198 protein-coding genes and 2 tRNA genes (1 of these 200 running past the window's edge) are annotated in these 196214 nt (G+C 62.4%); 69 read left to right on the forward strand and 131 right to left on the reverse strand.

Annotated features, from left to right (window positions below; genetic code table 11):
- The 5 genes from IYX23_RS15235 to IYX23_RS15255 all read right to left on the reverse strand — a co-directional run.
- Positions 1–230, reverse strand: the 5' portion of a protein-coding gene (locus IYX23_RS15235; RefSeq protein ID WP_196393639.1) for a hypothetical protein. The gene continues 373 nt to the left of window position 1, outside the view; the window shows 230 of its 603 coding nt (coding positions 1–230); its start codon is at positions 228–230; the stop codon falls past the left edge of the window.
- A 14-nt stretch (positions 231–244) separates the two neighbouring features.
- Positions 245–739 carry a hypothetical protein gene (locus IYX23_RS15240; RefSeq protein ID WP_196393638.1) on the reverse strand — a complete coding sequence of 165 codons (495 nt, stop codon included), beginning with the start codon at positions 737–739 and terminating at the stop codon, positions 245–247.
- 215 nt (positions 740–954) lie between these two features.
- Positions 955–2583, reverse strand: coding sequence for a CTP synthase (locus IYX23_RS15245; RefSeq protein WP_196393637.1), 1629 nt, complete (start codon positions 2581–2583; stop codon positions 955–957).
- A 105-nt stretch (positions 2584–2688) separates the two neighbouring features.
- Positions 2689–3687: a preprotein translocase subunit SecG gene (gene secG, locus IYX23_RS15250; RefSeq protein ID WP_196393636.1), complete on the reverse strand. Its 999-nt coding sequence runs from the start codon at positions 3685–3687 to the stop codon at positions 2689–2691.
- Positions 3688–3853: 166 nt separating this feature from the next.
- Positions 3854–4333, reverse strand: coding sequence for a hypothetical protein (locus IYX23_RS15255; protein WP_196393635.1), 480 nt, complete (start codon positions 4331–4333; stop codon positions 3854–3856).
- Positions 4334–4578: 245 nt separating this feature from the next.
- Between IYX23_RS15255 and leuB the strand changes: the two genes are divergently transcribed.
- Positions 4579–5688, forward strand: a complete 1110-nt coding sequence (leuB, locus tag IYX23_RS15260; protein ID WP_196393634.1) for a 3-isopropylmalate dehydrogenase — start codon at positions 4579–4581, stop codon at positions 5686–5688.
- Between the two features lie 17 nt (positions 5689–5705).
- Here the strand turns inward: leuB and folE are convergent, their stop codons facing one another.
- Positions 5706–6278, reverse strand: coding sequence for a GTP cyclohydrolase I FolE (gene folE, locus IYX23_RS15265; protein ID WP_196393633.1), 573 nt, complete (start codon positions 6276–6278; stop codon positions 5706–5708).
- A gap of 155 nt (positions 6279–6433) precedes the next feature.
- Positions 6434–7543, reverse strand: coding sequence for a hypothetical protein (locus IYX23_RS15270; RefSeq protein WP_246716842.1), 1110 nt, complete (start codon positions 7541–7543; stop codon positions 6434–6436).
- A 315-nt stretch (positions 7544–7858) separates the two neighbouring features.
- Here IYX23_RS15270 and IYX23_RS15275 point away from each other — a divergent pair, with 315 nt between their 5' ends.
- Entirely contained in the window at positions 7859–9115 is a 1257-nt protein-coding gene (locus tag IYX23_RS15275; protein WP_196393632.1) for a cytochrome c peroxidase, read from the forward strand.
- 126 nt (positions 9116–9241) lie between these two features.
- A complete protein-coding gene (gene smbP, locus IYX23_RS15280) occupies positions 9242–9580 on the forward strand; it encodes a small metal-binding protein SmbP (RefSeq protein ID WP_196393631.1) in 339 nt (112 codons plus the stop codon).
- Here smbP and murI read toward each other — a convergent pair.
- Positions 9577–10398: a glutamate racemase gene (gene murI / locus IYX23_RS15285; protein WP_196393630.1), complete on the reverse strand. Its 822-nt coding sequence runs from the start codon at positions 10396–10398 to the stop codon at positions 9577–9579. The genes smbP and murI overlap by 4 nt on opposite strands.
- Between murI and IYX23_RS15290 the strand changes: the two genes are divergently transcribed.
- Together IYX23_RS15290 and IYX23_RS15295 are read left to right on the forward strand one after the other, a co-directional pair.
- Positions 10399–10740, forward strand: a complete 342-nt coding sequence (locus tag IYX23_RS15290) for a type II toxin-antitoxin system prevent-host-death family antitoxin (protein ID WP_210330658.1) — start codon at positions 10399–10401, stop codon at positions 10738–10740.
- The gene (locus tag IYX23_RS15295) at positions 10737–11141 is read left to right on the forward strand and encodes a type II toxin-antitoxin system VapC family toxin (protein ID WP_196393629.1); all 405 of its coding nucleotides are present in this window, start codon (positions 10737–10739) and stop codon (positions 11139–11141) included. Before IYX23_RS15290 ends, IYX23_RS15295 begins: the two co-directional genes overlap by 4 nt.
- 2 nt (positions 11142–11143) lie before the next feature.
- Here the strand turns inward: IYX23_RS15295 and truB are convergent, their stop codons facing one another.
- The 6 genes from truB to rimP form a co-directional block, all read right to left on the reverse strand.
- Positions 11144–12046, reverse strand: a complete 903-nt coding sequence (truB, locus tag IYX23_RS15300) for a tRNA pseudouridine(55) synthase TruB (RefSeq protein ID WP_196393628.1) — start codon at positions 12044–12046, stop codon at positions 11144–11146.
- Entirely contained in the window at positions 12043–12471 is a 429-nt protein-coding gene (gene rbfA / locus IYX23_RS15305) for a 30S ribosome-binding factor RbfA (protein ID WP_196393627.1), read from the reverse strand. The genes truB and rbfA overlap by 4 nt, the downstream gene beginning before the upstream one ends.
- Before the next feature lie 154 nt (positions 12472–12625).
- Entirely contained in the window at positions 12626–15244 is a 2619-nt protein-coding gene (gene infB, locus IYX23_RS15310; RefSeq protein ID WP_196393626.1) for a translation initiation factor IF-2, read from the reverse strand.
- A gap of 31 nt (positions 15245–15275) precedes the next feature.
- On the reverse strand, positions 15276–15935 hold the full coding sequence (locus IYX23_RS15315; RefSeq protein WP_246716843.1) for an RNA-binding protein: 660 nt from the start codon (positions 15933–15935) through the stop codon (positions 15276–15278).
- A gap of 17 nt (positions 15936–15952) precedes the next feature.
- Positions 15953–17554 carry a transcription termination factor NusA gene (nusA, locus tag IYX23_RS15320; RefSeq protein ID WP_196393624.1) on the reverse strand — a complete coding sequence of 534 codons (1602 nt, stop codon included), beginning with the start codon at positions 17552–17554 and terminating at the stop codon, positions 15953–15955.
- Between the two features lie 2 nt (positions 17555–17556).
- Complete coding sequence (gene rimP / locus IYX23_RS15325; RefSeq protein ID WP_246716844.1) at positions 17557–18312, reverse strand: ribosome maturation factor RimP; 756 nt, start codon at positions 18310–18312, stop codon at positions 17557–17559.
- Between the two features lie 584 nt (positions 18313–18896).
- Here rimP and IYX23_RS15330 point away from each other — a divergent pair.
- From IYX23_RS15330 to IYX23_RS15340, 3 genes are all read left to right on the forward strand, one after another.
- Complete coding sequence (locus IYX23_RS15330) at positions 18897–20138, forward strand: hypothetical protein (protein WP_196398859.1); 1242 nt, start codon at positions 18897–18899, stop codon at positions 20136–20138.
- Entirely contained in the window at positions 20135–20950 is an 816-nt protein-coding gene (locus tag IYX23_RS15335) for a glycosyltransferase family 2 protein (protein WP_196398860.1), read from the forward strand. Before IYX23_RS15330 ends, IYX23_RS15335 begins: the two co-directional genes overlap by 4 nt.
- Positions 20951–21122: 172 nt before the next feature.
- Positions 21123–22427, forward strand: a complete 1305-nt coding sequence (locus tag IYX23_RS15340) for a hypothetical protein (protein ID WP_196393621.1) — start codon at positions 21123–21125, stop codon at positions 22425–22427.
- Here IYX23_RS15340 and IYX23_RS15345 read toward each other — a convergent pair.
- From IYX23_RS15345 to IYX23_RS15355, 3 genes are all read right to left on the reverse strand, one after another.
- Positions 22415–23494: a hypothetical protein gene (locus IYX23_RS15345; RefSeq protein WP_196393620.1), complete on the reverse strand. Its 1080-nt coding sequence runs from the start codon at positions 23492–23494 to the stop codon at positions 22415–22417. The two genes, IYX23_RS15340 and IYX23_RS15345, sit on opposite strands and share 13 nt — an antisense overlap.
- A 65-nt stretch (positions 23495–23559) precedes the next feature.
- On the reverse strand, positions 23560–24861 hold the full coding sequence (locus tag IYX23_RS15350) for a hypothetical protein (RefSeq protein WP_196393619.1): 1302 nt from the start codon (positions 24859–24861) through the stop codon (positions 23560–23562).
- The gene (locus IYX23_RS15355) at positions 24854–25507 is read right to left on the reverse strand and encodes an ABC transporter ATP-binding protein (RefSeq protein ID WP_196393618.1); all 654 of its coding nucleotides are present in this window, start codon (positions 25505–25507) and stop codon (positions 24854–24856) included. The genes IYX23_RS15350 and IYX23_RS15355 overlap by 8 nt, the downstream gene beginning before the upstream one ends.
- Before the next feature lie 196 nt (positions 25508–25703).
- On the opposite strand from IYX23_RS15355, the gene IYX23_RS15360 reads away from it, so the two are divergent.
- Positions 25704–28211 carry a rhamnan synthesis F family protein gene (locus tag IYX23_RS15360; RefSeq protein ID WP_196393617.1) on the forward strand — a complete coding sequence of 836 codons (2508 nt, stop codon included), beginning with the start codon at positions 25704–25706 and terminating at the stop codon, positions 28209–28211.
- Here IYX23_RS15360 and rfbA read toward each other — a convergent pair.
- The 4 genes from rfbA to rfbB are packed head-to-tail and all read right to left on the reverse strand — an operon-like array spanning position 28154 to position 31592.
- Positions 28154–29041 carry a glucose-1-phosphate thymidylyltransferase RfbA gene (gene rfbA, locus IYX23_RS15365; protein ID WP_196393616.1) on the reverse strand — a complete coding sequence of 296 codons (888 nt, stop codon included), beginning with the start codon at positions 29039–29041 and terminating at the stop codon, positions 28154–28156. The genes IYX23_RS15360 and rfbA overlap by 58 nt on opposite strands.
- A gap of 11 nt (positions 29042–29052) precedes the next feature.
- Positions 29053–29934 (reverse strand): dTDP-4-dehydrorhamnose reductase, encoded by an 882-nt coding sequence (rfbD, locus tag IYX23_RS15370; RefSeq protein ID WP_196393615.1) that lies wholly within the window; start codon positions 29932–29934, stop codon positions 29053–29055.
- A 10-nt stretch (positions 29935–29944) separates the two neighbouring features.
- Positions 29945–30535: a dTDP-4-dehydrorhamnose 3,5-epimerase gene (rfbC, locus tag IYX23_RS15375; protein WP_196393614.1), complete on the reverse strand. Its 591-nt coding sequence runs from the start codon at positions 30533–30535 to the stop codon at positions 29945–29947.
- Positions 30516–31592: a dTDP-glucose 4,6-dehydratase gene (gene rfbB / locus IYX23_RS15380; RefSeq protein ID WP_196393613.1), complete on the reverse strand. Its 1077-nt coding sequence runs from the start codon at positions 31590–31592 to the stop codon at positions 30516–30518. The genes rfbC and rfbB overlap by 20 nt, the downstream gene beginning before the upstream one ends.
- A 241-nt stretch (positions 31593–31833) precedes the next feature.
- Between rfbB and IYX23_RS15385 the strand changes: the two genes are divergently transcribed.
- The 4 genes from IYX23_RS15385 (at position 31834) to IYX23_RS15395 (ending at position 36982) form a co-directional block, all read left to right on the forward strand.
- Positions 31834–33867, forward strand: a complete 2034-nt coding sequence (locus IYX23_RS15385; protein WP_196393612.1) for a hypothetical protein — start codon at positions 31834–31836, stop codon at positions 33865–33867.
- A 297-nt stretch (positions 33868–34164) separates the two neighbouring features.
- On the forward strand, positions 34165–34287 hold the full coding sequence (locus tag IYX23_RS20530) for a hypothetical protein (protein WP_281431793.1): 123 nt from the start codon (positions 34165–34167) through the stop codon (positions 34285–34287).
- A 133-nt stretch (positions 34288–34420) separates the two neighbouring features.
- On the forward strand, positions 34421–35971 hold the full coding sequence (locus IYX23_RS15390; RefSeq protein WP_196393611.1) for a CHAD domain-containing protein: 1551 nt from the start codon (positions 34421–34423) through the stop codon (positions 35969–35971).
- Positions 35972–36133: 162 nt separating this feature from the next.
- The gene (locus IYX23_RS15395) at positions 36134–36982 is read left to right on the forward strand and encodes a hypothetical protein (protein ID WP_246716846.1); all 849 of its coding nucleotides are present in this window, start codon (positions 36134–36136) and stop codon (positions 36980–36982) included.
- Between the two features lie 55 nt (positions 36983–37037).
- Here IYX23_RS15395 and IYX23_RS20535 read toward each other — a convergent pair whose 3' ends face one another.
- The 12 genes from IYX23_RS20535 to IYX23_RS15450 form a co-directional block, all read right to left on the reverse strand.
- The gene (locus tag IYX23_RS20535; RefSeq protein WP_018406190.1) at positions 37038–37166 is read right to left on the reverse strand and encodes a hypothetical protein; all 129 of its coding nucleotides are present in this window, start codon (positions 37164–37166) and stop codon (positions 37038–37040) included.
- Positions 37167–37287: 121 nt separating this feature from the next.
- Positions 37288–38994 carry a protein kinase gene (locus IYX23_RS20655; RefSeq protein ID WP_196393609.1) on the reverse strand — a complete coding sequence of 569 codons (1707 nt, stop codon included), beginning with the start codon at positions 38992–38994 and terminating at the stop codon, positions 37288–37290.
- A gap of 14 nt (positions 38995–39008) precedes the next feature.
- On the reverse strand, positions 39009–40271 hold the full coding sequence (locus IYX23_RS15405; protein WP_196393608.1) for an MFS transporter: 1263 nt from the start codon (positions 40269–40271) through the stop codon (positions 39009–39011).
- On the reverse strand, positions 40252–43032 hold the full coding sequence (locus IYX23_RS15410; protein WP_196393607.1) for a nitrate reductase: 2781 nt from the start codon (positions 43030–43032) through the stop codon (positions 40252–40254). Before IYX23_RS15410 ends, IYX23_RS15405 begins: the two co-directional genes overlap by 20 nt.
- An 8-nt stretch (positions 43033–43040) precedes the next feature.
- Positions 43041–44630 (reverse strand): sulfite reductase subunit alpha, encoded by a 1590-nt coding sequence (locus IYX23_RS15415; protein WP_196393606.1) that lies wholly within the window; start codon positions 44628–44630, stop codon positions 43041–43043.
- Positions 44627–46381 carry a NirA family protein gene (locus IYX23_RS15420; RefSeq protein WP_196393605.1) on the reverse strand — a complete coding sequence of 585 codons (1755 nt, stop codon included), beginning with the start codon at positions 46379–46381 and terminating at the stop codon, positions 44627–44629. Before IYX23_RS15420 ends, IYX23_RS15415 begins: the two co-directional genes overlap by 4 nt.
- A gap of 1 nt (position 46382) precedes the next feature.
- Complete coding sequence (locus IYX23_RS15425; RefSeq protein ID WP_196393604.1) at positions 46383–47612, reverse strand: FAD-dependent oxidoreductase; 1230 nt, start codon at positions 47610–47612, stop codon at positions 46383–46385.
- A 315-nt stretch (positions 47613–47927) separates the two neighbouring features.
- The gene (locus IYX23_RS15430; protein ID WP_196393603.1) at positions 47928–49088 is read right to left on the reverse strand and encodes a CmpA/NrtA family ABC transporter substrate-binding protein; all 1161 of its coding nucleotides are present in this window, start codon (positions 49086–49088) and stop codon (positions 47928–47930) included.
- Complete coding sequence (locus IYX23_RS15435) at positions 49085–49657, reverse strand: ANTAR domain-containing protein (protein WP_173370421.1); 573 nt, start codon at positions 49655–49657, stop codon at positions 49085–49087. Before IYX23_RS15435 ends, IYX23_RS15430 begins: the two co-directional genes overlap by 4 nt.
- 97 nt (positions 49658–49754) lie before the next feature.
- Positions 49755–50762, reverse strand: coding sequence for an alpha-amylase (locus IYX23_RS15440; RefSeq protein ID WP_246716849.1), 1008 nt, complete (start codon positions 50760–50762; stop codon positions 49755–49757).
- Positions 50763–51969: 1207 nt separating this feature from the next.
- On the reverse strand, positions 51970–52416 hold the full coding sequence (locus tag IYX23_RS15445) for a Rieske 2Fe-2S domain-containing protein (RefSeq protein ID WP_196393601.1): 447 nt from the start codon (positions 52414–52416) through the stop codon (positions 51970–51972).
- Positions 52413–54020 (reverse strand): FAD-dependent oxidoreductase, encoded by a 1608-nt coding sequence (locus IYX23_RS15450; protein ID WP_196393600.1) that lies wholly within the window; start codon positions 54018–54020, stop codon positions 52413–52415. Before IYX23_RS15450 ends, IYX23_RS15445 begins: the two co-directional genes overlap by 4 nt.
- A gap of 145 nt (positions 54021–54165) precedes the next feature.
- Here IYX23_RS15450 and IYX23_RS15455 point away from each other — a divergent pair, with 145 nt between their 5' ends.
- Genes IYX23_RS15455 through IYX23_RS15470 form a run of 4 tightly spaced genes read left to right on the forward strand, consistent with a single transcriptional unit; the run spans position 54166 to position 56113 of the window.
- A complete protein-coding gene (locus tag IYX23_RS15455) occupies positions 54166–54621 on the forward strand; it encodes a hypothetical protein (protein ID WP_196393599.1) in 456 nt (151 codons plus the stop codon).
- A 50-nt stretch (positions 54622–54671) separates the two neighbouring features.
- On the forward strand, positions 54672–55526 hold the full coding sequence (locus IYX23_RS15460; protein ID WP_196393598.1) for a sulfurtransferase: 855 nt from the start codon (positions 54672–54674) through the stop codon (positions 55524–55526).
- 15 nt (positions 55527–55541) lie between these two features.
- Positions 55542–55796, forward strand: a complete 255-nt coding sequence (locus tag IYX23_RS15465) for a hypothetical protein (RefSeq protein WP_246716850.1) — start codon at positions 55542–55544, stop codon at positions 55794–55796.
- A gap of 2 nt (positions 55797–55798) precedes the next feature.
- Positions 55799–56113 carry a hypothetical protein gene (locus IYX23_RS15470; RefSeq protein ID WP_173370397.1) on the forward strand — a complete coding sequence of 105 codons (315 nt, stop codon included), beginning with the start codon at positions 55799–55801 and terminating at the stop codon, positions 56111–56113.
- Positions 56114–56169: 56 nt separating this feature from the next.
- Here the strand turns inward: IYX23_RS15470 and fdxB are convergent, their stop codons facing one another.
- From fdxB to IYX23_RS15520, 10 genes are all read right to left on the reverse strand, one after another.
- Complete coding sequence (gene fdxB, locus IYX23_RS15475) at positions 56170–56469, reverse strand: ferredoxin III, nif-specific (RefSeq protein ID WP_026222705.1); 300 nt, start codon at positions 56467–56469, stop codon at positions 56170–56172.
- A gap of 24 nt (positions 56470–56493) precedes the next feature.
- Positions 56494–56694 carry a CCE_0567 family metalloprotein gene (locus IYX23_RS15480; RefSeq protein ID WP_029652201.1) on the reverse strand — a complete coding sequence of 67 codons (201 nt, stop codon included), beginning with the start codon at positions 56692–56694 and terminating at the stop codon, positions 56494–56496.
- A gap of 8 nt (positions 56695–56702) precedes the next feature.
- Positions 56703–57173 carry a NifX-associated nitrogen fixation protein gene (locus IYX23_RS15485; protein WP_196393596.1) on the reverse strand — a complete coding sequence of 157 codons (471 nt, stop codon included), beginning with the start codon at positions 57171–57173 and terminating at the stop codon, positions 56703–56705.
- Positions 57174–57182: 9 nt separating this feature from the next.
- Positions 57183–57578 (reverse strand): nitrogen fixation protein NifX, encoded by a 396-nt coding sequence (nifX, locus tag IYX23_RS15490; protein ID WP_018406761.1) that lies wholly within the window; start codon positions 57576–57578, stop codon positions 57183–57185.
- Positions 57579–57597: 19 nt separating this feature from the next.
- A complete protein-coding gene (gene nifN, locus IYX23_RS15495; protein WP_196393595.1) occupies positions 57598–58974 on the reverse strand; it encodes a nitrogenase iron-molybdenum cofactor biosynthesis protein NifN in 1377 nt (458 codons plus the stop codon).
- 4 nt (positions 58975–58978) lie between these two features.
- The gene (nifE, locus tag IYX23_RS15500; protein ID WP_196393594.1) at positions 58979–60649 is read right to left on the reverse strand and encodes a nitrogenase iron-molybdenum cofactor biosynthesis protein NifE; all 1671 of its coding nucleotides are present in this window, start codon (positions 60647–60649) and stop codon (positions 58979–58981) included.
- A gap of 79 nt (positions 60650–60728) precedes the next feature.
- Positions 60729–62288, reverse strand: a complete 1560-nt coding sequence (gene nifK / locus IYX23_RS15505) for a nitrogenase molybdenum-iron protein subunit beta (RefSeq protein WP_026222703.1) — start codon at positions 62286–62288, stop codon at positions 60729–60731.
- Positions 62289–62354: 66 nt separating this feature from the next.
- Entirely contained in the window at positions 62355–63857 is a 1503-nt protein-coding gene (gene nifD / locus IYX23_RS15510; protein ID WP_196393593.1) for a nitrogenase molybdenum-iron protein alpha chain, read from the reverse strand.
- Between the two features lie 78 nt (positions 63858–63935).
- Positions 63936–64823: a nitrogenase iron protein gene (nifH, locus tag IYX23_RS15515; protein WP_018406756.1), complete on the reverse strand. Its 888-nt coding sequence runs from the start codon at positions 64821–64823 to the stop codon at positions 63936–63938.
- 231 nt (positions 64824–65054) lie between these two features.
- A complete protein-coding gene (locus IYX23_RS15520) occupies positions 65055–65240 on the reverse strand; it encodes a hypothetical protein (RefSeq protein WP_196393591.1) in 186 nt (61 codons plus the stop codon).
- A 92-nt stretch (positions 65241–65332) separates the two neighbouring features.
- Here IYX23_RS15520 and IYX23_RS15525 point away from each other — a divergent pair, with 92 nt between their 5' ends.
- Positions 65333–66169, forward strand: a complete 837-nt coding sequence (locus IYX23_RS15525; protein WP_196393590.1) for a folate-binding protein YgfZ — start codon at positions 65333–65335, stop codon at positions 66167–66169.
- Positions 66170–66335: 166 nt separating this feature from the next.
- On the opposite strand, the gene IYX23_RS15530 is transcribed toward IYX23_RS15525, so the two are convergent.
- The 12 genes from IYX23_RS15530 to IYX23_RS15585 all read right to left on the reverse strand — a co-directional run bounded on the left by IYX23_RS15530 (position 66336) and on the right by IYX23_RS15585 (position 77602).
- Positions 66336–67091 carry a 4Fe4S-binding leucine-rich repeat protein gene (locus IYX23_RS15530; protein ID WP_196393589.1) on the reverse strand — a complete coding sequence of 252 codons (756 nt, stop codon included), beginning with the start codon at positions 67089–67091 and terminating at the stop codon, positions 66336–66338.
- Entirely contained in the window at positions 67081–67614 is a 534-nt protein-coding gene (locus IYX23_RS15535; RefSeq protein WP_196393588.1) for a tetratricopeptide repeat protein, read from the reverse strand. Before IYX23_RS15535 ends, IYX23_RS15530 begins: the two co-directional genes overlap by 11 nt.
- Before the next feature lie 11 nt (positions 67615–67625).
- Entirely contained in the window at positions 67626–67964 is a 339-nt protein-coding gene (locus tag IYX23_RS15540; protein WP_196393587.1) for an iron-sulfur cluster assembly accessory protein, read from the reverse strand.
- Between the two features lie 10 nt (positions 67965–67974).
- On the reverse strand, positions 67975–68199 hold the full coding sequence (locus IYX23_RS20660) for a 4Fe-4S binding protein (protein ID WP_014892097.1): 225 nt from the start codon (positions 68197–68199) through the stop codon (positions 67975–67977).
- Positions 68200–68234: 35 nt separating this feature from the next.
- Positions 68235–69746, reverse strand: a complete 1512-nt coding sequence (nifB, locus tag IYX23_RS15550; RefSeq protein ID WP_123177378.1) for a nitrogenase cofactor biosynthesis protein NifB — start codon at positions 69744–69746, stop codon at positions 68235–68237.
- Between the two features lie 468 nt (positions 69747–70214).
- On the reverse strand, positions 70215–71540 hold the full coding sequence (gene sufD / locus IYX23_RS15555) for a Fe-S cluster assembly protein SufD (protein ID WP_196393586.1): 1326 nt from the start codon (positions 71538–71540) through the stop codon (positions 70215–70217).
- Between the two features lie 3 nt (positions 71541–71543).
- Positions 71544–72302, reverse strand: coding sequence for a Fe-S cluster assembly ATPase SufC (sufC, locus tag IYX23_RS15560; protein WP_018406747.1), 759 nt, complete (start codon positions 72300–72302; stop codon positions 71544–71546).
- A 26-nt stretch (positions 72303–72328) separates the two neighbouring features.
- Entirely contained in the window at positions 72329–73816 is a 1488-nt protein-coding gene (gene sufB / locus IYX23_RS15565) for a Fe-S cluster assembly protein SufB (protein WP_196393585.1), read from the reverse strand.
- Between the two features lie 12 nt (positions 73817–73828).
- Positions 73829–74584 (reverse strand): 4Fe4S-binding leucine-rich repeat protein, encoded by a 756-nt coding sequence (locus IYX23_RS15570; RefSeq protein ID WP_196393584.1) that lies wholly within the window; start codon positions 74582–74584, stop codon positions 73829–73831.
- Between the two features lie 26 nt (positions 74585–74610).
- Positions 74611–74805 carry a 4Fe-4S binding protein gene (locus IYX23_RS15575; RefSeq protein ID WP_018406744.1) on the reverse strand — a complete coding sequence of 65 codons (195 nt, stop codon included), beginning with the start codon at positions 74803–74805 and terminating at the stop codon, positions 74611–74613.
- A 282-nt stretch (positions 74806–75087) separates the two neighbouring features.
- The gene (gene nifA / locus IYX23_RS15580) at positions 75088–76872 is read right to left on the reverse strand and encodes a nif-specific transcriptional activator NifA (RefSeq protein ID WP_246716856.1); all 1785 of its coding nucleotides are present in this window, start codon (positions 76870–76872) and stop codon (positions 75088–75090) included.
- Between the two features lie 250 nt (positions 76873–77122).
- On the reverse strand, positions 77123–77602 hold the full coding sequence (locus IYX23_RS15585) for a hypothetical protein (protein WP_196393583.1): 480 nt from the start codon (positions 77600–77602) through the stop codon (positions 77123–77125).
- Positions 77603–77907: 305 nt separating this feature from the next.
- Between IYX23_RS15585 and IYX23_RS15590 the strand changes: the two genes are divergently transcribed.
- Together IYX23_RS15590 and IYX23_RS15595 are read left to right on the forward strand one after the other, a co-directional pair.
- Positions 77908–78210 (forward strand): hypothetical protein, encoded by a 303-nt coding sequence (locus IYX23_RS15590; protein ID WP_029649235.1) that lies wholly within the window; start codon positions 77908–77910, stop codon positions 78208–78210.
- A gap of 207 nt (positions 78211–78417) precedes the next feature.
- Positions 78418–80445 (forward strand): thioredoxin domain-containing protein, encoded by a 2028-nt coding sequence (locus tag IYX23_RS15595; protein ID WP_196393582.1) that lies wholly within the window; start codon positions 78418–78420, stop codon positions 80443–80445.
- 25 nt (positions 80446–80470) lie between these two features.
- On the opposite strand, the gene IYX23_RS15600 is transcribed toward IYX23_RS15595, so the two are convergent.
- Complete coding sequence (locus IYX23_RS15600) at positions 80471–81097, reverse strand: class I SAM-dependent methyltransferase (RefSeq protein WP_196393581.1); 627 nt, start codon at positions 81095–81097, stop codon at positions 80471–80473.
- Between the two features lie 223 nt (positions 81098–81320).
- Between IYX23_RS15600 and mtnC the strand changes: the two genes are divergently transcribed.
- The 3 genes from mtnC to IYX23_RS15615 all read left to right on the forward strand — a co-directional run bounded on the left by mtnC (position 81321) and on the right by IYX23_RS15615 (position 82765).
- Complete coding sequence (mtnC, locus tag IYX23_RS15605) at positions 81321–82007, forward strand: acireductone synthase (RefSeq protein ID WP_196393580.1); 687 nt, start codon at positions 81321–81323, stop codon at positions 82005–82007.
- 63 nt (positions 82008–82070) lie between these two features.
- The gene (locus tag IYX23_RS15610) at positions 82071–82400 is read left to right on the forward strand and encodes a 2Fe-2S iron-sulfur cluster-binding protein (protein WP_196393579.1); all 330 of its coding nucleotides are present in this window, start codon (positions 82071–82073) and stop codon (positions 82398–82400) included.
- A 110-nt stretch (positions 82401–82510) separates the two neighbouring features.
- Positions 82511–82765: a hypothetical protein gene (locus tag IYX23_RS15615; RefSeq protein ID WP_014892083.1), complete on the forward strand. Its 255-nt coding sequence runs from the start codon at positions 82511–82513 to the stop codon at positions 82763–82765.
- Positions 82766–82796: 31 nt separating this feature from the next.
- Here IYX23_RS15615 and IYX23_RS15620 read toward each other — a convergent pair whose 3' ends face one another.
- The 3 genes from IYX23_RS15620 to IYX23_RS15630 all read right to left on the reverse strand — a co-directional run bounded on the left by IYX23_RS15620 (position 82797) and on the right by IYX23_RS15630 (position 85226).
- Entirely contained in the window at positions 82797–83447 is a 651-nt protein-coding gene (locus IYX23_RS15620; RefSeq protein WP_196393578.1) for a hypothetical protein, read from the reverse strand.
- A gap of 147 nt (positions 83448–83594) precedes the next feature.
- Entirely contained in the window at positions 83595–84698 is a 1104-nt protein-coding gene (locus IYX23_RS15625) for an aminotransferase class III-fold pyridoxal phosphate-dependent enzyme (protein WP_196393577.1), read from the reverse strand.
- 57 nt (positions 84699–84755) lie between these two features.
- The gene (locus tag IYX23_RS15630; RefSeq protein WP_196393576.1) at positions 84756–85226 is read right to left on the reverse strand and encodes an SRPBCC domain-containing protein; all 471 of its coding nucleotides are present in this window, start codon (positions 85224–85226) and stop codon (positions 84756–84758) included.
- Between the two features lie 231 nt (positions 85227–85457).
- Here IYX23_RS15630 and IYX23_RS15635 point away from each other — a divergent pair, with 231 nt between their 5' ends.
- A complete protein-coding gene (locus tag IYX23_RS15635) occupies positions 85458–85928 on the forward strand; it encodes a J domain-containing protein (protein WP_196393575.1) in 471 nt (156 codons plus the stop codon).
- A 365-nt stretch (positions 85929–86293) separates the two neighbouring features.
- Positions 86294–86491: a CsbD family protein gene (locus IYX23_RS15640; protein ID WP_014892078.1), complete on the forward strand. Its 198-nt coding sequence runs from the start codon at positions 86294–86296 to the stop codon at positions 86489–86491.
- A gap of 979 nt (positions 86492–87470) precedes the next feature.
- On the opposite strand, the gene IYX23_RS15650 is transcribed toward IYX23_RS15640, so the two are convergent.
- From IYX23_RS15650 to IYX23_RS15675, 6 genes are read right to left on the reverse strand one after another with little or no spacing between them, the layout of a single operon-like run.
- On the reverse strand, positions 87471–88262 hold the full coding sequence (locus IYX23_RS15650; RefSeq protein ID WP_196393573.1) for a TonB family protein: 792 nt from the start codon (positions 88260–88262) through the stop codon (positions 87471–87473).
- Entirely contained in the window at positions 88259–88684 is a 426-nt protein-coding gene (exbD, locus tag IYX23_RS15655) for a TonB system transport protein ExbD (protein ID WP_196393572.1), read from the reverse strand. Before exbD ends, IYX23_RS15650 begins: the two co-directional genes overlap by 4 nt.
- Before the next feature lie 3 nt (positions 88685–88687).
- Positions 88688–89497, reverse strand: a complete 810-nt coding sequence (gene exbB, locus IYX23_RS15660; RefSeq protein WP_154451812.1) for a tonB-system energizer ExbB — start codon at positions 89495–89497, stop codon at positions 88688–88690.
- Entirely contained in the window at positions 89494–90177 is a 684-nt protein-coding gene (locus IYX23_RS15665; protein ID WP_196393571.1) for a Fe2+-dependent dioxygenase, read from the reverse strand. Before IYX23_RS15665 ends, exbB begins: the two co-directional genes overlap by 4 nt.
- Positions 90178–90182: 5 nt before the next feature.
- Positions 90183–90866, reverse strand: coding sequence for a Fe2+-dependent dioxygenase (locus IYX23_RS15670; protein WP_196393570.1), 684 nt, complete (start codon positions 90864–90866; stop codon positions 90183–90185).
- Positions 90867–90879: 13 nt separating this feature from the next.
- The gene (locus IYX23_RS15675; RefSeq protein WP_246716858.1) at positions 90880–93318 is read right to left on the reverse strand and encodes a TonB-dependent receptor; all 2439 of its coding nucleotides are present in this window, start codon (positions 93316–93318) and stop codon (positions 90880–90882) included.
- Between the two features lie 552 nt (positions 93319–93870).
- Between IYX23_RS15675 and IYX23_RS15680 the strand changes: the two genes are divergently transcribed.
- Both IYX23_RS15680 and IYX23_RS15685 read left to right on the forward strand, forming a co-directional pair.
- The gene (locus IYX23_RS15680; RefSeq protein ID WP_196393569.1) at positions 93871–94308 is read left to right on the forward strand and encodes a response regulator; all 438 of its coding nucleotides are present in this window, start codon (positions 93871–93873) and stop codon (positions 94306–94308) included.
- 43 nt (positions 94309–94351) lie between these two features.
- Positions 94352–94777, forward strand: a complete 426-nt coding sequence (locus tag IYX23_RS15685) for a group III truncated hemoglobin (protein WP_196393568.1) — start codon at positions 94352–94354, stop codon at positions 94775–94777.
- Positions 94778–94800: 23 nt separating this feature from the next.
- On the opposite strand, the gene IYX23_RS15690 is transcribed toward IYX23_RS15685, so the two are convergent.
- Positions 94801–95007 carry a TOBE domain-containing protein gene (locus IYX23_RS15690; protein WP_029649276.1) on the reverse strand — a complete coding sequence of 69 codons (207 nt, stop codon included), beginning with the start codon at positions 95005–95007 and terminating at the stop codon, positions 94801–94803.
- Positions 95008–95859: 852 nt separating this feature from the next.
- Here IYX23_RS15690 and nifA (IYX23_RS15695) point away from each other — a divergent pair.
- Positions 95860–97602 carry a nif-specific transcriptional activator NifA gene (gene nifA, locus IYX23_RS15695; RefSeq protein WP_196393567.1) on the forward strand — a complete coding sequence of 581 codons (1743 nt, stop codon included), beginning with the start codon at positions 95860–95862 and terminating at the stop codon, positions 97600–97602.
- A gap of 220 nt (positions 97603–97822) precedes the next feature.
- Here nifA (IYX23_RS15695) and IYX23_RS15700 read toward each other — a convergent pair whose 3' ends face one another.
- The 4 genes from IYX23_RS15700 to IYX23_RS15715 form a co-directional block, all read right to left on the reverse strand.
- Positions 97823–98278, reverse strand: coding sequence for a hypothetical protein (locus IYX23_RS15700; RefSeq protein ID WP_348643673.1), 456 nt, complete (start codon positions 98276–98278; stop codon positions 97823–97825).
- A gap of 76 nt (positions 98279–98354) precedes the next feature.
- Positions 98355–98624: an usg protein gene (locus tag IYX23_RS15705; protein WP_196393566.1), complete on the reverse strand. Its 270-nt coding sequence runs from the start codon at positions 98622–98624 to the stop codon at positions 98355–98357.
- Between the two features lie 262 nt (positions 98625–98886).
- Positions 98887–98964, reverse strand: a complete 78-nt coding sequence (pqqA, locus tag IYX23_RS15710; RefSeq protein ID WP_083481327.1) for a pyrroloquinoline quinone precursor peptide PqqA — start codon at positions 98962–98964, stop codon at positions 98887–98889.
- Between the two features lie 156 nt (positions 98965–99120).
- A complete protein-coding gene (locus tag IYX23_RS15715; protein WP_196393565.1) occupies positions 99121–100509 on the reverse strand; it encodes an ATP-binding protein in 1389 nt (462 codons plus the stop codon).
- A 109-nt stretch (positions 100510–100618) separates the two neighbouring features.
- Here IYX23_RS15715 and IYX23_RS15720 point away from each other — a divergent pair, with 109 nt between their 5' ends.
- Positions 100619–101251 carry a response regulator transcription factor gene (locus tag IYX23_RS15720; RefSeq protein WP_018406713.1) on the forward strand — a complete coding sequence of 211 codons (633 nt, stop codon included), beginning with the start codon at positions 100619–100621 and terminating at the stop codon, positions 101249–101251.
- A 101-nt stretch (positions 101252–101352) separates the two neighbouring features.
- Here IYX23_RS15720 and IYX23_RS15725 read toward each other — a convergent pair whose 3' ends face one another.
- From IYX23_RS15725 to IYX23_RS15780, 12 genes are all read right to left on the reverse strand, one after another.
- Positions 101353–101859 carry a hypothetical protein gene (locus tag IYX23_RS15725; protein WP_196393564.1) on the reverse strand — a complete coding sequence of 169 codons (507 nt, stop codon included), beginning with the start codon at positions 101857–101859 and terminating at the stop codon, positions 101353–101355.
- Between the two features lie 7 nt (positions 101860–101866).
- A complete protein-coding gene (locus IYX23_RS15730; RefSeq protein WP_196393563.1) occupies positions 101867–102391 on the reverse strand; it encodes an SRPBCC family protein in 525 nt (174 codons plus the stop codon).
- On the reverse strand, positions 102388–103392 hold the full coding sequence (locus tag IYX23_RS15735) for a VWA domain-containing protein (protein ID WP_196393562.1): 1005 nt from the start codon (positions 103390–103392) through the stop codon (positions 102388–102390). The genes IYX23_RS15730 and IYX23_RS15735 overlap by 4 nt, the downstream gene beginning before the upstream one ends.
- Positions 103392–104000, reverse strand: coding sequence for an MxaK protein (locus IYX23_RS15740; RefSeq protein ID WP_196393561.1), 609 nt, complete (start codon positions 103998–104000; stop codon positions 103392–103394). The genes IYX23_RS15735 and IYX23_RS15740 overlap by 1 nt, the downstream gene beginning before the upstream one ends.
- Entirely contained in the window at positions 103997–104998 is a 1002-nt protein-coding gene (locus tag IYX23_RS15745; protein WP_196393560.1) for a vWA domain-containing protein, read from the reverse strand. Before IYX23_RS15745 ends, IYX23_RS15740 begins: the two co-directional genes overlap by 4 nt.
- Positions 104995–105888, reverse strand: a complete 894-nt coding sequence (locus IYX23_RS15750) for a nonribosomal peptide synthetase MxaA (protein ID WP_196393559.1) — start codon at positions 105886–105888, stop codon at positions 104995–104997. Before IYX23_RS15750 ends, IYX23_RS15745 begins: the two co-directional genes overlap by 4 nt.
- Positions 105889–105896: 8 nt before the next feature.
- The gene (locus IYX23_RS15755; RefSeq protein ID WP_196393558.1) at positions 105897–106742 is read right to left on the reverse strand and encodes a DUF58 domain-containing protein; all 846 of its coding nucleotides are present in this window, start codon (positions 106740–106742) and stop codon (positions 105897–105899) included.
- Positions 106739–107770 (reverse strand): MoxR family ATPase, encoded by a 1032-nt coding sequence (locus IYX23_RS15760; RefSeq protein WP_196393557.1) that lies wholly within the window; start codon positions 107768–107770, stop codon positions 106739–106741. Before IYX23_RS15760 ends, IYX23_RS15755 begins: the two co-directional genes overlap by 4 nt.
- Before the next feature lie 129 nt (positions 107771–107899).
- Positions 107900–108190 carry a methanol dehydrogenase [cytochrome c] subunit gene (locus IYX23_RS15765; RefSeq protein WP_018406704.1) on the reverse strand — a complete coding sequence of 97 codons (291 nt, stop codon included), beginning with the start codon at positions 108188–108190 and terminating at the stop codon, positions 107900–107902.
- Between the two features lie 68 nt (positions 108191–108258).
- Positions 108259–108840, reverse strand: coding sequence for a cytochrome c(L), periplasmic (gene moxG / locus IYX23_RS15770; RefSeq protein WP_109024521.1), 582 nt, complete (start codon positions 108838–108840; stop codon positions 108259–108261).
- Positions 108841–108874: 34 nt separating this feature from the next.
- Positions 108875–109780 (reverse strand): methanol oxidation system protein MoxJ, encoded by a 906-nt coding sequence (moxJ, locus tag IYX23_RS15775; protein WP_196393556.1) that lies wholly within the window; start codon positions 109778–109780, stop codon positions 108875–108877.
- Between the two features lie 110 nt (positions 109781–109890).
- A complete protein-coding gene (locus tag IYX23_RS15780) occupies positions 109891–111765 on the reverse strand; it encodes a methanol/ethanol family PQQ-dependent dehydrogenase (protein ID WP_029649305.1) in 1875 nt (624 codons plus the stop codon).
- A 325-nt stretch (positions 111766–112090) separates the two neighbouring features.
- Here IYX23_RS15780 and IYX23_RS15785 point away from each other — a divergent pair, with 325 nt between their 5' ends.
- Complete coding sequence (locus IYX23_RS15785; protein ID WP_246716859.1) at positions 112091–112960, forward strand: serine protease; 870 nt, start codon at positions 112091–112093, stop codon at positions 112958–112960.
- A gap of 1 nt (position 112961) precedes the next feature.
- On the opposite strand, the gene IYX23_RS15790 is transcribed toward IYX23_RS15785, so the two are convergent.
- Together IYX23_RS15790 and IYX23_RS15795 are read right to left on the reverse strand one after the other, a co-directional pair.
- Positions 112962–113834, reverse strand: coding sequence for a c-type cytochrome (locus tag IYX23_RS15790; RefSeq protein WP_196393555.1), 873 nt, complete (start codon positions 113832–113834; stop codon positions 112962–112964).
- Between the two features lie 112 nt (positions 113835–113946).
- The gene (locus IYX23_RS15795; protein WP_246716861.1) at positions 113947–114546 is read right to left on the reverse strand and encodes a pentapeptide repeat-containing protein; all 600 of its coding nucleotides are present in this window, start codon (positions 114544–114546) and stop codon (positions 113947–113949) included.
- Positions 114547–114763: 217 nt separating this feature from the next.
- Here IYX23_RS15795 and IYX23_RS15800 point away from each other — a divergent pair, with 217 nt between their 5' ends.
- Positions 114764–115183: a DUF3617 family protein gene (locus tag IYX23_RS15800; protein WP_196393553.1), complete on the forward strand. Its 420-nt coding sequence runs from the start codon at positions 114764–114766 to the stop codon at positions 115181–115183.
- Here the strand turns inward: IYX23_RS15800 and IYX23_RS20550 are convergent.
- Positions 115180–115302: a hypothetical protein gene (locus IYX23_RS20550; protein ID WP_281431794.1), complete on the reverse strand. Its 123-nt coding sequence runs from the start codon at positions 115300–115302 to the stop codon at positions 115180–115182. The genes IYX23_RS15800 and IYX23_RS20550 overlap by 4 nt on opposite strands.
- On the opposite strand from IYX23_RS20550, the gene IYX23_RS15805 reads away from it, so the two are divergent.
- Positions 115302–115925, forward strand: coding sequence for a DUF302 domain-containing protein (locus tag IYX23_RS15805; RefSeq protein ID WP_246716863.1), 624 nt, complete (start codon positions 115302–115304; stop codon positions 115923–115925). The genes IYX23_RS20550 and IYX23_RS15805 overlap by 1 nt on opposite strands.
- 70 nt (positions 115926–115995) lie before the next feature.
- Here IYX23_RS15805 and IYX23_RS15810 read toward each other — a convergent pair whose 3' ends face one another.
- Positions 115996–116631, reverse strand: coding sequence for a hypothetical protein (locus tag IYX23_RS15810; protein WP_196393552.1), 636 nt, complete (start codon positions 116629–116631; stop codon positions 115996–115998).
- 332 nt (positions 116632–116963) lie between these two features.
- On the opposite strand from IYX23_RS15810, the gene IYX23_RS15815 reads away from it, so the two are divergent.
- Positions 116964–118040: an alkene reductase gene (locus tag IYX23_RS15815; RefSeq protein WP_196393551.1), complete on the forward strand. Its 1077-nt coding sequence runs from the start codon at positions 116964–116966 to the stop codon at positions 118038–118040.
- 223 nt (positions 118041–118263) lie between these two features.
- Here the strand turns inward: IYX23_RS15815 and IYX23_RS15820 are convergent, their stop codons facing one another.
- Positions 118264–119013, reverse strand: a complete 750-nt coding sequence (locus tag IYX23_RS15820) for a L,D-transpeptidase (RefSeq protein ID WP_196393550.1) — start codon at positions 119011–119013, stop codon at positions 118264–118266.
- 460 nt (positions 119014–119473) lie between these two features.
- Between IYX23_RS15820 and IYX23_RS15825 the strand changes: the two genes are divergently transcribed.
- Positions 119474–119686, forward strand: a complete 213-nt coding sequence (locus IYX23_RS15825; protein ID WP_196393549.1) for a hypothetical protein — start codon at positions 119474–119476, stop codon at positions 119684–119686.
- On the opposite strand, the gene IYX23_RS15830 is transcribed toward IYX23_RS15825, so the two are convergent.
- Positions 119673–119864, reverse strand: a complete 192-nt coding sequence (locus IYX23_RS15830; protein ID WP_196393548.1) for a hypothetical protein — start codon at positions 119862–119864, stop codon at positions 119673–119675. The two genes, IYX23_RS15825 and IYX23_RS15830, sit on opposite strands and share 14 nt — an antisense overlap.
- 454 nt (positions 119865–120318) lie before the next feature.
- Here IYX23_RS15830 and IYX23_RS15835 point away from each other — a divergent pair, with 454 nt between their 5' ends.
- Positions 120319–120669, forward strand: a complete 351-nt coding sequence (locus IYX23_RS15835; protein ID WP_196393547.1) for a hypothetical protein — start codon at positions 120319–120321, stop codon at positions 120667–120669.
- A gap of 435 nt (positions 120670–121104) precedes the next feature.
- Here the strand turns inward: IYX23_RS15835 and IYX23_RS15840 are convergent, their stop codons facing one another.
- Positions 121105–121584 carry a hypothetical protein gene (locus IYX23_RS15840; RefSeq protein WP_196393546.1) on the reverse strand — a complete coding sequence of 160 codons (480 nt, stop codon included), beginning with the start codon at positions 121582–121584 and terminating at the stop codon, positions 121105–121107.
- A gap of 262 nt (positions 121585–121846) precedes the next feature.
- Positions 121847–121922, reverse strand: a tRNA-Phe gene (locus IYX23_RS15845).
- 351 nt (positions 121923–122273) lie between these two features.
- Between IYX23_RS15845 and IYX23_RS15850 the strand changes: the two genes are divergently transcribed.
- Together IYX23_RS15850 and IYX23_RS15855 are read left to right on the forward strand one after the other, a co-directional pair.
- On the forward strand, positions 122274–122603 hold the full coding sequence (locus tag IYX23_RS15850) for a hypothetical protein (RefSeq protein WP_196393545.1): 330 nt from the start codon (positions 122274–122276) through the stop codon (positions 122601–122603).
- A 123-nt stretch (positions 122604–122726) separates the two neighbouring features.
- The gene (locus IYX23_RS15855; protein WP_196393544.1) at positions 122727–123080 is read left to right on the forward strand and encodes a RidA family protein; all 354 of its coding nucleotides are present in this window, start codon (positions 122727–122729) and stop codon (positions 123078–123080) included.
- Between the two features lie 36 nt (positions 123081–123116).
- On the opposite strand, the gene moeB is transcribed toward IYX23_RS15855, so the two are convergent.
- From moeB to IYX23_RS15870, 3 genes are all read right to left on the reverse strand, one after another.
- Entirely contained in the window at positions 123117–123899 is a 783-nt protein-coding gene (moeB, locus tag IYX23_RS15860; RefSeq protein WP_196393543.1) for a molybdopterin-synthase adenylyltransferase MoeB, read from the reverse strand.
- Between the two features lie 104 nt (positions 123900–124003).
- A complete protein-coding gene (locus IYX23_RS15865) occupies positions 124004–125104 on the reverse strand; it encodes a glycosyltransferase family 1 protein (protein WP_281431795.1) in 1101 nt (366 codons plus the stop codon).
- Positions 125104–125934 carry a UDP-2,3-diacylglucosamine diphosphatase gene (locus IYX23_RS15870; protein ID WP_196393736.1) on the reverse strand — a complete coding sequence of 277 codons (831 nt, stop codon included), beginning with the start codon at positions 125932–125934 and terminating at the stop codon, positions 125104–125106. Before IYX23_RS15870 ends, IYX23_RS15865 begins: the two co-directional genes overlap by 1 nt.
- A 243-nt stretch (positions 125935–126177) precedes the next feature.
- Between IYX23_RS15870 and IYX23_RS15875 the strand changes: the two genes are divergently transcribed.
- Entirely contained in the window at positions 126178–126795 is a 618-nt protein-coding gene (locus tag IYX23_RS15875; RefSeq protein ID WP_196393735.1) for an XRE family transcriptional regulator, read from the forward strand.
- Positions 126796–126848: 53 nt separating this feature from the next.
- On the opposite strand, the gene bfr is transcribed toward IYX23_RS15875, so the two are convergent.
- From bfr to IYX23_RS15890, 3 genes are all read right to left on the reverse strand, one after another.
- Positions 126849–127331: a bacterioferritin gene (bfr, locus tag IYX23_RS15880; RefSeq protein WP_196393541.1), complete on the reverse strand. Its 483-nt coding sequence runs from the start codon at positions 127329–127331 to the stop codon at positions 126849–126851.
- A gap of 27 nt (positions 127332–127358) precedes the next feature.
- On the reverse strand, positions 127359–127595 hold the full coding sequence (locus IYX23_RS15885; RefSeq protein ID WP_014891379.1) for a (2Fe-2S)-binding protein: 237 nt from the start codon (positions 127593–127595) through the stop codon (positions 127359–127361).
- Between the two features lie 299 nt (positions 127596–127894).
- Positions 127895–128272, reverse strand: a complete 378-nt coding sequence (locus IYX23_RS15890; RefSeq protein WP_196393540.1) for a hypothetical protein — start codon at positions 128270–128272, stop codon at positions 127895–127897.
- Between the two features lie 95 nt (positions 128273–128367).
- Between IYX23_RS15890 and glpK the strand changes: the two genes are divergently transcribed.
- Positions 128368–129864, forward strand: coding sequence for a glycerol kinase GlpK (gene glpK / locus IYX23_RS15895; RefSeq protein WP_196393539.1), 1497 nt, complete (start codon positions 128368–128370; stop codon positions 129862–129864).
- Between the two features lie 19 nt (positions 129865–129883).
- On the opposite strand, the gene IYX23_RS15900 is transcribed toward glpK, so the two are convergent.
- Positions 129884–130150: an Imm74 family immunity protein gene (locus IYX23_RS15900; protein ID WP_018406673.1), complete on the reverse strand. Its 267-nt coding sequence runs from the start codon at positions 130148–130150 to the stop codon at positions 129884–129886.
- Positions 130151–130172: 22 nt separating this feature from the next.
- Positions 130173–131234, reverse strand: coding sequence for an A/G-specific adenine glycosylase (locus IYX23_RS15905; RefSeq protein WP_196393538.1), 1062 nt, complete (start codon positions 131232–131234; stop codon positions 130173–130175).
- A 75-nt stretch (positions 131235–131309) separates the two neighbouring features.
- Between IYX23_RS15905 and IYX23_RS15910 the strand changes: the two genes are divergently transcribed.
- Together IYX23_RS15910 and IYX23_RS15915 are read left to right on the forward strand one after the other, a co-directional pair.
- Positions 131310–131861, forward strand: a complete 552-nt coding sequence (locus IYX23_RS15910) for a DciA family protein (protein WP_196393537.1) — start codon at positions 131310–131312, stop codon at positions 131859–131861.
- Positions 131862–131921: 60 nt separating this feature from the next.
- Positions 131922–131998 (forward strand) — tRNA-His (locus IYX23_RS15915).
- A 245-nt stretch (positions 131999–132243) separates the two neighbouring features.
- On the opposite strand, the gene IYX23_RS15920 is transcribed toward IYX23_RS15915, so the two are convergent.
- The gene (locus IYX23_RS15920; protein WP_196393536.1) at positions 132244–132822 is read right to left on the reverse strand and encodes a DUF308 domain-containing protein; all 579 of its coding nucleotides are present in this window, start codon (positions 132820–132822) and stop codon (positions 132244–132246) included.
- 184 nt (positions 132823–133006) lie between these two features.
- On the reverse strand, positions 133007–133999 hold the full coding sequence (locus tag IYX23_RS15925; RefSeq protein ID WP_196393535.1) for an aldo/keto reductase: 993 nt from the start codon (positions 133997–133999) through the stop codon (positions 133007–133009).
- 132 nt (positions 134000–134131) lie between these two features.
- On the opposite strand from IYX23_RS15925, the gene IYX23_RS19965 reads away from it, so the two are divergent.
- The 3 genes from IYX23_RS19965 to IYX23_RS15935 are packed head-to-tail and all read left to right on the forward strand — an operon-like array spanning position 134132 to position 136067.
- A complete protein-coding gene (locus tag IYX23_RS19965; protein ID WP_210330655.1) occupies positions 134132–134359 on the forward strand; it encodes an MBL fold metallo-hydrolase in 228 nt (75 codons plus the stop codon).
- Positions 134356–135168 (forward strand): MBL fold metallo-hydrolase, encoded by an 813-nt coding sequence (locus IYX23_RS15930; protein ID WP_210330654.1) that lies wholly within the window; start codon positions 134356–134358, stop codon positions 135166–135168. Before IYX23_RS19965 ends, IYX23_RS15930 begins: the two co-directional genes overlap by 4 nt.
- Positions 135165–136067 (forward strand): hypothetical protein, encoded by a 903-nt coding sequence (locus tag IYX23_RS15935; RefSeq protein ID WP_196393534.1) that lies wholly within the window; start codon positions 135165–135167, stop codon positions 136065–136067. The genes IYX23_RS15930 and IYX23_RS15935 overlap by 4 nt, the downstream gene beginning before the upstream one ends.
- 72 nt (positions 136068–136139) lie before the next feature.
- Here the strand turns inward: IYX23_RS15935 and IYX23_RS15940 are convergent, their stop codons facing one another.
- From IYX23_RS15940 to IYX23_RS15950, 3 genes are read right to left on the reverse strand one after another with little or no spacing between them, the layout of a single operon-like run.
- Entirely contained in the window at positions 136140–138353 is a 2214-nt protein-coding gene (locus IYX23_RS15940; protein ID WP_196393533.1) for a TonB-dependent receptor, read from the reverse strand.
- Between the two features lie 17 nt (positions 138354–138370).
- Positions 138371–139669 (reverse strand): di-heme oxidoredictase family protein, encoded by a 1299-nt coding sequence (locus tag IYX23_RS15945; RefSeq protein ID WP_196393532.1) that lies wholly within the window; start codon positions 139667–139669, stop codon positions 138371–138373.
- Positions 139666–140967, reverse strand: coding sequence for an extracellular solute-binding protein (locus tag IYX23_RS15950; protein WP_196393531.1), 1302 nt, complete (start codon positions 140965–140967; stop codon positions 139666–139668). Before IYX23_RS15950 ends, IYX23_RS15945 begins: the two co-directional genes overlap by 4 nt.
- A gap of 359 nt (positions 140968–141326) precedes the next feature.
- On the opposite strand from IYX23_RS15950, the gene IYX23_RS15955 reads away from it, so the two are divergent.
- From IYX23_RS15955 to IYX23_RS15970, 4 genes are all read left to right on the forward strand, one after another.
- Complete coding sequence (locus IYX23_RS15955; RefSeq protein ID WP_196393530.1) at positions 141327–142196, forward strand: xanthine dehydrogenase; 870 nt, start codon at positions 141327–141329, stop codon at positions 142194–142196.
- Positions 142197–142271: 75 nt separating this feature from the next.
- Positions 142272–143063: a TOBE domain-containing protein gene (locus tag IYX23_RS15960; protein ID WP_196393529.1), complete on the forward strand. Its 792-nt coding sequence runs from the start codon at positions 142272–142274 to the stop codon at positions 143061–143063.
- A gap of 109 nt (positions 143064–143172) precedes the next feature.
- Positions 143173–143505 (forward strand): acid-activated periplasmic chaperone HdeA, encoded by a 333-nt coding sequence (hdeA, locus tag IYX23_RS15965; protein WP_196393528.1) that lies wholly within the window; start codon positions 143173–143175, stop codon positions 143503–143505.
- Between the two features lie 32 nt (positions 143506–143537).
- Positions 143538–143687: a lmo0937 family membrane protein gene (locus tag IYX23_RS15970; protein ID WP_109024397.1), complete on the forward strand. Its 150-nt coding sequence runs from the start codon at positions 143538–143540 to the stop codon at positions 143685–143687.
- Here the strand turns inward: IYX23_RS15970 and IYX23_RS15975 are convergent.
- Complete coding sequence (locus IYX23_RS15975) at positions 143684–145348, reverse strand: adenosine deaminase (RefSeq protein WP_210330653.1); 1665 nt, start codon at positions 145346–145348, stop codon at positions 143684–143686. The two genes, IYX23_RS15970 and IYX23_RS15975, sit on opposite strands and share 4 nt — an antisense overlap.
- Before the next feature lie 167 nt (positions 145349–145515).
- On the opposite strand from IYX23_RS15975, the gene IYX23_RS15980 reads away from it, so the two are divergent.
- The 6 genes from IYX23_RS15980 (at position 145516) to IYX23_RS16005 (ending at position 150979) form a co-directional block, all read left to right on the forward strand.
- Positions 145516–146673, forward strand: coding sequence for an SGNH/GDSL hydrolase family protein (locus IYX23_RS15980; RefSeq protein ID WP_246716865.1), 1158 nt, complete (start codon positions 145516–145518; stop codon positions 146671–146673).
- Positions 146674–146888: 215 nt separating this feature from the next.
- On the forward strand, positions 146889–147305 hold the full coding sequence (locus tag IYX23_RS15985; protein ID WP_196393525.1) for an SxtJ family membrane protein: 417 nt from the start codon (positions 146889–146891) through the stop codon (positions 147303–147305).
- A gap of 13 nt (positions 147306–147318) precedes the next feature.
- Positions 147319–147465: a DUF5989 family protein gene (locus IYX23_RS15990; RefSeq protein ID WP_196393524.1), complete on the forward strand. Its 147-nt coding sequence runs from the start codon at positions 147319–147321 to the stop codon at positions 147463–147465.
- Positions 147466–147471: 6 nt separating this feature from the next.
- Positions 147472–149307: a carbamoyltransferase gene (locus IYX23_RS15995; RefSeq protein ID WP_196393523.1), complete on the forward strand. Its 1836-nt coding sequence runs from the start codon at positions 147472–147474 to the stop codon at positions 149305–149307.
- Between the two features lie 18 nt (positions 149308–149325).
- Positions 149326–150477, forward strand: a complete 1152-nt coding sequence (locus IYX23_RS16000) for an SGNH/GDSL hydrolase family protein (RefSeq protein WP_196393522.1) — start codon at positions 149326–149328, stop codon at positions 150475–150477.
- Positions 150478–150655: 178 nt separating this feature from the next.
- Positions 150656–150979, forward strand: coding sequence for a hypothetical protein (locus IYX23_RS16005; protein ID WP_196393521.1), 324 nt, complete (start codon positions 150656–150658; stop codon positions 150977–150979).
- Positions 150980–150990: 11 nt separating this feature from the next.
- Here IYX23_RS16005 and IYX23_RS16010 read toward each other — a convergent pair whose 3' ends face one another.
- Positions 150991–151893 carry an isoaspartyl peptidase/L-asparaginase family protein gene (locus tag IYX23_RS16010; protein ID WP_196393520.1) on the reverse strand — a complete coding sequence of 301 codons (903 nt, stop codon included), beginning with the start codon at positions 151891–151893 and terminating at the stop codon, positions 150991–150993.
- Positions 151894–151969: 76 nt separating this feature from the next.
- On the opposite strand from IYX23_RS16010, the gene IYX23_RS16015 reads away from it, so the two are divergent.
- Positions 151970–152443 carry a cupin domain-containing protein gene (locus IYX23_RS16015; protein ID WP_210330652.1) on the forward strand — a complete coding sequence of 158 codons (474 nt, stop codon included), beginning with the start codon at positions 151970–151972 and terminating at the stop codon, positions 152441–152443.
- Positions 152444–152766: 323 nt separating this feature from the next.
- A complete protein-coding gene (locus IYX23_RS16020) occupies positions 152767–153540 on the forward strand; it encodes a response regulator transcription factor (RefSeq protein WP_196393518.1) in 774 nt (257 codons plus the stop codon).
- Here the strand turns inward: IYX23_RS16020 and IYX23_RS16025 are convergent.
- The 5 genes from IYX23_RS16025 to IYX23_RS16045 form a co-directional block, all read right to left on the reverse strand.
- Complete coding sequence (locus tag IYX23_RS16025; protein WP_246716867.1) at positions 153533–155341, reverse strand: S8 family serine peptidase; 1809 nt, start codon at positions 155339–155341, stop codon at positions 153533–153535. The genes IYX23_RS16020 and IYX23_RS16025 overlap by 8 nt on opposite strands.
- Before the next feature lie 61 nt (positions 155342–155402).
- Entirely contained in the window at positions 155403–155648 is a 246-nt protein-coding gene (locus tag IYX23_RS16030; RefSeq protein ID WP_026222687.1) for a hypothetical protein, read from the reverse strand.
- A 104-nt stretch (positions 155649–155752) separates the two neighbouring features.
- Entirely contained in the window at positions 155753–156796 is a 1044-nt protein-coding gene (locus IYX23_RS16035) for a hypothetical protein (RefSeq protein ID WP_196393516.1), read from the reverse strand.
- A gap of 266 nt (positions 156797–157062) precedes the next feature.
- Positions 157063–158883 carry an ABC transporter ATP-binding protein/permease gene (locus IYX23_RS16040; RefSeq protein ID WP_348643674.1) on the reverse strand — a complete coding sequence of 607 codons (1821 nt, stop codon included), beginning with the start codon at positions 158881–158883 and terminating at the stop codon, positions 157063–157065.
- 173 nt (positions 158884–159056) lie between these two features.
- Positions 159057–159845 carry a response regulator gene (locus IYX23_RS16045; RefSeq protein WP_196393514.1) on the reverse strand — a complete coding sequence of 263 codons (789 nt, stop codon included), beginning with the start codon at positions 159843–159845 and terminating at the stop codon, positions 159057–159059.
- 177 nt (positions 159846–160022) lie between these two features.
- On the opposite strand from IYX23_RS16045, the gene IYX23_RS16050 reads away from it, so the two are divergent.
- The 3 genes from IYX23_RS16050 to IYX23_RS16060 all read left to right on the forward strand — a co-directional run bounded on the left by IYX23_RS16050 (position 160023) and on the right by IYX23_RS16060 (position 162378).
- On the forward strand, positions 160023–160301 hold the full coding sequence (locus IYX23_RS16050; protein ID WP_246716871.1) for a NepR family anti-sigma factor: 279 nt from the start codon (positions 160023–160025) through the stop codon (positions 160299–160301).
- The gene (locus IYX23_RS16055; protein WP_196393513.1) at positions 160298–160852 is read left to right on the forward strand and encodes a sigma-70 family RNA polymerase sigma factor; all 555 of its coding nucleotides are present in this window, start codon (positions 160298–160300) and stop codon (positions 160850–160852) included. Before IYX23_RS16050 ends, IYX23_RS16055 begins: the two co-directional genes overlap by 4 nt.
- Before the next feature lie 89 nt (positions 160853–160941).
- Entirely contained in the window at positions 160942–162378 is a 1437-nt protein-coding gene (locus tag IYX23_RS16060) for an HWE histidine kinase domain-containing protein (protein WP_196393512.1), read from the forward strand.
- Positions 162379–162399: 21 nt separating this feature from the next.
- On the opposite strand, the gene IYX23_RS16065 is transcribed toward IYX23_RS16060, so the two are convergent.
- The 10 genes from IYX23_RS16065 to IYX23_RS16110 all read right to left on the reverse strand — a co-directional run bounded on the left by IYX23_RS16065 (position 162400) and on the right by IYX23_RS16110 (position 173088).
- Positions 162400–163695 carry an HlyC/CorC family transporter gene (locus IYX23_RS16065; RefSeq protein ID WP_196393511.1) on the reverse strand — a complete coding sequence of 432 codons (1296 nt, stop codon included), beginning with the start codon at positions 163693–163695 and terminating at the stop codon, positions 162400–162402.
- 4 nt (positions 163696–163699) lie between these two features.
- Positions 163700–165508 (reverse strand): 3-dehydroquinate synthase, encoded by a 1809-nt coding sequence (gene aroB / locus IYX23_RS16070; protein WP_196393510.1) that lies wholly within the window; start codon positions 165506–165508, stop codon positions 163700–163702.
- A gap of 10 nt (positions 165509–165518) precedes the next feature.
- On the reverse strand, positions 165519–166265 hold the full coding sequence (locus IYX23_RS16075; protein WP_196393509.1) for an NUDIX hydrolase: 747 nt from the start codon (positions 166263–166265) through the stop codon (positions 165519–165521).
- A 100-nt stretch (positions 166266–166365) separates the two neighbouring features.
- Positions 166366–167163 carry a nuclear transport factor 2 family protein gene (locus tag IYX23_RS16080; RefSeq protein ID WP_246716874.1) on the reverse strand — a complete coding sequence of 266 codons (798 nt, stop codon included), beginning with the start codon at positions 167161–167163 and terminating at the stop codon, positions 166366–166368.
- 187 nt (positions 167164–167350) lie between these two features.
- On the reverse strand, positions 167351–168370 hold the full coding sequence (ilvC, locus tag IYX23_RS16085; RefSeq protein ID WP_196393507.1) for a ketol-acid reductoisomerase: 1020 nt from the start codon (positions 168368–168370) through the stop codon (positions 167351–167353).
- Positions 168371–168489: 119 nt separating this feature from the next.
- Positions 168490–169041, reverse strand: coding sequence for an acetolactate synthase small subunit (ilvN, locus tag IYX23_RS16090; RefSeq protein WP_196393506.1), 552 nt, complete (start codon positions 169039–169041; stop codon positions 168490–168492).
- An 81-nt stretch (positions 169042–169122) separates the two neighbouring features.
- A complete protein-coding gene (locus IYX23_RS16095; RefSeq protein WP_196393505.1) occupies positions 169123–170895 on the reverse strand; it encodes an acetolactate synthase 3 large subunit in 1773 nt (590 codons plus the stop codon).
- Positions 170896–171131: 236 nt separating this feature from the next.
- On the reverse strand, positions 171132–171896 hold the full coding sequence (locus tag IYX23_RS16100) for a glucose 1-dehydrogenase (RefSeq protein ID WP_196393504.1): 765 nt from the start codon (positions 171894–171896) through the stop codon (positions 171132–171134).
- A gap of 80 nt (positions 171897–171976) precedes the next feature.
- Positions 171977–172594 carry a glutathione binding-like protein gene (locus IYX23_RS16105; RefSeq protein ID WP_196393503.1) on the reverse strand — a complete coding sequence of 206 codons (618 nt, stop codon included), beginning with the start codon at positions 172592–172594 and terminating at the stop codon, positions 171977–171979.
- A gap of 62 nt (positions 172595–172656) precedes the next feature.
- Positions 172657–173088, reverse strand: coding sequence for a hypothetical protein (locus IYX23_RS16110; RefSeq protein ID WP_196393502.1), 432 nt, complete (start codon positions 173086–173088; stop codon positions 172657–172659).
- A 475-nt stretch (positions 173089–173563) separates the two neighbouring features.
- On the opposite strand from IYX23_RS16110, the gene IYX23_RS16115 reads away from it, so the two are divergent.
- Entirely contained in the window at positions 173564–173989 is a 426-nt protein-coding gene (locus IYX23_RS16115; RefSeq protein ID WP_196393501.1) for an MAPEG family protein, read from the forward strand.
- A 154-nt stretch (positions 173990–174143) separates the two neighbouring features.
- On the opposite strand, the gene IYX23_RS16120 is transcribed toward IYX23_RS16115, so the two are convergent.
- From IYX23_RS16120 to IYX23_RS16145, 6 genes are all read right to left on the reverse strand, one after another.
- A complete protein-coding gene (locus tag IYX23_RS16120; protein WP_109024415.1) occupies positions 174144–174395 on the reverse strand; it encodes a DUF2442 domain-containing protein in 252 nt (83 codons plus the stop codon).
- Positions 174379–174618: a DUF4160 domain-containing protein gene (locus tag IYX23_RS16125; RefSeq protein WP_196393500.1), complete on the reverse strand. Its 240-nt coding sequence runs from the start codon at positions 174616–174618 to the stop codon at positions 174379–174381. The genes IYX23_RS16120 and IYX23_RS16125 overlap by 17 nt, the downstream gene beginning before the upstream one ends.
- A gap of 31 nt (positions 174619–174649) precedes the next feature.
- Positions 174650–176323, reverse strand: coding sequence for an acyl-CoA dehydrogenase family protein (locus tag IYX23_RS16130; RefSeq protein ID WP_196393499.1), 1674 nt, complete (start codon positions 176321–176323; stop codon positions 174650–174652).
- A gap of 101 nt (positions 176324–176424) precedes the next feature.
- Positions 176425–177894 (reverse strand): DUF3526 domain-containing protein, encoded by a 1470-nt coding sequence (locus IYX23_RS16135; RefSeq protein ID WP_246716875.1) that lies wholly within the window; start codon positions 177892–177894, stop codon positions 176425–176427.
- 8 nt (positions 177895–177902) lie between these two features.
- A complete protein-coding gene (locus IYX23_RS16140; protein ID WP_196393497.1) occupies positions 177903–179381 on the reverse strand; it encodes a DUF3526 domain-containing protein in 1479 nt (492 codons plus the stop codon).
- Positions 179378–180091 carry an ABC transporter ATP-binding protein gene (locus IYX23_RS16145; protein WP_196393496.1) on the reverse strand — a complete coding sequence of 238 codons (714 nt, stop codon included), beginning with the start codon at positions 180089–180091 and terminating at the stop codon, positions 179378–179380. Before IYX23_RS16145 ends, IYX23_RS16140 begins: the two co-directional genes overlap by 4 nt.
- Positions 180092–180488: 397 nt before the next feature.
- Between IYX23_RS16145 and IYX23_RS16150 the strand changes: the two genes are divergently transcribed.
- Positions 180489–180797: a hypothetical protein gene (locus tag IYX23_RS16150; RefSeq protein WP_196393495.1), complete on the forward strand. Its 309-nt coding sequence runs from the start codon at positions 180489–180491 to the stop codon at positions 180795–180797.
- 56 nt (positions 180798–180853) lie between these two features.
- Here the strand turns inward: IYX23_RS16150 and ccrA are convergent, their stop codons facing one another.
- A complete protein-coding gene (gene ccrA, locus IYX23_RS16155) occupies positions 180854–182107 on the reverse strand; it encodes a crotonyl-CoA carboxylase/reductase (RefSeq protein WP_196393494.1) in 1254 nt (417 codons plus the stop codon).
- A 181-nt stretch (positions 182108–182288) separates the two neighbouring features.
- Here ccrA and IYX23_RS20665 point away from each other — a divergent pair, with 181 nt between their 5' ends.
- From IYX23_RS20665 to IYX23_RS16190, 7 genes are all read left to right on the forward strand, one after another.
- Complete coding sequence (locus IYX23_RS20665; protein WP_196393493.1) at positions 182289–182867, forward strand: HPF/RaiA family ribosome-associated protein; 579 nt, start codon at positions 182289–182291, stop codon at positions 182865–182867.
- A 25-nt stretch (positions 182868–182892) separates the two neighbouring features.
- Positions 182893–183108, forward strand: a complete 216-nt coding sequence (locus IYX23_RS16165) for a DUF2945 domain-containing protein (RefSeq protein ID WP_196393492.1) — start codon at positions 182893–182895, stop codon at positions 183106–183108.
- Positions 183109–183283: 175 nt separating this feature from the next.
- Complete coding sequence (locus tag IYX23_RS16170) at positions 183284–185257, forward strand: protein meaA (RefSeq protein ID WP_196393491.1); 1974 nt, start codon at positions 183284–183286, stop codon at positions 185255–185257.
- A gap of 102 nt (positions 185258–185359) precedes the next feature.
- Positions 185360–185629, forward strand: coding sequence for a hypothetical protein (locus IYX23_RS16175; RefSeq protein WP_196393490.1), 270 nt, complete (start codon positions 185360–185362; stop codon positions 185627–185629).
- Between the two features lie 225 nt (positions 185630–185854).
- Positions 185855–187360, forward strand: a complete 1506-nt coding sequence (locus tag IYX23_RS16180; protein WP_246716877.1) for a peptidase S10 — start codon at positions 185855–185857, stop codon at positions 187358–187360.
- 216 nt (positions 187361–187576) lie between these two features.
- Positions 187577–189298 (forward strand): OFA family MFS transporter, encoded by a 1722-nt coding sequence (locus tag IYX23_RS16185; protein WP_196393489.1) that lies wholly within the window; start codon positions 187577–187579, stop codon positions 189296–189298.
- A gap of 305 nt (positions 189299–189603) precedes the next feature.
- Positions 189604–190476, forward strand: coding sequence for an undecaprenyl-diphosphate phosphatase (locus tag IYX23_RS16190; RefSeq protein ID WP_196393488.1), 873 nt, complete (start codon positions 189604–189606; stop codon positions 190474–190476).
- Between the two features lie 93 nt (positions 190477–190569).
- Here the strand turns inward: IYX23_RS16190 and IYX23_RS16195 are convergent, their stop codons facing one another.
- The 4 genes from IYX23_RS16195 to IYX23_RS16210 form a co-directional block, all read right to left on the reverse strand.
- A complete protein-coding gene (locus tag IYX23_RS16195) occupies positions 190570–191742 on the reverse strand; it encodes a site-specific DNA-methyltransferase (protein ID WP_281431797.1) in 1173 nt (390 codons plus the stop codon).
- Between the two features lie 145 nt (positions 191743–191887).
- Positions 191888–192628: a ribonuclease HII gene (locus IYX23_RS16200; protein WP_196393487.1), complete on the reverse strand. Its 741-nt coding sequence runs from the start codon at positions 192626–192628 to the stop codon at positions 191888–191890.
- A 57-nt stretch (positions 192629–192685) separates the two neighbouring features.
- Positions 192686–193816: a PA0069 family radical SAM protein gene (locus tag IYX23_RS16205; protein WP_196393486.1), complete on the reverse strand. Its 1131-nt coding sequence runs from the start codon at positions 193814–193816 to the stop codon at positions 192686–192688.
- Positions 193817–193984: 168 nt separating this feature from the next.
- On the reverse strand, positions 193985–195418 hold the full coding sequence (locus IYX23_RS16210; RefSeq protein WP_196393485.1) for a homospermidine synthase: 1434 nt from the start codon (positions 195416–195418) through the stop codon (positions 193985–193987).
- Positions 195419–195885: 467 nt separating this feature from the next.
- On the opposite strand from IYX23_RS16210, the gene IYX23_RS16215 reads away from it, so the two are divergent.
- Positions 195886–196214, forward strand: a 329-nt coding sequence (locus IYX23_RS16215) for a transposase (RefSeq protein ID WP_196393484.1), incomplete at its 3' end; no start/stop codon positions are given.

The raw sequence follows: 196214 nt of genomic DNA on the forward strand, positions 1-196214 counted from the left end.
GAAGCCCCACTTTTAAAATCATCATCAATCGATTTGACGGTCTCCAAAAGTCTTTTGTAGGTCCAAAAATTTGACTCACATTCACGTGCGAGCAGCGTCCGTAGCGCCCTTCCCTTGCGACGATCCGATTGAAAGCGCCTGAAGAACTCCATGCTTTCTTTCACGCCAAACAAAATAATTGCGGCAGTTACGGCAATCGGTAGCCCTGGCCAAGTCACTTCGAGATTCATCCGTGCACCACAAATCAGAGAAGTCTGTTCCGGCGTGCTAGCCTCTTTGCGATTGAAAAGTTTGCTCTCGCATGCGTAAGTTCCTCGCAGAGACCCACGAGAGTTCCGTTCCGCTGCAAGAAGAACTTTTTGAGATGCGACACAGGTGCCTGTTGATCACAGTGAAAAAGCCACGCGGCGCCAGCAAAATAGATTTTGTGCATTTGCCTTCCAGCCCACCGAAAAGACTCGGGATTAAAAATTGTGTCCGAAATATCCTGTCCGCGATCATGCGCAAAGATAACGACACAGCCGAAATCCTCGGGTTGTCCAGGATCGCCTGCACGCAACATAGCGCGGAGTTTCTCTTCCCGTGGCCCCAAAGAAACAAGCTTGAAAAACTCCTGTCTTGAAACCGCGGCACGCCAGAGCACAGAAATTTCGAACAACTTGAAACACTCATAATCAATGTTCTCAATGATTATTTTGTCTTGCTCCTGACGAAAGCGGTGTCCAAGCGTCCCGTTCATTACTTCGGAAGCGTATTTTTCATATCGACTTAGCTGTCGTTCACACGAAATGCAGAGAAGTCGCTCCCTAAGCCCTTTCTGCTGAAACCTGTTTCCCTCCTCGGTAACGACTGTGAAACGATGTTTTTCATCATACAGCGGTCGATAAACGAACTCGGGCAGAATATGAGATTGGAGTAACTCTCCCTGGACTTTGCAGAGCTGGCAGGTCTGTCTCACACCAACCGGCTCTGCGCCTTTGCAGCGTCAATAAAACTCGCGAACAGCGGATGCGGCTCAAACGGCCGCGACTTCAATTCGGGGTGATATTGCACGCCGATGAACCAGGGGTGGCCGGGGATTTCGACCGTCTCGGGCAGAAGCCCGTCGGGCGACGAGCCCGCGAACAACAGCCCGCAATCCTCTAAGCGTTCGCGATAGGCGAAATTCACCTCATAGCGATGGCGGTGGCGCTCGGAGATCTCCGTCGCGCCGTAAATGCCGGCGATGCGCGAATCCGGCTTCAACAGCGCCGGAAAAGCGCCAAGACGCATGGTGCCGCCGAGCCCCTCGCCGACGCCGCGCTTTTCGAGTTCATTGCCCTTGAGCCATTCGGTCATCAGGCCGACGACCGGCTCGGCGCAGGGGCCGAACTCCGTCGAATTCGCCTTGTCGATTCCGGCAAGCGCGCGGGCGGCTTCGATCACCGCCATCTGCATGCCGAAGCAAATGCCGAAATAGGGCACGCCGCGCTCGCGCGCGAAACGCGCCGCGAGAATCTTGCCCTCGGCGCCGCGCTGGCCAAAGCCGCCCGGCACGAGAATGCCGTGCACATGTTCAAGATGCGCGGCCGGGTCGGCGCTCTCGAAAATCTCCGATTCGATCCAATCGAGATTGACCTTCACGCGATTGGCGAGCCCGCCATGCGCCAGCGCCTCGATGAGGCTCTTATAGGCGTCCTTCATCTCGGTATATTTGCCGACGACCGCGATGGTGACTTCGCCCTCGGGATTGTTGATGCGCTGCGTCACCGCGTTCCAGCGGCTCATGTCGGGCTTTGGCGCGGGCTCGATGCCGAAGGCGGCGAGCACCTGCGCATCCAACCCCGCCGAGTGATAGGCGCGCGGCACGTCATAGATGTTGGCGGCGTCGCGCGCCTCGATCACCGCCTGTTCGCGCACATTGCAGAAGAGTCCGAGCTTGCGGCGTTCCTCGCGCGGAATCTCGCGGTCGGTGCGGCAGAGCAGAATGTCGGGCTGAATGCCGATCGAGCGCAGCTCCTTCACCGAATGCTGCGTGGGCTTCGTCTTCAACTCGCCGGCGCTCGGGATGTAAGGCAGCAGCGTCAAATGGATATAGATGCAGTGATGCGGCGGCAGATCGTTCTTGAGCTGGCGGATCGCTTCGAAGAACGGCAGGCCTTCGATGTCGCCGACCGTGCCGCCGATCTCGATCAGCGCGAAATCGACGTTCTCATTGCCATCAACGACGAACTCCTTGATGGCGTTGGTCACATGCGGAATGACCTGGATCGTCGCGCCGAGATAATCGCCGCGCCGCTCCTTGCTGATGATGTCCTGGTAGATGCGGCCGGTGGTGACGTTATCCTGCTTCGAGGCCGGGCGGCCGGTGAAGCGCTCATAATGTCCAAGGTCGAGATCGGTCTCGGCGCCGTCGTCTGTGACGAAGACCTCGCCGTGCTGATAGGGCGACATCGTGCCCGGATCGACATTGAGATAGGGATCGAGCTTGCGCAGCCGGACCGTATAGCCGCGCGCCTGCAACAACGCGCCGAGCACCGCCGACGCCAAACCCTTGCCAAGTGAGGAGACCACGCCGCCGGTGATGAAGATGTACCGCGCCATGGGACCTAACGCCTAACGCCTTTCCAGCGATTCTGATAGCGGATTCTATCGGGCCGGGGGCGGTCGCCCCCAGCCAAGATCATCGGATGGCGGATTGGACGCCGGTTACTGGGTTGGAGCTTTCCAGATCGTCGAAGGCGCGGGCTTGGTTTCCGGCGCGGCGGGCTTCGGAGCTTCCGCAGCCGGAGCCTGCGGAGCCGGCGCGGCTGGAGCCTCCGTCTTCGGCGCTTCCCACTTCAAGCCGTCACTCTTCGAGGCGTCGGGCTTCGGCGCTTCGGCGGCGGGCGGCATTGCAGGCGCAACCGCTTCAGGCTTAGTCGCTTCCGCCTTGGGAGCTTCCGCCTTGGGGGCTTCGGCAGGCGGCGCGACGGGCTTGGGGGCTTCCGCGGCCGGGGCCTGCGGAGCCGTCGTCGCCGGGGCCTCCGTCTTCGGCGCTTCCCACTTCAACCCGTCGCTCTTCGAGGCGTCGGGCTTCGAGGCTTCAGGCTTGGGCGCTTCGGCGGCGGGGGGCGTTGCGGGAGCAACCGTTTCAGGCTTGGGCGCTTCGGCAGGCGGCGCGACAGGCTTGGGCGCTTCAGCGGCCGGAGCCTGCGGCGCGGGCTCCTGCGACGGGCGCAGCGCCGGCGCCTCGGCGGCGGGCGGAGTCGTCGCTGGCGGCGTCACGGCCGGCGGCGGCGCGGCGGCCGGCGGCGCCTCTACGGGCGCGCTCTGCTGGCGCTTCTGCTGGGCGCGCTGGAGCTGCTCGAAAATGCTGTCCTTGCCGGGTTCGGGCGCGGTTTCAGGCGCGGCCTGCCCGCCCTTGCCTTCGGTCTTGGGAATCTCCTTGATCTGGATCGATCCTGGATCAAGCGCCTTGGTCCAGTCGTCGCCGCCCTCGCTGCGCCGTTCCCAGGCCGGCAGCACGGTCAGCGCGATGCTGGTGATGAAGAAGATCGTCGCGAGGATGCCCGTGGCGCGGGTGAGCGCATTGGCCTGGCCGCGGCCGGTGAAAACGCCGCTGCCGCCGCCCATGCCGAGCGCGCCGCCCTCCGACTTTTGATAAAGCACCAGAATGACGAGCGCCGTCACCACCATCAGGTGGATCGCGATAATGACCTGCTGCATGTGCACCCTTCCAGCCGCGCCTGAGCCGAGCTCGACGCGTAATCCGTTCGGCGGCCTTTTACACCAAGCGCCGCGCGCGAGGAAGGGGAGAAGACCGTGCGATCAGCCGCCTAAACGAAGAATCGCGAGCCTGGCGGCTCGCGATCGCCCGCGTCCTGGACGCCGCTCAATAAAAATTGCCGTCCTGGCCCTTCCACTTCGAGCCTTCTTCGTCGAATCGCGTCTCGTCATTGAAGTCGATGACCTTGCCCGGCTCGATATATTGCTTGTCCTTGATCATCTGGTTCTGGATCGTCGTCGAATAATAGCTCGTATTGTCCGAACAGCCGGGCTTCGCCGCGCCGCCCTCGGGCTTGCATTCGAGATTGGCGCCGTTCGGGAAGCGCACTTTCGCGGTGTAGTAGAACTCATAGCCGGCGTGACCGGCCCCTTCGACGTCGAGCGGCCAGAAGCGCGTGACTTTGAAGTCCTCGATCACGACGTCCTTGTCGAATTTCTTCTTGATGAGATTTTCGAAGACCTGCTTCGCGTGCTCGGGCTTGGGCTCGCAATTGACGAGGCAGAAGGCCTTAGCGGGCGCCGCGCCGACGAGGGCGCCGAACAGGCTAAGCGCCATGAAATGCACGATGGTTTTGTAGCTCTTCATCTCAAGCGTCTCCCAACTGCGCAGAGCCTGCGCATCGCTTCCCGCGGACGTCGCTCATTGATGACGCGTCTCGCGCGAAGCCCCCTTGCGTTTGACATTTTTCAAGCTGCACGGCTTAACGCCCTGCGGCAAGGGCGGCGCGGCAGGCGAATTGTCGCACGACAAAATGAAATTTCGTGCGGTTGCGTCGCCTTGTCGCGCGCTCTATTGACGGCGCGAGTTTCAAAGCCGACGACGAGGCATTCATGGCCATATACAAGCTCCTGCTCCTCCCGGGCGACGGCATCGGACCGGAAATTTCCGCCGAGGCCGAGAAAGTTCTCGCCCTTCTGAACGAAGCGGGCGTCGCGCGCTTCGAAGTCGAGCGGGGACTCGTCGGCGGCGCGGCCTATGACGCGCATAAGCAAGCGATCAGCGAAGAAGACATGACGCGCGCGCTCGAAGCCGACGCCGTGCTGCTCGCCGCCGTCGGCGGACCGAAATGGGACGGCGTGCCTTATGACCTGCGTCCCGAATCCGGCCTCCTGCGCCTGCGCAAGGATTTGGGTCTTTTCGCCAATCTGCGCCCGGCGATCTGCTACGCCGCGCTGGCCGACGCTTCGTCGTTGAAGCGCGACATCGTCGACGGCCTCGACATCATGATCGTGCGCGAATTGACGGGCGGCGTCTATTTCGGCGAGCCCAAGGAGATCACCGATCTCGGCAATGGCCAGAAGCGCGCCGTCGATACGCAGGTCTACGAGACCTATGAGATCGAGCGCATCGGCCGGGTCGCCTTCGAGCTGGCGCGCAAGCGCGGAAATAAGGTGACCTCCTCCGAGAAGTCGAATGTGATGAAGTCGGGCTATCTGTGGCGCGAAGTCATCGCCGCGCTGCATAAGCGCGAATATGCCGACGTGACGCTCGAACATATGCTCGCCGACGCGCTGGCGATGCAGCTCGTGCGCTGGCCCAAGCAGTTCGACGTGGTCGTCACCGACAATCTCTTCGGCGACATGCTGTCGGACGAAGCCGCGATGCTCACCGGTTCGCTCGGCATGCTGCCGTCGGCCTCGCTGGGCGCAGCGGATGAAAAGGGCAAGCGCCACGCGATGTATGAGCCCTGCCATGGCTCGGCGCCCGACATCGCCGGCAAGGGCATCGCCAATCCGATCGCCATGATTGGTTCGCTCGGCATGGCCCTGCGCTACAGCTTCGATCTGCCGAAGGCGGCCGACGCCATCGACGCGGCGATCGCCAATGTGCTGGCGAAGGGATTGCGCACGGCCGATATCAAGGGCGACGCGCCCTCGACTGTCTCAACGAAAGAGATGGGCGACGCGATCGTGGCGGAGCTGAAGACGGCGCTGTCCTAGAGCAGGCTCCGCGCGATTTACTTCCCGTGCACCATGCCGAGGAATTCCTCGCGGGTGCGCGGGTCGTCGCGGATGACGCCGAGCAGGCGGCTCGTCGTCAGCAGCGAGCCTGTCGTGTTGACCCCGCGCAGCGTCATGCAGCTGTGCTCCGCCTCGATGACGACGCCGACGCCCTGCGGCTCCAGAATGTCCTGGATCGCCTCGGCGATCTCGGCGGTGAGCTTTTCCTGGATTTGCAGCCGGCGCGCGAAGCCATGCACGACGCGGGCGAGCTTTGAGATGCCGACCACGCGGTTGCTTGGCAGATAGCCGACATGCGCGCGCCCGGTCACTGGCAACATGTGGTGCTCGCAGAAGCTGACGACGCGAATGTCCTTCAATACCACGAGTTCGTCATAGCCGCCGACCTCATCGAAGGTGCGCTTGAGATAGTCGCGCGGATCGACCTCATAGCCAGCGAAAAGCTCGCGGTAGGAGCGCGCCACGCGCTCCGGCGTATCGATCAGCCCCTCGCGATGAGGATCGTCACCCGCCCATTCGATGAGAACCCGCACGGCCGCCTCTGCGTCAGCTTGAGTGGGTTTGGCCATGCCTTCAGCTCTCCAGGATCGTCGAGGCGAACGCGCCCGCCCAGCCCTGGATAAAGTCACAGGCTATGGCGTTTGGCAAAGGCCACTGCTGATCCATTCGCCAAAAGAAAAACGCCGGCGCGCTCGCGCCGGCGTCTTTGGATAGGTTCGCTCAGTTAACGCCCGAGGCCGATCGCCGATCCGACGCTGTTCACCGTGCGCTTGACGAAGCCGAACGGACCATCGCTCGCCGGCGGCGGGGGAGGAGGCGGCGCCATCGCCGCCGGCTCAGGCGCCGCGACCGCGACCGGCTCGGCGGCTGGCCTGGGTCGGCTGGCGACCGGCTTAGCCGGCTTCTTCTGCTTCACGACCTTTGCGCGCGGCGCGGGCTTTGGCGTCCCGATCGTTTCATCAGCGGCTGCCGGCGGCGCTGAAACTGGCGCGGCGGGCGCAGCCGCTTGCGGCGGCGTCAGCGCCGCGGCTTTGGGCGGAACGGCCGCCGGCGGCGATGTCGGCGCAGGGGCCGCCGGCGCCGTCGCGGTCATGGGCGTTGGCGCCGTCATGGGCGTTGGCGCCGTCGCCGTCGTGGGCAGCGGCGCCGTTGGCAGCGGCGCGAGCTGCGGCGCAGCGGCGGCGCCGGTGGGAACAGGAATGGTCGCGCCCAGCGGCGCAGCCGCCGGATTCACCGGCGTCATCGCGGCGCCTGCCGACGGCGCTGGCTCCGACTGGAGGTCCGCGCCCGACGCGGGTTCGGCGGCGGCCTCAGCTGCCGGCGCAGGCTCGGCCGGCGCTTTGGCGCTTTCCTCAAGCGCGGGCGCTTTGGCGGTCTCTTCATCCGTCGGCGCGGCGTCCTGCGGTTGCGGCGCGGCGCTGCCGAGAACGGGTTCAGCGGCTTCCGGAGCGGCCAAAGGCGGCGCCGTGGCCAGCGCCGGATCCTCGCTCGGCCCGACCGCGCTCCACGGCCCGAGGACCCAGGTCAGGGCCGCCAGTCCGGCGATGACGACGGCCGCGGCCGCGAAGAACAAGGCCCGACGGCCGCCTTCGCGTTCCTCCTCCGGCTCGTCGTAGAATTCTTCCTCCGTCGCATGGACCGCGCCCCAAGCTTCCTCTGCGCGGGGCGCTTGAGGAGAGGGACCCGGATCGATCGCTGCGTTCGTTGGCGGGCGCTCGAAGCCCTGAGCCGGCGCCGCAGTTGGCGCGGGGCCATGGCCGAGGTCGCGGCGCAGCAACTCTTTAAACTCGGCAAATTCAGCCATCAGCTCCTTATCGTCGCCGATATCCATCATGCCTGAACCCTTTCATTGGCCGCGCGCCAAGGACTCGGCGATGAGTCGCGCGCGGTCGCACCATCCGCGCCCAGACAAACGTTAAAATGTGGCTGTACTGCGCCGCGTTGCTTTGAGCAGGTTAAAACTGTTTACTTTCAGTGTCTTGGATGTAGTTGACGCGCAGCTTGCCGCCGCGCGGGCGCGGCATGCGACGTAAATTCGCGGCCTTGCTGGAAGCTATCCAAATTAACGAAATTGACCTTTGCGCCGCGCGATTCCTAAAGTTTCTGAAGGCGCGAAAAAACGCGCTTTCTTCTCCAACGGGCTGCTCAAGTGACCCTTTCCTGTCTACGCAAGGCGCGCCGGGCCGCGCTTTGCGCCGTCTTCGCAGTGCTCGGCTCCCCGCTCGACGCGCAGTCCGCAGCGTCTGGCGTCGGCGCGGCCGACGAAGGGGGCCTGACGGCGCTCGAACTCCTCGGCAAGCGCGTGTTCGAAGACGCGAGCCTGTCGCGTCCGGCGGGCGTCTCCTGCGCCTCCTGCCATGACGCCGCGACGGCCTTTCAAGGCAATAATGGTTCGAGCGTCCCCGCCGTGGCGCGGGGTTCGCTGCCGACGTCTCTGGGCAAGCGCAATACGCCGTCGATCATGTATGCGTCCTTCGCGCCGCCTTTCGAATTCATCGACGACAAGGACGAAGAGACCGGCAAGATCGAAAAAATTCCGGCTGGCGGACAGTTTTTCGATGGCCGCGCACACGATCTCCTCGCTCAGGTCGAAGGTCCGATGCTCGATCCGCTTGAGATGAACGCGCCATCGAAGCGCTTCGTCGTCGAGACGGTGCGCGATGGCGCCTACGCCGACCTTGCCCGCCAAGTCTATGGCGACAAAGTTTTCGCCGATCCGGACGCCGCTTTCGTGAAGCTCGCGCAAGCGGTCGTCGCTTTCGAGACGAGCGCGCGCTTTCATCCCTTCGCCTCCAAATTCGACGATTATCTGCGCGGGCAAGCGCAGTTGACGGCGCTGGAGAAGAAAGGCTTCGAACTCTTCAAGGACCCGAAGAAAGGCAATTGCCTCGCCTGCCACGCCGGCAAGGAAGATTCGCGCAGTCCGCAGGACTGGCTCTTCACCGACTTCACCTATGACGCGCTCGGCGGCCCAAGAAATAAAGCGATTCCGAGCGCGGCGAAGCCTGACTCGGCGCCCGATCTCGGCCTGTGCGCGCGGCCGAAACTCGCGGACGTCGCGCCTGCGGGTTTTAAGGTCGAGAGCGTCTGCGGCGCTTTCAAAGTGCCGACATTGCGCAACATCGCCGACACCGGCCCCTATCTGCACAATGGCGTCTTCGACAAGCTGCGCGACGTCGTCGCCTTTTATGCGACGCGCGACACCGATCCCGGCCGCTGGTATCCCAAAGACCGGCGCGGCAAACCGGAAAAATACGACGACCTGCCGGCCTCCGCGCATGACAACGTCAACGTCGACGAGGTTCCCTACGATCGCAAGCCCGGGCAAAAGCCGCGGCTGTCCGAAAGGGACATCGACGCCATCGTCGCGTTTCTCGAAACATTGACCGATCGCCAAAAGCCTTGAAGCGCGACAGCGAGACGCAGAGGCGTCGCGGCTCTTGCGCGGAACCGGGTGCGCATTAAGCTACAAAAGCGGAGCTGACGGTAACGGTCGGCCCGGCGTTTAAGCAAGGATGTTGGGAGGGGGACTATGATACGCAGAACGCTCATCGCCTTTATCTCGCTATCGGTCGCAGCATTGTTCTCGCCAATTGCGCTCGCGCAGGAAAATCATGTCGCCGAAGCGATCACCCATACACGCCAAGCGGTCGACGCCGGTCTTGATGGCAAGGCTGACGGGGTCGTCGAACACGCCAAGGAAGCTTTGAATCACGCTCAGGCCGCCCAGAAGGAAAAGTCGAACCGCTTCGTGCGCGCCGGCATCGTCCATCTGAAACAGGCGATCAAGTTTGGCGAAAAAGGCAACGCCAAGGGCGGCGTTAAGCACGCGAAAGAGGCGCTGGCGAAACTCGACCACGCCCCCCACTAGGCGGTAGGGGCAAAAGCCGTCCACGCGAGGCCGTAGCGCGCGAGCGTTGCGGCGAGCGGCGCCGGGGGACGGGCGCCGCTCGTGAAGATGATGCCACGGGAGACCGGCTGGCGTCCCGGCGCATCCGCACCGAAGCGCTCGTCAAGCAATTGATCCGCGCGCCGCGCGATCGCCGGCGCGGGGTCGATCCACTCGACCGGCCAGGGCGCAAGCCGTTTGAACTCGTCGACCAGCAGCGGATAATGTGTGCAGGCGAGAACGATGGCGTCCGTGCGTCTGTCGTCTTCTTGCCTGAAGCAGGGCCCGATCTCGGCGCCGATGTCGGCGTCTCTCACGCCTTCCCCATGCATGTAGCTTTCGGCGAGACTCGCCAGGCGCTTCGAGCCGACGAGCGTCACCGAGCAATGCGCGGCGAATTGCGCGATGAGCTTTTGCGTATAGTCGCGCGCCACGGTGCCGGGCGTCCCCAGCACCGAGATCATCTTTGACCTTGTGCGCTCGGCCGCCGGCTTGATCGCCGGCACCGTGCCGACGAAAGGCAAGGCCGGCCAATGCAGGCGCAGATCGGGCAGGACAATCGTCGACGCGGTGTTGCAGGCGATGATGATCATGTCCGGCGCGTGATCGGCGATCAGCCCTTCCATGAGCTTCATCACGCGCTCGACGAGCGCCGGCTCCTCCCAGGACCCATAGGGGAAGCCGGCGTCATCCGCGCAATAGAGATAGTCCGCCGATGGCCGCAGCTTGACGATCTCGGCAAAGACCGTGAGGCCGCCGAGACCGGAATCGAAGACGAGGAGTTTGGGCGGACGGGTCATGTGCGGCGAATCTCGACGCGAATAGGACAAGATACCCGTGACAAGATCAACGCCGCCATATTGACTAGTTGGGTTGACCAGTTTAATATTTTCCTCATGAGGGAAGTGCAAGCCTCGGACGCAAAGGCCCGCCTTGCGGAACTTTTGACGGCCGTTGAACGCGGCGAGACGATTGTCATCACTCGTCACGGACGTCGCATCGCGCGCCTAGCGCCGGAAACGGATCTTAAACAGGCTGAAATCGACCGGGCGGTAGATGATCTGGTGCGCTTTCGCGAACGCACTAAAAAAGCTCCGCTGGCTGAGGTGCTCGGCGCGCGCCATCACGGCCACAAATATTGATCGGCTTCGTCGTCGATGCGTCGATCCTTGCAAGCTTCGCGCTTGCAGACGAACGACAGCCGCGTGCGCTCGCGGTTGTCGAGCGCCTGCGGAGCGAGACTGCGCTTGCGCCGTGCTTGCTGTTTTTTCAAATTCGCAATGTTCTGCTCGTCAGCGAGCGGCGCCATCGACTGGCGTTGGAGGACACGGAAGAGCTTCTTCAGATCATCGCGCGCTTGCCGATAGCGATCGACTTCGATTGCGATGAGAGGCGCCTCATGCCGCTTGCACGCAAGCACAGGCTGACAGCTTACGACGCCGCCTATCTCGAACTCGCTCTTAGGGAAGGCGCTGCGCTCGCGACGCTCGACGCCGAATTGGAGCGCGCCGCGCGCGCGGAAGGCGTCGCGATTGTCGAATAGGCTCAGAACGGCAGATTGAAAACCCGCGCCGGCGCGAGCGCGCCTTGGACGATTTCGCCGAAGGCGACCGGCACGCCGCCGCAAGCGGCGTAGACGATGCCCTCATGCGGCGCGTCGCGGCCGCGCAAAATCACCGAGCCGCCGCGCCGCAGTCGCGCCGCCATGTCGCGATCGACGACGACGCAGGGCAGTTCGGCCAATCCGGCTTCGACCGACAGCAGCGCCTCTGCGGCCATGTTCTGATTTTCGATCTCGTCGAGCGTGTAGGCGTCGTCCTCGACGAAGGGACCGACGCGGGTGCGTCTCAGCGCCGTGACATGGCCGAAACAGCCCAGAACCCGACCGAGATCACGGGCAATCGCGCGCACATAGGCGCCCTTGCCGCATTCCATGACGAAGGTCGCCTCGTCGCCAGACGCGTCGATCAGCGTCAGCGAGCGGATCTTGACGACGCGCGGCTTCAAATCGACCTGCTCGCCCTCGCGGGCGATGTCATAGGCGCGCTCGCCGGCGATTTTGATCGCCGAGAACTGCGGCGGAGTCTGCAAAATCTCGCCGACGAACTGCGGCAGCAGAACTTCGATCGCGGCGCGCTCCGGCCGTATGGCGCTCTCTCGCACGCCGCGGCCGTCGGCGTCGTCAGTGTCGGTCTCGACGCCCCAACGCACGGTGAAGCGATAGGCCTTCTCGCCGTCCTGAACGAAAGGCACGGTTTTGGTCGCTTCCCCGAAGGCGACGGGAAGAATGCCGGATGCGAGCGGATCGAGCGTGCCCGCATGCCCGGCTTTTTGGGCGTTATAGATGCGCTTGAGGCGCGACACCGCCTGTGTGGACGTCAGGCCGACAGGCTTATCCAGCGCCAACCAGCCGTCGACGACGACTCGGTCCGATTTTTTTTTGCTCATTCCTCAACGCCATCCTCTTTGGCGTCGTCGCCATCGGCGAGATCGCGCTTCACACGGTCGGAACTGAGCAGCGCCTCGATGCGCGACACATTGTCGAATGTGTCGTCGATGCGAAAGCGGATTTCGGGCGCGAACTTCAAATTCACCTCTTGCACAATCTCCCCGCGCAAAAATCGCTTGTGGCGATCCAGCGCGGCGAGCACCTCCGGCTCATCCTTGCCGCCAAGCGGAACGACGTAAATCGTCGCAAGCTTGAGATCGGGACTCATCTTCACCCGCGAAACGGTCACGACGTGCTGTTCGAGCACCGGATCGGTGATTTCGCCCCGTGTGAGCAGCCGGGCGGCGGCGTGGCGGACGAGTTCGCCGACGCGCAACATGCGCTGCGACGGCGCGCCGGCCTGTGAGTGATGAGCTCTGGACATTTTGGACCCGGTAATTGCAGTCGTCTTACGCCCGCGCCTGTGGCGGACATCCCGCGGATGAAGCGTAATGAATGGAAGGTAGCGCGGCTCAGCGCGACGAGGATGGCCGGGACATGCCCGGCCATGATGTTTCGCCGCGGCGCAGCGCCGCCGCTTACAGCGTTCGCTTGATTTCCTCGACGCGATAGCACTCGATGACGTCGCCGGCGCGCATGTCCTGGTAGTTCTCGAAGGCCATGCCGCATTCCTGTCCCGCGGCGACTTCCTTGACCTCGTCCTTGAAGCGCTTGAGCGTCGAGAGCTTGCCCTCGTGCACGACGACATTGTCGCGGATGAGCCGCACATTGGCGCCGCGCTCGACATTGCCATCCGTCACGCGGCAGCCGGCGACCTTGCCGATCTTCGAAATGTCGAAGACCTCGAGGATCGTCGCATTGCCGAGCAGAGTTTCGCGCAGCGTCGGCGCCAACAGCCCGGACATCGCCGCTTTCACGTCATCCACGAGATTGTAGATGATGTTGTAATAGCGGATCTCGATGCCGGAGCGTTCGGCCGCGTCCCGCGCCTCTTTGTGCGCGCGCACATTGAAGCCGATAACCGCGGCGTTGGAGGCCTCGGCGAGCGAAATATCCGATTCCGAGATGCCGCCGACGCCGGCATGCACGATGCGCGCCCCGACCTCTTCGGTGCCGAGCTTTTCGAGCGCCGCGGCGATGGCTTCGACCGAGCCCTGGACGTCGCCCTTGATGACCAGGGGGAATTCCTTGCGTCCGGCCGTCTTGAGCTGGCTCATCATATCGGAAAGCGAACCGCGCGCCGACCCGCCGCGCGCGGCGATCTTGTCGCGCTTCATCCGCTCGCGATATTCGGCGATCTCCCGGGCGCGGGCTTCCGACTCGACGACCGCCACGCGGTCGCCGGCTTCCGGCGTGCCGCTGAAGCCCAGAATCTCCACCGGGAAGCTCGGACCGGCTTCGGGACGCGCGACCCCCTTGTCATCGAGCAACGCGCGCACGCGGCCCCACTGGGTTCCGGCGACGACAATGTCGCCGACGTGAAGCGTGCCGCGCTGAACCAGCATGGTCGCCACAGGCCCTCGGCCCCGGTCGAGCCGCGCCTCGATGACCGTGCCTTCGGCGGCGCGATCGGCGTTGGCCTTGAGGTCGAGCACCTCCGACTGCAGCGCGATCAGCTCGAGCAGCTTGTCGAGATTGGTCTTCTGCTTCGCCGAGACTTCGACCTCGAGCGTTTCGCCGCCCATGGATTCGACCTGCACTTCATACTGCAGCAGCTCGGTGCGCACCCGCTCAGGCTTGGCGTCCGGCTTGTCGATCTTGTTGATGGCGACGATCAGCGGCACATGCGCGGCGCGGGCGTGATTGATCGCCTCGATCGTCTGCGGCATGACGCCGTCATCGGCCGCGACGACCAGCACCACGATGTCCGTCACCTTGGCGCCGCGGGCGCGCATGGCCGTAAAGGCGGCGTGGCCGGGCGTGTCGATGAAGGTGATGGCGTGACCGTTCGGGGCCGTCACCTGATAGGCGCCGATATGCTGGGTGATGCCGCCCGCTTCACCGGAGACGACATTGGCCTGGCGAATGGCGTCGAGCAACGACGTTTTGCCGTGATCGACGTGGCCCATGATCGTGACGACCGGCGGACGCGCCGTGAGATCGACGTCGACGTCGGGCGTGTCGAACAGGCCTTCCTCGACGTCGGATTCGGCGACGCGCTTGACCGTGTGGCCCATCTCTTCCGCGACGAGCTGCGCCGTATCAGCGTCGACGACGTCGTTTATCTTGTGCATCTCGCCCTGCTTCATCAGCAGGCGGATGACGTCGACCGCTCGCTCCGACATGCGGTTCGCGAGTTCCTGAATGGTGATCGTCTCGGGGAGGATCACCTCGCGCAGAACTTTTTCCTTCTGCTCCACCTGGCCGCGGAACAGCCGCTGCTGACGGCGCTTGAAGGAAGCGACGGAGCGCGTGCGTTCTTCGTCGGTTCCGGCCGTGGCGGTGGAGACCGTCAGCCGTCCGCGATCTTTCATCGCGCCGCCGCGAGAAGGGGTCGGGCGCGGCGGCGGAGGCGGCGTGAAGCCGCCGATCGTGCGCACGGGCGGACGTCGCACCGCGGTTTCGCCTTCGGTGCGAACGGGGGCGCGCGCCCCCGTCGAACCAGGCGCGGCAGCCGCAACCGGAGCGCGCGGCGCCGCAACGCCGGCGGCGTCGCCGGGCAGCCGGCGACGGGCCTCTTCTTCGGACTTGCGTTTCGATTCCGCTTCGCGCGCGAGACGCTCTTCTTCCTCGCGCTTGCGCGCGTCGGCGGCGGCGCGCTCAGCGTGCTCGCGCGCCTCGCGTTCGCTGCGGGCCTTGGCGTCGATTTCGGCGCGGCGGCGATCTTCCTCTTCGCGCGATTTCGCGTCGACCAGCGCGCGGGCGCGCGCCTCGCGCTCCTCATCGGTCAACGCGCGCAGCACGACGCCGGACCCGGAGCGCGGCGCTGGCGCCGAACGCTGGGTCTCGGATCTCGGCGCGGCCTTCGGCGGCGGCGCCGGCGGCTCCGCAATCGGGGCCGTCGCGCCGGCCGGCTTCGCCGGTTCGGCATGTCCGGGCGCGCGGCGTTTCACCTTCTCGACCACGACCACTTTTGAGCGGCCATGGGAGAAGCTCTGACGGACCATGCCGTGCTCGACCGGTCGCTGCTTCAAGTGCAGCGTCTTCGACGGCGCGACGGTCAGAGTTTTGTCGCCGCTGTTCTCGCCTTCGCTCATCCAGTTCCCAATCCTGGGTCGCTACGACCCGTTAATTTCTGTCTGCGCAGCCGTTCGGCTTCGCCTCGTTTTCGTCATCCGCCGCCGTCGCGCCGTCGATGCATACGCCCCGATAGGCTGCGAGTCGACGGCATCGCGCGATGAAAGCCGTCGTCGGACCGCTCCCGGCGAGGGCAGCATGTATCACATTTGTGCGGCCCAACGCCAAATCCAATTGCAGCGATGAAAATAAGCCGATGACGGGGGTCGTCGATCCCGCGCGCCGGGCGGCTTGGGCAAGCTTGCGCTTGCCGTCCTCGCCGCCGTCGCGCGCTTCGATCAGCGCGCGGACAGATCCTTGCGCGAGGGCGTCGGCGACCTTGCCGAAGCCGGCCGCAACGGCGCCCGCCTTATTGGCCAGCGACAGCATCTGCAGACAATCGGTTTCGAGCAATCGGTCGACGTCCTCGGCCAATTGCGGCGCAGCGTCGACCTGCGTCTTCAGCGCGCGCGCGAACAGACGCTTTTGCACCGCCTGCGCAACGACGTCGGCGCGCGCCGTCACCCAGACGCCGCGGCCCGGAAGCCGCGCCTTGATGTCGGGCGCGAGCGCGCCGTCCGGTCCGCGCACAAAGCGGATCATCGCCTCGGGCGCGCCGCTCTGGCGCGTCACGATGCAGGTCCTCTCCGAAACATGCGGCTCGCGCGCCATGCCCTGGATCAAATCCGTTATTCGCTTTCCGCCTGAGCCTCGGCCTCAGCCTCGACCTCGGCTATCGCCACAGGCTCCTCGATCCAGCCGGCGCGCACCCGCGCAAACATGATCATCGCTTCAGCCTCTTCCCGCGACAGGTCAATGCCCTCGAAATAGCCCTCGTGCTTGACCGTCTCGCCGTCCTTCTTCTCGCTCCAGCCGACGAGGTCGTCCGGCACGCAGCCGGCGAAATCCTCCATCGTCTTCACGTCGTTTTCGCCGAGTTTGACCAGCATCGCGCTCGTCAGGCCCTCGATCTCGCGCAGTTCGTCGGCGACGCCAAGCGCCTTGCGGCGCTCTTCGTTCTCCGCCTCGACGCGCTCCAGATAGTTCTTGGCGCGGTTCTGAATTTCAGCGGCGGTGTCCTCGTCGAAGCCCTCGATCGTCGCGAGTTCAGGAAGTTCGACAAAAGCGAGCTCCTCGACCGAGCGGAAGCCCTCGGACGCCAGCAGCCGACCAACGACTTCGTCGACGTCGATCGCGTTCATGAACGACTTCGTGCGCTCGACGAATTCCCTCTGCCGGCGCTCCGACTCTTCGGCCTCGGTAAGAATGTCGATGTCCCAGCCGGTCAGCTGCGAGGCGAGACGCACATTCTGGCCGCGTCGGCCGATCGCGAGCGACAGCTGATCGTCCGGCACCACGACCTCGATGCGCGAACTGTCTTCGTCGAGGACGACCTTGACCACTTCCGCCGGCTGCAGCGCATTGACGATGAAGGTCGCGGCGTCCGCGGACCAGGGAATGATGTCGATGCGCTCGCCCTGCAGCTCGCCGACGACCGCCTGAACGCGAGAGCCGCGCATGCCGACGCAGGCGCCGACCGGATCGATCGAGGAATCGCGCGACACCACAGCGATCTTGGCGCGCGAACCCGGATCGCGCGCCACCGACTTCACCTCGATGACGCCGTCATAGATCTCGGGCACTTCCTGCTTGAACAGCTTCGCCATGAATTGCGGATGGGTGCGCGAGAGGAAGATCTGCGGGCCCCGTTGCTCGCGGCGCACATCATAGACATAGGCGCGGGCTCGATCGCCCGGGCGGAACATTTCGCGCGGGATCATCTCGTCGCGGCGGATAATGGCTTCGCCGCGGCCAAGGTCGATGACGACATTGCCATATTCGACGCGCTTGACCACGCCGTTGACGATTTCGCCGATACGATCCTTGTATTCATCATACTGGCGGTCGCGCTCGGCCTCGCGCACTTTCTGCACGATGATCTGCTTTGCAGACTGCGCGGCGATGCGGCCGAAGTCGAAAGGCGGCAGCGTCTCCGAGATCCAGTCGCCGGACTGCGCCGCCGGATTGCGCTTGCGCGCTTCGGCGAGCGAAATCTGCGTCGAGTCGTTTTCGACCTCGTCGACGACGAGCAGCAGCCGCGAGAAGCGAACTTCGCCTGTCTTGGCGTTGATCTCGGCGCGCACCTCGGTTTCCTGGCCGTAGCGCGAGCGCGCCGCCTTCTGCAGCGCGTCCTCCATCGACGCGATGACGATCGAACGGTCGATCGACTTTTCGCGCGCGACGGCTTCGGCGATCTGCAAAATCTCAAGTCGGTTGGCGCTGACGGCCATTGTTAGTCTCCCCTCGAACGGCCGGGGGGCTTTGGTTTGCCGCCGGCCTTCTTGAACTGGGTTTGAACGCCGGCCGGAACCAGCGGCTTCTGCTTCTGTTGCGCGGGGCCGCGAAAGCGTCCCGGTCCGCGGCGCGGACGCTCCTCCGGGTCCGCCTCCTCCGGCTTCTCTTCAGTCTGCTGGAGCTTTCCGGCCCGCAGCGACTCGCGAATGAGCGCCTCGGTCAGCACCAGCCGGCCTTCGTCGAGATCGGCGAGCGGCAGCGACACGGCTTTTTCTTCATCCGAGCGCGCGTCGGTGCGCTCCAGCGCGAGCGTCGCGCCTTGTCCCTCGCCTTCAACGCCGCGAATGACGCCGCGAAAGCGCTTGCGTCCGCTCGCCACGGGATGGATCAGTTCGATCTTGACCTCATGACCGATGGCGCGGTGAAAATCCGACAGACGCACCAGCGGCCGATCGACGCCCGGAGAAGAAATCTCCAAACGATATTCACTGGCGATGAGATCGGCGACGTCGAGTTCGGGCGACAGCGCCTGACTCGCCGCCTCGCAATCATTAACGGTCATCGTTCCGTCCGGACGCTCCGCCATGATCTGCAGAATCGGTCCGTTCTGCTGCAAAAGCCGCACGCGCACGAGTCGGTAGCCCAACTGCGCCAGCACCGGCTCTACAAGATGCGCGACGCGCGCGGCGACGCCGGTCTCGCTGATGAGACGCGGTTCGTCAACGGTCGTGCTGGCGGCGGCGTTTTGCGTCAAGCGTTGTCCTTGAAGCTCTCTAACGATCAAAGCAAAAAGAGCGGGTCCCCGGAGGGCCCCACTCTCAATCGGCGATCATCCGAGAATGATCGTTATGAGATGAAGTTCGGAACCTATATGGCAGGAGAAGCGCGGAAAATCAAGAAACCTTGAAACCAATCGCTCAGCCGATCGTCGCAAACCGATGAAGGTTAAGAGTCCGATCCGCCACCGCAATTCTTCCGTTTTGGCTTAAGAATTACGTTCTTTACTGCTAATGTTGCTAACAACCCCGTGCTGACGCAATAACGCCAGATCCTGGCGCAGGGAACGCGCAGCGGCGTCAAGAACCCGCGCCTTGCAGCCTACGAATTCACATCGAAATTTGCGAGAATCGCACGAAAGCGCGCGTGTTGACCTTGCGGCGATGCGCCCATAGGTTCCCGCCGGGTCTGACGAAATTCTTTGATGGCGGTCGTTTGGGCGCGGCCGCCAATTCGACATTGTGGAGATTATTATCGCAAAGCGTTTGTCCGCCGGCGCTCATTTCGCCGTCGACCCCACTCGCCATCGCTCGCGCGCCTGCGCCAGACTGAGGCGCTGAATTGCCGCCGTCAGACGCCGCCAGCGACGCCCTGACCCTGGAGCCCGCGCGCGACGTTCGGCGCGAGCAAGACGGTTTCCTTGCGCTGTCGCAGGAGCCTTGGCTGCGCTTTTGCGCCTTGAAGGGATTTCCGCCCGGCGAATTCGTCGAACTTCGCTATGCGGCGAGCCTCTATGACGCGCCGATCCGGCCGATCCTGCGTTTCTGGACCGGCGAGGAATTTAGAGAGCACATTCTGCCTTCGTCCTGCGAAGGCGCCGGGATTTGGATCGGGCGCGTTCCGCGCGAGACGAGCGAAGTCTGGATCAGCCCGACGAATCGGACCGGACCTTTCAACTTTCGCATCCTGGACGGGCGGCGGGTGAACCGCTTCGAGGCGCTACGCAAAGCGGCGGCGGCGCCAAAGCGTCTGTTCTTCGCCCTGTCTGCCGATATGGTCGGACTGACGGAGGAAGCGGAGCTCAACTGGCGCTGGGCGCTCGGCGCCGCGCCGATGTCGACTTACCCGGCCTGGCGCGCCCCGCGAACCCGCGGGAGCGACCCTCGCTTCGACCAGCCTCGGAGCGAATGGGCAAAAGCGCCGAGATTGATCGCGCTGGTCGACGGTCGCGGCGCGGCGCCGCGCGACATCGAAACGACGCGCGCGAGCGTCGCGGCGCAGACCTATCCGCATTGCGCCTTCGTCACAACGACAGACGGGGCGCAGTTCGACGCCGGCGATCTCGTGCTGCCGCTCATCGCCGGCGATCGTCTGGCGCCCGACGCCTGCGGCTGCTTTGTCGAACATTTCGCCCGCCATCCGCAGCACGCCATCGCCTATGCGGATGAAACCGTCGGCGAAGGCGACGCCTTGCGCCCAGTCTACAAACCCGGCTGGAGCGCGACGCTTCACCGTTTCGAAAATTACGTCGGCCGCGCCGCCTGCGTGCGCGCAAGCCTTCTCGCCGCGGAATCGGATTGGGTCGAAGCCAGCGCCGACGAACTGATCGACCGGCTGCTGTCACGCGCGGGATACGACGACGTCGGCGCGCTGCGCCGGCCTTTGTTTCGGCTTGGAAGCGCTACGCGCGGGATACGACGACGTCGGCGCGCTGCGCCGGCCTTTGTTTCGGCTTGGAAGCGCTACGCGCGGGATACGACGACGTCGGCGCGCTGCGCCGGCCTTTGTTTCGGCTTGGAAGCGCTACGCGCGGGCGGCGAACGACGATCGACGCTGTATTCCGCGGCGCGCCGCCCGCTGTGAGCGTCATCATTCCGACGCGCGACCGCATCGATCTGCTCGCGCCCTGCCTCGACAGCCTGCTGCGCAAGAGTCTCTATCCTCGCTTCGACGTCATTGTCGTCGACAATGACAGCGTCGAGCCGCGCACGCAGGCGCTTCTGCATGGGCTGCAAGCGCAGGACCCCCGGCTCAAGGTCCTGCGCAAGTCAGGCGCCTTCAATTTCTCCGCCCTGTGCAACGCCGGCGCGGCCGCGGGGCGCGGCGACTACCTGGTTTTCCTCAACAACGACACCGAAGTGGTGACGCCGGACTGGATCGAGCGACTGCTCTTTTTTGCGTCGGCGCCGGATGTCGGCGCCGTCGGCGCGAAACTCCTTTATCCGGGCGGCCGCGTTCAGCACGTCGGCGTCTTGCTCGGCATGGGCGGCGTCGCAGGCCATTTCGGCGCCGGCCTGAACGAAGACGATCACGGCTGGATGGGCCGAAATGTCTTGCCGCACGACGTCGCGGCGGTGACCGGCGCCTGCATGATGATCGAACGAAGCAAATTCGACGCTGTCGGCGGCTTCGACGAGATTGATCTTCCCGTCGAGTTGAACGACGTCGACTTATGCCTGCGACTGGCGGCGCGAGGCTGGCGCACGATCTGCAATCCGCAGACGATTCTCATCCATCGACAGTCGGCGAGCCGCGGCGGCGGCGCGCTTCGTCTGCAGCGCGTCTATGAGACCGAGCGCCGCGCGTTTTACGAACGCTGGCGCGCCGTCATTCGCGACGATCCGCATTTCCATCCGGGGCTGTCTCTTTACGCCCCTCGCGAAGCTTTGCCGTGACGCTGGTCCGCTTGCGCCAGGACCCCGACCCGCCTAATTTGCGGCGCGGGAAAACTGTCTGCTCCGCCCGAATGATAGGGCCGCCAGGGACCGACCGCGCGTCAGCGCGCTTAGGCGATTCAGCCTCAGTTAACATGCGTAGCGCATGAACAGGTCAGCGACTTGAGGGTAGATGAGCACGCATAGGGCTCCAAGACCGCCTAAACTGTCCGAAGTCATCGCCACCGCGCAGAACGTGGCGCGCTTCTCGTCGACGAAGGCGGTGGAGATTCTCGCGCCTCTGACGACGAGGGACGGCGCGAGCCGTCTGCCGACGCTGATTCGCGAAAGCTTCGAGGGCATGGCGGAGAAACTGGCGACCGCGAGGGCGGACGCTGGCGGCGGGCTTCTCGGACGCAGCTTTGTCTTCGCCGTTGTGCTGCCGACTTTCCTGTTCTGGCTTTACGCCTGCTTTTGGCAGTCGGAGCGCTACGTCGCCGAGACGCGGCTGACCGTGCGCGCGCAACAGGAGAAAAAATCAGGGACCGACGCGGCGTCGATGATCACCAAGCTGACTGGCGGGGGCGCCAGTTCAGCCTCGCAGGACGCCTTCATGGTGCTCAATTACGTGAAAAGTCGCGCCATCGTCGCCGACCTCGGCGGTCGCGACTATATGGAGAAGAAGTTTGCGCGCTCCGGCGTCGACTATTTTTCACGGCTCGGCAGAAACGCCAACGTCGAAGAAATCTGGAAATATTGGCTGAGCCATATTTCGGCCAGCGTCGACACGCTTTCCGGCATTTTGACCGTGCGCGCCGACGCATTCCAGCCCAAGGACGCGCTCGACGTGGCGCGCGACATCGTCAGGCTCAGCGAGGAGCTCGTCAACAAGATCACGCTGCGCAATCGCAGCGACGCATTGAGCCGCGCCGAACTCGAAGTGACGCTGTCGCGCCAGATGCTCGCCGACGCGCGCGAGAAGACGCTTCAGTTCCGCAACCAGAACGTCATCATCGACCCGGGTTCGCGCGCGGCAAGCATTGGCGAACTGTTGGGCAAGCTCACGATGGAGCGCATGGACATCGTCAACGCGCTTTCGACATTTTCGTCGTCGCTCTCCAATGATGCGCCCAGCCAACGCTTGCAACGCACGCGTCTTGCGGCGATCGACCAGCAGATAGCGGATCTCAAGAAGAAGCTTACGGACCCCCAGGGCGCCGACGCGGTTTCGTCGCAGATCGCGTCCTATGAGCGCCTGAAGCTCGACGAGCAATTCGCTGAACGGCTCTATTCGATCGCGCAAACCTCCTACCATCACGCGCGGCAGGAACTTGCAAAACAGCAGCTCTACCTGCTCACGATCGTGGAGCCGACGTTGCCGGAATCCGCGACCTACCCAAAGGCCACGGCGAACACCATCCTGCTGTTTTGCGCGCTGCTCGTCGCCTGGGCGGCGATTTCGCTGATCGTCGCAAGCATCGACGATCACATGGTTTGAGTGTCCCGCGCGACGACGTCGGCGTCATCGGAAAGCGCAGAAACAATCGATTCCTCGGCGAAGGAATAGAGCGCCAAGTCGGCTTCGAGAAGGTCCGCCACGAGGCTGATGCGCGACAGCCGATCGGCCAGCGCGCTGATCGAAGGGTGCACCACCGGTTCATAATCGCCGGCGAGATCGTGGCCGAGGATGCCGGCAAGCAGCGCGCTGAAATCACGAAAGCGGCTGCGCACGCCAACGAGCTCCATCGACGCCAGATTTTCGAGCGCGCCGCTGACGTGACGGCGCTCCGGCGTCTCGCCTGGGATGCAGCCGAACATTCGCGTCATCGGGCTCATGAGCGCGTCGCGCTCCTCGTCGGTGAGATTCCGGAATTTGGCAAGGATGCCTTTCGGATCTTCGAGCGGCAGGTCGCGAACGAAATTGGTCAACGCCGTCAGCCCGGTGAAGAGCAGCGGCAGCATATGCGTCGAATCCGACTTCTGGATCAGGCTGAGGATCACCAGCCGCTGCGCCAGCTCCTCGAAGGGATCGCTCAACAGCGCCGCGGTCGTGAATTTCGCATTGGAGAGAAAATGCGAATAGCGCGGGAAGCTGGAGCGCCCCGACATGAAGATTGATTTGTTGAAACTATTGTTGATGAGCACGAGCATGGTCTCGAAGGCGTAGCGCTCGGTCGACGCGTAGGTGAGCGTGAACAGATTTCTCGACCGTCCTCCCAATTTCTCGATGGGGCGAATCGACCCGTCGAACAGGAAAAATTTGCGCTCGATGTGCCGTCCCTTCTTGAATCGCCGATAGATCAGAATTCCGGTGTCGGCTTCGAGCAGTTCGATGTCCTCGACGCCCGCCAGCCCCTGGACCAGCTTGTCGTCGACCAAAAAGCCAACGAGACCGGTGGCGTGAACGCCGAGGTCGCGCACGTCCGGACGCTGAATTGTCGCCGAAATCTCAATGTCTTCTTCTCCCGGTCTGCGAACCAGGATCTTCGGAACGGCGGAAGGATTATCCGGCGCGAGCCAGCCGCGAATGGCGGCGCCGTCATCGGCGTCAATATTGAAAAACACGTTCGCTCCATCTCAACGGATAAGCGCCGCCGATCCGCGTTCGGCCCCGCTGCTTCGCCTGCCTGCTACTTGGCCATATGATCGCGGACCAGGAAGGCCACGGCGACGAGCGCGAGCCAGCCGATCGTCGCGGGCGCGACAATAATCGCCCACTCGATCCAGCGCCGGGGGTAGAGAGATTTCTCCGCAAGCGTCGGGCGAAGGAAGGAGACGAGATAGGCGCGCTGGGTTTCGAGATCGACGCGCGCGTTTTCAAACATCGATGCGGCGAGCGCATATCTTTGCTGGGCGAGATCAAGCTCGATCTGATGCACGGAAAGCACGCCCGCGCGCTGCGCCAGAGAGCCCTGCCCCTTCTCGCCCCCGCCTGCGATTTGGGTCGAATATTCGTCGATCTGGCTCTTGAGGCTCTGAACCCGTGCGGTGAGCAGCCGCGCTTGAGGCGAGTCCGACGTCGCCGAGTCGCTGTGCAGCGCGAGATCTTCCTGCGTCTGCGCGAGCTCTAGCCGAAGCGAGGTGATGAGCTTGTTGACCGCCTCCGCCGCCGCTGGCGCGTCGAGCACGCCCTCGGCATTGCGCGCGTCGCGCATGGAGGCAGTCGCATTCTTCAACTGTTCTTCGGCGCGCGTCAATTCGGTGCGCGCCTGCGCCAGCGCATCGCGCCTGGAGCGCGTTGACAGTTCGTTAACCAGCCGTTCCGAAAGTTCAGTGACGTTCTGTGCGATGGCGAGCGAATCGCGCGGCGTGAAGGCGCGCACATTGACGGAAATGATGCCAGACATCATGTCGATGCTCGCGTCGATCCGCCGTTTCCAGTATTTTTCCAGCTCCTCGACCGAATCTTCCGGATCGAAACTCGAAAAATAATCGACTCCGGAACGCGAGAACATGGCGCGCAAGCCGACCTTCCGGTCGAGCGCTTCGACCATCGAGCGGCTCCGGATGAAATTGACGAGAACCTGCGCGTCCTGCATCTGCTGAGAGGCCTGCGAACCCATGGCGCCTCCGCTCAAGAGATCGAGACTCGACGCTTCGCCGGCGCGCAGCGCGAATTTGGTTTCGGTCACATATTGCTTGCTGGCGATCAGCCCCCAATAGATCGAGGCGACGAGCAACGGGGCAACGACGAAGGCGGCGAAGCTGGCGAGAACGCCGAGGCGGAACGCGCGGTCGCCGCGTCGCGCCTGGAAGCCGCCGCCCCCGGCGATGACGCTCGTCGGCGCGCGCGATTTATTCGCGGCCCTGCGCAGCGCGCGCGAGATCGACTTCGCCTTGAAGCTCGCGTCCTGCGGGCTCAGCGGCCCTCGTTCGGGTTCGGCGAGCGCGACCGTGATCTCCGGCTGCTGGGCGTGAACGGCTTTAGGCATTGAGCTTCTTATACAGTTCGATCGCGTCGTCGACATTGCTGAAGACGTGCATTCGCCCGCCCGCCAGCACCATGCCGCGATCGCAATATTGCTGAATCGTCGTCATGGCGTGCGACACCATGATGATATCCGCCGTTCGCCGGCGCTTGGAGAACTCCTCTTGGCACCGCGCCGCGAAGCGCGCGTCGCCGACGGCGGTGACCTCGTCAATGAGATAGCAGTCGAATTCGATCGAAAGCGACAGGCCGAAGGCGAGACGCGCCATCATGCCGGACGAATAGGTGCGAATCGGCGCGTCGATATAGGCGCCGATCTCGGCGAAGTCCTCGACGAAGTCGACGACCTTGCGCGCGTCCTGTCCGTACACGCGCGCGACGAACTTCACGTTTTCGCGTCCGCTGAGCATCGGGTGCAGCCCGCCGGAAAACCCCAACGGCCAGGAGATGCGCGATGAGCGCACGACCCGCCCGCCATTGGGCAGCTCGGTGCCTGCGAGCAGGCGCATCAGAGTCGATTTTCCAGCCCCATTGACGCCGAGAATGCCGTAGCTGCGGCCAGCAGCGAAATCGAGGCTGACATGATCGAGCACGACCTTTCTGTGGCCGTGCGAGCGATAATACTTAAAGACATTGTCAAGCTTAATCATGATTCCCGAGCGGCGGACGGTCGTGTTCCGTCACATTCCCCCGGCGCAGCCCATAGCGCGCCGCAGGCCTTCGTTAGGCCGAATTTCTGGCTAAGTCATGGCGAGACAAACGCTTTTCCTTTAAACAGGAGAGGTTTGAATTTTCGTAAACTTCCACCGTCCCTGAATTGCCAAAACTCGACTGGAAGGCGCCCGCATGACGGAAAAGAAGTCCGAAACCAGGCTGCAATCGGTGCGCCGCCATCTGCGCAATGGCTACATTATCCTGACCACACGAGGCGTCGTGGCGCTTTACGGCGCGGCGATGCGTGAACTCGCGAAGCTGATCGATTCGCCGGTCGGCGTGTTTCTCGCGCCGCGCGATCTTTTGCGGGACGGTCCACGCTTCCTGCGCGAACAGGGGTTGCGCGCCGCCTGCGGCGCCGTGTTGCGCCAGATCGCCGCCCAATATGATCCGCCGCTGGGCCGGCGACGCAATCCGATCAACGACCCGCTGCGTCAGGCGGCCATCAGCTATTACTACACCTATGAATTGACCAAGCCGGATGGGGTCGTTCCCTCCCGGCGTCCCGTCAATGAAATGGATTTCGCGCTCGAGACGCCTTTCGCCTATGACGCGGGGCCGAAGCGCGCGTCTTCGATCGTCGCCATCGTCCACGCCTTCTATCCGGACGTGCTGCCGCTTGTTCTCGAAAAGCTGCAGAACGTTCCCGGCGCGCTGGATCTTTGCGTCTCGACCGACACAGAGGAAAAGAGACGGGCGGTCGACGCGGTCTGCGCCGACTGGCGCAAGGGCAAGGTGTTAACGCGCGTCTGCCCGAATCGCGGCCGCGACATCGCCGCCAAATTTTTCGGATTTCGCGACGTCTACGACGACTACGAGCTGTTCATTCACCTTCACACCAAGCGCTCGCCCCACGGCGGCGAGGCGCTGGCGCGCTGGCGCGACTATCTCATCGACAATCTTCTCGGGTCAGAGCGCGTGGCGCGCTCGATTCTCTCGCTGTTCGACGATCCGCGGCTCGGCGTCGTGTTCCCGCAGCATCTTTTCGAACTGCGCGGCATTTTGAATTGGGGCTACGACTACGATCTTGCGCGCAATCTGTTGAAGCGGATGAACATCGACATCGACAAGAACCTCACGCTCGAATTTCCTTCCGGCTCCATGTTCTGGGGCAGGACCGCCGCGATCCGTCCGCTGCTCGACCTCGACATCGACTTTGCTGACTTTCCGCCAGAGAGCGCGCAGGTTGACGGCACGCTCGCGCACGCCATCGAGCGTTCCCTGCTGATGATCGCCGAATCTCGCGGTTTCGAATGGCTCAAAGTCGCGCAGCGCGATCTCTATCCGATGGGCCATACGCTGCTGCCCGTGCACAGCGCCGACGACGTCGCGAAGCATCGGCTCAAGGTCTTCCAACCCGCGCTCGCATGCGTCGACTCCAATTTCTATCCTTTTGCGACTTTGATCGCCGAAACCCGGCCTCTGCTCTCCTATCCGTCGCGCAATGATCGGCCGCGCCTGACGCTGCTGACCCCGACCGTCAATCCGCAGCAGACCTTCGGCGGGATAGCGACCGCGATGAGACTCTTCTCGGCGTTGCTCGCCGAGCTCGGCGACGATTTCGATGCGCGCATCGTGGTGACCGACGCGGATATCGAACCCGAAGCCTATGCGGCGCTCCCCGGCTATGCGCCGGTTCCTTATGCGGCCAGCCTCGACGCCGAAAGGGCTGCGCTCGTCGACGCCAACGAGCGGGAAGGTGGCAGGCTGAACCTGCGCGCCAATGACTTTTTTTTCGCGACGGCCTGGTGGACCGCGGAATTCGCGCTGGCGATGGAGCGCGACCGCGCGCGCTATTTCGGCGGCGAGCGTCCGTTCATTTACCTCATTCAGGACGACGAGCCGCACTTCTATGGCCGCGGCGCAAAGTCCTGTTTTGCCGAAGCGACCTATCATCACGGCGATCAGACAATCGCGATCGTCAACTCTGAAGAGCTATTCTCGGTCATGACCGAGAAATATCAGTTCCGTGACGCCTGTTATATTCCCTACGAGTTGAACGAACGCATTGGCGAGCGGCTGACGAACGTCGCGCGAGAGGCGACGATGCTGGTGTATGGGCGGCCAGCCGTGGCGCGCAACGCCTTCGAGTTGATTTGCGCGGCGCTCGTCATTTGGCAGCAGCGCGATCCGATTCGGGCGAGCCGCTGGAACATCATTTTTCTCGGCGAGGATTTTCCAGACTCGCTTCTCTATCCGGTGCAGAACGCCACTATCGGCGGCAAAGCCCGTCTCGAAGATTATGCCGACTACCTCAGTCGCGCGCTCGTCGGGGTTTCGCTGATGATCTCTCCCCACCCGAGCTACCCGCCGCTCGAAATGGCGGAAGCCGGGCTCGCGACAATCACCAATGCTTTCGCCGGGAAGGATTTGCGTCGCCGGTTCGACAATATCGTTTCGCCCGCGCGGCTTGATGCCGCATCGCTTGCGGATCTGATCGAGAACACTGTCGCGAGAATGGAGCCTTTCGTCGGCGGCATCGTTCCGCGCCAACGCCACTCGGCGCCGTCGGCGGATCTGATGCGTCTCTTCGATCGCGCAACCGTCGCCGCTGAGCTGCGCCGCGCCGCGGCTTCGCCGCTCTATGCGACCGGCGAGACCTCCCGCTCCATCTCGGCGAGCACCTGCGAGATATATTGACCATAGCCGCTTTTGGAGAGTCTTGACGACGCGGCGCGCGCCTGCGCGGTGTCAATCCACCCGGCGCGGAAGGCGATCTCTTCGAGACAAGCGACGCGCTGTCCCTGGCGCTGCTCGATGGCGCGCACATATTCGCTCGCCTCAATTAGCGCCTCGGGCGTGCCGGTGTCGAGCCAGGCGAATCCGCGGCCAAGGCGGGCGACCTGCAGTTCTCCGAGTTCCAGATAGACGCGGTTGAGATCGGTGATCTCCAATTCGCCGCGCGGCGAGGGCTTCAATTGCGCCGCGAATTCCGGCGCGCGTTCGTCGTAAAAATAAAGACCGGTCACCGCCCAATTCGATCGCGGCCGCGGCGGCTTTTCTTCGATCGTGATCGCGCGCCCGGCCGAATCGAATTCGACCACGCCGTAACGCTCCGGATCGCGCACATGATAGGCGAATACCGCGGCCGAGCTGCGGGACGATTCGCTCAACACTTCCGGCAAGCCATGGCCGTAGAAGATGTTGTCGCCAAGGATGAGCACCGAGGGTTCGCCGTCGACGAATTCGGCGCCGATGAGATAGGCTTGGGCCAGTCCCTCCGGCCGCGGCTGCACCGCATATGACAGCGACAGGCCCCATTGCGCGCCGCTCCCGAGCAGCCGCTTGAAGGAAAGCAGATCCTCCGGCGTGGTGATGATCAGGATCTCGCGCACGCCGGCGAGCATCAGCGTGCTGAGCGGATAATAGATCATCGGCTTGTCGTAGACGGGGAGCAATTGCTTCGACGTGACGAGCGTCATCGGATGCAGCCTGGTGCCGCTTCCTCCGGCGAGAATAATGCCGCGCATGAGAATCCTATTCAGTTTGGAATTAATCGGGCGACGCAGGCGTTCACGGAATCGCGCCATTTTGGCAGCGCGACGCCATAGCGGGCTTCGAGCTTGGCGTTGTCGAGCCTTGAATTCGCCGGGCGGCGCGCCGGCGTCGGATAGTCCGCCGTCGCGATGCGCTTGACGCGCACGGGCCTCCGGCCTTTCGTCTCCGCCGCCGAAAAGATCGCATCCGCCATGTCCGCCCAGCTGGCTTCGCCCTGCCCGGTCATGTGGAAAACGCCGCGCAGGCGCGGATCGGAATCCTCGACCAGTCTTTCGGCGATGGCGAGCAGCGCGTCGGCGATATCGAGCGCGCTTGTCGGATTGCCGATCTGATCGGCGACAACGCCGATTTCATCGCGGTTCTCGCCAAGACGCAGCATCGTCTTGACGAAATTCGCTCCAAACGGGCTGTAAACCCAGGCGGTACGCAAAATGACCGAATTTTCGCAACGCGCCGCAATCTGCTTTTCGCCTTCGAGCTTCGAACGTCCATAGGCGCCGGTCGGACCGGGCGCATCGTCTTCGCGATAGGGGCGATCGAGCGTGCCATCGAAGACATAGTCGGTTGAAAGATGCAGCAGCGGCACGTTCAGTTCGGCCGCGGTCTCCGCGACAAAGCCCGCGCCCGCGCCATTGACGCGCATGGCGACGTCCGGCTCGCTTTCGGCCTTGTCCACCTGCGTGTAGGCGGCGGCGTTGATGATGGCGTCGCAGCGCACGCTGCGTAGCGATGCGAGTATCATGTCGCGAGAAGAGAGATCGAAGCTGGGGCGGCCGAGCGCGAGCATTTCGACGCCTCTCGGCGCGCGCTCGATGAGCGAGCTGACGACTTGGCCGGTGAGCCCCGTGACGGCGATGCGCTTCATCTTGCCCACGTTAAGCGAAAACCTCCGGCAGATCGCGCAGCCGCGGCCATTTGCGGTCCTTGTCCGACAGCACGGCGCTTTCGGCGGCGGCCGGCCACGCGATCCCGATGTCGGGGTCGTCCCAGGCGACGCCGCAATCATGCTGCGGCGAATAGAAATTCGTCACCTTGTAGATGACTTCCGTATCGGGCTCGAGCGTGACGAAACCATGCGCGAAACCGATGGGAATGAACAGCTGACGCCAGTTCTCTTTCGAAAGCTCGACGACGACGTGACGCCCGAACGTCGGCGAAGACCGCCGTAGATCGACGGCGACGTCGAGAATGCGGCCGCTGATCACGCGGACGAGCTTGTCCTGCGCGAAGGGCGCGGTCTGGAAATGCAGACCGCGCACCGTCCCGACGTCGCGGGACAATGAGTGATTGTCCTGGACGAAGTCGAAATTCAATCCGGCGTTCGCCCAGGTCTTTTCATTATGCGTTTCGCAAAAGAAGCCGCGCTCGTCGCCAAATTTTTTAGGCGTGACGAGCTTCAGCCCCGAAAGCTCGAGATCTTCAAACAAACAGCCCCCCTGTCGCGCGTCAGGCGACGGCTTCTTCATCTTGCTCGGTAAGCACGCCGAGGCGCTCGCCGCGATATGTGCCCGAGCGGATCGCTTGCCACCAATCCGAATTGTCGAGATACCAGCGCACGGTTTTGCGAAGTCCGGTTTCAAACCGCTCGGCCGGCCGCCATCCGAGTTCCCGCTCGATCTTGGAGGCGTCAATGGCGTAGCGCAGATCATGTCCCGGCCGGTCGGCGACAAAGGCGATGAGATCGCGATGCGATCCGGCGCGCCGCGGACGAAATTCGTCCATCAGTTCGCAGATGGCTTCGACCACGTCGATATTGCGCCATTCATTGCGGCCGCCGACATTATAGGACTCGCCAACGTCGCCTTCGCGCGCCACGCGCATCAGCGCCGAGGCGTGATCCTCGACATAAAGCCAGTCGCGCACATTCTCGCCGCGGCCATAGACGGGAAGCGGCTTCTCCTCGATCGCATTGATGATGGTGAGCGGAATGAGCTTCTCCGGGAAATGATAGGGTCCGTAATTATTGGAGCAATTGGTGACGATCGTCGGAAGACCGTAAGTGTGACGCCAGGCGCGCACGAGATGGTCGGAGCCCGCCTTCGAGGCCGAATAGGGCGACGTCGGGGCATAGGGCGTGTCTTCGTGAAACAGCCCTTCCGCGCCAAGCGCGCCGAACACCTCATCGGTGGAGATATGCATGAAGCGGAAGTCGCGCGCGCGGGCGCGATCGAGTTGGCGCCAATAGTCCAGCGTCGCCCGCAGCATGACGAAGGTGCCGACGACATTGGTTTCGATGAAGGCCGCCGGCCCGTCGATCGAGCGATCAACGTGGCTTTCGGCGGCAAGATGCATGACGACGTCGGGCCGAAAATCCTCGAAGGCGCGCGCGACTGCCGCCGCGTCGCAGATATCGGCTTGGAGGAAGGAGAAACGCGGACTGTCGGCGACCGGCCGCAGCGATGCGAGATTTCCCGCATAGGTGAGCTTGTCGAGAACGAGAATCTGATCGACGCTCTTGCCGATGACGGCGCGCGCAACGGCCGAGCCGATGAACCCCGCGCCCCCGGTGATCAATATTTTCATCAAAGCCCCGCTTTTATCTATCGCTCCGCCCTGAAATCGCGCCTTCACGCCCGCGCTGGGGAGCCCTATTGCGAAGGCGGCGGTCGGCGCTCATGCCGTTTACGCGGACTATGTGGCGGAACAACGTCATGACACGGCACGAGAATTTGGCGCGGCGGCGAGCGTGACGGCGCTGAATTGCGCGATTGCCGCGCGCGCGGATATGCTTCGGGCGACTTCAGCTTCGCATGGCGACGGCGCCATGCCTCACGATCGGGCGCGGCCGTCAATGTGGAGAGAGCAGTTCGACTATTATTGGGATGGGCGGCGCCGGCTGGCCATCGGCTGGTTCGAGGGCGCCGAACGCGCGGCGGTCCGGCCGGAACTCACGGTCGTCTCGGCGCGCGACGAGCGCTTTACGAGCGCGCCCACGCTCATCGACGTCATCGGCGCCGCGCGCTGGCGCGCCCGCATCATTGTCGTTGACGTGCCTTCTGAGCATCGATTCGTGCGATTGACCGCGGCCGATGGCGCCGAACTCATCCTGGCGCTCTCCGCGGAGCGCGAACTGCCGCAGGGCGGCGACTGGCGCCTTCTCCTGACGTTGCTGCCGGACGCCGGCGGCGCCGACCCCGTCGCCTTTCGGCTGGCGGCGTTTCCGGCGCGCGGCGACGTCGAACGGCTGTCGCGCGAGCAGACCGCAGCGGCCGGCGCGCGATTGGTATGGGCGATCGGCCAGCGCCGCGTCGTCGAACGCGCCGACAACGCCGTCGTCATCCGCCTCGCGCCGGCGCGCCGCATCTTCCCGGCCTATCAGAGCCGACTCGTCCTGGAGGCGGCGCCGTTCGAATCATCGGCGGCGGCCGACGCGCGCGAGGCGCCCTTCGCGATTATGGAGCATTGGCTGCGCGAATCCGGCGCGCCGCGCATCATCCTTCGGCTGCGAATTCCCGATTCGATCGAAGAGAGCGCCACACTGCTTGGCCGATGCAGCGTCGCGCTGGCGATGAACCAGCGCCGGCGGCTGAAAGGCTGGACGCTCGAGCAGCGGTCGGCGGGAGAACCGGCCGTCGATCCGCTCACCTTCGACGACCTGCGGCAGGCGACAGGCGATCCGCATGAACATCCCGACGCGGCGGAAACGGCGGAGCCGGTTGTCGTCGGCAATCTATTGGCGCTGCTTGTCGATCCTGACGAGGCGGAGGTCGACGGAATCGCCTTGCGTCGCAGCCGCGAGAAAGCCGCGCCCGGCATGGGCGAAACCGCGGAAATCGAATTTTACGGCGCGGCCCTTGGCGATGACGTCGGCCTTGTCTGCCCCGCCGCGGCGCCCGGCGATCTCGGGGTCGCCCCGGTCGATCCAGGCGGCCCCGCCTTCGCGCGGCTTTTCCGCGTTGAAGGCGACGCACTCGCGCCCCGCCGCGCGACGGATGACGAGGGACTTCTCGACGACCTCATGCGCCGCGCCGCCGACGCCGCGCGCGCCGCGACTGGCGCAGCCGCCCGCGCCGTGGCCGAGCGAGCCGCCGGTCTGAAAGGCCGACGCGACAAGTTCGTCGCTTCGCTGAACGGCGCTCTGGCGCGGGCGGAAGTCGCTGCGCGTTTCGAGCCGCCGGGCCTGTGGGATGCGCTCGAGCCTTTGGCGCAAGCGAGCTTCGCAGCGCTCGTCATCGGCGAGACGGGGCCGGCCCGCGCGCGTCTGCAGCAGCTCGGCGGCTATGGCGCCTTTTGCGCCGATCCCGCGCTTGCCGCAGTCATTGCGGAGGGCGGCGAATTTGCGCAGTTCACGCGCCCCTCCGCCGAAGCCGCCCCAGCACGCAGCGCGCCCTCTCTGCTTGCGCGCTATCTCGACGCGTGTGGCGCGCAAGGCATGGCGCCGGCGGGCGTTGACGCCACGCAAGAAGCGCGGCTCATGCGCGCGCTTTTGAAAGAGCCGGACGTCGCCGCGTTGCGCGAGGCGCGCGTCGCTCTGGCGATCGACGACGGCGTCAGGCGCGAAGCAGCGAAGGCGGCGCGACTCATCATTGACCCCGCCGCAGTCGAACGAGCGCGCGCGCATTTCGCTGAAGCCGGCGCGACGGACGCGGCCGACATGCTCGAAGCCTATCTTGACTTGCGGCGCGCTGGCGGCTGGGCGCCGCCGCATGAAGCGCCGACTCTCGCCGCGCTCGTCGCGCGCGCCGGCGTCGAACGCGACGTCGCGCGGCTCGAAGCCGAAAGCCTCGCGCAGGCGCCGCCGGCTCAGGAGCGATCGAAGGGATTATTTGCGGCGATGCGCGGGTTGTTTGGACGCTGATGGCCACGCCCGCGCGGCCTGCGGCTGTTCGCCGGAACCTGTCTCGCCTCAATCGCGAGTTACCGGATCAATTTGCCTCCACGCCCCGCATGCAGTGAACGCAAAAATCTTCGATTCTCAGGAATGTGACACTGAATTGGATTATTCTGCCGCGGAACGCGTCGCGCAAGACGAAAACGTCTTCTACTGCGCAGCAGAACAAAGGCGAATGACCTGCGTCTGGATCGATCGTGGCCGATGCACACTTGGCTCAGACCATCGGTTCCATGCCAGAGCCCCCGTGTTTAAGAGGACGACATGACAGATAGCGACAAGACCGAAGCGGAAATTCTGCAGCAGTGGATTGAGGCTGTCGGCGGCGGCATCTCTCTTGGAGAGAGCCTGTTGAAATCTGTAGAGGTGTCAAAAAGGGGCGATTAAGCTGACGATCGTGCTGAAGAAAAAGAAGCAGAGAAAAGGGGCCGACCAAACACAGCCATAGTCGCTCCGGACCGACCCGCAGAGATAGCGCCGACCGAGCGCTACGCGCGCTACAAAATGATATAATCGTCACATGAGCGAGATCGAGCTAAAACTCTTGCTGGACAAGGAGATGTCGAGTGAGATTTGGGCGCGCCTGAAGGCATCGAAGCTGGCTCACGGCGCTCCTGTAACGAAAACGCTTAGAAGCATTTATCTCGATACGCCCGAGCATGCACTGAACAAGGCGGGAATTGCGCTGAGGCTCAGGCGCGATGGGCGTCGGTGGATTCAGGGCGTAAAAACCAGGGCGACGTTGCATGGCGGCCTATCGCAGGTCGGCGAGCTAGAAAACCCGGCGCCTGGCGGACGCCTGTGTCTCGATGCAATTTCCGATGCATCGATTCGGGAGGAGATCATTGACTGCGTCAACGGCGCTACGCTTCAGCCCGTTTGCGAGACCGTGATCACGCGCAGGACGAGCGAGTTGATGCTTTCCGACGGCACGCGCGCGGAGCTCGCGCTCGACATTGGCGAAATTCGGGCTGGCGAACGCTCTGCTGAACTTTCCGAGTTGGAAATCGAACTCCTCGCCGGCAACGCGAGCCGACTGTTCGACATTGCGCTCATCCTGGTTCCCGATGGCGGGTTGCAGTTCTCCCGTCTTTCCAAGGCCGCGCGCGGATATTTGTTAGCCCAAGAGGGGCGGATTGATCCGCCGCTTGCGCCCCGCAACGCTCAAAATATTTTGCTCGACCCGGCGCAAACCGCCGAGCAAGCGGCGCGCGACGTCTTGCGCGAATGCCTCGATCAGATCGCCACGAATGTGCTCGTCGTTCGCGAGCTGGACGACGACGAGGGGCCTCACCAGCTGCGGGTTGGCCTGCGGCGATTGCGCAGCGCATTTTCGGTCTATGCCTCCGTGCTGCGAAGCCCCGAGATGAAGCGGCTTGACGCCGAGGCGCGCTGGCTCGGACAAGAAGTCGGGAGCCTGAGGGATCTCGATGTGGTGGCGAACGACATGGCGCGGCGCGAAGCCGCAACTCATCCCGACGAGCCCGGACTTTCGGCGCTCGCCGATGTGGTCTCGCGGCAGGCGAAAGAACGGCGTGAGCAGCTGCGCAAGCTTCTTGTCGGCGCGCGCGTGCAGGCGTTCCTCATCGATCTTGCGCGATTCGTGGAGACGCGCGGCTGGCTTGTCGCGCAGGATTTCGGCCAGACGGAGCGACTGGCGGCGCCGATTACAACGCTCGCGCGCGCGTCTCTCAACAAGCGCTGGAAGAAAACCGCCAAGCATGCCCAGGGACTTGAGACGCTAACCGTGGAACAGCGCCACGAGTTGCGCAAGGAGCTCAAAAAGCTGCGCTATGCCGTCGAGTTCTTTTGCTCCTTATTTCCGGCGAAACGAATCGATCCTTTTTTGAAGCATCTGAAAAAACTGCAGACCGTATTTGGCGATCTCAACGACGCTGCGACGCTGAAAGCGATGTTCACGGGAACGGATGTTCCCGGCGCCGACGCTCCCTCGATACAGCGCGCCATCGGCTGGATGATCGGGGCGAGTCAGGCGCGCGCCGAATTGGGCTGGACCGGCGCCAAGGCGCTCTGGAGAGATCTCGAGCAGACCCGCCCGTTCTGGAAATGACGAAATCGCAATCGCCGCGCCATTGGGCGTTTCCGCGATAATTTTTTGGATTGCCCTTGGCACCATGTTACATGGCCCCGCGAAGCGGCTGGACGCTGAGGATTACAGCATCGATACGCGATGCGCGCCGTCTTATTGAATGTCGGATATTGGGAGAAATCTATGCAGAGCGATCCTTTCAGCGAGATCAACGCCACCTTCCGAATGATTTATGGCGCAAATCGCGACGAGGTGTTCGCATCGACGCCGGTCTCTGCGATCACATTAATCGGGACCGGCGAAATCTGGCGCATCGAGCATGGCGCGGTCGTAAAATCCTATCCGCCGACGCCGTGGCTTTCGCAGGTCAAGTCGCTGATGCATGCGGTCATCGGCGTCCAGGGAACCTGGGCGCGCCTGGTGCGCGGGAAAGACCCTGAATCCGCACGACTTGCGGCGGTACGCCTGAATAAGGCGCTGGAGGAGGCTGTGTCGCGTTTGTCGCGTGAGCTGCCCGCCGAACTCGTGTCCCCCGCGCAAATCGTTCTGGGCCAGCTCCTTCAGCTCTCAGTCAACTGGGCCGCAGGTCAGATGGCGACGCCGGCGGAACTCCCGGAAGCTCTCGAAAAGGTTCAGGTCGAACTTGAGAAGATCATTACCGCTGTAGGAGAAGCGGTCTACGCATCAATCGTCAGAGGCTTGCACAGTTTCATCGACGAGACCGACCCTGCTGTTTGGGAGACCTGTCTCGTCTGCGTTTGCGGCGTGGCCTTTGGGCGCCGCGACAATATTGAAATCGCAGCCGCCATGTCGTTGATGGGCGAAGAGTCGGTCGGAACGCGGCTTCTCTATCTGGAGAATGCGCACGATTTGCCTCAGGCCATGGCGTGTTTGGCAGCGGCTCTCGCCGATAGAGATCTCGGAGAAGGCGTTTTCAACGATCCCTATCGCATGTGGCGCGATCTTCTGGGCGACGTCGCCGCCCGGCATGTCGGCAAAGGCTTCTTCCCGACGCTCGGCCGCGATCGATAAGGACAGCGTTTTGAGCGTCAGCTTAGAGACGCCGCCGCCGCGCGACCGCGAAGCGTCAGAAGAGCCCCGCATTATAGGCGGCGACGTGACTGAATTCGCCAAGCGCCATCGCGATGTTGAGCGCTTCGGCGGCCAGTGCGATAGCGACGACTCCAAAAATTCCTGTCGTGATCATCGGTCCCATGACGTTCTCCTTTCTGCGTTAATCAGAAGTTAAGGAGAGACGCGCGCTGGCGCTGTGCGCCGACGCACAAGCCTGGAGCGACCGGGAGCACCCGGCTTAAGGGGATTGCCGACGGCCGCTCCTAGCGATGGAAAAGCGAGACCGCCAGGAAGAGCGCCAGCAGCAAACAGAGCGTTTGCCAGAAGATGAGGGGATTGCGTTCGTAGAGAGACTTTTTGCGCAGCGCCAGCGGTTGTCCCCGCGCCGAGCCGTTTTCGAGCTCGAAGGCGAACTCCAGCACATCGCCGAACCGATCGTCTCGCGCGACGGCGATCGCTTTGAGGATGGCGGCGTCGAGCCAGGCGGGAAGGTCGGGTCTCTTGTGGGCAAGCGGCGGCGGCTTGGTGAAGCGCGGTCTGCTGAACGGCTCGATCTCGCCGTAAGGGTAGCAACGGCTGAACATCCGATAGATGGTGACCCCGAAAGCATAAAGATCCGACGCTTCGTCGCCGGCGGCGCCGTCGAAAAGCTCGGGCGCCATATAGCTCGGCGTGCCGGGCGCATGCGCTTCCGGCAAATTCTCGAGGTTCGGCGCGCGACAGACGCCGAGATCGACGAGCCGCAGCCCGCCATCCTTGAGCAAAATGACGTTGTCCGGTTTGATGTCGCGGTGGATGACGCCGCAGCGATGCAGGGTCGCGATCGCGCGCGACAAACGCGTCGCGATCGAAACGCCTTCGGCAAGATCGATCCGCGGTTCGCGCCGCAGGCGCCCCTCCAGCGTCTCACCATCGTAATATGGCATCACCGAATACAGCCGGCTTTGTCTGCCCGGGAGAAGTTCGACGACTTCGCCGATGAACGGGCTTCTCACCCGCGCTGCAACCCAGGCTTCATTGACGAAGGCGAGCCGGTAGGCGGCGTCATCGGCGACGCGCGGATGCGGAAATTTTAAAACGACCGCCTTTCCGTTCTGCGGATCCGTCGCCCGCATCAGCCGACTGTAGCGACCTTCCGACAGAAGGCCGACAATTCGAAAATCGTCGACAAAATCTCCGATGGCCGGCAACTCGCGAATCGACAAGGCTGCGAAGGCGCGCGACAAGGCGCGCTCGTCGGCGGGCGGCACATCGACGACGTCAATGACAAGCGCCGTGACATTGTCATGGCTGCCCGCCTCGAGCGCCGTCTGAACAATCCTCTCCGACGTTTCCTGCGGCCCGCCCCTTTCGGCGAGCAGCGCACGAAGCTTCGCGTCTGGCAACACGCCATGAACGCCGTCCGAACACAGCAGAAATCGATCATGGACATTGAGACCATGCGTTCCCTGGTCAAACAAGAGCGCATCCTCGAAGCCGACAGCGCGAAGGAGCGCATGGGCGAAATCGCCGCGACCTAAGGTGTGATCTTTCGTCAGTCTTTCGAGGCTGGCGCCAGCGAGTCGGTAGACGCGCGTATCGCCAACATGGAGGATAAAGGCGTTTCGACGCGACAGGATCAGCGCGCTGAACGTCGTCGCCATGCCTTCCAATGAAGGATCGACTCTCGACTGCGCCGCGATCCAGCTGTTGGCCGCTTCGAGTGAACGGGCGGCGGCGCGACTGACGCCCAAAGTCTCCGGCTGCGCATAATAGCCGTCGATGAAGGCGCGCACGGCAGTCTCAGCCGCCGCGCGCCCGCCCTTGTGGCCGCCGACGCCATCGGCAATGGCGGCGACGACGCCCTGCAAGGCGCCGGCGCCGCCTGGACCCAGGCAAAATGCGACATAGTCCTGATTGTCGGGCCGTCGGCCCGTTCGCGTCGCAAAGCCCGCTTCGATTCGAAGATCATGAACGACGCCGACCGACACGGCTGTTCCTCAGCTCAGATTCGCGCGCCGGAAACCGCGCCCCAGGTCGTGCGCCAGCGCGTCTTCACGAAGATCAAACCGACGAGACCGAGCAGCGCAAGGAAGCCGAAGAAGACGAACCCGGCGGTGAAGCCGCCCGTCGCGCCTTTGGAGTAGGCGAGCGTCTTGGCGAGAAAAAATCCGCCAAAACCACCCGCGGCGCCGACGAGGCCCGTCATCGCGCCGATCTCCCGGCGGAACCGCTGCGGCAGCAATTGAAACACCGCGCCATTGCCCATGCCGAGCGATAGCACGCCGACGGAGAACAGCGCCACCGCAGCAAAGGCGACGGGCGGCAACTGCATCAGACCCCATCCCGCAACGCCTTTCGCCGGGGCCGGTCCCGCCGGCAGAAAGGCGACGGCGAAATAGCAGGCGGAGACGAGAACGAAGAGGAAGCACAACGTCTTCACCCCGCCGATGCGGTCCGCGATATAGCCGCCGACGGGCCTGAAACCCGAACCGAAAGCGACGATCAGCGCGACCATGAGGCCCGCGGCGACTCCCGTGGCGTGATACTGCGTCGTGAAATAGAGCGGAAGCGCCGAAGCAAGGCCAACAAAGCCGCCGAAGGTGATGAAGTAGAAGAACATGAACCAACGGCTGTCGGAGTCCGCGAGCATTCTGCCGTAGTCGGCAAGAGCAATCGTCGTTTTGGCGCCGGGCGCGTCCTTGGCGGCCAGCGAATAAATCAGCAGCACCAAAACCATCAGCGCGAGCAGAACGCCATAAACGGTCTGCCAACCGTAGGCCTCGGCGATCGAGGGCGCAAAAAGCGTGTCGAGCACGACCCCCATATTGCCGGCGCCGGCGATGCCCATCACCAGACCCTGATATTGCGGCGGATACCAGCGGCCCGCCTGCGGCAGGGCGACGGCGAAGGAGGCGCCGGCGAGCCCGAGGGACAGACCGAAAAGCGCGATGGCGATCGAACTGCTCAAGCCAAAGACGCACACCAGAGATACGGCGAACATCACGATCGCCTGCGCGAGGATGCCCGTCATCTTCGGGCCGATCGCGTCGGCGAGGAGGCCGAGCGGAACGCGAAAGAAGGCGCCGCCCAGAACCGGAATCGCGACAAGCGAGAGTTTGTCCTCGACGGAAATCGGCATGCCTTTGGTGATGTAAATCATCAGCGGGCCGAGTGAGACCCAAGCCATGAAGCTGATATCAAAGTAGAGGAAGGCCGCAAGCAGCGTCGGCCAATGACCGGCCTTCTTAAAATCCGACAGTTTCATCAGATGCTCCTTCTTTCATGCTTGTTTTGTCCGCTCGCGCCAAATCCATCGCAGACTCGGCGGCGAGAGAAATCTTGATGAGACGTTGAATTTCCGGCCGGCAGGAGCCGCAATTGGAGCCCGCGCGGGTGGCCTTGCCGACGTCGAGCGCCGATCGGCAGCCTTGTTGGATTGCGGCTTCGATTTGCTTTTGGCCGATGCTAAAGCATGAACAGACGAGCGGACCGTCATTCGTCAGCTGTCGGCCCGAGCGACCGGACAACAGCGACAGCCGCTCTGACTGATCGAGACGATCGCGGGCGAAGAGTTCGAGCGCGAGGTCCCAGGATTGTGCAACGGGAGACAATGCCCAGACGAGCGTTGCGCGGTCTCCAAGGAAGGTTGCGCCGGAAAACTGGTCTTTCGTCTCATCGATCAAATGGATGACGTCTTCGCTCGCCGCAGCGGCGCGGATGACGTCTGTCCAGTCGTCATCCGACAGGTCGGCGGCGACGCGATAGCCGTAGCCATTGGCGACGGCGACGCGCGCCCACCATACGCCCTCGGGCAGCGTGATCGAGTTGCGGGAGAGAAGAAAGCCCTGGCGCGCGAGGCGCAAAGGGGTGACGATCGCGGGCGTCGCCTTCGATTCCGGCTGTCCCGAGAAAGGGTCGACGAAGGGCGCGACAAGCGCGCCAACGCGCGCATCCGCGGCGGTTTCATCGGTCCAGTGAATCGGCGCGAAAATATGCCCCGCAGGCTGACGGTCCGTTATCACCGCGCGCAAGACGCAACTCCCATAGGGCGTCGCGACGCGGGCGAAACCGCCGTCGTCGACTCCAAGGTCCGTCGCGTCTGACGGATGGATCTCGACGAAGGGTTCAGGAAGATGCCGCGCAAGGCGCGGGCTCGCGCCGCTGCGCGTCATGGTGTGCCACTGATCACGAATGCGACCGGTGTTGAGCCGAAGCGGAAAGTCCCGCGTCAATGTGGTCGCCAAGGTCGGCTTCGCCAGTGCGATGAATTTCGCTCGTCCGCCCGGCGAAAAGAAACCGCCTTCAGCGAAGAGTCGCGCGCGGCCTTTGCCGTCGCTCTCATCAATCGGCCATTGCGCCGGCTCGAGCGCGTCATATTCGGCATCGGTTAAGCGCGCGAGACCGCCAATATCGAAAGCGCGCGTTCCGTTATTCTCAAATGCCGAGAGGGCGGCGTGTTCGCGAAAGACGTCGGCGGAGGAAAGGTAGTCGAAGCCTGCAAAGCCCATGCGTCGCCCGACATCCGCGAAGATCGCCCAGTCGGCGCGCGCTTCTCCCGGGGCAGGCATAAAGGCGCGCTGACGCGAGATGCGGCGCTCCGAATTCGTCACCGCGCCGTTCTTTTCGCCCCACGCCTGCGCCGGCAGGAGCAGATGCGCGCCGCTGTTGATCGTGTCGTTCGACGCCACATTGTCGGAGACGATGAAGAGTTCGAGCTTGCTGAGAGCGGCGCGCGCGGCATTGGCGTTCGGAAGCGACGCCGCCGGATTGGTTCCGACGACCCACAGCGCCTTGATGTCGCCGCGCGATACAGCGTCGAACATCTGCACCGCCTTCAGCCCCTCGCGCGTCGCCATGCGCGGCGCGTTCCAGAAGCGGCGCACGCGGTCGATGTTTGCGGGCTCGAAGCCCATATGCGCGGCGAGGCTGTTGGCGAGCCCGCCGACCTCGCGACCGCCCATGGCGTTGGGCTGACCCGTGAGCGAAAAGGGCGAGGCGCCGGGCTTGCCGACGCGGCCGGTGGCGAGGTGACAATTGATGATCGCGTTGACCTTATCGGCGCCCTGCGCCGACTGATTGACGCCCTGCGAGAAGCAAGTGACCGTGCGCGGCGTTTGCGCGAACCATCCGAAGAAGGACGCAATGTCGACCTCGCGCAATCCGGTCGACAATGCAGTCGCTTCAATCGTCGGCGCGATGGTCTGTGCGGCCAACAGGGCTTGCCTCAAGCCGGCCGTGTGACGGCCGATGTAATCGATATCGAAGGCGGCGACTTTCGCGAGATAGACAAGCAGGCCGCAAAAAAGCGCCTGATCCGCGCCCGGCGCGATCTGCAGAAACAGATCGGCGCTTTCCGCCGTCGGGGTGCGGCGCGTGTCGATGACGACGAGCTTGGCGCCGCGCTCTTCCTTGTTGCGCATGATGCGCTGGAAAAGAACAGGGTGACACCAGGCGGCGTTGGAGCCGACCAGCACGATGAGGTCGGCTTCGTCCAGATCCTCATAACAGCCCGGCACGACGTCGGCGCCGAAGGCGCGCTTGTGGCCCGCGACCGTGGAGGCCATGCACAGGCGCGAATTGGTGTCGACGTTGGCGGAGCCGATAAAGCCCTTCATCAGCTTGTTGGCGACGTAATAGTCCTCGGTCAGCAGTTGACCGGAGAGGTAGACCGCGACGGCGTCAGGACCGTGCTTGTCAACGATGCGGCGAAATCCCTCCGCGGCTTCGTCCAGCGCCGCATCCCAACTCACGCGCGCGAAGGCGCCGTCAGACTGACGGCGCATCGGATAGAGAAGGCGCCCCTCCAGCCCAAGCGTTTCGCCGAGAGCTGAGCCCTTAGAACAGAGCCGGCCGAAATTTGCAGGATGGGCCGGATCGCCAATCACGTCGGCGCCATTTGCGGACGCGAGCACGCCGCAGCCGACGCCGCAGTAAGGGCAGGTCGAGCGCGTCGTCGTCGCCTGAACAGGCGCAATGCTGCTGTGCAGACTTTCAAGCGGCGCGGGCGCCAGGACTTCATCGAGCATGAGCGGCCTCAATAGACGTCCTGTTGATAGCGCCCGTTTTTCTTGAGCTGCGCGACGAAGGCGACCGCTTCATCTGCGCTGCGGGCGCCAAATTCGGCGACGACGTCGACAAGCGCGCGTTCGACGTCCTTGGCCATGCGCTGCGCATCGCCGCAGACGTAAAAATGCGCGCCTTCCGCCAGCCACGCCCATAATTCACGGCCGGACTGGCGCATGCGGTCCTGCACATAGAATTTTTCCGCGCCGTCGCGCGACCAGGCGAGCGACAGACGTGTGAGCAAACCTGTCGCCTTCATCGTTTCGAATTCGTCGGCGTAGAAGAAATCGCAGGCCGAGCGCTGGTGTCCAAAGAAGAGCCAGTTCCTGCCGGGCGCGCGGGTCGCCGCGCGCTCCTGCAGAAAGGCGCGAAATGGCGCAACGCCGGTGCCAGGCCCGATCATGATGATCGGCGTCGCAGGATCATCCGGCAGGGCGAAGCCATGCGCCGACTGCACATAGACCGGAAGCCTGTCGCCCGGCGCGATGCGCTCGGCCAGAAAAGTCGAGGCGACGCCAAGACGCCTGCGCTTGCCGACGACATATCGAACCGCGTCGACAGTCAGCGAGAGGCGCCCCGGCGTCGCCTTGGGGGACGAGGAGATGGAGTAAAGACGTGGCTGCAGCGGCTCCAAGGCTTCGACAAAGGCCTCCGGATGCGGCCGCGCGCCTGGAAATTTCTGCAGAACGGCGAGCACGTCGAGCGTTGCCGCGTCGCCGTCGGGGTCCCTGCCCTGCGCCAGCAAACGCGCCTTCTCCCGCTGCGTGCCGCCGGTAATGAAGGAGATCAGCTCGAAGAGCGCATCAGGCGCCGGATTGAGCGAGACGTCGTTCAGCAATGCGTCGCGCAGAGTCTTGTCGCGCACCGGCGTCACATGCGAGGCGCCGAGCATGGCGATGATCTGATCGACGAGGCCGAGATCATTTTCGGGAAACACGCCGAAACTGTCGCCGACTTTGTAGCTGAGTTCGCCGGCGCCGAGATCGAACTCGATGTGCCAGGTGTCTTTTTCCGAGCCCTCCTTGTTCAGCCGACGGCGTGAAAGGAACGTCGCGCGCGCCGGATTGTCGCGCGAGCAGCCGAGCGCTGAAGCGATCGTGGGTTCAATCTGGGCGACAGTGGTCGGCGCTGGCGAAGGCTGATCCAGCTCCGCCGCAAGCGCCTTCAGCATGCGCGCCGTGTCCTTGCCTCCGGGCGCGCAGAGGTTGAGGCGCGCTTCCTTCTTGGTGGCGAGAGCATCCGCGTAAGTCTCGCAAATGTAGCCGCACTGGCCGCAGTCTTGCTGCGCCATGGCCGCCATCAGGCGACGACGCAGCGGACGGCCTTGGGCAAGCTGCATGCGCGATTCGAGCGCCAGCGTCTGGTCATGCCACGGCGCCGCGCCATCGTCGCTATCGGCGCCGGCCATCACGGCGGCGTTGGCCTCTGGCGAGAGCGGCGTGATCGAGCTGTCATCCGGCGCAGCAAAGCCGGCAAAGAAGCCGCTGAGCCAGGCGCGCTGCTCGGGCGTGAAAGGCGCGTTCGGCGGAATGAGAAACGGCGGAGACGACAGATGGGTCACGCTATGCTCTCCTCGTTGATGAGACGACGCAGCCCCTCGATGTCGTGACGGCGGGCAAAGCCGACAAAGGTTTCGTCCGCGTTCGCCCGGTTTTTTCGATAGGCGCGGAGAATTTTCGCCACCATTTGGGGCGCCTCTTCCGCCTTCACATTTTGAAAGAGTTTCGAGGCAATGCGCGCGTCTTCCGCAAAGCCGCCACCGACGAGAATGTGATAGCCCTCGACCGCGTCGCCCTCGTCATTCACCGGCACGCGCGCGCCGATCAGTCCGATGTCGCCGATGTAATGCTGCGCGCATGAGTGATGGCAGCCGGTGAGATGAATGTTGATCGGCGTGTCGATCGGCGCCGCGGTCTCGCAATAAGCCGCGATCTCTTCCGCATGCCGCTTGGTGTCAGCCGCGGCGAAACGGCAGCCGAAATTGCCCGTGCAGGCGATGAGCCCCGCGCGAATCGGCGAGGCCTGCGTCGAAAGACCCAGCGCCGCGATCATCGCGACAGCGTCCGCGACGTGCTCGTCGGCGACGCCGGTGATCAGCACATTCTGCCACACGGTGAGACGCAGGCCGCCGTCGCCGAATTGGCGCGCGATCTCGGCGAGACCGCGCGCCTGCTCGGGGGTGAAACGACCGACCGGCAACAATACGCCGATCCAATTGAAGCCCGCCTGCTTTTGCGGATGCACGCCGATATGCGCGGCGCGATCCTGACGCGGGCGCGTGGCGATCGCAGCCGCGTCGACGCGAAGCAGCTTGCGGCCCAGCTTTTCTTCGACGGCGGCGAGGAATTTGTCGAAGCCCCATGCGTCGAGCACATATTTGAGCCGCGCCTTGGCGCGATTGGTGCGGTCGCCATGCTCGATGAAGACTCGCAGAATTTTGTCGGCGACCTCCACCGCCTCGTCCGGCGAAACGATCACGCCCGTGTCGCGGGCGAAATCCTTGTGACCGGTGATGCCGCCGAGCGCGAGGCGGAAATAAACGCCCGGCGCGACGCCCTGCTCGTCGTTCACGACAACGGCCTGAAAGCCAATGTCGTTCGTGTCTTCCAATGCGCCGATCAATCCCGCGCCGTCAAAGGCGATGTTGAACTTGCGCGGCAGTCCGTAAAGCGAGCGATCGTTGAGGATGTGATGGTGCATCGCGCGCGCATAAGAACGCGTGTCGATGAGTTCCTGCGGATCGACGCCCGCGGTCGGCGTGCCAGTGATGTTGCGGATATTGTCGGCGCCGGAGCCTTTGCTCCAGAGCCCCAGATCCTGAATCGCCTCCAAAATATTCGTGGCGTTTTTCGGTTCGATTTCGCGGATCTGGATATTGGCGCGCGTCGTGACATGCAGATAGCCGCCGCCGTAATTTTTCGCGAGATCCGCAAGCCCGGCGAACTGCCAATGGGTGAGCGCGCCATTGGGAATGCGCAGCCGGCACATATAGGAATCCTGCGCCGGCGCGACATAGAAGAGTCCATAGTAGCGCCAACGGAAATTGTCGGCGGGCTTTGGCGGCGCGTTCTCTTTCGCTTGAGCGACAAGCCGCGGCCAGGCGTCGAACGGATGCTCTTCGCGCTTCCATTTTTCCTGATCGTTGAGCTTGCCGCCTGCGGCCGTGACGCGGTCCTGCGCGGATACATGCGCGGCGTCGGGTCCCATCGGCTGTGCTTGCGCGGGCGGCGCCTTTTGTCCGCCACGCGCGGAAAAGCCGGCTGCAAAGCCTTCGAGATAGCGCTTCTGGTCGAGCGTGAAATCGACGGACATTTCAGGCGGCCTCTTGCATCGGCGCGCCGAACAGCAATTGGTCGCGCTGAGATGAAATGTCCGCGCCGGAGCGGATGAGATCGAGAATATCTGCGCCGCCATTCGTATCTCCCACCAGGATCGCGCCCACGAGCCTGTCGTCGCGCACGACAAGCTTGCGATAAATCCCCATGCGCGGGTCCTTGCAGACGATGCGGCGCGCATCGCCTTCGCCGAGATAATCGCCGGCCGAAAAAACGCGCACGCCGGAGACTTTCAGGTTAGTGGAGACGACGCTGCCGCCATAGGACGCGTCTTGTCCGGCGAGTCGCATGGCGAGAACGCGGCCCTGCTCATAGGCCGGCTCGACGAGGCCGTAACAGACGCCGCGATGTTCGGCGCATTCGCCGATGGCGAAAACGCCGGCTTCGCTTGTCTTGAGGGCATCGTCGACCTTCACGCCTCGCCCAACGTCCAGACCCGCCTGTCGCGCGAGATCGGCGTTCGGGTGAATGCCGACGGCGAAAATCACGGCGCCGACCGGAATCATTCGTCCGTCGGCGAACTCGACTTTTTCGACGCGACCCCCGCCGCAAATGCGCGTCGCATTGGCGTTGAGAAGCACGCGCACGCCTTTTTCTTCAACGAGGCGGCGCAGGATGTCGGCGCCGGCCGCATCGAGTTGGCGCTCCATCAGCCGATCCATGACGTGGGCGAGCGTCACGTCGACGCCGCGCCGGGCGAGACCGTAGGCCGCCTCCAATCCGAGAAGGCCGCCGCCAATCACAAGCGCGCGCATCTCCCTTCCCAGCCGGGACAGCGCCTCGACATCCGTCACGTCGCGAAACACGTGAACGCCCGGAAGATCGGCGCCTTCGATCGGCAGCCTTGCCGCGCGCGAACCGGTGGCGAGCACGATTTTCGAATAGTCGACGCTCTCGGCCTTATCGAGAAGGATGCGCCGGGCCGCCGCGTTGATCTCTACGACCTTGCGGCCGCTCAGAACCTCAACGCCGGCGGCGCGCCACCATTGTGAGGGCTTGAGCTCGATGTCATCGACTGACATTTCCCCGGCCAGCACCGAAGACAACAGCACGCGGTTATAGGCAAGCCGCGGCTCGTCTCCGATCACGAGAATGTCGTAACGATCCGGCGCCCGGTTCGTCAGTTCCTCGACGAAACGCGTGGCCGCCATGCCCGCGCCGACAACGACGAGTTTCTCGCGACTTTTACAATCCTGCAATCCAGTCATGTGTCGACTCTGCTGAACGGCCGAACGGTCCGGTCACAGGTCGCTTTGCCTTACGTGGGATGTGAACGGGCAAGACGACCAAAGCGCGACGCAAATTGCGAAATCGCTTCTGTGACGGAGCCCGGCTTTGGGCTCGTTCCGGCGGACCGGCGGTCGTCGTTGACCGATGAGGTGAGTGCACATTTCGGGCCAGAGGCGCCGGCGTGGTTTTTCCTAAGAAATGCGGGCGTTTGGCGCTGCCCAGTGGCAGCAGGCGGCATTTTGCGGCGCCGAATGCTTAGGCGCGAGGCGCCTAACGCCTGGCCCTTTTGAGCATCAGTTCAGCGCTTGCAGACGCTGTCCGATAGCGAAGCCGGCGAGATAATCCGCATAGCTCCGACCGTCGAAAGACGGTCCCGCAAAGGCTGCAATTTCGCGCTGAGTGGTCACGCCGTCGATCGCTGCGTCGAAAAGATCCGTGCGCAGGACGCGCTTCGCCCGATCGGCCATGGCGGGCGCATAGCGCGTCTGGCCCCAGCGCAGCATTTGCGCATAGATCCATGCGGCTTGCCGTGGATCCGGCCGCATCGCGCCGTCTCTTCCAATGATCAGGTAATTGGCGTCGCTTCGTTCGTCGCGCGCCTTGACGCGCAAATGGCCGGTGAGCACGCGGCGGATGATCTCGGCGTCGACGCCGACATATTCCGGACGCGAAAGGATGTGCGAAACCTCGTCTAGGTTGTGCGGCTCGTCGACGAAGGCGGCTCCCTTATCGAGCGCGCGGATCAGCGCCGCTACAAGATCAGGATTATCGTTGGCAAAGCTCTCGCGCAGCGCGAGGACTTTCTCGGGCGCGCACGTGAAAATCTCGCAGCCGAAATGCAGAATGACCCCAACGCCGGCGTCGACCGCGACAGAACTCCAGGGCGCGCCAACACAAAAGCCGTCGAGCTGACCGCGCGCCAGATTTTCGACCATGTAGGGCGGCGGCAGAGCGATCAACCGCAGGTCTTCATCCGGATCGACGCCGCCTTCCGCCATCCAGTAGCGCAGCTGATAATTATGCATGGAAAAAGGAAAGGTCATGCCGAAGGTCAGAGGCTCACGTCCCTCGGCCCTTCGCCGTGCGACGAGCTTGGCGAGCGAGCGCGCGGTTTGCGCCGGATGCGCGACCTCGCCTTCGGCGGCGAGTTCGGCATAAAGCGCTGTGGACACCGCGATCGCATTGCCGTTCATCGCGAGATTCATCGGCGCGACAAGCGGGACTCGCACATGGCCCAGTCCGAGCGTGGAAGCGACCGCCATCGGCGCCAGAAGATGCGCCGCATCGAAACGGCCGATGGCGAGCTTGTCTCTAATATTCGCCCAGGACGCTTCGCGGATCAGTTCGACGTCGAGACCTTCCGCCTTGGCGAATCCCTTATGTGCGGCAATCAAAAGCGCGGCGGCGTCGACGAGCGGGATGAAGCCGATTTTCACATGCGCTTCGCCGGTCATTTGAACATCTCCGCCGCAGTGATGACCGAGCGTGCAATTTCGATAATCTTTTTGTTTTCGCGCATGGCGGCGCCGCGCATCAATTTGTAGGCGTCTTCTTCGGAAAGCTTCTTCGCCTTCATCAATATGCCTTTGGCGCGTTCGATCGTCTTGCGCTCCTCGAGATCGGATTTGGCCTGCTCGAGATCATCCTGAAGCTTCGAGAAGGCGTTGAACCGCGACACGCACAGATCGAGGATCGATTTGATGCGTTCCTTTTTCAACCCATCGACGATATAGGCCGAGACCCCAGCGTCGACCGAGGCTTGAATCGACGCCGTATCGCTCTGATCGACAAACATGGCGATCGGCCGACGCACGGCGCGACTGACCTGAAACATTTGCTCAAGCGTATCGCGCGAAGGATTCTCAAGATCGATCAGGATCACGTCAGGGTCGCTGGCGTAGATGTGCTTCAGCAGATTGTGCATCTCGCTGATACGCTCGACCTGCGTGAAGCCGGCGTCACGCAGTCCCTCCTCGAGGATCAGCGAGCGAATGGGGCTTTCGTCGACAATGACGATCTTCAATTCACGGCGTCCAGTGAGCGCATGTATGGGTCGCGCCCGCGGGGGCGCATCGCCGTCAGTCTCCGCGATCCGCCCGCCGGGCCGCGACCAACGCACGTTATATCTTGAACCGCAACGACATGCCTGCCTGCCAGTTCTTCATGATCTGCGGACCGTTGAGGTTCTGATAGACAGGAAGACCCGCCTCGACCGCGACCAGCACATTTTCGTAGCCGATAAATTTGCCGCTGATCGTCGCGCCGCCGAAGACTTCGACCCGCTGTCCGCCATAGAAGGCCGGATTGGCCGGCACGGCCGGGCCGCGGATTTCCGGATCGAAGCCGCGAATCGGGCCCTGTGTCGAACCGGTTACGCGCAAAGTTGTGGTGAGACCGGGCGTCCAGGTGTAGCCGCCCCAGGCGTTGAATTCATGCAGATCGCCCCATCGGTAGCCCCCGGAAGGATTGGGGCCGAGCGGGAAGCGCAGGCGATATTCGAGCAGATAGTCCCAGGAATAGCCCAGTGAGTTTGCGGCCAGAGGGAAGCGTCCGCGATAGCCGAGGCCCCATGACCACGGTCCCAGATAGCCTGCATAGACGACGCCCGGCAGGAAATCGAATGTGCCCGTGCCGGGCTGCATGCCATAGAATCCTCGAATGTTGCGGCGGGTCCCGTCGGGCAGGAGAAAGTCCTTGAATGTGGCGGTGTAGCTGCCGGCGGGCAAGGAGACGCCAAGAGAGAGCTGGATGCGGTGGACGTCGTCCTGATAGATGCGATAGACGCCCGACAAAGTGACGTCGGCAAGGCTCGTCGTTCCAGGCAAACTTCTGCCGAGCGGCAGAATGCCCGACGCGCCCTTGAAGGTTAGGGCGTTGAGGTTCTTCTCGATCATGCCGGCTGTGAGAACCATCGCGAAATCTTTGGTCACGCCATAGTTCAGGCCGATCACTTGCGTTGCGACCGCGATGTTTTGCGGAATAATGCGCACTGTTTGTCTGGGATTGAGAAAGAACGGCACCGTCGTGACGATATATTCGTTGGAGACCGTGCGCGTTCCCATCTTGATGCCCGACAAATTGGCGAAGACGGGCGTAATGGAGAGAACGAGTTTGCCTGCGGCCGGCATGTCGACGCCGAAAACCCCCATGGGCGCTGGCGGCGGGGCGGGAGGCGGAGGCGGAGGCGGCGCGACCGGCGCGAGGGATGGCGGCGGCGCTTGATGTTGTATTGAAGACGCCTCGGATGGCGCGTTCTTAGGGGGCGCGGCGTTCGCGTCGGTCGCGATGAGCGCGGCCACTGCAGCCATGACGGCTGCGCCGCGCCGCAGCGAGGGTTGGGGCTTCGATCGCTGGGACTGTGCTCTCTTCATCGCGAACCTCATCTGCATCTCGTCTGCGCGCGCCCCAGAAACGAAAAAAGCCGCTGCCTGAACGCCTGCGAAGCAGACGTTCAGGACAGCGGCGATGCTGGGGGGCCCTTCTGTGGACCGGGTGACGTCGCAAGCGACGCCCTCGCGCCAAACGGATGCAATCGCGGCGCCACCTACAGCGAAGCTGTAGCGAGCAGGTCGCTTAGCTGCTTTGAACGCCAGGCTTTTGCAGGGGTTCGCGGTTCCGCACGCGCGCGGCGAAACGTTCACCAGAATTATTCGCGTGACGCGCTTTGCTTGAGAGGCGGCAGCGCGCGCCGAAAAAATTCGCATTCTGCCGCCGACAGCGACAGCCTCTCCGACTGAGCATGGTCGGCGGCGCAACTCCACATCGCAACATGGGCGCTGTGGCGGCGCTCGCCAGTCGCCTTGTCCTTGAAGCCACGTTTGCCGTGATGACGCGGTTTTCTACGAACGCATGGGGGAGCTGGCGATGGACGGGCGAAGAAGACAACGCCGACGACCGAACAGCTTCGTCGCCGCATTGATAGTGGCGAGAGGAGCGACAAGGTCGCGGGCTCCGATCCCGCCGCCGCGCCATTGGGAACCGATGCCGAAGCCGGCGGATTTCCGCCGACGGAGAAGGAGCGTGCGCTCGCCGCCCCGAAGGCCGCCGGCAAGCCGCAGGAGCCGTCGAAGAAGTAGCTGGCGCGTCTAGCGCGCCGCTGGACGCTTAATTTATTTCGAATGAGCGCCGGCGACCGCGTCCCGATTGCTTTGGATCGCTGCTACATCAAGCCGGTGAGCTGACGCCAGGAGAGCCATCGCACAGATCGCCAAGCGGTCGAAGGACGCCGCGCGAATCGCGGCCTTGCCCCTATCCAGCTCCCGCGCATCGGCGCGAATTTTTCGCTGAGTTGGAAGAGCGAGGCGGAAGCGAATCGCGTCGGCTTCATTCGCCGGCTCATTCCCCTTCTTCGGCGTCTTCGTCGACATCCTCCGCCAGTTTGACGCCGACGACGCAGATGTCATTGTCGATGATCGCGAGATCCACCGGAACAAGGCCGCGTCCCTTGCACGGGCCCTCGATGCACATGCCGGTGCCAAGCTCGAACAGCGCGCCGTGCTTGCCGCACATGAGGCGCAGCCCGTAGTTGGGCTCGAGGAACGTATTTCGCTCCCAATCGAGATTGACGCCGTCGTGGGGGCATTTGTTCAAATAGCCGAACACTTGCTTGCCCCAGCGCACGACGACGATCGGAAACGGCTTCTCTTCGCCATTGTCGTCGAGCCGCACGAGGTTGAAGCCGCGCGCCTTCTGGCTCGGAATGTCGCTCATCGCGCAAAAGGCGTAGACGACGACTTCCGGCGTCGCCTCGTTCTGCTCCATCGTCGTTCCCTGCTCGCTCATTGCGACACCTCCTGCCTCTGCGCCTCGCGCCGCTTCGCCAGCAATAGCCCATTCGCCGCAAGCGAAAATTCCCGCCAGGCCGCGGCGATATCCTGCATGATGACCCGGGTGTATTCTTGAGACAATTTATGTTCGTCCGGGAAGTTCGAAAGGGCGCAGGACGTCTGGTTGAAGGCGACCACGTCGTCCATGATCGACTGCAGCAAGTCGCCAAAAGGTTTTTGAATGCGCGGCGTCAGCGCCGTGCGGCCGCGTTCGATCGCGACGTCGTCCATGTCGAAGGGCAGCGTCGCCAACAGGCTCAGCGCCTGTTGAAACACCTCCTCCATCGCCCCGAGCACAGCTGCCTGCGTGAGATTGTCGCGCTCTTGCGACGCCAGGGCGCGATTGAGCCGCCGGCGATAATTTTCGAAAACCTCGTCGGCGCGCGCGTCCACCCAAGCGGAGAAACGCGCCAGACTCGCCTCGTTCACCGGCATATCCTCAAAGAGGGCGTCGCCGGAGGTCGCCTTTTTCGCCTCGAGCACGGCCAAGACGCGCTCGATGCGTCTCGCGGCGTCCAAAGCGCCTTCCAGATAGCCGGCGTTGCGCGCCGCGGTTTCCGAGCCGCCGAGAAACAGCTTCTTATCCCACAGCGCTTGACGCAATAGAGGATTCGCCACGTCGTGCGAACCGTCGCCGCCCTGTTGCGCGCGGTCGGCCGCGCTGCACGTTAGTCGCTCTTTCGCCCAATCCTGATAGTGAATGTGCAGTGGTTCGACATTACGGCCAAACACATTGCAGATTTGACTCTCAAGCAACACCGGCAGACCCACGCCGAAGGACTCGCGCAAGTCGGCGTTGAGGGCAAGAAAGCCGCCGAGCGCATGAAGGCCCGCCGCCATGTCGCAGGCGTCGAAGATTTCGCCGATCACGGCTTGCTCATGCGTGACGAAGGCGGAGCCGGAGAGATTCTGCTCGCGCCAAAAGGCGTCGCGATATTCCATTGCAACCTTCGCCTGCGCCGCCATCCAAGTCTCGGCGCCAAGCATGGCTTGATCCGTCGCCTCGTCCAAAGGCGGCGTGAAGCGAACGGCCTCGAGCAGCAAGCGCGGCGGCAGAGCGAGAACGACACGGCGCGCCGCAATCTCCATGGGTTCTTCGCCGGTCTTGAATGCGAGCGTCACATGGTCGCCGCAATCGCGCAGGCTCGCCAGTTCGTGACCGAGATGTATAGCGCCCGCCGGCACTGCGCGGGCCAAAGCCTCCACCAATACCGTCATTCCGCCGTGCAGACGCCGCGCGTCGTCATAGAGGCGCTTGTCTTCGATGCGCTCGGCGCTTTTTTCGCCCTCGCGCAAATGCAACACGGCGCCTTCGTCATGCTGTGCGAAGTCCGACAACGCCAGTTCTTTGACGAGTTGTGCGATCAGCGGCTGCGTTTTCGGCCAAAACCAGGTTGGGCCGAGGTCCAGGCCGCCGCCGTCGCCGCGCGGCGCCGTGAGAATGCGTCCGCCAAGGCGATCGCGCGCCTCAAAGATCGCAACGTTTTGTCCGCGCAGGTGGAGCTTTCGCGCCAGCGCCAACCCGCATAAACCGCCGCCGATGATCGCCACGTCCAACATGTTGCGTCGTCCGCTCCCTGTTCGATGCAGAGGATAGCAATTAATGTGCAAGATTCTCGGCGACGCGCGAATTCGCAAAACTATAAGGCGTCATGGCACGAAACTTGAACCTCCCGGCTGGAGTTGCACAGCTAAGGAGTCGAAGATGAATCTGGCCACCGAATTCGCCAACTGTTCGCCGGACGAGTTGAAGGAATTGCTGAGCGGCGGCACGTTGACCGTCTACTCCGTCGCGCGCCCCGCGACGGCGAACATGGCGGTCGACCGCAGCGGCGTGCTGGCGGCCTTTACGTTCGCCTCGCCGGCTTTTGGTCCCTCGACCGACGGCGTTGAGACGCCCTTGTTCGTCGCCGATTCCGTTCCGGCGTCCACGACCGGCACGCCCGGATTTGCGCGGGCGCGCAAAGCCGACGGCACGGTGGTCGCGGATTTTTCCGCCGGCAGCGGCGATCGTGAAATCAAATTCGCCGAGGTCTCCTGCTCGCCTGGCGCCCCGGTGAAGGTGGTCAAATTCACCATCAAGCAGGGCGACTGGCCGGAGCGGCCCGACTATTACGGCACGCGTCCCCGCTCCGGCTATCCGCTTCCTGTCGCCCCGTGACGTATGGCGACGAGCTACAATTGTGAACTTGCAGACAAGAGGTCCGACCGATGGCTGAAACCCTGACCGGCGCGCTCGTCAGCGCGGCATGGCTAGCCGAGCATCTGAGCGACGGCGACATTCGCATTCTCGACTGCACCTGGCATCATCCGAGCACCAATCTCGACGGCCGCAATCAATATCGCGGCCGTCATTTGCCGGGCTCCGTTCATTTCGACGTCGATCACATCGCCGATCCGAGTTCCGATCTGCCGCACATGTTGCCGGATGCGGCGGACTTCGCCAAAAAGGTCGGACTGCTCGGCATTGGAGACGGCGATCGCGTGATCGTCTACGACCGGCTCTTTGGCGGTTCGGCGGCGGCGCGCGTGTGGTGGATGTTCCGCGTCTTCGGCCACGACAATGTCGCGATGCTCGACGGCGGATTCAATCAATGGGTCGCCGCCAAACATCCAACCGAAATGTCGCCGGTGCGTCCGCAGCCCAGAACCTTCACGCCGACGTTCAAGCCGGAACTCGTCCGCAATTTCGATCAAATGAAAAGCGTTGTCGGGAACGGCGGCGAGCAGATTGTCGACGGGCGCGGGCCGGGCAAATTCGACGGCTCGCAAGCCGACGTCTTTCCCTTCAAGAAACTCGGACATATTCCGGGGGCCGTGAACGTGCCTTGGGCCGATCTGGTCGATCCGCAGACAGGCGTGCTCCTCGACTCCAAGGCGTTGCGCGCGCGGTTCGAAGCAGCCGGCGTCGATCTTGGCAAGCCGATCGTGGCCACCTGTGCTTCGGGCATGACCTCCTGCATGGACGCCTTGGCGCTCTATCTCCTCGGACGGGCCGATGTCGCCGTCTACGACGGATCATGGGCGGAGTGGGAGCGCGCCGAACAAGCGGCGGTGGCGGCTTAAGAAGGAGTGCAGCGTGTGAGCGTTCGCGACGACCATGAGCTCGAAACGGGAGACGAATATGCTCTCTCGGCCGCGGCCGATCGGACGCGCTTTACGCTCCACTACAAAGCCGACGGTATGATCGCCGAATTGCGCGACGACGACGCCGCGCGCTTTCTCAAGGACTATGAAGAATTGAAGCTCCAGTTTCCCGATTGGAATGCAGATAGGCTGCTCGCCCAACTTTGGGATCAGGGCGGCTATGGCTGGCTCGCGCAACAGGAAGAGTGACGATGACGACTCTCGTGAAGATCACAGAAGATGGACGAAAACTCGAAGTAAAGGGCTTTGCGCTCTATCTTGACGGCGTTCTCGAAGCTGTCGATCTCACAGAAGTGAAGATGCACCCCGCAAAGCGAAAAATCTGGTCGATCATGCCGGACGCAACCCATGTCGCCGGCCGCGTGGCGCTGAACGCGGAAGAGACCGCGACCGTCAGGAAGGCCCTCGCCGACGCTCAGGCGATGATGCTGGCCGATCCAATCGCGATCGCTGAGCGCTTTCGCATCGCCGCCATGTGGAAAGCCCGCGAGCAGGGCATCGAATAGCGTAATTCAGGCTTGGCGTGGCGAGCCTCCTGGACGGAGGCTCGCATTTTTTCTACTCAAACCAGCGCGACGTCTTCCGCCGCATGCGTCTGACAATTCGTCGGACACACGCGCGCGCAGGCGCCGCAGCCGATGCAGGCGCCGGTATCATTCATCACCATAATTTTCTTTTCGACTTCTTCGTCTTCATCGTCGTCCAGCGCAACCAGTTCGCCGTCTTCGTTCAGACCTTTCAGCGTCATCACGTCGCGACCGCACACCTTGAAACAGCGTCCGCAACCGATGCATTTACCGGGATCGATCGCAACAAGGTATTCTGGACACCAATCGCGCCCATCGCGCGTCGCTTGTGACATGGCCGTATACTTTCTCTTCTCGAGTTAGACCGTCTCCAGGGACTTCAACTTGGCGCGCTTCTTCTCCAGCTCGGCGAAAGCTTCATGCGCCCTTTGCGCAATCTCGGGGATTGTGGGCCAATTGATCGGCAGCTCTTCCGAAAGATCATGCAGATCCATTTTGGCCTGCATGGCCTTTGCCGAAAGCTTTTTGATTTCCGCCTTCAGATCGTCGATCTCGCTCATCACTGACCTCAATATTTTGCGACGTCCGGGTATTTTTCGATCATCTCGACGCCGGACTGAACATATTTGTCGCCTTCCGACGCAAGCTTCTCGAAACTGTCGAATCCGAAACGATGCACGTCGCGAAGTTGCTTGTTCACGACGATCAAGCGTCCGCCGATCAGCACCATGCGGCCGAACCCTTCGTGGCTCATCTTCAGCATGGGCGAAATCATGACGCCCGTGGCGCGTTCGATGGAGAGCGCGATGGCGTTGAAGAAGAGCTCCATGCGCCAGATCGTCTCGGGGTCGGGATCGCCGATGATCGGCAGCGCGCGGCGCGCCTCTTTGTCAAGGACATAGGGAGCCAAGAGTTCGAGGTCGCCCTTCGTCTCCCAGGTCCCGTGCGTGTCCTGGGCGCGCCAGACCTTGATGAGCTCCTTCATGAACGGAAGCTCGGAGACCGGAGTTTTTTCGAGCACGGCGGTAGGTTCAGACATGGTCGTTCCTCACTCTTCGAAATCGAGCACGCGTTCTTTTCCCTTGGTCAACGCTTTGCGCAGCCATGGCGGCGGCACGCCTCTCAACACTTCCTGGAGCTTGTCCAGAAGGTCTGAGATGGCTTCCGGCTGATTGACCTTCATCGGATGAATGTTGTTGGCGACGACGCGCGCCGCGCCAGAGCCGCCGATCGCAGCGACATAAAGAATGGCGCAATTCTTGATCGCGTCGATCTTCGGCGCGAGCTTGTCCTCATTGCCATCTTCCTTGAGATCGCCGTCAAATTGGATGGCCTCGACGAATTCGTGACCTTCCGGTCCGATCTCGTAGATCGCGATGTTCTTGGCCCAGCCGAAATGCGCGTCGACGCGTTTCAAATCCTGGGTTGCGAATGCGACTTTCATAGCGCCTCCTTTTTCGCCCCTAGTGCGAGGTTGCGGCGTGTGACGGGCCGACGCCATCGCGCCAGCTGTCGGGTGTCGGTTCGTGGTTGTCTTCGTGATCGGCCATCAACAGGTTGCTGATGTCAAAGATCAGATCGCGACCGCCGCGATAGCCGACCATCAACTGATGCCCGCCGCCGAGGCGGTCGAACATCGGAATGCCCATGCGAAAGAAGGGGATCTTCAAGCGAGAGGCCGCTTGCCTGCCGTGCGAATGGGTGACCATCAGATCGCAGTCCTTGGCCTTCGCCAAATTTTCAAGGTCTTCAAGATCGCCGATCAGCACCTCTTCGGTCGGCAGTCGTTCGAGCACCGGCGATTGCGTGGTCGTCACCGCGACAAGAAGTTGCGCGCCCATTTCGGTCAGCAGACCGCCGATCTCGTTGAGCAGATCCGGTTCGGCGCCGACCGCGAGTTTGCGCCCGCCAATGTGGAAATGACCGTCCAGCATCGCGTCGACGAGCTGGCCGCGCTGGCGACGATATTTCATCGGCGCCGGGCGGCCGCTGATGTCCGTCAAAAACGACATCAGCGCATCATTGGCCTCAAGCCCACACAGCCGTTCAAAAATCCGGAACGGAACGCCGGTTTTCTTTTGCATGGCTTCGGCGGCGCGCCGCATTTGCGCGCCGATCGCGATCGTCCAGCCGGCCTGACCCATCATCGAAATTTCTTCGACGCCGACGCCGCCGATCGTCGTCGGGGTGAAATCGTCCGGTATGTGGCCGTCGAGCGATCCGGCGAGATCGGGCAGAAAAGTCGGCTCCAAGCCGAAATCCTCGATGATCGTGCGCAATTCATCGAGATCGCCGGGCGTCAAGTGACAGCCTGGCAGCACGTTGATTTTTGTTGGATCGCGGCGCGCGGCGCTCTTTGGCGCCTCGACCATCGTTTCGACGATGCGCGTCACCGTCTTTTCCCAGCCGTCCTGGAAGGCGTCCTTAAAGTCCGGCGTCGACACATAGACGATCGGCAGATTCGCGACCGCCGCATTCTTCTCGCGAATGAGCTTGATGTAGCCGTCGACGTCGTCGCCCTTCGTCTCGGTGACCCCGGTCGAGCAAATGCCGATGATCTCAGGCTTCGTGCGGTTGTAGATGTTGAGCACCGCTTGCTCGACATTGTCGTAGCCGCCGAGGACCGTCGCGACTTCGCTCATCGCGGTCGTCTGCATCGGGATGGCTTCTTTGAAATGCCGCGTGAACAGCACCAAGCCAAAAGACGTGCAGCCCTGCGAGCCATGCAGGAGCGGCATGGCGCCCCGCAGGCCCATGAAGGCCAAGGCCCCGCCAATTGGCTGGCTCATCTTGAGCGGATTGACCGAACAGGCTTTCTTGCTGACGGAGACGATCGCCATTGCGTTACTCCGCCGCGATCGCGTGAGAAGCCGAGACCATCTGCGCGAGAATTTCCTCGATGCGCACGGCGCAGGCGCCGCAGCCGCCAGAGGCGTTCGTCTTCTCGCGCACGCCCTCGACCGTCGAGAGATTGTTCGCGAGGATCGCATCCTCGATCGCGCCGAGTTCGACGCTCTTGCAATTGCAGATCTTTTTCGCGCGGCGAACTTCTTCCGCCTTCACGGGATCGGCGGCGAGCGCCGCCGCCTCGGCTTCCGCCTGCGCCATCGCGCGGCTTTGCCAGTTTTCTCCGGCGTTTTCCCAAGGCGCCGGCTTGCGCACCTGCGCCCAAACGGGATTGTAAAGCGCCTTGTCGATCTCTTCGACGAGCTTCACCATGCCGACATAGCCCATATAGGCGTGATGCCGCTCCTGGTTGATGTCGAGCCAGGGCATCGAGGCTTTCAGCGCGATGAACTGCGAACGGCCGCCCGAGAGCATGATGTCGGCGCGCGCATCCTTGAGCATCTTGTACATCTCGCGCGGCGTCATATCCTCGATCATATGGGCGTCCTGACCCATCAGCTCCTTGATGCGCTCCTTGTCTTCCTTCGTCGACTTCTTGACGGACGTGCCGACAAGTTCGAGACCCGCCTCTTGCAGCGCCGCGACGACCGACCAGGATTTGACGCCGCCGGTGATCAGCAGCACTTTCTTGCCTTCGAAGCGCGGCTTGTATTTGGCGATCGCCGCCCAGGCCTTGGCCTCTTCCCGCGCGATCAGCGCCTCGGTTCGGTCCATCAATTCGGCGGGCGCGCCGCGTTCGATCAGCATGCGCGCGATCTCGCGCAGCGAGTCGCTGCTATCCTCGATGCCGTAAAAGGAGCCCTCGAAGAAGGGAATGCCGTAGCGCTCCTCCATCTTGCGCGCGACATTGATCATCGCCTTGGAGCAAACCATCATCGCGGCCTTGGCGCGATGCGATGAGGCGACCTCCTTATATTTTCCGTCGCCGGAGATGCAGGCCATGATGCGAATGCCGAGCTCGTCGAGCAGCGGCTTCACCTGCCACAATTCTCCGGACAGATTGTATTCGCCGATGATATTGAGGTCGTAGGGCGTCGTATATTCCGGCTCTTCCGTGCCGATCACATGTTGCAGCAGCGCCTCGCCCGCAAGCTTGTTGCCGAGATTTTTCGGCCCCACGAAGCCCGGGGAGTTGATCGGAATGACCGGCTTGTTGAATTTCTCGCGCGCCGCTTTGCACACAGCGTCGATATCGTCGCCGATCATCGCGGGAACGCAGGTCTGATAGACGAAGATCGCGGGCGGATCGTATTTTTCGACGATCTCGCGGATGGATTTGAACAGCCGCTTTTCCCCGCCGAAGACTACATCGGTCTCATTGATATCGGTGGTGAAGCCGGTGCGCCACAGATTGGAGCCGGAGGACTTTGCGCCGCGATTGTCCCAGCTATTGCCCTCGCAGGCGATGGGGCCGTGCACGAGATGGGCGACGTCGGTGAGTGGTTGAAGAGCGATCTTTGCGCCGTCAAAGGCGCAACCGCCGGCCGCGCCGCCGGGCTGCAATTGCTTGGTGCACCCCTTCTTGCGTTCGGCTTCTGACTTGTTCGCGTTCTTGCCGCAGCCTGGCTCGTTGAAAACGTCCTGGATCGTGGCCGAAAGCGAACTCATGCCTCTTCTCCTTCACGTTGCGACAGCATTACTGCGAGCAAGTTGCGGCTCCCGCCGCAAGGGCGGGAGCCGAATCGTCTTAGCGGATGATGTCGAAGCTATAATCGCTCTTCGCCGGAACATTGGTGGTGGCGTCGATCGATTCGAAAATGCGATCGAGCACCCACACCAGAACGTTCAAGCCGCCCTGATAGCCCCACACCGGATAGCGGTGGTGGTGATGGCGATCGAAGATCGGGAAGCCGATGCGGATCAGCGGCGTGCCGGTGTCGCGCTCGAGATATTTCCCGTAGGTATTGCCGATCAGAAAATCCACCGGCTCGGTGAACAGCAGCGAACGCATATGCCAAAGATCTTTGCCGGCATAGACGTGGCAATTCTGGCCGAACGGCGAAGAGTCGAACAGCGCCTGCACCTTTGCCGCCCAGGCCTTGCCGCCATTCGTGGCGAGCACATGCGTCGGTTCGGCGCCAAGCTCCAGCAGGAAGCCGGCGAGGCCGAGGCACAGATCCGGATCGCCGTAGATCGCGAATTTCTTGCCGTGAATGTGGGCGCTTGAATCGGCCACAGCGTCAACAAGACGACCACGCTCGCGCGCCAGCTCTTCAGGGATCGGCTTGCCGGTGATGCGCGACAAGGTCATGAGGAACTTGTCGGTCGCCGAAACGCCAATCGGATGATTGAAGGCGGCGACTTCCTGACCATGCGCGGCGATCAGCGGCAGCGTCTTCTCGGTGCAATATTCCTGCATCGAGATCGTCGCCTTGGCGTTGATCGCATCGGCAGCCTCTTCCAGCGTCGTGCCGCCGTCATACATGCGGAACTCGCCGTCCGTCGGCGTGTCGAAGACTTCGCTGTTGTCGGCGAGGATCGTGTAGTCGATGCCCATCAAGCCGAAGATGCGCTTGACTTCGCGCATATTGCCGACCGTGTAGCCGTCGAAGCCGCCGATGAAGTTGATCTTGTCATTCGGCTTGCGCTCGAGCTTGGCCGTCGTGCCGGCCTTGCCGTCCCAGAAGTGCTCGATGATGCCCTTCAGCGCATTGTCGTAGCCGGTGACGTGGCTGCCGACGAAGGCCGGTGTGTGAGCGAAGGGAACGTCGTATTCCGCCGGAACCGAACCCTTTTCCTTCGAGGTCTTGATGAAGGCGTTCAGATCGTCGCCGATGACTTCCGCCATGCAGGTGGTCGAGACGGCGATCATCTTCGGCTTGTACATGTTGTAGGTGTTGGCAAGGCCGTCGATCATGTTGTTGAGGCCGCCGAACACCGCCGCGTCTTCCGTCATCGACGAGGACACGCAGGAGCTCGGCTCCTTGAAGTGTCTCGACAGATGGCTGCGGTAATAGGCGACGCAGCCCTGCGAGCCATGAACGAAGGGAATCGTTTGCTCGAAACCGACGGCGGCGAAGACCGCGCCGAGCGGCTGGCAGGCCTTGGCCGGATTGACCGTCAACGCCTCACGAGCGAAGTTTTTCTCGCGATATTCGGGGGTCTTGGCCCATTCCCGAACGCGTTCCACCTCAGCCGGATCGCGCGGGTTTTCGAACATCTTCTTCTTGTTCGCCAGCATCTGCTGGTACTCGGGACCTCTGAAGAGGTCAAAATGGTCTAGGACGTGTTCTGCGCTCTGCGGCATGGTCGAACCCTCGCGTCATGCATTTCGGGGAGCCGGCGCGCGCCTTCGCGACGCGCCGGCGCTGATTTATTCCGCGGCCTGGAGCAGCGGCAGTTCCTCGGACTTCCAAGGCGCCTTGGTCATTTTCCAGACCGGCGAGTTGATCGCCATGTCCATGTCCCGCGCGAAGATCGCGAAACCGTCATAGCCATGGTAGGGGCCCGAATAGTCCCAGCTGTGCATCTGGCGGAAAGGCACGCCCATCTTTTGGAAGACGTATTTTTCCTTGATGCCGGAGCCGACGAGATCGGGCTGGATCTTCTCGACGAATTTTTCGAATTCGTAGCCGGTCACGTCGTCGTAGATCAGCGTTCCGTCCTTGACGTAATGCTGGGCGGTGCGCTGATAGTCGTCGTTGTGGCCGAACTCATAGCCCGTGCCGACGACTTCCATGCCGAGGTCTTCGTAAGCGCCGATCACGTGACGCGGGCGGAGGCCGCCGACGAACAGCATGACCGTCTTGCCTTCGAGGCGCGGACGGTATTTGGCGATCACCGCGTCCATCAGGGGCTGATATTTCGCAATGACCTGCTCGGCGCCTTCCTTGATCTTGTCGTCGAAATAGCTGGCGATCTTGCGCAGCGACTCGGCGATCTTGCTCGGGCCGAAGAAGTTATATTCGCACCACGGAATGCCGTACTTCTCTTCCATGTGGCGCGAAATGTAGTTCATCGAACGGTAGCAATGCAGAACGTTCAACTTCGCCTTCGGCGTCGCTTCCAGTTCGGCGAGGCTGCCGTCGCCAGACCATTGCGCGATCACGCGCAGGCCCATTTCTTCGAGCAGGATGCGCGACGACCAGGCGTCGCCGCCGATGTTGTAGTCGCCGATGATGGCGACGTCATAAGGCGTCGGCTCGAAACGCGGCGCGGCGTCGGGAGCGATCTTGTCGAACACCCAATCGCGGATCGCGTCGTTGGCGATGTGATGGCCGAGCGACTGAGAAACGCCGCGGAAGCCCTCGCAACGCACCGGGACGATGGTCTTGCCGTCATATTCCTTCGACTTGGCCTTCGACACCGCTTCGATGTCGTCGCCGATCAGGCCGATCGGGCATTCCGACTGAACGGTGATGCCGTTGTTCAGCGGGAACAGCTCCTGGATCTCGTCCATGATCTTCGCGAGCTTCTTATCGCCGCCGAAGACGATATCCTTCTCTTGGAAGTCGGACGTGAACTGCATCGTCACGAAAGTGTCGATGCCGGTCGTGCCGATGTAATAGTTGCGGCGCGCCGCCCAGGAATATTGGCCGCAGCCCACCGGGCCATGGCTGATGTGGATCATGTCCTTGATCGGACCCCAGACGACGCCCTTCGAGCCGGCGTAAGCGCAGCCGCGAATGGTCATCACGCCCGGGATCGACTTGATGTTCGACTTCACGCCGCAATCCGGCTTGCCTTCCTGATGCACGTTGAGGTGCTTGGCGCGGCGCTTGGCGGTCTTCTCGGGATAAACTTTCAGAACTTCTTCGATGAGCGCTTTGTTGCGGTCCTTGATCTCCGCAACGCTCAATGTGGGCGAAACACTCATTTGATGTCTCCTTTAATGCTTTCTGGATTTCAGCTCGACCTCCCGCGTGCGGGAGGTCGACGCTTATGCGTTGACGGGTTAGGCGATCGCCTGGAGTTCGGCCGCGGTCTTGCCGATCTGGCTCTCGTCGACCGCCTTCATGATGCCGTGCTCCATCAGCATGTCTTCGAGCTCGTCCATCGTGATCGGCGTCGGGATGATGCCCTTGCCCTGGTTGGCGTGGATCTTCACCGCGAGATTGCGGTAATGATTCGCCTGCTCGGACTGCGGCGCATATTCCAGCACCGTCATGCGGCGCAGTTCCGCGTGCTGCACGATATTGTCGCGCGGCACGAAATAGATCAGCGTCGTGCCGAGCTTCTTCGCCAGAGCTTCCGCAAGCTCGAGCTCCTTGTCGGTCTGACGCTCGTTGCAGACCAGACCGCCCAGGCGCACGCCGCCGGAATTGGCGTATTTCAAAATGCCCTTGGAGATGTTGTTGCCGGCATACATGGCCATCATCTCGCCGGACATGACGATGTAGATTTCCTGCGCCTTGTTCTCACGGATCGGCATGGCGAAACCGCCGCAGACCACGTCGCCGAGCACGTCGTAGGACACATAGTCGATGTCTTCGTAAGCGCCGTTTTCCTCGAGGAAGTTGATCGAGGTGATGACGCCGCGGCCCGCGCAGCCGACTCCAGGCTCCGGTCCGCCCGACTCGACGCAACGAATGTTGAGATAGCCGACCTTCATCACCTCTTCGATTTCCAGATCCTCGACGCTGCCTGCATTGGCGGCGAGGCTCAGGATGGTGTCCTGCGCCTTGGCGTGCAGGATGAGGCGCGTCGAGTCAGCCTTCGGATCGCAGCCGACGATCAAAATGCGATGACCCATCTCGGCCAGAGCGGCGAGCGTGTTCTGGGACGTCGTCGACTTGCCGATGCCCCCTTTGCCATAAAATGCGATTTGCCGTAGTGACGACATGTCTGTCTCCTCTTGGGCCCCTACTCATTGCCGCAGCTCTCTCGCGGCGCCTTGCTTCGCTGCCGAGTTAGAGAAGGACTCCCAGTAAGAGGTTCTCTGCGACGGCCCTCGATTCTCTCGAGCCGGTCCCTCTTTCGCAATGTCCATGCCAGCACTTGCGGAGTGCGGCCGTCAAAAGAAACAGTCCTATATTCAGTGAGTTGTGGATGACCGGCGACACGCTGCTCGATGTCAAAAAGCTAACAACCATGTGATGTGGGCGACAAAGTTATTGCCGACGCGGTCGTATCTTTTTGGGCGCTTTTTCGCTGCGTAGCGGCAGTTTTGAAATGTCCGCTTCATTGAGAAAGGCGGCGCGATGCAGAACCTCGAACGTGACGCACGCTCCGCGCTTTCCGGCATGGGGTTGTAGCCCATGGCAGGATCGTTGCTTCCAGAATCGATCCGGCGGGTCGCGCGCTTACGACAAACCGCGGCGGCTTACAGACGCGGTTGGAGCATAAGACACAATGTCAGCAGTCATCCGCCTGCAGGATCGCGGCATTGTTGAAATCGCCGGGGCCGACGCGACGAAATTCTTGCATAATCTCGTCACCAACGACATCGCCAAACTCGCCTCGGGCGAAGCCCGCTTTTGCGCGCTGCTGGCGCCGCAGGGGAAGATATTGGTCGACTTCCTTGTCTTTGCAGAAGGCGAAGGCGAATCGCGCCGCTATTTGCTTGATTGTCCGAGCAGCTTGGAGCCGGATCTCCTGCGCCGCCTCGGCATGTACAAATTGCGCGCAGCGGTGAGCGTCACATCGAAAAGCGACGAACTGGCGGCCTTCGCCGTTCTCGGTGAGGCGCGACCGGAAATTCCTGCGCTGGCGATGGCGTGCGACCCGCGCTCCGAGACGCTCGGCTGGCGGCTGATTGCGCCGCGCGGCGCCCACGCGGAAGACGCCCGCGACGACTATGAAGCCGCGCGGATCGCCGCGGGGGTTCCGCAAGGCGGGGTCGATTTCGCCTATGGCGCCGCATTTCCGCACGAAGCGAACATGGACCTGCTCGCCGGCGTCGACTTTACCAAGGGTTGCTATATCGGCCAGGAAGTGGTCTCACGCACGAAGCATCGCAACCTCGCGCGCAAGCGCGTGACGCCTTACCACGTGGACGGCGAGGCTCCAGCGCCCGGAACTAAAGTCATGGCGGGCGAGATCGAAATCGGCGTGGCGGGCTCACACAGCGGCGACAGGGGCCTCGCGTTGATCCGCCTGGACAGGCTTGCCGACGCTATGGCGGCCGGAACAGTCCTGACTGCGGGCGGCGCGTCTCTGGAATTCGTCGTGGAGCGAGCTGCGAGTTGAAGCCGGTCTAAGGCTGATGCGGCGCGGCCATCCAGATCAATTACGCGCGCTTTCAACCATCGCCTTCACGTCGCAGAGCACGCTTCTCGCGACCTAATTCGCCGTGCGCTCTCTAGCCTGATCGGCGGGGATGTGCGTCAATGGTTGAGCGCCGACGGCAGGCTTGTCACTTCAATGCTTCGCCCGCGAGACGCTCGCGGGCGGCTTCCGCGACGAGCGGATCGCTGTCATTGATCAAATGTCCGATTTCGTCCACGTTCAGTCTGGTCGCGACGTAATGGCGCACACGCCAATCGACGTCATCTCTCAAATCCGACAATTGTTCTGGCGTCATCCTTTGCGCCGCTTCAAGGCGCACTTCGGCGTTCGAATCTCGACACATTCGCCCGAGCCATTGGGCGTCGATCCGTTGCGCGACGATACGCCGGACTTCCACTTCCGGGTCATCGAACATCATCACCAGCAGCGCCGGCGCGACCTTCCGCGCGATCACGATCCGCACGTAATAATCCTCATCCTGCATCATCGGCAGAAGATCGGGATCGTCGAGCAGAGTGGCGACGCGAATGCGCACTTCGCGATGCGGATCATTGCGCAATTCGCACTGATAACGCGCAGGCAAACGGCGCACCGCTTCCCAGCGCACCGTTTCATCGGGATCCGACAATAAGCGCGGCAAGAGAAACGGATTGGCGAATTTCGCCGCGATGGCGCGCACTTCGAAATGGGGATGCGCGAGATAGCCGTCGGCGAGTTCTGGATTCCAATTGAAGAAGCGATCGATGCGCCGCGCATATCGGTCGTGCACGCAGGCTTTGCGCAATTCGCACCGTCCCGCGGCCAACAGATCCCGATGCGCGCAGTTCGCACAATCGATATCCAACCCGCGCCAGTCCCGCGCTTCGTCAATCTCACGCGTCATCGTCAAAGCCGATTCTGTCGAGAACGCCGAGAAGAACCTTGGCGCCGATCTTGTCCGTTGGGTCGAGTTCGAGAAGCTTGGCGATGGCGACCCTGCTTTCCTCGAAAGCGCCAAGGCGCATCTGCAAATAGGCGTAGCCCTTCAACGTAAAGAGAAAGAAGCGCGGCAGAATTTCGTCGTAGCGGTCAAAAACCGCGTCCTGCGCCGAGGCGCGTCGCCAATCCCGTGGCATGTTGTTTTCGCGCGCCGCCTTTTCCAGACAGCGATTGGCGATCTCCAGTGCTTCCCGCAATCTGCCTTTATAAAAGTAAAAGCGATAGAAGCCGATCAGCACCGCGGCATGATCCGGGGCCCATTGCTGGGCCTGGCGTAAGTAACGCTCCGCCGTTTCAGAGTCGGCGTAGGTTTCGCTGGCGAGATGGAGAAATTCTTCGGCCTCCAACGGCAGGCCCTCGCCAAGCAGGGCCCCGGCGAGAAGTTCCTTCTCGTCGGGGCTTAGAGCGGCTTGCTCGCCATTCACCATGACGCGCGCCTTTAATGCACATGCTCCACGACAGGCCCGCCGGCGCTCTTGCACGATCCCGTGTTCTTTGGATCGTGAAAGACCAGCCCCCCGCTTGAAGAGGAATCGGCGAAGTCAATTGTGACGCCATCGAGCAGCAGGCGGCTTTCGGCCGGCAGGAAGAACTTCACGCCTTCGACGACGAATTCCTGATCGCCGGCGCGCGGCGCGGCTTCGACGTCAAACAGCGCGCTGAGCCCAGAGCACCCGCCCGGCGACACCATCAAGCGAAAGCCTCCGCCTGGGTTGGCGCTGAACTGAATCATTCGCCGGATGAATTTTTGTGCGGCCGGCGTAAGCGTAAATTTCATTGCGGCCTCCTCAAGCCGGTGCTTGGTAGCGGGGATAGGCGTTGTCGATCACGCAGGTGTTGTCGACCGGGCAGACCGCCGCGCACTGCGGCGCGTCGAAATGGCCGATGCACTCCGTGCATTTCTTCGGATCGATGACGAATGTGCCGTTCTTCTCGGTGATCGCCACATTCGGGCATTCCGGCTCGCAGGCTGAACAACTCGTGCACTGCGACGCAATGATCTTAAGCGTCATGTGTTGCTCCTTAGCTTCGTTCCTTGACGCGCTTCTTAGGCCGCGTTGATGAGCGCGCCCTGACGGATTTCGGCGTCGCCGCGCTCCTGATGTTCGATTTCGCCGCTGTTCACCTTGTCGAGATAGGCCTTGAACCAGGCGATCGCCGACTTCTCGATGAACTCATGGGCGAATTGATCGACCGGCTCGATCCCGGCTTTGATCAGGTCGTTCTTCGGGCAACCGCCGATTTTCGCGACGAACACCGCATGGCAGTCGTTGATGGCGCGAATGACCGTCTCCAGACTGTCCTCGTCGCCATATCCGCCCTGGCAGTAGAGGTCGACGCGGCGATGTCCGACGAATTTTGCGCCCGAGGTTGAGAGTTCGTAGACCTGGAACTCTTTGGCATGACCGAAATGTTCGTTGATGAGGCCCGAACCCTTCGTCGCCACCGCGATCAGCAACTTGATGTCGCTCGCCGCGCCGGCCAGCGTCGCCAGCTCTTCCTGCTTCGCGGCCACCTTGGCGACGCGCTCTTCTTCGACCTTCTCTTGATAGGCCTTACGGGACTCAAGATCGTAGTCGACCTCCATCGCCATGATCTTTTCAGTGGTGAACTCAGCGCTGCGATCTTCGCCGAGCAGGCCGACCGCGTCGGCGCGGCACTGGCGGCAGTGGCGCATCATATTCATCTCGCCTTCACAGCTGTCCTGCAGCGCCTTCAGCTCTTGCGCCGACGGACCGCGCTGACCGTTGAGGCCGAACACCGTGCCATGCTCCGGAGCCGAGATCAGCGGCATGATATTGTGCAGGAACGCGCCGCGAGATTTGACGGCCTTGTTCACTTCGACGAGGTGCTTGTCATTGATCCCCGGGATCATCACCGAATTCACCTTGCACAGAATGCCGCGCTCGGTGAGCATTTCCAGGCCCTGCAGTTGGCGATCGGTGAGAAGCTTCGCCGCTTCGACGCCGGTGTAGCGCTTATGCTTCCAGAACACCCAGGGATAGATCTTCGCGCCGATTTCCGGATCGACCATGTTGATGGTGATCGTGACGTGATCGACGTTGTAACCAGCGATCGTGTCGACGTGATCCGGCAAGGCCAGGCCATTTGTCGACAGGCAGAGCTTGATATCCGGCGCGGTGCGCGAGATCAGATCGAATGTCTTGAAGGTTTTTTCCGGATTGGCGAGCGGATCGCCCGGGCCGGCGATGCCCAGAACCGTCATTTGCGGAATGGTCGAGGCGACGGCCAAAACTTTCTTCGCGGCCTGTTCCGGGGTCAGCTTCTCGCTGACGACGCCGGGGCGCGATTCATTGGCGCAATCATATTTGCGGTTGCAATAGTTGCACTGGATGTTGCAAGCGGGCGCGACGGCGACATGCATGCGCGCATAATGGTGGTGCGCCTCTTCGCTGTAGCAGGGGTGGTTCTTGACCTTCTCCCAAATCTCCGTCGGCAGGTCGCCCTCTCCGGCGCCCGAACCGCAGCTCGCTTTGCCGCTGCCGCCCGACGTGCCGCAACCCTTGTGCTCGGCGATCTTCTGCATCACGTCGCCCATGGCGACCGCCGCGTTCACCCCTTCAGCTGCCTCCGCCGTTCCAACATCCAGAGACGTCATGGCTTTGCTTCCTTCTGTCGCTGCAAAGTCGTCTGTGCCGACTCTCGGCTGAGACGGAGCGATGCATCAGTTTGTCGGAGGGATCGCAACAACCATGCCAGCGCCTAAACTAACGTTTCACGTTATATTTCAAAGCTGTATCGCGAACCAACAATGTAAATATTCAAACACGTCCGATATTCTATGTGACGACACTTGTTACAGTTTCAACATGGTCGAGCGGTTCGGGGAGTCTGCGCGGCTCATACCCTCAGACGAGCATCTGACGCATTATCCATGTCGAGGCGTTTCGCCGACGCCGCATTGCCAGATAGACGAGCGGCTACCGAGGATTTTTACGTCCAAATCGGAGCGTCGCGACGCAACCGCGCGACGTCATATGATGCGTCGCTCACAGGTTTGGGATCTTTATCGCGTTCTCAGTCGTTCGGAAACGAGGCCGGTGAGAGCCTCTCGAACGCTGCGATCCGCCACGGCGTCGATCACTTCCCCGACGAAGGCTTCCGTCAGCAGCGATTGGGCTTCCGCTTGGGGAATCCCGCGCGCCATCAGGTAGAAAATTAAATTCTCGTCCAGCGCGCCGACGGTCGACCCATGCGCGCACTGCACGTCGTCAGCAAAGATTTCCAGCTCAGGCTTACAGTTGGCCTGCGCCCCTTCTGACAACAGCAGCGTACGGGCCATCATGCGCGCATCGGTCTTTTGCGCGCCGGGCCGAACCAGGATCTTCCCCTGAAACACCGCCTGCGACGAGTCATCCAGCACGGATTTGAACAGCGCCTTGCTTTCCGAACGTTCCGCCGCATGATCGAGGAACAAGGTCGCGTCGGCGTGCTCCTTGCCTTTCAATATGTTGGCCCCGCGCAGTCCGGCATGGGCACCCTGCCCGTTGATATTGATAAAGAACTGGTTGCGCAACACGGCGCCGCCGAGATTGAACCCGAAATCGCTCAGCTGGGCATCGGCGGCGAGAGAGGCGACGAATGTCGAGACATGCATGGCGGCGGCGCCTTCGCGACTGATCTTGAGTCGCTCGAGGGACGCGCCCTCTTCCAGCACAACCTCGGTCGCGGCGTTCACATGGTATTCCTGCGCCGTTTCGCCCTCGAAGCTCTCGATCAGAGTCGCCCGCGCGCCTTTTTCAACGATGACGAGCGAGCGCAGGAAATAGGTCGCCGGCTGCGCGCCCGCCACGAAGACCAATTGTATCGGTCTATCCACGCATATGCCGGCGCCAACGCGAATGACGACGCCTTCGCCCATGAAGGCAGTGTTAAGCGCGAAGGCCGGATCGTCGACCTCGCCCACGTTCCCAATCTGCGTCATCGCCGCGGCGTCGCCCTTGGCCAAGGCCTCCGACAGCGACATCACGCTCAGCCCCGCTTCCAGATCGGCGAGATCGGAAAGCTCGGGAACGAAATAGCCGCCCACGAAGACGAGCCGCCGCGACGCGACGCCCTCAAGAACTGCCGCGCTCCGCGCGCCTTGCTTCGCGCTATCTTCCGGCGGCTCGGCCAGGGGCTTCACGTCGCGCAGCAGAGCGCGCAAATCCGTGTATTTCCACGCCTCGTCGCGTCGGTTGGGGAGGCCGGTTTTCGAAAAGGCGTCGAAGGCGGCGGTGCGCAGCTTCGCAAGTTGCGGCGCGCCGGCGCTTTGCTGCATGGCGAAGATTTCCGCCAGCCGAGCCTCGGCGTCGGTGAGTTTGCGAGCGGGAGTGGCCTGTGCGTTGCCCATGACTTAAGCCGCCTCGCTTTGGTAGCGCGCGTAGCCGGTTTCTTCGAGCTCCAGGGCCAGCTCCTTGCCGCCAGTCCGCACGATGCGGCCGGCCGACTGCACATGAACGACGTCCGGCGTGATGTAATCGAGCAGCCGCTGATAATGGGTGATCACGACGATGCCGCGATCCTTCGAGCGTAACTGGTTGACGCCGTTGGAGACGACTTTCAGCGCGTCGATGTCGAGTCCCGAGTCGGTCTCGTCGAGGATGCACAGCTTGGGTTCGAGCAGCATCATCTGCAGCGTCTCGGCGCGCTTCTTCTCTCCGCCAGAGAAACCGACATTCACCGGACGCCGCAGCATCTCCATGTCCATGTCGAGGATCTTGGCGAGCTCCTTGACGCGCTTGATCAGATCGGGCGAAGACATTTCCTCCTCGCCGCGCTTCTTGCGCTGCGCGTTGAGCGCGGCCCGCAAGAAGGTCATCGTCGCGACGCCCGGCACCTCCAACGGATATTGAAAGGCGAGGAACAGCCCCGCCGCGGCGCGTTCGTCGACGCTCATCTGCGACAGATCGGCGCCGGCGAGCAGCGCCTGTCCCTCGGTGATCTTATAGCCGGGCCGGCCGGAGAGCACATAGGACAGCGTCGATTTGCCCGAGCCGTTCGGCCCCATGATCGCATGCACCTCGCCCGCCTTCACGGTGAGATCATAGCCGTTCAGGATCTGCTTGCCGGCAATCTCGGCCTTGAGGTCGCGAATTTCCAGTAGCGCCGTCATTCCACCACTCCCACTCTATAGAGGCGTCAGCCGACGCTGCCTTCGAGACTGACCGAGATCAGCTTTTGCGCTTCGACCGCGAATTCCATCGGCAGTTGCTGCAACACGTCACGCACGAACCCATTGACCACCAACGCGGTCGCATCTTCCTGCGATAGGCCACGCTGCATGCAGTAGAACAAGACATCCTCCGAGATTTTCGAAGTCGTCGCCTCGTGTTCAAACATGCAGGACGGGTTCTTCGCTTCGATGTAGGGGATCGTGTGCGCGCTGCAGGCGCCGCCGATCAGCAGCGAGTCGCAATTCGTGAAATTGCGGGCGCCTTCCGCCTTGCGATGCGCCGAGACGAGGCCCCGATAGGCGTTTGACGAGCGGCCGGCCGAAATGCCCTTCGAGATGATGCGGCTCGTCGTGCCCTTGCCGAGATGGATCATCTTGGTGCCGGAGTCGACCTGCTGGCGACCGTTGGAGATCGCGATCGAATAGAATTCGCCGCGCGAATTATCGCCGCGCAACACGCAGCTCGGATATTTCCAGGTGATCGCCGAGCCGGTCTCGACCTGCGTCCAGCTGATCTTCGAATTGGCGCCGCGGCAGTCGCCGCGCTTTGTGACGAAATTATAGATTCCGCCCTTGCCGTTCTCGTCGCCCGGATACCAATTCTGCACGGTCGAATATTTGATTTCGGCGTCGTCGAGCGTCACGAGTTCGACCACCGCCGCGTGCAACTGATTCTCGTCGCGCTTGGGCGCCGTGCAGCCTTCGAGATAGCTGACATAAGACCCTTTGTCAGCGATGATGAGCGTCCGCTCGAACTGCCCGGTGTTCTTTTCGTTGATGCGGAAATAGGTCGACAATTCCATCGGGCAACGCACGCCGGGCGGGATGTAGACGAAAGAGCCGTCCGAGAACACCGCGCTGTTCAGCGTCGCGAAATAGTTATCTGAGGCGGGCACCACGGTGCCGAGATATTTGCGCACGAGTTCGGGATGCTCGCGCAGGGCTTCCGAGATCGGGCAGAAGATCACCCCGACCTTCTTCAGCTCCTCCTTGAACGTCGTTGCGACGGAGACCGAGTCGAATACCGCATCGACGGCGACGCGCGGGCGCTCTTCGCCCTCCGGCCGCTCGACGCCGGCGAGAATTTCGCGCTCATGCAGCGGAATGCCGAGTTTTTCGTATGTGCGCAGCAGCTCCGGGTCGACTTCGTCGAGTGATTTCGGACCGGCTTTCGATTTCGGCGCGGCGTAATAATAGAGATCCTGATAGTCGATCGCCGGGTAATCAACGCGCGCCCATTTCGGCTCGGTCATCGTCAGCCAGCGGCGATAGGCCTCGAGCCGCCATTCGAGCATCCATTCCGGCTCGTTCTTCTTTGCAGAAATGAAACGGACGATCTCTTCGGACAGGCCTTTTGGAGCGAGGTCGGATTCGATGTCGGTGACGAAACCGTATTTATATTGATCAGCGCCGACACGACGAACCTGTTCAACTGTCTCTTGCACCGCCGCCATTTCGCTCTCCGTTCACTGTTGCGCTTCGTCCAGGCGCGCCTGGACGAGGCGCCTCACTTCCGGATCAGGATCGTCGCGCAGACGCGCCAGCAATTCCGTCCCGCATCGCTCCGCCACCAGGAAGCGGACTCGTAAATCTTCGTCGGCGACAAGCAGTCCCAATTGCGCCGGCGCCAACCGCTCTGCAATAATCATGCGCACGCGGGGTTCGGGATCGCGCGCCATGGCCGGAAGCCTGTCGAGGGCGACCCGGCGCGCCGCTTCGCATCGCACCTGCGGGTCGTCATCGTTGGTCGCGCCGGCGAGGATGTCGGGCGGCGCGCGACGCGCGGCAATCAGGCGCACGCCGCTGTCTTCGTCGAAGAGCAGCTTCACGAGACCTGCGCCCTCGACTCGCTGGGCCATCGCCATGCGCACTTTGCGGTCGGAGTCGCCGATCAATTTTTCAGCGAGACGCAACGGCAGACGTTGCGCCACCATGGCTCTGACGTCCGGCTCCTCGTCATCGATCAGCGCGCGCAACTGAAAGACGCTCGCGTATTTCACCGCGCCGACGCGCAGTTCAAAATAGGGATGGTCGAGATATTTCGCAGCTTCTTGCGGACTCGCGGCGAAGAACCTGTCTATGCGGCGGGCCCTTCGGTCGCGCACGCAAACCTGGCCGAGATCGCAAAGGCCTTTCTCGCGAATCTCCCCATGCGGACAATCGCGGCAGGATAGGAAGTTTCCAAGCCAGTCGACGGCGTCCATGCGATCCATGCGATGCATCGCCCCGCTCGGCCGCACTTAGAGCGCTACGCCGGCACGCATGTGTTTTCGACAGGGCACACGACCGCACACTGCGGCTTGTCGAAATGCCCCTCGCACTCGGTGCATTTCTTCGGGTCGATGATGTACATGTCGTTCTTGAGGCGGATCGCCGCATTCGGACATTCGAATTCGCAAGCGCCGCACACTGTGCATTGTGAGGCGATGATTTTGTACGCCATGTCGCGATTCCTCATGGATTCACTGCAAGCTTGCCCCCTTCTTTCAAATCGCATGCCAGTCGCAAACCATGCCTGTTTGCCGCCAGCGGCAAGCCGCGGAACGAAAGCCGACAATCGCATGCCGCCTGTAAACTCGCGGGCCAAGGTCGGTTTGGACCGTCCGCCCGGTTTGGTCCGTCCGCCTCCAGGCGCGTCGTTCAACCCTCTTCGGGTGGAACGATACGGCCCGCTTGGCCGCATGAACTGAACAAATGTTCTAAATACGACAATCGCCGGATGCGGTCAGATGCGCTTTATTTCGATGTTGTATTTCTTCAGCGCATAATTGACCTGGCGCAGCGACAGGCCGAGCAGACGCGCGGCCTTGGCCTGGACCCAGGCGGCCTTCTCCATGCCTTCGATCAGGCGCTCGCGATCAATCATCTTGCGGGAGGATGCGAAACCCTCGCTCTCCTCCGTCCCGGCGGCGTCCAGCGGCGACGAGTTCTCCTTGACGAAGGTCGGAACCGACGCAGCTGCGCCGCGGCTCGCCGACGCGATTTCTTCGGGCGGAGCGGGGGCGCGCATGCCGGCCGGTTCGGGATGCGCATGCGGATAGGCGCCGCTGGCGCTGCTGGTCCACAGCAAAGCCGAGAGACATTTGCCGGAGGCGCAGGCGAAATCGTGATCGACGATGGTTTCGTCGCGCGCCAAAGTCGCCGTGCGGCGGACGCAATTTTCCAGTTCGCGCACGTTGCCCGGGAAGTAGCAGCGTTGCAGCGTCTCAATGGCGCTCGCAGAGAGTTCGTGCTTTTGATCGTTTTCGCTGTTGAACGTCTCGATGAAATTCTGCGCCAACAGCGAAACGTCGCCAGGCCGCTCGCGCAACGGCGGGAGAAACACCGGCACGACGCTGATGCGATAATAGAGGTCGGCGCGGAACTCGCCCTTCTCGACGGCCTCTTCGAGATTTTTGTTGGTGGCGAAAACGAAACGGACGTTGACTTTCAAAGTCTTGGACCCGCCAACCCGCTCGAATTCGCCTTCCTGCAGCACACGCAGCAGCTTCGCCTGGAAGGCGGGAGATATTTCGCCGATTTCGTCGAGCAGCAGCGTGCCGCCATTGGCCAATTCGAAGCGCCCCGCACGCTGTGCGACGGCGCCCGTGAAAGCGCCGCGTTCATGACCGAACAGCTCCGATTCAAGAACGCTTTCGGGCAGCGCGGCGCAGTTCAGCTTGACGAAGGGCTTGGCGCTGCGGCGCGACAGGTCGTGCACCGCGCGTGCAAAAAGCTCCTTGCCTGTGCCGCTCTCGCCGCGCAGCAGCACGGTCGAATTGGACTTCGCGACGATGGCGATGGTGTCGAGCACTTCCATGATCGCCGGGCTTTCGCCGATGATGCCGGCGACGTCCGGCCGCTCTCCACGAATCTCCTTCGGCAGGCAGGAGACCAGCGCCTTCTCCAGCGTGCTGCATTCGTTCAGCAACCGCTGCCGGTCGGCCGAAAACATGCGGTGCAGCTTCACCGTTTGGCCGATCAGATTGGCGATCATCGTTAATAAACGCAGATCGGCGTCGAAAGCGTAGGAGATCCAATCTTCTGACGTGCGATTGATCGACAACGTCCCGACGACGCGGCTGTCGCTCTTGATCGCAACGGCGAGGAAGGAGACTTTCGCGCCGACCGCCCGGGTGATCGTCTCCGCGGCCGTCGCGAACAAGGCGTCGCGGGACACGTCCTCGACAATGACAGGCATGGCGGTGGCGACAAGCCGGTCGATCACCTTGGCCGGCAGCGTGTCAATCGGCTTGCTGCCGTCGCGGCTGGTCCAACCCGAAGTCGCGACGATCTCCGGATTGCCATGCTGATCGAGGATCGTGATCATCCCCAATTTCATGTCGAGGAAGGAGCTGAGCACAGCGACGACATTGCCCAGCGTCTGCTCGAGGCGGGCCGGCGCGGTCAGAATTTTTGAGATTTCATAGATGCCGAGTAGCGCCGTATCGGCGGACGGGGGTCTCGCCCGCGGCGGCTTTGCCGCCATGCCTTCTGTGAGCACAGAGCGTGAAGTGGCTACGTCGTCCATGGCCGCCTTCCTCGAACAGCCGCCGTTAGCACGAAGCCAAGGTTTCCGTTCGCACATGCGAGGATCGATTCCGATCGTCTCACGCGGTTCATAGTTTGTTTTATGCAAGAACCACGCAAAGCAGCGCCGTGTCGTCCAAGCGCAGCGTCCAATGTCGGGTTTGCGACAAGGGAAGCGCGGCGACGGCCGAAGCGTGACATTCGCGCGACGTTTTGTTGAGGTTGCGACATGGCTGTGTCATGCGCATCGATCACACGCTGCCCTGCGCCAATTCCTCGATCACCTTCCAGCCGACGCTGCCCTGCGGATCGGCGCGGGAGAGGATATCGAGATATTCCTTCGCGGTCTCGTTGTGACCGCGCTTCAATTCGATGAAGCTCAGCGCCTTCAGCGTATAGAGGGCGAAGCGCGCCGGCCCGTCATGCGCCCCTCCCGTCGCCGGCCAAGCGGTAGGATCGCTCGGCCAACCCGCCTGACGCGTGGCCTCCCTCATGCCTTGCGCGGCGACGTCAGCGGCGTAGTCGAGACTGCCCATATAGGTGTGGATTTTGTAGAGACAGTAATAGGGCGCCAGCTCCTGCGGCGTCAGCGCCAAGGCCTGCTTGAACAGGCTGTCGGCCTTCTCGCGGTCGGTCCGATAGGCGACGACGCCCTGCTGCAGGAGTTCGTTGGTCTTTGGGTCGAGTTCGCCGAAGTTCACGACGTCAGCGTCGGCGCGCGGAGTGTTCATGGCCGGCTCAAAGCAATCGCTGAGCCACACAGCAAGAGACATCGTAGTCGGCGATTCGCAAAACGCCTCGCGCGATTTTCGCGCTATCGATGACGTTCGACGTGACGGCGTCGCATGGCGCTTTTCTGATCTCCTAAGCGCCTCTTGCCTCATTCAAAAGCATTTTCGGCTCCTCTTCGTACAAAACGAAGGTCCAGGACGCACAAATGGCACGCAGTTTGCGTGCACGCCGGGCACGCGAGAGCCGACCAACGCCAAGGCGCGCGATCGCGGACAAAACCAAGCAAATGAAAAAAGGGCCAGGAATGATACGCGAATTCCGCTACAAGGGGGAAACCTTCCGGGTGAACGCGCACGGCTCTCCGGGCCACGAGGAAGTGTTTATCATCCATTTGGTCGACGACGAGGAGATGGGTGAAATCTCCATCGACCGCATGACCGAGGAAAACGACAGAGACGCGCCGATCGACGCGATTTGCATCATGCTTTGCGACAAGCTGATCGCCGAACAGGACATCGCCTGCGCCGAACCCGACGGGGCTTTCGTCTGGGTGGAAGGCAAGCGCATCCGCGACGTGCTCCCGAGCAACGAAGCCGCCTCACATTAACCCCCCGCGCGGCGCCAGCGAACCATCAAGGCGGACCCAAGCGCCGCGCGCGACTCTCCTTCCCCGGAAACGCCTCTTCCCAGCCGCCCCTCTGCGCTTTGCGCCCGACGAAATTCCCCGCCTGCTGCGCATCGGCGAAATCCGCCAGAAGCGCATGGCGCTTGACGTCCGGCAGCCGTATGTAATCCGCGCACGGAGGACGGCTCCATGAGCGTCGAGCGCAATCGGCTCGGTCAAGAGACCAGCCCCTATTTGTTACAGCACCAGCATAATCCGGTGCACTGGCAGGCTTGGAGCGCGGAAACGCTCGCGCTCGCCAAGCAGGCGGGCAAACCGATCTTGCTCTCGTCTGGCTACGCCGCCTGTCACTGGTGCCATGTGATGGCCCATGAATCGTTCGAGGACTCCGAAATCGCGGCGTTGATGAACGAATCTTTCATCAATGTGAAGGTGGATCGCGAAGAGCGGCCGGACGTCGACTATGTGTATCAGCAAGCCCTGATGATGATGGGTCAGCGCGGCGGTTGGCCCTTGACGATGTTTCTGACGCCGGAGGGCAAGCCCTTCTGGGGCGGAACATATTTCCCGCCCATTGCGCAGGGCGGAAGACCCGGATTCGCCGAGGTTTTAAAAACCATCGCGGAGCTGTGGCGCACCCGCGCCAATGCCATCGAACACAATGTCGCCGAGCTCAGCACAGGACTGGCCAGCCTGTCCGAAACGACTCCCGGAGAGCCGGTCTCGCCCGACCTCGTCGAGAACATTTGCGCGCAGTTGGAGCAACGGCTCGATCACGTCAACGGCGGCTTCGGGGCGGCGCCAAAATTCCCGCAGACGACCAGCCTCGACTTTCTCTGGAGGGCCTGGAAGCGCTCGGGCCGCGACTCATTGCGGCAAGCCGTCGTTTTGACCCTCGACCATATTTCGCAGGGCGGCGTCTACGACCATTTGGGCGGCGGCTTCGCCCGCTACTCGACCGACAATCGGTGGCTCGTGCCGCATTTTGAAAAGATGCTCTACGACAACGCGCAGCTCATCGAACTGCTGACGGAGGTCTGGCAAGACGAACGTCGCGAACTTTATCGCCTGCGCGTGACAGAGACCATCGAGTGGATGACGCGCCAGATGCGCGCGCCAGGCGGCGGGTTCGCCAGCAGTCTCGACGCCGACAGCGAAGGCGAAGAAGGCAAGTTCTACAGTTGGAGCGAAGCAGAAGTACGGGAAGCGCTGGGCGCGCGCGCGCCGTTCTTCGAACGCGCCTATGGCGTCAGCCATGAAGGAAACTGGGAACACGGCAAGTCAGTCCTCAACCGCCTCGGATCAATCGAGCTTCTGGACGAGGAGGCCGAGGCGGCGCTGGCGCGAGACCGCGCCGCCTTGTTCTTGGTGCGCGAGCGACGCGTGAGGCCGGGATGCGACGATAAGGTCCTGGCGGACTGGAATGGATTGACCATCGCCGCCATCGCGAAGGCGGCTTGCGTGTTTGAACGTGGGGACTGGCTCGATATCGCCATCGAAGCCTTCGATTTCGTCAAGAGCGCGATGACGACGGACGATGGTCGTCTGCTCCATTCCTGGCGATGCGGACGCGCCCGTCATATGGCCGTCCTCGACGACTACGCCGCGATGTGCCGAGCGGCGCTGGCGCTCTATGAAGCGACCCACACGCCGTCCTATCTCGAAGGCGCGCGACGCTGGGTCGAACATGTGGAGCATCATTATCGCGATCGAAATGGCGGTTATTTTTATGCCGCCGACGACGCTGATACGCTGATCGCGCGCGTCAAAATCGCCGAGGACTCCGCCCTTCCCTCCGGCAATGGCATGATGCTGCAGGTGCTGGCGCAGCTCTATTATTTGACCGGCGAGAGCGTCTACCGCGAACGCGCCGAGGCGATCGCGAAGGACTTTGCCGGGGCAATTCGCGAGCGCGTTCTTGGTTTTTCGTCTTTGTTGAACGGCATGGAAATGCTGCGAGAGGCGTTGCAGATCGTCGTGATTGGCGAAACTGACGCCGCGGATACGGCGGCGCTGAAGCGCGTGATCTACGGCGTCAGCCGACCCGGTCGGGTTTTGAATGTCATCGCACCCGGGGCCGCGCTGCCTCGCGCGCATCCGGCTTTCGGCAAAACTTTGCTGGGCGATCGCGCCACGGCCTATGTCTGCCGGGGAATGGTCTGCTCGCTGCCGATCGTCGAGCCCGACGCGCTCGCGGCGGCTCTGCGCGAGATGTGACGCAGTTCTCGCATCCCGGCGCCGCCTATTCGCGCCGCCATACGCTCGCCAGCCAGGGCTGTTCGCCCGGCGGCGCGCCGCTGGGCCTGTAATAGTGCTCGACCTCGACGAAGCCCGCCGCCGACCCGAAAGCGCGCCAGCTTTCGGGGGCGTGAAACACGCCATAGCGTCCATTGCTCCATCCTTCCTGATCCGCGCCATGCGGAATGGAGCTGAACAGGATGCCCCCGGGCTTCAGAGCGGCGTGGAGCGCGCGCAGGACGCGTGGCAATTCGCTGCGCGGGACATGAAACAGCGACGCATTGGCGAAGACTCCGTCAAAGCGGCCTTCCGGCAGATCGAGCGCGAGAAAGTCCTGAAGCCACACCTCGCATCCGCTGTGAATGCGCGCCATTTCGACGAAGCGCGGCGCTCCATCAAGTCCGATCGCGACATGGCCGAGTTCGGCGAGCGCCTTCAAATCGCGTCCTGGCCCGCAACCGAAATCGAGCAAGGTGAAAGGAGGCTCGCCGCGAATGTGGCTCAGCATCGCCGCGATATTTTGTGTGACGTCGTGGCTGCGCGTTCCCTCCCAGAACGCCTCGGCGCGCTGATCGTAATGTCGCAGCGTGCCGCCCGTGACCGCTTTCAAATCTTCCGAGATTGGAGCCATTGTGGGGCCTCCGTACAATTGTATCGCCGACGCCGCGAACGCGTCGCGCTGCCCCGCTGGGTTCGCACTTCGTCGATGTGGCGCAGGGAGCGACACGTTCGCCCTGGCGCCTCACGCGGGGATACGGCACATATGATGCTTGCCGCGCCGAAACCTTGGGAACGGCTGAAGCGCAGGCGGCCGGCGCCGCGACTGCGACAATTCTACACCAAACGGATCCGCGATGAGTGAACCGGTGCGCGCCGTCCTGATCGAGCTCGAAGGCGCCGCGGTTCCGACAGCTTTCGTGACCGGGACCCTCACGCCACTCGCGCAGGCGCGGCTTGGCGCCTTCATCGCGGAACATGCCTCGGACCCCGACGTGGAAGACGCCTTGGAGGAAACGGGGCGCCTCCTTGGCGGATTCGACTTGACGCTCGAGGAAGCCGAAGCGCTGTTGCTGCGCTGGATGAAGCAGAACCGCAAGGCGACCCCGCTGAAGACGATCCAGGGCCTGATCTGGTGCGAGAGTTTTGAGGCGGGCGCGATCAAAGGCGAGCTTTATCCCGACGTCGCAGCATCGCTGAGATCATGGGCGGCATCGGGCCGTCGCCTGTTTGTTTACTCGTCCAATTCGAGATTGGCGCAGCAACTCCTGCTGAGCCACAGCGCCTCGGGCGACCTCACAAGCCTGTTCGAGGAGTTCTTCGACACATCCATCGGTCAGAAAGTCGAACCCGCCTCCTACCGCGCGATCTGTAAGCGTCTCGATTTGCCTTCAGGATCGGTGCTCGCACTGTCGGGCGATGGGGACGAATTGGACGCCGCCCAGTCTGCAGGCCTTGCGACGACGCTCATCGCGCGAGAGGGCCTTGCGGAGAGTCGCCATGCGGTTTGCCCTGATTTTGCATCGCTGAATTTGGGATCGTGACGCGCTCCGCGCTCCCTCCGAAAAGGAAAAATATCGCTGACGACTTCGGGCGGATGGAGAAAGATGGCCACGTTCACTCTTGAAACCAGAGACGGCGCCAGACAGGAAATCACCGGCAAGAATGGCGTCTCGCTGATGAAATTGATCCGGCGCGCCGGCGTCGAAGAGCTGGTCGCGCAATGCGGCGGCAGTTGCGCCTGCGCGACCTGCCACGTCTATCTCACCCTGCCCCAGGGGATTGAAATGGCCGTCTCTGGACCCGGAGAAAACCGGATGCTTGCGACAGCCAGCCATCGCAAATTCAATTCGCGTCTCGCCTGTCAAATCAGGTTCGATGACACGTTTGACGGAATGGCGATCCGCATCGCCCCGGAGGATGCGACGAGCTTTTGATTCGCCCACGCGGTTTCGAACGTGCAGCGAACGTTCCCGCGGAAAGGCTATATGGTCTGGAACTTGCTCAACGGCCATGCACGCAGCGCCAAGATGCAGGGTGAGCATCCATGCCGATGAAGGAAGAAAGCGTTCTGCCCGGGAAGTGCTATCGAACGAAGGGCGGCGAAATCAACTCGGAAAAATACACGGTGATCAGCATCACCCGTGGGATCGTCACTTATCAAAGCTGGACGTCCGACCCCAATCGCCTGTCTCTGCGCACGAACACCGGCCTGAAGGCCTTCGCCGAAGTGCTGTTCAAGGAAATCCCCTGCCCGAACAGAGATCCAGGCCAAAAGATCGAATATTTCGATCCCTCGTAGGGATACATTCTCTCCTACGAGCTCAGTCTCCTTAATCCCGGATCTCGTTTTGAATTGAAAAAATATCGTAGGGAGGATCATTGTCCGAATTGGCGTAGCCCAATGGCGGCGCGTCGACGCTTCCGCCTGATGCGCCCGATCGGCGACTGATCGCGCCGATGTCGCCGCCATAAACATGGATGATGATGGAGGTGCGATCATCCAGCGCGTTGCGAAGCTCCAAGACCTCGCCGCTCGCGGACGAGCGGGCCTCCACCATGTTCGCTTGCAATAGACGGGACACGCCGGCCTGCGCGCTGTTCGTCGGAGAACCATCGAGTTGCTGGCGGTTGATTGCGCCGTGCAACACCCCCGCGATCTCCCAAACCGAAGGCTGGGAGATTGTCATGCAGGCCCCGCCCGACAAAATGGTGCTCACGACGGAAAAGCGGTCCAGCACGTCGTGGTAAATCTGGAATTGCTGGCCTCCGGCGGGATTTGGGACGGCGAAGACCGTTGGCAGCCAATCGTCCGTCGTGAAGAGCCGGGCCATGAGATCGCGGCCGATCAGCAAAATCTCCCGCTCGCTTTCGGCGAGTTCGACCATGGACTGAATGTCCCAGATGAATCGCCGCAGCGGGGGAGGAACAGGGTCTCGCCCGACGACTCGTAAATTTGGATCAACCGCATTTTTCTCGATCATGATGTCGAACGGTCCGCCAGGATTTGAGGGAATGCGCGCGCTCGAGCAAAGCGCTTCGCTGAGGCCACGCCGAGACACGCCGACTGTGTTCTCGCGGATTTAGCGGCGTGTGCGCCTCAGTGAGGCGGAGGCAAACGACTCGCGCGCTCATCGTTCCTCCTGCGCGCAAATCATATCGATGCAGGATATCGCCGCATCGATGTCGCTTTCCTCGACTGAGAGCGGAGGAAACAAACCCAGGACCGACCCCATCGCGCGCGTGAGGAGCCCGCGCGCGGCCAGCTTCGCGCGCATGGGCTCCGCGTCTCCCGCGAGCGTTAGCGCCTGCATCAGCCCAAGGCCATCCAGCGCCGTAAAAGCTGCACGACGCCGATAAAACAACGCGGACAGCTGGTCTTCGAGATACCAGCTTCGGTTCTGCACGCGTTCCTGAAAGCCAGGCGTCGACAGAGCGTCGACAAGCGCGTGCCCGGCCAGAAGCGCGGCTCCGTCAGCGAGCGTCGAGCCGCCGAGCGCCCCTCGCGCCAGTCTTTGCGTGACGACGAGCGCGGCCAGCGGCGGGGCGTCTGCAGGCGCATAACGGGCGACCATCAGGTCCGGGGTGACGCCGCTCCATTCGTGCGCCCAAAGCATGCCTGAGCGGCCGAAGCCGCAAAAGGTTTCGTCGAAACCGAGAATGAGCCCATATTCGTCTGCGGTCTCGCGCAGTCTGGCGAGGACGCTTCCTGAGACGACTTCAAAACCGGCTTGCGTCCTAACCGGCGCGATCAGAATGCCCGCGGTCCTCACGTCGACTTCCGCCTGCAATGCGGCGTGATCGTCGGTTCGGAGAACGACGATCTCGTCGTCGCCCTCAAGGCCAGGCGGAAGGCTGGCCGTTGCATCAGCAGGCCCGACGCAGACAATGAACCGTCGGCGCTTGGGCCGACCGACGAGGCGATGGTAGCGCCGAACCATTTCGACGGCGACACGCCAGGCGTCGGACTCGGAGGGAAGCAAATACACGCGATCGCCAAAAGAAACGGGCGAAATCATCGCGCATAAAGCATCTGAAAGCGCCGCGGCTTCCGCCACTGATTGCGGCGAACCTATTGGCGCATCCGTGCGGAGCGTTGATCCTGAAAAATTTTCCGGAAAGAAGAGCGATGCGCCGGAAAAGTCGAGCGGCGCGCCCGCGACGAATGTGTCGCCGACGGCCGGTTGGATGGGCTCGTTAGGCTCGCGCGACGAATCTGAGAATGTGGCTGACATGTTGCTCTGAGCTCGCCATTGGTCGCCGCTCAGATGAGCTCGGACAAGCGCGGCGATTCAGGCGCCGTGTTCGATGAGGTCAGGAAGTCTTTTGGCAAGAGAGTTCAACACGCTCTGCGAGCCTTTGAGCATGACGTCGTAGACCGCGTCGGCCGTGGGGGCCGCGTCGATTCCGTCCTGGACAAAGACGAAATGCGTGCCGCCATCCGGCAGCTGCGAGATCGTCCACGTAACTGTCGTGTCAATGTATCGGCCAAAACCCTTCAGCTCGTCATCACCGCCCGACCAGCTGAAACGCAACATACGGCCGGGCTCCACGGCGAGAACCTGGCACTTGAACTCGCCGTCCCAACGCTCGATGGGGCGGCTCCAGATCGTGAATTTGTGGCCGACAACCGGCTCAACGTCATTTGGAAAGAACCAAACGGCGAGCCATTCGGAATCTGTCATCGCGCGCCAAATGGCCTCGATCGGATGTTCGAGGTCCTTCTCCGTCGTGAGGCTGCGTGTCTGTGTAGCGTCAAGCACCGAGTCCTGCTCCCGTTAGCGCCTAACATGCAAGGCTCAAGCCAGGCGCATAAGCGGCGCGGAGTTCGACATCATGCGATTGTATCAATTCTAAGCGCGATACCGCGGCTCGGCTCCATGCGCAGCGCGCCCCCTTTGGCTCCGAACATGCATGGCTCACGGCTCAGCTCTCGCGAACGCTCTTGTACAAAAAAAGCGAAGCGCGGGTCGGGTCACGCATGAGCGCTCCGTATGACGGACAAAGAGGAATGGGTCGTCTGGAACGGCTCGATGGGAATACTGGATATGGCGACGATCGGCGATATCCAGCATGACGAGAGCGGCAGGACGGCGTCTCTGGCGCCGCCCTATGGCGTCGTGGGGCCTTTCAGTCTTGACGAACTTGAAACGCTGGGGCGGATCGCCTTTGGCGAATGTCTCGTTATGTCGCGCCAGCGATGGCAAGAGGATCAGCTCGATCTGCGTCTCGAGGCGCGAGAAAAGCGCCGGACGCTATTGTTTCGGATGGATATCGACGATGACCATGAACATCGCGAAATTTTAGGGCTGCCGTTGGAGGGCCGGCTCAATCTGTCGGAGATTAGCGGCGCCTTTCGGCAGTTGGCCAAGACCGCGCATCCCGACGCCGGCGGCAGCGACGAAGATTACCGTCGTATTGTCGAGGCGCGCGACGCGCTGCTCAAGCAACTCACGACGGGTTGATGTCATTGGGCGCCAACCAAAACTAAGCTTCAAGTCTGAGGCCGACTGCAGCTTTTATGAAATGGCTTTGGCGATCCGCTCGTGATTCGCTGCTGTCGTTTTGGCTTCTAGGTTGAAACCCGCTGCATTTCCGGGTGCGCGCACGCGCCATAAATACAGCATAGGCACAGGCAAGAATTCTTAAGCTTGGCGAGCGTGACGTGATCGCTCCAGACATGGGCTAGACTGCCAATTCGGAGCGAAAGCACGAGTCCACAGGGAACATCTTATCCGTCGAAAAGTTTAATGCTCGTGAAAGCTAGGCCCGGGCTCGGCTTTCCAAGGCGTCGCCGCGACTGCGGCCGCCTCCTGACAAGGAGGAATTCATGAACTGGGACACGATCGAAGGCAATTGGAAGAAGTTCACCGGAAACGTGAAGGAGCAGTGGGGCAAGCTCACCGACGATGACATTGCGCGCATCAACGGGAACCGCGAGCAGCTCGAAGGCATGATCCAGGAGCGTTACGGCGTCGCCAAGGACAAGGCCAAGGAGCAGGTCGACAGCTGGATGTCGCGCCACTAGCTCTACCGTAATTAATTAGACGCCGGCGAACATCTTCGCCGGCGTTTTTATTTCAAAATGCGCGCGCGATCTGTCCGGCGTTTCGCGTCAGGCGTCGAGGGCCGGAACATCTGACGCGGCGCGGGGGTTTTATATGGGCGCCCCTCAAGACGAAGGTCTATCGATGAAGAAAGCCGTTCGCCCATTCACTGTCGAATATCGATCGAAACGCGGCAGATCACGCACAGCAAGAGGCGGCGGCGCATTCCGCTTTACGGATCGATCCGCCGAACGGATGTCCGCGGGCAAAAATATGCGCGATGAACTCTCCGCTTGGCAGTCGCTGTTCAAGCAGGAGGCGCGTTCGTCATGACTGCCGCCTCTGCGAAGCTCGCCCTTAGACAGAGCAAAAGAGCGCTGCTTCGGCGCTCTATAAGCGAGGCGCTCGGAAAGCGCTTCTCGCTTTTATATCTCGACTTGATCATGAGGCCGGTGCCAGAGGACCTCAAAAGTCTCCTGATCAAATTGGACTTCGCGGATCGTCCGAAAAAGACGCGCTGAGATTCAAGAAATCTCTCTGCGCGTCACTCGACCGCGCTTATCTGACTAAGCTCTTCTAGAAGGGCCAGCATGTTGTCAGGCAGCGGCTCTGAAGCAATATCGGAAAATTGGCGCCTAAGCTGCTCACCGAGTCGCCTCACGCTCGGCTCCACATCAACCGCATCGCGTATATATCGATTTCCTCTCATTGTCGTCTCTGTCAGCCTCGCTCGTTGATCATGTGGCGGCATGAGGAGCTCTCCACACGGGGAATGAAGCGCCGATTCGAAAATCTGTTCCGACGATGCTCCATATTTTTTAAGGAATAGAAAAGCTTAGCCGCAAATAAGCGCTGTGGAGAACCCCAAACGAGCCTTCACAAGGTTCAGTCGCAGCTGAATTTATAGCGGCGGGTCGGAAGCTCCGGCTCTCGAACCGCCGCCATTCGATCTCGCCGCAGCTATTTCTTGCCAATGCGAAATTGCACGGGCACTTCGAAGGTCAGCCCCTCGTCTGCGATTACCGGCGGCGGCGGCGGAACGGGGTCGGCCCGCTTCATCATCGCGAGCGCAGCGTCGTCGAAGAGTGGATGTCCCGCAGAACGTTTGATGCTGTAGCTGACGACATGGCCGCGCCTGTCGAGCGTGAACGAAACGCTCGCTTCGGCGGATCGACGACCTGCGGCGCTCGGATAGCGCTTGTGTCGGTTGAGATGCGAGAGCAAGGCCTTTTGCCACGTCAGCTTGACGGCGTTGGCGACGGCGTCAGCCCCCTGAACAGGCGCCACCGGCCTGTCGGATTGCCGATCGGCGTCCGACTTGGGCGGCGCAGTCGCCTCGGAGGCGGCAGACTCGGCCGAGACGACCGGCTGCGCCTGATGTGTCTTCTCCTCCTCGATCGGCTTCTCCGGCCGGACGTTGTGCGTGAGTTCGGCGTCTTCCGACTCGGCGTGGGTGATCCGCTCTTCGTTCGCCTCCTTCGCCTCTGATGCGGCGACGGAAGGCGCAGCGGCGGCCGCTTCGTCAGAGAGGGGCCCTGGCGGCAGATCCGCGGCCTCGGCGTCTCGCGGCGCGGCGGGCTCGAGAGACAATTCGATCGCCGGCGCGCCGGACGCGTTCTCGTCGAGATCGCCCTGCAAGGTCACGAGCGCCGCGATGGCGCCGCCGACGTGCAGAAACAGGGCGAGGGCGACTGCGGCGCCCCAAAGCTTGCCGTTCGATTGCGGCTTCTGGAGAGCGGCGGCGGCGCTCATTGCGGAGCCTGCTCCTTGCCGCCGGCGTCGAGCGCGACGAGCGCCACGCGCAGATAACCGCCAGCGCGCAGACGCTCCAAGATCGCCATCATCTCGCCATAGGGCACGCTGGTGTCGGCCCGCAAATAGATGCGTTTCGACTTGTCGCCGAGGAGCGTGTCGAGAGCGGAAACAAGATCGTTGCGTTTGACGGGCGTCTCGCCCAGGGCGAGCGCGAGGTCGCCCTGAATCGTCACGTAAATGGGCTTGTCGGGCTTTTCATGCGGCGCGGCGTCGGAAGCAGGAAGATCGACCGGAAGATCGACAGTAGCGAGGGGGGCAGCCACCATGAAGATGATGAGCAGCACGAGCATCACGTCGATAAACGGCGTGACGTTGATTTCATGCGTTTCCTGAAGATCGCTTTTAAGATGAACGGCCATGATCTACTCCGCCGCATGAATCTTGTTTGTGGAGGCTTGTCCGGCGCGATCGAGGTCGCGCGAGACGATGCGAAGCAACTCGCCGGCGAGATTAGAGACAAGTTCCAAATAGGACGTCGCTTGGCGCGCAAGATGATTGTAGATGAGCACCGCCGGGATGGCGGCGAAGAGGCCGATCGCCGTCGCGAGCAGCGCTTCGGCGATGCCGGGCGCGACGACGGCCAGATTGGTCGTCTGCGCTTTGGAAATGCCGATAAAGCTGTTCATGATGCCCCAGACGGTGCCGAACAGTCCGATGAAGGGGCCTGTCGATCCGACGGAAGCAAGCAGTCCGGTGCCCCGCTTGATCGAAAGCGCTTCAGCGCGCTCGATTTCGGCGAAGCACGCCGCAATGCGCTCCTTCACGCCCGGCGCCGCAAGAATATCGGACGACAGCTTCATTTCCCGCGTCGCCTCGCCAAGCAGCGCCTGCGTCAAACGGTCGCCGCCGCCAAGCGCTAGCCGCGCCTCGGAGAGGCCGCGCGCCTCAGAGAGGCGGCGTATCGCCGTCGTCACGCGCTCGCGCGACCGTTTCAGCTCGATCGTTTTGGCGATGAGGATCGTCCATGTCGCGACGGACGCCAATAACAAGCCAATCATCACGATCTTCACGACGATGTCGGCGTTGACGAACATCGTCCACACAGAAAGATCATGAGGCTTAGTGGCCGCAATCGCTGCGTCGAGCGCTGGCGACCCTGGTGCGGCTGCGACGCTCTGCGCAGCGAGAAGCGCGATGATTGAGATCACGAGAAACTGCAAAGAACGTTTCATGCTTCAGCCCATGTTCGGATCAGATTGTGATAAACGCCCGACATTTTGACGCAGGCAGGATCGCCGGCGCCCAGCCGAGTCGTCAGGGATTGGATGGCCTGGTCGAGATCGAAGAGCAAAGCGCGCGCCACATTGTCTCGAATCATGCTCTGCATCCAAAAAAACGAGGCGATGCGCTCACCACGCGTGACGCCTTTGACAAGATGAAGACTCGTTGAAGGATACAAAACGAGATCGCCTGCGGGAAGTTTCACTTCCTGCTGTCCGACCCGATCCTCGATCACAAGCTCGCCGCCGTCATACTCGTCCGCTTCTGAGAGGAACAGCGTGCAAGAAAGATCCGTGCGAATGCGAATCGGCGTCCCGGGAATGCCGCGGATCGCATTGTCGACGTGCAATCCAAAGTCGTGCCCAACGCCATAGCGATTGAACAGCGGCGGAAAAATCTTATGCGGCAGCGCCGCTGAGACGAAGGTCGACGACTGCGCAAGCGCCTCAAGCACATGTTCGCCAAGTTCGCGCGCGACGTCGCCGGCTTGCGGCAGTTGAAGATTGTTCTTCACCAGAGAGGACTGTGAACCGGCGGTCGCGCGACCGTCCTCCCACGCCGCCCTGTCCATGGCCGCGCGAAAGAAGGCAACCTGCTGCTTGGAAAGAACTTCGGGTATGCAAATAAGCATCAGCGCTATGCTTCCCCCCAGTAGCGGATGAGATTGTGGTAGACGGTCACCAGCTTGCGCAGATCGGGATCGTCCGCGCCCACGCGCGGCGCGAGCTCCTGTATCGATTCGTCGAGATCGCAAACGAGGCTGCGCGCCTCGTCGGCGCGGATCATGCTTTGCAGCCACAAAAATGAGGCGAGACGTAGGCCGCTAGTGACGGGCGTCACCATATGCAGACTGCCGGCCGAATAAAGAATGAGATCGCCCGCCGGGGGCTTGAATTGCCTTGATCCGTAGATGTCCTCGACGATCAGTTCGCCGCCCTCATATTCGTCGGGATCTGAAAGAAGCACGGTTGCGGCGAGGTCAACGCGGATACGCGCGCCGGTCATGGCGTCGCCGCGTATCGCATTGTCGACATGCGGATCGAAGTGGTCGCCGACGCCATAACGGTTGAACAACGGCGGGTAAATGCGCAGCGGAACAGCGGTCGAAACGAAAGCGGCATTGGCGAGGAGCGACGAGAGCAGCCGCTTGCCGAGCGCCCGCGAGATTTCAGAGTTCGGCGGAAGTTGCTCATTGCGCTTCGCCTCGCCGGCGTTCACCCCGGCGGTGGAGGCGCCGTCCTCCCATGCCGCCTGCGCCATCGCCTCGCGAAGTACGTTGACCTCCTTCCGATCGAGCGCGCCTTGTATGTGAGCAAGCATTCGCGGCGCTCCCTTAGAACAAGATACTGGTTTCGAGATAGACCGAGCGGCCGGGCGACATCTGCGCGAAGGGCGTCGCCGTCTGATAGAAGGCGTCATAGATCGTGCGGTCGAAGAGATTGTTGACCGAGAACTTCATCGTGATGTTTTGGCCAATCTTCGCCTCAGCAAAAACATCGAACCGCCAGTACGAAGGCAGGATCGTCGGAACGTTCAAAAAAGGATTGGCGGCGGTCGGCGCCGGCAGTCCATATCTGTTGAACGCTGTGCCGCCATTGGCGACAATATTGTTGCCGCCATAGATCCTGGAACGGTAGATGGCCTGGCCACCGAATTCGAGCGCATTCGGAGCGAGGCCGATCAGGTCGCCGAATTTGTACTTGGACAGCAGGCTGAAGGACTCATGCGCGATATTGGCGAGTTGAAGTCCGATATTCGTTCGCGCGTAGGAGCTGGTCACCCGCGAGTCCATCAGCACGATGCCGCCAAGGACCATCCACTTGTCGGTGATATTGCCCGCAACCTCAAGATCGACGCCCTGGACGTAATAGGACGCGTCGCCGGTGGTGACGCCGGAGTTCACTTCTCTCGCGCCGCTCACATCCGTCTTGAAGAAGGCGGCTGTCGCGAGCAGATGCCTGTCGAACAGCTCCCATTTCAGACCGACCTCCGCCGCCTTGTTGAGTTGGGGAGCAAAGATTTGCGACGCCGTGTTCAGGCCGCCGTAATTCGCCGCGCCGCCGTCAAGCTCGGCTCCGACGGGCGTCGCCGAGGTGGCGTAGGCGGCGTAGGCGCTGACGTTCGGCAGCGGCTTGAAGACGACTCCGGCGTTCCAATTGAACAGACCCGAATGGCTCTTGGCGAATGTCGAAAGGGTCTCAGTGCGGCTTGTGATGTTGTAATCGTCAAAGCGCGCGCCGCCGTTCACGATCACGACGTCCTGATAGTTCGCAGTTTCGATCAGATAGCCTGATTTCGTGTCGACAGCGATCCGCGTCGGATTGGTGTTGCGGTATGGCGTGTTGAGAAACGGCAGATAGGTGCACGGAAGATAGAGGTTACAGGTCACCGTATTGCCGGTGGGTATCCCATTCAACTCGGAAGCGAGGCCCTGATAATTGGTGCGCGTTACGCCTTCGCGGGCGAATTCCACGCCGGCGACGAGCGCATGCTTGACGGGGCCGGTTTCGACTTTAAGCGTCGCCTCGGTCTGGTTGTCGAGCGTGTTCACCACCTGGTAGCGGCTTTGCGCGCCAATTCTCACAGTCGAAGCGAATAGATCCGCGCTCCCCGTCAGCGATCCGATATAGTCCAGAACAGAGCGGCTCTGTCGGAACCGATTGTCGAATACGAGGTTGTCGTTGTAGCGATAGTGGGCGGTGAAGGTGCCGAAATTCTGCATCGCAACTTGGAAATCGCGATCGAGGAAGCCATACCAGTTGGAGCGCGGCGTAACGCCTTCGGGAAACGGCCTATTCCAGATCCGGTTATACGGCACGCCGAAGTCCGGCAGGCCATTCTGATAGACATGCGTGTATTGAGCGGTCAGCGTCAGGTCCTCGAGCGGCTTGAACACCACTGAGCCGGCGACGCCGTCGCGATAGTCGGTGACAAAGCTGCGGCCGGCGACATTCGAGTCGTGATAAAGAGCATTGACGCGCACCGCGAGGATCGGGCTGATCACTTTGTTGACGTCAGCTGTCACCCGCTTCATGTGGTCGGAAAAGCCGCCAATCGCTTTGAGTTCGACGAAATCGCGATCGGTCGCTTGTTTCGTTACGATGTTGATCGCGCCGCCCGCAGTGCCACGACCGGCGAAAGTCGATCCCGGCCCGCGCAGAATTTCGACCTGTTCGGTATAGAAGTTCTCGCGAATGCTGACGCCAGGATCGCGCACGCCGTCGACGAAGATGTCGTTGCGAACGTCGAAGCCGCGAATGAAGAAGCGATCGCCGAACGCGTTGCCGCCTTCGCCCGTCCCTAGCGTCACGCCTGCCGTGCTGCGACCGATTTCACGCAGCGTGAAGGCGTTCTTGTCGTCGAGCACTTCCTTGGTCAGCACCGTGATCGTGCGCGGCGTATTGAGCACCGGCTCGGTGAATTTCGGCGAAGACAGGCGGTCGACCTTATAGGGCGCAACCGGATCGGCGTAAGGATTGGCGTTGGGCGCCGTCGCGAAGATCGGAAGGCCTCCGCTGCCTGCGCCTTGGCCGCCGGCGTTTGAAGCGCCCGGCGCGCCGCGCCGCTGCCCCGCGGCCTGAGTGGCTGCCGCATGACGCGCCGGTTGCGGCTGAGCGGCGGCGATGGGCTTGGGTTTCGCCGGCGCCGCCGCGCGCGGCTTCTCCTGCGGCGCGTCGACTTTAACCGGCGGCAGCGTCGTCGAAGCGGATTGCGCCAGAGCCGAAGCGCTGACACTCGAGGCAAGCGCCGCAGCAACGCTCAGCGCCTTCATCGACGTCAGATCTCCTGCACGAGTCCGCGGCAGCGACTGAGTCAACATTCGTAGAGAAATTGGAGTTTTTACGTCGCTCATCGGGAACCGCCAGGGAGGGTTGTGCGTTGTCTACTTTCGCCTCGTGCGAAGAAGTTGATTAAAGCTAAATTTGGCGGCGGCCACGGTCAACTGATCAAACCGTTGAATGGAAGTATTGTAATCTGTATAGTTTCAGACACATACAACAATTTTTTGGACGATTGTTACCTTTCGGCCACTTCTAGTTTGGAAGCGCTTTAATTCCAAACTACGAGGAGGTAAGTTTCCTGAGAAAATATTGTTCTTGATCACCGCGTAGAGCTGCGCGCTGTCGAGTTGCGGCGGAAGAGTTCGGCGTTTGGCTGAGCCTGGCGGTTGGCGGCGCACTCCCGAATCTCGGCGCTCACGCAGGTGCGCCGATGCAATCCTGTCGAAAGACATCGGAGTCGCGGCGCTGCGCAACGCTGCAGCATTGAGCGCGGCACGCGACTTGCTTTGCCTATCGTGAGTCAATCACCGCGCGAGGCTGCCATGCAGATCAGCGTAAAGGTGGCGAAAGCCATCGAACGCAGGCGCGTTTTTGTCGTGGACGACAATGAAAGCTTTCGCGCGGCGATCGAGTTCATGCTCCATGACGAATATGAAGCGCATGAATTTGCGAGCGCGTCCGCAACGCTCGCAAAAGCGGAGCAAATAAGGCCGGACTTACTGGTGCTTGCCGAAGGCGTCATCCGCGTCAACGGGCTGGATCTCATTCAGGAGTTTCTGGCGCGGGTTCCCGAAACCAAAATCATCGTCATCGTTGATCAGATATCGAGCGGATTCGGCCAGGACTGCGTCGCTGAGGGCGCGCACGGTTTTTTGGCGAAGCCGCTGAAAATTGAACTGCTGCGCGATAAGGTCGACGCGCTGCTGAGCGCCAGGAAAAAGTCCGGCCCGATCCCGCGGGCCGTTCTGAACCTGCGCTAGCGCCGGAACAGCCGCCAATCGACATTGATGCAGAGGGGTCGCCATGGAGCCCGCCATTCCGCCGATCGAGGACGGCGCCGAACGCGACAAGTTGGAGATCGCAATCGACGATTGCGTGCGTCGCTTCTACGCCAAGGGCGCCGAAGATCCGCTGTTGGGCCCTATCTTTATGGCGATTGACGGTCTCGACCAGCATATGGGGATCGTCGCGAATTTCTGGTCCAGGACCTTGCTCGGCACGGAGCGCTATCAGGGCCAGCCCTTCGCCGCGCACATCAATTTACCGATTGAGCCGCAGCATTTTACGCGCTGGCTCGAACTCTTTAGCGAAAGCGCCAATGAAGCGCTGCCTAAGACGCAGGCCGAGCAGGCGATCGCCAAAGCCGCCCACATGACGCAATGTTTCCAGTCTGGGCTGTTCCCCTTCGTCGGCGCCGATGGAAAGCCGTCGCGCGTTCCAGCGCCATAGCGCCCATGGGCCGCCCACGAGCGTTAGTCGACCGCGATCATCACATCCGACGACTTGATGACCGCGTTGACCTTGGACCCTTCGCGGAGTCCAAGCTCATCGACGGATTCGTTGGTGATTGAAGCTGTGACGGTCAATCCGTTGACGTCGATCGTCACATGCGCCGTGGTTGCGCCCTTCTGGATGTGCTTGACCGTCCCGGGAAGGCTGTTACGCGCGGAAATCTTCATGCCGTCGGCTCCTAAGAAAAGTGGTTATCGCTATGGCCTCCCCTCGACGGCGCCCGACGTCGCGACGGCTGTGGCATAATAATCAGCCGCTCTACCGGCTTTCCTTCGATGAAATGGGACTGCACGATCGCGTCTATATCATCGCCGACGCGCGGCGCATACCAAACGACTTCTGCATAAACGACCAATAACTATCCAGTCTGTTACAAATCTAGGCAGCAGCGCTCTGATGTCCTTCACGTCAGATCCCCGGATCAGCTTCGACTGCATCCAACCAAAGCGGCTTGCCGCTCGCCGCTGAGCTTCCGCGCGGATTACGCGCAGTCGGTCGTCTTTGCGTCGATTGGTCTAGCGCCATGGTAAGGAAGAATCCGCGCACATGTCGGGAGACGTGCTCAACTCTCCGCGCCAGATCGTCAAAGATTGCGCTCAATAGGTCGCGCCGCTGGCGCGGCGGATCGGGAGCGCGGAAAGCGTTAAGCGCGACATCCGCTTCATGGCGGCGAAAAGCCGCACATGGCGCGGAGGCACCTGTAAATCAGCGATCGACCCGTTACGATGCGCGGGCCGCTAAGCGCATCGCAATTCTTCGCGCCGGAGTCGGCAAGGCGACATCCATGTCGGTTGCGGCGAGAGCACGGTTTTGATGGAGCCGGTCGCCGATCAATCGGGCGGCGGCGCCGGAGGAGACGGCAGAAGGCGCAAGACTTGATCAAGAATGCGCGCCAACGCCGATGTCGAGGCCATTGCAGACCGTTGTTTTTGTGATGCTAAGAGCAAAAATGGCGGTATGGCACGATGCTTGCGTCAAAACCATTGAAAACACCCACGCATGTCGTGAGGCTAAAAAGTATGGGTTTGCAGCTGGCAGGCGGCGCGTGCGCGCCGAAGGCGCGCGAATTCGATGTGAGAGACACTGCTCTCGTCGGCATCTACGAAATATCGAAGCTCCTGGCGTCGCCAAACCGTCTGGAAACCACGCTTGCGGGCGTGCTGGCGCTGCTTTCGAGCTTTCTTGATATGCGCCATGGCTTGGTCGCGCTGCTCGACGCGGCGGGCGGGCCCGAGGTTGTGGTTGGGTCAGGCTGGAGCGAAGATTCCGCCAAGCGTTTCTTCGACCGACTACCCGAACGCGCCGTGGGGCAGATCGTCGCGACGAAAATGCCGCTCGTCGTCGAGAACGTCGCAGCTTCACCGCTCTTCCAAGGCTCCGACTTTTCCGAATGGGGACCGACCGACGGCCGGCCGTTCTCGCTGATCGGCGTCCCGATCAAGGAGGGCGATGCCGTCGTCGGCACGCTGACGGTGGATCGCGTCTACGACGATCGTTCAGTGACGCTGTTCGACCATGACGTGCGCTTCCTGACGATGATCGCCAATCTCGTCGGGCAAACCCTTCGACTGCACAAGCTCATCGCACGCGACCGCGAACGTTTGATGCAGGAAAAGGCCTGGCTCGAAAAAGGCGACCGCCTTCCGCAGATCGAAACAAAGAACAGCGGCATCAATGGCGTTGTCGGCAGCAGCCCAGCGCTGCGCGCGGTGATCGATAAGATTCGCGTCGTCGCCAAGGCCAAGTCCACCGTCCTTCTGCGCGGCGAATCGGGCACCGGCAAGGAGCTGTTCGCCGCGGCGATACACAATCTCTCGCCGCGACGCTCGAAACCCTTCATCAAGCTGAATTGCGCGGCTCTCCCCGAGAGCGTGCTGGAATCGGAGCTCTTCGGCCATGAGCGCGGCGCTTTCACCGGCGCAGTGAACATGCGCAAGGGCCGTTTCGAACTGGCCGACGGCGGCACATTGTTTCTGGACGAGATCGGCGAAATCACGCCGGCGTTTCAGGCAAAGCTGCTGCGCGTTTTGCAGGAAGGCGAATTCGAACGGGTGGGCGGCACGCGCACGCAGAAGGTCGACGTTCGACTCGTGTGCGCGACAAACAAAAATCTCGAAGAGGCGGTCAAGCGCAACGAATTTCGCGCCGATTTGTACTACCGCATCAGCGTCGTGCCCATTTTCGTGCCGCCGCTGCGCGACCGGAAGGGCGATCTCGAACCGCTCGCCAATGAATTTCTGCGTCGCTTCAATGCGGAGCAAGGCGGACGGCTGAGCTTTTCAGAGTCGGCTCTGCACGTGCTCACCGCCTGCGCCTTTCCGGGCAACATCCGAGAGCTGGAAAACTGCGTGTTTCGGACAGCGACTTTGGCGCAAGGGAATGTCATCACCGACAAGGACTTCTCCTGTCGCAACGACGGCTGTCTCTCTTCGGTGCTTTGGAGCGGCTCGTTGGAGCGTTCGGCGCCTCCTCCACCCATCGCAAGCTTGCCAACCCTGGCGCCGCCGCGCGAGCGTCAGCCTGCGGCGCCGCCGCCGACGCCGAATGAGCGCCCGCACGCCGACCCATCGCCCGAGACCTGTCCCGGCGCCGAAAATTGCACCGCCGTGGAGCGTGACGGCCCTTCCGATCGCGAACGTTTGGTGGACGCCATGGAGCGCGCGGGTTGGGTCAAGGCGAAGGCGGCCCGACTGCTGGGACTAACCCCGCGTCAGATCGGCTACGCGCTGCAAAAACATGGCGTCGAAGTAAAGAAGTTCTGAGTTCCGCGCCGCTGGCGAGGAGTCTCGGCGGTTTGCTCGACAAGCGACAGTCGAGGGGCCGCCGACCCGTTCATTGAACGTGAGCAGGCCTGAGAGATCGCGCTCGAATCCGATCGCGCGGGCCTCGATGTGCCAGCATGCCCTCTTGAAGGGCCGGTTGCGGAGCTTTGCAAAGAGGCTGACGGAAGCCCGGCCGGTATGGATGCGCGGCGAAGCCTTCTTAGCAGTCGCCCGCATCAATTGAGACGTCGGCGATCACCTCGCCCTTATTGTCCTTTAGCGAATATCGGATGATGGCGCCGCTGGTGCGATGATTCGGCATCGTCAGACACACACGCTCCTGCAGCTGCGCCCTCAGTGCGGCGAGCTTCTCGGCGTTGCCGATCAGAGTTCGCGCCGCTTCATCGTCGACGATCGTATAGCTGTAATTGAAGGCGTTGCCTGGACCCGCCGTCGCCCTGTCGAGACGAACGCCCTCGCTGACCATCTCTGGAAGCGTCGCGTTCACCTCCGCCGCTTCACGCTCCAAAGCCAGCGAGAGGGGCTCCGGCGGCTCATCGATATTAAGACTTTCCCGATATTGCCTCGCGAGAAGGAAAGCCGTCGCCACGATGACGATCAGCGCGGCCGCTTCCCAGACTCCCATCCATGACTTCGTATCGCCCTCGTCCCTCACGGCAGCCCTCGCTCCAGCCCGCGTCGATTTTGTCTCGGCGAAGCGCGTTGCGCAAGGTGGCGGTCATATGAGTTTTTCAGTGCACCTTGAATTCCTTATCAAGGAGCTTCAACTCAGCCGGCTTGATGAGGTTCGAATGCGCGACGGTGACGGAATGCAGCGGGCCATCGAGGCTGCGCATCCAGAAATCGAGAAATTTGCGCAGCTCTGGAAACTCGGGATGAAGATCATATTCCTGCCAGACGTAGGATTGGATGATCTTCGGATAATCCGGCAGACGATAGAGAATATTCGCCGTCGTCAGGCCGTAGCCTTGAAGCTGCAAACGGAAGCCGCTGGACGCCATGGCATGCTCCTTGACGCTCTGATTCCTTTCAGATTAGGAGCAAATCCCCGGAGAGCAAGCGCAACGAACGGCAAAGGCCTGAAAAAACAATGTGCTATCAGCAGCCTTGCGTGAGTGCCAAAAATGCGGCGTCAATGCCGGCGCAGCTTAGAGAAAAATTCTGCGCCGCGGAAGGCGCGCAAAAACAGCGGCGCCGTCGCAAGCGACGGCGCCAGCTCATGTTCACTGGGTTGGCCAGCCGCAGCCGGCCGCGACAGGCTAATCAGATCTCAGCCGATTCGTAGCTGGTGATTTCCATACCGACGCAGATTTCGACGATGATCGGTTGCGACCAGACCATGGCGTTGCTCCTCTATTTTTATAGTCCGCCTGACACGACGGCTCCGGTGGAGAATAATGAAGCGCGCGTATCGTTACACCTTCAAAATTTCGCCATCCGCGCTTCCAAAAGTTCCTGCTCCGCACGGGGGTCGAATGAACAAGCTCCTTGTCTCACTCATTCGCCGTCGTCTTGCAGGGGAAGCGACACCGTGATCCGCGTGCCGCCGGACTCCCGCCTCTCGATCCGCTGCGCGCCCCCAAGCGCGCGCACGCGCTCATTCATGCCAAGCAGACCCATGCCCGGAGCAAAGCCATCTGAAACGCCGACGCCATTGTCCTCGATCGTAATTTGGAGTTGCGGCGGCGCTTCCGCATCGAGCCCGGAGGAGTTTGCTGACGCGTCCAAGCCGAATTCCAGCGTGACCTCGCCCCTATCCGCGCCCGCGTGGCGGAAGATATTGGTTACGCCCTCCTGCACGACGCGGTAGGCCGCCAGCGCCGTCTGCTCGTCGAGGGACGAGAGATCGTGGCGCGCGACGAGCCGCAGATCCACCTCGGGATGGGTGAGCGCCCATGAGGCAAATAGCGCCTTCAGCGCCGGTTCCAGACCAAGTTCCTCGAGGCCTTTTGGCCGCAGCCGTCCAAGCAGGCCTCTGAACAGCGATTGAAGCGACTCGCTCGCTTTGTCGATCGTTGCGCTCATCTGTCTCAGTCGGCTCAGGTCGGGAGCAGGATGCGAGAGAAGCTCCTGTAGCGCGGCAGACGTTGCGCGTATCGAAAATAGACAAGGACCGGCTTCATCATGCAGATCGCGCGCGATATCCTTGCGCTCGCCTTCCTGCACCTGAAAAAGCCTGTCGACGAGTTCGCGATTTTCCTGCTTGACGCGATCAAGCGTCGCCCCGAGCGAATTCAGGGCGGCGGCAATCGATCGGAATTCCGTCGCGCCGCTGACCGACAGGCGCACGCCGCTCCTGCCAGCCTCCAATTGCGCCAGGCCGGACTTCAGCGCATCGAAAGGCGCAAGCGAGGAGCGCAGGAACAGCAGCACCAGCGTCAGGAAGATGATCGTGACGGCGAGGCTGATCGCCGCAAGCCATAGCATGTCGGACCAGATCTCTTCGAGTTCGTCGAAGGGGTTCGAAATCACCACAATATTGCTGTAGGCGCGCCCGCCGACCATCACGGGAATTGTCAAGACGCGCGGCGAGGCGCCAACGAGCTTCACAAACCATTCCGGCACATCCTGGCCGGAATGGCGGATCTTCTCCAGCCAATCACGCGGCGCGGTCTCGTTGGCGGCGAGGATCTCAACATCGGCATGGCGAAGGTTCCCCAGCGATGCGTAGAGACGCCGCAACGCCGGGACTGGATCTTCGCTTTCGGGAAGGTTTGCAATCGTTGCTAAGACAAATTCCCGCATCAATCTGAGATTGCTTCCCGCTTCCGCGCGCACGCGCGGGCCGGCGTGAAGAAGCTGGATGGCAAGATTGATCAGCAACGTCGCGATGAGCACGACGCCGATCAATCCGCCCAGTCGGGCTTTAAGCGAAACCCCGCGCATGATGAACGCCCTCGTCTCCATGCTTAACCGTTGACGTCCACTTACAGTCGATTGACAAGACTAGCGGTTTTCACAACATAGGTTCAGGCTCTCAAACAAGCGAAAAAGGATGCGCATTCTCATCGTCGACGACCACCCCATGGTGATCGAGGGCTGCCGCGGCATGCTTTCGGGACAAAAAGACATCGAAGTGCTCGAGGCGCATGACGCCAACGAAGCGCTTGACTCCTATGCGTCCGCAGCGCCCGACGTCGTGGTGCTCGACATTAATCTACCCGGCGTCTCCGGCTTCGAACTGCTGCGCCGCATCTTGAAGCGGGACGCGAACGCTCAAATTATCGTTTTCACCATGAACGACGATCCGGTTTTCGCCGCGCGGGCGATCGAGGGCGGCGCGCGTGGCTATGTCGCGAAGAACGAGGACCCACGCGTCTTTATCAAGGCGATCCGCGCCGTCGCGGCGGGCGAGCGCTATCTGTCGAACACTCTCGCGCTCAAGCTCGCATTCGCCGACCAGAGCCGCGCAAGCAACCCTCTCGACGCGCTTAACGGCCGGGAAATCGAAATCCTGCGCAATCTCGCCGACGGCAAGGATATGACGGAAATCGCGCATATTCTTAAGGTCTCATACAAGACCGTCGCGAACAATTGCATCCTGCTGAAGCGCAAGCTCGGCGCGCGTTCGAAAGCGGATCTTCTGCGTATCGCCGTCGAAAACAAGGTTGCAATGAAACTTGCCTAAAGCAGGTTCCGAAAAAGTTGACACGATGAGAACCTGCTCACATTCGATGTTGAGCGTTTCCTTTTCGATGACATGGCTCCATGTGATCGAGAAAGGCGCCGCTATCTGAATTGCTTCTGCGTTCGATAACGGGCGGCAAGCATCCGCAGCGCCTCCTCCCGTTCAACTCCGCTGTGGCGCAGATTGTAATAGTGCTGGCAAACCTCGCCATAGGTCTGCTTTTGGCCGGCGATCGCGGCAACTTCTACAAGCGAGTTGATCAGTCCCGCGAAGTCTTCGGCGTGGCCGTCGGCCGCGAGCATCTGCCCGACCTGAGCGGTGCGATTCGCGAGCATGCGGTCGGACTCGAGGAAATGCGGCTGCGCCGAGAGCAGAGCAGCGCGTATGCGCTCGACCGCAGGTTCACGCACGCCGACGGCGCCGCCGGCTTCGCGTTGCGCGAGCCAGAGCGCAGGTTCAGTGCGATCGGTGGCGCGCAGCCAGACGTCAGCGCCCTTACGCGCCTCAGACTCGATCAGATCATCCTGTTCGGCGGCGCGCCGCTCTTCGCCGCATGAGGCGAAGAGCGCGCAGACGCCTGCAAGAATGATCGCTTCGCGAAAGCGCATCGCGGAGCTACTTCCCTTCGACTTTCTTCTTCAGGCCCTGAAGACCGTCGCGCAAGTAGCTCGTCATCGCCGCGCGCGCGGCGTCATCGTTGAGATTTTCCGGCGGCTCATTGCTCGTATCGCCGCGATAGAGACGGCCATACCATTTCACCAAACTCGCTCCCCCTGACGCCGGTTCGATCGTGAAGGTGACAGTGTAGGAACTTACGGGCAGCGCATCGAGATTTGGATCTGACATGCGCCAGGAAAGCTTGAACGTCGAAGCGTCATATTCATCGAGCCCCTCCTTAAGAACGCCGCCCTTCTTAAGGGTTATTTCACGCTCCGCGCCGGCGGCGTCTCCGCCCTTGGCCGTCACGCTCTGAACGTCAGGGTGCCAGTTCGCGAGCCCGTCGAATTTACCTGCCACGGCCCATACGGCCTTGGGATCGGCGGCGATGACGATCGACTCGTCGACCTTGATCGGCGTCGGTCCGTGCGCGAGCGCAGGCGCGCAAATCAGAAGGGCGAAGAGCCCCAACAACTTCCTCATTTGGATCTCCTTGGTTGTGGAAAGCGGTAGAACGGCGCGGCGCGGCGCATCTGAATGAAAGCCTGCGCGAAAAAAGCTGCGGCGACGGCCATGAACGTGAGAAGCGCAGCCGCCACGCCAAAGAACGGACGCAAGTCGACCGCTGCTTCGCGCGGTCGGACGGAGGCGACCGCGGCATAGTCCTTCCACAGTCGCTTGCCGTCTGAAAGATGAGCGTAGGAAAGCCCGGTCCTTTCAGCGAGCGAACGCAAATAGTCTTCCTTTACAGAAGACAGATGCTCGACGCCGACCGCCGCACTGGCGCCGAAGGGGGCGTTGCGGGCGTTGTAGCCCTCGCGCCGCTCCGCGCCTTCAGGCGGCAGGCCGAAGCGGCTCTCGTGCGGAACGTCGTCGGCGCCGAGGAATCCAACCTCGCGGCCTCTATCGTCAAATTTCGGGATGGGCGAGAGCTCATAGCCGCCGACGCCAACGACAAGGCCGCGCACCTCGCCCGCACGCCCTTCGAATGTCGGCGCGCCGCGCGCCGGAAGCGGCGGGGCCTCCTGGCCATCGCTGAAAAACAGCAAATCGCTTTTCAATTCTCTCGCCATATCGATCGCGCGGAAAAAGCCTGCGGATATACGGCTGTCGCCTTCCCAGGCCATGCGCCAGTCGAGCGCCTCAATCGAAGCTTGCAGGGGCGTGAAATCTGCGCAGACGTCGATCGGTTCGAACAGCAGGAACGGCCTGCGTTCGGTAAAAACGCCGAGGGCGACATGTGATGGACAGGGCAATTCCGCGAGCATGGCGCGAAGCGCGGCTTTCACGGCGTCGAGACGGCTGACCGGTCGGCCGGAGACGGTGTAATCGCGAACGTTCATGCTGCCGGTGATGTCGACGATGGCGAGAAAATCGAATGACGGACGCCGGATCATAATCTTTGGCGCGAAGAAAGTGGCTGCGAGCGACAGCGTCGCCAACGCGAGAAGAACGACGCGAGGATCGCGCACATCCGGGCGCATCACGGCAGTCCTTTCGGTTTGCCGGGAATATCGGTCCAGAGTTTTTTGGGATCGGCGCTCAGTTCGTCGCCGCTCTTTCTCTCGAAATCCGGAAAATCCCGGACGAGCCGCGCCGCGACGTCGAGATTGAACTTCGCGTCCCAATAGTCGGGCGCGAGCTGCAGCGCGCGTCGATATTCGCGCTTGGCGAGATTGACGAAGGGATTGGCCGCTTCGAGTTGCGATCGTTCGACATGATCGAACGCCTTGCGCAGCAGCGCGTTCGCCAAGAGATAATGACCGCGCGCGCGCGCCTCGATGCTCCCGCTGCGGTCGAGCGCCTCCACCAAGGCTCGGGCGCGATCGATTTCGCTTCGCGCCGCAAGAAAGGCGACGCGCGCGAGAATCGTTTCCGGCCTGTCGTTCGCGTCGACGGCGACGTCGCGGCCCTCGCGCATCGCCTCGATCGCATCATTGGCGACGACGGCGCCGCGCCATTCGGCGAGCAATGCAGCCGTCGTGACGATCAACGTAAGAAAAAACGCGACCAGAATCGACGATTTTGCTTCTCGCCAAAGCGCGCGCGCCCTGTTGCGCACGTTCGTGATCCTCGTCTCGAAGATCGTCATCGCGCGTTGTCCCCGACGCTCAGCCTGACCTCTGCGAGCTTCGCGGCAAGGAGAAGCAGCGTCGCGGCGAGCGCCAGCCCGAAGCCCCACGCGCTCAGATCCGTGCGCGGCAATTTTTCGACATATCGGACGGGATGGCGTTCGAGCCTGTCGATCTGTTTTAAGGCCTCCTCCGTCGCCTCGACGCCTTCAGCCTCGAAGGCCTGGTAAGGAACGCCGAGCGATTTGAAAAAGAGATCGAGATGGCGTTCCGGCGCGGCCTGTGGCGACTCATCGTCGCCGGCCGGCTGATCGGAAATGCCTCGGCTGCCTTGAGTGCGCAAGAACAGCCAGTAAAGGCTGACGTTCGTCTTGCGGAATTCCGCCTTTAAATCATCGCGCAGCTTTGGATCAATGACGCCGGCCCCGTCGGAGATCAGCAGGACCGCGCGCGACAGATCAGCCTGGCTCGTCTTGAACATCGAGAGCGCCATGGCGAGTCCACGCGCGATATTCGTATAGTCGAGGCCCGGGCGGTCGATCGCGTCGATTGCGGCTTCGGTGGCGCCGATATGATCCGAAATCGGCGTCACCAGCATTGGCGCCGTCGAAAACGCCGCGACGCCCACGAGATCGTGACGGCGCGCTTCGACAAAGCGCTTGAGAATGCGCCTTGCCGCCGCCGCCTTCGACTCTTCCCCCCCAGACGGCGTTCGCCCCGCGAAGGTCTCGTTCATGCTGCCGCTGCGGTCGATCAGCATGACGATCTGCGCGCCCTCGAAAAAGCGCTCGACGTCCGCGCCGGCGACATAGGGGCTGGCGGCGCCGAGTAGGCTGGCGCCGATCGCCACGACGCCGCAGAACTTCAGAAGAATGCCGGCGATGACGGAGAGGCTGTCGGCGGGCGCTGCGAGGAGCGAGGGTATCGTCGCGCCGCGCAAGACGGACCGCAGCATTGGAAGCAGCGCCAGAGGCGCTAGAAGCAGCGGCTCGATGTGCTCAAAGCCGAAGCCGCTCATCCTGCGCGCTCCTGCCTGGCGAGCCTGCTGACAAATTGCACGAGCTGCTCGGCGGCATCGTCGTCCCTCGAGCTTTCGCCGCCAAAAAAAAGCCGATTCGAGGTTTCGAAGAATTGCTCGAAGTCGACCCGCAGCGGTTTGAATTCCGCACGTCTGCGCAGAAACTCCGGAAGGTCGGCTGACAGCAGAATGGCGCCATTGGCCTGATCGAGCGCGCGATGCACCGACTGAATCGTCGCGGCCAGATTGGCGTCATCAGCGCCGCGCCGCGTCGAGATTTCATGCGCGAGCGCTGAAAAGACTCGCGCCTTCCGTTGCTGGAAGGGTGGCCAGGCGCGATCACGCGCGACAAGAGCGAGCGCCAGCAGGGCGGCGACGCCTGCGCCGAACGCCAGATTGAGCGGCGTGGCCTCATCAACAAACGGCGCCGAACCGTCGGGACGCAGATAATCCGACGCCTGCTCTTGCTTCTGCGGCGCAACCTCTCGCAAAGGAGAAACGCCAATCCTCCATGCGGGAACGGCGACCGTCTGCGCGCCTGTCGCCGTCGAAATGGAGAGTTGAAACCCAGGAATTTCGATGTCGCGCGCATCGAGCGCGACATAGAAGTTCTGATATGTGAGGTCGAGACGCCATAGGCGCGCGCCGTTATCCGACGTCTCGCGAAGTTTGACGTCCCGGAGATCGAGCGAACCGGTGAGCGGACCTGGATTGGGCAAGGAGGCGCGCGACAGCACGGCGTCCGCGGGCGCGGAGACGTCGATGCGCGCATGGATGAGATCGCCCACGAAATAGCCGAACGGGCGCGCCGAGTGGATGCGCACCGTCGTTTCCTGGGCAAACGCAGGAAGCGCCGCGGCGAGCATGAGGGCGACACATGCAATGCGCATCGCAGGCCTCACGCCGCCGTCAGCCGCATGCTGAGATCGCTGGCGTCGAAACCGTCCTGGATAAAAATCGGCGCGCGGCTGCGTCTTGAAGACGCGCGGGCGAGATTTTTGCGACGGGACTGCTCGGCTTCGACCCAGCGCCGCTGAAGCGCGGGCCTCATCAATAGGAGCTGATGGCGGCCGCTCTCGCTGTCGCAAAGCTCCAGCACGCCCCATTTTGGCGGCGCGGCTTCGAGTGAATCGATCAGAACGAGCGGCGCGACGTCATGCAGTGAAAGCGCCTCGAACGCCTGCTCGATCAATTGCGCGGGCCAGCGAAAATCGGAAATGAGAAACACCAGTTTGCGCGTAGCGCCGAGAGCCGCTGCGGCGTCGAGCACGCCTTTAGCGCTCGATCCGCTGGGCGTTGCGACGCCAAGCCTTTCGACGGCGGCGAGCGCCGCCCTTCTCGAACGCGTCGCCGGCAGCGTAACCCGACCGACCAACGCCTCTTTGAAAGCGAACACGCCAAAGCGATCGCCGTTGCGTGTGGCCGAATACGCCAGCGTGCCGCAAAGATCGACGGCGACCTGAAATCGGTTGACGGCTCCGGCGAAGCCCATCGAGGCCGAAAGGTCGACGAGCGCGTAAACGTCGATCGCCGCCCTTTGCTCGAAGCGACGCACATAGGTGACGCCGAACGGATCGCGCAGCGTCGCGCGGAGGTCGATGCGGCGGGCGTCCGGATAGCGCATGAAAGGCGCCTGGTCGCGAAAGACTCCAAAGCCGCCGACCTCGCTCGACGTGTGAGCGCCGACGTGGTTAGCGGCAAAGCGACCGCGCGGTCGATATAGGATATCGACGAGCGTATTCATGGAACGGGCGTCGCGTCGAATGCCGCGCGACACAGCCGCTTGACGATGTCGTCGCTGCGCAAAGCGTGGATCGGATCGACAAAGATGCGGTGCGCCATGACTTCAATAAAGACATCGCGCACATCTTCCGGTACAAGATAATCGCGGCCTTCAAGCCAGGCGCGCACCCGCGCGGCGCGCACAAGCGCCGCCAGTCCACGCGGACTCGCGCCGCCCTTGACGAGGCTGTCGAGGTCGACGTCCGGCAGCGACACGCCGGCCGAACTTGGGTCGACGAGAGCCTGCCAGAGGTTCAGCACATAACGTTCAAGCGCTTCGCTCGATCTCACATGCGTCTGGATCGCGCGCGCGACAGCAGGCGTCTCGCGATAGTCCAGCGTGCCGGAGTTCACCCGCTCGAGAAGCGTTTCCGTATCATGGAACGCTGGATCAAAAACCAGCCTGCGGCGCGCGTCCTCATCGTCCGGCGCGGCCATAAGAATTTCCATGAAAAATCTGTCGCGAGCAGCCGCCGGCAATTCGAAGGTTTCTTCCCGCTCCACCATGTTCCGATCAGCGAACACATTGAGATAGGGAAAGTGATGCACGCGATTGAACGCCGACACGCTACGCTCGGCCATCAGGCGCAGCAACAGAGAATGAACTTGAGGGCGCGCGCGGTTGATCTCATTGAAGAAGAACACCGGCAGCGTCTCCGCATGGCGAAGAAGCTCGGATGGATCGACGCGGGGGCGGCCGTCTTCGCCCAGATAGGTGTGATAAAGAATGTCGCTCGGCATCATGTCGACCGTGCCTTCGACGCGAGCGAAATCGCCGCCAAGCGCGCGCGACACGGAACGCAGCAGCGTCGTCTTGCCGACGCCGACGTCGCCCTCGATCAGCACATGGCCGCGTGCGAAAATGCAGATCGTCACGAGCCTGACGACGCGCGCTTGCCCGATGACCGCCTTTTGAATTTCCTGTTCAAACTCAAGGGCGCGCGCGCGCCAATCGGAGAGCTTCTGGACGACGTGCAGAGTTTCGTTCAAGGCCTGACCTTAGCGCGCCAAACAAAAAGAGGCGGCCACGATCTCGGGAATAGAGCCAATGCGCTGTTGTCGAATACGCCGGCTCCAGATCGTGGCCGCTAGATCATCGCGCTTGTGTCGCGATGAAACTTATTGAGCAATCTTGCTCACGTCATATTCCCACTTGCCGGTCTTTTTGAAGTTCTCGACCCGCTTCTTGTTGCGTTCTTCCATGGCCTGAACAGACGCCTGCTGCTTGGCGATTTCCTTGGGGTCGTGCTTGGGATCGTATTTCGACCCCTCGACCTTGTCCGGGAAGCCGGGCTTGGGTTCCCAGCAATTTCCGGGCGCCTTGCACTTGGTGCCGTCATAGGCGAGCGCGCTTCCGGCGCTAAATAGAATGCCGACGGTGAGCGCCGCGGCGAAATGCATCTTACGCATCCCTGTTTCCTCCTTTTTGCGAGGCTTGCGCCTCGGTGTTTGCGCCTCCGGCGACGGCGGCGTAGAACTTACTTCGCCTTCTCCTGGCACTTTCCAGGCGGGCTGTCCGGCAGGGTTTCGTGACCCGCGTAGGGTTTGAAAGACTTGCGCTGAGCGTCCGTCAGCCAGCTCGCCTTCTCCGGCGCTTCCTTGAACAGATGTCGGATCCAGGCCATGACCTTCAGCATCTCATCGAGCGTGAGGTTCTGGTACTGCGGCCCCATGGACGCTTGCCCGCCGCCATAGATCGTCGAGAACAGACCCTCGTCCGTTTCGTTCTGCGGATAGGTCCAATAGGCGTCGTTGAGGCCGGGGCCGATCTTTCCTTCGGCGAGGTGGCCGTGACAGCCGGAGCAGGCGGAAAGAAAGAGCTGTTCGCCCAGCTTCAGACAGCTTGCATCCTCGTTATAAGGATTCTTGCCCGACGTCATGAATTCCTTGACGCCTGCGGTGTCCTTTCCCTCCGGCAGCGCGTCATCAAAGTTCAGCACCTCGCCCGTGATCGTGTTGCGGAATGTGATCCCTGCGGTCTGCGCGATGGCGCCGAGCGCTACCAAACAGGCCGCAGCGCCAATGAGGGACAGGGAAACGCTTCTTTTGCTATTCGACACGTATTTCGTCCTGCTTTTCGTTGCGCGCGGCGCATCATTGGGTGACGGGAAGAAGAGGAACGCCTTCCGCTTTGAGGATGTCATCGATCTTGGGCCGAGCGGCGACGAGCGCCTGATCGATTTCAGTCAGCAAGGCTTTGTCGTCGCGCCGCACCGCGACCGATTGATCGAAGCGCTGGGGCACTTTTTCGCCATTGCTTTTCACTGCGTCGTCTTCGATCAGCGTCATCCGCAGTGGCGTCGATGACGCCTTGACGTAACGTGCGACGTCGGGCGCGAAGCCGACCGCGACCTCGGCGGCGCCGCTGACCACCTCGCCAACCATTCGGGCGGGATCAATCTGCGTGTATTGATTGCGCGCCGATTTGAAGTTCACCAGCGAATAGAGATAGGCCATGTTGTCTTCGTATTGGCCCATATCCTTGAGCAGCATTTCGCCCGGAGAGCCGAAAGCGACGACGACGTGGCCAAGCTTCTTCAGACGAGCGTCGGACCATGATTTGATGTCGAGGTCGCGATCGGCGCGGCTGACGAAGACATAACCGGTGCGATAGTACGGCTTCGACGTTGCGACGCGCGGATCGCCGGTATCGAGTCCAATGACGACGTCGCAGAGCTTCTTGTCGAGAGAATCGCGCACGAGATAAATCGCCGGCTGCTGCGACCAGACGAACTGGGCCTTACGTTTCATGGCGTCGGCGAGCGCAACGCCGATCTTGTTCTCAAGTCCCGAGCCGTCTTCCATCGAGAGCGGCGGCTGATTCTTCGCCGCGCAGATGCGAAGCGTATTGGGATCTGACGGCTCCGCCGCCGAAGCGGTCGCGGCGTTCGAGACGGCGTCGCCAGCAACGCCGAGCGAAGCGCCTTCTGCGCTCATGGCCGCAAGAGCGACGAAGAGCGCGCCGCATGCGCCTGCGGGCAAGCGAGTGAATCGCGACATGGCTTTCTTTCCGTGATCATTTCGATCGCCTGCTCGGACGCATGGGGGCGCGTCCGAACAGGCGTCTCGTAACCGCCTCAGGCGGATGAGATCGATGGAACGATGGGCGATTAGTTCGCCTTGTATTCGCCCACGCTCAGATCGTCGTAGGGACCTTTGCCGTCGAGCGAGAACACCATCACGCCGCCGCCCATCTGCGTGTAATTGGCGAGCTGCTTGAAGGCGCCAACCGCGCCGAGACCGGCTGTCGGATCCTGGAGGTCGAACACGAGGCCAACCCCCGGCCAACCGCCGACGCCATACATGATGGCGAGATATTCGACGCCCTTGTGCTGATAGACGATCGGATGTCCGATGACGCCGGACGGAAGCTTGAACTTCCACAGCAGTTCGCCGGTGTCGCTGTGACGGGCCTTGATGAAGCCGTCGAGCGTTCCGTAGAAGACGACGTTGCCGGCGGTGGCGGCGGTGCCGCCCCAAACGGCGAAGCGCTCCATCTTCTCCCATTTGAACTTGCCGGTGATGGCGTTGTAGGCCTTGATCTGGCCGAGGCCTTCAGCCTTCTGACGATCGCCCTTGGGACCCGGAAACATGTTGAGCGTCGCGCCGACGAAGAACTGACCCGCACGATAGGGAAGCATGAAGGGCTCCCAGTCCATGCAGATGTGGTTCACGCCGAGGAAGAACAGCTCCTTGTTGGGATCGTAGGAGTCGAGGCCCTGGTTGTGATAGCCCATCGCCGAGGGACAGATGTCCTTGGCGAGATGGTCCATCCGCGTGCCATATTCCGGATCGCGCACCGGCAGGCCGCTCTTCAGATCGACCTTCTTGAACACATTGACCGTGTCATCAATCTTGTCGGCGGAGACCAGCGTGCCGTCGGTACGGTCGAGCGTGTAGACGATGCCGTTGCGGTCGGGATGGGTCAGCAGCTTGCGCAGCTTGCCGTCCTTGTCCTTCTGCTCGCTGAGCATCATGAAGTTGATGCCGGCGTAGTCCCATTCATCGTGCGGCGTCTTCTGATAGCCGAACTTCGCCTCGCCCGTGTTGAGGTCGCGGCCCCAAATGGTCATCGTCCACTTGTTGTCGCCAGGACGCATCGTCTCGTTCCACGGCGCCGGATTGCCGCTGCCGTAGTAGACGAGGTTGGTGCCCGAATCGTAAGCGAACCAGCCCCAATTGGTGCCGCCGCCGATCTTCCAGGCGTCGCCTTCCCAGGTCGCCGTGCCGAGGCCCTTCTGGCCGTAATGCGGATTGGCCTTGTTGAAGTCGTCGCCGATCAGCACGTCCGAATCCGGACCGGTCGCATAGGCGCGCCACTTCTGCTCGCCGGTGCGCACATCATAGGCGGTCATATAGCCGCGCACGCCCAGTTCGGCGCCCGAGCTGCCGATGAGCACAATGTCCTTATAGATGTGCGGCGCGACGGTCAGCGTGGAGCCGACCTTGAAGTCGGAGTTTTCGATCTTCCAATATTCCTCGCCGGTGCTGGCGTTCAACGCGACGACATGGCCGTCGAGCAGCGTCTTCACGATCAGCGCAGGCGCCTTGCCGTCGCCGGGCCAGTAGGCGAGACCACGATTGACGATGTCGCAACAGGCGACGGCGCGCGCCGCGGCGTTCTGCTTGGGCTTATGCTGCCAGAGAATGCGGGTCGGGTCGTCGAGGTTGAGCGCGAAGGTATTATTGGGAAAAGACGTGTGAACATACATTTTGCCGTCGATGACGATCGGCGAACCTTCGTGACCGCTGAGCAGACCAGTCGAGAACGACCAGGCGACCTTTAGGTTCTTGACGTTATCGGCGTTGACCTGGGTCAGCGTGCTGTAGTGGTTGGAGCTGTAGTTTTTGCCCTGCATGGCCCAGTTGTCTTCGCTCTTCGTCAGAGCTTCGAGCTTATCCTCGGCAGTCGCAGCGGACATCGTCACGATCGGCGCCGCGATCAGCACGGACAACAGGGACACGGAATTCAGCAGTTTCCTCATCGACGAGTCCTCCTGCAACCTCGCCCGGACGCCTTCATGGCGTCTTCGACGGCGACGTCGCCCCGCAAATAGACGGCAAAATGCAGCCGCCGTGGTTCATTGACGGTCGCTTATTCTCGCTGCGCGTTCGCGCGCAAATTCGAGAGACGATCCGCCGGCATATAAGTTTAAGCGCAAGGCCGAGTCTTCACGATTTATCGGTAATGTGTCTCGGGAAATATCGGCATGTTTTCTCCCCATGCTTCCCGACGTCGTGGCGCTTGACGCAAAATCGCGCACAGCTTTTGTTGAAAGCCGGTCATCCCCTCCGCATCAGAAGCATCGAATGCCAAAACATGTCGCGCCAATGAATTCGCCTGCGCGCCGCCATCGCCTGTTCGCTCCGGCGATTCTGCGCTCGACCGCTTTTCCGGTCGCCCTGGTCACGCTCATGCTGCTCGGCGTGACGTTTGCGCGCATCGGCGCGCAAACAGCGCACGCCGCGCTTTACCCCGACGACCGGCGGCAAGCGATGACGGAGGCGGACGCCAGTCGCTTCGCCGGCGCCGGCGTGCTCATGTGCTACTCGGATTTCGGAACGCTGGAGCGCGCGGCGGCCGCCTGGCTCGTCGGAGCGCATGATCTCGTCGTGATGAATGCGCATAATTTCGTCGATCGGCGTCTCGTCCCAACGCATCCGGTGACGAATTGCTTCTTCAGGATCGCCGGCGGCGACTATTATTTCGATGAGAACAGCCTTCGCATCGGCGCTTCGGTCGAATCGAAAGCGTTGCATATCACTGACGATTGGGCGTTGCTGCGTCTGCTTCAGCCAACGCCTGAAACCGTGAAGCCGCAGCCCGCACCGGACACGAGTGATGTCGCCACCGGCGCGCGCTTCAAGGTCGTGATGGTCTCTCCGGCCGGACATTCCAACACACGCCTCGTGGCCAGTACTGAATCATGCGATGTTTATCGCGTCGACGAGCCCACCGAAGGTCACATTCGTCGCGTGCGTCACGACTGCAATGACGGCTATGGCGGCTCGGGTTCCGGCCTGTTCACCGAAGACGGTCGTCTGATCGCCATGCATAGCGCTTCACTCGACATGAATCAGAAGCGGCCTTTCGATATCGAGACGCATTTCGGTTCGGCGATGCTTTTCGAAGGCAAACTCGCCGAGGCGATCCGTGACGCCGCGTCAAAGCCGCGTTAGCTCATTCCTTTGGCGGAATCGTCCGCAACCAGGCGACGAGCGCGTCGAGATCATCCGGCGACATTTTGGAGAAATGCGCCTTGGAGAGCGTCGACATCGGCGGCTTCAGCAGCGCGCCATTACGCGCCACGCCTTGTGTGATCGCGCGCTTCAACTCATCGTCCGACCAGGCGCCGACGCCCTTTACCGGATGCGACGTGATGTTGGAGGCGACGACGACGCCGGCGGCGTTGCGGAAGGTCTTTCCGCCCGCGCCGAGACGATTTCGATACTCAGGCGCGCCATCGATTTCCTCGCTGTGACACGACAGGCAACGGGCGAGCGACGCGACATAGCGGCCGCGCGTGTTTTTGTCGGCAAGAGACGCGTCATCAAAGGCCGACGCCGCTCCGGGCATCAGGCGAGGCGTCCATTCGCCGCTGCGCTGCTGCGGCGCCTGAAGCGGCGCGTGGATCTGCGTCGCCGAGCGCAGAAAGGCGATGATCGCGTCGAGATCGCGCGCGGTCAGCGGCTTGTAGGAGTCCGACGGCATGACGTGCGCAAGACGGCCATACCGGCCGACGCCGTCGACGATCGCGGCGCGCAATTCTTCGTCGGTCCACGCGCCGACGCCGGTCTCTCTATCTGGAGAGATGTTGGGACCCCGCACGACATAGGATTTGCCGGAAAATGTCTGCGCGCCGCCGGAGAAACGACTGGAGAGATCATAGCCAGCTGGGCCGCGCGGCGTATGGCAATTATCGCAGGCCGTCAGCGCTTCGACGAGATAGCGGCCGCGTTCGATATCGCTAGCATGGGCCGCGGCGCCAATCAGCCAGCACGCAAGCAGAGCGATTGGCGCCCGAAGAACGGACCGCCGGCCTTTGGCGTTCATAATGCCCACGTTTATGGAATCACGTGGAGCGCTCATAATGCACCGCTCTCTTTGCGTCTCGCGGAAATATTTCCTGACAACGCAGGAAATTTTGGCAACGACGCCGCAGGAGTCAGCGCCCGAGAGAAAGGTTCGAGCCGTCGAGCACCGCATAGTCGAATCGTGCGCCGGTGACGATCGCCGCGGTGAAATTGGCGCCGGTAAGAACAGCATGGGTGAGATTGGCGCGCGTAAGGTCCGCCCCGTCGAAATTGGCGTCGGGGAGTTCGGCGCGCACGGGAACCATGCCCTGATTGGCGGGATCGGCGCCGAGATCCGCGCCGATCAGCTTTGCATCGTGGAAGTTCACGCCCTTGCCGCCGCCAATGATGCGCGCATTCGAGAGGTCGGCGTGGTCAAAATTCGCGCCGTCGAGAAGCGCGGCATAGAGCGTTGCGCCTCTCATCACCGCGTCCGAAAAGTCGGCGTCCTGCAAATCGGCGCGCGTGAAATTCGCGCCCGACAGATCGGCCTTCGCCAGCTTCGCGCCCGCGAGCTTGGTGGAGAAGAAGTCTGCGCCATGCATGTTGAGGTCGGACAGATCGACGCCGGAGAGATCGAGATTTGAAAGATCGATCGGCTTACCCTGCGCTTCGGCGACCCTTTGCTCGACCTGCGCGCGCGACAATTCGGCTGCGAAGACTGAGGCCACTGACGGAAAGACGAAAGGCATTGCTCCGGCGACAAGCGCAAGGCAGCGACCGATCCGTCTTTGATTGGGTAATCTCATCAGTCGAACCCCGTCGCATATATTCTTTCAAAGCCTATGTTCGTCAGGCTAAGAGATGCAACAGGACAATCTCCTGTTGGCACCGGGAAACAGCGGCAGCCATTGGCCACGGCGCCAGCAGCACGTAGATCGCCCTGCGCTTTCGCGATAAGGAATGGAGATGCAACGCCCGCAACTTTTTGCCTCCGGACTCGTCGTCGCTCTCTTGCTGTTTGCGGGCGCGCATTCGCCTGCATTTGCAGGTGACGCTGAACTGCCGAAGCGCCGGCCAGGCCTTTGGCGCATTTCGACGATTTCGCCGGAGATCGGGTTGCAGACCAATGACGTCTGCATCGAAGAGGGCGACAGCATCATCGGCGCCCAGGACGAAAGTTGCGCGAAGCCTTCCGTTACGCACGCGAGTGATCAGATCATCGTCACGATCGAATGCGGCCCAAAGGACGCGCGCGACGTCACGAGCCTGCTGTTCACCGGCGATTTCCAGAGCTGGTATCGCGCGCAGTCCAAGGCAACCGCGAAGGGGACTCGCTCAGGCTTTACGATCGACGCGAAGTTTCTATCCGAACGCTGCACGAACTAAGCCGCTCCCGACGATCCAGTCGGAACTGCGACGCCGAAAGCCCTGCTGGCGAGATAGCAGGCGCAAGTGAGACCGTTCTGTCCTGCTCCGATGACGATGGCGTCGTAGGTCTTAGGCATTGGCTCGGTTCCGAGTTTGGCAGAGGGCCCTCGCTTCCTTTCGGACGTATACAGCGAGCCGTTTTGTTAGCCTCAGCGTTCATGATGCTCATATTCCAACTGCAACGCATAACGAAGCAGGAGAAGGCATGATGACGAAAGCAGAGATCACGGCAAAAACAGTCGCCATCAAGCACATCAAGATTCGCTTGGCAAAGACGTTTGCGCAGGTTCGTGAAAAACTCGAAGCTGTGCTGCCGGAGCTCGATGCGCAAATCGTCGAACAGTTGAGCCAGAGCGACGAGCAAGCGGCCAAAGTTTACCAAGACGCCGGTCCAAAGCTATCGATCTTCCTCGTCCGGGACCATGGCGCCTTGCTGCATATCGCTGGAGAACGCCGCAACGCGATTCAATACGAGATTGGCAATCCCTTAACCGCATCCAAAATGACGCGTCATCGTCTCGCCGCTGCTCTCTATGCCCCGCTACGCGTCGTGCTGTTTGAAGATGTAGATGGGAGGTCGGTCTTCGAATATGACCAGCCGTCATCGCTCTTCGGGCAGTTCGACGATGAACGCGTAACTGAGGTCGGGCGATATCTCGACGCCGCGCTTGAAGCTGCATTGCTCCAAGCGGCCGACTAAGCGGCGCGAAATTCGCACGCTGACGCAATTCCTGCTTGTAGCATTACTCTTATCTACGTTCTTGCCCGTCTCAGCGAGATCCACCAGGGGATGACGAACGTCCCTGATCGGGTTGAGGAGCGGGAGGCGTGCGCCGCTCGACTCGGTATTTGTTGTGCAGACCGTCGAGCGCGCGATTTACGTAAGTATGGAACTGCGTCGCTTTCTCGATCGGCACGGTGAAAATGGCGATCCCGAAACCGATCGCTGCGGCGATCAAAGCCGTGATGACGACAGAAACGAACCTGTAGACCATCGTCCGAAAGATTCCGCGACGGCGAGCCGGATGCACTTCGAAACGGCTTTTGTATCCTTGACTTTCTTTTGCAATCTCGGGCGCGTTTCGTTCAAACACTTGCTCGTGGGCGTGTAAGATCGCTTCTGCCTCTCGCGGTTCAACCTCGGCCTGAACAAATTGCGGTTGTTCGACCTCCTGCCATTGCGCCTGACTCTGATCAGGAGCTGTGTCAGTCGAGGTCCCCAAAACGATCTGTTCCTGCTCTTCCTCTCGCCGGGCGCGCGCCGCGGCCTCGACGAGGTCAGATCGCCGGCGCTCTTCTTCACTTTGTTCCACAGCGGCGAGTCTTTGCTCCAGAGCGGCAAATCGTTTCTGCAGAGCAGCGATCGTCCACTCGCTGCGCAGCGTCTCGTTGTCGCGCGGCGGCACCTCGGCTGGCGCGAACGAGGCCGTCTGAACCTGCTCTGTTACGCGACGATTTTCTTCTCCACGACGCTCTTCCTCCCTTTGTTTGAAAGCGACGAGGGTCCAGTCGCTGAGAAGGGTCTTGCTCATCTTTCACTCCAGTCTTTCGATGTTCGCATCAGACGCCTCGCGCGGCATTGTCAGGCTCGGAAAATCCCGTAGAAGCTTTCAGGCTTGTCTCATCGGTTCAAAAGCTAGGCTGAGACGATGCTTGGCGTTTGTAAAGCTCGGCGCGCGGAGCCGAGCACGTGAATTCCTTCCTGAAAATTAGGTCCTCAGATAGGCAGAGCATCCAAATGTCGATCTTGTTTCAACCCGTGCGCATCGGCGAGATGGAATTGCCGAACCGCATCATCATGGCGCCTATCACCCGCTGCCGCGCCAGCGAAGGGCGCGTCCCCAACGCGCTCATGAAGGATTATTATGTGCAGCGCGCTTCCGCTGGGCTCATCCTCACTGAAGCGACATCCATCATGCCGATGGGCGTCGGCTATCCCGACACGCCGGGGATTTGGTCGGAGGCGCAGACCGACGGATGGAGACGGATCACGGAGGCGGTTCACGATGCTGGCGGAAGGATCATGCTGCAGCTCTGGCATGTCGGCCGCGTCTCGCATCCCATCTACCTCAACGGCGCGCCTCCTGTCGGGCCGAGCGCGATCGCGCCCGCCGGACATGTGAGCCTGTTGCGCCCCTACCAGCCCTATCCGATACCCCGCGCCCTCGCGCTTTCCGAGATCGCGGAAATTGTCGAGGCCTATCGGCGCGGCGCTGAAAACGCCAAAGCGGCCGGTTTCGACGGCGTGGAGTTGCACGGCGCCAATGGCTATTTGCTCGACCAGTTTCTCCAGGACAGCGCGAACAGGCGAACGGATCGCTATGGCGGCTCGGTCGAAAACCGCGCGCGCCTCATGCTTGAAGCGACCGACGCCGCTATCGCCGTCTGGGGGCCAGGCCGCGTCGGCATGCATCTGGCGCCGCGCGGCGATTCCCACTCGATGGGCGATTCCGACCCTGCGGCGACGTTCGGATATGTCGCGCGTGAACTCGGCAAGCGCGGCGTCGCCTTCATCTGCGCCCGCGAACATGCGGGACCCGACGCGCTCGGACGCGTTCTCAAGGAGGAATTCGGCGGCGCCTATATCGTCAATGAGGGCTATGCCGCAGAGACAGCTGAAGCCGCGATCGCCGCGGGCGACGCCGACGCGGTGGCGTTCGGCAAGCTCTACATCGCCAATCCGGACCTGCCCGAGCGTCTTCGCAGGCATGCGGCGTTGAATGAACCCCAGCCGGCGACCTTCTATACGAAAGGTCCCGAGGGTTACACGGACTATCCGGCCATGAGCGCTTCCCGATCGCATGAAATCATGTGATCGATACGGAATCGTTCAAGATCAAATTGGCGCAGCAGGTTCTCATCGAAAAAGTTCGTCAACTTTTTCGTAAACCTGCTCTGGCGGAATGAGCGGCGTTCGCACGCCCGCGGGATTTCCGTTGCAGGCGTGAGCGCCTGGCGGATAGCGGGCTAACGCGCGAGATCATCAGGGGCGCCGCCCAAATCCCATCCGCAACCGGCTGGAACGGCTTTAGCCGGGGCTACCGGCGCGCCACTTTGGCGGGAAGAACGACGACTCGGGTTCCAGGGGTCGTTTTTTGGTAGAGATCCATCGCGTCCTGATTGATCATCCGGATGCAGCCAGACGATTGGCTCTTCCCGATCGTCCATGGCTCATTCGTGCCGTGGATGCGAAAGAGCGTATCTCGGTCCCCTTGCCAGAGATACATTGCGCGGGCTCCCAACGGATTGCTGGGACCGCCATGCATGCCAAGACCGCTTTGCAGCTCAACCAGCTGCTTTTTGAGGTCTGGCCTGCGTTCGATCATTTCCTTTGGCGGATACCAGTCCGGCCATTCCTGCTTGCTCTTGATCGTCGCTTCCCCTGACCAGGCGAAACCGTCGCGACCAACGCCGATGCCGTAGCGGGTCGCCCGGCCGCCCGCCTCGACGTAATAGAGATAGTGTCCGGCGGGATCGACCACGATCGTCCCTGGAGCTTCTCTGGTCGAGTAGGCGACGTTGGTGCGATGGAATGCTGCATCGACGAGGCCGGGTCTGACCGCCGGAACGATGAAGCCGGCGTCCTTCATCTCGCCGTAGAGATTGCCGCCTTGGACGGCGACGGCGTCGATGCGTCCCCCCGGCGCGGCAGGATCGCTACGCGGCGTCGGCGCAACGGCGGAGGCGCTCAGCGTCGCAGGCGTCTGCGTGCTGGCGCATCCGGCAAGGCCGGCCCCAGCCGCTGCTGAGGCAAATATGATCAGGATTTGTCGAATTCTGGGAGGCATGGGCGATCACCGTCCTCGGCTGCGTTCCGCCAATATAGCTAAATCCGCGCCGTTAACCAATTCTCGCGATATACGCCGGCGCCACAATCCGATCAAAACCGACATTTGATCGGAGATGAACTTCCATGGCTCGCGCCACTACGCCGCTCTTTCTAGGCGCCAGGGGCGATCGCGCCACTCACACTGCGATTTTCAGCCGCATGCTGACCTTTGAAAATCAAGGCGTTACGCGATCAGCCCTAACTGCCTATTGAAAACGTCGGGATTATCAGTCCGTTTAGCGTGTTGCGGCGACGATCAACGCCATCTGCGCGTCGGACGCGGCCAGGATCGCGAATGGACCATGCGGCCGCCGGAATGATGCCGGCAACGCAATTCTGATTTGTCGCCTCCCGCATGTGCCGGCGCTCGTCTAATAGACGGAGACGTCTCTCGAGCGCAGGCCAGAGGAGAAGCCAAAATGCGTAGAGTCATCTTCGCCATATTGGGCCTGCTGGCCGGCTATGCTGCTGGCGCAATCCTTGGGGGAACTCTCATTTCGCTTTTGTCTGGCAATACGCACGATAAGGATCTTGAGATCGTGATGACATCTGCCTTCGTCACCGGGCCATTGGGAGCCTTGATCGGGTTGTTGGCCGGATTGTTCGTGCCGAACGGCGTCAAAAGGAGGTAAGCGAAAAAAGAAAGGCGAGCCCCGATAGAATGAATGCGAAGATTCCCAACGCGCGCACGAAACTCCCGATCTTGTAAAAGCGTTCGCCGCGCATGGCGTGACCGAGGAAATAGAGGCAGATGGAGACGATCAGGAGCTTGAACCAGATCGGATTATCGCCAAAGGAAAAGATCGGCACGACCATATCGCTTACCTTTCAGAAACGCTTGCCAGCATGAGCGAGAACATCAGCTCGACGAAGTCGGGAAGATCAGAAAGCATCGAGGGGCGCGGATGGGCCTCGCTGTTCAAAGACGGCGAAGGTCGGCAGTAAGCGCCTACATTTATTCTAGACTGCAGCGCATTGGGTTGATGGCGCTAACGACGCGCAGCCCGGTCGCCTGGGCGACACCCGACCAAGCTTGACGCACGCCCGCCTTGGTCGTCGTCACGACATTGAACCGGCTCTATTCAGACGTCGCGCTCCGCAACGTTCGAAGGCCATTCCATCGTTTAAACCTATTTGAAACTTAGAGAATATCAGTTTTCCATTTGCAGCTGCATGTGGCAAAGTTCAGTCCTGAAACGTCACGATGAGCAATCGCGCAGCGGAACGGCAGCGCGCTTTTCGGCCCCTCACCGAGGAGAATCCGATGTCGTGCTTCACGTTTGAAATCTTTCGGGCTGGCGAAGCACCCAGGGTTTCATACGTACGGAGGCTTTCTGACGATCAAGAAATCTGGCCCGAAGTGGAAACGATTGCTCTGCTGATTAATGACAACGGCAGATTGTTTATTCGAGTCAAAAATCCTGCCCGCGAGACGATCATTCGTACGGGCGTCGCCACAGCGCTGAACTCAATAAAGGAATGTTCATGCATCGCCTGTCCGCTCAAACATGAGCTTGAGCGAAAGGTTATGGGCGTTGGACACACAGTTGCTTTGCTTGCCGGCGATCGCCGTCCTTGCGACAGGAGAAACAGGCTTTCTATTGGCGAGAGGTAGAATGGCGCAAGTGTCGCCAGCGCCAATTCGTGCTGGTTCAGTTCAGTTTTGGATCGGCGAATTCATCAAACGCATGGAGCGCCAAGTTGATGGGAGGGATGTCATGGAACGACGAATGGTCCTGCGCTTCTTGCTAGCGTCGGCGAGTGCCACCTTAGGCATGTCGGTGTCTTCGTCTCGCGCGTTTTTCAGCTCCTCTCGAGACTTCGTCAAAAGCGGGGTAGGCGAAGCGCCTTCAGCGGCTGTCGCCACCGGCGATGATGTCGCAAATGCGAAGGTGGAAAGGGTGTTTATCCGTCGGCGACGCCGATGTTATTATTACCGACGTTACGGCACGATACGGCGTCGTTGTGTCGATTGATCCATGATCGATCGGTTCAGGGTAGGGTCGACGACGGCGTGTCGCCATGATCGGCCCGGCCCGGCCAGATTCCGCTATCTTGCCAGAAACGCCGCATTCCGGAACCGCAGAACAACACGCCAGTTCGACCGAAACGGGTAAACTCGCGCGCCGGCGTAAACCGATGCGGCGTTATAGCCGACAACATATTCGACGACGCCTTCGAACTGCCTAAGCCTTTTCACGTCTCTGACTGCGCGGCGCGGCAGCGAGAAGCGCTCTCCGATCGTGCAGGTCCAATAGACGGTTTTGAAGGTGATTTTTTTGAATTTGTCGCCTGAGACGCGCACGGGGCGGCCGCTGGGATCGGCGACGAAGGGCGGACGCGTCTGCGTCACCTGAAAGGGCCTGTTCGGCGAGCCATTGATGTCGAATCTGACGAATTCCATCCATGGTCCCGAGCCGTTTCGCACCTGTCTGATGGAATGCGGCGCAACGCAGTCAGCCGCGTCCGCGCGCGATACCGTCACGATAAACGCTATCGCCGCCACAGGCAGCGTCGTGATGAAGCGCATTCCCGATCCCATTGCTACGCGAGGGATTGACGCTCTCGCCGCCTGCCGTCGGAGGCGTGGAGCGTAATCCTTGAGGACCGCGCTGGGAAGGACGCTGCGCGACGTCACGTCAGACCTCGATCGATCCGCCGCATTCTTGGCCTGCGGACGCGGGCGCTCGGCAAGCTCGAATTTACGGGGAACGCTAGCAGTCAAACTCGCGAACGTCGGCCGAAAAAGTGTCCCCACACGCCGGCGTTCTGCTTTAACTCATTGATCTAAATGGTGCCCAGGGGCGGGATCGAACCACCGACACTGCGATTTTCAGTCGCATGCTCTACCAACTGAGCTACCTGGGCTCGCGCGGACGCGATGTGTCGGGCTTATAGAAAGCGCGCAACGACTTGTCCAGACCCGCAAGGGTGGCGAGATGTTGTAGCGCGACAAAACGAATGGCCTCTCGCGACAGATCAAATGGCAGCACCCCTTGCAGCACGGACTCAGCGCTTGCCGGCTCCTCACGATGATCTCGGCCGCCCGCTTTGCGCCCGTCCGGCCCCGGTCCAGGGATCTTGCGCACCGGAACTTCAAAGCGCTCGGCCGCGTGATTTGGTGGGACCGATTGTGAGGCGTCTCGAAAAGAGGTAATTGTAGACGCAGGCTCTTGTCGCCTAGCGGTTGCGTTGTCTGAATATTAGGAGCCTTGCATTATGCATTTTCAGCTCACAATCGAATGTAGCGCTTCGGCGCTTGCCGGGGATTCGATCTCGCGCAGCCAGGAGCTCGCCAACATTCTCCTCGCCGTCGCGGCGGATTTGTTGGACCAAGGCCTGGCGCCTGGCGCCAAATTGCCTTTGCGTGACCGCAATGGCGACTTTGTTGGAATAGCCCAGCTGATCCAACAACCTAGCGTGCTCGCTTCGAGCGCGCTCCTCAATCGAGACGCGGGAAGCGTCGCTGAACGTCTACGCCAAATAGGGGGCCAAGCGCGGCCCTTGCGGCGGGAGCTTTCGGTGGCCGGACGCTCGCAGCGGGACTAATTCGCTGCACTGGCTTGTGCTTCGCCAAACTCGACCCGCATCCGTCTCCTAGTATACATACTGCTGCCGCCGCCCGGTTTTCCTAGGTTTCGTCCCGACCAGCGCGGCACGCAGGGAGGCGAGATGAGCAGCATTAAAAGGATCGGCGCAGGGCCGCGTATGAGCCAGGCCGTCGTTCGCGGCAACGCCGTCTATACGGCCGGCCAAGTGGCCGACAAGACCAAGGGCGGGTCGGTCGCCGATCAGACGCGCGAAATTCTCGCGCAGATCGACGCGCTTCTCGCCGAAGCCGGCAGCGCCAAGGCGAACATCCTGTCGGCGACGATTTACCTTGCCGATATCGCGACCTTTGCGGAGATGAACGGCGTCTGGGACGAATGGGTCGACAAAGCCAATCCGCCCGCGCGCGCCACCGTCGAAGCGAAGCTCGTGGCGGCAGCCTACAAAGTCGAGATCGCCGTCATCGCGGCGCTTTAGCGGATTTCCGCCGAAGTGGAGCCTTATGGAGCGCATTCATGATTGCGCGCCGCCGCCGCTGAGCGGATTTTCCGGGTCGAAGGCGTAGCGGACGGTCTCGAACCGCATGCCGCGCGCGTCGATGAGCAGCAGACGGCCGACCAGCCCCTCGCCGAATCCGACGATCTCGCGCACGACTTCGAGCGCCATCATCGCGCCGACCATTCCGGCAAGCGCGCCGAGAACGCCGGCTTCCTCGCAGGTCGGGATTTCTCCCGCCTGCGGGGGCGTCGGAAAGAGACAGCGATAGGTCGGATTGGGGCCGCCGTCGGGGCCGCGGTCGAAGGGCCGCAGCGTCGTCAGCGACGCGTCGAAGCCGCCAAGCGCCGCCGTCACGAGCGGCTTTCTTTCATAATAGCAGGCGTCCGAGACGAGGTAGCGCGTCGCGAAATTGTCCGAACCGTCGGCCACGACATCGTAGCGCGCGATCAGCGCCCGGGCGTTCGTCTCATCGAGTCGCAGCGCATGCGGCTCGACGAGGACATGCGGATTGAGGCGCGCGATGGCGCCCTGCGCGCTTTCGACCTTGGGGCGGCCGACGTCCTGCGTGGCGTGGATCACCTGGCGCTGTAAGTTGGACAGTGAAACCGCGTCGTCGTCGACGACGCCGAGCGCCCCGACGCCCGCCGCGGCGAGATATTGCAGCAGCGGCGCGCCGAGGCCGCCGGCGCCGATGACGAGAACCCGCGCCTGTTTGAGCTTGCCCTGGCCCGGCCCGCCGATGTCGCGCAGCACGAGATGCCTCGCGTAGCGTTCGATTTCTTCAGGCGAAAGGTTCAAGAAGACGCTCCGCTGCGCCGCGCGGGGATTGCGGCGGCGCGACCATAGCGGCTTCGCTCTCTTGTCTCCAGCGATGACAATTGCAAGCGCTGAAATGGCGAGGGTCAGGGTTGGACAGGCTGCCGCTTTTTCACCGATCGACGGTCCTCGGCAGACGCCTGGCTCGTTTCGCGCAACGCCTCAAGGCCGACGCCGCCGAGCGCGGCCGCGCCGCGCGCATAAGCGATATTGTCGAGGAACTGTCGCGCGCAATTCTCCCAGGTGAAGGTCAGCGCATGCGCGCGCGCCGCCTCCCTGCCGATGTCGAGCGCCGCCAGCGCGGCCGTCCCTAGATCCTCGTTCAGCGCGCCCGCGCCGCTCGCCCCGATGACGTCGAGCGGTCCCGTGACCGGATAGGCTGCGACCGGCAGGCCGCAGGCCATGGCTTCGAGCAGCACGATGCCGAACGTGTCGGTGCGGCTCGGAAAAACGAAGACGTCAGATGCGGCGTAGAGCGCCGCAAGTTCGGCGCTCGTTTTGACGCCGAGGAACTTCGCCTGTGGAAATTTGGCTTCGAGCCCCGCGCGCGCCGGTCCGTCGCCGGCGACAAGCTTCGTGCCCGGCAGATCGAGCGACAAAAACGCCTCGATGTTTTTCTCCACGGCGAGGCGCCCGGCGTAAAGGAAAATCGGCCGCTCATAGGGGAGCGGCGACGCCGCATCGGGGGTGAACAGCGCGTGGTCCACGCCGCGCGACCAGCGCAGGACCCGCCGAAATCCCCGCTCCGACAATTCACGTGACAGGCTCGGCGTCGACACCATCACGCCGGCCCCGGCGTTATGGAAGCGGCGCAACGCCGCATAGGCGACCCCGACGGGCAGTCCGAAACGCGCCTGAATATATTCGGGGAAGCGCGTGTGAAAGCTCGTGGTGAAAGAGCGGCGCGCCCTCAGCAGGACCGCGCGGGTCACAAGGCCGATGGGCCCTTCCGTCGCGATATGGACGTGATCATAACCATCTTCGAGCCGCCGGCGAACGGCGCGCGGCGAAGCGAGCGCCAGCGCGATTTCGGGATAGGTCGGCATGGGCAGCGAATTGAAGTCGCGCGGGGTCAAAAAGTCGATCTCGGCGCCCAGCGCGCGGGCTGACTGCGCCATGGTTTCAAGCGACCGGACGACGCCATTCACCTGCGGACGCCAGGCGTCCGTCGCCACCAATATTCTCATCAAGCCGCCGCCGCTCTCTCGGGCATGACCTTGGCGCGCTCGACAGCGTCCGCCGCCTCGCGTTCGGCCGCCGTCTTGTGCCACCGCAAAATCTCAAATGCGCCGTCGTCATGTTCGGCGATCGCGGTGCAGCTTTCGACAAAGTCGCCGGTATTGACGTAGAGCTTGCCGCTGATCGTCTTGATCGTCGCGTGATGGATATGACCGCAGATAACCCCGTCGACGTTGCGCCGGGCCGCCTCGGACGCTAGCGCGTTTTCGAAATCGCCGATGAAATTGACGGCGTTCTTGACCTTCAGCTTCGCCCAGGCCGAGAGCGACCAATAGCCGACGCCGAACATGCGCCGCGCACGGTTGAACCACGTGTTGACGACGATGGCGAAATCATAGGCCCAGTCGCCGAAGAAGGCGAGCCAGCGGGCGTTGCGCACGACGATGTCGAACTGATCGCCGTGGATGACCAGCATGGTCTTGCCGTCGGCGGTTTTATGCAGCGCGTGGTCGACGACATCGACGCCGCCGAAGTTGAGACCGGTGTATTCGCGGGCGAATTCGTCATGATTGCCCGGCACGTAGATGACATGCGCGCCCTTTCGAGCCTTGCGCAACAGCTTTTGGATCACGTCATTATGCGCCTGCGGCCAGTACCAGCCGTTTTTCAGCCGCCAGCCGTCGACGATGTCGCCGACAAGATAGAACGTGTCGGCGTCGTTATGTTTGAGGAAATCGACCAGCAGTTCAGCCTGGGCGCCGCGGGCGCCCAGATGCAGATCGGACAAAAACAGCGTCCGATAGCGCTTCATTGCATGTTCACTTGCCGGATCCGACATCTGCGCTGTGTTGGAGCGCACCGCTTGGGAAACCTTCACCCTGGCGTTTCTGTCGAGCATGAGCTGTTCGCCTCTCGCCTTCGCCGCTTGGCCTGATTGACCAGATTCGCATCACAGCTAGATGACATGGCCGTCGCGGGCGCTCGCAGACGCAAGAGGTCGCTGTTCGATATTTCGAACGCAGTCGGCTATCTTGCCGATCGATTCTGAAAACGTACGGGCGCGGCTGAAGCGCTGGGGATGATGGGCGTCGAAGGTCAGGACAAGCAAAAAATGTTAGAGGCGGGCGCGCTGGCGCTTTCCGGTCAGCTCGGCGCGACCGTGCAGCGGCTTCGGAAAGCGTATAATTTGTCGCTTTCCGAACTCTCTCAGCAGTCTGGAGTCGCCAAGTCGATCATCAGCCAGATCGAACGCAATGAAACCAATCCGACGCTCGCCACCATCTGGCGTCTCGCTCAGGCGCTCGACGTCTCAATCGAGCGGGTTTTGCAGACGACGGAGGACGGACCCTTCCTCGAGAAAACCAGCAAGGCCGACACGCCCATCCTGGTGTCCGACGACGGCAAATGCCGGCTCGAGATCATCGGCTGGATCAAGACCGTCGAATGGCTGCAGTGCTATGAATTCGCCGCCGCGCCCGGCGGCGCACTGGAATCCGAGGCGCATCAGCGCGGTTCCGTCGAGAGTCTGTCGGTGCGCGAAGGCGAGCTTGAGGTCGAGGTCGCCGGAGCGAAGTCGAGCGTGAAAGCTGGGGAAACCCTGCGCTACCGCTGCGACCGTCCGCACGTCATCCGCAACCTCGGCAAAACGCCGGCTCAGGCGACGATGGTGTGTATTCTGAAGGCGGCGGTGATGGAATGACCGCCGCCGCGGACGCGTGAGCATCCTGCGGCGGTCGATGGCGCGGCCCTCGGTCAGGAGGAGTGCAACTCGCCGACGTGCTTTTGCGAGTAAAGCTGGACGCCGAGCTGCTTGATCAACTCAAGCTGCGTCTCGAGGAAGTCGATGTGCTTTTCCTCGCTTTTCACCACGGCTTCGAAAAGCTGCTCGGAAACGCGATCGTTGATCGAGAGACAATAGGCCGCGGCTTCGAGATACAGCTCGCGGGCGGCGAACTCGGTCTCTAGGTCCGCCTTGACGATCTCCTCGACGGATTGGCCGATACGCAGCGGATCGAGCACCTGCATATTCGGGAAGCCCTCAAGGAAGAGAATGCGCTCGGCGAAATGATCCGCGTGACGCATCTCCTCGATCGACTCTTCCCGCCACTTCTTGGCGAGTTCGAGAAAACCCCAATTGTGGAAAATGCGGAAATGCAGCCAGTACTGATTGACAGCCGTCAATTCTGCGCGCAACCCGCGATTGAGATAGTCGATGACCTTCGCGTCACCGCGCATGTCCGCATCCTTTCCATGAAAATAGACTTACGCCGCCAATTCGTCGGCGCGACAGCCTTCACAATCGCCGCTCCCCGAGCACTCATCCAATCCTCTCGCGGCGTGCTGGTCGACGATGGCGACAATGCTGCGCACGCAGCGCCCGCATTTCGCCTCGCAGCCCATATGCCGGAACACAGCTGAAACCGATGGCCGGTCACCGCGTGGCCCAAGCGTATCGCGCACATCGCGGTCCGACAGGACGTTGCACGAACAGACGATCATCACTTAGCCTAGTTTGGAAAGGTTGCAAACTACTTTCTGGAAAGGTTGCAAATTTCCCTTCTTTGGAAAGATTGCAAACTACCTTTCGTATCAGTAGGTTACAACATCTCCTGCCGTTTGCCAACTCTCGCGTGTCGCCTTTCGGACAGACCCGCGCCGATGGGTTCTGATTGGCAAGGACCATGCCGGTTTATCAGCTACATTTTGGACGAACTGGTCTCCCGGCAAGTGTAAAAAAATGAGCCGCGAACGACGTCCGCGGCTCCTGATCTCGGGGCACATCTTGGGTTAAATCTTTCCTACCAGTGACGGTGTCCCCAGCCGCCGCCACCCCAGCCGCCGCGTGCGCCCCAGCCCGGTCCGCCCCAGCCGCCGCGTCCACCCCAGCCTGGTCCGCCCCAGCCTGGGCGTCGCCAACCATAGCCGCCTCCCCAGCGGGGACCACCCCAGCCGTAGCCGCCGCCCCAGCCATAGCCAGGCTGCCACCAGCACCGGTAAGGTCCGCACACCCAGCGCGCCTTCTCGAGGTCCTGACCCAGCTGAGCCGCGGGCGCGCGATCAATCCCCGGCAGCGCGGAAGCCTCTGGCGCGAATGCGCTCGAAGCGAGAACGAAAAGAAGCGCGGCGAGGGCCGGCTTGACGGGCGCCGAGAGGGTTTTGACGGCTGCCGATCTCATGGAGCATCCTCCTTTTGAGAATTGGTGGAACCGTTTCGAGTTACGGCGAACGCGCTGAACCGAGGCTGAAACTTCCGTTCATCAGAGGGTTATGAATGTCCAAACTCCTGGGCGCGCTTGATCAGGGCACCACGAGCACCCGCTTTATCGTCATGCGCAGTCACGGCGGGATCGTCGCCCAGGCGCAGCGCGAGCACCGGCAAATCTATCCCCGCCCCGGCTGGGTCGAACATGACGCCGCCGAGATTTGGCGCAACGCGCAGACCGTGATCGCCGCGGCGCTGGCCGAGGCCAACGTCTCGGCCCGCGACCTCTCAGCCGTCGGCGTCACCAACCAGCGCGAGACGACCCTCTTGTGGGATGCGGCGACCGGCGCGCCGCTTCATCACGCGATCGTCTGGATGGATACCCGCACGCAAGCCGCCGTCGACCGGATCGCGGCGCAGGGGTTGGGCGATCTGGTCCGCGCAAAAACCGGCCTGCCGCTCGCGAGCTATTTTTCCGCGCTCAAACTCGCCTGGCTTCTCGACGAAATCCCCGACGCCCGAGCGAGGGCGGCGCAGGGCGCGGCGCTGTTTGGCACGATCGATTCCTGGATCATTTGGAATTTGACTGGCGGCCCCCGCGGCGGCCGCCATCTCATCGACGCGACCAACGCCTCGCGCACGCAGCTGATGAGTCTCGAAACCCTGCAATGGGATGGAGAGCTGCTGCGGATCTTCGACATTCCCGCAGCCTGCCTGCCGAAAATATGCTCGTCGAGCGAGGTCTATGGGGAATGCGTCGGCGCGCTCGCCGGCGTTCCGCTCGCCGGCGCGCTCGGCGACCAGCACGCCGCGCTGCTCGGGCAAGCCTGCGTCGAGGTTGGCGACGCCAAGAACACCTATGGCACCGGCTGTTTTCTGCTGATGAACGTCGGCGAGACGCCGCGCATATCGACCAAAGGCCTGCTGACGACGCTCGCCTATCAGCTTGGCGACGCGAAACCCTGTTACGCGCTGGAAGGTTCGGTCGCGATCGCCGGCGCTCTGGTGCAGTGGCTGCGCGACAATCTCGGGATCATCAAAGAGAGCCGCGAGATCGAGGCGCTCGCGAGAAGCGTGCCGGACAATGGCGACGTCTATTTCGTGCCGGCATTCTCCGGTCTTTTTGCGCCGCGATGGCGTGGCGACGCCCGCGGGATCATCGCCGGGCTGACGCGTTTCTCCAATAAGGGCCATATCGCCCGCGCGGCGCTCGAAGCCGCGGCGTTTCAGACCCGCGAAGTTCTCGCGGCGATGATCGCCGATGCGGGCGTTGAGATCAGCGCGCTGAAGGTCGATGGCGGCATGGCGGGGAGCGATTTGTTGATGCAGTTTCAGGCCGACCTCATCGACGCGCCGGTCGTCCGGCCCAGCCAGTTGGAGTTGACGGCGGTCGGCGCCGCTTATGCGGCGGGCCTCGCCGTCGGCGCTTATAAAAGCCTGGATGACATCGCCGCGCAGACGCGAGAATCGCGTCGTTTTACGCCTGATATGACGCCGCAGGAACGGGCGCGCCTGATCGCATCCTGGGAAAAGGCCGTCGAGCGTTCGCTCGGCTGGGCGATCTGACAAGTTTGAGAACGGCGCGCTATTCGAAATCCGCGCTCAAACCGTGCTTTTCGAGCTGCTTTTCGACCGCGTCGAGAATTTTCTGCAGCTCCTCGATGCCGATCGGGGTTTCATCGTCGGGCGCGTCCCAATGTTCGAGGTCGTCGAGGCGCACGATGAAATCGGCGTCTTCTTCAGATTCGCCGTCCGGCGGCGCGGCGGGGATGGTGAGCGTTTTCCCGGCGCGGCGCACGCGAATCGCGCCCTCTGTCACTTCGACCTGATAGCCGCCTGCGCGTCGCGCCATCGCTCCCTCCAGCCTCGCAGTCTCATGCGTCGATAAGTCCGGCGCGAGCGGCGGCCTTGCGCATGAGGGTGGGCAATCCTTCTTTACCGAGATTGGCGCGCGCCGCCCAGCGGCAATCTGAAGGCGCCGCTTTGGCGCGCGTTTGCGCGACGAACACTGTCGCCTCCAGCGCGAAATGCGTAAAAATATGCGTCACCGGCTCTTCGAGCGCGCGCCACCGCGCCGCGCAGGGCGCGAAACCCGAGAATTCCGCGACGGCAATGTCCTGGGTCAAAGGCGTCGACGGAAAGGCGTTCATGCCGCCAAAAAGCCCGCGCGGCGGCCGGCGTAGGAGCAACGCCTCGTCGCCGCGCCGCAGGATAAAGATCGCGCCGCGGCGTCTGGGCTTCGGCCCCTTGGCCTCTCGCGCCGGGTAGTCGTTCTGCGCGCCGAGACGCCGCGCGGCGCAGAAAGACGACAGCGGACAGGCCGGGCAATCAGGCGTTCGCGGCGCGCAAACAAGCGCGCCGAGCTCCATCAGCGCCTGGACGGAATCGCCGGGGCGCGCGGGGCTCATGAGCGCCGCGGCCTTTTCGCGAACGAGCGAGGCAACCTTGCGCGGCGGCGTCTCGATCGCGTGAAGACGCGCGATAACGCGTTCGACATTGCCGTCGACGGCGACGCAGGGCTGATCGAAAGCGATGGCGGCGATCGCCGCCGCCGTATAGGGACCAACGCCCGGAAGAAGGCGCAGCGCCGCTTCCTCGCGCGGAAATCCGCCGGCAGAATCCACGACCGCGCGGGCGCAGGCGTGCAGATTGCGCGCGCGGGCGTAGTAGCCGAGCCCCGCCCATTGCGCGAGAACGTCGTCGAGCGAGGCGCGCGCCAGATCCTCGATCGCCGGCCAGCGCGCCAGAAACGCCGCATAGCGCTCCTTCACCGTCGCGACGGTCGTTTGCTGCAACATGATTTCGGAAAGCCAGACCCGATAGGGGTCCGGCGCTTCCCCGGCCCGCGCGCGCCAGGGCAGTTCGCGCCGATGGGCGTCGTACCAGGCGAGCAGCGCCGCGCCCGGTTTGGTCGATCTCGCGCGAGGCTTTATCATGAGAGCGATTGATAGAGGGCGAAGCCTCGCCCCGGCAAGGAGGGCGGCGTCGCCGCAAGTCCCATGAGCCTCCCCATGCGCGCCAAAGGCTTTAAAGCGCGCTCGCTCGCGGATTATGTTGCGCGCGAACTCGACCCGCTCATCGCCGCGCGCGGCTTTGGCGAAGCCTCGCTGCTCTTATGCTGGCGCGAGATCGTCGGCGCCCGAATTGCGCGAATTTGCGCGCCCGCCTCGCTGCAGTGGCCGCCGCAGCGCCGGGCGAAGCCGGCCGACCCGTCGCCCGGGAAGCGCCGCGAAAAGACGCCGCGCGAGCCGGCGACTCTCGTGCTGCGGGTGGACCCGGGCTTTGGACTTGAAGCGCAGCATCTCGCCCCGACGATCATCGATCGGGTCAATGCGCATCTTGGCTGGCGCTGCGTCGCGCGGATCGCGCTGCGACAGGAAGCCATAATCCCCGTAACCGCGTTTCGGCCGAGCCTTGCCCGGGCGCCCAAGCCCGATTCAGCGGCGCGCGCGCGCGCCATCCAGGCGGCAGAGGGCGTCGCCGAGGAAGGCCTGCGCGACGCGCTCATCCGGCTCGGCGAACGCGCGCTCGCCGGCCCAACCGGCGCGCCTGGCGACGCTTGACGGCGCCCTTGCGAAGGCTTGCAATCGCGAACGCTTGCTTTTAGGTTCGCGCCGCTTAATGCCGCCATAGCTCAGTTGGTTAGAGCACCAGATTGTGGATCTGGGGGTCCCCCGTTCGAGCCGGGGTGGCGGTACCATGCTCTCAGCGGCCGCAAATATTTGTAGGCCGACTCGGCGATGGTCCGATCGACTGGAGCTTAAGGACGAGCCGCCGGGACGCGCTCCGCGGCCATCGCACAATCGGTTTTACTGATCTCGTTGGCGAGTGCGCGCCTTGAAGACAAAGGCGCGGCAGGGAGCCGTGTTCGGCTCCCGCCTGATTACGGCCGCGACCCGACGCGCCGATCGAGGCTGACGGGCGCTCGCGCGCCCGTCCAGACGCTTAAAGCAGAGCGCCTTCCGAGATCGCCCGAAGGCCAAAGCCGAGAGCGATGATTCCCCATCCTTTGAACAGCAAATCGATGCCCAGGAAGGTTCCGATCGCCCAAAGCCCGGTGAACGGCCAGCCGGTCACCAACAGCGCGCCCAGCAGCAGCGCGACGCCGCCCTGCAGGAGATACATCCACAGACCGTCGATCTGGGAGGTCAGCGCAAAACCGATGACGAGTATGCCTTCGGCGATGAAATAGAAGGCGATGAGAAGCGTGATCGCCTCGGCGCTGATCGCCGGACGCGTCAGCAGCATGATTCCGACGATCGCCAAAAGAACCGCCCAGATGACGTGGACGAAGAAATCTGTCCACAGGCCCGCGGCCGAAAAGGCGAAGATGAGAACCGACACCGCGCTGACGATGAGCAGCGCGCCAAGAAAGCCGACCGCGATGAACGTCGCCATCCTGGCTCGGATGATCGCGAGGATTCCCAGCGCCCCGATCAATATTCCCAGGGCGATGACCCAGCCCCAGTGAACGGCGAGGACATCGGGGGCGCCTGAAACGAAAGAGTCAAACTGTCGCTGCATCTAAGGCTTCCATGGTGAGATGAGGAAAGCGGAATCTTTGCCGATTAGGCGCAAATAGCAAGCCGATAATTGTGACGAGCCGATTTGACGGATGGTGGCGTTCGGGTCCGCGCCGAAATCTCGAATGGCGGACTTCGGCCGCCCTCGTCGGTCGCCATCCGGCCTCCGCCCCCTGAGCAGCCCTTCAACGCCCTTCGCTGTCGAGATGCGCCATCTGCGCCTCGGCGTAGCGCGCTCCGGCGACGCAGGACGCGAGATTCTCCAGGGCGGAAAGCTCCTCGCGATCGAGCGTCAGAGCGAGCGCGCCGAGCGATTCGGCGAGCCTGTCGCGCCGCCGCGCGCCAATGAGCGGCACGACGTCGTCGCCGCGCGACAAAACCCAGGCGATGGCGACCTGCGCGACCGTTGCGCCCCTGGCGTCGGCGATGCGCTTGATTTCGTTGACGAGCGCCAAATTCTTTTCGAGATTTTCGCCCTGAAAGCGCGGAATGCTCGCGCGAAAATCTCCTCTTCCCGCGTGCGCGCCGGCTTGCCAGTGGCCGCTGATCAGGCCCCGCGACAAGACGCCATAGGCGGTGAGGCCGATCCCGAGCGCGCGGCACGTCGGAAGGATCGATTTTTCGATCCCGCGCGAAACCAGCGAATATTCAATCTGCAGATCGGCGATTGCATGTACGGCGGCCGCGCGGCGGATCGTCTCCGCTCCGACTTCCGAGAGTCCGATAAACCGCACATGGCCCGCCTTGACCATGTCGGCGATGGCGCCGACAGTCTCCTCGATCGGCACGCTCGGATCGAGACGCGCCGGACGATAGATGTCGAGATGATCGACGCCAAGCCGCTTCAGACTATAGGCGAGCGACGTCTTCACGGCGGACGGCCGCCCATCAAATCCGATCCAGTTTCCGTCCGGATCGCGCTGGGCGCCGAATTTGACGCTGAGAATCGCCGCATCGCGCGGGCGGCTGCGCAAGGCCTCCGCAATCAGCAGTTCATTGTCGCCCATGCCGTAGAAATCGCCGGTGTCGAGCAAGGTGACGCCAGCGTCGAGAGCGGCGTGAATGGTGGCGACGGCTTCCGCGCGATCCGACGCGCCATAGAAGGCCGACATGCCCATGCAGCCAAGGCCGATAGCAGATACGATGGGGCCGTTCGCGCCCAGCCGGCGAGTGATCATCGAGGACCTCTTAAGATCTGCCCTCAGGCTCGCGGCTAGAGGGATCGCGAAGCGCAACTATATTCCATCGGCGGCGTCGGGCGCCAGCGCGCATCAGCTTTTGCTTGGCGCGCCAATGAGAGCAAGAGAGCCGTGCCGCGCCATTTCGACCCCGCGCTGATCAACGATCCGTTTGACGATCCGGGTCTTTACGTCGATCTCGTGTTCGAAAAGCGGGCGATGCTGTTCGATCTTGGCGATCTTGGGCGGCTATCGCCCCGTAAGATGCTGCGAATCAGCGACGTCTTCGTGACGCATCTGCATATGGATCACTTCGCGGGCTTCGATCAGCTGCTGCGGCTCTGCTTGGGCGGGAAATGACGCTTGGCGTTCACGGACCGCCGGGGATCATCGACGCGGTGGAGCATAAGCTCAAAGCCTATTCCTGGAACCTCATCGGCGGCTACGAGGGCAATCTGACATTTCGGGTGACTGAAATGGACGAATCCGGGCGCGCTGCTTCCGCTTCGTTTTCCGGACGAACGCGGTTTGCGCGGCGCGACGAAGAGAAGAGTCGATCGAGCGAGGGGTTGCTGCTGAAAGAGTCCGGAATGCAGGTTCGCGCCACGACGCTGGATCATGGCCTTCCGGTGCTGGCTTTCGCGCTGGAGGAGCGCGCGCATATCAACATTTGGCGCAACAAGCTCGACGCATTGGGTCTCGCCGTGGGCCCATGGCTGCGGGCGTTTAAAGAGGCGACGCTTCGCGGCGCTGATGACGCGGACCTCATCAAAGTCGCCTGGGCCGATGCGACAGGCGAGGAGCCCAACGCCCTACCCTTCGGAATGCTCAAGAAGGAGATCATGAAGATCTCGTCGGGCCGCAAGATCGCCTATGTCGTCGATTGCGCCTACACGGAGCGCAACATCGAACGAATCGTAAAGCTCGCGGACGGCGCCGACACGCTCTTCATCGAAGGAGGATTTTTGGAGCGCGACTCTGCCGCCGCGTCCAAGCGGCGACATCTAACGGCGCGTCAGGCGGGAACGATCGCGCGCCGCGCCGGCGTGAAGCGGCTGGTGACGTTCCACTACTCGCCCCGTTACAAAGGCGAAGGCGTGGAGCTTGCGCGGGAAGCTCAAGACGCGTTTCTTAGCGCTGAACGTTCGAGAACGGAAAGCAGCCCATGAAGCTTGTTCGATCGGCGGGTCTTTTCTTTTTTGCTGCGCTGTTGTTTTCGTTCGCCGCCGTCGGCGCCGAGAGGAGCCGTTCCGTCATTCCGCTGACAGTGACCGAAGATCAATATTCCGGCGGGCGCATCTACCTGCCGGTCCGCATCGGCAATGTCATGGGAAACATGCGCCTTGACACGGGGGCCTCGAGCACGCGCCTCAGGCAGGCGCCCTGGAACAAGGACCTGCCGGTGCTCGGCGCAAGCCTCTCCACGGGGGCGTCGGGCGCGACGATGGGCTGCGATGAGGTCGAAGCGCAGAATGTCGAACTCGTCGCCGATGAAGGCAACAACATCGCGCGGACGAAATATGAGGTCACGCGCTGTCGGGCGAGCGACGCTGACGATCTTTTGGGACTGGATTTTTTCAAAGGCGCACGATTCAGCCTCGACATCGATCGTCGCGAACTCGTCTTTTTCGGAGACGCGACGGGCAGCGGTCGCCCCAAGCCATTTCGTCGGCTGGGACCCGATAAACGTCTTGTCGGGATCGACCTGCGCTTCGGCAAGACGGCTGCGATCGGCCTCTTCGACTCAGGCGCGGAAGTCTCGGCCGTCGATCAGCAGTTCATACGCAAGCACAAGGGGCTGTTCACGGCCGTGAAGGCCAAAGCCCGGGCGAGCGGCGTCGGCGGAAAACGCATTTCCTTGAAGGTCTACAAAATCAAGTCGCTTGATCTGGGCGAAGGCGGCGTCCTGCGCGACCTCTACGCGATCTCCTACGACTTCGGCGCCTTGCGCGCCGCGCTAGGCCGCGATGTTTCTTTCCTGATCGGCTACAATCTCATCCGGAGATTTGCCTGGGACTTTGATTTTCGCGCGCCGGATTCGCCGACATGGGACGCGAAGCTGAAATAGACGATCGCGCGGCGCGGCGCCGTGCGAGCGCAGCGCAGCCGATATTGCGGTGCGTCGCAGCGGCGAGCGCGTCTAGAAGTTCACTTTCGACGCGAGATAGAAGGTGCGGCCGGGAGACGGATAGCCGTCGGCGAGCACATAATAGTCATCGAACGCGTTTCGCACGCCGGCGCTAAATTTGATGTTGTCGCCCGGCGTATAATCGGCGTTGAAGTTCGTGAGACAAAAGGCGCCGGTCCGATAATACCAATTGCCGTTTGTTATGGACGTCCAGCGCGCGCCAGCGACTTCGAGGCTCGGCGTCAAGGTCAGCTGGGGAATGGGGCGGTAGCCGGCATAAAGGAACATCTTAAAGTCGGGCACCCCCGTCGGCTGAAAATTGACGATTGACGGCGAATAGACCCGCCGTCGAATGAAGGTGACATTGCCGCCGAGCGAGAAATCCTCGCGCACGAAATAATCCGCCGAGATTTCCGCGCCCCAGAATCTGCCGCCGCCGACGTTCTGAGATTGCGTAACATTGGCGCCGAATTGCGGCGCAGGCACGCTTTGGATGAGATTGTCGACGAGGCTGTAGAAGACGTCGATCGACACCCGGCTGCCGGGCGCGAAGAGGCTTGACCAGCCGAGATCGAAATTGGTTGCGCGCTCCGGCATGAGCGCCGGATTGGACGTCGCGCCGCCAAAGCGGGTGCTGAAACGCTCGAAGAGCGTCGGATAGCGGGTCCGACTCGAGCCGTTGAAGTAGATTCGGTCCGTGTCGTTATAGCGCCAGATGGCTGCGCCCTGATAGTTCGGCGCCTGCACGTCGATAGGCCGATAGTCGATGACGCCCTGCGGAACGGCGAAGCCTTGCGCCTGGCGCAGATGCCGCCAATCATAGCTGAAGCCCGCAACGATATCGATGTCCTGCCTCGGATGGAATGTGTTCTCCACGGCCGCCGAATAGGTATCTTCGATGCTGGAGATCAGCGGCTGAGTGAAGCACGGCACGCTGGTCACACAGCCTGAGCGCGCGCCACGAAAATTCTGCCCGAAATTCTCCTGCCACTCGGAATGATTGTCGAGGCGATAGAAGAACAGCGCTTTCAGCGTGTCGATGTCGCCGATCTGCGCGCCCGCCTCGACCTCTGCGCCGAGCGCATAATCGGCGTATGCGCTGTTGAAAGATCGAGGCAGCGACTGATTGATGAAGGAAGTATCGTCATAGGAGACGAGCGAATTGTCGAACTTGCTCCAATAGCCGCGCGTCTTCACATAGGCGGCTTCATTGAGCTGAGTTCTCGACAGGAAATAGAGGTTCTGGACCCGCCAATACGGCCATCGCCAGAAGCGCTGCGAGGCGATGGGATCGGTCGTATGAAGCGGCGCGCCCTTTTGGCCCTCTTGGCGGCTGAAGCTTAGGGAATATTCGTCGGTCGCATTCGGCGTGAGGCCCACGCGCGCATTGACATTGTAGTCTTGCGTATAGGATTGACCGCGCATGCCCGGTCCCTGAGCGAGAGTCGAGCGATAGCTCGCGGGCAGCATCCAGCCATCGTAGTTCTGGAAAGTGCCGCTGAGCTGCGCGTAGTAGAGATCCTTCTTCGTTCCAGCGAAGCCGTAGGTCATCGGTCCCAGGAATGCGCCGTCGCGACCAAATTCGAAGCGCGTGCGCCATTCGGCTTCAATCTCTCGAGTCGGTCTGCGCGTCACCAGATTGATCTGGCCGCCCATGCCGCCGGGGCCGTCGAGCACCGAGACATAGCCCTTGGCGATTTGCACTTCGGCGATGTCGGCGGTCAGAAAGCGCGCGAAATCGAGTCTGTTGTCGACCGGCAGATAAACGCGAACGCCATCGACGGTGAGCGGAACCTGCCAGCGATCGAAACCGCGCACATAGATATTCTGCTCGTTGCGGGAATTGCCCGAGATCTGACTATTGACGCCCGGCGCGATATTGACCGCGCTGTCGAGCGTCGGGCGCGCAAAGGTCTCCATCTGTCTGTTGGTGATGGTGTAGCCGCCGAAGGCGTCGGTATGCTGACTGGGCGTCGGACCATTGTCGGTTTTTGCCGACGGGACCCACGCGAGGGGCGGAGCGCCTGCCCCGCCGGCGCCGGCTCCGGGCTGAGCGACCCTGGTCGGGACTCCAAGACGACGTTCCCCGACTTTAATCTGGCCGAGCTCGAAAGCCTTCGGCGCGCGCACTTCGATCGGCGGCAGCGGCGTCTGCGCGTTCATAGGAGTTGATAGCGCGAGAAGAACGCCGCCTGAAATCGCCGTCGTCGTCAGCAGCCTGGTCATCATTGCCCCCGTGAACGTCAAAGAGAGTTGAGGAAAGCGAGCAGCGCGTCGCGCTGGCGTTCGGGAAGATTGCGGAAGGCGTCGGCGGAGGATTGCGCTTCGCCGCCGTGCCAGAGGATCGCCTCGACGAGCGTGCGCGCCCTGCCGTCGTGCAGAAAATCGGCGCCGTCTCCGCCTTTGCCGGCGAGGCCCAGTCCCCACAGCGGCGGCGTGCGCCAGTCCCTTGGACCGGCTTCGAAGTCTTCGCGGCCGTCGGCGAGCCCCTCGCCCATGTCGTGCAGCAGAAGGTCGGTGTAGGGATGAATTTCGACGCCGGTGAGCGCAGGCTGCAGCGAGAAATCCGCAACATGCAGCGCATCGCGATGGCAGTTCGAACAGCCGATCTCATGGAACAGAACTTCGCCGTCCTTGACGCGCGGGTCGTCGAGATTGCGGCGCGCTGGAGGGGCAAGCGCGCGGATGTAATTGACGACCGCGTCGAGCTGGGCGTCGGTCAATTCCGGCGTCGAAGCGCCGCGACGGCGTTCGCTGCGAGTCGGCGCGCAGCTCTCGACAGGAAACAGCGATGAGGTGACCCCGATGTCTTCGACGAAGGCGTTGGCGATCTGCTGCTTGAGATTTGGCTGATTGGCTTTGAGCCCGAAGCGGCCGAGCGTTCTCTGGCCGGTCTCAACGCTGAAGACGAAATTCGGTCTGCCCGCACCGGCGAGAATTTCGGCGTCGGCCACCGACTCCAGCAAACCCAGGCCAAAGACCGGCGGCGCATTGCGCAGCGACGTCTTCGTCTCGGGCCCGAGCGGACCGTAAGCGAGATTGCGAAAGGAGAGCGTCGGTCGACGAAGCCTTACTGTCTTGCCATCGGAGAGCGCCACATCGAATTCGGCGTAGTCGACGACCGCCTGGCCTTCGCCAGCGACGCCGGGCACGCCTTCGGGATTGAGCTGAGCGCCGTAATCAGGATGAACGCGCGGTCCGCCATGCGCGTCCTTTCCCTCGACGCTCAGCCTCGCCGCCATCGTGCGCGCTACGCCATTTTCGCTGTCTGGCGCGGCGCCCCGACCATTCTTGACGTGGCAGGCGATGCAGGAAAGTCGATTATAGAGCGGACCAAGACCGACAAAGTCTGGATGGTCCTGCGACGGTCCGATGACCCAGGCCTGGCGGAAAATGCCGCTCCCCTTGCGAAAGCTCGCGGCATGTTCGCCGTCCAATCCTTCAATCGGCTGGATGAAGGCTTCGGTGTCAGGGCCGCTCGTCTCGTAACGTGCGGCGCCCGCGAGCATCGCGGCGCACAGAAGGACGCCGAAGCGTTTCATGGCGCGGGCTCCAGGCCTTTGACGAGCTCGCGCGCCTGTCGCCGCGCCGCGGCGATCTCCTCGCGCCATTCTGCGATTTGCTGCGGATCGATGGCGTCGCGACGTGGGAAGCGCTCAAGAAAGGCGGTTGCGCGCGCGTCGCTTTCGGAAACCGGAATGAAGCCGGCGAATCTCTTCGCTTCGCCCAGCGCCGCCACGGCCTTTGCGTCGGAGCCGAACTTTTTCTCGGCGTCGTGGATCTTGCGCCACAGTTCGGCGCTCTCGGCATGGTCTTCGACGATCGCGAGATCGAAGAGCAGCGTGATCAGCGGGGGCCGGCGGCGGCCGATCTCCGAATCGTAGTCGAGAAGCGTCGACGCGGGCAGCGCAAAGGGGTTCGCAAAGCCCTGCGGCGCGCTCTGATAGGCGTCGGGTCGCGCCGGATGCCGGCGGCTGTCGCGCTCCATCATCAACCGCTGGCCGTCCGTCGACAGCAGGAAGTCGATGAAGGCCTGCGCGGCGGCGACATGCTCGGAGCCGGCGGTCATCGCGACATGGGCGGGCAGAAACGCCGTGCGATCGGGATAGATCATCTCGACCGACGCGCCATTGGCTTTAGCGATCTCGGCGATGAAATCAATCGTCAGCGCGAGCGCCGCTTTGCCTTCGCGCACAGAGGCCGTCGGCGCGAATCCGGAATCGAGCAGCGTCGCCTCGCCGGCCATCTCGCCAAGAAGACGCCAACCTGCGTCCCAACCTTCGCTCTGCAGAATGATGTCATAGAGCGCAGGCGAAAAGCCGACCTTTGAGGCGATCGGCATGGCGAGCTGGCGCGCATATTCGGGCGACGCGAGGTCGCGCCAGCGTCGCGGCGCGGAAAGGCCAGTTGCGGCCAGCGCGCTTGGATTCGCGACAACCCCATAGCCGGCGACGTCATAGGCTTCGTAGAGGCCGGCGGGATCGGACAATGGCTGCTGGCCGAGCCGGCCGGGAAGCGCGGCGCGGTCGACCGTTATCTTGCGAAACGCGCCACGGTCGCGAAGCAGCGCGAAATTCGCCGGCGCCGGCGCCCAATAGACATCCGCGCCCCCTTGTCCGGGCTTGGCGAGTTCGACAAGCGCGTCGCGGGACTGTTTCCAGACGAACTGAACGTGGATTTGCGGATGGCCGCGCTCGAACTCCCGCTCATAGCGGGTCGTCAGTTCTTCCGGAAAGCTGGTGACGACGGTGATCGTCTCATTGGCCGACGCGCCGGACGGCGGAGCACATAGAAGGCTGAAAAAGCTTGCGAATGCAGCGACGGCGACAGCGCGGATCATGTGATCGATAACCGTTATGTAGTTAGCTTACATAGTGCTTGACTACAAACGAGCGGTACAAAAGTCAATGTTAGAACTTTAAGCAGCGCATGATCAGTACATGTGCAAAACTGTATGGACATATCGATATTGATATGTTTTCAGATGACATAGCGCTATTAATCAAAAATGGTTAGATATTTCAACATGATGAACGGAATCATTTCAGCGTCGTTTGCTGTTTGTTCGTTTTTGTTGACTTCAATACAAAATGCGCGAAACGCGGAGTCTCCCGTCGCCTGGCCGGCGCCGAATTCCCTGAAACGCAAAGGCCTGCGACTTGGCGCGTCATTTGCTGAAAAGGCGCCGGAGGGCGCCCCATGCCAGGCTTTTCAGCAAAAGAATTCCTCTCCGACTGCAGTGAGCATTTCGTCATCATCCTCGGCACGAATGAGATCGCCTCCGCGGTCGCGGCGCGATTGACATGGGAGCGGCGCCGCGTGGTTCTCAGCCATGATGCTTACCCGCCGGTCATCCGACGAGGGATGGCCTTTCACGACGCGCTTTATGGAGATCGCGCCGAAGTCGACGGCGTAGTCGCCGATCTGACGCAAACGACGCTGGATGTGGTCGACGTCTTGTCCCGGCCGGGACACGTCGCCGTTTCGCCTCTGCCCTTGACGGATCTCATCCCCCTGCGCGCGCCCGACGTTCTCATCGACGCGCGCATGCAAAAGCACCGCGTCACGCCGGATCTGCGCGGGATAGCAGGTCTGGTGATCGGGCTGGGTCCAAACTTCACGGCGGGCTGGAACTGCGACGTGGCGATCGAGACTCATCCGGCGCATACGGGCGAATTGCTCGAAAACGGCGCGACGCTGCCTTCAGACGGCGTCGCTCGCGTGCTCGGCGGCGTCGGCAAGGAGCGTTTTATCTATGCGGCGCGCGACGGCGTCTGGCGGACGCCGCTCGACATCGGCGTGCGGGTTTTCAAGGATTATCTGCTCGGCCGACTCGACGGCCTTCCCATCCAGGCGCCGATGGACGGCTTCCTGCGCGGGATCGCGCGCGACGGGGTCCATGCGGCGCGGGGCGTCAAGCTCGTGGAAATCGACCCTCGCGGACGCGCCTCGAACTGGACCGGAACGGACGAACGCGGCCGCGCCATTGCCGAGGCGGTGGTCAAGGCGATCGCAGAGTCGCCCGCGGGGGGACGGAGACCGTCGCGCACGCGAGTAACGTTCCACTAACCGAACATTCATCTTAGCCGCGGTTGCCTCCGGCCGTCTTGCCCTGTATCCGGGCGATGAGGCGGGACGCAGGACATGGCCGAAGGCAAGATCGATGCTTCACTGGCCCTGCGGAGCGAGGGCCGACTCCTCGTTGGGCGCGACCGCGTGAAGCTTCTCGAGGCCGTCGCCCTTCACGGCAGCATTACGAAGGCCGCCAAGGCGGTCGGCTTCAGCTACAAGGCCGCATGGGACGCGGTGAACGCGATCAACAATCTTTTGCCGACGCCCGCCTTCATCACCAAGGCTGGAGGTCGCAGCGGCGGCGGCGCCGAGGTGACGGAGGAAGGGCGTCGGCTGATCGCCACCTTCCACCGCCTCGAAGAGAAACTTGCGCGCATCTCCGAGACGATCGCCGAAGAGGGTCTCGCGGGCGCCGAGGATTTTCTGCTGTGGACCACGGGCATGACAATTTCCGCGCGCAATGTTTTTCGCGCCGAAGTGACTCAGGTCAAGAAGTGGCCGGTCGACGTCGAAGTGACGTTGCGCGTGTCGGAAAAGGATACGATCCTGGCGATCGTCACCAATGAATCAACCGAGCGACTGGGCCTTTCTCGAGGGCGCAAGGCGCTGGCGCTGATCAAGGCGTCCTTCGTCAATCTGGCGCCCGCCGGCGATGCGGCGCCGCTGCAGCGCAATTGCTTCCGCGGCGTCGTCACGCAGCGGATTGACGCCGAACGCAACAGCGAAATCCTGCTCGACGTCGGTTTCGGAAAGACGATGACCGCGGTCACGCCGCGCCACCTCGTTGAAGACATGGGACTGAAGGAAGGGGACGCCGCCCTGGCGACCTTCGACGCTGCGGACGTCATTTTAGCGGTGGAATAACCTCGTCTGGAGAAGTTCCCGGCTACAGCACGACTGGATACGGGCGCAATTCCACAATAGTCTCTCTGCGGCGCTGCGGCAGAAGCGCGGGCCTAATTAGGAGCAATCGATGAAGCGGACTTATTTCATCGCAGCCGCTGTGTTGTCCTTTTTTGCGACGAATGCGCTCGCCGAAGCGAAGAAGCCGACGTCCAAATGGACGTGCGAGGATTTCCTGGCGGTCGACGACCAATTTCAGCCAAAGGTGATCTATTGGTCCTCTGCGCAGAGCAAGAAAGGCAAGCCGCTCGCAACGGACGTCGATATCGAAGGCACGGAGAAGGTCATTCCTATAATCATCGACGATTGCAAGAAGGCGCCGCAAGAATCCTTCTGGAACAAGCTCAAGGGCGCCTGGAAAAAGGTCGAGACCGACGCAAAGTCGCTTGGCAAAAAGTTGTGACCCCCCTTGCTAGCCAAATGGAAGGCTGAACAATGCTTGAAACGATCGCGGTCATCCTCGTCATCATGTGGCTGCTCGGGCTGGTCTCCTCATATACGCTCGGCGGCTTTATCCACATTCTGCTTGTCATCGCCATCATCGTGATTGTTCTGCGCGTCATTCAGGGCCGCAGCATTCTTTAGCGAACGCCGCGCGAGGAACGCTCACGTTTGGCCGACGACCAGGGCGGGGAAGCGAGCGCTACGCTGTTCGCTGGCTTTGCCTCGCGCCCGCTCCATGTCGACTCGAAGCGCGCGAAGCGCGTCTCGAGTTCCCATTGAAGTCTGGCTTTTTCGGAACCGGCCAAGAAACGACGACACTCGGCGGAAGGCGAAGGTCCGCCAAACTGCGCGTTGATGCAAACCGAAATGGGGCGCGCGGCCGCAGGATCGCGCCACAGGCTCTCGCCGGGAAGAAAAGCGTATGTCAGGCTATTTCGAGAGAGCTGTTTCAAGTCGCGGTAGGAAAGTTGGTAGACGCGTGCGGCGCGCTGATATTCGTGCGTGAGATCGATTCGCGATACGCCCTCGTCGTCGGTCGATAACGCCGTCGGCACGCCCGCGTTGCGATAGAGCGGGAATGGATGGTCCGCGCCTTCGACGCCGAGAATTTGCGCATTGGATGTGAGATTGATCTCCACCATTATTCCATCGCGCGCCATTCGCGCCATCAGACTTTTGGCGTCGCGCTCGAAGCCGATGTCGACGCCATGCCCGATGCGCCTTGCGCCGGCGACCTCGACCGCCTCGCGAATATGGAAGGTCAGGTCCTTGGGAGGAACGAGCCCCATTGTCAGCTCCCCGGCATGGAGACTGATTCGCGCCTTCGGGTGTCGGCGCCCGACGTCGCCGACGATCCGCATCTGTTCGCTATAATTTCCGAGCGTGATTTCATCGTCCTCCGCCGCGACGAGGTTCAATCCGACAACCGGCCCGTCGAGCGAGGCGAGACGCGCCGCAAGCGCCGTCTGCGCAAACAATTTCGCGCGGTCGACATTGCGATAGACTTGGGCGAGAAACCGTACCGCGACGTTGCATCCGGGCCGACGATGGGCGGAGTCGCTGCAGGCGAGCCGCCGGTCCTTGTCGGCGACGACGGCGACGACGCTCTCCGCCGCGCGCTTGACGAGGTCGCCGAGTCCTTTGCCGTCGAGCGCCGCAAGCATTGCGTCGGGATCGTCCTTCCAGCCGATCCGCTCGCCAAGATCGCGCGCCTCGCCCATCAGCGGGCCGATCATCAATTCGAGATACAAGACGTTCTGCGAGGCGGCGCGCTCGACGACCTCGGCGAGGGCGCCGCCGACATTGTTCCCCGTCACGTCCGAGAACCGAAAGAAGCTGTTGAAGAACTGATCATGGCCGCTTACGCGCGAGTTGGCGACGTCGCGCATCGACCAAGCGTTGATCGCGTCTCGGTAGGCTTGGGTGGAGCGCAACGCCTCGGCGAGAGGCGGCTTGGATGCGGCGTCGCACGGCGGCGGCAGCGCCGCCTTGCTCGCGACGTCGAAACACCAACCCTCCGCGCGCGCCCAAGCCAATGCGCTCTCCGCATAGACGGCGCCCGCAAGGTGATTGTGCAAATCGCCGCCTTTCGGCATTTCGACAAGGAAGCTGCGTAGAGCAGCGCCATTGTCGCGAAGGCCGTCCAGCGCCGCGGACGTGCCGCTCACGGCGGCGGCGCGCGACATATCGCGCGCATGGACTGTGGAGCCGCCCCATGCGACGGCGAGGGCCGCAAAGAGAGTCCGCAACGACGCAGAGCCCGGCAGGATTTCAGCAAGCGAACGACTGGGACGCGAGGTCATGAGCAGCTCCGAGACGCGTTTCACTGCGGCTTCTTAGCGCACCGCAGAGGCCGTCAGCATTCGACGCCGCAAAATGATTTTTTGCAAAGGAAGCTTGCTCATTTCAGTCGATCTATGACAAGAGTGGCGCTCACAATCCCGGGGAAGCCTGATTTTGGCCAATGTCGATGTCGTGGTCGCGCAAAAACTCAACATACAAGCTGTTTCGCATTCTTTTCATCAACTTTGGCCTGCTCCTCAGTCTCGTCGTCATTGCGGAGATTGTTCTTCATCTCGTCTACAGGGGCGGCAATCCGTTTCTGGCGCCTGCGAGAAACGAGTTGAGGGTAAGCAATCCGCATTACACCCATGGTCTCAAGCCGAATTTTCACGGCTTCGACGCCTGGGGCTCCAATAAATTTCCGATTTTCACCAATTCACTGGGGTTTAGAGACGCAGCCGTACGCAGCGTGCCGATGACGGCGGACCGCAAGCGCGTCGTCTTTATCGGCGATTCCTTCACCGAAAGCCTTGGCGTACCTTACGAACAGTCTTTCGTCGGCCTCTTCGCTCAGGCGTTTCCCGCGATCGACGTTTTGAACGCCGGCGTCTCGAGTTATGCGCCGTCCGTCTATTACGAGAAGCTCAAATATTTTCTCGACTCTGGGCTCACCTTCGACGAGGCCATCGTCTATATCGACATCTCCGACATACAGGACGAAGCCATTCTCTATTCGTATGATCAGAATGGCGTATTGCGGATGGGCTTGTTTCAGACCGGCTCTGAGGAATGTTCACCGGTGCCGCGTCCGCCGCTGCCGCGCCCGGAGAAGCGATGGTGGGAAAAAGTCTCCTATGTCGGGGAGTTCCTTGGTCAGATGCGTTATTCGGCGCAGTTGGCGAGAGCGATGGAACAGGCGAGCTTCGAGGATTTCGCGAAATCGCGCCGTGTATATAGTCGGGACTACGCGCGCCCAAGTTGGACGTATAGCGACGATTCCAGCTGCTATGGCGCTCTGGGAATCAAAGCGTCGATTGACAAAGCCAAAAAGCAGATGGATCGCCTGCACGAACTTTTATCGTCGCGCGGCATCGCGCTTTCGGTTGGCGTCTATCCCTGGCCGCAACAGCTTCTCTACGATCGCGAAAATTCGCAACAAGCGCAGCTCTGGCGCGATTGGTGCGCGGGCAAGTGCAGGAGATTTTTCGATCACTTCCCCGACTTTTTTCAATACAAGGCGCAGAACGCTGATTTCCTCAAATCGCTGTATTTCTGGGGAGACTTTCACTTCAACGAGCGCGGCAACGAAGTCCTGGCGCGCCGACTCATCGAGAATTACGAATAAGTGCGCGAACACCCGCGCCGGCGTTGCAACAAGAAACACGCGATGGGAGTGACGCTCCCCAGGCCCGCCGCCGCGGACCGGCAGCTTGATACGCCCGGCGATATCCCTTAATTTGCGCCTTCAAGTGAGGCGATGCGGAATTTGTTGAAGCATCGCGACGGTTTGCTGTTCGCGAGCCGCGGAGATCGTGAGGCGACCTGGGGGGTCTCGTCTGAATGTCGCATGAGGACTTTTCGCGAGACCGTTCGGCCGCAATGGGCTCCGATCGATCGTTTGGACTGGTGATCGCCGCGGCGATCACGGTCATCAGCATGTTGCCAATGTGGCGCGGCGAGGCGCCTCATCTCTGGGGGCTCGCCGCAGCGCTTGGCTTCGCCGCAGCCGCGTTCCTCGCGCCCGCCAAACTGCGGCCGCTGAACCGGCTGTGGCACCAGCTGGGCTTGGCGCTGCACAAAATCACCAATCCCATCATCATGGGCGTGCTGTTCTTTGGAGTGATCCTCCCGATCGCGGTGATTTTCCGACTGCGGCGCGCCGATCCGCTCAAACTTTCGTTCGACAAGAACGCGACTTCCTACTGGACCATGCGCAATACGCCCGAGGGGGCGAGCGACATGAGCAAGCAATTCTGAGGAGACGGAGAAAATGAGTTTTTTGCTCGAACTCTGGGATTATCTGAGATCCAGTAAAAAATACTGGATGGCGCCGGTTCTGGTCATCATGCTGCTGATCGGCGCGCTGATCGTTCTGCAAGGGACCGCGGTCGCTCCGTTCATCTACACGCTCTTTTAAAACGCGATGCGGATACTTGGCATCTCCGCCTTCTACCACGACAGCGCAGCCGCCGTGGTGGAGGATGGCGAAATCATCGCCGCCGCTCAGGAAGAGCGATTCTCGCGCAAAAAGCACGACTCGCGCTTTCCGCGTCACGCGATCGACTATTGTCTTGAGGCCGTCGGCGCCGCGCCTCAGGACATAGATTTCGTCGCCTTCTACGATAAGCCGTTCGTCAAATTCGAGCGGCTGCTGGAAACCTATATCGCCTTTGCGCCGCGCGGATTTCAGTCGTTCAAAATGTCGCTGCCGCTCTGGCTGCGCGAAAAGCTCTTTCAAAAGTCGCTGCTGTTGAAAGAGATGAAGGCCTATTCGGCGGATGTCGACTGGTCGAAACGGCTGCTGTTCGCCGAGCACCACTTCAGTCACGCCGCCAGCGCCTTCTACCCCTCCCCGTTCAAGGAGGCGATCGTTCTGACGATGGACGGGGTCGGCGAGTGGGCGACGACGTCGGTCGCTTTCGGCAGCGACAATCAACTGACCATGCAGCGCGAATTGCGCTTCCCGCATTCGCTCGGCCTGCTGTATTCGGCGTTCACATATTACACCGGGTTCAAGGTGAACTCCGGCGAATACAAGCTGATGGGCCTTGCCCCCTATGGCGCGCCGAAATACGCCGATTTGATCCTGGACAATTTGATCGACCTCAAGCCGGACGGCACCTTTCGGCTCGATCAGTCGTATTTCGACTATTGCACCGGCTTGCGGATGACCAACGCCAAGTTCGACGAACTTTTCGGCGGCCCGGCGCGCAAGCCGGAGGAACTGCTGACGCAGCGGCACATGGACATCGCCGCCTCGATACAGGCGGTCACCGAGGAGATCGTCCTCAGGCTCACCCGCGCGCTCGCCAAAGAGACCGGCGCACGCAATCTTTGTCTCGCCGGCGGCGTGGCGCTGAATTGCGTCGCGAATGGAAAGCTGCTGCGCGACGGCAGCTTTGACCAGATCTGGATTCAGCCGGCGGCCGGCGACGCCGGCGGCGCGCTCGGCGCGGCGCTCGCCGCCTACTATGGCTACAAAAAAAATCCTCGAAGCCTCAACGGCGGCGGCGACGCCATGCGCGGCTCCTATCTCGGTCCTTCGTTCCCGCAAGCCGAGATCGAGCGCCGGCTGCACGCCGTTGGCGCCAAATTCGTGCCGATGGCGGAAGGCGAACTTATAGAAGCGGCGGCGCGGGACCTCGCCGACGAGAAAGCGGTCGGTTGGTTTCAAGGCCGAATGGAATTTGGGCCGCGCGCGCTTGGCGGACGGTCGATCCTAGGCGATCCGCGTTCCGACACGATGCAGAAAACGCTCAATCTCAAAATCAAATATCGCGAGTCGTTTCGGCCCTTCGCGCCGTCGGTGTTGCGTGAGGATGTCGCCGACTGGTTCGAGCTCGAAGGCGACTCCCCTTACATGCTGCTCGTCGCCGATGTCGCCGAAAAGCATCGTCACACCATGACGGCGGAGCAGCAGGCGCTGTTTGGCATCGACAAGCTCAATGTTCCGCGCAGCGCCATCCCGGCTGTGACACACGTCGACTATTCCGCGCGGATTCAGACCGTGCATCAAGAGACAAATCCGCGCTATCACGCGCTGCTTTCGGCGTTCAAGCGAATGACCGCCTGTCCCGTGCTCGTCAATACGAGCTTCAACGTGCGCGGCGAACCCATTGTCTGCACCCCAGAGGACGCCTTCGGCTGCTTCATGGGCACGGAGATGGATACGCTGGTGATCGGCGATTGTTATTTGCGCAAAGACGATCAGGACGCATCGCTCAAGCACGATTATAAAGAAATGTTCGAACTGGACTGACCGCGTCTGACGTTTTTCATGAGCAGATCGGATATCCTTCAATGGCTGAAGCACGGCGCGAAGATTGCGGGCGTTAACGGCGCCGTGTTTCTCGCGCTGTTTGTCCTCGTCGAACTCGGCTTGCACCTCAAATCTGCAGATCAGAATCCACTGCTTGGCCCGCCCTTCGTCAAGAGCGCCATCAGAGTGCATGTTCCGGTCTACAGCCATTCATTGGCGGCCAATTTCGACGGCGAAGATCAGTGGGGCGGGAATCGCTACCACATTCGGACGAATGACCTCGGGTTCAAGGATGCCCTCAATCGAGCGGCGCCTTTGAAATCCGATCGGCGGCGCGTCCTCTTTATCGGGGACTCCTTCACCGAAGGCGTTGCGCTTCCCTATGAGCAGACGTTCGTCGGCCGGTTTGCGGCGGCGTTTCCCGACATCGACGTCCTCAACGCGGGCGTAAGCTCCTACGCTCCTTCAGTCTATTTCATGAAAATCAAGTCCCTGCTCGACGCGGGATTGCAGTTCGACGAAGTGATCGTTTACGTCGACATATCCGACGTTCAGGATGAGGCGATCTACTATCGGTATGGACCGGACGGGAAACTCGAATGGACCAACTTCGAAAAAGAGTGTCCTTCGCCGGAGGCGACTCTCGTTATTGAGCCATCCTGGTGGGCGCGGCCTTCATACATACTGGAGTATCTCGAAAAAGACCGCATCATGCGGCGCGCCATCAAGGATGTGCGAAGACTGAGCGGCGCAGAACTGGTCAAGGCCGGCATGATCTACGGACCCGATAGAGATCGCGGCAGCTGGACATATGACCCAAAAGCGAAGTGCTACGGCGCAATGGGGATCGAAGGCGGCGTCGCCAAGGCGATCGAGAACATGGATCGTCTGCACACGCTTCTGAGCGCGCGCGGAATTCCGCTCTCCGTCGGAGTCTACCCTTGGCCGCAGCAGCTGCTATACGATCAGGAAAATTCACGGCAGGCGCAAATCTGGCGCGACTGGTGCGCGGGCAAGTGCCAAAAGTTCTTTGACCATTTCCCTGTGTTCTTTGCCTATAAGAACGCCCACCTGAACTTCCTCAAAGATTTATTCATATGGACGGACGTGCATTACAACGAGCGCGGCAACGATCTCCTGGCTCAGGATCTCATCGCGAATTACCGCTGAAAGGTCGCTGTTAACACGCGAGATGTCGATACGGCGCGCCGATGACCCGGCGACGCTGTTCTATGCACAGAAAACGGCCGCCGCTCAGCTTGACGGATCGTTTAAAGCCGCGTCTCTTTTGGAGACTACGTAAGCGCCTGCGATTACATAGCTTTTTTGCTTATTGATGGAGCGGCAAATGGATTTTGATCGCGTCAATCGGGAAAGTCTTGTCCACAATCTGCGCGACGCCCTGCCCCTCTCCGCTCGTCCCCGGCCGGCGCTCCTCGCATTTCTGCGCGCACGCGGCGCAATCGGGCGAAGCGCGCCGCGGCTCGTCGTCGTCGACATCTTCGATGCGGGCGGAACGCAGGGTCTGATGTGCCGCTTCGAGATCGCTGACGAAATCGACGCCCCTAGTTTCGTTGCGCCGTTGACGCAACTTGCGCTCGATCGGAGATACCCGCTGGCACAACGGCTCGCCGTGCGTCGACGGCGTGCGCCGCGCACGGAGGTGGTCTAAGACGACCGCGCCTATGTTGTCTCGACCCGTACGCCGCCTGCAGCGAACGTCGCCGTCAGCATTCCGGGAGTCGCGTGCGCCCGTCCGCACCTCCCCTCGCGATCGACGAGAATGAGGCCGCCGCGGCCGTCCACTCTGTCGACCAGATAGCGTATCGCCGCGTGAGCGGCTTCTTCAGCCTGCATCGAGCGAAATTCGACGAAGCAAGCGGCGGTGCGCGCCAGCGCCGTGCGAATGAAATCCTCGCCGACGCCAGTGCAGGACACCGCGCAACTGAGGTTATCGGCGAAAGTGCCCGCGCCGATGAGCGGCGAGTCGCCGACGCGGCCGAAACGCTGATTCACCAGGCCGCCTGTCGAGGTCGCCGCCGCAAGATCGCCGTTGCGATCGCGCGCGACGGCGCCAACCGTGCCAAGCTTCGCATTGGTTGCATCGGAATGATCGAGCGCGGTCTCGTGCTTTCGCTTCGCCTTGGCGAGTTGCGCGACGCGTTCCTCCGTTCGGAAATAGTCTTCGCTTTCGAACGTTAACTGATGCTCTCGCGCGAAGCGCTCGGCGCCGTGTCCAACGAGAAGCACATGGCCGCTCTTCCCCATGACCTCATATGCAAGGCGCACCGGATTTCTGACGCCGCGAACCGCGGCGACGGCGCCTGCCTTGAGAGTGCGCCCATCCATGATCGACGCGTCGCATAGTGTGGCGCCTTCGGCGTTGAGCACGGAACCCCGACCGGCGTTGTAAAGCGGATCGTCTTCGAGCAGCGCGACGCAGTGAACGACTGCGTCTACCGCCGACGATCCCCCTGCAAGAAGACTGGCGCCCGATTCAACGATCGCGCGCAAGGACGCCTCGTAACGATGCGGATCGCGAATCGCGCCGGCGCCGCCATGGATCATCAGAGAAACGTCAGTCATCGCCCAACCCGCCGCTTGTCGATGCGCCCGCCGCCTGCGCTATAGTCTTGCCTCGCAAACCTTCGGAGTGAACGCCATGCGCAACACATTGCTTCTTTCCTTAATCTTCGCAGCCCTTGTCGCGCCGGCGGCGTCCGAGACGTCGATCATAGGCAATAAGGACGGAAAGGATATCGTGACGGTGCGCGTCGGCGAAGCGTCACACTCCAAACAAGCGCTTCCGATCTTCCCTGGAATTTCTACAAAGACCGCCGGCGCAAAGGGATTGTCGTTGCTAAAAGTCGTCATTCCTCCCGGCGGCAAGGCGGAGGCTCATACTCACAGGGGGCATGAGTCCGCAATTTATCTCATGCAAGGCCGCGTCGAGACGCGCTATGGCGAAAATCTTGAAAAGAGCGTCGTGAACGTCGCCGGCGATTTTATCTTCATTCCGCCTGACGTGCCGCATCAGCCGGTGAACTTGAGCGACAGCGAAGCAGCGATCGCAATCGTCGCCCGCAACGACGGCGACGAACAGGAGCATGTCATTCTCCATCGCAAGAAAAAATAGCGAGGCCTGATCTATATCGTCATCGCAAACTGCGCCTTGGCGTCTTGAAAGCAAGCATACGGAAACAGCCGTCGAGACTTTCCCTCCAAACCATTCATTTGCAGGAGGACAAAGCTCGCGAAAGCGCGCTTATGAAACCCCATGTTGACTGTCGCCCCATACGCCTTCTGGAGGCGTCATGATGGCTCAATGTCGATGCGGTTTAACAACGGCCATGACGCTGAAACCGAAAAACTGCAGGCGATGACGCAAGAGCGTTGCGCCTTTCAAAACGCGCCAATGTATGAGGCGCCCACTCAGACATAGCGCTCAGGAGTAGTTCCATGCCTCGGTTTGCGGCCTTCCGAGACGATTCCGCCCTGGACCCCGGTCTGTCAGCGCAGAGCGCGTTTGTTCCTACATCGGCAAATCCGCCGCGCAACGCGCGCATCTTGATCGTCAGCGACATGCGCCTGTTCAGCGAGGCGCTTGGCTTGCGTCTTGGGCAGCATCAGGGGATGTCCGTTGTCGGCGTCGTCGAGTGTGACGCCGCGCTGGCGGTAGCGGCTGATCTGGAGCCCGATATTGCTTTGCTCGACGTCGGCGAGTTGGAAGGCCTTGCGGTCGCGCAAGGTCTCGCCACACAGCATCCCGATTTGCAAATCGTCGCCATCGGCGCGCCGGCATCGGCTAGCCCAGCATTGGCGGCCGCTTGTCCATCGATCGTCGGCGTCATTCCTCGCGAAGGGTCGATTGAAGACGTTGTCGAACTGCTTGAGCGATTGACAGCGACGCCCGCGATTCATCCCGTCGAGGAGCGTCGGCCTATCGGCAAGGAGTCGCTCTCGTCCGGCGCGGACGCAAAGGACGCGCTTACCGCGCGTGAGCAGGAAATACTCCAGCTGATCGAGCGCGGGCTGACGAATAAGGAGATCGCCCGTCGGTTACGCATCGAACTCGGCACGGTGAAGAATCACGTGCACAATGTTCTGCAGAAGCTGCAAGTGCGCGGCCGTGGCGAAGCGGCGCACTCGATGCGAAAGCGCTCCCCCGCACATGACGGAGAAGCGCTCCATTCGCCGATCAATCGGGGACCGCTCGTGCTTGCGACTAAATAAGTCCCGCGGCCCGCAACTGCATCATGCGCTGGATGATCGCTGGATTGACCCTTTGCGCCATCGCAGGATCGATGGCCCAAGGCGCTGGCGCGCTCAGCGGACCAAATCCGTCGATCATCGCTCCCGCGGGCGCCAGTCCCGCGTTCGCCGGCGCAGCCGCGCCCAAAGGCTGAGCTGCGGCGAGACCGGGCGTGCGCTCAAAATCCGGCGCGCCGACGCCTTCGCGCGTGGAGTCGCCGAAATAGCGGACGCCGGACGACGCCAACAATGAGAAGAGCTGCGCGACGCGTTGCTCGTTGCGCGCCGTCCGCGCCCCAGCGAGGAGCGGATGGTGCGCGAGAAGCAGCGCCGCCATGCCGGTGACGTGAGGCGTCGCCATCGAGGTGCCGTCCCAGGCCGCATATCCGCCGCCAGGCACGGTGGAGACAATTGCAACGCCAGGCGCCGCGACAGTGATCTGCGGCCCAAAGCAGGTGAATTTCGGCGAGAACATCGTCCCCGCGACAAGTTGCGGAACGACGGTCTGAGCATGGTAGCTGTCAGAAGGAAACTCGTCGAGTTTGCCCATCGCGGCGACCGTCAGCACCGTCGGCAGCATGCCGGGAAACTGTACGGGTCCGCTGGAGTTTCCGGCGGCGACGATGCAGGCGACGCCGCTTTGGCGCGCTTCGGAAATTTTCTGGGCGACGAGTTCGGAAGGATCGCCGCTGCCAAGGCTCATATTGACGACGTCGAGCTGTCGTTCGATGCATTCGTCGAGCGCGTCGATGAGATCGCTGAACCGTCCGCCAGGAAACACTTTCAGCGCGTGAACTTCCGCCTTCGGCGCAAAGCCGCGAATGCCGGCGACCCCATCGGAGGCGGCGGTGATGATTCCGGCGCAATGCGTTCCATGGCCGATTTGATCGTTCGACCAACTCGTCTTGTCGCCGCCATTGGTGAGATCGGCGCCGCGCGTCACGTGGCGCAGTTGCGGGTGTGCGCTGTCGCAACCTGAATCGATGATGCCGATCTTGACGCCGGCGCCGGTGAAGGAAGGATCGAGCCGGTCGAGCTTCATGAGGCGCTGGCCCCAGCCGACCATGCCGTTTTGGGGAAAACCGTTGAAGCGTTCGGTCAGCGGACGCAATTGCACCGTGTTCACGGCGCCGGCCTGAAGCGCTGGCGCGCGGAGCATACGATCCCAATGATCGGCGGCAGGTTTGACGTAAATCGCCTGGATGGTCTCGATCGGACCACCGAACACGGTCACGACGACTTCCCCGCGCTCATTCGTGACGCCTTGGCCCGGAAAGCCCTGGCCATAGACATAGACGGTGGCCTTGGGCAGCGGCTTGCCGCCAGCGCCGACGACGCGCAGCTGCACGTCGACTCCGACGCCCGCCGCAATCGGCATGGCTCCATTGAAGTCGAAAGGACGGAAGTCGTCCGACGCGCGAAGAAAGGCGTCACGCTCCACGATGACGTTGGGCGGCGCCGACGCCTGCAGCGCTGCGCCGCGCGCAGGGTCCATCTCGGCGACGAGAATTTCCGGCGACTGCGAAGAGGAGCCGCCAGCGGAAAAGGCGGTGAGCCCGCGCGGCTGAATGCGCCGCACAATCTTTACGTCGGGGAGCGCATTGGCGAGATCCATGGCGGAAGCAGGCGCAAATCCAGGAACGCGCCGAGAGGCGATCATGAAGCGCTCGGTGGGCGCTATCGCCATCGGCTCGACCCGCACTTCGGCGCCGTTTGCTGACGGCGTGGGCGGCTCTGGGTTGTGGCCATTCGGCGCAGGATTGCTATTGTCGGGACCAGCCATGTCGACTCTCCTAATAAAATCGGGCCAGCCTGCGCATCGCCATGAAGGACGCGCGCCGGCGCTAAAATGGTTTCAGCGGAGCGTTTGGTTCGATGATCAGGGTCGCGCCAAATTGTTCGCGCAAGTGACTTGCGCTCGCCGCAGGCAAAGCGACGACCAGCCTGGGTTGACCTGCCTTGCCGGCGCGCTGAAGAATTGCGGCGCCGGGAACAGACTGCATCGCCTGTTCGAAAGCGGCCAAATCCCCTGTGCTCGCCGCGTTGCGGGGCGCCACCAAAAATTGATCGATGCCGTTCGTTGCGCTCATGATTTCGCGATCCTGATCTCTTGAGGGCTTCCGGGCCGATAAATCGGCCCGGAAGCGGCAGCAGATCATCCTTCACGCGTCGCGTCGATTGCGTCGCTCAGACGTCAGCCGTACATCGGCGCCTGCATCTGCGGCACGTAGTAGACGGGCTGCGGCGCGGCGTCGAAGGGCAGGAAGCGCTGAGCGAGACCGCCCACCGTGCCGCCGATCGTCTGGCCAAGTCCGGCGTTGCCGAAACGGCCGCCGATGAAGCCGCCAAGCGGCGCGCCGATCGCGCCAAGCGCGTCGCCGACGATGCCCTGCGGCGCAAACACAGGCGCAGCCGTCTGGGGGACATAATACGTTCCAGCCTGTGGGCCAGCTTCGAACGGCAGGAAGCGCTGGGCCAGTCCGCCCACCACATTGCCAACCGTCTGGCCAGCGCCGGCGTTGCCGAAGCGTCCGCCGATCCAGTTGCCAACCCGGCCCCCGACCGCGCCGAGCGCATCGCCGATGAAGCCCTGCGGAACGAAAACCGGCTCCGCCTCGAACGGCAGGAAGCGCTGAGCGAGACCGCCCACCGTGCCGCCGATCGTCTGGCCGAGTCCGGCATTGCCGAAACGGCCGCCAATGAAGCCGCCGAGCGGCGCGCCGAGCGCGTCGCCGACGATCCCCTGAGGCGCAAATCCCGGCGCAGCCGTCTGCGGGACGTAATAAGTTCCGGCGTAGGGCTGCGGCGCGGCGTCGAACGGCAAGAAGCGCTGGGCGAGACCGCCCACCGTGCCGCCGATCGTCTGGCCAAGTCCGGCGTTGCCGAAACGGCCGCCGATGAAGCCGCCAAGCGGCGCGCCGATCGCGCCAAGCGCGTCGCCGACGATCCCCTGAGGCGCAAATCCGGGCGTAGCCGTCTGCGGAACATAATAGGTCCCGGCGTAGGCCTGCGGGCCGGCCTCGAACGGCAGCAGTCCGCCGAGCACGCCGCCAGCGACGCTGCCGATCTGCCGACCGAGATTCTGGTTGCCGAATGCGCGGCCAAGCGCGCCGCCGCCTAATCCGCCCAGCGCGCTGCCGAGCGCGCCGCCGATAATGCCCTGCGGCGCAAACATCTGATCGACAACCATGCCCATCGGCGCGACCGACGGCGTTGCTCCGTTGTAAGCGACTTGCATATCTAATCCTCCCAAAGGGTCAAAGAAATCTGCGCCGCTCAAATGCATGTCGCATTTGCTCATCGACGCAGAGCAAACGATAGGTCCTTTGGGAAACCCGATATATGGATCGTTGGGCACAGTTGAGGATACATGCGCGGCGAACGCCTAGCGCGCTTCCCGATCACATGGAATCGATAAGGAATCGCTCATCATAAAAATTTTGGAGCAGGTTCTCATCGAAAAATCCTGTCAACTTTTTCCGAGCCTGCCCTAGCGCCAACAAATCAATGAAGCGCGGCGTCGTCGAACAAGTGCCACAGGGATTTTTGCAGCTTACGGCTCGTTATATGCGCGCCGGCGGGGCGACGCTCAAGAACGAGTTTCTTGTCGTGAAAATCTTCCATGCCAACGCGATGGCCGACGCTGATCACCGTCGCGTCGGCGAGATCTTCATTGAACAGGCGCAGCATCGAAACCTGACTCTCTTCGTCGAGCGCCGACGTCGCCTCATCCATGATGATGATCTGCGGCCTTTGCAGCAAGAGCCGAACAAAAGCCGTTCGCTGCCGCTCGCCGCCGGAAAGCGTTTGGTCCCAGCGCTGCTCTTCGTCGAGATGCTTGACGAGATAACCCAGGCCGCATCGCCGCATCGCGCCTTCGAGCATATCGTCGGCGATTTCCTTGTCGGAAATTGAATAGAGCATGGCCTGACGAAGCGTGCCCAGAGGGATATACGGCTTCTGCGGCACAAAGGCGATGTGGGCGTCTTTCGGCAAGAGGATGCGCCCCGAGCCCCACGGCCATAATCCGGCGAGGGCGCGAACAAGCGTGCTCTTTCCCGTGCCGCTCGGCCCCGCCACCAGCAGCTTTTCGCCCGTGGGAATGACAACGTTCGCGCCGGCGATCACGATTCGGCCATTGCGATGCGCGACCGCGAGATCTTCTAAGTGAATCGTGTCGTCGTCGCTGACGCCGAAATCGATAAACTCCTTCTCCTCCATGATGACGGCGATATCCAGACTCTCGAGCGCTTCTGCGAGTTCGTCGACCCGGTTGGCCGAGGCCATCCACTCCGCGACGCGCACCGAATTGTCGATGAACCAGTTGAAGGCGATCTGCACCGAGACGAAGGCGGCGGTGAGCTGCATGACCGCGCCGAGCGTGAGCGCGCCCGTGAGATATTTGGGCGCGACCAGCACGAGCGGGATCAGCGGCACCAGCGCGCCGTTGGCGCTCTGCACGGTGGCGATGACCCCGTTGCGATGGATCTGGCGAATCCAGGCGGTGACGACGCGTCGATAGTTCTGCAGGACAGAACTCAATTCGTCGGCGTCGCCACGAATGAGCGCAATGCTTTCCGCGTTTTCCTTCAGCCGTGTGAGTTCAGAGAGGAACTGCGCTTCAGCTTCATTCTTCTGCGCAACGGCCGGAACCAGCGGACGGCCGGCGAAATAGGCGAGGCCGCCGGCGATCGTCGCATAAACCACCGCGGCGAAGCCGAGATATCCCGGCAACACGAGGCGCGCGCCAAACAGATGAAGCTCCAGGGCGCCGCCAACGGTCCATAGAACCCCGACGAAGGCCAACGCCGTCGCCAGCGCCGTTAAAAAGCCGACGGCGAATTCGACCAGCGGCTCGACGGCAAGTTGCACGTCCTTGGCGATCCGGTATTCCGGCGAGGTCTGCTCGGCTGCGGCGATCTCGAGACGGTAATAGCGTTGGTCCTCGAGCCACCAGCCGGCGAGTTTCTCGGTGAGCCATTCTCGCCAGCGCATCTGCAACGTCATGCGCGCGACAAGCGTTCCGCTAATGGCGAGGCCGCTGAACGCGACGAGGGCGGGCAACAGCAGCGTCGCCCAACTCAACGCTTCGACGTTCTTGCTTTCGAGCGCGTCGAAAAACTTGCGGTTCCATTCGTTGATGCTGAGCTGCGCCCCAAGCTGCAGCGCGATGCAAAGAGCCACCAACCCGGTCTGAGTCCATGCCCGTCGGCTGGTCTCGCCGGCCCAAAATCGCAGAGCAAGGACGCAGAACTCGCGCCAACGCGCCCGAGCAGCCCTCGGCGCCTCTGCAGCTACGTCTTCTGCTATAGCTTCACTATTCACAGTCAAAGAGCCCTCTCGGCTCAAGCGCGCAGAAAGCGATGAAAGCTCTTCTTGAGCGGCTCAGCGGAGCCTTGATGCGCGTATCTTATATGGCGCGGCGAAACCGCTAGACTTCAGCTTTGAAGGGCTTTTCGGGTAACTTCGGGGCCTGCCGGGATATCCGCCGCGAGCGGCTAGGCCGCGCGAGAGGCCTTGCGCTCGAAGAACAGCGCCTGGCTGATCGTCGCCTTGACCGTATCGACCTTGTAGGGCTTGCTGATGAGAAACGCTGGCTCGGGCCGCTCGCCGGTCAGCAGGCGTTCGGGAAACGCCGTTATGAAAATCACTGGCGCGTCGAAACTTTCGAGCATCTCGTTGACGGCGTTGAGACCAGAGCTGCCGTCAGCGAGTTGAATGTCCGCCAGAATGAGCCCCGGCCGCTTGCGCGCCGCAAGCTCCAGGGCCTCCTGATGGGTGCGGGCGACGCCAATGATGCGATGGCCCAGATCGCGCGCGATGAACTCGATGTCCTGGGCAATGAGCGATTCATCCTCGATGATGAGCACGTCCGTCGCGACGCGTTCGGCGATTTCCCGGCCGGCCTCGGTGACGAGCGCTTCCACCTCTTCTTCGGTCGCGCCCAATATGGCGGCGGCGTCAGTGACCGAAAATCCTTCGACCGTGCGCAGCAAAAACGCCTGCCGCGACCGCGGCGTCAGCAAGCTGATATTCCGCTGTGCTGCGGATATCTCGTCCTCGGGCGCTGCTTCGGTGTTCAGCCGGATCGACGACCACGACGTCATGAAGAGGTGGTAAAGCCCGACCTTGGGCGACATATTCGGTGGAAATGCATCCGGATCCACCACCAACGCCTCGAGCGTGGCGACAACGTAAGCGTCGCCGCTCTTTTGCGAGCCGCAAAGCGCCCGCGCAAATCGGCGGAGGTAAGGCAGATGCACCGCAATTTCCCGGGAGAGGTTCATACTTTCATCCTATGCCGCCCAGCGCCCAAGTCAATTCAAGCGCCCGCTGATAAGTCACAGTATTCCTTGCTTGCAATGGCGGAACAATTAGTGTTCTTACGCGTTCCATCAAGGGAGGCAGTCGCTCGGCCGCCCCGGGTAGAGGCGGCCAGTCTCGGGGCGAACTCGGGGTCGAGAATGAGCCAACGCGAAAATCCTCACGATAAAGATGGCCCCTCCCGCGACGCGGAACCGAACTTGAACAATAAGACTGGTGGTCGGGAGGAGGCTGATGCTGACGGCTTCCAGGATGCTGACGGCTCCCAACTGGACGGCGTCGCTTTGGACCCGAAGGTTCAAGCTCAGCTTGGACGCGTTTTTCGAGCCTATTGCGACGATCTGATTCACCAACCCATTCCAGACAAATTCACTGTGCTGCTGGCCAAGCTGGAAGCCAAACAGCGCGAAAAGAAATGAGCGACGAAACCTTCGGAGATCAGATGGTGGCGCAGATGCCCTATCTGCGCGCCTTCGCCATTTCGCTTTGCGGATCGCACAGCCTTGCCGACGACCTGGTTCAGGACACTCTGGTCAAGGCCTGGTCGCACGCCGACTCCTTTCAGCCAAACACCAATCTGCGCGCCTGGCTCGTCACCATTCTGCGCAACACCTATTTTTCCAGCTATCGGAAACGCTCGCGCGAAGTGCAGGACAGCGACAATCTCCTGGCCCAGCAGATCCCCGTGAAGGGGGGCCAGGAGTCGGCGCTCACCCTTACGGACGTTCAGGCGGCGCTGGATAAGCTTGCCCCCGAACACAAGGAAATTCTGCTGCTGATCGGGATCACCGAACTCTCCTACGATGAAGCGGCGGAGATCTGCGGCGTGGCCATTGGCACGGTCAAGAGCCGGTTGAATCGTGCGCGCGCCAAACTTGCCGAGCATCTGGGCCTGCTCACGCCAAGCGACATCGACACCGATCCCACCGTCTCGGACCTCGCGGCGCGGCGACCCTCCCGCGCCGTTTGACAGGCGAAGCCTTCGCGTGGGATGCGCGACCAAGAATCCGCGCTATCTGACGGTTACGCCCGGCAGGGTCCCGAGATTTGGCAGCGTAAATGACGGAAGGCCGCAACGGTCAATCAGCCCGGCGGTCGCCGCCCGTGGCGGCGACGGCGAAAGCCGACGCGCGGGCGCAAGCGGTCGTCGCCCTTCCGGCTGCGCTGGCGCTCTTGCTGGCCATGACGCCTGCCGCCCGCGCCGCGGAGGGCGCAGCCAACATCCCCGAGGTCTGGCGCCTAATCGTTGGCGCGCTCACAGCCGCGCTGGCGACGACCCTTGCGGTCATTTTCTGGCTGGTGAGACAACGCCGGAAAGCGCAAAGGGCGCAACATGAACTCGCGGAATTAAGTCTGGCCGTGGAAGCGCGCGGCGCCTCGCACTGGAGCGACACCGGCGTTCCCGAGGTCGATGCAATCGCGCATAGCATTCAGGACATGGACGAGCGCCTGCGCGAAAAGCGCAAGAGGCTGTCCGAGCTGAACGATCTACTGATGAAAAGCTCGACGATCGTCAGCCGCGCCGGAACGAATCTGCAACTGCGCGCGCTGCTTGACGCCGTGCCGGTCGGAATCATCATCGCCGAAGCCCCTAGCGGACGAATCGTCGAGGGCAATCACGTCATCGAAGCGATCCTGCGTCGCCCTGTGCGCTACTCGGAAAACACCCAGGCCTATTCCAAATGGAACGCGATTCATCAGGACGGCCGCCCGGTCGCGAATGAGGAATACCCGCTCGCGCGGGCCCTTGCTGGGGAGAACCATCCGCAGCTCGAGTGCAAGATCGAGCGCGGCGACGGCGCCTACGTCTGGATCAACATCGTCGGCGCGCCGATCCGCGACGACAAGGGCGCCGTTATCGGCGCGATCGTCGCCGTCACCGACGTCAACGAGATCAAGAACGCGGAGATGCACAATCAGATGATGAACCGCGAGCTGCATCACCGGGTGAACAATTCGCTCGCGATGATCCAGGGAATCGCCAATATCACGGCGCGCACGGCGCAAGACTTTTCGAGCTTTCAGCAAGGCTTCTCGCACCGCGTGCAGTGTCTGAGCCGCATCTCCACGCTGCTCGTGCAGACCTCTTGGGAACGAACGCCGCTCAAAGACCTGCTCATGATTGCGCTATCTTGCGGCAGCCACGACTACGCCGACCGTATCTCACTGTCGGGCGAAGACGTGGAATTGCGCTCCGCAGTCGCCTCCGCCTTGGGTCTGGCCATCAACGAACTGCTCGCCAACGCCGAGCAGCACGGAGCGCTGTCCGACGACGACGGACGGATTGCGATCAGCTGGCGTATCGATCGCGAAGAGGATCGTCCGCGTCTTATCTTGAATTGGACGGAGACAGGGGGACCAAAGGTCGAAAACCCCGAGCAAACGGGAGTCGGGCATTTCCTGATCACTAATGTGCTCGCGCGCCAGATGGGCGGAGACGTCAGGCTCTCGTATCGCGCCGAAGGCCTGCAAGCTGAATTATCCGCGGAAATTTAAAAGCGATCCCCGCGCGCATCGTTATACGGCTTGCTGCGGCGTCACCCGCAAGGCGGTGACGCGATTCCTGATCTTTCGCATCACCTCGAAACGGAAACCGTGATAGGTGAAGACCTGCCCCGCTTCCGGAATCGCGCCCGCCTCGTGGATCACGAGTCCCGCGATCGTTGTCGCTTCCTCATCGGGCAGCTCCCACGCCATGACGCGATTGAGATCGCGCACCGGCACGGCGCCGTCGACCAGCACCGACCCATCGGGCTGCGGACGCACGCCCTGCACCGCGAGATCATGTTCATCACGAATGTCACCGACGATTTCTTCGAGGATATCTTCGAGCGTGACGAGTCCCATCACCTCGCCATATTCGTCGACGACCAAGGCGAAATGCGTCTTGCGTTTTAGAAAGGCTTCGAGCTGATCCTCGAGCGTCGTCGCCTCAGGCACAAACCACGGGGCGAACATCACCTCGCCGACGTCAAGCTTGGAGGCGTCGCCGCCTGCGGCGTTCAGCGCCCGCAGCATGTCCTTCGAATGAAGCACGCCGACGAAATTGTCCGGTCGCTCGCGCCAGAGCGGCATCCGGGTGAAGGGCGACGACAGCACCTCGCGCACGATCTGGTCCGGCGGCAGATCCGCGTCGATCGTGCGCATTTTGGTGCGGTGGATCATCACGTCGGACACATGCAGCACCTGCAAATCGAGGACGCCGCCGAACATGTCGCGCGCGGCGCGCTCGACATTGCCTTCGTCATGCAGAATATCGACGGCGCTCTTTAATTCATCATAGGGCGAGCGAACCGTTCGGCCATGGCCGACCTCGACGCCCGCCAACGCGAGCACCGTGCGCACGATATATTCGACGCCCGCGAGGAGCGGCCCGACGACTCGCACGAAGGGCGCAATAAACTTCGCGACGCGCAGCGACGTTTCGTCGGGATGGTTGATCGCCAGGGTTTTCGGCAGAACCTCGGCGAACACAAGCAGCAGCACGGTCATGATGACGGTCGCATACACCGCCCCATTGTCGCCCGCGACGACGACCAGCACGCTCGTGGTGAAAGCGGAGCCGCCGATGTTGACCAGGGTGCCGCCAAGCAACAGCGCGGCGATCATTCGGTTTCGCTGGCGCAGCAGCCGATTGACGGCGGCGGCGCGCTTATCGCCCTCTTTTTCAAGCGAGTGCATCCGGGCGTGCGACGCGGCGGTGAGCGCCGTCTCCGACCCCGCAAAGACCGCCGACAGGAATACGCAGACGATGACGATGCCAACCGCAGTCCATATGTCGACCGGCGGCGCGCCGGGTTCGAGCCCATGCATGGCGCTATGTCCGCTTTAGCTCGTCTTTGAGAAAGCCAAGCACCTCATCGGCGTTGACGGATTTTGCAATGAACGCCTGGCCGATGCCGCGCAAGAGAATGAAAGTCAGCGCGCCGCGCTCGACCTTCTTGTCCTGATACATGGCGTCGAGAATGGCCTGGGCGTCGTCGCGCCAATCCGGAATGTCGTGGATCTTCGTCGGCAGGCCGACGGCCTTCAGATGGCGTTCGACGCGCTCCGCCGCCGCCTCGGGGCATAGACCGCGGCGCACGGAGAAGCGCGCGGCGCAAGCCATGCCGATCGCAACGCCCTCGCCGTGAACCAGGCGCGCGCTGTTGTAATCGGTCAGGCGCTCGAAGGCGTGGCCGAATGTGTGACCGAGGTTGAGCAACGCCCGTTCGCCCTGCTCCGTTTCATCGCGCGCGACGATCGTCGCCTTGGTCTCGCAGCTCACCGCGACGGCGCAAATCTGTTCCGCCTGACTCTGGAACACCGCGTCCGAGTCGGCGTCGAGCCAATCGAAGAACCGGGCGTCGCCAATCAGGCCATATTTCACGACCTCGGCGTAGCCGGCGCGGAACTCACGCAGCGGCAACGTCCGCAGCGTGTCGACATCGGCCAGAACCAACGAGGGCTGATGAAAGGCGCCGATCAAATTCTTGCCATGGCGCGAATTGATCCCCGTCTTGCCGCCAACCGAAGAATCGACCTGCGACAGCAACGTCGTCGGAATCTGCACGAAGCGCGAGCCGCGCCGCACGCTCGCGGCGACAAATCCGGCGAGGTCGCCGACGACGCCGCCGCCAAGCGCGACGATCAGATCGCGCCGTTCGATCCTTGCGGCCAGCACGTCGTCGCAGACGCGACCATAAACCGAGAGCGATTTTGACGCCTCGCCAGGCGGAACGATGATGGTCGTCACGCGCAGGCCGGCGTCCTTCAGACTCTGCTCAACCGTCGGAAGGTGCAGTCTGGCGACATTCTCGTCAGTGATGACGGCGCATGCGGCGCCGGGCGCGATCTCCGCAATGTAATCGCCAGCGCGCTGCAGCAGCCCGTCCCCGATGATGATGTCGTAGGAACGCCCGCCGAGCGCGACCCGAACAATTTCCTGGCGACGGGCGTCGCCTTCGGCGCGCGCGGGATACAGATGCGTCATGGCCTTGGCGAAACCTTTGCTTTGCGCCCGCTGTCGCAAGTCTTCCAAACTCGGCAAGCCTGCGGCGAGAACGGCGAGCGTATCATCGACCATCGCATCCTGCGGCATTTCGCGCGACTCGACGCGAAGATCGGCGAGCTCGTACACGGGGCGTCGCGCGTCCAGCAACTGGCGCAGCGTCTCCTCGGGATCGTCCGTTTGCAGCAGAGGACGATCATTCTTGCGGCGCACGCGCTTCAGCAAGGTCTTCAGATCGGCGTCAAGCCACACCGATACCCCCCGTTCGGCGATGCGATCGCGCGTGCGCGGGTCGAGAAACGCGCCGCCGCCGGTCGCGAGCACGACCGGGCCGCCGTTCAGAAGCCGCATGATGACGCGCCTCTCGCCGTCGCGAAAATAGCGCTCGCCATATTTGGCGAAAATCTCGGGAATGGACATGCCGGCCGCCGCGGCGACGATCTCGGCGTCCGCGTCGACGAAGGGAAGGCCGAGCCGCGCGGCCAGCCTCTGGCCGATGGCGCTCTTGCCGGAGCCCATCATGCCGACAAGCACGATAACCCTGCCGTTCAGGGCGGCGCGCACGGCCAAAGCACGCTCATCATTCATCGCTTGCGGAGCTGAAAGGAGGACGCCGAAGTGTTGCGGTCGAGTCATTGGCGCAAATCTAACCCGCGCCCAGCGGAATTTCATCCGCGCCGGCGAGGGCGCGCGAAAGATACGCGACCATGAAGGCGGGCAGGCGCGGGTCGGAAAGCGCCGTCAAGCTCGAAACCATATGCGCGTCCGCGAGTTCGGGCGCGCTTTCGGTCGCGATAAAGGCCTTCACCCTGGCGAGGAGGGCGTGCGACGGCGCATCGAAATCCAGCCTCTTGACGCAGGCGACATGCTGGCGATCGAATATCGCCGTCCAGCCGGCCGACGCATGCGCTTCCGAAGCGGCGAGGCCCGTCTCTTCTGCGAGTTCGCGCACAAGACTGCCGGCAAGATCGACGCGACCGCCCGAGACGACGTCGGAAGGGTCGGGGGTGCCGCAGGGAAAATAGAGATGACCGGCGAATGAGTGGCTTGGCCCCATTTCCCCGAGGAGATAGGCGCCGTCGCGCGCGCGCGCCGCCGGCATCGAGAAGCAATTGTATACGGCTTCGTCCGGCCAGCCGAATTCTCGCCAAGCAAGAAAGCTCGAGAAAGGCGTCTCGAAGAACGCCATGCGCAAGATGCGCGCGCCGTCCTCGCCGATCGCCCGCTCGACGCGGCAGGCGAGCATCACCGAGCCGTCGTAGAGCGCCGGATTGGCGCGGCGACGCCCCTCCCAGTGGCGCTTGATGTCGACGGCGCGCTCCTCAACGAAGCCCCAGCGATGATCGACAAAGCGACACTCGAGCCGATCGAAATCCACAACTTCGATGATCACGGGCGGGCCGCTCCTTGGCCGCAACGGCGCACGACGCCGTCAAATCTGGGCTGAGTTCGGCTGGACTGCCTAAATCGCATCGCACACGTCACGCGCTTCGTTACGCCTGCATCTGCAAAAGCGCCATGCTGTCACGAAATTCGACGATCTCGACAATGCGGCCGTCCTCGAAGCGCACGAAGTCGGCAAGCTGAACTTGGCCGCAACGGCCTGTGCCGCGATGACGCCATTCGACGATCCGACGCGCAGCGGCGGCGCCGCCGTCGACGATAACCTCGGGCATCGCGAGTCCGAGTTGCTCGAACTCGACCTCGATCGTGCGCACGATATTGATCAGCGCCTCTATGCCGCGATGTCGTCCGGCGTGCGAAACCGCCGTGCGGTCGCCAACGAATTCGCACACGACGTCAGGCGAACACAGCTCACGGAACAGGGCGATGTCGGGGCTGCGGGAGAAACTGCCCATGGCGATCAGTCGGCGCGCCATTTCATCGCGCGTCAGTCCCGGGCTGCGGGGGTTGAGAATGTCGTCGAGGCTTTGCGGCAGGAAATCGGCGCCGCGCGCGACGCAACGTTGATCCCGGAACTCGTACATTTCGGAAACGAGTCCGTTCCGCCAGCGCAGAAAATGCGCCATGTCCATGCTGTGGATATGGCCGGTGGCGCGGTGGCGCCACCGGCTGATCCATCGCACCACGGTATTGTCGCCTTCGACGAGAACCGCGAGGATTTCCGCGTCGAGCGGTTCATAATCAATGTCGACGCGGCGCAAATGCGCGCGCAGCGCATCTCTCCCGCGCCATTGTCCCGGAGGAAGCACGCCAAGTCGGGAGCAGCTGTAGTTCAACTCGACGTCTTCGACGAAATGTTCGACCAATGTCGAGACGTCGTACGTCATGCGGCTCCGTACAATCTCATGTACGCGCCGACGCGTTTCGCTCTCGATAACATGACTCGACCGCCCGCCCGGCCCGTGCATTCATCCCCCGCTATGGCGATGCATTTGTCGATGCGTGATGCGCCGACTGCGCCTCGGCAACGCCCCAAACCCGAGTGCGCGTTCGCCTTTTTGGGATCATTATGCGCTAATTGCGGTCCTTGTCGACCAACTTATTCTTGCCGATCCAGGGCATCATGCCGCGCAAGCGAAGCCCGACCTCTTCGATTGGATGCGCGTTATTTCGCGCGCGCGTGGCCTTGAAGGAGGTCTGGCCGACTTTGTTCTCCAGCATCCAATCACGCGTGAATTTGCCCGATTGAATATCGTCAAGCACACGCTTCATCTCGGCCTTGGTGTCCTTGGTGATGATGCGCGGACCGGTGACATATTCGCCATACTCGGCCGTGTTCGAAACCGAATAGTTCATGTTGGCGATGCCGCCCTCATAGATGAGGTCGACAATCAGCTTCACTTCATGAAGACATTCAAAATACGCCATTTCCGGCGCATAGCCGGCCTCGACCAGCGTCTCGAATCCGGCGCGGATCAATTCCACGAGTCCGCCGCAGAGCACGACCTGCTCGCCAAATAGATCCGTTTCGCATTCTTCGCGAAAGGTCGTCTCGATGATGCCGGCGCGGCCGCCGCCGATCGCCGCCGCATAGGACAGCGCAATCTGCTTGGCGTTGCCGGAGGCGTCCTGATGCACCGCGATCAGGCAGGGCACGCCGCCGCCCTTGAGATATTCGCCGCGCACCGTATGGCCCGGGCCTTTCGGCGCGATCATGGCGACGTCGATATCCTTGCGCGGCTCAATCAGGTTGAAATGGATGTTGAGGCCGTGGGCGAAGAGCAGCAGCGCTCCCGGCTTCAGGTTCGGCGCCATCTCATTGGCGTAGATCTCGCCCTGCAGTTCGTCGGGCGTCAGCATCATGATGACGTCGGCCCATTTGGAGGCTTCGGCGACGGTCATGACCTTGAGGCCGGCGCCCTCCGCCTTCGCGGCCGAGGCGGAGCCGGGGCGCAGCGCGACCGCGACCTCCGCGACGCCGGACTCCTTGAGATTTAGCGCATGCGCGAAGCCCTGGCTGCCGTAGCCGACGATGGCGACTTTCTTGCCTTTGATCAAATTGATGTCGGCGTCCCGATCGTAATAAACGCGCATGTGCTCTGCTTCCTTGATGTGCGTGCGCTCTTGGGGGAACGGCGCGCCCCGCGCGCCGTCGAATTCGCTGGCGGGCTCCTTCTACGCGGGCCGCCCGGCAAGGTCAAAATTCTCGAGCCTTAGATCGGATCGGGCCCGCGCGAGATGGCGGCGACGCCTGTGCGAGAGACCTCGACGAGCCCGATCGGACGCATCAGGTCGATAAATTCATCAATCTTGTGCGGTTTGCCGGTCAATTCGAAAATGAAGCTCTCAGTCGTCGCGTCGACGATGCGGGCGCGAAAGGCCTCGGCGAGCTGTAGCGCGAAGGTGCGGTGCTCGCCGCGACCTTTGACTTTGACCATGGCGAGTTCGCGTTCGAGCGAACGCATCGACATGGTGAGGTCTGTCACCTGATGCACGGGGACGAGTCGCTCGAGCTGATGATGGATCTGGTCGATCGTCTCCGGCGCGCCGGAGGTCAATATGGTGATGCGCGAGAGATGTTCGGCGTGGGCGACTTCGGCGACCGTGAGGCTCTCGATATTGTAGCCCCTGCCGGAAAACAGGCCGACGACGCGCGCCAACACGCCCGGCTCATTGTCAACGAGCACCGAAAGCGTATGCGACTCGACCTTGGAGTTCGGCGCGGCCGCGGAATAGGGGGATGGCGGAGAAGCAGGAGCGTTCATCTTTTTTCCTGGGCGGTCGGCAAATCGGCAGTCGGCAATCGATTGCAGCGCTACGACTGCCGATCGCCGAAACCCGACCGCCTAAACAAGCATCTTGCCTTTTTCGTCGATGACCGCGCCGATCTCTATCCCGGCGTCGTCGGAAAGATCGGCGAGCAGCATGTCGTTATGCGCCTTGCCGGAGGGGATCATCGGGAAGCAATTCTCGACCTTGTCGACGACGCAGTCGAAGATCACCGGTCCGTCATAGTCGAGCATCTCCTGGATCGCGGCGTCGAGCGAGGCGGGATCAGAGCAGCGGATGCCCTTAGCGCCGAAGGCTTCAGCGAGCTTGACGAAATCGGGCAGCGCCTCGGAGTAGCTATGCGAATAGCGCCCGCCATGCAGAAGCTCCTGCCACTGGCGCACCATGCCCATATATTCGTTGTTGAGGATGAAGATCTTCACCGGCAGGCGATATTGGATCGCCGTCGACATTTCCTGAATGCACATCAGAATCGAGGCTTCGCCGGCGATGTCGATCACGAGCGAACCGGGGTGCGCGAGCTGCGCGCCGATCGCCGCCGGGAGACCGTAGCCCATGGTGCCGAGTCCGCCCGACGTCATCCAGCGGTTCGGCTCTTCGAAATGATAATGCTGGGCGGCCCACATCTGATGCTGCCCGACTTCTGTCGTGACATAGACGTCGCGATCCTTGGTCAGCGCATAGAGCCGCTGCACCGCGTGCTGCGGCTTGATCGCCGTTTCCGAATTGCGGAAGGCCAGTGACTTGCGCGCCCGCCACTCGTTGATCTTCGCCCACCAATGATCGAGCGGCTGCTTGTCGGCGCTCATCGCCTCGGCGCGCCACAGGCGCACCATGGCTTCGAGCACATGGGCGCAGTCGCCGACGATGGCGAGATCGACTTTGACGTTCTTGTTGATGGACGAACGATCGATGTCGATGTGGATCTTTTTCGAGCCCGGCGAAAAGGCGTCGAGACGCCCGGTGATGCGGTCGTCGAAACGCGCGCCGACCGCGATCATCAGATCGCAGTCATGCATGGCGTGATTGGCTTCCCAAGTGCCGTGCATGCCCAGCATGCCGAGCCAATTTTCGCCCGACCCCGGATAGGCGCCGAGCCCCATCAGCGTCGAGGTGATGGGAAAGCCCGTCAGGCCGACGAGTTCGCGCAGCAGGGTCGAGGCTGCGGGTCCGGAATTGATGACGCCGCCGCCGGTGTAAAAGATCGGACGCTTCGCCGCCGCCATCATGCGCACGGCCTGCTGCATCGCCTCCATGTCGGCGTCGAGCTTGGGATGATAGGTCTTGTGCGCGGCGCTGCGCGGCGGGGCGTAGACGCCGCGCGCGAACTGCACGTCCTTGGGGATGTCGATGACCACGGGTCCGGGCCGGCCGGACGAGGCCACATAAAAGGCTTCATGCAGCACGCGCGGCAGATCGGCGATGTTCTTGACGAGATAATTGTGCTTCGTGCAGTGGCGGGTGATGCCGACCGTGTCGCATTCCTGGAAGGCGTCGGAGCCGATCAAATGCGTCGGCACCTGACCGGTGATGCAGACAAGCGGGATCGAATCCATCAGCGCGTCGGTGAGGCCCGTCACCGTATTGGTGGCGCCCGGTCCCGAGGTGACGAGCAACACGCCGACCTTGCCGGAGGAGCGCGCATAACCCTCCGCGGCATGGGCGGCTCCCTGCTCGTGGCGCACGAGAATGTGCTGCACCTTCTCCTGTTGGAAGAGCACGTCATAGATCGGAAGGACGGCGCCGCCCGGATAGCCGAAAAGAATCTCCACGCCCTGGTCCTTCAGGGCTTCGACCACCATTTCGGCGCCGGACATTTCCTTCGACATCATCATTTTCCGTCTTGCTTCTCGCGGCGGGCGACTAGGATGTTTTTCGTCTTCGGGCAACAAAAAAGGCCCTCTTGGGGCCTTGGGTCAAGCGCCATTGGCGGAGGCCGGGCCTAGCCCAGCTCCATCCTTGGCGCTTCAAATACGAGAATTGCGCGCATTCCGCGTTCCGCCCTTTTGTTCACAGCCGACGTTACGGGAGGCGCGGCGGAGAATCAAGGGCGGAGAGTCACTCTTCAGCGGGCGATCCATCCGCCATCGACGACGAGGAGGTGGCCAACGATGAACCGCGCCTGCTCGGAGCACAGGAACAGCACGGCCTCCGTCAGCTCCTCGGCCTTGCCCATCCGCCCGATCGGAAAAAGCTTCCCCGCCTGCTCAGGGCTGATGTGCTCCTTCTCCATCCATTGATGGAAGACGTCGCCAGGGGCGTCGATGCCGCAGGCGCAAATGGCGTTGACGCTGATATTGTCCTTGGCGACCTCGAGCGCGACCGTCTTGGTCAAACCGTCGACGCCGCCCTTGGAGGCGGCATAAACGCCTTCCGCGGGGTTGCCGGTGAGGCTGCCGGTGATCGACGACTGGTTGACGATGGCGCCGCCGCCGTTTTGGCGCATCTGGCGGATCTCGTGCTTCATGCAGAAGAACACGCCGCGCAGATTCACATCGATGTGGAAGTTGAAGCCCTCCTCCGTCTCATCGGCGATGGGTTTGAAGCGGACGACGCCGGCGTTGTTCACCGCGCAGTCAAGACGACCGTATGCCTCGACGGTCTTCGCGACCATGGCTTCGACATCCCGCTCGATCCGCATATCGGCGCGCGTGAAGAGCCCCTCGGCGCCCGCCGCGTGTATCATGTCGAGAGTCTCGCGCCCGCCAGCCTCGTCGATATCGGCAAGCGCGACCCTCGCCCCCTCGCGGGCGAAGGCGAGCGCCGTCACCCGGCCGAGGCCTCTCGCCGCGCCGGTGACGAGCGCAACTTTCCTATCAAATCGAGACATGAATCTCTCCCGAGCCTGAGCGGAAGCTTTCACCCGCCGCCGTCGCGGTCAAGCTCGCAAGAGGCGATCATTGCAGGCCGTCACGCCCCTTCGGCGGCGAGCACGCGCTTGACCCCTTCGTCCGCCGCCATCATGTCGTGGTGCTTCTGAACATTCGGGTATTTCGACAGCCCGTCCTCCAGCAGCGACGCGCCCCAGCGCTCCATCGGGAAGACATAGGCGTCGAGATAGCTCAGCTTGTCGCCGACCATGTAGCGGCGATCCGCAAGATGCGCGTCGACAATATCGAATTTCTTGCGCACAAGCGCCTTAGCGGCTTCGCGCACATTGTCGAACGCCTCCTTCTCGCGGGAGCGCGTATAGCGGTCCGGCAAAAACAGCGGGAAAAAGGCCGGGTGGAGATCGCCGGTGATGAAGGAGGACCAGCGGTCGGCCTCGGCCTCGTCGCGCGGCGAACCGTCGGCGGCGATATCTGCCTGCGGGAAGCGGTCGGCGAGATAGCGCAGCACGGCCGCGGCCTGGGTCAGGATCCAGCCTTCGCCGGTGTCGAGCGCCGGCACTGCGCCTGCCGGGTTGATCTTCAAATATTCCTTGTCCCCGAACTCCACCGCCTTGGTTTCGTAGGGTTCGCCAATCCATTCGAGCGCAATGTGCGGCGCGAGCGAACACGCGCCTGTGTGATAGTAGAGCGTGAGCATGAGGGCCTCCGGTTGAGGGCGTCGCTCTTAGAATAGGGCGGCCGCCCGCGGGAGGGTCGCGTCTATCCCTCGCCGCAGTCGAGAATCCAGGTTTTGTCGCAGAAGGCGACATAGAGGCGCTCCTGCCCCAGCGCCGCCCCGAGTTCGCCGGCGAGTTCATTCAGCATCGCCTCGATCTGCGCGTCGGGAATGCCGCCGAGATAGGCGTGCACCGCTTCGCCGGTGAGGATCGCGACCGGCTCGCGGTCCGAACCGACCGTGCCATCCTCCTTGGGCCAGGCGTAGGTCACCTCGCCGCGGGTGAACATGCCTGAGAGCGCGGGCTGGCCCGCCTCGACGCGGCGGCGCATCCAGGCGTGCGCGCAGCGCACCGCTTCGGAAACGTCATAGACGCGGCCCTCCGACTCCCAGCCCTCGCGCAGCCCGACGGTGATGCGGAAATCCCGCCGTGGCCCGCGTGAGCCGTCAACGAGGCGATAGACGCGCTTGCTCATGAGCGGAAAGGTAAGGCGCCGGATGCGCGCAAGAAAGGCTGGGCGCCGAGATAGCGCGAAGTAGCCTACGGGTCTTCGAGCGCGCCCCTTGGCGATGTCGAACGCGCTTTACACTTCGTCGAGGTCGCGCGGGCGCTTTGGCTGGTCAGCGCTTGCCCGTCCATGTGGACGCGAGCTTTTGCAGAGCCTTATCCGCTTCCTGCTCAGCCTCGCGCTTGGTCGCGTAGGAATGCGGGGACCGCAGATGAATCTGGGAGCCCTCGCAGACAGTCCAACGGAACCGCTCCGCGTAGAGGGGGTCAGGCTCAATTCTGGATGTAAACAGATCTGTTTCGCGCATGGCCACATTATGCGCGCCGCCGCCTGTTTATTCCAGAGCGCTCACGAATGTCATAATCAAACTGTTCGGACGATCGCCGAGTTCCCCGCGCCCTAACGCGCGCATTCTCTTCACGGAAGGCTCAAGGAGGCTCCAATGCCCATCCCCGTCTGGGTCCTGCTCGGTTTTGCGCTTTGGACGCTACTACTGCTCTTCACGACCGTCGGCGTTTATCGCTGGAGCCGGATCTTGACCGGTCGCACGGCGATCTCCGACTGGCGCGCCGACGAGCCGCAAGGCGGCGAATGGTATCGCCGCGCTGTGCGCGCCCATATGAACTGCGTTGAGAACCTGCCCGTCTACGGCGCGATTGTCGTCGCGATGCTCGCCGCGCGCGTCGCGAGCCCGATCCTCGATGCGCTGGCGATCATCATCCTTATCGCGAGGATCTGCCAGAGCGCGGTTCATCTGCTCTTCGAGCAGACGAATGTCGTCGCCGCGATCCGCTTCGCCTTTTACTTCGCGCAGGCGATCTCAATGCTCGCCATGGGCGCGCTGATCGCGATTTTGGCGCAGGGGTGACGAGAAGCTTCAGTATCTGAGCCGGCAGCTCATGAGCGCGCGTGGATGCCCGCGACAAGCGCGGGCATGACGCGGAGAAGCTGCGCTTCAACAGTTAAGTCGTCGCGCTTTTAGTTTATCGGCTTCGCCCGTCGCCGTCGGCGCTACTCGCGCCCTACTGCGCCGCCACCGGCGTGTGTCGCGTCTCGTCGCCGCGGCCGGCGAGCAATCCTTCGATGGAGATATCCTCGTCGAGTTCGTCCCAGTGCAGCCCTTTGCGGCTGATCTCGTAAGCGAGGCGCTGCGCCCGTGTCGCATGCAAAAGACGCGGGAACCAAACGAGCGGAACGCCGAGCGTGCGTCCATCCGACAGTTCGACCCACATGCTGTCGTCGTCAAAGCGTAGGGACTTAGCCGAAATGCTCATGCCAGGCCCTTTCTATGAAGGTTGCGCGATCCTGGACGATTTTCTCCAATTGGCGCAAGGTCCGCGCGTCAAAACCATCGCTGGCGGCGAGGCTGATGGGCGAAAGCCAAAACTTCGCGTCGCCCTCGCCTTTTCGCACATGCACATGGATCGGCTCGAGCGGGCTGCCTTCATTTGAATAGAAAAAGAAGCGAAAGCCGTCCTGTCGAAAGATGACCGGCATTTCGCCCGTTCCCCATTCTCGTTCGTCGCCCTTATCCCTCCAGCAGCCGCCGCGCGATCACCTGCGCCTGAATCTCCGCCGCGCCTTCAAAAATATTAAGGATGCGGGCGTCGCAGAGCACGCGCGAGACCGGATATTCGAGCGCGAAGCCGTTGCCGCCATGGATCTGCAGGGCGTTGTCCGCCGCCGCCCAGGCGACGCGCGCGCCAAGCAGCTTCGCCATCCCCGCCTCGAGATCGCAGCGCTTGCCCTCATCCTTCTCGCGCGCGGCGAAATAGGTGATCTGGCGAGCGACGTGAATCTCGATCGCCATCGAGACGATCTTGTTGAAGACGCGCGGGAAGGAGAACAGCGGCTTGCCGAACTGAATGCGCTCCTTGGCGTATTTCAAGCCGAGGTCGAGGGCGCATTGAGCGACGCCGAGCGCGCGCGCCGCCGTCTGGATGCGGGCCGACTCGAAGGTCTCCATGAGCTGCTTGAAGCCCTTGCCCTCTTCGCCGCCGAGAAGATTTTCAGCCGGCACTTCGAAATTGTCGAAGCCGATTTCGAACTCTTTCATGCCGCGATAGCCGAGCACTTCGATCTCGCCGCCGGTCATGCCCTTGGCGGGGAAAGGATCGCTGTCGGCGCCGCGCGGCTTTTCCGCGAGCAGCATGGAGAGGCCCTTATAGCCCTTCTCGTTCGGATTGGTGCGCACGAGCAGCGTCATGACATCGGCGCGCACCGGATGGGTGATCCAGGTCTTGTTGCCGAAGACCTTGTAGACGCCGCCCTCGAGCGTCGCGCGGGTGCGCAGGCCGGCAAGGTCGGAGCCGTTGTTGGGCTCGGTGAAGACGGCGGTCGGCAGGATGTCGCCCGCGGCGATCTTTGGGAGATATTTCTCCTTCTGCGCCTCTGTCCCGCCGACCAGGATCAGTTCGGCGGCGATTTCCGAACGCGTGCCGAGCGAGCCGACGCCGATATAGGCGCGCGACAGCTCCTCGGAGACGACGCACATGGCGATCTTGCCCATGCCGGAGCCGCCATATTCTTCGGGAATCGTCAGGCCGAAGACGCCGAGTTCGGCAAGGCCGGAGATGACGTCGAGCGGGATGTAGTCATTTTTCGAATGCCAGTCGTGCGCATAGGGCGTGACATTGGCGGAAGCGAATTTGCGCATCTCGCTGCGGATCGCCTCCAGCGTCTCGTCGAGGCCCGACGCGCCGATGGTCTCGGCCGCGGCATGGTGGTCGATGAGTTCGGCGAGGCGAGCGCGGTTCGCCGGCGTATTGCCGGTAAGGATCAGCCGGTCGACGCAGGCGGGACGCCGCGCCGCGATCTGCTGGCTCGACAGGCCGAAATCGCTGAGCCGGACGATCTCGCCCTGGCTCATCGGAATGCCGCCGTAAACTTGCGCGAGGAATTCGGCGAAGCCGATCTGGTTCAAAAGCTCCTCGGTCTCGCCATAGGCGCCCTCCGCCGAGAGGCGTTCGGCATAGTCGATGAGTTCGCGCAGCCCCTGCACATAGGTCGCGAGCCAGGCGAGCCCGTGGGCGGCGTGCTGGTCGGCCTCGATCAGTTCGCTGGAAAGCTTGCCGTCCTTGGTGACGCGGGCGCGCACGCTCGTAAGCGCATCCTTGTAAAGCGCCTCGACGGCGGCCAGCGCCTCTTTCGCATCGGTCGTCCAATCGGCGGCTTCAAGTTTCGTCGCGACGGCTGCGGTCATTCTTTCTTTCCGGAAGTCAAGGCGCCCGTAGGCGCTGGGCGAATTTGCGCCTTACATGCCGCCATTTGGCCGAAGACGCAACCGGCGCGGGCTGCGCCGCATTATCGCGGCGCGGCGCTCCGGTAGCCGCGGATTGCGAACGCGGCGAGCAGCAAGGCCGGCAACGCGACGCCGATGAGCGCGCCGGCATGTCCGGTCGGCGCAGGCCCCATCAACTCGTCATCCGCTTGCGTGAATTTCGGCATGGCGGCGTAATCCTGCGCCGTCAGCGACGCGCCCGCCTTGGCGCGGGAGAGAAAGAACTCCCGCCAGTCGACGTGGAAGGCGCGGATCCGGTCGAGGAAGGCGCGGTAGCGCTTCTCCCCGGCGCCGGCGATGTCGGCCATCGCCTGATAGGTCAGATAGGCGGGAGAAATGTAGCCGAGCCGGTCCGCCATGTCGCGCTGGCGCGCAAGCTGCGCGTCATGCTCGGCGACGATCGCCTCGACGCGCTGAAACGCTGCCTCCTGCGTCGCCAGACGCCGCAGCGTCATCTCTTGCGGACCGCCGGCTGGCTTTTCCGCGTCGCCATGTTCCTGGGCGTAGCGCGCGAGCGAGGCGTCGCGCGCGCGGTCGGCGTCGATCGAGGCCGCCCGGGCCGCGAGCACCATGTCGGTTCGGGAGGGCGCGGGATGGGCGAAAGCGGCGAGGCTGTTGATCGCGGCCGGCAGGATCATCGTGATCGCCACCCAGGCGCCGATCAGCGTCAGCGCGTTGAAGGCGGAGCTCCGGCCCAGCCCGTCGACCGCGGCGGCAAGCGCCGCCCAGAAGAGACCGTAGAGCAGCACGACGAAAAGCAGCGCCGCGAAGCCGGGCGTCGCAAGCCGCTCCCAGCCGGCGAAGATCCAGACGCCCGCCGCCACCGCCAGCAGCGTCACGGCGATCGGCGCGGCGACGCGCGCCGTCAGCTTGCCGGCGAGCGCCACGCCAGGACGGCGCGCCGAGGCGAGCGTCATCGCCAGCGTTCCCTGCTCGCGCTCGCCGGCGAGCAGATTGAAGGCCATCGCCAGAACGACGAGCGGATAGACGAAGACGACGACGAAGGCGAGATCGGTCGCGCCCGACATCAGATTGGCCGGATTGTCGATCTCGTCGACGAAGAGAAAACTGTCTTTGGAGCCCGTCGTCACCCGGACGGCGGGCGGCAGAAGATCGCTCTGCCCTGTGGCGACGAGCGCCAAAGGCGCGGGCGCGAGCGCGGCGACCGCCGCGGCGGGGCCTCCCCCCATGAAGGCGGCGTTGCGCGGATCGCGATAGGGCGGCGGCTCCGGCGCGGGCTTTCCCTGCGTCTCGCCCTGCTGCAATTGCGCGAGCGTCTTCTGGAGGTTTGTCAGGCGCTGCGTCTCGTCGGCGCGGGCGCCCGCGATCGCCGCCTGTTGCGCCGCGACGCGCGACGCGCCCATGCCGAGGGCGAACAGCGCGACGCCCGCCAAGGCGATGAGCGCGAACCAGATGGCGCCGTCGCGGCGCATCATGCGCGCCTCAAAGCGCACGCCCGCGAGAAAAGCGGAAGAGAGAAAAGCGGAAGACATGGGCGCGCTCATACGGGCCGCAGACGCCGCGCCGCGAAGAGCGCGAAAGCGCAGGCGAGCGCGAGCCAGCCCAATAAGCCGATCATGGGGAGCGCGCTGTAGCCGAGGGCGAAGACCGCCCCGGGCGCGCGATAGGCGAAGGAGGCGATCTTTCGCCACAGCTCTGGCCCCGCGACATATTGTTTGTCGTGGGCGAAATGGATGATGTTGTCGCTGACCTGATTTTGGATGTCGCGCCGGTGCGCCTCGGCCGCCGTGGCGAAATCGAACTGGCTGCGGCTGTCGACGCCGGCGAAGGCCATCGAGATCGGCCGCAGCGCGAGCAGCGGAAAAAGGAAGCCGGGCGCGGCGCGCAGCGCGTCCTGACGGTCGAAGGCCGACTGCAGCGCGCCGAAGTGGCGGTCGAAGATCGCATAGCCGGCCTCGTCGTCCTTGCGCAGCGAGAGGCCGCGGAAGCTGACGGGCAGATCCTCGATGCGCGAAACTCCATATTTCTTCAGCGTCTCGTCGCGGAAGGCGACGAAGGCTGGATGACTTTCGTCATGGCCGAAGGTCTTCGCCTTGTCCTGCGCGATACCGGCTCGAAATTCCTGCCATGTCGGCGTCGGCGCGAAGGCGCGCGCCGCGTCCGTGGCGAGGCGCGGCGCGAGAAAGGAATTGGCGAGCCAGAAGGCGAGCAGCGTCACGAGCGCCGCGCGGGAGTTTCTCGCCAAAGCCGAAACGCCGAGCGCGAGAAAAGCGAAGCCCGCGAGATAGGCGGCATAGGCGGCGCCAAGCGCAGCGAGCCGAAGGAATTGATCGGCGAGCGACAGGCGTTCACGATCGACGAAGAAGACGAGCGCGAGCGCCGCGCCGACGAAGGCCGGCGCGAGCAGCGCGAAAATGGCGCCGATGAGCGCGAGCGCCTTGCCGGCGAGAATGTCGCGCGGCCGCGCGCCGACGCTGAGCAACTGTTTCAGCGTGCCGCTTTCGCGCTCGCCCGAGAAGCTCGCGAAGCCCATCAGGATGACGATGAGCGGCGCGACCGTCTGCAGGATGAAGGCGAGCGACAGCGAGCCGAGCCGCGCGCCGACGCCGCCGTCGCGCGCCTGTTTGAACTGGGTCTCGTTCTGCTTATGCGCCTCGAGCCACACCGCCGAGCCGACATAGGCGTCGACGCCGGGCTCGGCGAGCGCCAGCGGGCTCAACGGCTTGAACGCGTATTGGCCGAAATGCGCGGCGGCGTGCGGATTCTTGGCGCTCTGTCCGACCCAAAGCTCGCGATCGGCCTGCGCCGCCGCGTCGCGCTCGCGCAGGATGCGGGCGCTCTCGACATAGCCAAAGGCGAGCGCGGCGAGCATCAGCGCGACGACGAAGGCGCAGAGCCAGACGAGCCGCCGGTCGCGGAACAGCTCCAGCCATTCCTTGGCGGCGACGGCGCGCACGACGCGCCAGCTGCTCTTCGCCGGCGCCGCAGCGGCGAGAGGCGCGAGAGCGAGATCGCTCACGCCGCCCTCGCGAAAAGATCGAGATAGGCGCGCTCCAGCCCGAGATGATCGACGTCATCGGCGCCGAAGACCGACGCGAGGCGGCCCTGCGCCATGATGCCGATCTTCGTGCCGCATTGCTTGGCGAGGAAGAGGTCGTGCGTGACCATGAGTACCGCCATGCCCTCCTTGCGCAGCCGCTCGATGAGCGCGGCGAACTCATTGGCCGCGAGCGGATCGAGGCCGGAGGTCGGCTCATCAAGCACCAGCGCCTGCGCGCGCCTTGCGAGCGCGATGGCGACGCCGACCTTCTGGCGCATGCCCTTGGAATAGCCGCGCACGGGACGATCGAAGGCGTCGCGCGGCAGGCCGGCGGCGGCGAGCAGCGAGAGCAGCGTCTCGCGCGGCGCCTCGGCCCCGGAAATTTCGGTGAAATATTGCAGATTCTCGAGGCCCGTCAGCGCGCCGTAGAGCATCACCTGTTCGGGGATATAGGCGAGAAGCGCGCGCGCCGCGGAGGGATCAACCGCGGCGTCGATCCCGCAGACGAGCGCCTGACCTGCGGTCGGCTGTATAAAATTCAGGAAGAGATTGACGGTCGTCGTCTTGCCGGCGCCGTTGGGGCCGAGCAGGCAAAACACCTCGCCCGCCGGCACGGTAAAATTCAAATGATCGAGCGCCGGAGAGTCCGCGCCGTCGTAACGCTTGGTGAGATTGCACGCTTCGAGCATGGCCGCATCCGCCTTACGGCTCGCTGCCGGCGCGTGTGGCCCCGCGCCGGCGTCAAGTATGATTTCTGCCTCAAATCTGCATCATTGCTTCAAGGCGGTCAAGCGCGCGGGCGACGCGTCACTTAACTTCTAGACCTTCCAAGGAAGCGGTCTAAAGCTGGTCGGCCGCCCTCTCGTTTTGGATTTATTCCGCGGTTGGGTAATTTTGCGCGCAATGAGGATCAAGCGATCATGTCGAAGGCACGGAGCGCCATTATCGCCTTTGCGCCGCGCCGAAGCCTGTCGGCGTTATCATGCGCGCTGGCGACATGGCTGAGCGTCCCCGGCAGCTACCTTCCGCGTACTCTACTGGGTCATTGGCGTCTCATTCCTCGGCTCCGTCTATCTGAAGACGCCGGTGAAGGGCGTGCGCGAGGGCCGCTATAATTTTTTCTGGTGCTTTGGCGCGAGCCTGGCTCGGCTCCTCCCCGCGATCGAAATCAATAAGGAGTTCACCGCCTTCTTCGACGATCCCAAACGAGAGCGACTGACCGGTTGGCAGAGCTTCGTCTTTTCGGCGATCCGCAGGGTGGGCTGGGTGTTCGGGTTGATCCTTCTCGCCGCCATCTCCGGCCTGACGCAAGGATCGTACGAGAGCCCGATACGCCATGGTCGGCCCGCCGGTTCAAAGGCAGCCCCGGATGCTTTTCGCCGCACCCGAATATGACGAAAACGGCGCGCCGGTTTCCCGACGCGCCGCGAATTTTCTCCAGGCCGAAAAGCCTATTTCTTCTTATAGGCGTCCGTCACGTCCTCGACCGTGCGTAGGCCCGGCTCCGGCGACATCACGAGCACCGCCATGTTGCCGGGCGCATGTTCGTTCTTCCACATCTTGGTGTGGGCGAGAGGAATCTTCTCCCATGAAAAGACTTCCGACATGCAGGGGTCGACGCGCCGGTCCAGGACGAAGCGATTGGCGGCCGACGCCTGCTTCAGATGCGCGAAATGCGAACCCTGGATGCGCTTCTGGCGCATCCACACATAGCGGGCGTCGAAGGTGAGGTTGAAGCCGGTCGTGCCAGCGCAGAACACCACCATCCCGCCGCGCTTCACCACGAGGCACGAGACCGGGAACGTCTGTTCGCCCGGATGCTCAAAGACGATGTCGACGTCCTTCTTGCCGGTGATGTCCCAGATCGCCTTGCCGAAGGCGCGGGCGTTCTTGGTCCATTCATTGAACTCGGGCGTGTTGACCTTCGGCAACTGGCCCCAGCTCTTGAAGTCCTTGCGGTTGATGACGCCCTTGGCGCCAAGCGAAAGCACGTAGTCGCGCTTGCTCTCATCCGAGATGACGCCGATGGCGTTGGCGCCCGAGGCGGCGCAGAGCTGCACGGCGAACACGCCGAGGCCGCCGGAGGCGCCCCACACCAGCACATTGTCGCCGGGCTTCAATTGATGCGGCGCGTGGCCAAAAAGCATGCGATAGGCGGTGGCGAGCGTTAAGGTGTAGCAGGCCGCCTCCTCCCAGGTGAGGTGCTTCGGGCGCTCCATGAGCTGGCGGTCCTGGACGCGGCAGAACTGGGCGAAGGAGCCGTCCGGCGTCTCATAGCCCCAGATGCGCTGCGAGGGGGAGAACATCGGATCGCCGCCGTTGCACTCCTCGTCGTCCCCATCATCCTGGTTGCAGTGGATGATGACCTCGTCGCCGACCTTCCAGCGCTTCACCTTGGAGCCCACCGCCCAGACGATGCCGGAGGCGTCGGAGCCGGCGACGTGATATGGATTCTTGTGAGCGTCGAGGGTCGACACCGGCTCGCCCAGCGACGCCCAGACGCCGTTGTAATTGACGCCGGCCGCCATCACGAGCACCAGCACGTCGTGGCTGTCGAGCTCCCAGGTCGGCAAGACCTCGAGCTGCATGGCGGTTTCCGGCGGCCCATGCCGCTCCTTGCGGATCGCCCAGGCGTACATGTTCTTCGGCACATGCCCGAGCGGCGGAATCTCGCCCATCTCATAGAGGTCCTTCTTCTCGCTCAAGGTTTCGTTCCCTCCGACTTTGAATCTTGCGCCGATAAAGTTCCGGCGGAGCTTATAATAGGGCGACGGCGCGCTTCATAGCGCGAAATTCCTATGGATCGACAAGTGTTTCTCTATGGCTGCAGGAAGCCTTTCGGCGCCCGCGCATTATTTATCTGCGCCGGGGGCAGAAAGAGACCCTATGGAAACCGCGCCCGAGATCGATTTCATCGACATGGAGCCGCGCCCGGAGCTGGGCGCGAAAATCGTCGCCAAACTGGCTCAGCTGGAGAAGGTTTATGGGCGCATGACCGCCTGCCGCGTCGTCGCCAAGGGGCCGAGCGGCCATCACCGGACCGGCGGCCAACATCATTTCACGATCTACATCGCGCTCCCCGACGGTCGGGAAGTGTCAGTAGAGCGCACGCCCGACGCCGACGAGCGCTTCATGAACGCTGATTTCGCGCTCAGCGACGCCTTCAGGCGGGCGCGGCGGCAATTACGCGATCAGTCGCGCCAGATTCGCGGCAAGATCAAGCATCACGAGACGGCGCCGACGGCCGTGGTGAAAAGCGTCTTTCGCGCCGACGGCTTCGGCTTCCTCGAAAGCGAGGATGGACGCGAGATCTATTTTCATCGCAACAGCGTGGCCGAACCCGGCTTTGACGCGCTCGAAATCGGCGAGCGGGTGGAGTTTCTGGAAGGCCAAGGCCGGGAGGGTCCGCAGGCCAGGCGCGTGCAGTCGCTGAACGAAATCGCGCCCCGCCCGACCTCGGGATAGGCATGTATTGGCCGGAGGCAGCGCCATGCCGCGTAAGTTCAAGCCCGGCGACCCTGTCAGCTGGAAGACTTCCCAGGGGGTGACGACCGGCAAGGTCGTCAAGAAGGTGACGGCGCGGGCGCGCGTGAAAGGCCATGTCGCCGAGGCGAGCCCGGACGATCCACAATATCTGGTCGAAAGCGGCAAGACAGGCGCCCGCGCGATCCACAAGCCGGACGCGCTGAAGAAAAATCAGCGCTGACTCGACGAGTGCGACTTGCTCAAGCGGCTATCTACTCAACGGTCACGTAAAATCCTCCCGTTGATACATACATCGATAAGGGCGCCGTTTGGATTTCCGACGGCTAACCGCCCAATGCGCCCGTCTTCCTCCGGCGCTGGCCGCATGCTAAGCGCAACGGCGGAGGAGAGGCTATATGAACGACATGTCCGCCCCGCGCCGCGACAAGCCCTGGATGTTTCGCACTTACGCCGGCCATTCGACGGCCAGCGAGTCCAACAAGCTCTATCGCTCCAATCTCGCCAAGGGCCAGACGGGTCTCTCCATCGCCTTCGATCTGCCGACGCAGACGGGCTACGACTGCGACCATATTCTCTCGCGCGGCGAGGTCGGCAAGGTCGGCGTGCCGGTCTCGCATCTTGGCGACATGCGCGCGCTCTTCGATGGCATTCCAATCGGCGAGATGAACACGTCGATGACCATCAACGCCACCGCCGTGTGGCTGATGGCGCTCTATATCGCCGCCGCCGAGGAACAGGGCGCGCCGCGCGCAAAACTGCAGGGCACGACGCAAAACGACATCATCAAGGAATATCTGTCGCGCGGCTCCTACGTGTTTCCGCCGACGCAGTCGCTGCGCCTCACGCAGGACCTCATTCTCTTCACCACGAAGGAATGCCCCAAGTTCAATCCGATGAACGTCTGCTCCTACCATCTGCAGGAAGCCGGCGCGACGCCGTCGCAGGAATTGGCTTACGCGCTCGCGACCGCCGTCGCCATTCTCGACGGCGTGAAAGCCGCGGGAATGCCTGAGGAAGACTTCGCTCAAGTCGTCGGCCGCATCTCTTTTTTCGTCAACGCCGGCATGCGCTTCGTCACCGAGCTGTGCAAAATGCGCGCCTTCGCCGAGCTTTGGGAAGAGATCACGCGCGAGCGCTATGGCGTGAAGGACGAGAAGCTTCGCCGCTTCCGCTATGGCGTGCAGGTCAATTCGCTCGGCCTGACCGAGCAGCAGCCGGAAAATAACGTCTATCGCATCCTGATCGAGATGCTCGCCGTCGTGCTCTCCAAGAACGCCCGCGCCCGCGCCGTGCAGCTTCCCGCCTGGAACGAAGCGCTCGGCCTGCCCCGCCCCTTCGACCAGCAATGGTCGCTGCGCATGCAGCAGATCATGGCCTATGAGACGGACCTCCTGGAATATGGCGACATCTTCGACGGCAATCCCGAAATCGCCCGCAAGGTCGCCGAACTGAAGGCCGAGGCGAAAGCCGAACTCAAGAAGATCGAAGAGCTCGGCGGCGCGGCGGCGGCGGTCGAGATCGGCTATATGAAGGGCAAGCTCGTCGAGGCCAATACCGCGCGTCTCGAGTCGATCGAGGCCGGCGAACAGATCGTCGTCGGCGTCAACAAATTCACCGGCGGCGAGCCGTCGCCGCTCGCCTCGGGCGACAACCAGATCATGGTCGTGCCGGAACATGTCGAAGCCGAGCAGATTTCGCGGCTGAAGGCCTGGCGCGAAGCCCGCGACCAGAAGGCCGCCCAGGCCGCCATCGAAGAGCTGGCGCGCGCCGCCAAGGAAGGCCGCAACATGGTCGAGCCGTCCATCGCCGCGGCGAAGGCCGGCGTCACCACCGGCGAATGGGGCAATGTTTTACGCGGCGTATTTGGGGAATACCGCGCGCCGACCGGCGTCTCATCGACGGCCCGTCAGGTCGGCGGCGCGCTCGACGCGGTGCGCGGCGAAGTCGAACGCGTGTCGCAAAAGCTCGGCAAGCGGGCGAAGTTTTTGGTCGGCAAGCCGGGCCTCGACGGCCATTCCAACGGCGCCGAGCAGATCGCGGTGCGCGCGCGCGACGCCGGCTTTGACGTGATCTACGCTGGCATCCGCTCGACGCCGGCCGAACTCGTCGAGGCGGCGAAGAAGGAAGGCGCGCATTGCATCGGCCTCTCCATTCTCTCCGGCTCGCATGTGACGCTCGCCCATGAAGTGATCAAGCTGATGAAGCAGGAAGGCGTCGAGGCGCCGCTCGTCGTCGGCGGCATTATTCCGCCGGCCGACGAAAAGCTTCTGCGCGAAGCGGGCGTCGCGGCGGTCTATACGCCGAAGAACTACGACCTCAACGCCATCATGACCGACCTTGCCCACATTATCGAGAAGGCCGCCGTTTAGAAGGTGCTGATCTACAAGTTTCCGCTCACGGTAGTTTTAGTTGCGCTGTTCGTTTCGCCGTTCGCGCGTGCGCAATATCTTGCGCCCACGCCGGATGCTTCGATGAACGCTGACCTCGGCGCAATGCGTGGATATTACAATTGGCTGGCGCTGGAGCTGCGGCGACGCATGCCACAGTCTCAATTCGCGGGCGAAGCGCGTGTTGGCGTGGCGTTCAAGATCGCGCCAAGCGGGCGTATGAGGATAGTTCGAATTACGGGCGGCACGGAGGTCCACGCTGAAATTCTACGCCGTGTGTTCGCGAGCATTCGTCCCCCGCCTCCCCCGAATGGTCGGGAATTGTATCTGGCGCAGGATTTCTTCTTTCACTGATTGGTCGTGGCGAGGCCGCGAAGAAGGAAGGCGCGCATTGCATCGGCCTCTCCATTCTCTCAGGCTCGCATGTGACGCTGGCGCATGAAGTGATCAAGCAAGGCGTCGACGCGCCGCTCGGATCGTCAGCGTCGCGGTCGGTCTTGGCCCTGTTGATACGGCGTCTGGTCCTTGCTTTTGGCGCGGAAGCCCCGTTAGCGTTGGACGAGCCCCGAGCGAGGAAGCATGACGCGTAAGCCGCGAGTTCGATGGATCTTCTTGCTTGTCGCGCTCGTCGCGGGCGGCTGCTTCCCATGCCGGGCGGACGATGCGGCAGCGGGAAAGAAAAGCGCAGACGAACGATCAGCCCCGTCACGGGGTCTGCCGGCGGAGGTCGTCACCAACCATACCATCACGCTCAACGGCGAGAGAGTGGCGTTCACGGCGCGAGCGGGCGCCGTGCATCTGCGTGACGCCCAGAATGACGCGCCGCAGGCCGATGTCGCCTATGTTTCCTATGAACGCGCGGGCGCGGAATCGCTCATGCGGCCGATTGCTTTCGTCTTCAATGGCGGACCCGGCGCGGGTTCCGCCTGGCTGGCTCTGGGCGCGCTGTCGCCATGGCGGCTTCAGATGGCCAGCCCGCTCTCGCCATCGGCGCCGCCCACAATCGTCGAGAACGCCGAGAGCTGGCTGACGTTCGCCGATCTGGTGTTCGTTGACCCGCCGGGCGCGGGCTACAGCAAAATCCTTGGCGACGGCGAGGATCTCCGGAAGCGATTCTTCTCGGTCCAAGGCGATGCCGACGCGCTTGCCGTGGTCATTCGCAAATGGCTGACGACACACCGACGCCTTGCCTCGCCCAAATATCTTGTCGGCGAGAGCTATGGGAGTTTTCGCGCCGTCAAACTGGTGCACGCGCTGCGAGAGCGCGAAAACGTCGGGGTGACAGGTCTCGTTCTCGTCTCGCCGGTCCTCGACTTCACCTGGTTGGACGGGCGCAATCTTCTGTCCTACGCCGCTTACTTGCCCTCGTTTGCAGCAGTCGCGCGCGGCGCCAAGGACAGAGCCGCGCTTGCCGACGTCGAGGAATATGCCAGAGGCGCTTATCTGACCGATCTGCTCAAAGGGGTGCGGGACGCCGAAGCCCTGTCGCGGCTGAGCGCCAGAGTAGCGCAATTCACAGGTCTCGATGGCAAGACGACGTCCCAGCTCGGCGGCCGTGTGGACGTCAAGACGTTCAGCCGCCAGCGGATGCGCGACGACCAACGTATTCTGAGCGCTTATGATGGCGACGTCGCCGGCTTCGACCCCGCGCCCTTTTCGCAAGACAGCGACTGGGCCGACCCGGTGCTTGACGCGCTGCGCGCGCCGCTGGGCGCCGCCATGAGCCGGATCGTGACAGAAAAGCTGGAGTGGCCAATAAACGACGCACGCTACGAAATTCTCAATTCGCAAGTCGCGCACCAATGGGATTACGGCCGCGGCGGGCGCCTCAACGCGGAAGCCGTCTCAGATCTCCGAGAAGCGTTGGCGCTCGATCCGCGACTCAAGGTTCTCATCGTGCATGGGATCACCGACCTCGTTACGCCCTATTTCGCCACCAAACTCTTGCTGGATCAGCTTCCCGCATTTGGCGATGGTTCGCGCGTGCAGTTCGTCGTTCTGCCCGGCGGGCATATGTCCTATGTGCGGGATGAATCCCGCCGCGCTCTACGCGACGCGGCGCGAACGTCCATTGAACGGAATTGAACAACGACGCCGGCGCTTCGAGGCGGCTCTGTTTGAACGATCGGGGGCGACCGGAAGCCGCTCGCAGAGCCGGCCGACTCGCCCCCGACGAGCGCGCATTGAATCCGATGACGGCGTCCACCGTCTCACTCGGGGCGGGCCATCGGGCCTGTGCGGGCTTGTGCCGCGCGCCGCGCATGCGCAATAACCCACCTGCAAAACAAGCCCGGAAGTTTAATGACCGCTGACGCCATCGCCCGACCCGAATTCTTCAGCCGGGATCGAACCGTCGCTGCGCCGACATTCAATCGCTGGCTCGTGCCGCCGGCGGCGCTCGCCATTCATCTGTGCATCGGCATGGCCTATGGCTTTTCGGTCTTCTGGCTGCCGCTGTCGCGGATCATTGGCGGCGCGCAGCCGAAGGAATGCCCCGAGACGCTCGGTCTTTTCGCGACGCTTATCGCCACCGATTGCGACTGGAAGATCAGCTGGCTCGGTTGGACGTTCACGCTGTTCTTCGTGTTTCTGGGCTCGTCGGCGGCGGTCTTCGGCCATTGGCTCGAAACGGCCGGGCCCCGCAAAGCCGGACTCGCGGCGGCCTGCTGCTGGTGCGGCGGCCTGCTCATCTCGGCGCTCGGGGTCTATCTCCATCAGATCTCTTTGCTGTGGATCGGCTCCGGCGTGATCGGCGGCATCGGTTTGGGGCTTGGATATATCTCGCCCGTCTCGACGCTCATCAAATGGTTCCCCGACCGGCGGGGCCTCGCGACCGGTCTCGCGATCATGGGCTTTGGCGGCGGCGCGATGATCGGCGCGCCGCTCGCCGACCGGCTGATGGGCTTCTACGCCACGCCGAGTTCGCCAGGCGTCTGGCAGACCTTCGTGACGCTCGCGGCGATCTATTTCGCCTTCATGGTCGCCGGCGCGCTCGGCTACCGGGTGCCGCCTGAAGGCTGGGCGCCGGAAGGCTTCACGCCGCCAACGGCGGCCAAGAACGCCATGGTGACGCATCGCCACGTCCATCTCGACGTCGCATGGAAGACGCCGCAATTCTGGCTGCTCTGGGCCGTGCTCTGTCTCAACGTATCTGCGGGCATCGGCGTTCTCGGCATGGCCTCGCCGATGCTGCAGGAAGTCTTCGGCGGCAGGCTGATCGGTCTGGACATCGGTTTTGATCAGCTCGCCCCCGATCAGAAAAGGCAGATCGCCGCGATCGCGGCGGGCTTCACCGGCCTCTTGAGCCTGTGCAACATCGGCGGGCGCATCGGCTGGGCCTCGGCCTCCGACAAATTCGGCCGCAAGCTCACTTACGCGATTTTTTTTGTCGTCGGCATCGCGCTTTATTCGGCGGAACCCTTCGCGGCGAAGGGCGGCATGGTCGGGCTCTTCGTCCTGCTCTTTGCGGTCATCATCACCATGTACGGCGGCGGCTTTTCGACCATTCCCGCTTATCTCGCCGACATCTTCGGCACGCATCATGTCGGCGCCATCCATGGCCGGCTGCTGACCGCCTGGTCGACGGCGGGCGTGCTCGGACCCGTGCTCGTCAATTACATTCGCGAATATCAGCTGAGCGTCGGCGCGCCGCGCGAGGCGGCCTATAATCAGACGATGTATGTGCTCGCAGGCCTGCTGCTCTGCGGTCTCGTCTGCAATCTGCTCGTGCGGCCCTGCGCCGAGAAATATTACATGAGCGATGAAGAGATCGCGGCGCAAAAGCACGTCACGGTCGCAGAGGTCCTCAAGGAAGAGGACGAAACCCACGCCGATTTCGAGGATTTTGTCGAAGAGGCGCTGGAGCCGACGGCGACGGACGCCGGTCCGCCGGTCGCCGCGCACGCGCTGCCCGGCTCAAAGGGCGGATCGTTGCTGCTTGTTCTCGCCTGGGCCGCCGTCGGCGTCCCCCTTGCCTGGGGCGTCTGGACGACGCTCCTCAAGACCGCCGCGCTGTTTCATTGATCTTGTGAAGGCGCGCGAAATACCTCTCTTGTGAAGACGCGCGAATACCTCCCCCTTGCGGGGAGGTCGGCGGGCGCAGCCCGCCGGGTGGGGGCTTGGCGTACCAGATCGAGTGGAATGCTACCCCACCCGCCCCCGCTTCGCTGAGCCACCCTCCTCGTAGAGGGTAAGGATGCGCAAACGCACAGGCGTCGCGCGATTGCCTGCGCCTCGCCTTGATCGCGGCCGGCTTGTTTGCCAGAAGTCGGAGTCGCTTGGCGCCTTCGTGATTCGTCGCGGGGCCGACAAACGAGACGAGGGCCTCTATGGCGACCGCTTGCACGAATGGGCTCGACACCGGTTTTGTCGATCTCGGCTATTGGAAAGTCGCCGTTCTTGGCGTGGTGCAGGGCATCACCGAGCTTCTGCCGATCTCCTCGACCGCGCATATGCGCATCGTGCCGGCGCTGCTCGGCTGGAAGGACCCCGGCTCCGCCTTCTCCGCGGCGATGCAGCTCGCGGCGCTCGCCGCCGTCGTCAGCTATTTCTGGAGCGATATCCGCGCGCTCGCCGAGGGGTCGGTGCGGGCGCTGGTGCGGCGCGATTTCAACGATTGGACGTTTCGCTTCGTCGTCTGGATCGCGCTCGCGACCGTGCCGATCGGCATCGCCGGCCTCGCGCTGTCGCATACGCTCAACACCTGCGGCTCGCCGCTGCGCTCGCTGCCGGTGATCGGGATTTCCTCGATCGTGATGGCGGCGCTGCTCGCCATCGCCGAGCTCTATTGCAATCACAAGCGCACGCTCGAACATGTCAGCCTAAAGGACGCGATGATCGTCGGCTTCGCGCAGGTCGGCGCGCTCATTCCGGGCGTCTCGCGCTCGGGCTCGACGCTGACGGCCGCGCTATTCCTCGACTTGAAACGCGAAGAGGCCGCGCGCTTTTCCTTCCTGCTTGGCCTGCCGGCGATCGCCCTCGCGGGCCTCAAGGAGCTGTGGGAGCTGCATAAGGCGCAGCTCGATTTCCACGGCTGGGCGGTGCTGACGCTCGGGCTTTTCGTCGCTTCGATCTCCGCCTTTGTCGCAATCTGGGGCTTGTTGCGGATTCTCGAACGCTTCTCCGCCTGGCCCTTTGTCTTCTATCGCGCCTTCATCGGAATCGTGCTGCTCGTCGGCTTCTACGCAGGCTTCTTGGCATAGGGCCGTCATTGCGAGCGAAGCGAAGCAATCCAGAGTCGCGCCCACGGCTCTGGATTGCTTCGTCGCTCCGCTCCTCGCAATGACGGAAATTAGCTATTCCGCCGCCACTTTGAGACGCTCGCGCGCCTCAGCGCGTAGATCGTCGATCGGCGCGAGGGCGCCCTTTTCTTCGTAATGCCAGAAGGTCCAGCCGTTGCAGGCCGGCAGGCCCTGCGCCAGCGCCCCGGTCTTGTGGATCGAGCCGACGAAGCCGGAGAGCGACAGCGCGCCGTCGGCCCGCACCACCGCGCGATGGCGCCGCTTGGCGTCGACGAGCGTCGCGCCCGGCGCGATGAGCCCCGCTTCGACGAGACTCGCGAAGGCGATGCGCGGCTCCGTGCGCTTCGACGGGGCCGTCGCGAGCGCCTCATCCGGCAAGGGTTCAATGGCGGCAATACGCGCGCGCGCCGCGGCGCGATAGTCGCCGTCGCGCTCGATGCCGAGCCAGTCGCGCCCGAGGCGCTTGGCGACGGCGCCCGTCGTTCCCGTGCCAAAGAAGGGATCGAGCACCAGATCGCCGGGTTTTGACGCGGCGAGAATGACGCGCGCGAGCAGCGCTTCCGGCTTTTGCGTTGGATGGGTCTTGCGGCCTGCGTCATCCTTGAGACGCTCGGTCCCGCCGCAAATCGGCAGCAGCCAGTCGGAGCGAACCTGGCAATCCTCGTTCGCCGCCTTCAGCGCCTCGTAATTGAAGGTGTAGTTTTTGGCGCTTTGGTCGCGCGCCGCCCAGATCATCGTCTCATGGGCGTTGGTGAAGCGACGGCCGCGAAAGTTCGGCATCGGATTGTTCTTGCGCCAGACGATGTCGTTCAGGATCCAGAAGCCCAGATCCTGCATGATCGCGCCGACGCGAAAAATATTGTGGTAGGACCCGATCACGAAAATCGTCGCCGAGGGCTTCATCACCCGGCGCGCCTGCGCGAGCCAGTCGCGCGTGAAGGCGTCATAGGCGGCGAAATTCGCGAATTTGTCCCAGTCATTGTCGACCGCGTCGACGAGACTTTGATCCGGGCGATGCAGACGATTGGCGAGCTGCAGATTATAGGGCGGATCGGCGAAGACGAGATCGACGCTCTGCTGCGCCAGTCGCTCCATCGATGCGACGCAGTCGCCGCACAGGATTTCGTTGCGCGCCGTCGCGCGGAGCGGCCCTTCATTTGTGCGCCCGATACGCGTGACCTGATTTCGGGCTTTGAGGCGAGCCGCCCCGACGCGCGCGCTACGCATGAACTGAACACCATCAACGCAACCAACATGCGAGATAGTGAACGAGGGAGGTAAAGGGGGCGTTTATATTGGCAAAACGCCGACGTCTCTTTTTCGAACGGAAGTCTTAAAGAAGTAAAAAGGTTAGCGAATAGTTGACGAGGTCTCAGGCCTCGCGCACGGGCGCGAAGCTGACGCGGTGCGCCGGGCTCGCGCCGTGCAGCGCCAGCGCGTCAAGGTGACGCTGCACGGCGTAGCCGACATTGGTCTCAAACCCATAGTGCGGATAATGGACGGCGAGGCGGCGCATCATGGCGTCGCGCGCGACCTTGGCGACGATCGAGGCTGCGGCGATCGACAGCGCGGTCGCGTCGCCCTTGATGATCAATTGGCAGGGGCACTCGACTGGCGGCCGGTCGTTGCCGTCGATGAGAAGATAGGCCGGCGTTTGGGAAAGGCCGGCGACGGCCCGCGCCATCGCCGCGAGCGTCGCCTGGCGGATATTGATGCGATCAATTTCGGCGGGGGCGACGAAGGCGACGCTCACCGCGAGCGCGCTGGCCATGATGCGCTCGAACGCTTCTTCGCGCTGCGCCTGGTTCAACGCTTTCGAATCATCGAGGCCCCGCGGCCGTCGTGCGGGATCGAGAATCACCGCCGCCGCCGCCACCGGACCCGCGAGCGGCCCGCGTCCAACCTCGTCGACGCCGGCGATCGGCCAGACGCCTTTGCGGCGCAGCTGGGCTTCCAGCCGAAAATGGGGCCCCTTGGCCGTCACAAACGCTCCCCCGCGCGGATCGCTAAGGGTTCTGCGCGACTGTGGCGTCAGCGCAGGACCGCACAGCGAATAAAGCGCCGAGGGCGTGCGGCTGGCAACCGGAAAGACCGCGTCTGTGGCGGCGTCCAAAGAATTCTCGGCCCGCGAGAGCGCGATAGGCTCGCCGGAGACCAGCCTAAGATGGACTCAGAAGAGGTTGAGCTGCTGCGGCGCGCGTCGGGGCGGCTCGAACAGATCCGTTCGCAATCTTGTTTTCTGCACAAAGCCGAGCCGAGCGGCCGCGAGCTCAAAACGCCGGCCGATCATCCAGGCATAGGGGCCCTCGCCTTTCATCCGGGTCCCGAAGGACGCATCGTAAAGCTTGCCGTCTCGCGTCGAGCGCACCAGCGCGAGGGCGCGGCGGGCCCTTTCAGGAAAATGCGTCGCCAGCCATTCCGTGAAGAGATCGCGCAATTCGAGCGGCAGGCGCAGCATCACATAGCCCGCTTCCCGAGCGCCGGCGGCGTGCGCCCGCGTTAAGATTCGCTCGATTTCGTCGTCATTGATGGCGGGAATGATCGGCGCCGTCATCACCGCCGTCGGCACGCCGGCGGCGCTGAGCTTTTCGATGGTTTCGAGCCGCAGTTCCGGCGTTGCGGCGCGCGGCTCCATGACGCGCGCCAACTTGCGGTCGAGCGTCGTCACCGAGATCGCGACCTTCGCGAGGCCCTTGGCCGCCATTGGCGCAAGCAGATCGAGGTCGCGCAGAACGAGCGCGGACTTCGTCACGATGCCGACAGGATGATTGGCGCGCGCCAGCACTTCGAGGATCGAACGCATGATTCGATGGCTCTTCTCGGCGGGCTGATAGGGATCGGTGTTGGTGCCGATGGCGATCGTCTTGGGGACATAGCGCGGCGCCGACAATTCGCGTTCGAGAAGCTGCGCCGCGCCGTCCTTGACGAAGATCTCGGTCTCGAAGTCGAGGCCGGGCGAGAAGCCCATATAGGCGTGCGTCGGCCGCGCGAAGCAATAGACGCAGCCATGCTCGCAGCCGCGATAGGGATTGATCGAGCGATCAAAGGAAATGTCCGGCGAATCATTCCTGGTGATGATCGTACGCGGCTTCTCGACGTGGAAATTGGTCTTTAGCGCCGGCAAGCTCTCCAGCGACCCCCAGCCGTCGTCGGCCTCCTCGCGGGTCTCCTTTTCGAAGCGGCCGCTGCGCTTCGACAACGCGCCGCGTCCGCGCCGGCGCTCGTCGTCGATGAGGGCCGCAGCGTCGAGCGGCTGCGGCGCGCCTTTTATTTCTACCGATGCCTGAGCCGCACGCCCCATCTCCGCAACCTCTGCCCAGCTTCGCCCCGAGCATCGCTTGGCCGACCGCTCAGAACCAACGCTAGTCAGAACATATAGAGAACATTAAAGTGAGGCAAGCGGCTTTCTGAACGAAAAAGCGCGCCGACTCTCGACGGCGCGCCTCCTAATGCTGCGCTTGAGGCGCCCTCAGCGCACGAGAACATTCCTGAACTGCCACGGATCGCTTTCGTCGATATCTTCCGGGAACAGCCCGGGACGCCCCTCGAGCGGCGTCCAATCCGTGTAATAGCCCTTCACCGGGCCGAGATACGGCAGCTGCACGTCGAGGCAGCGCCTGTAGTCGACCTCGTCGGCCTCGACGATTCCCGCCTGCGGATTCTCCAGCGCCCAGACCATGCCGGCGAGCGCCGCCGAACTCACCTGCAGTCCGGTGGCGTTCTGATAGGGCGCGAGATCGCGGGTCTCCTCGATCGAGAGCTGCGACCCGTACCAATAGGCGTTCTTGGCGTGGCCGTAGAGCAGCACGCCGAGCTCGTCGATTCCGTCGACGATCTCGTGTTCGTCGAGGATCGTCCAGCTCTCCTGCATCTTGCCGGCGGCGCCGAACATCTCGTGCAGAGAAAGCACGGCGTCGTCGGCGGGATGATAGGCGTAGTGACAGGTCGGACGATAGATCGCCTGGCCCTTCTCGTCGCGCAGGGTGAGATAGTCCGCGATCGAAATCGACTCATTGTGGGTGACGAGGAAGCCATATTGCGGCCCCGGCGTCGGGCACCATGAGCGCACGCGCGTATTGGCGCCGGGCGAGAGCAGATAGATCGCCGCGCCGCAGCCGGTCGGATGCGTGCGGCCGATGTCGGGCAAAGATTTTTCATGCGTGCCCCAGCCGAGTTCGGCGGGCTGCAGACCCTCGGAGACAAAACCTTCAACCGACCAGGTGTTGACGAAGACGTCGCGCGGCTTCGGATTGCGCGCGCGCTGGGTGTCGCGTTCGGCGATGTGAACGCCCTTGACCCCGAGCTTTTGGGCGAGCGCCCCCCATTCGGCGCGCGTCGCCGGCTCCTTGTCGAAGGCGCCCGTGTCGCGCGCGATATCGACGAGCGCCTGCTTCACGAACCATGAGACCATGCCGGGATTGGCGCCCACGCAGGAAACCGCCGTCGATCCGCCGGGATTTTTGCGGCGCTCTTCGAGCACCGTCTCGCGCAGCGCATAATTGGTGCGCGCTTCATTGGACATGGTCTTGTCGAAGTAAAAGCCCGGCCATGGCTCGACCACCGTGTCGACGCACAGCGCGTTCAATTCGCGCGCGAGCTTGATGATCGCGAGCGAGGAAACGTCGACCGAGAGATTGACGATAAAGCCCTGGCCTTCGCCCTTGGTCAGCAGCGGGGTCAAGACCTCGCGGTAGTTCTCCGGCGTCAGCATGGTTTTGAGAAAAGCGATGCCGCGCTCGTCGAGCAGACGGCGGTGCGTATCGACAGGGTCGATGACGGTGAAGCGCGATTTGTCGAAATCGAAATGGCGCTCGATCAGCGGCAAAATGCCTCGGCCGATGGAGCCGAAGCCGATCAGCACGATCGGACCGGTGATTTTGCCGTAGTTTGGCCAAGTCGACATGAGGCGCAGCTCCCGAGAAAGTTATTGCGCCGCGATAAAGCAAGCGTGGACGTATTAATCAAGAGCTTGAGAGATTGGCGGCGGCGCCCATGGCGTGGGGCTGCGCGCGCGCTTTTTTTGCAACGCGCTCGCCAGTTGGGTGTTCGAGAACATGGGGATCGTGGCTCATCAACGCAGGGCCCCTCGTCCTTCGAGACGCCCTGTTCGAGGGCTCCTCAGGACGAGGAGCCTTTGGTTTCGCAAAACTGACCTGTTTTGAGAGTGAGAGCCCCTGCGGTCCTCATCCTTGTAACTTAAACCGTGCCGGATCGGCTAACATTGCCGCTGCGGTGGCGGACGGGACGCCGGCTCATCCTCGGGCGATCGAGCCCGTTCCTCAGCTTGGCCGCCCGTCTGCCGTTCCATCGAACCCGAACAGTCGCTTGGGCCGCGCGAAGCGAAGCCCGCTTAGGCAAGGACGGGACATGATGGACGCTGTGTATGTCGGGATCGATGTTTCCAAAGACCGGCTTGATGTGCATGCGCTTCCGCAAGGCGCGGCCTTTATGGTGGCGCGTAATGGCGAAGGCGTTGCGCAGCTCGTCGAACGGCTAAAAGGGCTGTCGCCCGCGCTGATCGCGCTCGAAGCCACCGGCGGCTTCGAGACCGTGGTCGCTGCGGCGCTTGCCGCCGCCTCTCTGCCCATCGTCGTCGTCAATCCGGCGCAGGTGCGTCACTTTGCGCAGGCGCTTGGTCGGCGCGCCAAGACCGATCCGATCGACGCCGCGGTCATCGCGCGCTTCGCGCAAGCGACGCG

It is taken from the genome of Methylocystis sp. L43, from assembly GCF_015709525.1.
Lineage (GTDB): Bacteria > Pseudomonadota > Alphaproteobacteria > Rhizobiales > Beijerinckiaceae > Methylocystis.

Coding starts and splice junctions, on each gene's coding strand:
- IYX23_RS15240 (WP_196393638.1), bottom strand. CDS start 739: ATGAACGGGACGCTTGGACACCGCTTTCGTCAGGAGCAAGACAAAATA.
- IYX23_RS15245 (WP_196393637.1), bottom strand. CDS start 2,583: ATGGCGCGGTACATCTTCATCACCGGCGGCGTGGTCTCCTCACTTGGC.
- secG (WP_196393636.1), bottom strand. CDS start 3,687: ATGCAGCAGGTCATTATCGCGATCCACCTGATGGTGGTGACGGCGCTC.
- IYX23_RS15255 (WP_196393635.1), bottom strand. CDS start 4,333: ATGAAGAGCTACAAAACCATCGTGCATTTCATGGCGCTTAGCCTGTTC.
- leuB (WP_196393634.1), top strand. CDS start 4,579: ATGGCCATATACAAGCTCCTGCTCCTCCCGGGCGACGGCATCGGACCG.
- folE (WP_196393633.1), bottom strand. CDS start 6,278: ATGGCCAAACCCACTCAAGCTGACGCAGAGGCGGCCGTGCGGGTTCTC.
- IYX23_RS15270 (WP_246716842.1), bottom strand. CDS start 7,543: ATGATGGATATCGGCGACGATAAGGAGCTGATGGCTGAATTTGCCGAG.
- smbP (WP_196393631.1), top strand. CDS start 9,242: ATGATACGCAGAACGCTCATCGCCTTTATCTCGCTATCGGTCGCAGCA.
- murI (WP_196393630.1), bottom strand. CDS start 10,398: ATGACCCGTCCGCCCAAACTCCTCGTCTTCGATTCCGGTCTCGGCGGC.
- truB (WP_196393628.1), bottom strand. CDS start 12,046: ATGAGCAAAAAAAAATCGGACCGAGTCGTCGTCGACGGCTGGTTGGCG.
- rbfA (WP_196393627.1), bottom strand. CDS start 12,471: ATGTCCAGAGCTCATCACTCACAGGCCGGCGCGCCGTCGCAGCGCATG.
- infB (WP_196393626.1), bottom strand. CDS start 15,244: ATGAGCGAAGGCGAGAACAGCGGCGACAAAACTCTGACCGTCGCGCCG.
- IYX23_RS15315 (WP_246716843.1), bottom strand. CDS start 15,935: ATGGCGCGCGAGCCGCATGTTTCGGAGAGGACCTGCATCGTGACGCGC.
- nusA (WP_196393624.1), bottom strand. CDS start 17,554: ATGGCCGTCAGCGCCAACCGACTTGAGATTTTGCAGATCGCCGAAGCC.
- IYX23_RS15340 (WP_196393621.1), top strand. CDS start 21,123: ATGAGCACGCATAGGGCTCCAAGACCGCCTAAACTGTCCGAAGTCATC.
- IYX23_RS15350 (WP_196393619.1), bottom strand. CDS start 24,861: ATGCCTAAAGCCGTTCACGCCCAGCAGCCGGAGATCACGGTCGCGCTC.
- IYX23_RS15355 (WP_196393618.1), bottom strand. CDS start 25,507: ATGATTAAGCTTGACAATGTCTTTAAGTATTATCGCTCGCACGGCCAC.
- IYX23_RS15360 (WP_196393617.1), top strand. CDS start 25,704: ATGACGGAAAAGAAGTCCGAAACCAGGCTGCAATCGGTGCGCCGCCAT.
- rfbA (WP_196393616.1), bottom strand. CDS start 29,041: ATGCGCGGCATTATTCTCGCCGGAGGAAGCGGCACCAGGCTGCATCCG.
- rfbD (WP_196393615.1), bottom strand. CDS start 29,934: ATGAAGCGCATCGCCGTCACGGGGCTCACCGGCCAAGTCGTCAGCTCG.
- rfbC (WP_196393614.1), bottom strand. CDS start 30,535: ATGAAGAAGCCGTCGCCTGACGCGCGACAGGGGGGCTGTTTGTTTGAA.
- rfbB (WP_196393613.1), bottom strand. CDS start 31,592: ATGAAAATATTGATCACCGGGGGCGCGGGGTTCATCGGCTCGGCCGTT.
- IYX23_RS15385 (WP_196393612.1), top strand. CDS start 31,834: ATGCCTCACGATCGGGCGCGGCCGTCAATGTGGAGAGAGCAGTTCGAC.
- IYX23_RS20530 (WP_281431793.1), top strand. CDS start 34,165: ATGACAGATAGCGACAAGACCGAAGCGGAAATTCTGCAGCAGTGGATT.
- IYX23_RS15390 (WP_196393611.1), top strand. CDS start 34,421: ATGAGCGAGATCGAGCTAAAACTCTTGCTGGACAAGGAGATGTCGAGT.
- IYX23_RS15395 (WP_246716846.1), top strand. CDS start 36,134: ATGCAGAGCGATCCTTTCAGCGAGATCAACGCCACCTTCCGAATGATT.
- IYX23_RS20535 (WP_018406190.1), bottom strand. CDS start 37,166: ATGGGACCGATGATCACGACAGGAATTTTTGGAGTCGTCGCTATCGCA.
- IYX23_RS15405 (WP_196393608.1), bottom strand. CDS start 40,271: ATGAAACTGTCGGATTTTAAGAAGGCCGGTCATTGGCCGACGCTGCTT.
- IYX23_RS15410 (WP_196393607.1), bottom strand. CDS start 43,032: ATGCTCGATGAAGTCCTGGCGCCCGCGCCGCTTGAAAGTCTGCACAGC.
- IYX23_RS15420 (WP_196393605.1), bottom strand. CDS start 46,381: ATGTCCGTCGATTTCACGCTCGACCAGAAGCGCTATCTCGAAGGCTTT.
- IYX23_RS15425 (WP_196393604.1), bottom strand. CDS start 47,612: ATGACTGGATTGCAGGATTGTAAAAGTCGCGAGAAACTCGTCGTTGTC.
- IYX23_RS15430 (WP_196393603.1), bottom strand. CDS start 49,088: ATGACCGGCGAAGCGCATGTGAAAATCGGCTTCATCCCGCTCGTCGAC.
- IYX23_RS15440 (WP_246716849.1), bottom strand. CDS start 50,762: ATGCCGGCCGCAGGCAAACTCGTTCTCTCCATTACGCCCGTCTTCGCC.
- IYX23_RS15445 (WP_196393601.1), bottom strand. CDS start 52,416: ATGAGCGAGCAGGGAACGACGATGGAGCAGAACGAGGCGACGCCGGAA.
- IYX23_RS15450 (WP_196393600.1), bottom strand. CDS start 54,020: ATGTTGGACGTGGCGATCATCGGCGGCGGTTTATGCGGGTTGGCGCTG.
- IYX23_RS15455 (WP_196393599.1), top strand. CDS start 54,166: ATGAATCTGGCCACCGAATTCGCCAACTGTTCGCCGGACGAGTTGAAG.
- IYX23_RS15460 (WP_196393598.1), top strand. CDS start 54,672: ATGGCTGAAACCCTGACCGGCGCGCTCGTCAGCGCGGCATGGCTAGCC.
- IYX23_RS15470 (WP_173370397.1), top strand. CDS start 55,799: ATGACGACTCTCGTGAAGATCACAGAAGATGGACGAAAACTCGAAGTA.
- fdxB (WP_026222705.1), bottom strand. CDS start 56,469: ATGTCACAAGCGACGCGCGATGGGCGCGATTGGTGTCCAGAATACCTT.
- IYX23_RS15480 (WP_029652201.1), bottom strand. CDS start 56,694: ATGAGCGAGATCGACGATCTGAAGGCGGAAATCAAAAAGCTTTCGGCA.
- IYX23_RS15485 (WP_196393596.1), bottom strand. CDS start 57,173: ATGTCTGAACCTACCGCCGTGCTCGAAAAAACTCCGGTCTCCGAGCTT.
- nifX (WP_018406761.1), bottom strand. CDS start 57,578: ATGAAAGTCGCATTCGCAACCCAGGATTTGAAACGCGTCGACGCGCAT.
- nifN (WP_196393595.1), bottom strand. CDS start 58,974: ATGGCGATCGTCTCCGTCAGCAAGAAAGCCTGTTCGGTCAATCCGCTC.
- nifE (WP_196393594.1), bottom strand. CDS start 60,649: ATGAGTTCGCTTTCGGCCACGATCCAGGACGTTTTCAACGAGCCAGGC.
- nifK (WP_026222703.1), bottom strand. CDS start 62,288: ATGCCGCAGAGCGCAGAACACGTCCTAGACCATTTTGACCTCTTCAGA.
- nifD (WP_196393593.1), bottom strand. CDS start 63,857: ATGAGTGTTTCGCCCACATTGAGCGTTGCGGAGATCAAGGACCGCAAC.
- nifH (WP_018406756.1), bottom strand. CDS start 64,823: ATGTCGTCACTACGGCAAATCGCATTTTATGGCAAAGGGGGCATCGGC.
- IYX23_RS15520 (WP_196393591.1), bottom strand. CDS start 65,240: ATGGGCTACAACCCCATGCCGGAAAGCGCGGAGCGTGCGTCACGTTCG.
- IYX23_RS15525 (WP_196393590.1), top strand. CDS start 65,333: ATGTCAGCAGTCATCCGCCTGCAGGATCGCGGCATTGTTGAAATCGCC.
- IYX23_RS15530 (WP_196393589.1), bottom strand. CDS start 67,091: ATGACGCGTGAGATTGACGAAGCGCGGGACTGGCGCGGGTTGGATATC.
- IYX23_RS15535 (WP_196393588.1), bottom strand. CDS start 67,614: ATGGTGAATGGCGAGCAAGCCGCTCTAAGCCCCGACGAGAAGGAACTT.
- IYX23_RS15540 (WP_196393587.1), bottom strand. CDS start 67,964: ATGAAATTTACGCTTACGCCGGCCGCACAAAAATTCATCCGGCGAATG.
- IYX23_RS20660 (WP_014892097.1), bottom strand. CDS start 68,199: ATGACGCTTAAGATCATTGCGTCGCAGTGCACGAGTTGTTCAGCCTGC.
- nifB (WP_123177378.1), bottom strand. CDS start 69,746: ATGGGCGACGTGATGCAGAAGATCGCCGAGCACAAGGGTTGCGGCACG.
- sufD (WP_196393586.1), bottom strand. CDS start 71,540: ATGGGCAACGCACAGGCCACTCCCGCTCGCAAACTCACCGACGCCGAG.
- sufC (WP_018406747.1), bottom strand. CDS start 72,302: ATGACGGCGCTACTGGAAATTCGCGACCTCAAGGCCGAGATTGCCGGC.
- sufB (WP_196393585.1), bottom strand. CDS start 73,816: ATGGCGGCGGTGCAAGAGACAGTTGAACAGGTTCGTCGTGTCGGCGCT.
- IYX23_RS15570 (WP_196393584.1), bottom strand. CDS start 74,584: ATGCATCGCATGGATCGCATGGACGCCGTCGACTGGCTTGGAAACTTC.
- IYX23_RS15575 (WP_018406744.1), bottom strand. CDS start 74,805: ATGGCGTACAAAATCATCGCCTCACAATGCACAGTGTGCGGCGCTTGC.
- nifA (WP_246716856.1), bottom strand. CDS start 76,872: ATGGACGACGTAGCCACTTCACGCTCTGTGCTCACAGAAGGCATGGCG.
- IYX23_RS15585 (WP_196393583.1), bottom strand. CDS start 77,602: ATGAACACTCCGCGCGCCGACGCTGACGTCGTGAACTTCGGCGAACTC.
- IYX23_RS15590 (WP_029649235.1), top strand. CDS start 77,908: ATGATACGCGAATTCCGCTACAAGGGGGAAACCTTCCGGGTGAACGCG.
- IYX23_RS15595 (WP_196393582.1), top strand. CDS start 78,418: ATGAGCGTCGAGCGCAATCGGCTCGGTCAAGAGACCAGCCCCTATTTG.
- IYX23_RS15600 (WP_196393581.1), bottom strand. CDS start 81,097: ATGGCTCCAATCTCGGAAGATTTGAAAGCGGTCACGGGCGGCACGCTG.
- mtnC (WP_196393580.1), top strand. CDS start 81,321: ATGAGTGAACCGGTGCGCGCCGTCCTGATCGAGCTCGAAGGCGCCGCG.
- IYX23_RS15610 (WP_196393579.1), top strand. CDS start 82,071: ATGGCCACGTTCACTCTTGAAACCAGAGACGGCGCCAGACAGGAAATC.
- IYX23_RS15615 (WP_014892083.1), top strand. CDS start 82,511: ATGCCGATGAAGGAAGAAAGCGTTCTGCCCGGGAAGTGCTATCGAACG.
- IYX23_RS15620 (WP_196393578.1), bottom strand. CDS start 83,447: ATGATCGAGAAAAATGCGGTTGATCCAAATTTACGAGTCGTCGGGCGA.
- IYX23_RS15625 (WP_196393577.1), bottom strand. CDS start 84,698: ATGTCAGCCACATTCTCAGATTCGTCGCGCGAGCCTAACGAGCCCATC.
- IYX23_RS15635 (WP_196393575.1), top strand. CDS start 85,458: ATGACGGACAAAGAGGAATGGGTCGTCTGGAACGGCTCGATGGGAATA.
- IYX23_RS15640 (WP_014892078.1), top strand. CDS start 86,294: ATGAACTGGGACACGATCGAAGGCAATTGGAAGAAGTTCACCGGAAAC.
- IYX23_RS15650 (WP_196393573.1), bottom strand. CDS start 88,262: ATGAGCGCCGCCGCCGCTCTCCAGAAGCCGCAATCGAACGGCAAGCTT.
- exbD (WP_196393572.1), bottom strand. CDS start 88,684: ATGGCCGTTCATCTTAAAAGCGATCTTCAGGAAACGCATGAAATCAAC.
- exbB (WP_154451812.1), bottom strand. CDS start 89,497: ATGAAACGTTCTTTGCAGTTTCTCGTGATCTCAATCATCGCGCTTCTC.
- IYX23_RS15665 (WP_196393571.1), bottom strand. CDS start 90,177: ATGCTTATTTGCATACCCGAAGTTCTTTCCAAGCAGCAGGTTGCCTTC.
- IYX23_RS15670 (WP_196393570.1), bottom strand. CDS start 90,866: ATGCTTGCTCACATACAAGGCGCGCTCGATCGGAAGGAGGTCAACGTA.
- IYX23_RS15675 (WP_246716858.1), bottom strand. CDS start 93,318: ATGAAGGCGCTGAGCGTTGCTGCGGCGCTTGCCTCGAGTGTCAGCGCT.
- IYX23_RS15680 (WP_196393569.1), top strand. CDS start 93,871: ATGCAGATCAGCGTAAAGGTGGCGAAAGCCATCGAACGCAGGCGCGTT.
- IYX23_RS15685 (WP_196393568.1), top strand. CDS start 94,352: ATGGAGCCCGCCATTCCGCCGATCGAGGACGGCGCCGAACGCGACAAG.
- IYX23_RS15690 (WP_029649276.1), bottom strand. CDS start 95,007: ATGAAGATTTCCGCGCGTAACAGCCTTCCCGGGACGGTCAAGCACATC.
- nifA (WP_196393567.1), top strand. CDS start 95,860: ATGGGTTTGCAGCTGGCAGGCGGCGCGTGCGCGCCGAAGGCGCGCGAA.
- IYX23_RS15705 (WP_196393566.1), bottom strand. CDS start 98,624: ATGGCGTCCAGCGGCTTCCGTTTGCAGCTTCAAGGCTACGGCCTGACG.
- pqqA (WP_083481327.1), bottom strand. CDS start 98,964: ATGGTCTGGTCGCAACCGATCATCGTCGAAATCTGCGTCGGTATGGAA.
- IYX23_RS15715 (WP_196393565.1), bottom strand. CDS start 100,509: ATGCGCGGGGTTTCGCTTAAAGCCCGACTGGGCGGATTGATCGGCGTC.
- IYX23_RS15720 (WP_018406713.1), top strand. CDS start 100,619: ATGCGCATTCTCATCGTCGACGACCACCCCATGGTGATCGAGGGCTGC.
- IYX23_RS15725 (WP_196393564.1), bottom strand. CDS start 101,859: ATGCGCTTTCGCGAAGCGATCATTCTTGCAGGCGTCTGCGCGCTCTTC.
- IYX23_RS15730 (WP_196393563.1), bottom strand. CDS start 102,391: ATGAGGAAGTTGTTGGGGCTCTTCGCCCTTCTGATTTGCGCGCCTGCG.
- IYX23_RS15735 (WP_196393562.1), bottom strand. CDS start 103,392: ATGCGCCCGGATGTGCGCGATCCTCGCGTCGTTCTTCTCGCGTTGGCG.
- IYX23_RS15740 (WP_196393561.1), bottom strand. CDS start 104,000: ATGACGATCTTCGAGACGAGGATCACGAACGTGCGCAACAGGGCGCGC.
- IYX23_RS15745 (WP_196393560.1), bottom strand. CDS start 104,998: ATGAGCGGCTTCGGCTTTGAGCACATCGAGCCGCTGCTTCTAGCGCCT.
- IYX23_RS15750 (WP_196393559.1), bottom strand. CDS start 105,888: ATGCGCATTGCATGTGTCGCCCTCATGCTCGCCGCGGCGCTTCCTGCG.
- IYX23_RS15755 (WP_196393558.1), bottom strand. CDS start 106,742: ATGAATACGCTCGTCGATATCCTATATCGACCGCGCGGTCGCTTTGCC.
- IYX23_RS15765 (WP_018406704.1), bottom strand. CDS start 108,190: ATGCGTAAGATGCATTTCGCCGCGGCGCTCACCGTCGGCATTCTATTT.
- moxJ (WP_196393556.1), bottom strand. CDS start 109,780: ATGTCGCGATTCACTCGCTTGCCCGCAGGCGCATGCGGCGCGCTCTTC.
- IYX23_RS15780 (WP_029649305.1), bottom strand. CDS start 111,765: ATGAGGAAACTGCTGAATTCCGTGTCCCTGTTGTCCGTGCTGATCGCG.
- IYX23_RS15785 (WP_246716859.1), top strand. CDS start 112,091: ATGCCAAAACATGTCGCGCCAATGAATTCGCCTGCGCGCCGCCATCGC.
- IYX23_RS15790 (WP_196393555.1), bottom strand. CDS start 113,834: ATGAACGCCAAAGGCCGGCGGTCCGTTCTTCGGGCGCCAATCGCTCTG.
- IYX23_RS15795 (WP_246716861.1), bottom strand. CDS start 114,546: ATGCCTTTCGTCTTTCCGTCAGTGGCCTCAGTCTTCGCAGCCGAATTG.
- IYX23_RS15800 (WP_196393553.1), top strand. CDS start 114,764: ATGCAACGCCCGCAACTTTTTGCCTCCGGACTCGTCGTCGCTCTCTTG.
- IYX23_RS20550 (WP_281431794.1), bottom strand. CDS start 115,302: ATGCCTAAGACCTACGACGCCATCGTCATCGGAGCAGGACAGAACGGT.
- IYX23_RS15815 (WP_196393551.1), top strand. CDS start 116,964: ATGTCGATCTTGTTTCAACCCGTGCGCATCGGCGAGATGGAATTGCCG.
- IYX23_RS15820 (WP_196393550.1), bottom strand. CDS start 119,013: ATGCCTCCCAGAATTCGACAAATCCTGATCATATTTGCCTCAGCAGCG.
- IYX23_RS15825 (WP_196393549.1), top strand. CDS start 119,474: ATGCGTAGAGTCATCTTCGCCATATTGGGCCTGCTGGCCGGCTATGCT.
- IYX23_RS15835 (WP_196393547.1), top strand. CDS start 120,319: ATGTCGTGCTTCACGTTTGAAATCTTTCGGGCTGGCGAAGCACCCAGG.
- IYX23_RS15840 (WP_196393546.1), bottom strand. CDS start 121,584: ATGCGCTTCATCACGACGCTGCCTGTGGCGGCGATAGCGTTTATCGTG.
- IYX23_RS15850 (WP_196393545.1), top strand. CDS start 122,274: ATGCATTTTCAGCTCACAATCGAATGTAGCGCTTCGGCGCTTGCCGGG.
- IYX23_RS15855 (WP_196393544.1), top strand. CDS start 122,727: ATGAGCAGCATTAAAAGGATCGGCGCAGGGCCGCGTATGAGCCAGGCC.
- IYX23_RS15865 (WP_281431795.1), bottom strand. CDS start 125,104: ATGAGAATATTGGTGGCGACGGACGCCTGGCGTCCGCAGGTGAATGGC.
- IYX23_RS15870 (WP_196393736.1), bottom strand. CDS start 125,934: ATGTCGGATCCGGCAAGTGAACATGCAATGAAGCGCTATCGGACGCTG.
- IYX23_RS15875 (WP_196393735.1), top strand. CDS start 126,178: ATGGGCGTCGAAGGTCAGGACAAGCAAAAAATGTTAGAGGCGGGCGCG.
- bfr (WP_196393541.1), bottom strand. CDS start 127,331: ATGCGCGGTGACGCGAAGGTCATCGACTATCTCAATCGCGGGTTGCGC.
- IYX23_RS15885 (WP_014891379.1), bottom strand. CDS start 127,595: ATGATCGTCTGTTCGTGCAACGTCCTGTCGGACCGCGATGTGCGCGAT.
- IYX23_RS15890 (WP_196393540.1), bottom strand. CDS start 128,272: ATGAGATCGGCAGCCGTCAAAACCCTCTCGGCGCCCGTCAAGCCGGCC.
- glpK (WP_196393539.1), top strand. CDS start 128,368: ATGTCCAAACTCCTGGGCGCGCTTGATCAGGGCACCACGAGCACCCGC.
- IYX23_RS15900 (WP_018406673.1), bottom strand. CDS start 130,150: ATGGCGCGACGCGCAGGCGGCTATCAGGTCGAAGTGACAGAGGGCGCG.
- IYX23_RS15905 (WP_196393538.1), bottom strand. CDS start 131,234: ATGATAAAGCCTCGCGCGAGATCGACCAAACCGGGCGCGGCGCTGCTC.
- IYX23_RS15910 (WP_196393537.1), top strand. CDS start 131,310: ATGCGCGCCAAAGGCTTTAAAGCGCGCTCGCTCGCGGATTATGTTGCG.
- IYX23_RS15920 (WP_196393536.1), bottom strand. CDS start 132,822: ATGCAGCGACAGTTTGACTCTTTCGTTTCAGGCGCCCCCGATGTCCTC.
- IYX23_RS15925 (WP_196393535.1), bottom strand. CDS start 133,999: ATGATCACTCGCCGGCTGGGCGCGAACGGCCCCATCGTATCTGCTATC.
- IYX23_RS15930 (WP_210330654.1), top strand. CDS start 134,356: ATGACGCTTGGCGTTCACGGACCGCCGGGGATCATCGACGCGGTGGAG.
- IYX23_RS15935 (WP_196393534.1), top strand. CDS start 135,165: ATGAAGCTTGTTCGATCGGCGGGTCTTTTCTTTTTTGCTGCGCTGTTG.
- IYX23_RS15940 (WP_196393533.1), bottom strand. CDS start 138,353: ATGACCAGGCTGCTGACGACGACGGCGATTTCAGGCGGCGTTCTTCTC.
- IYX23_RS15945 (WP_196393532.1), bottom strand. CDS start 139,669: ATGAAACGCTTCGGCGTCCTTCTGTGCGCCGCGATGCTCGCGGGCGCC.
- IYX23_RS15950 (WP_196393531.1), bottom strand. CDS start 140,967: ATGATCCGCGCTGTCGCCGTCGCTGCATTCGCAAGCTTTTTCAGCCTT.
- IYX23_RS15955 (WP_196393530.1), top strand. CDS start 141,327: ATGCCAGGCTTTTCAGCAAAAGAATTCCTCTCCGACTGCAGTGAGCAT.
- IYX23_RS15960 (WP_196393529.1), top strand. CDS start 142,272: ATGGCCGAAGGCAAGATCGATGCTTCACTGGCCCTGCGGAGCGAGGGC.
- hdeA (WP_196393528.1), top strand. CDS start 143,173: ATGAAGCGGACTTATTTCATCGCAGCCGCTGTGTTGTCCTTTTTTGCG.
- IYX23_RS15970 (WP_109024397.1), top strand. CDS start 143,538: ATGCTTGAAACGATCGCGGTCATCCTCGTCATCATGTGGCTGCTCGGG.
- IYX23_RS15975 (WP_210330653.1), bottom strand. CDS start 145,348: ATGACCTCGCGTCCCAGTCGTTCGCTTGCTGAAATCCTGCCGGGCTCT.
- IYX23_RS15980 (WP_246716865.1), top strand. CDS start 145,516: ATGTCGTGGTCGCGCAAAAACTCAACATACAAGCTGTTTCGCATTCTT.
- IYX23_RS15985 (WP_196393525.1), top strand. CDS start 146,889: ATGTCGCATGAGGACTTTTCGCGAGACCGTTCGGCCGCAATGGGCTCC.
- IYX23_RS15990 (WP_196393524.1), top strand. CDS start 147,319: ATGAGTTTTTTGCTCGAACTCTGGGATTATCTGAGATCCAGTAAAAAA.
- IYX23_RS15995 (WP_196393523.1), top strand. CDS start 147,472: ATGCGGATACTTGGCATCTCCGCCTTCTACCACGACAGCGCAGCCGCC.
- IYX23_RS16000 (WP_196393522.1), top strand. CDS start 149,326: ATGAGCAGATCGGATATCCTTCAATGGCTGAAGCACGGCGCGAAGATT.
- IYX23_RS16005 (WP_196393521.1), top strand. CDS start 150,656: ATGGATTTTGATCGCGTCAATCGGGAAAGTCTTGTCCACAATCTGCGC.
- IYX23_RS16010 (WP_196393520.1), bottom strand. CDS start 151,893: ATGACTGACGTTTCTCTGATGATCCATGGCGGCGCCGGCGCGATTCGC.
- IYX23_RS16015 (WP_210330652.1), top strand. CDS start 151,970: ATGCGCAACACATTGCTTCTTTCCTTAATCTTCGCAGCCCTTGTCGCG.
- IYX23_RS16020 (WP_196393518.1), top strand. CDS start 152,767: ATGCCTCGGTTTGCGGCCTTCCGAGACGATTCCGCCCTGGACCCCGGT.
- IYX23_RS16025 (WP_246716867.1), bottom strand. CDS start 155,341: ATGGCTGGTCCCGACAATAGCAATCCTGCGCCGAATGGCCACAACCCA.
- IYX23_RS16030 (WP_026222687.1), bottom strand. CDS start 155,648: ATGAGCGCAACGAACGGCATCGATCAATTTTTGGTGGCGCCCCGCAAC.
- IYX23_RS16035 (WP_196393516.1), bottom strand. CDS start 156,796: ATGCAAGTCGCTTACAACGGAGCAACGCCGTCGGTCGCGCCGATGGGC.
- IYX23_RS16045 (WP_196393514.1), bottom strand. CDS start 159,845: ATGAACCTCTCCCGGGAAATTGCGGTGCATCTGCCTTACCTCCGCCGA.
- IYX23_RS16050 (WP_246716871.1), top strand. CDS start 160,023: ATGAGCCAACGCGAAAATCCTCACGATAAAGATGGCCCCTCCCGCGAC.
- IYX23_RS16055 (WP_196393513.1), top strand. CDS start 160,298: ATGAGCGACGAAACCTTCGGAGATCAGATGGTGGCGCAGATGCCCTAT.
- IYX23_RS16060 (WP_196393512.1), top strand. CDS start 160,942: ATGACGGAAGGCCGCAACGGTCAATCAGCCCGGCGGTCGCCGCCCGTG.
- IYX23_RS16065 (WP_196393511.1), bottom strand. CDS start 163,695: ATGCATGGGCTCGAACCCGGCGCGCCGCCGGTCGACATATGGACTGCG.
- aroB (WP_196393510.1), bottom strand. CDS start 165,508: ATGACTCGACCGCAACACTTCGGCGTCCTCCTTTCAGCTCCGCAAGCG.
- IYX23_RS16080 (WP_246716874.1), bottom strand. CDS start 167,163: ATGACGTACGACGTCTCGACATTGGTCGAACATTTCGTCGAAGACGTC.
- ilvC (WP_196393507.1), bottom strand. CDS start 168,370: ATGCGCGTTTATTACGATCGGGACGCCGACATCAATTTGATCAAAGGC.
- ilvN (WP_196393506.1), bottom strand. CDS start 169,041: ATGAACGCTCCTGCTTCTCCGCCATCCCCCTATTCCGCGGCCGCGCCG.
- IYX23_RS16095 (WP_196393505.1), bottom strand. CDS start 170,895: ATGTCGAAGGAAATGTCCGGCGCCGAAATGGTGGTCGAAGCCCTGAAG.
- IYX23_RS16100 (WP_196393504.1), bottom strand. CDS start 171,896: ATGTCTCGATTTGATAGGAAAGTTGCGCTCGTCACCGGCGCGGCGAGA.
- IYX23_RS16105 (WP_196393503.1), bottom strand. CDS start 172,594: ATGCTCACGCTCTACTATCACACAGGCGCGTGTTCGCTCGCGCCGCAC.
- IYX23_RS16110 (WP_196393502.1), bottom strand. CDS start 173,088: ATGAGCAAGCGCGTCTATCGCCTCGTTGACGGCTCACGCGGGCCACGG.
- IYX23_RS16115 (WP_196393501.1), top strand. CDS start 173,564: ATGCCCATCCCCGTCTGGGTCCTGCTCGGTTTTGCGCTTTGGACGCTA.
- IYX23_RS16120 (WP_109024415.1), bottom strand. CDS start 174,395: ATGAGCATTTCGGCTAAGTCCCTACGCTTTGACGACGACAGCATGTGG.
- IYX23_RS16125 (WP_196393500.1), bottom strand. CDS start 174,618: ATGCCGGTCATCTTTCGACAGGACGGCTTTCGCTTCTTTTTCTATTCA.
- IYX23_RS16130 (WP_196393499.1), bottom strand. CDS start 176,323: ATGACCGCAGCCGTCGCGACGAAACTTGAAGCCGCCGATTGGACGACC.
- IYX23_RS16135 (WP_246716875.1), bottom strand. CDS start 177,894: ATGTCTTCCGCTTTTCTCTCTTCCGCTTTTCTCGCGGGCGTGCGCTTT.
- IYX23_RS16145 (WP_196393496.1), bottom strand. CDS start 180,091: ATGCTCGAAGCGTGCAATCTCACCAAGCGTTACGACGGCGCGGACTCT.
- IYX23_RS20665 (WP_196393493.1), top strand. CDS start 182,289: ATGGAAACCGCGCCCGAGATCGATTTCATCGACATGGAGCCGCGCCCG.
- IYX23_RS16165 (WP_196393492.1), top strand. CDS start 182,893: ATGCCGCGTAAGTTCAAGCCCGGCGACCCTGTCAGCTGGAAGACTTCC.
- IYX23_RS16170 (WP_196393491.1), top strand. CDS start 183,284: ATGAACGACATGTCCGCCCCGCGCCGCGACAAGCCCTGGATGTTTCGC.
- IYX23_RS16175 (WP_196393490.1), top strand. CDS start 185,360: ATGAACGCTGACCTCGGCGCAATGCGTGGATATTACAATTGGCTGGCG.
- IYX23_RS16180 (WP_246716877.1), top strand. CDS start 185,855: ATGACGCGTAAGCCGCGAGTTCGATGGATCTTCTTGCTTGTCGCGCTC.
- IYX23_RS16185 (WP_196393489.1), top strand. CDS start 187,577: ATGACCGCTGACGCCATCGCCCGACCCGAATTCTTCAGCCGGGATCGA.
- IYX23_RS16190 (WP_196393488.1), top strand. CDS start 189,604: ATGGCGACCGCTTGCACGAATGGGCTCGACACCGGTTTTGTCGATCTC.
- IYX23_RS16195 (WP_281431797.1), bottom strand. CDS start 191,742: ATGCGTAGCGCGCGCGTCGGGGCGGCTCGCCTCAAAGCCCGAAATCAG.
- IYX23_RS16205 (WP_196393486.1), bottom strand. CDS start 193,816: ATGGGGCGTGCGGCTCAGGCATCGGTAGAAATAAAAGGCGCGCCGCAG.
- IYX23_RS16210 (WP_196393485.1), bottom strand. CDS start 195,418: ATGTCGACTTGGCCAAACTACGGCAAAATCACCGGTCCGATCGTGCTG.